Annotated in this window: 196 protein-coding genes, 3 pseudogenes and 1 riboswitch (1 of these 200 cut by a window edge); of the genes and pseudogenes, 84 read left to right on the top strand and 115 right to left on the bottom strand. The window is 74.5% G+C overall.

The window, feature by feature from the left end; all coding sequences use genetic code 11:
• Positions 1–105 (top strand): annotated as a pseudogene (locus ACIQTO_RS18280) (ABC transporter ATP-binding protein); the annotation flags it as partial.
• A 56-nt stretch (positions 106–161) separates the two neighbouring features.
• Positions 162–2726 (top strand): ABC transporter permease, encoded by a 2565-nt coding sequence (locus tag ACIQTO_RS18275; protein ID WP_402388628.1) that lies wholly within the window; start codon positions 162–164, stop codon positions 2724–2726.
• Between the two features lie 138 nt (positions 2727–2864).
• On the opposite strand, the gene ACIQTO_RS18270 is transcribed toward ACIQTO_RS18275, so the two are convergent.
• Positions 2865–3512, bottom strand: a complete 648-nt coding sequence (locus ACIQTO_RS18270; protein ID WP_402388626.1) for an HNH endonuclease family protein — start codon at positions 3510–3512, stop codon at positions 2865–2867.
• Between the two features lie 466 nt (positions 3513–3978).
• Between ACIQTO_RS18270 and ACIQTO_RS18265 the strand changes: the two genes are divergently transcribed.
• On the top strand, positions 3979–4257 hold the full coding sequence (locus ACIQTO_RS18265) for a hypothetical protein (RefSeq protein WP_402388622.1): 279 nt from the start codon (positions 3979–3981) through the stop codon (positions 4255–4257).
• A gap of 171 nt (positions 4258–4428) precedes the next feature.
• Here ACIQTO_RS18265 and efeU read toward each other — a convergent pair whose 3' ends face one another.
• The 4 genes from efeU to ACIQTO_RS18245 form a co-directional block, all read right to left on the bottom strand.
• On the bottom strand, positions 4429–5289 hold the full coding sequence (efeU, locus tag ACIQTO_RS18260) for an iron uptake transporter permease EfeU (protein ID WP_402388619.1): 861 nt from the start codon (positions 5287–5289) through the stop codon (positions 4429–4431).
• A 49-nt stretch (positions 5290–5338) separates the two neighbouring features.
• Positions 5339–6664, bottom strand: a complete 1326-nt coding sequence (gene efeB / locus ACIQTO_RS18255) for an iron uptake transporter deferrochelatase/peroxidase subunit (protein ID WP_402388616.1) — start codon at positions 6662–6664, stop codon at positions 5339–5341.
• Positions 6665–6790: 126 nt separating this feature from the next.
• Entirely contained in the window at positions 6791–7936 is a 1146-nt protein-coding gene (gene efeO / locus ACIQTO_RS18250; protein WP_402388614.1) for an iron uptake system protein EfeO, read from the bottom strand.
• Between the two features lie 337 nt (positions 7937–8273).
• Positions 8274–9098 carry an ABC transporter ATP-binding protein gene (locus tag ACIQTO_RS18245; RefSeq protein WP_380576765.1) on the bottom strand — a complete coding sequence of 275 codons (825 nt, stop codon included), beginning with the start codon at positions 9096–9098 and terminating at the stop codon, positions 8274–8276.
• Positions 9099–9389: 291 nt separating this feature from the next.
• On the opposite strand from ACIQTO_RS18245, the gene ACIQTO_RS18240 reads away from it, so the two are divergent.
• Positions 9390–11633: an amino acid adenylation domain-containing protein gene (locus ACIQTO_RS18240; RefSeq protein ID WP_402388613.1), complete on the top strand. Its 2244-nt coding sequence runs from the start codon at positions 9390–9392 to the stop codon at positions 11631–11633.
• A 68-nt stretch (positions 11634–11701) separates the two neighbouring features.
• Here the strand turns inward: ACIQTO_RS18240 and ACIQTO_RS18235 are convergent, their stop codons facing one another.
• Positions 11702–13030: a hypothetical protein gene (locus tag ACIQTO_RS18235; RefSeq protein WP_402388612.1), complete on the bottom strand. Its 1329-nt coding sequence runs from the start codon at positions 13028–13030 to the stop codon at positions 11702–11704.
• 221 nt (positions 13031–13251) lie between these two features.
• The gene (locus tag ACIQTO_RS18230; RefSeq protein WP_402388611.1) at positions 13252–13653 is read right to left on the bottom strand and encodes a GNAT family N-acetyltransferase; all 402 of its coding nucleotides are present in this window, start codon (positions 13651–13653) and stop codon (positions 13252–13254) included.
• Positions 13654–13809: 156 nt separating this feature from the next.
• Between ACIQTO_RS18230 and ACIQTO_RS18225 the strand changes: the two genes are divergently transcribed.
• Positions 13810–15402: a M4 family metallopeptidase gene (locus tag ACIQTO_RS18225; protein ID WP_402388610.1), complete on the top strand. Its 1593-nt coding sequence runs from the start codon at positions 13810–13812 to the stop codon at positions 15400–15402.
• Positions 15403–15499: 97 nt separating this feature from the next.
• On the opposite strand, the pseudogene ACIQTO_RS18220 reads toward ACIQTO_RS18225, so the two are convergent.
• From ACIQTO_RS18220 to ACIQTO_RS18210, 3 genes and pseudogenes are all read right to left on the bottom strand, one after another.
• A pseudogene (locus ACIQTO_RS18220) lies at positions 15500–16499 on the bottom strand (D-2-hydroxyacid dehydrogenase family protein).
• Between the two features lie 172 nt (positions 16500–16671).
• Positions 16672–18594, bottom strand: a complete 1923-nt coding sequence (locus tag ACIQTO_RS18215; RefSeq protein WP_402388609.1) for a glycerophosphodiester phosphodiesterase — start codon at positions 18592–18594, stop codon at positions 16672–16674.
• Between the two features lie 345 nt (positions 18595–18939).
• The gene (locus ACIQTO_RS18210; RefSeq protein WP_402388608.1) at positions 18940–19404 is read right to left on the bottom strand and encodes a hypothetical protein; all 465 of its coding nucleotides are present in this window, start codon (positions 19402–19404) and stop codon (positions 18940–18942) included.
• 288 nt (positions 19405–19692) lie between these two features.
• Between ACIQTO_RS18210 and ACIQTO_RS18205 the strand changes: the two genes are divergently transcribed.
• The 6 genes from ACIQTO_RS18205 (at position 19693) to ACIQTO_RS18180 (ending at position 24718) form a co-directional block, all read left to right on the top strand.
• Entirely contained in the window at positions 19693–20274 is a 582-nt protein-coding gene (locus tag ACIQTO_RS18205) for a TetR/AcrR family transcriptional regulator (protein WP_402388607.1), read from the top strand.
• 351 nt (positions 20275–20625) lie between these two features.
• Complete coding sequence (locus ACIQTO_RS18200; protein ID WP_402388606.1) at positions 20626–21831, top strand: SDR family oxidoreductase; 1206 nt, start codon at positions 20626–20628, stop codon at positions 21829–21831.
• A gap of 416 nt (positions 21832–22247) precedes the next feature.
• Positions 22248–22805 (top strand): HAD domain-containing protein, encoded by a 558-nt coding sequence (locus ACIQTO_RS18195; protein WP_402388605.1) that lies wholly within the window; start codon positions 22248–22250, stop codon positions 22803–22805.
• Positions 22806–22957: 152 nt separating this feature from the next.
• Positions 22958–23128: a sigma factor gene (locus ACIQTO_RS18190; RefSeq protein WP_402388604.1), complete on the top strand. Its 171-nt coding sequence runs from the start codon at positions 22958–22960 to the stop codon at positions 23126–23128.
• A 507-nt stretch (positions 23129–23635) separates the two neighbouring features.
• A complete protein-coding gene (locus ACIQTO_RS18185) occupies positions 23636–23866 on the top strand; it encodes a hypothetical protein (protein WP_402388603.1) in 231 nt (76 codons plus the stop codon).
• Between the two features lie 51 nt (positions 23867–23917).
• Entirely contained in the window at positions 23918–24718 is an 801-nt protein-coding gene (locus ACIQTO_RS18180) for an SDR family oxidoreductase (RefSeq protein WP_402388602.1), read from the top strand.
• Positions 24719–24757: 39 nt separating this feature from the next.
• Here ACIQTO_RS18180 and ACIQTO_RS18175 read toward each other — a convergent pair whose 3' ends face one another.
• Positions 24758–25375: a class I SAM-dependent methyltransferase gene (locus ACIQTO_RS18175; protein WP_402388601.1), complete on the bottom strand. Its 618-nt coding sequence runs from the start codon at positions 25373–25375 to the stop codon at positions 24758–24760.
• Positions 25376–25644: 269 nt separating this feature from the next.
• Entirely contained in the window at positions 25645–26202 is a 558-nt protein-coding gene (locus ACIQTO_RS18170) for a CGNR zinc finger domain-containing protein (protein ID WP_402388600.1), read from the bottom strand.
• A 73-nt stretch (positions 26203–26275) separates the two neighbouring features.
• Between ACIQTO_RS18170 and ACIQTO_RS18165 the strand changes: the two genes are divergently transcribed.
• On the top strand, positions 26276–27829 hold the full coding sequence (locus ACIQTO_RS18165) for an MFS transporter (protein WP_402388599.1): 1554 nt from the start codon (positions 26276–26278) through the stop codon (positions 27827–27829).
• Positions 27830–28149: 320 nt separating this feature from the next.
• On the top strand, positions 28150–28830 hold the full coding sequence (locus tag ACIQTO_RS18160) for a hypothetical protein (protein WP_402388598.1): 681 nt from the start codon (positions 28150–28152) through the stop codon (positions 28828–28830).
• Positions 28831–28910: 80 nt separating this feature from the next.
• On the opposite strand, the gene ACIQTO_RS18155 is transcribed toward ACIQTO_RS18160, so the two are convergent.
• The 4 genes from ACIQTO_RS18155 to ACIQTO_RS18140 all read right to left on the bottom strand — a co-directional run bounded on the left by ACIQTO_RS18155 (position 28911) and on the right by ACIQTO_RS18140 (position 35428).
• Complete coding sequence (locus ACIQTO_RS18155; RefSeq protein WP_402388597.1) at positions 28911–31040, bottom strand: acyltransferase family protein; 2130 nt, start codon at positions 31038–31040, stop codon at positions 28911–28913.
• A gap of 287 nt (positions 31041–31327) precedes the next feature.
• Complete coding sequence (locus ACIQTO_RS18150; RefSeq protein WP_402388596.1) at positions 31328–33097, bottom strand: glycosyltransferase family 2 protein; 1770 nt, start codon at positions 33095–33097, stop codon at positions 31328–31330.
• Between the two features lie 179 nt (positions 33098–33276).
• Complete coding sequence (locus ACIQTO_RS18145; RefSeq protein WP_402388595.1) at positions 33277–33876, bottom strand: GNAT family N-acetyltransferase; 600 nt, start codon at positions 33874–33876, stop codon at positions 33277–33279.
• 136 nt (positions 33877–34012) lie between these two features.
• Positions 34013–35428 (bottom strand): phytoene desaturase family protein, encoded by a 1416-nt coding sequence (locus ACIQTO_RS18140; RefSeq protein ID WP_402388594.1) that lies wholly within the window; start codon positions 35426–35428, stop codon positions 34013–34015.
• Between the two features lie 279 nt (positions 35429–35707).
• Between ACIQTO_RS18140 and ACIQTO_RS18135 the strand changes: the two genes are divergently transcribed.
• The 4 genes from ACIQTO_RS18135 (at position 35708) to ACIQTO_RS18120 (ending at position 40593) form a co-directional block, all read left to right on the top strand.
• Complete coding sequence (locus ACIQTO_RS18135) at positions 35708–36673, top strand: lysozyme (protein WP_402388593.1); 966 nt, start codon at positions 35708–35710, stop codon at positions 36671–36673.
• Between the two features lie 460 nt (positions 36674–37133).
• Entirely contained in the window at positions 37134–39602 is a 2469-nt protein-coding gene (locus ACIQTO_RS18130) for a PKD domain-containing protein (protein ID WP_402388592.1), read from the top strand.
• Between the two features lie 267 nt (positions 39603–39869).
• Positions 39870–40238: a PRC-barrel domain-containing protein gene (locus ACIQTO_RS18125; RefSeq protein WP_402388591.1), complete on the top strand. Its 369-nt coding sequence runs from the start codon at positions 39870–39872 to the stop codon at positions 40236–40238.
• A gap of 82 nt (positions 40239–40320) precedes the next feature.
• Positions 40321–40593, top strand: coding sequence for a hypothetical protein (locus tag ACIQTO_RS18120; protein WP_402388590.1), 273 nt, complete (start codon positions 40321–40323; stop codon positions 40591–40593).
• Between the two features lie 79 nt (positions 40594–40672).
• On the opposite strand, the gene ACIQTO_RS18115 is transcribed toward ACIQTO_RS18120, so the two are convergent.
• The 7 genes from ACIQTO_RS18115 to ACIQTO_RS18085 form a co-directional block, all read right to left on the bottom strand.
• Entirely contained in the window at positions 40673–42121 is a 1449-nt protein-coding gene (locus tag ACIQTO_RS18115) for a WGR domain-containing protein (protein ID WP_402388589.1), read from the bottom strand.
• Between the two features lie 168 nt (positions 42122–42289).
• Complete coding sequence (locus ACIQTO_RS18110; protein WP_402388588.1) at positions 42290–42493, bottom strand: hypothetical protein; 204 nt, start codon at positions 42491–42493, stop codon at positions 42290–42292.
• 88 nt (positions 42494–42581) lie between these two features.
• A complete protein-coding gene (locus ACIQTO_RS18105) occupies positions 42582–42995 on the bottom strand; it encodes a hypothetical protein (protein ID WP_402388587.1) in 414 nt (137 codons plus the stop codon).
• Between the two features lie 157 nt (positions 42996–43152).
• Positions 43153–44472, bottom strand: coding sequence for a VWA-like domain-containing protein (locus ACIQTO_RS18100; protein WP_402388586.1), 1320 nt, complete (start codon positions 44470–44472; stop codon positions 43153–43155).
• The gene (locus ACIQTO_RS18095; RefSeq protein ID WP_402388660.1) at positions 44469–45713 is read right to left on the bottom strand and encodes an AAA family ATPase; all 1245 of its coding nucleotides are present in this window, start codon (positions 45711–45713) and stop codon (positions 44469–44471) included. Before ACIQTO_RS18095 ends, ACIQTO_RS18100 begins: the two co-directional genes overlap by 4 nt.
• 220 nt (positions 45714–45933) lie before the next feature.
• Positions 45934–47325: a hypothetical protein gene (locus ACIQTO_RS18090; protein WP_402388585.1), complete on the bottom strand. Its 1392-nt coding sequence runs from the start codon at positions 47323–47325 to the stop codon at positions 45934–45936.
• A 185-nt stretch (positions 47326–47510) separates the two neighbouring features.
• Positions 47511–48902 (bottom strand): hypothetical protein, encoded by a 1392-nt coding sequence (locus ACIQTO_RS18085; protein WP_402388584.1) that lies wholly within the window; start codon positions 48900–48902, stop codon positions 47511–47513.
• Between the two features lie 277 nt (positions 48903–49179).
• Here ACIQTO_RS18085 and ACIQTO_RS18080 point away from each other — a divergent pair, with 277 nt between their 5' ends.
• Positions 49180–50025 carry a class I SAM-dependent methyltransferase gene (locus ACIQTO_RS18080; protein WP_402388583.1) on the top strand — a complete coding sequence of 282 codons (846 nt, stop codon included), beginning with the start codon at positions 49180–49182 and terminating at the stop codon, positions 50023–50025.
• Between the two features lie 42 nt (positions 50026–50067).
• Here ACIQTO_RS18080 and ACIQTO_RS18075 read toward each other — a convergent pair whose 3' ends face one another.
• Positions 50068–50700, bottom strand: coding sequence for a TetR/AcrR family transcriptional regulator (locus ACIQTO_RS18075; protein ID WP_402388582.1), 633 nt, complete (start codon positions 50698–50700; stop codon positions 50068–50070).
• A 223-nt stretch (positions 50701–50923) separates the two neighbouring features.
• On the opposite strand from ACIQTO_RS18075, the gene ACIQTO_RS18070 reads away from it, so the two are divergent.
• From ACIQTO_RS18070 to ACIQTO_RS18060, 3 genes are read left to right on the top strand one after another with little or no spacing between them, the layout of a single operon-like run.
• Entirely contained in the window at positions 50924–51682 is a 759-nt protein-coding gene (locus ACIQTO_RS18070; protein WP_402388581.1) for an SDR family oxidoreductase, read from the top strand.
• 5 nt (positions 51683–51687) lie between these two features.
• Positions 51688–52491, top strand: coding sequence for an SDR family NAD(P)-dependent oxidoreductase (locus ACIQTO_RS18065; RefSeq protein WP_402388580.1), 804 nt, complete (start codon positions 51688–51690; stop codon positions 52489–52491).
• Complete coding sequence (locus ACIQTO_RS18060) at positions 52488–53459, top strand: NADPH:quinone oxidoreductase family protein (protein ID WP_402388579.1); 972 nt, start codon at positions 52488–52490, stop codon at positions 53457–53459. Before ACIQTO_RS18065 ends, ACIQTO_RS18060 begins: the two co-directional genes overlap by 4 nt.
• Positions 53460–53471: 12 nt before the next feature.
• On the opposite strand, the gene ACIQTO_RS18055 is transcribed toward ACIQTO_RS18060, so the two are convergent.
• Positions 53472–54338, bottom strand: coding sequence for an NAD(P)H-binding protein (locus ACIQTO_RS18055; protein ID WP_402388657.1), 867 nt, complete (start codon positions 54336–54338; stop codon positions 53472–53474).
• 95 nt (positions 54339–54433) lie between these two features.
• Between ACIQTO_RS18055 and ACIQTO_RS18050 the strand changes: the two genes are divergently transcribed.
• Entirely contained in the window at positions 54434–54847 is a 414-nt protein-coding gene (locus ACIQTO_RS18050; protein WP_402388578.1) for a winged helix-turn-helix transcriptional regulator, read from the top strand.
• Positions 54848–54869: 22 nt separating this feature from the next.
• Here ACIQTO_RS18050 and ACIQTO_RS18045 read toward each other — a convergent pair whose 3' ends face one another.
• The 3 genes from ACIQTO_RS18045 to ACIQTO_RS18035 all read right to left on the bottom strand — a co-directional run bounded on the left by ACIQTO_RS18045 (position 54870) and on the right by ACIQTO_RS18035 (position 58570).
• Positions 54870–56159 carry an alpha/beta hydrolase family protein gene (locus ACIQTO_RS18045; protein WP_402388577.1) on the bottom strand — a complete coding sequence of 430 codons (1290 nt, stop codon included), beginning with the start codon at positions 56157–56159 and terminating at the stop codon, positions 54870–54872.
• A 144-nt stretch (positions 56160–56303) separates the two neighbouring features.
• Positions 56304–57542 (bottom strand): acyl-CoA dehydrogenase family protein, encoded by a 1239-nt coding sequence (locus tag ACIQTO_RS18040; protein ID WP_402388576.1) that lies wholly within the window; start codon positions 57540–57542, stop codon positions 56304–56306.
• On the bottom strand, positions 57542–58570 hold the full coding sequence (locus ACIQTO_RS18035; RefSeq protein WP_402388575.1) for a phosphotransferase family protein: 1029 nt from the start codon (positions 58568–58570) through the stop codon (positions 57542–57544). The genes ACIQTO_RS18040 and ACIQTO_RS18035 overlap by 1 nt, the downstream gene beginning before the upstream one ends.
• 99 nt (positions 58571–58669) lie before the next feature.
• Between ACIQTO_RS18035 and ACIQTO_RS18030 the strand changes: the two genes are divergently transcribed.
• Positions 58670–59764, top strand: coding sequence for a hypothetical protein (locus ACIQTO_RS18030; RefSeq protein ID WP_402388574.1), 1095 nt, complete (start codon positions 58670–58672; stop codon positions 59762–59764).
• 60 nt (positions 59765–59824) lie between these two features.
• Here ACIQTO_RS18030 and ACIQTO_RS18025 read toward each other — a convergent pair whose 3' ends face one another.
• The 6 genes from ACIQTO_RS18025 to ACIQTO_RS18000 all read right to left on the bottom strand — a co-directional run bounded on the left by ACIQTO_RS18025 (position 59825) and on the right by ACIQTO_RS18000 (position 66052).
• Positions 59825–60724, bottom strand: a complete 900-nt coding sequence (locus ACIQTO_RS18025) for a Gfo/Idh/MocA family protein (RefSeq protein ID WP_402388573.1) — start codon at positions 60722–60724, stop codon at positions 59825–59827.
• Between the two features lie 105 nt (positions 60725–60829).
• A complete protein-coding gene (locus ACIQTO_RS18020) occupies positions 60830–61498 on the bottom strand; it encodes an O-methyltransferase (RefSeq protein ID WP_402388572.1) in 669 nt (222 codons plus the stop codon).
• A 94-nt stretch (positions 61499–61592) separates the two neighbouring features.
• A complete protein-coding gene (locus ACIQTO_RS18015; RefSeq protein WP_402388571.1) occupies positions 61593–62264 on the bottom strand; it encodes a DedA family protein in 672 nt (223 codons plus the stop codon).
• Positions 62265–62667: 403 nt separating this feature from the next.
• Complete coding sequence (locus ACIQTO_RS18010; RefSeq protein WP_402388570.1) at positions 62668–63507, bottom strand: hypothetical protein; 840 nt, start codon at positions 63505–63507, stop codon at positions 62668–62670.
• 278 nt (positions 63508–63785) lie between these two features.
• Complete coding sequence (locus ACIQTO_RS18005; protein ID WP_402388569.1) at positions 63786–65300, bottom strand: sensor histidine kinase; 1515 nt, start codon at positions 65298–65300, stop codon at positions 63786–63788.
• Positions 65297–66052 (bottom strand): response regulator transcription factor, encoded by a 756-nt coding sequence (locus ACIQTO_RS18000; RefSeq protein ID WP_402388655.1) that lies wholly within the window; start codon positions 66050–66052, stop codon positions 65297–65299. The genes ACIQTO_RS18005 and ACIQTO_RS18000 overlap by 4 nt, the downstream gene beginning before the upstream one ends.
• A gap of 191 nt (positions 66053–66243) precedes the next feature.
• On the opposite strand from ACIQTO_RS18000, the gene ACIQTO_RS17995 reads away from it, so the two are divergent.
• The 4 genes from ACIQTO_RS17995 to ACIQTO_RS17980 all read left to right on the top strand — a co-directional run bounded on the left by ACIQTO_RS17995 (position 66244) and on the right by ACIQTO_RS17980 (position 69908).
• Positions 66244–67620: a ferric reductase-like transmembrane domain-containing protein gene (locus ACIQTO_RS17995; RefSeq protein ID WP_402388568.1), complete on the top strand. Its 1377-nt coding sequence runs from the start codon at positions 66244–66246 to the stop codon at positions 67618–67620.
• Positions 67621–67637: 17 nt separating this feature from the next.
• Complete coding sequence (locus tag ACIQTO_RS17990) at positions 67638–68165, top strand: FMN-binding protein (protein WP_402388567.1); 528 nt, start codon at positions 67638–67640, stop codon at positions 68163–68165.
• A 30-nt stretch (positions 68166–68195) separates the two neighbouring features.
• A complete protein-coding gene (locus ACIQTO_RS17985) occupies positions 68196–68969 on the top strand; it encodes an FAD:protein FMN transferase (protein ID WP_402388652.1) in 774 nt (257 codons plus the stop codon).
• A gap of 153 nt (positions 68970–69122) precedes the next feature.
• A complete protein-coding gene (locus ACIQTO_RS17980; RefSeq protein WP_402388566.1) occupies positions 69123–69908 on the top strand; it encodes an MIP/aquaporin family protein in 786 nt (261 codons plus the stop codon).
• 235 nt (positions 69909–70143) lie between these two features.
• Here ACIQTO_RS17980 and ACIQTO_RS17975 read toward each other — a convergent pair whose 3' ends face one another.
• Positions 70144–70653, bottom strand: coding sequence for a flavodoxin domain-containing protein (locus ACIQTO_RS17975; protein WP_402388565.1), 510 nt, complete (start codon positions 70651–70653; stop codon positions 70144–70146).
• A gap of 203 nt (positions 70654–70856) precedes the next feature.
• On the opposite strand from ACIQTO_RS17975, the gene ACIQTO_RS17970 reads away from it, so the two are divergent.
• A complete protein-coding gene (locus ACIQTO_RS17970; protein WP_402388564.1) occupies positions 70857–72002 on the top strand; it encodes a cation transporting ATPase C-terminal domain-containing protein in 1146 nt (381 codons plus the stop codon).
• Here ACIQTO_RS17970 and ACIQTO_RS17965 read toward each other — a convergent pair.
• Positions 71942–72598, bottom strand: coding sequence for a DUF4389 domain-containing protein (locus tag ACIQTO_RS17965; RefSeq protein ID WP_402388563.1), 657 nt, complete (start codon positions 72596–72598; stop codon positions 71942–71944). The genes ACIQTO_RS17970 and ACIQTO_RS17965 overlap by 61 nt on opposite strands.
• Before the next feature lie 260 nt (positions 72599–72858).
• On the opposite strand from ACIQTO_RS17965, the gene ACIQTO_RS17960 reads away from it, so the two are divergent.
• Both ACIQTO_RS17960 and ACIQTO_RS17955 read left to right on the top strand, forming a co-directional pair.
• A complete protein-coding gene (locus ACIQTO_RS17960) occupies positions 72859–73302 on the top strand; it encodes a universal stress protein (RefSeq protein WP_402388562.1) in 444 nt (147 codons plus the stop codon).
• A 159-nt stretch (positions 73303–73461) separates the two neighbouring features.
• Positions 73462–74472, top strand: coding sequence for an Acg family FMN-binding oxidoreductase (locus ACIQTO_RS17955; protein ID WP_402388561.1), 1011 nt, complete (start codon positions 73462–73464; stop codon positions 74470–74472).
• A gap of 8 nt (positions 74473–74480) precedes the next feature.
• Here ACIQTO_RS17955 and ACIQTO_RS17950 read toward each other — a convergent pair whose 3' ends face one another.
• The 4 genes from ACIQTO_RS17950 to ACIQTO_RS17935 form a co-directional block, all read right to left on the bottom strand.
• Positions 74481–74849: a hypothetical protein gene (locus ACIQTO_RS17950; RefSeq protein WP_402388560.1), complete on the bottom strand. Its 369-nt coding sequence runs from the start codon at positions 74847–74849 to the stop codon at positions 74481–74483.
• Positions 74850–75039: 190 nt separating this feature from the next.
• Complete coding sequence (locus ACIQTO_RS17945; protein WP_402388559.1) at positions 75040–75315, bottom strand: ATP-binding cassette domain-containing protein; 276 nt, start codon at positions 75313–75315, stop codon at positions 75040–75042.
• A gap of 134 nt (positions 75316–75449) precedes the next feature.
• Entirely contained in the window at positions 75450–76127 is a 678-nt protein-coding gene (locus ACIQTO_RS17940; protein ID WP_402388558.1) for a helix-turn-helix domain-containing protein, read from the bottom strand.
• A 30-nt stretch (positions 76128–76157) separates the two neighbouring features.
• The gene (locus ACIQTO_RS17935; protein ID WP_402388557.1) at positions 76158–77201 is read right to left on the bottom strand and encodes a zinc-dependent alcohol dehydrogenase family protein; all 1044 of its coding nucleotides are present in this window, start codon (positions 77199–77201) and stop codon (positions 76158–76160) included.
• A gap of 226 nt (positions 77202–77427) precedes the next feature.
• Here ACIQTO_RS17935 and ACIQTO_RS17930 point away from each other — a divergent pair, with 226 nt between their 5' ends.
• A complete protein-coding gene (locus ACIQTO_RS17930; protein WP_402388556.1) occupies positions 77428–79137 on the top strand; it encodes a GAF domain-containing protein in 1710 nt (569 codons plus the stop codon).
• Here ACIQTO_RS17930 and ACIQTO_RS17925 read toward each other — a convergent pair.
• Positions 79111–80121 carry an Acg family FMN-binding oxidoreductase gene (locus ACIQTO_RS17925; RefSeq protein WP_402388555.1) on the bottom strand — a complete coding sequence of 337 codons (1011 nt, stop codon included), beginning with the start codon at positions 80119–80121 and terminating at the stop codon, positions 79111–79113. The two genes, ACIQTO_RS17930 and ACIQTO_RS17925, sit on opposite strands and share 27 nt — an antisense overlap.
• 235 nt (positions 80122–80356) lie before the next feature.
• Positions 80357–81052: a response regulator gene (locus ACIQTO_RS17920; RefSeq protein WP_402388554.1), complete on the bottom strand. Its 696-nt coding sequence runs from the start codon at positions 81050–81052 to the stop codon at positions 80357–80359.
• On the opposite strand from ACIQTO_RS17920, the gene ACIQTO_RS17915 reads away from it, so the two are divergent.
• Together ACIQTO_RS17915 and ACIQTO_RS17910 are read left to right on the top strand one after the other, a co-directional pair.
• Positions 80993–81598, top strand: a complete 606-nt coding sequence (locus tag ACIQTO_RS17915) for a pyridoxamine 5'-phosphate oxidase family protein (RefSeq protein WP_402388553.1) — start codon at positions 80993–80995, stop codon at positions 81596–81598. The genes ACIQTO_RS17920 and ACIQTO_RS17915 overlap by 60 nt on opposite strands.
• Positions 81599–81722: 124 nt before the next feature.
• Positions 81723–84143, top strand: a complete 2421-nt coding sequence (locus tag ACIQTO_RS17910) for a glycoside hydrolase family 65 protein (RefSeq protein WP_402388552.1) — start codon at positions 81723–81725, stop codon at positions 84141–84143.
• Positions 84144–84260: 117 nt separating this feature from the next.
• On the opposite strand, the gene ACIQTO_RS17905 is transcribed toward ACIQTO_RS17910, so the two are convergent.
• The gene (locus tag ACIQTO_RS17905; protein ID WP_402388551.1) at positions 84261–84686 is read right to left on the bottom strand and encodes a hypothetical protein; all 426 of its coding nucleotides are present in this window, start codon (positions 84684–84686) and stop codon (positions 84261–84263) included.
• 708 nt (positions 84687–85394) lie between these two features.
• Between ACIQTO_RS17905 and ACIQTO_RS17900 the strand changes: the two genes are divergently transcribed.
• Positions 85395–85874, top strand: a complete 480-nt coding sequence (locus tag ACIQTO_RS17900; protein ID WP_402388550.1) for a ricin-type beta-trefoil lectin domain protein — start codon at positions 85395–85397, stop codon at positions 85872–85874.
• Between the two features lie 154 nt (positions 85875–86028).
• Here the strand turns inward: ACIQTO_RS17900 and ACIQTO_RS17895 are convergent, their stop codons facing one another.
• The 5 genes from ACIQTO_RS17895 to ACIQTO_RS17875 form a co-directional block, all read right to left on the bottom strand.
• Positions 86029–87237 (bottom strand): HAD-IC family P-type ATPase, encoded by a 1209-nt coding sequence (locus ACIQTO_RS17895; protein ID WP_402388549.1) that lies wholly within the window; start codon positions 87235–87237, stop codon positions 86029–86031.
• A gap of 93 nt (positions 87238–87330) precedes the next feature.
• Positions 87331–88284, bottom strand: coding sequence for a polyphosphate kinase 2 family protein (locus ACIQTO_RS17890; protein ID WP_402388548.1), 954 nt, complete (start codon positions 88282–88284; stop codon positions 87331–87333).
• 557 nt (positions 88285–88841) lie between these two features.
• Positions 88842–89684 carry a class I SAM-dependent methyltransferase gene (locus ACIQTO_RS17885; protein WP_402388547.1) on the bottom strand — a complete coding sequence of 281 codons (843 nt, stop codon included), beginning with the start codon at positions 89682–89684 and terminating at the stop codon, positions 88842–88844.
• Positions 89685–89795: 111 nt separating this feature from the next.
• A complete protein-coding gene (locus ACIQTO_RS17880) occupies positions 89796–90590 on the bottom strand; it encodes a spermidine synthase (protein WP_402388650.1) in 795 nt (264 codons plus the stop codon).
• A gap of 71 nt (positions 90591–90661) precedes the next feature.
• On the bottom strand, positions 90662–91618 hold the full coding sequence (locus ACIQTO_RS17875; RefSeq protein WP_402388546.1) for an alpha/beta hydrolase: 957 nt from the start codon (positions 91616–91618) through the stop codon (positions 90662–90664).
• 284 nt (positions 91619–91902) lie between these two features.
• On the opposite strand from ACIQTO_RS17875, the gene ACIQTO_RS17870 reads away from it, so the two are divergent.
• Positions 91903–93324, top strand: a complete 1422-nt coding sequence (locus ACIQTO_RS17870; protein ID WP_402388545.1) for a selenium-binding protein SBP56-related protein — start codon at positions 91903–91905, stop codon at positions 93322–93324.
• 13 nt (positions 93325–93337) lie between these two features.
• On the opposite strand, the gene ACIQTO_RS17865 is transcribed toward ACIQTO_RS17870, so the two are convergent.
• Both ACIQTO_RS17865 and ACIQTO_RS17860 read right to left on the bottom strand, forming a co-directional pair.
• The gene (locus tag ACIQTO_RS17865) at positions 93338–94594 is read right to left on the bottom strand and encodes a globin domain-containing protein (protein ID WP_402388544.1); all 1257 of its coding nucleotides are present in this window, start codon (positions 94592–94594) and stop codon (positions 93338–93340) included.
• A gap of 184 nt (positions 94595–94778) precedes the next feature.
• Positions 94779–95717: a helix-turn-helix domain-containing protein gene (locus ACIQTO_RS17860; protein ID WP_402388543.1), complete on the bottom strand. Its 939-nt coding sequence runs from the start codon at positions 95715–95717 to the stop codon at positions 94779–94781.
• A gap of 100 nt (positions 95718–95817) precedes the next feature.
• Here ACIQTO_RS17860 and ACIQTO_RS17855 point away from each other — a divergent pair, with 100 nt between their 5' ends.
• Positions 95818–96948 carry an NAD(P)-dependent alcohol dehydrogenase gene (locus tag ACIQTO_RS17855; protein ID WP_402388542.1) on the top strand — a complete coding sequence of 377 codons (1131 nt, stop codon included), beginning with the start codon at positions 95818–95820 and terminating at the stop codon, positions 96946–96948.
• Positions 96949–97142: 194 nt separating this feature from the next.
• Here ACIQTO_RS17855 and ACIQTO_RS17850 read toward each other — a convergent pair whose 3' ends face one another.
• The 3 genes from ACIQTO_RS17850 to ACIQTO_RS17840 form a co-directional block, all read right to left on the bottom strand.
• Positions 97143–97541: a DUF6114 domain-containing protein gene (locus ACIQTO_RS17850; RefSeq protein WP_402388647.1), complete on the bottom strand. Its 399-nt coding sequence runs from the start codon at positions 97539–97541 to the stop codon at positions 97143–97145.
• A 275-nt stretch (positions 97542–97816) separates the two neighbouring features.
• Entirely contained in the window at positions 97817–98464 is a 648-nt protein-coding gene (locus ACIQTO_RS17845) for a DUF6230 family protein (RefSeq protein WP_387891995.1), read from the bottom strand.
• 137 nt (positions 98465–98601) lie between these two features.
• Complete coding sequence (locus tag ACIQTO_RS17840) at positions 98602–99393, bottom strand: TetR/AcrR family transcriptional regulator (protein WP_402388541.1); 792 nt, start codon at positions 99391–99393, stop codon at positions 98602–98604.
• A gap of 360 nt (positions 99394–99753) precedes the next feature.
• Between ACIQTO_RS17840 and ACIQTO_RS17835 the strand changes: the two genes are divergently transcribed.
• Positions 99754–100425, top strand: coding sequence for a Tat pathway signal sequence domain protein (locus ACIQTO_RS17835; RefSeq protein WP_402388540.1), 672 nt, complete (start codon positions 99754–99756; stop codon positions 100423–100425).
• 152 nt (positions 100426–100577) lie between these two features.
• Here the strand turns inward: ACIQTO_RS17835 and ACIQTO_RS17830 are convergent, their stop codons facing one another.
• From ACIQTO_RS17830 to ACIQTO_RS17815, 4 genes are all read right to left on the bottom strand, one after another.
• Complete coding sequence (locus tag ACIQTO_RS17830) at positions 100578–101753, bottom strand: trypsin-like serine protease (protein WP_402388539.1); 1176 nt, start codon at positions 101751–101753, stop codon at positions 100578–100580.
• Between the two features lie 43 nt (positions 101754–101796).
• Positions 101797–102342, bottom strand: a complete 546-nt coding sequence (locus tag ACIQTO_RS17825; RefSeq protein ID WP_402388538.1) for a hypothetical protein — start codon at positions 102340–102342, stop codon at positions 101797–101799.
• 253 nt (positions 102343–102595) lie between these two features.
• Positions 102596–102982: a hypothetical protein gene (locus tag ACIQTO_RS17820; RefSeq protein WP_402388537.1), complete on the bottom strand. Its 387-nt coding sequence runs from the start codon at positions 102980–102982 to the stop codon at positions 102596–102598.
• A gap of 108 nt (positions 102983–103090) precedes the next feature.
• Positions 103091–106426, bottom strand: coding sequence for an ALF repeat-containing protein (locus ACIQTO_RS17815; protein WP_402388536.1), 3336 nt, complete (start codon positions 106424–106426; stop codon positions 103091–103093).
• Positions 106427–106808: 382 nt separating this feature from the next.
• Between ACIQTO_RS17815 and ACIQTO_RS17810 the strand changes: the two genes are divergently transcribed.
• Both ACIQTO_RS17810 and ACIQTO_RS17805 read left to right on the top strand, forming a co-directional pair.
• Positions 106809–107681, top strand: a complete 873-nt coding sequence (locus ACIQTO_RS17810; protein ID WP_402388535.1) for an AAA family ATPase — start codon at positions 106809–106811, stop codon at positions 107679–107681.
• Positions 107678–109198 carry a VWA domain-containing protein gene (locus ACIQTO_RS17805; RefSeq protein WP_402388534.1) on the top strand — a complete coding sequence of 507 codons (1521 nt, stop codon included), beginning with the start codon at positions 107678–107680 and terminating at the stop codon, positions 109196–109198. The genes ACIQTO_RS17810 and ACIQTO_RS17805 overlap by 4 nt, the downstream gene beginning before the upstream one ends.
• Positions 109199–109223: 25 nt before the next feature.
• On the opposite strand, the gene ACIQTO_RS17800 is transcribed toward ACIQTO_RS17805, so the two are convergent.
• Positions 109224–110195 (bottom strand): alpha/beta fold hydrolase, encoded by a 972-nt coding sequence (locus tag ACIQTO_RS17800; protein ID WP_402388644.1) that lies wholly within the window; start codon positions 110193–110195, stop codon positions 109224–109226.
• A 249-nt stretch (positions 110196–110444) separates the two neighbouring features.
• A complete protein-coding gene (locus tag ACIQTO_RS17795) occupies positions 110445–111299 on the bottom strand; it encodes a siderophore-interacting protein (RefSeq protein WP_402388533.1) in 855 nt (284 codons plus the stop codon).
• A 92-nt stretch (positions 111300–111391) separates the two neighbouring features.
• Between ACIQTO_RS17795 and ACIQTO_RS17790 the strand changes: the two genes are divergently transcribed.
• From ACIQTO_RS17790 to ACIQTO_RS17765, 6 genes are all read left to right on the top strand, one after another.
• Positions 111392–112186 carry a TetR/AcrR family transcriptional regulator C-terminal domain-containing protein gene (locus tag ACIQTO_RS17790; protein ID WP_402388532.1) on the top strand — a complete coding sequence of 265 codons (795 nt, stop codon included), beginning with the start codon at positions 111392–111394 and terminating at the stop codon, positions 112184–112186.
• 164 nt (positions 112187–112350) lie between these two features.
• Positions 112351–114126: a choice-of-anchor A family protein gene (locus tag ACIQTO_RS17785; RefSeq protein WP_402388531.1), complete on the top strand. Its 1776-nt coding sequence runs from the start codon at positions 112351–112353 to the stop codon at positions 114124–114126.
• A 164-nt stretch (positions 114127–114290) separates the two neighbouring features.
• The gene (locus ACIQTO_RS17780; RefSeq protein WP_402388530.1) at positions 114291–115586 is read left to right on the top strand and encodes a D-alanyl-D-alanine carboxypeptidase family protein; all 1296 of its coding nucleotides are present in this window, start codon (positions 114291–114293) and stop codon (positions 115584–115586) included.
• Positions 115587–115685: 99 nt separating this feature from the next.
• Entirely contained in the window at positions 115686–117509 is a 1824-nt protein-coding gene (locus tag ACIQTO_RS17775; RefSeq protein WP_402388529.1) for an alkyl/aryl-sulfatase, read from the top strand.
• Positions 117510–117692: 183 nt separating this feature from the next.
• Positions 117693–119465, top strand: coding sequence for a SulP family inorganic anion transporter (locus ACIQTO_RS17770; protein ID WP_402388528.1), 1773 nt, complete (start codon positions 117693–117695; stop codon positions 119463–119465).
• 9 nt (positions 119466–119474) lie between these two features.
• Entirely contained in the window at positions 119475–119894 is a 420-nt protein-coding gene (locus tag ACIQTO_RS17765) for a PPOX class F420-dependent oxidoreductase (RefSeq protein ID WP_402388527.1), read from the top strand.
• Here the strand turns inward: ACIQTO_RS17765 and ACIQTO_RS17760 are convergent.
• A complete protein-coding gene (locus tag ACIQTO_RS17760) occupies positions 119878–120756 on the bottom strand; it encodes an alpha/beta fold hydrolase (RefSeq protein WP_402388526.1) in 879 nt (292 codons plus the stop codon). The genes ACIQTO_RS17765 and ACIQTO_RS17760 overlap by 17 nt on opposite strands.
• Positions 120757–121134: 378 nt before the next feature.
• Here ACIQTO_RS17760 and ACIQTO_RS17755 point away from each other — a divergent pair, with 378 nt between their 5' ends.
• Positions 121135–123501, top strand: coding sequence for a lamin tail domain-containing protein (locus ACIQTO_RS17755; RefSeq protein ID WP_402388525.1), 2367 nt, complete (start codon positions 121135–121137; stop codon positions 123499–123501).
• A 52-nt stretch (positions 123502–123553) separates the two neighbouring features.
• Here ACIQTO_RS17755 and ACIQTO_RS17750 read toward each other — a convergent pair whose 3' ends face one another.
• Positions 123554–124120 (bottom strand): hypothetical protein, encoded by a 567-nt coding sequence (locus ACIQTO_RS17750; protein ID WP_402388524.1) that lies wholly within the window; start codon positions 124118–124120, stop codon positions 123554–123556.
• A 390-nt stretch (positions 124121–124510) separates the two neighbouring features.
• On the opposite strand from ACIQTO_RS17750, the gene ACIQTO_RS17745 reads away from it, so the two are divergent.
• The 4 genes from ACIQTO_RS17745 (at position 124511) to ACIQTO_RS17730 (ending at position 128085) form a co-directional block, all read left to right on the top strand.
• The gene (locus tag ACIQTO_RS17745) at positions 124511–124756 is read left to right on the top strand and encodes a TerD family protein (protein ID WP_402388641.1); all 246 of its coding nucleotides are present in this window, start codon (positions 124511–124513) and stop codon (positions 124754–124756) included.
• A gap of 319 nt (positions 124757–125075) precedes the next feature.
• A complete protein-coding gene (locus ACIQTO_RS17740) occupies positions 125076–125258 on the top strand; it encodes a hypothetical protein (protein WP_402388523.1) in 183 nt (60 codons plus the stop codon).
• A 5-nt stretch (positions 125259–125263) separates the two neighbouring features.
• Complete coding sequence (locus ACIQTO_RS17735) at positions 125264–127582, top strand: heavy metal translocating P-type ATPase (protein WP_402388638.1); 2319 nt, start codon at positions 125264–125266, stop codon at positions 127580–127582.
• Positions 127579–128085 carry a copper chaperone PCu(A)C gene (locus tag ACIQTO_RS17730; RefSeq protein ID WP_402388522.1) on the top strand — a complete coding sequence of 169 codons (507 nt, stop codon included), beginning with the start codon at positions 127579–127581 and terminating at the stop codon, positions 128083–128085. Before ACIQTO_RS17735 ends, ACIQTO_RS17730 begins: the two co-directional genes overlap by 4 nt.
• Before the next feature lie 192 nt (positions 128086–128277).
• Here ACIQTO_RS17730 and ACIQTO_RS17725 read toward each other — a convergent pair whose 3' ends face one another.
• The gene (locus tag ACIQTO_RS17725; RefSeq protein WP_402388521.1) at positions 128278–129153 is read right to left on the bottom strand and encodes a universal stress protein; all 876 of its coding nucleotides are present in this window, start codon (positions 129151–129153) and stop codon (positions 128278–128280) included.
• Positions 129154–129500: 347 nt separating this feature from the next.
• Between ACIQTO_RS17725 and ACIQTO_RS17720 the strand changes: the two genes are divergently transcribed.
• Positions 129501–131198: a GAF domain-containing protein gene (locus ACIQTO_RS17720; protein WP_402388520.1), complete on the top strand. Its 1698-nt coding sequence runs from the start codon at positions 129501–129503 to the stop codon at positions 131196–131198.
• A 275-nt stretch (positions 131199–131473) separates the two neighbouring features.
• On the opposite strand, the pseudogene ACIQTO_RS17715 reads toward ACIQTO_RS17720, so the two are convergent.
• The 6 genes and pseudogenes from ACIQTO_RS17715 to ACIQTO_RS17690 form a co-directional block, all read right to left on the bottom strand.
• Positions 131474–131779, bottom strand: a pseudogene (locus tag ACIQTO_RS17715) (pyridoxamine 5'-phosphate oxidase family protein); the annotation flags it as partial.
• A 118-nt stretch (positions 131780–131897) separates the two neighbouring features.
• The gene (locus ACIQTO_RS17710) at positions 131898–132623 is read right to left on the bottom strand and encodes a response regulator (protein ID WP_402388519.1); all 726 of its coding nucleotides are present in this window, start codon (positions 132621–132623) and stop codon (positions 131898–131900) included.
• Between the two features lie 208 nt (positions 132624–132831).
• Positions 132832–133353 (bottom strand): hypothetical protein, encoded by a 522-nt coding sequence (locus ACIQTO_RS17705; RefSeq protein WP_402388518.1) that lies wholly within the window; start codon positions 133351–133353, stop codon positions 132832–132834.
• Between the two features lie 160 nt (positions 133354–133513).
• The gene (ctaD, locus tag ACIQTO_RS17700; protein ID WP_402388517.1) at positions 133514–135340 is read right to left on the bottom strand and encodes a cytochrome c oxidase subunit I; all 1827 of its coding nucleotides are present in this window, start codon (positions 135338–135340) and stop codon (positions 133514–133516) included.
• Between the two features lie 354 nt (positions 135341–135694).
• Positions 135695–136186 (bottom strand): pyridoxamine 5'-phosphate oxidase family protein, encoded by a 492-nt coding sequence (locus ACIQTO_RS17695; protein WP_402388635.1) that lies wholly within the window; start codon positions 136184–136186, stop codon positions 135695–135697.
• Positions 136187–136227: 41 nt separating this feature from the next.
• On the bottom strand, positions 136228–137055 hold the full coding sequence (locus tag ACIQTO_RS17690) for a sigma 54 modulation/S30EA ribosomal C-terminal domain-containing protein (RefSeq protein WP_402388516.1): 828 nt from the start codon (positions 137053–137055) through the stop codon (positions 136228–136230).
• A 499-nt stretch (positions 137056–137554) separates the two neighbouring features.
• Between ACIQTO_RS17690 and lanM the strand changes: the two genes are divergently transcribed.
• The 3 genes from lanM (at position 137555) to ACIQTO_RS17675 (ending at position 144298) form a co-directional block, all read left to right on the top strand.
• On the top strand, positions 137555–140566 hold the full coding sequence (gene lanM, locus ACIQTO_RS17685; protein ID WP_402388515.1) for a type 2 lanthipeptide synthetase LanM: 3012 nt from the start codon (positions 137555–137557) through the stop codon (positions 140564–140566).
• 88 nt (positions 140567–140654) lie between these two features.
• Positions 140655–140867, top strand: a complete 213-nt coding sequence (locus tag ACIQTO_RS17680; protein WP_402388514.1) for a hypothetical protein — start codon at positions 140655–140657, stop codon at positions 140865–140867.
• 317 nt (positions 140868–141184) lie between these two features.
• Positions 141185–144298 (top strand): AAA family ATPase, encoded by a 3114-nt coding sequence (locus ACIQTO_RS17675; RefSeq protein WP_402388513.1) that lies wholly within the window; start codon positions 141185–141187, stop codon positions 144296–144298.
• Positions 144299–144329: 31 nt separating this feature from the next.
• On the opposite strand, the gene ACIQTO_RS17670 is transcribed toward ACIQTO_RS17675, so the two are convergent.
• The 3 genes from ACIQTO_RS17670 to ACIQTO_RS17660 all read right to left on the bottom strand — a co-directional run bounded on the left by ACIQTO_RS17670 (position 144330) and on the right by ACIQTO_RS17660 (position 146803).
• The gene (locus ACIQTO_RS17670) at positions 144330–145214 is read right to left on the bottom strand and encodes a virginiamycin B lyase (RefSeq protein WP_402388512.1); all 885 of its coding nucleotides are present in this window, start codon (positions 145212–145214) and stop codon (positions 144330–144332) included.
• A gap of 127 nt (positions 145215–145341) precedes the next feature.
• Positions 145342–146529 carry an AI-2E family transporter gene (locus ACIQTO_RS17665; protein WP_402388511.1) on the bottom strand — a complete coding sequence of 396 codons (1188 nt, stop codon included), beginning with the start codon at positions 146527–146529 and terminating at the stop codon, positions 145342–145344.
• A gap of 130 nt (positions 146530–146659) precedes the next feature.
• A complete protein-coding gene (locus ACIQTO_RS17660; protein ID WP_402388510.1) occupies positions 146660–146803 on the bottom strand; it encodes a hypothetical protein in 144 nt (47 codons plus the stop codon).
• A gap of 191 nt (positions 146804–146994) precedes the next feature.
• Between ACIQTO_RS17660 and ACIQTO_RS17655 the strand changes: the two genes are divergently transcribed.
• On the top strand, positions 146995–147138 hold the full coding sequence (locus ACIQTO_RS17655; protein WP_402388509.1) for a hypothetical protein: 144 nt from the start codon (positions 146995–146997) through the stop codon (positions 147136–147138).
• A gap of 182 nt (positions 147139–147320) precedes the next feature.
• On the opposite strand, the gene ACIQTO_RS17650 is transcribed toward ACIQTO_RS17655, so the two are convergent.
• From ACIQTO_RS17650 to ACIQTO_RS17630, 5 genes are all read right to left on the bottom strand, one after another.
• Complete coding sequence (locus tag ACIQTO_RS17650) at positions 147321–148427, bottom strand: winged helix DNA-binding domain-containing protein (RefSeq protein WP_402388508.1); 1107 nt, start codon at positions 148425–148427, stop codon at positions 147321–147323.
• On the bottom strand, positions 148424–149149 hold the full coding sequence (locus tag ACIQTO_RS17645; RefSeq protein WP_402388507.1) for a glycerophosphodiester phosphodiesterase: 726 nt from the start codon (positions 149147–149149) through the stop codon (positions 148424–148426). The genes ACIQTO_RS17650 and ACIQTO_RS17645 overlap by 4 nt, the downstream gene beginning before the upstream one ends.
• A gap of 8 nt (positions 149150–149157) precedes the next feature.
• Positions 149158–149604, bottom strand: coding sequence for a hypothetical protein (locus tag ACIQTO_RS17640; RefSeq protein ID WP_402388506.1), 447 nt, complete (start codon positions 149602–149604; stop codon positions 149158–149160).
• A gap of 119 nt (positions 149605–149723) precedes the next feature.
• On the bottom strand, positions 149724–150140 hold the full coding sequence (locus tag ACIQTO_RS17635) for a molybdopterin-binding protein (RefSeq protein ID WP_402388505.1): 417 nt from the start codon (positions 150138–150140) through the stop codon (positions 149724–149726).
• Between the two features lie 187 nt (positions 150141–150327).
• Positions 150328–151521, bottom strand: coding sequence for an ROK family transcriptional regulator (locus ACIQTO_RS17630; RefSeq protein ID WP_402388504.1), 1194 nt, complete (start codon positions 151519–151521; stop codon positions 150328–150330).
• 156 nt (positions 151522–151677) lie between these two features.
• On the opposite strand from ACIQTO_RS17630, the gene ACIQTO_RS17625 reads away from it, so the two are divergent.
• The 9 genes from ACIQTO_RS17625 to ACIQTO_RS17585 all read left to right on the top strand — a co-directional run bounded on the left by ACIQTO_RS17625 (position 151678) and on the right by ACIQTO_RS17585 (position 159707).
• Positions 151678–152955, top strand: a complete 1278-nt coding sequence (locus ACIQTO_RS17625) for an MFS transporter (protein WP_402388503.1) — start codon at positions 151678–151680, stop codon at positions 152953–152955.
• Positions 152956–153076: 121 nt separating this feature from the next.
• Positions 153077–153862, top strand: coding sequence for a dienelactone hydrolase family protein (locus tag ACIQTO_RS17620; protein ID WP_402388502.1), 786 nt, complete (start codon positions 153077–153079; stop codon positions 153860–153862).
• A 39-nt stretch (positions 153863–153901) separates the two neighbouring features.
• A complete protein-coding gene (locus ACIQTO_RS17615; protein WP_402388501.1) occupies positions 153902–154444 on the top strand; it encodes an RICIN domain-containing protein in 543 nt (180 codons plus the stop codon).
• 72 nt (positions 154445–154516) lie between these two features.
• Complete coding sequence (locus tag ACIQTO_RS17610; protein WP_402388500.1) at positions 154517–155059, top strand: RICIN domain-containing protein; 543 nt, start codon at positions 154517–154519, stop codon at positions 155057–155059.
• 180 nt (positions 155060–155239) lie between these two features.
• Positions 155240–156016 (top strand): TVP38/TMEM64 family protein, encoded by a 777-nt coding sequence (locus ACIQTO_RS17605; protein ID WP_402388499.1) that lies wholly within the window; start codon positions 155240–155242, stop codon positions 156014–156016.
• Between the two features lie 115 nt (positions 156017–156131).
• The gene (locus tag ACIQTO_RS17600; RefSeq protein WP_402388498.1) at positions 156132–156662 is read left to right on the top strand and encodes a DinB family protein; all 531 of its coding nucleotides are present in this window, start codon (positions 156132–156134) and stop codon (positions 156660–156662) included.
• Positions 156663–156930: 268 nt separating this feature from the next.
• Positions 156931–157323: a cell division protein SepF gene (locus ACIQTO_RS17595; RefSeq protein WP_402388497.1), complete on the top strand. Its 393-nt coding sequence runs from the start codon at positions 156931–156933 to the stop codon at positions 157321–157323.
• Between the two features lie 202 nt (positions 157324–157525).
• Complete coding sequence (locus tag ACIQTO_RS17590; protein ID WP_402388496.1) at positions 157526–158080, top strand: TetR/AcrR family transcriptional regulator; 555 nt, start codon at positions 157526–157528, stop codon at positions 158078–158080.
• Between the two features lie 61 nt (positions 158081–158141).
• Positions 158142–159707, top strand: a complete 1566-nt coding sequence (locus ACIQTO_RS17585; RefSeq protein ID WP_402388495.1) for an MFS transporter — start codon at positions 158142–158144, stop codon at positions 159705–159707.
• Between the two features lie 70 nt (positions 159708–159777).
• On the opposite strand, the gene ACIQTO_RS17580 is transcribed toward ACIQTO_RS17585, so the two are convergent.
• The 8 genes from ACIQTO_RS17580 to ACIQTO_RS17545 all read right to left on the bottom strand — a co-directional run bounded on the left by ACIQTO_RS17580 (position 159778) and on the right by ACIQTO_RS17545 (position 172646).
• Complete coding sequence (locus ACIQTO_RS17580; RefSeq protein ID WP_402388494.1) at positions 159778–162243, bottom strand: SpoIIE family protein phosphatase; 2466 nt, start codon at positions 162241–162243, stop codon at positions 159778–159780.
• Between the two features lie 150 nt (positions 162244–162393).
• Positions 162394–163014: a TetR/AcrR family transcriptional regulator gene (locus ACIQTO_RS17575; RefSeq protein WP_402388493.1), complete on the bottom strand. Its 621-nt coding sequence runs from the start codon at positions 163012–163014 to the stop codon at positions 162394–162396.
• Between the two features lie 67 nt (positions 163015–163081).
• Complete coding sequence (locus ACIQTO_RS17570) at positions 163082–164668, bottom strand: 4-coumarate--CoA ligase family protein (protein ID WP_402388492.1); 1587 nt, start codon at positions 164666–164668, stop codon at positions 163082–163084.
• Between the two features lie 343 nt (positions 164669–165011).
• Positions 165012–166214, bottom strand: a complete 1203-nt coding sequence (locus ACIQTO_RS17565; RefSeq protein ID WP_402388491.1) for an acyl-CoA dehydrogenase family protein — start codon at positions 166212–166214, stop codon at positions 165012–165014.
• 53 nt (positions 166215–166267) lie between these two features.
• Entirely contained in the window at positions 166268–168205 is a 1938-nt protein-coding gene (locus ACIQTO_RS17560; protein ID WP_402388490.1) for an acetyl/propionyl/methylcrotonyl-CoA carboxylase subunit alpha, read from the bottom strand.
• 22 nt (positions 168206–168227) lie between these two features.
• Entirely contained in the window at positions 168228–169826 is a 1599-nt protein-coding gene (locus ACIQTO_RS17555) for an acyl-CoA carboxylase subunit beta (RefSeq protein ID WP_402388489.1), read from the bottom strand.
• Positions 169823–171550: an acyclic terpene utilization AtuA family protein gene (locus ACIQTO_RS17550; RefSeq protein WP_402388488.1), complete on the bottom strand. Its 1728-nt coding sequence runs from the start codon at positions 171548–171550 to the stop codon at positions 169823–169825. The genes ACIQTO_RS17555 and ACIQTO_RS17550 overlap by 4 nt, the downstream gene beginning before the upstream one ends.
• Before the next feature lie 244 nt (positions 171551–171794).
• Positions 171795–172646: a LysR family transcriptional regulator gene (locus ACIQTO_RS17545; protein ID WP_402388487.1), complete on the bottom strand. Its 852-nt coding sequence runs from the start codon at positions 172644–172646 to the stop codon at positions 171795–171797.
• A gap of 95 nt (positions 172647–172741) precedes the next feature.
• On the opposite strand from ACIQTO_RS17545, the gene ACIQTO_RS17540 reads away from it, so the two are divergent.
• Complete coding sequence (locus ACIQTO_RS17540) at positions 172742–173473, top strand: SDR family NAD(P)-dependent oxidoreductase (RefSeq protein ID WP_402388486.1); 732 nt, start codon at positions 172742–172744, stop codon at positions 173471–173473.
• Positions 173474–173703: 230 nt separating this feature from the next.
• Positions 173704–174630: an LLM class flavin-dependent oxidoreductase gene (locus ACIQTO_RS17535; protein ID WP_402388485.1), complete on the top strand. Its 927-nt coding sequence runs from the start codon at positions 173704–173706 to the stop codon at positions 174628–174630.
• Positions 174631–174683: 53 nt separating this feature from the next.
• On the opposite strand, the gene ACIQTO_RS17530 is transcribed toward ACIQTO_RS17535, so the two are convergent.
• The 3 genes from ACIQTO_RS17530 to ACIQTO_RS17520 all read right to left on the bottom strand — a co-directional run bounded on the left by ACIQTO_RS17530 (position 174684) and on the right by ACIQTO_RS17520 (position 178487).
• A complete protein-coding gene (locus ACIQTO_RS17530; protein WP_402388484.1) occupies positions 174684–176126 on the bottom strand; it encodes an aminopeptidase P family protein in 1443 nt (480 codons plus the stop codon).
• Positions 176127–176280: 154 nt separating this feature from the next.
• Complete coding sequence (locus tag ACIQTO_RS17525; protein WP_402388483.1) at positions 176281–177906, bottom strand: MFS transporter; 1626 nt, start codon at positions 177904–177906, stop codon at positions 176281–176283.
• Between the two features lie 110 nt (positions 177907–178016).
• Complete coding sequence (locus ACIQTO_RS17520) at positions 178017–178487, bottom strand: hypothetical protein (protein ID WP_402388482.1); 471 nt, start codon at positions 178485–178487, stop codon at positions 178017–178019.
• A 298-nt stretch (positions 178488–178785) separates the two neighbouring features.
• Between ACIQTO_RS17520 and ACIQTO_RS17515 the strand changes: the two genes are divergently transcribed.
• The 5 genes from ACIQTO_RS17515 to ACIQTO_RS17495 all read left to right on the top strand — a co-directional run bounded on the left by ACIQTO_RS17515 (position 178786) and on the right by ACIQTO_RS17495 (position 182985).
• Positions 178786–180345 (top strand): hypothetical protein, encoded by a 1560-nt coding sequence (locus tag ACIQTO_RS17515; RefSeq protein ID WP_402388481.1) that lies wholly within the window; start codon positions 178786–178788, stop codon positions 180343–180345.
• A gap of 193 nt (positions 180346–180538) precedes the next feature.
• On the top strand, positions 180539–180988 hold the full coding sequence (locus ACIQTO_RS17510) for a DUF6325 family protein (protein ID WP_402388480.1): 450 nt from the start codon (positions 180539–180541) through the stop codon (positions 180986–180988).
• A gap of 66 nt (positions 180989–181054) precedes the next feature.
• Entirely contained in the window at positions 181055–181345 is a 291-nt protein-coding gene (locus tag ACIQTO_RS17505) for an SHOCT domain-containing protein (RefSeq protein ID WP_402388479.1), read from the top strand.
• Positions 181346–181463: 118 nt separating this feature from the next.
• Entirely contained in the window at positions 181464–181793 is a 330-nt protein-coding gene (locus tag ACIQTO_RS17500; protein WP_402388478.1) for a hypothetical protein, read from the top strand.
• Positions 181794–181989: 196 nt separating this feature from the next.
• Complete coding sequence (locus ACIQTO_RS17495) at positions 181990–182985, top strand: aldo/keto reductase (RefSeq protein ID WP_402388477.1); 996 nt, start codon at positions 181990–181992, stop codon at positions 182983–182985.
• Positions 182986–183106: 121 nt separating this feature from the next.
• On the opposite strand, the gene ACIQTO_RS17490 is transcribed toward ACIQTO_RS17495, so the two are convergent.
• Positions 183107–184399, bottom strand: coding sequence for a serine hydrolase domain-containing protein (locus ACIQTO_RS17490; RefSeq protein ID WP_402388476.1), 1293 nt, complete (start codon positions 184397–184399; stop codon positions 183107–183109).
• A gap of 225 nt (positions 184400–184624) precedes the next feature.
• On the opposite strand from ACIQTO_RS17490, the gene ACIQTO_RS17485 reads away from it, so the two are divergent.
• A complete protein-coding gene (locus ACIQTO_RS17485; protein WP_402388475.1) occupies positions 184625–185104 on the top strand; it encodes a tryptorubin family RiPP precursor in 480 nt (159 codons plus the stop codon).
• 81 nt (positions 185105–185185) lie between these two features.
• Entirely contained in the window at positions 185186–186232 is a 1047-nt protein-coding gene (locus ACIQTO_RS17480) for a cytochrome P450 (protein WP_402388474.1), read from the top strand.
• Between the two features lie 47 nt (positions 186233–186279).
• On the opposite strand, the gene ACIQTO_RS17475 is transcribed toward ACIQTO_RS17480, so the two are convergent.
• The gene (locus ACIQTO_RS17475) at positions 186280–187116 is read right to left on the bottom strand and encodes a hypothetical protein (RefSeq protein ID WP_402388473.1); all 837 of its coding nucleotides are present in this window, start codon (positions 187114–187116) and stop codon (positions 186280–186282) included.
• Between the two features lie 200 nt (positions 187117–187316).
• Between ACIQTO_RS17475 and ACIQTO_RS17470 the strand changes: the two genes are divergently transcribed.
• Together ACIQTO_RS17470 and ACIQTO_RS17465 are read left to right on the top strand one after the other, a co-directional pair.
• A complete protein-coding gene (locus ACIQTO_RS17470; RefSeq protein WP_402388472.1) occupies positions 187317–187508 on the top strand; it encodes a hypothetical protein in 192 nt (63 codons plus the stop codon).
• 145 nt (positions 187509–187653) lie between these two features.
• Positions 187654–189003 carry a M14 family metallopeptidase gene (locus ACIQTO_RS17465; RefSeq protein ID WP_402388471.1) on the top strand — a complete coding sequence of 450 codons (1350 nt, stop codon included), beginning with the start codon at positions 187654–187656 and terminating at the stop codon, positions 189001–189003.
• A gap of 111 nt (positions 189004–189114) precedes the next feature.
• Here the strand turns inward: ACIQTO_RS17465 and ACIQTO_RS17460 are convergent, their stop codons facing one another.
• Positions 189115–190434, bottom strand: coding sequence for a M64 family metallopeptidase (locus tag ACIQTO_RS17460; RefSeq protein ID WP_402388470.1), 1320 nt, complete (start codon positions 190432–190434; stop codon positions 189115–189117).
• A gap of 420 nt (positions 190435–190854) precedes the next feature.
• Between ACIQTO_RS17460 and ACIQTO_RS17455 the strand changes: the two genes are divergently transcribed.
• A complete protein-coding gene (locus ACIQTO_RS17455; protein ID WP_402388469.1) occupies positions 190855–191319 on the top strand; it encodes a hypothetical protein in 465 nt (154 codons plus the stop codon).
• Between the two features lie 199 nt (positions 191320–191518).
• Here ACIQTO_RS17455 and hypE read toward each other — a convergent pair whose 3' ends face one another.
• From hypE to ACIQTO_RS17380, 15 genes are all read right to left on the bottom strand, one after another.
• Positions 191519–192604, bottom strand: coding sequence for a hydrogenase expression/formation protein HypE (gene hypE, locus ACIQTO_RS17450; protein WP_402388632.1), 1086 nt, complete (start codon positions 192602–192604; stop codon positions 191519–191521).
• Positions 192605–192620: 16 nt separating this feature from the next.
• A complete protein-coding gene (hypD, locus tag ACIQTO_RS17445; protein ID WP_402388468.1) occupies positions 192621–193745 on the bottom strand; it encodes a hydrogenase formation protein HypD in 1125 nt (374 codons plus the stop codon).
• The gene (locus ACIQTO_RS17440; RefSeq protein WP_402388467.1) at positions 193742–194029 is read right to left on the bottom strand and encodes a HypC/HybG/HupF family hydrogenase formation chaperone; all 288 of its coding nucleotides are present in this window, start codon (positions 194027–194029) and stop codon (positions 193742–193744) included. The genes hypD and ACIQTO_RS17440 overlap by 4 nt, the downstream gene beginning before the upstream one ends.
• Positions 194030–194044: 15 nt before the next feature.
• On the bottom strand, positions 194045–196363 hold the full coding sequence (gene hypF / locus ACIQTO_RS17435) for a carbamoyltransferase HypF (RefSeq protein ID WP_402388466.1): 2319 nt from the start codon (positions 196361–196363) through the stop codon (positions 194045–194047).
• Positions 196360–197181 (bottom strand): hydrogenase nickel incorporation protein HypB, encoded by an 822-nt coding sequence (hypB, locus tag ACIQTO_RS17430; RefSeq protein WP_402388465.1) that lies wholly within the window; start codon positions 197179–197181, stop codon positions 196360–196362. The genes hypF and hypB overlap by 4 nt, the downstream gene beginning before the upstream one ends.
• 5 nt (positions 197182–197186) lie before the next feature.
• Complete coding sequence (gene hypA, locus ACIQTO_RS17425; RefSeq protein ID WP_380582234.1) at positions 197187–197567, bottom strand: hydrogenase maturation nickel metallochaperone HypA; 381 nt, start codon at positions 197565–197567, stop codon at positions 197187–197189.
• Positions 197568–197683: 116 nt separating this feature from the next.
• A complete protein-coding gene (locus tag ACIQTO_RS17420; RefSeq protein WP_402388464.1) occupies positions 197684–197788 on the bottom strand; it encodes a DUF6893 family small protein in 105 nt (34 codons plus the stop codon).
• Complete coding sequence (locus tag ACIQTO_RS17415; RefSeq protein ID WP_402388463.1) at positions 197782–198288, bottom strand: hydrogenase maturation protease; 507 nt, start codon at positions 198286–198288, stop codon at positions 197782–197784. Before ACIQTO_RS17415 ends, ACIQTO_RS17420 begins: the two co-directional genes overlap by 7 nt.
• Complete coding sequence (locus ACIQTO_RS17410; RefSeq protein ID WP_402388462.1) at positions 198285–199649, bottom strand: hypothetical protein; 1365 nt, start codon at positions 199647–199649, stop codon at positions 198285–198287. The genes ACIQTO_RS17415 and ACIQTO_RS17410 overlap by 4 nt, the downstream gene beginning before the upstream one ends.
• On the bottom strand, positions 199646–200290 hold the full coding sequence (locus tag ACIQTO_RS17405) for a DUF6084 family protein (RefSeq protein WP_402388461.1): 645 nt from the start codon (positions 200288–200290) through the stop codon (positions 199646–199648). The genes ACIQTO_RS17410 and ACIQTO_RS17405 overlap by 4 nt, the downstream gene beginning before the upstream one ends.
• The gene (locus tag ACIQTO_RS17400) at positions 200287–200937 is read right to left on the bottom strand and encodes a DUF5947 family protein (RefSeq protein WP_402388460.1); all 651 of its coding nucleotides are present in this window, start codon (positions 200935–200937) and stop codon (positions 200287–200289) included. Before ACIQTO_RS17400 ends, ACIQTO_RS17405 begins: the two co-directional genes overlap by 4 nt.
• Positions 200934–201398 (bottom strand): thioredoxin, encoded by a 465-nt coding sequence (locus tag ACIQTO_RS17395; RefSeq protein ID WP_402388459.1) that lies wholly within the window; start codon positions 201396–201398, stop codon positions 200934–200936. Before ACIQTO_RS17395 ends, ACIQTO_RS17400 begins: the two co-directional genes overlap by 4 nt.
• Positions 201395–203179: a nickel-dependent hydrogenase large subunit gene (locus ACIQTO_RS17390; RefSeq protein WP_380582245.1), complete on the bottom strand. Its 1785-nt coding sequence runs from the start codon at positions 203177–203179 to the stop codon at positions 201395–201397. Before ACIQTO_RS17390 ends, ACIQTO_RS17395 begins: the two co-directional genes overlap by 4 nt.
• A gap of 81 nt (positions 203180–203260) precedes the next feature.
• Positions 203261–204316: a hydrogenase expression protein HypE gene (locus tag ACIQTO_RS17385; RefSeq protein WP_402388458.1), complete on the bottom strand. Its 1056-nt coding sequence runs from the start codon at positions 204314–204316 to the stop codon at positions 203261–203263.
• A gap of 157 nt (positions 204317–204473) precedes the next feature.
• The gene (locus tag ACIQTO_RS17380) at positions 204474–206177 is read right to left on the bottom strand and encodes a hydrogenase maturation protein (RefSeq protein ID WP_402388457.1); all 1704 of its coding nucleotides are present in this window, start codon (positions 206175–206177) and stop codon (positions 204474–204476) included.
• A gap of 562 nt (positions 206178–206739) precedes the next feature.
• Here ACIQTO_RS17380 and ACIQTO_RS17375 point away from each other — a divergent pair.
• The gene (locus tag ACIQTO_RS17375) at positions 206740–207114 is read left to right on the top strand and encodes a DUF6193 family natural product biosynthesis protein (protein WP_402388456.1); all 375 of its coding nucleotides are present in this window, start codon (positions 206740–206742) and stop codon (positions 207112–207114) included.
• Between the two features lie 444 nt (positions 207115–207558).
• Here ACIQTO_RS17375 and ACIQTO_RS17370 read toward each other — a convergent pair whose 3' ends face one another.
• From ACIQTO_RS17370 to ACIQTO_RS17350, 5 genes are all read right to left on the bottom strand, one after another.
• Positions 207559–209307 carry a dipeptide ABC transporter ATP-binding protein gene (locus tag ACIQTO_RS17370; RefSeq protein WP_402388455.1) on the bottom strand — a complete coding sequence of 583 codons (1749 nt, stop codon included), beginning with the start codon at positions 209305–209307 and terminating at the stop codon, positions 207559–207561.
• Positions 209300–210292, bottom strand: coding sequence for an ABC transporter permease (locus ACIQTO_RS17365; protein WP_402388454.1), 993 nt, complete (start codon positions 210290–210292; stop codon positions 209300–209302). The genes ACIQTO_RS17370 and ACIQTO_RS17365 overlap by 8 nt, the downstream gene beginning before the upstream one ends.
• Complete coding sequence (locus tag ACIQTO_RS17360; RefSeq protein WP_402388453.1) at positions 210293–211372, bottom strand: ABC transporter permease; 1080 nt, start codon at positions 211370–211372, stop codon at positions 210293–210295.
• A complete protein-coding gene (locus tag ACIQTO_RS17355) occupies positions 211369–213024 on the bottom strand; it encodes an ABC transporter substrate-binding protein (RefSeq protein ID WP_402388452.1) in 1656 nt (551 codons plus the stop codon). The genes ACIQTO_RS17360 and ACIQTO_RS17355 overlap by 4 nt, the downstream gene beginning before the upstream one ends.
• A 314-nt stretch (positions 213025–213338) precedes the next feature.
• A riboswitch (SAM riboswitch) is annotated at positions 213339–213448 on the bottom strand.
• A 663-nt stretch (positions 213449–214111) separates the two neighbouring features.
• Positions 214112–214270, bottom strand: coding sequence for a hypothetical protein (locus ACIQTO_RS17350; protein ID WP_402388451.1), 159 nt, complete (start codon positions 214268–214270; stop codon positions 214112–214114).
• A gap of 40 nt (positions 214271–214310) precedes the next feature.
• Here ACIQTO_RS17350 and ACIQTO_RS17345 point away from each other — a divergent pair, with 40 nt between their 5' ends.
• A complete protein-coding gene (locus ACIQTO_RS17345; protein ID WP_402388450.1) occupies positions 214311–214517 on the top strand; it encodes a hypothetical protein in 207 nt (68 codons plus the stop codon).
• A 133-nt stretch (positions 214518–214650) separates the two neighbouring features.
• Here ACIQTO_RS17345 and ACIQTO_RS17340 read toward each other — a convergent pair whose 3' ends face one another.
• The 5 genes from ACIQTO_RS17340 to ACIQTO_RS17320 all read right to left on the bottom strand — a co-directional run bounded on the left by ACIQTO_RS17340 (position 214651) and on the right by ACIQTO_RS17320 (position 220999).
• On the bottom strand, positions 214651–215553 hold the full coding sequence (locus ACIQTO_RS17340; protein ID WP_402388449.1) for a glutathione S-transferase C-terminal domain-containing protein: 903 nt from the start codon (positions 215551–215553) through the stop codon (positions 214651–214653).
• A 99-nt stretch (positions 215554–215652) separates the two neighbouring features.
• Positions 215653–216441 (bottom strand): GNAT family N-acetyltransferase, encoded by a 789-nt coding sequence (locus ACIQTO_RS17335; RefSeq protein ID WP_402388448.1) that lies wholly within the window; start codon positions 216439–216441, stop codon positions 215653–215655.
• A 316-nt stretch (positions 216442–216757) separates the two neighbouring features.
• On the bottom strand, positions 216758–216943 hold the full coding sequence (locus tag ACIQTO_RS17330; protein WP_402388447.1) for a hypothetical protein: 186 nt from the start codon (positions 216941–216943) through the stop codon (positions 216758–216760).
• Between the two features lie 204 nt (positions 216944–217147).
• Positions 217148–217846 (bottom strand): hypothetical protein, encoded by a 699-nt coding sequence (locus tag ACIQTO_RS17325; protein WP_402388446.1) that lies wholly within the window; start codon positions 217844–217846, stop codon positions 217148–217150.
• Between the two features lie 99 nt (positions 217847–217945).
• Positions 217946–220999, bottom strand: coding sequence for an AfsR/SARP family transcriptional regulator (locus ACIQTO_RS17320; RefSeq protein WP_402388445.1), 3054 nt, complete (start codon positions 220997–220999; stop codon positions 217946–217948).
• Between the two features lie 174 nt (positions 221000–221173).
• Between ACIQTO_RS17320 and ACIQTO_RS17315 the strand changes: the two genes are divergently transcribed.
• From ACIQTO_RS17315 to ACIQTO_RS17290, 6 genes are all read left to right on the top strand, one after another.
• Positions 221174–221716, top strand: coding sequence for a hypothetical protein (locus ACIQTO_RS17315; RefSeq protein ID WP_402388444.1), 543 nt, complete (start codon positions 221174–221176; stop codon positions 221714–221716).
• Between the two features lie 786 nt (positions 221717–222502).
• Complete coding sequence (locus tag ACIQTO_RS17310; RefSeq protein WP_402388443.1) at positions 222503–224344, top strand: amino acid adenylation domain-containing protein; 1842 nt, start codon at positions 222503–222505, stop codon at positions 224342–224344.
• A 47-nt stretch (positions 224345–224391) separates the two neighbouring features.
• The gene (locus ACIQTO_RS17305; RefSeq protein ID WP_402388442.1) at positions 224392–225345 is read left to right on the top strand and encodes a chlorinating enzyme; all 954 of its coding nucleotides are present in this window, start codon (positions 224392–224394) and stop codon (positions 225343–225345) included.
• The gene (locus tag ACIQTO_RS17300) at positions 225342–226535 is read left to right on the top strand and encodes an alpha/beta fold hydrolase (RefSeq protein ID WP_402388441.1); all 1194 of its coding nucleotides are present in this window, start codon (positions 225342–225344) and stop codon (positions 226533–226535) included. The genes ACIQTO_RS17305 and ACIQTO_RS17300 overlap by 4 nt, the downstream gene beginning before the upstream one ends.
• Positions 226532–227932 (top strand): FkbM family methyltransferase, encoded by a 1401-nt coding sequence (locus tag ACIQTO_RS17295; protein ID WP_402388440.1) that lies wholly within the window; start codon positions 226532–226534, stop codon positions 227930–227932. The genes ACIQTO_RS17300 and ACIQTO_RS17295 overlap by 4 nt, the downstream gene beginning before the upstream one ends.
• A 115-nt stretch (positions 227933–228047) precedes the next feature.
• Positions 228048–228348, top strand: partial view of a thioesterase II family protein gene (locus tag ACIQTO_RS17290; protein WP_402388439.1) — the start only. The gene runs 491 nt beyond the window's last position; only the first 301 of its 792 coding nucleotides appear in the window; the start codon lies at positions 228048–228050; the stop codon falls past the right edge of the window.

Below are 228348 nucleotides of genomic sequence, written 5' to 3'. Positions count from 1 at the left end.
GTCTTCCTCGCCGACGGCCGCATCGTCGACGAACTCCCCAACCCCACCGCCGACACCGTCCTGGACCGCATGCGCCGCTTCGACGCCAAGGGCCGCACCAGCTAGCCCCCGTCCCCGCCCAGGCCGACACCGACCCAGACCCCCAGGACTGACACCTCCTCATGTACCGCACCGCACTGCGCAACGTGCTGGCCCACAAGGGCCGACTGCTGATGACGCTGCTCGCCGTCATGCTCGGCACCGCCTTCGTGGCCGGCACGCTCGTCTTCACCGACACCCTCGGCAACGCGCTCAGGTCCCAGAGCGCCAAGAGCTACACCGACGTCGCCGTCACCATCAGCGACCGCGGCGCCGTCGGCAAGGGCTACGACCACGGCGGCCGGGCCAACGCCGGGCCGACGCTGACCGAGGAGACCCGCAAGGCGGTCGCGGCGCTGCCGGGGGCCGCCGAGGCCCGCGGCGTGGTCACCGGCTTCGCCGGCATCGCCGACCGCAAGGGCGCGCTGATCGGCGACGGCTTCTCCACCACCGGCACCAACTACGTGCCCGGCGCCGACGGCGCCGACCCGCGCTACCCGCTCGTCGACGGCCGCGGCCCGCGCGGCTCCGGCGAGGTGGCGCTGGACGCCAGGACCGCCGAGAAGGGCGGCTACAAGGTCGGCGACACCGTCCGCGTCGCCGTCAACGGCCCGGTGATGGAGCTGACGCTCACCGGCACCGTACGGACCAACGACCCCCGCGTGGTCTCCGGCGGATCGCTCGCCGCCTTCGACACCGCGACCGCCCAGCAGCTCTACCTGAGCCCGGGCCGGTTCGGCGAGATCGACATCAAGGGCACGCCCGGTGCCGACGACGACGCGCTGCTCGCCGCCGTCCAGCGGACCGTCCCGCGGGGCGACGGCTCGATCGACACCCGGACCGGCCGTGAACTCGCCGACGAGCAGGACCGGATGATCGAGGAGGGCACCAAGGGCCTGAGCGGCGTCCTGCTCGGCTTCGCCGCGATCTCGCTCTTCGTCGGCATCTTCATCATCGCCAACACCTTCACCATGCTGGTCGCCCAGCGCACCAGGGAACTCGCCCTGCTGCGCGCCGTCGGCGCCCGCCGCAAGCAGATCGTCCTGTCCGTGCTGGTCGAGGCGATGCTGGTCGGCCTGGCCGCCTCGGTGGCCGGACTGCTCACCGGCATCGGCATCGCCACCGGCCTGCGCTCGCTGCTGAACGGCCCGCTGGAGGCCAACCTGCCGGACGGCCCGCTGGTGATCGCGCCCACCACGGTGCTCGTCTCGGTCGGCGTCGGCGTCGTGGTGACCGTGCTGGCCGCCTGGCTGCCGGCCCTGCGGGCCTCCCGGATCGCCCCGGTCGCGGCGATGAGCTCGGGCGAGCAGCCGGCCTCGCAGAAGAGCCTGCGGGTGCGCAACGCGATCGGCCTGCTGTTCACCGCGGCCGGCGCCGCCGCCCTGTCCGCCGGCGCGGCCGCCAAGAGCGGCGAGCTGGTCGGCCTCGGCGCCGGCACGCTGCTGATCGGCGTCTTCGTGCTCACCCCGCTGCTGGCCCGGCCGCTGATCGCGCTGTTCGCCCCGCTGCTGCGCCGGCTGTACGGGACGCCCGGCAAGCTGGCCCGGGAGAACGCCGTCCGCAACCCGCGCCGCACCGCCGCCACCGCCTCCGCGCTCACCATCGGCGTCACCCTGATCACCGCGCTGACCGTGGTCGGCGCCTCGGTGAACAAGGCCGTGGACGAGGCCACCGCGAACGACCTCAAGGCCGACTACACCGTCGCCATGCAGAACTTCTCGATGCTCTCGCCCGAGGTCGCCCCCCAGATCGCCCGGACGCCCGGCGTCAGCGCGATGAGCGTGGTGCGCACCGTCCCGGTCGAGACCGGCGCCGACGGCGACACCGAGTACCTCACCGGCGTGGACGCCGCGACCATCGACCAACTGGCCACCGTCACCGTCACGTCGGGCACCGCGGACGCGCTCAAGCAGGGCAAGCTGCTGGCCGGCTCCGGCTACGCCGAGCGGATGGGCCTGAAGACCGGCGACACCCTGGCCGTCACCTACCCGGACGGCGCCAAGGGCTCGCTGACCGTGGGCGGCGTCCTGACGGCCAACACCGCGCTGGCCGGCCTGGTCGCCCCGGACTCCGTGGTCGGCCCGCACGCCGCCCCCGGCAGCGGGCCGGAGAAGGTCCTGGTCAAGGGTGCCCACGGCGCCGACCCCAAGCTGAAGCAGGCCCTGCGCGACGCCACCGGCGGCAACCCGCTGATCGCCGTCAAGGGCGGCCAGGACATCAAGGCGGAGAACCGCCAGCTGGTCACCGCCGTGCTGAACATCATGTACGGCCTGCTGGGGATGTCCGTGGTGATCGCCGTCCTGGGTGTCGTCAACACCATGGCGATGTCGGTGTTCGAGCGGCGCCGGGAGATCGGCATGCTGCGGGCGATCGGCCTGGACCGGCGCGGCATCGGGCGGATGGTCCGGCTGGAGTCGCTGATGATCGCGCTGTTCGGCGGCCTGGTCGGGGTGCTGCTCGGCATCGTGACCGCCTGGGCGGGCACCCGCACGATGGCGGACACCTTCAAGAACATCACCACCGTGGTGCCGCCGGTCCAGATCCTGGGCTTCCTGGCCGCCGCCGCCCTGATCGGCCTGCTCGCCGCCGTCTGGCCGGCCCGCCGGGCCGCCAGGACGGACATCCTGGCCGCGATCAAGGGCGACTAGCCGCCGGCCGCTCCCCCTCCCCCCACCGAAAGGGCTCCGCCCGCCGGGTACGTACCCGGCGGGCGGAGCCCTTTCGGCATGAACGATTCGTCAGCGGCCGTCTCGGCGGTCGTTTCGGCAGCCGTCTCAGCGGCCGCTTCAGCAGCCGTTGAGGATCGAGGTGAGCGTGCTCTTCTCGGCACTGTCCACGGAGAGACCGTAGAAGTACTTCACCTGCACCCAGGCGCGGGCGTAGGTGCACTGGTAGGAGGCCTGCGGCAGCCAGTGGGCCGGGTCCTGGTCACCCTTGGAGCGGTTGGAGCTCGCGGAGACGGCGAGCAGCTGCGGGCGGGTCAGGTCGTTGGCGAAGGCCTTGCGCTGGTCCGTCGTCCACGCCCAGGCACCGGAGCGCCAGGCCTCGGCCAGCGGCACCAGGTGGTCGATGTCGAAGGAGGAGGCGTTGGTGGTGGTCGCGTTGTCGTAGACCGAGGACCAGCTGCCGCTCACGGAGGCGCAGGCGGAGTCGGTGACCACGCCGCTGCCGTCGCGCTTGAGGACCGTCTCACGGGTGTTACAGGTGCCGGAGATGGTGATCCAGTGCGGGAACAGCGTCCGGTCGTAGGTGTCGTCGTGGGTCTCCGCGGTCGCCGCGATGGAGGCCAGGTAGGAGCGGGCCGTCGCGGCCGAGACCGGGGTGGGCAGGGCGGCCTGAGCGGTGCCGGCGCCGGCCAGCAGGGTGGCGAGGGCGAGCAGCAGGGCGCCGAGGGCGGCCGGCAGGGCGCGGTGCAGCGTGCGTATCGCAGGCATACGGGGACTCCAGAATCGTTGTGAGGGCAGGCGGAAGCCCCCGGGCGGAGCGGCCCGGGCTGGCAACCAGCATGGCGCGTCAGGGGTTTACGCGGGTAGACCCTGGAGGTGAACTTTTTGACCGGTGGTCAGCTCGCGGTGCGGAGCGCGCCCGCGCGGCACGGCGCCGGGTGGCGCCGCACGGCGCTGCGCGGTGCCGTGCGCGGTGGGAGACCACACGGCCCCGCGCACGCCGGGGTGCGGGTGAGCCGGGGTGCTCCCGGGCCGGAGGTGCGGGTGAGCCGGGGTGCTCCCGGGCCGGAGGGGCGGGTGAGCCGGGGTGCTCCCGGGCCGGAGGAGCGGGTGAGCCGGGGTGCTCCCGGGCCGGAGGGGCGGGTGAGCCGGGTCATGCCCGGCCGGGGTCCGCTGTCGGCGGCGCGTGGCACGATGGTGCGGTACGAAGCGCGGATGCCGGAGGGGGCGGGCCATGGAGCACAGCAGAATCACGGGCGAGGATCCGGACGGGCACCGGCACGTCGTACGGATCGTCTCCCGCCGGCCCAACTCCGTGCGGGTCGTCTGCGACACCTGCGGCTACAGCACGTGGTCGGTGGCCGGCGCGCGGGGCAAGGCCGAGCGGCATCTCGGGCAGGAGCACGACGCGGACTACCTCCGCCAGGAGATACCGGTGGCGCGCTGGGTCATGACGGCGATCGGCCTCGTCGGCTTCGTCGTCTTCCTCCTCACCTACGGGCCCTCCCGGTAGCGGGGCACCGTTTCGCCGGCGCGCCACGCGTGCCCGGCGGGCGGGCCCGTCCGCCGGCGCGCCGCCGTCCGGCCGCGCGGAGCCCCGGCATGCCGAACCGCCCCGGCCGGCGGGTGCCGGTCGGGGCGGTGGGGTGCTGCGGGGTCGGACGGGTGGTCGGGCGGGGCGCCGTCAGGCCGCCGTCTTCGCGGAGCCGGCCGCCGGCGCGACGGGCTTGGCGGGCTTGGCGGGCTTGCCGCCGAAGAGGCCGAAGAAGACCGCCAGGGTCGGCACGAGGTAGAGCGCCCAGACGACCAGCTGGAGCACCGTCGGGTCCGGCTGGAAGTTGAACACGCCCTTCAGCAGGGTGCCGTACCAGCTGTCCTTCGGGATGGTGCTGGTGATGTCGAAGGCCTGGTTGTGCAGACCGCCGAGCCAGCCGGCCTCCTGCAGGTCGTGCACGCCGTACGCCAGCACCCCGGCCGCGACGACGACCAGCATGGCGCCGGTCCAGGTGAAGAACTTCGCCAGGTTGATCTTCAGCGCGCCCCGGTAGAACAGCCAGCCGAGCACCATCGCGGTGAGCAGGCCCAGCGCCGCGCCGATGACCGGGTTGTAGCCGTCATTGGTGGCCTGCACCGCCGACCAGATGAACAGCGCCGTCTCCAGCCCCTCCCGGCCCACCGCCAGGAAGGAGGTGACCACCAGGGCGAAGGTGCCCATCGCCATGGCCGCGTCCAGCTTGCCGTGCAGTTCGGTCTTCAGGTGGCGGGCGGTGCGCCGCATCCAGAACACCATCCAGGTCACCAGGCCGACCGAGATGATCGACAGCGTGCCGCCGAGCGCCTCCTGGGCCTCGAAGGTCAGCTGCGAGGAGCCGAACTGGAGGATCGCGCCGAAGGCCATGCTGAGGACGACCGCCGCCGCGACCCCCGACCAGACCGGCGGGAGCTTGTCCTTGCGGCCGGTCTTGACCAGATAGGCGATCAGGATGCAGACGACGAGGCTGGCTTCGAGGCCCTCGCGCAGGCCGATCAGGTAGTTGCCGAACACGCTGGCTCCTGGGGGTGAAGGGGTGGTACGTGGGGAAGGGAGCGCCAGGTCAGCCGAAGAGGGCCTGGCCCCACCACTCGCCGGGCTTGCGGACGCCCGCCGGGCAGGCGAAGTGGGCGGAGCCGACGTGCTGGATGTACTCGTTGAGCTTGTCGCTGGAGGCGAGGCGCTGCTGGAGCGGGACGAACGCCTTGCGGCTGTCCCGCTGGTAGGCGAGGAAGAACAGGCCGGCGTCCAGGCGGCCGAGGCCGTCGGTGCCGTCGGTGAAGGAGAAACCGCGGCGCAGGATCATCAGGCCGTCGTTGCTGTCCGGGTGGGCGAGGCGCACGTGCGAGTCCTCGGGCATCGCCTTGAGGTCCGGCGCGTCGTGCTCCTTGGGCTTGCCGTACGGGGCGCCCTCGCCCTTGGTGCGGCCGAAGACGTCCTCCTGCTCCTTGAGCGAGGTGCGGTCCCAGGTCTCGATGTGCATCCGGATCCGCCGGGCGACCAGGTACGAGCCGCCGGTCATCCACTCCGGGCCCTCGCCGGGGGCGACCCAGACGTGGTCGGCGAGCTTCGCCGTGTCGGTGCCGGCGATGTTGTGGGTGCCGTCCTTGAACCCCATCATGTTGCGCGGGGTCTGGGCGTCCGGGGTGGTGGAGGAGGTCTTGCCGAAGCCGAGCTGCGACCAGCGGATGTTGACCGTACCCATGCCGATCCGGGCCAGGTTGCGGATCGCGTGCACGGCGACCTGCGGGTCGTCGGCGCAGGCCTGGATGCAGAGGTCGCCGCCGCTGCGCTGCGGGTCGAGCTTGTCGCCCTTGAAGTTCGGCAGGTCGATCAGGGCCTCGGGGCGCTTGGCCCTGAGGCCGAAGCGGTCCACGCCGTCCTTCTCGAACAGGCTGGGGCCGAAGCCGATGGTGAGGGTGAGCCGGGAGGCGGGCAGGCCCAGGGCCTCGCCGGTGTCGTCCGGCGGCGCCTCGGGCAGGCCGCCGGCGGCACCGGTGCCGACCTCGCGGCCGCCGGTCATCGCGGCGGCGGCCTTGGTCCACTCCTTGAGCATCTTCACCAGCGACTCGCGGGTGGCGGTGGCCGAGACGTCGAAGGCGGCGAAGTGCAGCCGGTCCTGGACGGGGGTGGCGATGCCCGACTGGTGCTCACCGTAGAAGGGGAGGTCCGCGGCCGTGGCCGCCGCCGCGGGAGCGTCCTCGTCCTGCCGGGTGGCGGCGGCGACCGAGCCCACGCCGGCCGCGCCGATCGCGACCCCCGCGCCCGCCCAGCCGATCACGGCCCGGCGGCTGATCGGGCCGCGGCCGGCGTCGCCGCGCTCACTCGTGGTGGTGCCGGCGTCGGTGCCGGCCGGCGTCCCGTTCTGCTGCTGGTTCTCGGCGTCCATCGACGGGCGGGCCCTTCTCTGTACTGACTCACGGATACCGTGGCGGCCGCTGGGGCCGCCACGGCGGTGTGGTGGAGGGTGACGGTGCCGGTCCCCGGGGACCGGCACCTGCTGACCGGGGAGGTGCTACTTGACGACCACGGCGGCGGCCAGCTTCGACAGCGGCTCGCCCAGCGAGTTCACCGCGTCGGAGAAGGTCTTGCGCTCGGCCTCGGTGACCTTGTCGTAGGAGGTGTAGGTGCCGTCGGTCTGCTTGTACTTGGCGAGCAGCGTCTGGATCGCGGCGAACTCCGAGTCCAGGGTCTTGGCCAGCTCGGCGTCCTTCTCCGAGGCGACCGGCTTGAGCAGCTCGTAGGCCTTCTGCGCACCCTCGACGTTGGCGACGAAGTCGGCCAGGTCGGTGTGGCTGTAGCGGTCCTCCTCGCCGGTGATCTTGTTGGTGGCGACCTCGTCCAGCAGCTCCTTGGCGCCGTTGGCCATGCTGGTCGCGGTGATCTCCGCCTCGGGGATCTTCTTCTGCCAGTCCTTCAGGTCGGCCACCAGCTGATCGGCCAGCTTCTTCTCGTCGTCACCGATCTTGGCGTCGGCCCAGAGCGACTTCTCCAGCTTGTGCCAGCCGGTCCACTCCTGGCCCGGCTCCAGCTTGTCCTCGCGGGTGTCGGTCTTCGGGTCCACGTCACCGAAGCTCTCGGCGACCGGCTCGGTGCGCTCCCAGCCGGCGCGCGACGGCGCGAAGAGCGGCTTGGCCTTCTCCACGTCGCCGGCCTTGATCGCGGCGGCGAACGCCTCGACGGCCGGAATGGTGGCGTCGGCCTGCTCCTGGGCGTACTTGCGGTAGGCGTCGACGGCCGCGGTCAGACGCGGGTCGGTCGCGGCGCCCGAGGCGGCGGCATCACCGGTGACGGTGATCTTCTGACGGATGCCGTCGCCGACCATGCCCGGCTTGCAGGCGACCTCGTACGAGCCTGCCTTGATCTCGGCGTTGATGGTCGCCTTGGTGCCGGGGCCGATGTTCTCGCGCTCGGTGATGATCTTGTCGCCGTCGCCGTAGACGTAGACCTCGGTGGTCTTCGAGCCCTTGTTCGCGATGTCGATCACGACGTGGCCCGCCGGGAAGGTCGTCTTGGAGACCTCACAGGCGGTGTCGGTGGCGTTCACCTTCACGGCGTCGGCGGAAGCCTTGTCGTCCTTCTTCTGCGAGCAACCGGCCAGCGCGGCGGTCGCCACAGCGAGGGTGAGCAGCGCGGCTGCGGTGGAACGACGGGCGGACATGAGGGCTCCAGCGGGAAGGCAGACGATTCAGGGCATGACTGAGGGTGGGTACGGGACCCGGGGTCACCGGCTCCCCCCACCCACTTAGCTAAGGCATACCTTAGGGATATCTGATTTCGTCGTCTACACCGGGGGCCGACTTCGATCCACGCAGGTGGGGGCGGGCCGGGCGGTCGGCGTGCCGTCAGCGCACCGACCGTTTCCGGCCACCGTCGACCGGGCGCGGGACGGCCCGGCCGGACTGCCGGCGGCACCGCCCTCGGCCGCCGTCCTCAGCGGTCGTCCTCGGTGGCCGCCCTCGGTGGCCGTCCTCCGCAGTCGTCCTCGGTGGCCGTCCTCAGCGGCCGGGCGTGCGGCGGGCGGCCGCGCGGGCGCTCCAGCGGCCCTCGTGCCGGCCGATCCGGATCGGGTGACCGAAACAGGCGCTGACCAGCTCGGTGGTCATCACCTCGTCCACCGGGCCGGCCGCGACGCACTCGCCGTCGCGCAGCAGCAGCGCGTGCGTCGTGCTCTCCGGCAGCTCCTCCAGGTGGTGCGTGACCAGCACGCTGGCCAGCTCCGGGTGCTGATGGCGCAGCAGGTCGAGACTGTCCAGCAGCAGCTCGCGGGCGGTCAGGTCGAGCCCGGTGGCGGGCTCGTCGAGCAGCAGCAGCCGCGGGCTGGGCATCAGGGCGCGGGCGATCAGCGCCCGGCCGCGCTCCCCCTGGGAGAGCGTGGGCCAGGGCGACTCGGCCATCGCCGTCATCCCGAGCGTCTCGATCAGCCGCTCGCCGCGGTCGAGCTCCTCGGGGGACGGCTTGCGGTGCAGGTCGGGCTCGATGGTGTTGGTGAGGCCGGTGAGCACCACCTCGCGCACGGTCAGCGGCGACCGCAGCGGATGGCGCGGATTGACGTGCCCGAGGTGGGCGCGCAGCTCACGGATGTCGACCCGGCCGAGCCGGCGGCCCAGCACGTCCACCTCGCCCCGGGTGGGGTGGGAGACCGCGCCCAGCAGCGCCAGCAGGGTGGACTTGCCGGCGCCGTTGGCACCGAGCAGCGCCCAGTGCTCGCCGGGCCGGATGGTGAGGTCGATCCCGCGCAGCAGGTAGCGGCCGTCCCGGACGACGTCGACGTCCCGGGTGCGCAGCAGCGGGCCGGTGGGCAGCGGATCGGGCGTGCTCATGACGGGCGGGCCTCCGTGGGGTTGGCACCGGACAGGGTGCGGGCGCGGCACCGCACCGGGCGGGCAGGCACCGGCCGTCCGCGTGCAGAGTACAACCGTCGGACCGGCGGCGGCCGGGGGTGTCCGAGGTGTGGACGGGGCCCGACCCCGACCCCCGCACCGACCCCGGCCCCGGGGCGCGCGGGGGCGGGGTCGGGGCGCGGACCGGTCGGCCGGACCGCACGCCCCTGTTCCCCGGCGGCAGTTGGCGGGACCATCGGAGCGGAGCACGAGGCGAAGGGGGCTGGACGGATGGGGTGGGACGCGGAGCCGGCGGGGCGCGCCGGGACGCTGCACGGACGCTTCGAGGAACAGGCGCGGCAGACGCCGGACGCGGTCGCCGTCCGCTGCGGCACCAGGGAACTGACCTACGGTGAGCTGGACGCCCGGGCGGACCGGCTGGCCCGCCACCTGGCGGCGGTCGGGCTGGAGCCGGGCTGCCGGGCCGCGGTGGCGCTGGGCCGGGGCACGGAGGTGTTCGTCGCGCTGCTCGCGGTGCTGAAGGCCGGCGGCGCGTACGTACCGCTGGAGCCGGGGGCGCCCGACCCGTTGCTGCACCATGTGCTCACGGAGGCCGATCCGGCCGTGGTGGTGACCGAGGAGAGTCACCGGGTGCGGCTCACGGACGCCGGCGGCCGTGCCGTCGTCTGCGTGGACTCGGCCGCCGGGGCGGTCGCGGCGCTGCCCGCCGGTCCGCCGGCGGTGACCACCGGGCCGGACGACCTGGCGTGCGTCTTCTTCACCTCCGGCTCGACCGGCCCGCCCCGGGGCGCGCTGATCGAGCACCGCAACCTGCTGGCCGCGCACCGGGGCTGGCACGCGGTGTACGGGCTCCGCGCCGAGGACCGGATCCTGCAGACGGCGAGCCTGGAGTTCGACGTCTTCACCGCGGACTGGGTGCGCGCGCTGTGCACCGGCGCCACCCTGGTGGTCGCGCCGCGCAATCTCACCCTGGACCGCAACGCCGACATCGCCGACCTGCCCGCCCTGGTGGCCGCCGAGGGCATCACCGTGCTGGAACTGAACGTCCGCACCGCGCGCCGGCTCCGGGCCCACCTCACGGCGTCCGGCGGACCGCCGCCGGTCGGACCGCCGGCCGACGGATCACCGCCCGAGGGACCGCCGCCGGACGGATCACCGCCTCGGGAACCGCCACCCGGCGGACCGCTGCCCGACGGACCGCTGCCCGGGGTGCGGCTGCTCACCGTCGGCGCCGAGAAGTGGTACCTGGACGAGCAGTTGGGCCTGCAGCGGCTGCTCGGCCCGGGCGTCCGGGTGCTCAACGTCTACGGCCTCGCCGAGGCGTCCGTGGACAGTACGTACTTCGACGCGGCCGGCGCGACGGGCGGGGAGGGCAGTGAGCGGGTCTCGCTGGTCGGCCGGCCCTTCCCCGGTGCCCGGGTCCATGTGCTCGGTCCGGACGGCGGGCCCGCCCCGCTCGGCACGGTCGGCGAGATCGCCGTCGCCGGCGCGGGCCTGGGCCGGGGCTATCTGAACCGGCCCGAGGAGACGGCCCGCCGGTTCCGGCCCGCCGCCTTCGACCCGGACGGCCGGATCCTGCTGACCGGCGACCTCGGGCGGGTCCGCGAGGACGGCGTGCTGGAGTTCACCGCCCGCGCCGAGGCCGTACTCGGACCGGTCGACTCGGCCCGGTCCGCCGCCGTGGTCGAACGGGTCACCGCGGCCGCGGCGGCGGAGGGCGTGCTGCGCTCGCACCCGGCGGTCCGGGAGGCCGCCGTGGCCGAGGTGGAACCGGAGCCGGGGCGGCGCACCCTGGTCGGCTACGCGGTCACCGCCCCGGAGGCAGCCGGGGCGGACGCCTGGTCGCTCTCCGCCCATCTGACGAAGCGCCTGCCGGCCGGTGCGCGGCCCGCCGCCGTGGTACCGCTGCCCGCGCTCCCCCGGACCCGGGCCGGCAAGCTCGACCGCGACGCCCTGCCGTTGCCGGCGCCGCGCGACGTCACCGGCCCCCGGACCGGGAAGGGCGGCGGAGGCTCGGCGGGCCACAAGGGTGGCGGCACGGGTGGCGGCAAGGCCGGGGCGGGGCGCGCGGGCGGAGCCGGCGAGCCGGGGCTGTCCGGTTGCGGCTGGGCCTTGCTCGCCCTGGCCTTCGCCTTCGTGGCCTGGCTGGTCACCGACTCCATCTGGCCCGGCTCCACCGACCTCGCCGCGGTGCCCGACCCCTACTCCGGCTACTTCCGCGTCCTGTACTGCGCCGAGTGGCTCTCCTTCGGCCTGGGCGCGGCCTTCCTGATGGCCGGACCGGCGGTGATCGCCCGGTACGGCCGGCCGCCGGGGCTCTCGGTCGCCGCCCATCTGTCGGTGTTCTGGCTGCTCGCCTCCTGGTGGCCGCAGGACAACCTCTACCGGACCAGCTCGCCCACGGACTGGCCCCGGCAGTCGCTCCTGGTCTACGTCTTCAACATCGCGCTGATGGCGGCGGCCCTGATCGTGGTCCGCTTCCTCGCCTGGCGGCCGCCGTCCGAACGGAAGTGAGGCACTGTCGGCGCGACACCGCTCGGCGCGAACCGCTCGCCGCCACTACCGCTACCGCCCAGCACCGCTCAGCGCAGCGCCTCGAACATCCGGCCCAGCGCGTGGTTGCCGGCGCCGATCAGCGCCTGCCCGGCGTCCAGCGCCTCGACCCCGCGCGCGGCGAGCGCCAGGCCGACGGTGGGCTCCGGCTCGTGGCCCGCCGTCGCCACCAGCGGGAGGACGGTGACGCCGAGGCGGGCGCAGGGCGGGCGGAGCCGGTCCAGGTGGTCGTGGAGCGCCTCCTGGGAGATCCGGGCGCCGAGCGGCAGGGCGTCCAGGGTGCGGACCAGGTGGCCGGGGCCGCGGATCTGGTCCAGCCGGGCCCGCAGCACCAGGGCGATCGCCGGCCCGGTGAGCCGCAGGTTGATCTCGGTGGGGGCGAGCCGGCGCTCCCGGTCGGTGACGAAGTCGACGTCGTACCAGCCGCGATGGCCCTCGGCGGCGAGCCGCTCGCCCACCGCGAGTCCGAACCCCTCGGCGGTCGCCGCCGCCCCGGGCGGCACCACCCCCGGGCCGACCGTCACCCCCTGGTAGCGGGTGCCGTCCACCGCCATCTCACCGACGCCGACCGGGTGCACGCGGCCGTCGTCACCGATCACGGCGTCGAAGGTGAGGTCGCGCAGCCGGTCCGCCCGCCCGCCGTCGACGTACTCCTCCAGCAGCAGGTCCCCACCGGGCGGCAGCAGTTCGGCCCCGGCCAGCCGGCGCAGCAGGGCCCGGCCGCCGCCGGCCGCGAACACCTCCCGCGGGGTGACCACGACCGTCCCGTAGCCGCCGACGCCGTGCGGGCTCTTCAGTACGGTGGTGAGGCCGCGGCTCGCCCGGGCGGTGAGCCGACGGGCGGCGCGGCGCGGGGAGCCCGGCCGCTCCTGCCGGGGGACGACGATTCCGGGGTGCGCCGGGGCCAGTGCGGTGAACAGCCCGTGCGCGGCGGCCTTGGACTCGTAGCGCCGTACGGCGGCCAGCCCGGCCCCCTCCCCCTGGGCGGCCGTCCGCCCCCAGGGCAGCACCGGCAGGCCGCCGGTGGCGATCCGCGCCGCCAGGGCGGGCCGCTCGGCGAGTGCCCGCGCGAGCGTCCGATCCGGCGCGATCCCGCTGTACAGCTCGACCGGCCCCCACTCCAACTCCCGTGCGAGCCAGTCGATCCAGCCCTGCTCGACCTCGCCCGGCAGGACCACCAGGGCCGGTTCGGGGCTGTAGCAGCTCGCCATGCCGGCGTAGTGGTGTGCCTGCCGCAGCCGCCGGGCCCGCTGGGCGGCGTCCATCCCGGGCGCGAAGAACTGCTCGTTGAAGTCGGCGACGTTGCCGAGGTGCACGGCCCGCCGCCCGCCGGTCCAGGCCCCCAGCCATCCGTCCATCCCGCGAGCGTACGGCCCGGCGGGGGCCGGCCGCAGGCGGTCGGCGGCAACGCTCCGGACCGCCCCGGGGGCCCGGAGCGTTGCCGGGGGCCGGGGGGCCGGGGGCCGGGGGCCGGGGGGCCGGGGGGCCGGGGGGCCGGGGGGCCGGGGGCCGGGGGGCCGGGGGCCGGGGGCCGGGGGGCCGGGGGGCCGGGGGCCGGGGGGCCGGGGGCCGGGGGAGGTCAGAGGCGCAGGAGGCCGGCGGCGGTGGGGCGGAAGCCGCAGGCGTTCAGGTAGAAGGGCCGCAGGTGTTCCTCGAAATCGACGTGCAGCCAGGCGCAGCCGGCGGCGCGGGCGCCCTCGGCGGCGGCGGCGACCAGCCGGCCGCCCACTCCGCCGTGCCGGGCCCCGGCGGCGACGACGGTGTCCAGCAGGAAGGCGTGGGCGCCGCCGTCCCAGGCGACGTTGACGAAGCCGACCAGGGGACCGTCGACGGCCGGGCGGGCGCAGACCCAGCCGAGGCTGTGCCGCTCCAGCCGGTCGCGCCAGTCGATCGGCTCGACGGGCCCGCCGAAGCCCTCGGCGTGCAGGGCGGCGAGTTCGTCGTTCCCGAAGGCACCGCGCCAGTGGTAGCGGATCGTCATGGGCGGCTCCTCCAAGGCTCATTCACATCCGATCAGATCTGATCAGTACAGGACACAGATTGGTCAAGATCTGGCCCAACGTCTAGCCGACCTTGGCTGTTCACCGTCAATCTCTGACCCAGCTCTTTCCCTGCAGCTACCCCGACTGGAGTCAGAGTGAGCCCCACCTCCTCTCACCGCCGCCACCTCGCGGCCGGAGCCATAGCGGTCACCGCCGCTCTCGTCGCCGCCACCTTCCAGGCCGGCACGGCATCCGCCGCCCCCGCCGACCGGGCCGCGGCGATCGCCCTGGCCAGGGCCAACGTCACCCACAACGCCGGAGTGTTCGGCTTCGGCGACGGCCAGGACCTTCAGGTCAAGGACGTCGTCATCGACGCCGACGGCACCCAGCACGTCCGCTTCGACCGCACCTACCAGGGCCTGCCCGTCGTCGGCGGCGACCTGGTGGTGCACCAGGACGCACGCGGCCGGCTCAAGGACTCCTCCCGCGCGGCGGCCCACGACGCCTCGGTGAAGTCCATCGTCCCGAGCGTCCCGGCGCAGACCACCGCGAGCCGGGCCCTCCAGGCCGCCCCGGCCATCGGTGCCGCGACCAGCTCGCCCGAACTGGTCGTCTGGGCCGCCGACGGCACGCCCCGGCTCGCCTGGAAGACCACCGTCGCCGGCGTCGGCGACCACGGCCAGCCCGCCGGCAAGGTCGTCGTCACCGACGCCTCCACCGGTGAGCAGATCGAGAGCTACGACGCCGAGCACCAGGCCAGCGGAACCGGCCACTCCGAGTACACCGGCGACATCACCATCGACACCACCGCGCAGTCCGGCGGGTACGCGCTGATCGACCCGGTGCGCAAGCACATCACCAAGGACGCCCACAACGTCTCGGCGGGCTCGCTCACCGCCGCCTCCGGGACGCTCTTCACCGACACGGACAACGTCTGGGGCGACGGGCGGAAGTTCTCCACCGACCGCGCCACCGCCGCCGTCGACGCCCACGCCAACACCGCCTGGACGTACGACTACTACAAGAACACCTTCGGCCGAAGCGGCATCAAGAACGACGGCAAGGGCGCCACCGTCTTCGTCCACGTCGGCACCAAGTGGGACAACGCCCAGTGGTCCGACAGCTGCTTCTGCATGATGACCGGTGACGGCGACGGCACCACCGACCCGGAGCAGGTCGACCTCGACACCATGGGCCACGAGATGACCCACGGCGTCACCAGCGCGACCGCCAACCTCCGCTACAGCGGCGAGTCCGGCGGCCTCAACGAGGCCACCAGCGACATCTTCGGCACCATGGTCGAGTGGTACGCCAACAGCAAGGTCGACACCCCCGACTACCTGTTCAGCGACCAGTCCACCCCGCCGTGGCTGCGCCGGATGGACAAGCCCTCGCTGGACGGCTCGTCCGCCGACTGCTGGACCAGCAAGGTCGGGCAGCTCGACGTGCACAACTCCTCGGGCGTCGGCAACCACTGGTTCTACCTGGCCAGTGAGGGCAGCGGCAGCAAGACCATCAACGGGTACACCTACAACAGCCCCACCTGCAACGGCTCGGCGGTGACCGGCATCGGCAACCAGAAGGTCGCCAAGATCTGGTACCGCGCGCTGACCGTCTACATGACGTCCACCACCAACTACAAGGGCGCCCGTACCGCGTCCCTGAACGCGGCGAAGGACCTGTACGGCGCGACCAGCACCGAGTACAAGGCCGTCGCGGCCGCCTGGAGCGCCGTCTCCGTCGGCTGACGACCCGCTCCCCGCGCACTGCGGCGGCCCGTCGCCCCGGGTTGGTCACCGGGGCGACGGGCCGCCGCCGTCCGCTCGACCGGGCCGGCTGGGCTGGTCAGCCCAGCACGCGGACCGGGGAACCCGCCAGGAACGCCTCGATGTCCTCCACCGCCTGACCGTAGTACGTCCGGTAGGTGTCACCCGAGACGTAGCCGAGGTGCGGGGTCGCCAGCAGCCGGGGCGCGCTGCGCAACGGGTGGTCGGCGGGCAGCGGTTCGACCTCGAACACGTCCACCGCCGCACCCGCGATCCGGCCCTCGGTGAGGGCCGCGAGCAACGCCTCCTGATCGACGACCGCCGCCCGCGAGGTGTTCACCAGGTACGCCCCCGGCTTCATCATCGCGAACTCGGTCCTGCCGAGCAGCCCCCGGCTTCATCATCGCGAACTCGGTCCTGCCGAGCAGCCCCCGGCTGCGGTCGCCCAGCACCAGGTGCACGGAGACGAAGTCGCTCCCGCGCAGCAGCTCCTCCTTGCCACCGGCGCGCCGGACGCCGACCTCGGCGGCCCGCTCCTCGGTCAGGTTCGGGCTCCAGGCGACCACGTCCATGCCGAAAGCGAGGCCGACCCGGGCCACCAGGGCGCCGATCTTGCCCAGGCCGAGCAGCCCCAGCCGCCGGCCGGCCAGGTCCGCGCCGAGGGTGCTCTGCCACGGACCGCCCGCGCGCAACGCGTCGTTCTCGGCGACGACGCCCCGGGCGAGACCGAGCAGCAGCGCCCAGGTCAGCTCCACCGGCGGCGTGCTGGAGCTCGCCGTGCCACAGACCGTCACACCGTGCGCACGGGCGGCCGCGCAGTCGATGACCGTGTTGCGCATCCCGGAGGCGACCAGCAACCGCAGCCGGGGCAGCCGGGCGAACAGCGCGGCCGGGAAGGCCACCCGCTCGCGCAGGGTCACGATGATGTCGAAGTCGTTCACGGCGCGGACCAGTTCGTCCTCCGAGCCGAAATGCTCGGGGAAGGCGGTCAGCTCCACCCGGTCGGTCACCGGTGACCAGTCGACGATGCTCGTCGCGACACCCTGGTAGTCGTCGAGCACGGCGCAGCGAAGTCTCATACCCGCACTCTCGCAGACCGCCCCGGGCTGAGGCGCCGAGGTCTTTCAGACCGGCGGGGCCGCACTGGCCGAAAGGGCCGACCGGTACCCGATCCGCCCTTTCGGCCGGTGCCCGTCGCGCCCGGGCGGGCCCGCGGCACCAGCCGGCAGGTCGTTCCGCGACCGCGCCGGATCAGCCCTGGGCCAGGACGGCGGCGTCGGCGGCGATCAGCTGGGCGCGGTCCGCGGGGACGGTCCGGCCCGCCTGGTTCTCGGCCCAGCGGGCGAGCGGCCCGTACTGGCCCTGACCGAGCATCACGGTCAGGGTCGCCACCGCGTTGCGGTCCGCGCCGGAGGTGAGGATCAGCGAGGCCAGCCCGGTCGGTGTCGCGGCCACGGTGAACTCGGTGACCGCCTCGGCCCGGCCGCCCGGACCGGTCGCCTCGGCGCGCAGGGTGTGGCTGCCGAGCGCGAGCCCGGTGGAGTCGAGCGCGGCGCCGGGTGCCAGCTCCCGGCCGTCCAGGGTCAGCCGCACCGTCTCCGCCCCGCTCGACTGCACCGCGACGGCCTGCTGCCGCTGGGCACGGTCCAGCGTGCTGCCGGCGGCCGGCGAGGTGATCGCCACCTGCGGCGCGGCCGGCGGTGCCACGGTGCCGCCCTGCAGCCAGGCGGAATTCCAACCGGACAGCTCCGCCGGGCGGTTGGTGATGACGCCGTCCACACCGGCCGCCTCCAGCGCCTTCCAGCGGGCCGCCGCGTCCACCGTCCAGACGTTGACGGCGACCCCGGCCGCGTGCAGGTCCTTCACCACACCGATCCGGGGCGACAGCGCGCCGTCGGCCGGGTTGTAGGCCGCCAGGCCGAGCTCCTTCGAGATCGCCACCGGGTCGGCGTCCAGCTCACCGCGGAGCAGGCCGAGCGGCAGCTCGGGCGCCAGCTCGCGGGTGAAGCGCAGGGCGTCCACCTCGAAGCTCTGCACGAAGACGCGGCCGGCCATGCCGTGGTCGCGGATCTCCTGGACGATCCGCGCCACCTCGTCGCGGCTGTGCCTGCCCTTGATCTCCAGCAGCAGACCGCCGCCACGACCGCGGAGGTCGTCCAGCTGGGCGGCCAGGGTCGGCACCCGCGCGCCCGCGTAGGCCGGACCGAACCAGGAACCGGCGTCCAGCGCGTCCACCTGGGCGGCCGTCAGGTCACGGATCCGGCCCGTGCCGTTGGTCGTGCGGTCCACGGTGTCGTCGTGCAGGACGTAGGGGACGCCGTCCTTGCTCGGCTGGACATCGTTCTCGATCCACTCGGCACCGCCGCGGCGCGCGACCTCGTCGGAGACCAGGGTGTTCTCCGGGGCCGCGGCGGAGGCACCCCGGTGGGCGAACACGGTCAGCGGCGAACCGGCCGGACGGATCCAGGCCCCCGGGGCGAGCGCGGTGACCTTGACATCATCGAACGACACCCGCGCCCCGTTCACCACCAGCGCCTGGCCGCCGTCCGCGCTGCGGGCGACCTGGGTGGTACGCATCGCCTCCCTGCCCTCGAAGATCCAGCGGGCGCTGCCGCCGTGCACCTCGACGGCGATCCGCACATCCCGGCCGGTGCCGGCCGCGGTGGGGGCGGCGGCGGTGTTGGTGACGTTCCACGCGTTCCCGGTGGTGCGCTGGGCGAACTCCAGGCCGTTGGCGGCGGTGGTGCCGCTGCGCATCGTGGCGATGGACCACGGGGTCGAGCCGCCCGCCGGGACGTCCAGGCCGAGCGCCGTCCAGCGGGCGGCGTCCTGGACGCTCTCGAACCGGACGGTGGCCTCGAAGCGGAAGTCGTCGAGGTGGCGGCCGAAGGTGATCCGGCTCTGCCGGCCGGAGTTGGCGGAGGTGCCGACCAGTCGACCGTTCTCCACCTTCCAGTCGCCCTCGACGGCGTTCCAGCCGGCCGGGAGGCCGGCGGCGGCGAAGGTCTCGGAGACGACGACCTCACCGGGCGCGGATGCGGCGGCGGGGGCGGGGGCGGCGGCGGGAACGGAAACGGCGGGCGCGGACACGGCGGCGGGGGCGGTCAGTGCCACGGTGGTGAGGCCGAGCGCGGTGGCGACGAGGGCGGCGACCAGGCCGGCGGGACGGCCCACCGGGCGACCGGTGGCCGGTCGGCGGCGCGCGGGGCGCCGGCCTCGTCGGCGGGCGACGGGCAGGTGGGTCGCGTCGGGGCGGGCGGCTTCCGGGCGGGCGGCTTCCGGGCCAGCCGTGCGCAGGGGGTGACTGGGTGTCATGTGTGGCAGGCTAGGGGCGGCAGCCGAACCGGAAGCCACTACTCCGCCAATCGTCCATGACCATTGACGGTACTCCGAACCGGAGTTGCGGGTCGCGGAGCCGGCGCAGGGCCGCCATGGGGCGGGCGGAGCGGGGCAAGGGCGATCTGGGGTGGGCCGACGCGTACATCGGCCGGCCCGCACGATGCCGCTCTTTCGGGTGTCCTACCAGAGGGTCGACGGACCCGCGAGCACCCAGCCGGCGTCGACGGGCTTGACCCAGAAGCCCAATGCCACCTCCATCGTCCGCGCACGGTAGGTGACTTCTACGTAGAAATGGCTGCCGGTGTGGCCCCAGCTGAAGTCCCCGAGATCGAGCGCGCCGAGCCAGGACAGGTCCCGCTCCCACGCGTCGCCGGCGCGGCTGCGACGCGCCCCGTCGGCTTGGGCATCGGGATCGCGGTCGGGATCGGGATCGGCGTCGGGGTTCGCGTCGCCGTCCGCCTCGACGTCCGTGTCGGCGGCCGCTCCGACGGAGCCGGACCAGAGCGACTTGAGGACGTGCCGGACCCGTGTGTGCTCGACGATCTGCTCGGCCTCGGGGATCCTCCCGGCCCGGAGGAGGTCGAAGTAACGGCGAACGGCCGCTTCGACGTCGGCCTTGGCAGGATGCTCCGCCCAGATCTTCACCGTCGAGACGGTAGCGGTGTCGGGCGCGGCGAGGGAGGGACGGCGGTCCGGGCGTGCGCACGACCTCCCGACGTCACGGCCGCTCCCCCGTGCCCGGCCGGCTCACGGACTACTCCTCCCGGCCCGCCGTCACGGCGGCGCGCTCCCGCCACTGTCGCCGGGTCCCACGTCCCCCCTCGTCGGCCGGCCCCGGGAACCGCACGCCGTGGCCCTGATGCCTCCGCGACAGTCGGCCCACCGGACGACCGGGAGTCGACAGAAATATACAGACCGGTCTACTGTTTCCGCATGGGAGTCAAGGGAGAAGAGACCCGCGCCCGGCTGATCGCCGGCGCGCGCAACCTGATCGAGGCGCAGGGCTACTTCGGCACCGGCCTCAACCAGATCGTGGCGGAGAGCGGGGCACCGCGCGGCTCCCTCTACTTCCACTTCCCCGAGGGCAAGGACCAACTGGTCGCCGCCGCCCTCGTCCAGGCGGGCCAGGAGATCGAGGAACTCCTCCGGCCACCGGCCGGTCGCGGCTCGGACGCGACGGCACTCCTCGACCGGCTCGTCGATGCCTTCGTCGCCCGCCTGGAGGAGTCCGGCTACACCAAGGGCTGCCCGATCGCGACCGTCGGCCTGGAGGCGGCGGGCGGCAACGAGGCACTGCGCCGCGTCTGCGCCGAGGTGTACGGGGGCTGGCAACTGGCGCTCACCGAGCGACTGGTCGCCGACGGCTTCGGCCCCGCCGAGGCGGAGACCGCCTCGGGCCAGGCGCTCGCCCTGCTCGAAGGCGCGGTCCTGCTCGCCCGGGTCCGACGCGACCGCCGCCCCCTGGAGGACGCCCGGCACGCCGTGCGGCACCTGCTCGGCGCGAAGAAGAAGTGACCGCCCCCCAGGCGGCCTGACGCCCCGGACCTGACGCCCCGGATCCGACGCCCTGGGCCGGACACCGCCTCGCCGCGCCGGCCCGGGGGCCCGGGTCTCGCCGCCCGGTCCGATTTCGCAGGCCCGGCCCTGCGGCCCGTTGCCGCGCCCGGCGACTCCAGCGAGCCCCCTCGGCCCGTCGGCCGACGCAGGCCCAAGGAATATACCGACCGGTCTACTGAATAAGCAGACCCCCCCTCGCACCCCTCCCCCTCTCCACACCCGTGGCATCCGCCAAAAATATGCCGACCGGTCTACCTATTTGAGCCCGCAGAAATTATGCAGACCGGTCTACCTATAAGGAGTACGCCCATGAACAGCACCCCCACCCCGCCACCGCCACCACAGCCACAGCCACAGCCACGCACCCTGGTCCTCGGTGCGACCGGCTTCCTCGGCCGCTGGCTGGTCCTCGAACTCCTCGACCGCGGCGAGCCGGTGGCCGTCGGGGTCCGGGGCGGACGCGGAGCCGCACGGGACGAGCGGCTCCGTCACTGGCTCCGCGAGCACGGCGCCGACGACACCGCGCTGACCACCGTCTCCGCCGACCTCACCCGCCCCGGCCTCGGCCTCAGCGCCGCGGACGAAGCCCCACTGGCCGACGTCCGCGACATCCACAACCTCGCCGCCCTCTACCGGTTCGGCCTGGACCGCGCCGAGGCGCACGCCGCCAACGTCGACGGTGCCCTGCACGTGCTGCACTGGGCCGCCACCCGGCCGGGGCTCCGGCGGCTGGTCCACCTCTCCGGATACCGGGTCGGCCGGGACCCCGCCCCTCGCCACCCCCTGCCGGCCGCCGAGACCGACGCGCTCTACCGCCGCCTCGGCGCCTACGAGGCCTCCAAGCAGGTGGGCGACGCCGCCGTCCGGGTCACGGCCGCCCGGCTCGGTGTACCGCTCACCACGGTCAACCCGAGCAGCGTGATCGGCCACTCGGTCACCGGCGAGGCCGGCCAGTACCTCGGCCTGGCCGATCTGGTCCGCCAACTCGCCCACCGCCGGCTGCCGTTGCTCCCCGGTACGGCACGGACCTTCCTCCCGGTCGTCGCGGTCGACCACCTCGCCCGGTTCCTCGCCGCCGTACCGGAGTTCGACGACGGGCCGGCGCACTCCCACACCGTGCTCGACCCCGCGACACCGCCCCTGCCCGAACTCGTGGCCCTGCTGGCCGATCACCTCGGCGTGCCCGCACCCCGTGCCCTCGTCCCGGTCGGCCTGGTCCGCCGACTGCCCCGCGCCCTGACCGGCGCCGACCCGGAGACGCTCGGGTTCCTCTCCGAGGACAGCTACGACACCGCCTCCGCCGACCGGCTGGCCCGGTCCGCCGGCCTCCGGCACCCACCCGTCGCCGAGACGCTGCGCCGCTGGGCCACCCGCCTGGTCGCCGACGGCTTCGGCGCGGGCGGGGCCGACGAGGGCAAGGGCGGGGCCGGCAAGGGCGCCGCTTCCCGAACCGGCCGCCCCGGCCACCCCGGCAGGTTCAGCCGGACCGGCCGAGCCACCGACCGGCGTCGGTGAACCGTGCCCGATCACCACTGACCGCCGGCGCGGTCGGGCGGAACCTCGGCCCCCGCCCGACCACGCGTCACCCAACACCCCGGGAGCGCCCGGCCCTCGGACCATCCCCCCCGGAGGAACCGACCCAGCGCCCTCCCCCGGCCGAGGCCCAGCCGTCGCCAGTCCGCCTCTTGCACGGACAAGCGACAAGCGAACAAGCGGATCAGGCGGAAAGAGCACTTCACCGAGCAAACCGCCGCCCGCCGGTCGACGGCCATTCGCCCGGCCCCGGCGAAGCTCGCGGGACCAGGCCTGGATCAGGACCGGACCAGGCCGAGGATCCGGTTGCGGGCAGCCTGCCGCCTGCCGCCAGTCGCCCTACCGGCCGAGCCCTCATCGAGCCGGGGCCGGGCCGACGGGGTCGCTATCGTTCCACCGTGACCGGTTCCCCGCAGCCCCCGCTGCTCTTCCTCGATGTCGACGGACCACTCATTCCGTTCGGAGGCCCGGCGGCGCAGGAGTATCCGACCTATCCCACGCATCCCAGTAACCCCGCGCAGGAGGCCGACGCCAATCCCCTGCTGGCCAGGATCAATCCCGCGCACGGCGCCCGATTGGCGGCGCTGCCGTGCGATCTGGTCTGGGCCACGACCTGGACGGCCGATGCGAACGAGCTCGTCGCACCCCGGATCGGCCTGCCGGAGCTGGAGGTGGTGGTCTGGCCGGAGCCCTCCGACCTTGACGAGCAGGACGAACGGAACGGCCTGCACTGGAAGACCCGGGGTCTGGTCAGCCGGGCAGCCGGGCGTGCGTTCGCCTGGGTCGACGATGAGATCACCGACACCGATCGGGCCTGGGTCCGCGCACACCACCGGGGACGTGCTCTGCTCCATCGGGTCGATCCGCGCCGGGGGCTCACCGATCGTGACTTCGCCACCCTTGACGCATGGCTGCGACGGACGGCCCGGTGGTCAGGCGCCTGCGCGCCGGACTGACCCCCGGAAGCGCCTACGGATCGGCGAGCGCCGAACGCTCGGCTGCCTACCGGGCAGGCGACGGGCCGGCATGGTCACGGGAACGGCCGGCGACGCCGAGTACCCGGCCCGGGACCACCGCCGAGCTGATCACCCGTACTACCGTTGCCCCAGTGGACCAGGCCCAGGAGAAGGCCCAGGAGTTCGAGACCCTTCGGCCCCGGCTGTTCTCGCTCGCCTACCGGATGCGCGGGTCGGCGGCCGGGGCCGAGGACGCCGTACAGGACGCGTATCTGCGCCGGCACGGCGCCGAGCGCGCCCGGATCGCGGCGCCGGGTGCCTGACTCGCCGGGGTACTCACCAACCGCTGCATCAACCGGCCGGCCTCTGCGCGCGTGCGGCGCGAGGAGTACGTCGGCCCCTGGCTGCCGGAGCCCGTCCGCACCGACGGGGGTGCGCTCGGCCCGATGGAGACGGCCGAGCAGCGCGAGGCGGTGTCGATGGCCCTGCCGGTGATGATGGAGCGCCTCACTCCCCCGGAGAGCGCGCCGCGGTCGTCGTCCGCGATGCCTTCGACTACGGCTACCGCGACATCGTCGGACTGCTGGACTCGACCGAGGCGAACGCACGGCAGGTCTACCGTCGGGCCAAGCTCCACCTGGCCGAGGGGCGGACCAGGTTCGAGACCTCCGATCGGCCGCGCACCGAACTGTTGACACGGTTCCCGGAGGCCGCGGCCCTCGGATCGCCACCGCGGTTGGAGGCGGTGCTCGCGGATCAGCTGACCGCGTGGTCCGACGGCGGTGGCAAGGTCCGCGCGGCGCTGCGCCCGGTCCACGGCCGGGACACGGGTGGCCCGCCTCGTCCTGGGCCTGTGCACGCGCTGGGCCACCGCGATGGACATCGAGGTCGCCGAGGTCAACGGCACGCCGATGGTCCTGGGCCGGGAGGGCGGGAAACTGGTCGTGGTCGGCGGCGTCGAGGGCGGCGCGAAGGGCGTCACCGGCATCCGGGTGATCCGGAACCCGGAGAAGCCGGGACATCTCGCGCGCCGGTCCCAGGGGCTGTCACAGAACGGGTAGCCCGCCGGTCCTACTTCTCCGACAGGACGAGCGACACGGAGGACCGCAGCGATGAAGAACGTGATCATGGTGACCGGCGCGACCGGCGTGCTGGGCCGCGAGGTCCTGGAACGGGCGCTCCGCACCGGGCTGCCGGTGCGCGCCCTGACCCGCCGGACGGAGCCGCCCGCCACCCCCGGGGTGTCCTGGTTCACCGGCGACCTCACGGACGGCACCGGTCTGGCCGAGGCCTTCGCAGGGGTCCGCACCGTCATCCACTGCGCGAGTGACACCCGCAGGTACCGGAACGACGTCCCCGCCTTCCAGCACTTGCTGGACGCCGCGAAGCGGGCCGGAGTCGCCCACATCGTCAACATCTCGATCATCGGCGTCGACCGGATCCCGTTCCCCTACTACCGGATCAAGCTTCAGGGCGAACGGCTGCTCGCGGAGTCGGGGATCGGCTGGACCACTCTGCGGGCCGCCCAGTTCCCCGCGCTGCTCGACGCGGCGTTGCGGGTGCTGTCCAAGTCCCCCGTCGTCCCGATGCCCTCCGGCACCGACTGCCAGCCGGTGGACCAGACAGAAGTGGCCGGCCGGTTGGTCGAGTTGGCACTGGGAGAGCCGGCCGGCCGGGTGCCGGACATGGCCGGGCCGACGGTGTACTCCGCCACCCGGCTCGCCAGGGACTGGACCAGGGCGGCCGGGAAGCGCCGGCTCGTCCTGCCGGTCTTCGTCCCCGGCAGGATCGGCGCGGGGTTCCGCTCCGGCGCGCTCACCGCGCCCGGCCGGGCGGTGGGGGTCCGCACCTGGGAGGAGTACCTGGCCGACGAGGTCGCCGGATCGGTACGGAATCCCCACCGGCGCGCCTGAACGCGGCCCGGCCGCCCCGACGGGCCCCGGCGGACGGCCTCACGGCAGCCGGGTGGCCGTCCGTTCGAAGCCGAGGAGGCTCCAGCTCACGCCCGGGCGGCCGTGCAGGTCGGCCCGGGCGGCGCGGGTGAGCAGGTCCAGGCCGTGCCGCCGGCCGAGGGCGACGGTCTCGTCGGCCGAGACGTCGAACATCCGGCGGCCGGGCGGGACGGGCCCGTGGCGGAGTGAGAGCAGCACCCGACCGGCGGGCGCGAGCAGCCCGGCGAGCGCCCCCATCGCCGAGCGGCGCTCCCGGTCGTCCAGATGCATCCACACGGCGGTCAGCAGGATCAGGTCGAAGCGCTCGCCCGAGGCCCTGAGGACAGCCACCTCGGGCAGCGCGTCGTCCACCCAGCGGATGGCGCTGCCGGCGTGGATCCGCCGGCCGATCCGGCGCAGTTCCGCCGTCGGTTCCGCCGCCACCACCCGGTGACCGAGGGCGGCCAGGGCGGCCGCGTCCCGGCCGGTGCCGGCCCCGATGTCGAGGACGGCACTCGGTGCCCCGGGCAGGAGGGGCAGCAGTTCACGGTGCACCTGTGCGAAGGTCACCTCCTCGTACTGCACGGCGAGTTGCTCCGCCGCCTCGGCATAGCCCTCGGTGCCGGCCGGTCCGTTCACGGTCCCCCCTGACGTGTCGGGCGGTTCCGGTCGGGCCGGGTCGCCCGCCGCCGCCAGAACGATCTTCCCCTGTCGGCGAGGCTGTGTGCCGTCGGGCAGCCGGGCAGCCGGGCAGCCGGTGATCCTGCGTGAGCACGGCCGGTACCGTCCGGCCCGCCGCGCCCCGGACCGCGCCCCGGACCGGGCTCCGGGCGCGGACCGCGGCCGCCTTCGGGCGGGGCGTCGGGCGGTGGTCCGTGGGCCGGCACCGGACCGGCTCCCGCACCTGTTCACCGCTGTGACGTGGCGTCTGCCCGCTTGCGGCGGCGGTGGTCGGCGACGCGGGCGCGGGATGCGCAGGTGGCCGAGCAGTAGCGGCGCGGGCTGCCGGGGCCGGTGCCGAGGTAGAGGGTGCGGCAGGTCGGAGCCGCGCACTCGCCCCAGGTGGCGCGGCCGTGCTCGGTGAGGATCTGCGCCAGGGCCAGCGCGCTGGAGGCCAGGAACCAGTCGGCCCATCCCGCGTCGCCGCGGTCGACGTGCAGGTGCCAGGGGTGACCGTCGTGCCGGGACAGGCGGGGGGCGGCGGCGTGGTCGGCCAGCATCGCGTTGAGGGCGACGGCGGCCCGGTCGGTGTCGCCCTCGGTGAGGATGCCGGCGATCCGCAGGGCGGCGTCCCTGAGTTCCCGCAGATCCGCGTCGGACAGGGCCGCCGCGGAGAGGTCCCGCGGATCCTCGCCGTGGCGCGTCAGGAGCGGCACCGCCACCTCGCGGGGCAGGCCGGGGTGGGCACGAACGGCGTTGGCGAGGTCGATGAGGCGCTGGGCGGCCTGGAAGCCCTGGGTTCTCACGTCTGCGCTCCCGGTTCCTCGGCCTGGACGCCGCCCGCCACCCGGATACCGGCACCCTCCACTGTAACGTCTTGTGCCAACAACCCGTTACACCCTGGAGATGGCGATGTCGGAGCGGTCGCGCGTGCCGCGCTACCTGGTGACGGCGTTCTTCGCGCGGCTGGCCGACGAGGGCGTGGCGGTGGCGGTGGTCATGCTGGCCGTGCACCGCACCGGCGGTGCCGCGCAGGGGGCGCTCGTCCTGACAGCCTGGATGGCCCCGCACGTCCTCGCGGCCCCGCTCACCGGCGCGGTGGCCGCCCGCTCCCGCCGGCCCCGGCTCTTCTACGCCGGCGCGTTCGCCGGCTTCGCGCTGGCGATCGCCGCGCTGGCGGCCGGCATCGGCCGCGCACCCCTTCCCCTGGTCCTCACCGTCGCCGCGGCCGGCGGGTGCTGCGGGCCGATCGTCTCCGGCGGACTCTCCGGTCTGATCACGCGGTTGGTACCGGCCGGCCCGGGGCGGGACCGCGCCTACGCGTGGGACGCCGTGCTCTACAACGCCGCCGCCGTCGCCGGCCCCGGAACCACCGGGCTCGTCGCCTCCGCACTGTCCCCGGCCGCGGCGCTGCTCGTCCTCTCGACGGCCGCGGCCTGCGCCTGCGCGCTGACACCGCTGCTCCCGCTGCGCGCCGGCGCCGAGGGCCCGCCGGTGGCGACGACCCGGCTGCGCAGGGACCTGGCCGACGGGATGTCGACGGTGTGGCGGGAGAGGGAACTGCGCGCCATCACGGCCGCGACCTGTCTGGCCTTCACCGGCATCGGCGCGCTCACCACCACCGGCGTCCTGCTCGCCACGGGCCTGGGGAGCGCGGGCGGAGGAGGCGTGCTGATGACCGCGTTCGCGGTCGGCGCCCTGGCCGGGACGCTCGGCACCACCCGGCCGCGGCCCGCCGTGCCCCCGCGACGGCTGGCCGTCATCGGCCTGCTCGCCACCGGCATCGGGCTCGCCGCCGCGGCGCCGGCCCCCGCCGTCCCGGTCGCGGCGGCCTGCTTCGCCGTCGCCGGCGCCGGGGACGGTCTCGTCCTCACCGCGACCCTGCGCATCCGCGCCGAGCACGCGCCGGCGCGATGGCGGACGCAGGTGTTCACCATCGGCGCCGGGCTGAAGATCTCCGCCGCCGCCGGCGGCTCCGCTCTCGGCGGTCTGGCCACCGCGAGCACCGCCCACTGGTACGTGACCGGTATCGCCGTCCTGCAAGCGGCCGGAGCACTGCTGTACACCCTGGTCGGACGCGGTGCGCCCGGCACGACGTCAACGCGTCACCGGAGGCCGCTTCACCGGGCGCACCACGATGACGCGGCGGCCTCCCGGTCCTGGAGGCCGGGGAGCCCACCGAAGGGACCTGGTACCGGCCGACGCCCGGTCACCCTCCGGTCAGGCCTCGCCGGGGTGCCAGGCCGGCCACTCCCAGGGCCGGTCGACCCAGTGCACCCGGGCCTCGTCACGGGGATCGAGGTCGGGGAAGAGCTGGTGAACGCGCGGCTCGAACTCCTCCGGGGCCAGTGGCTCCCAGCCGTGCCCCTCGAAGTGGACCAGCCGGTAGCGGCTGTCGGTCCGGAACTCGGCGACCTCGACCAGGGGCTTTGACGTGCTGTTCGTTTCCATGCCCCCAGCATGTGGCGGACCTCCGGCGCCCGCACCCGGGGTACGGCAGGGGGGCGTACGGCCGGGAACGGGCCGCGGAAGAGAACCCCCTTCCGGGTCATGTCCCGGCGTCGGCGCGCTCGTTGAGTACGGCGAACGGGTCCGCGATCGGTCTCCGTCGGCAACAGCGACAGCGACGACGGCGACCGCCGGGCAGGAGCTCGACGACGGCCCGGACAGCAGCGCCGCGGCGACGGCGACCGCAGGAGCGGCAGAGGTTCGACAGCGGTTCGACAGCGGTTCGGCAGCAGGAGGACGAAGGCATGAGCGGGCAACGCGGCGACGGGCAGTGGCAGTGGCCGACACAGGCATGGGAGCCGCCGCCGGTACCCGTCGCACCGCCACCACCCGCACCGGCGGCGGCACCCGTACCACCGCCGCCCGCCACCGCGCCGCCGGCCCGGCAGATGTCCCGCCGGGCCTGGGGGGCGGCGGCCGCCGGGATCGTCGCCGTGCTGGCGTCCGTCCTGGTGATGTGCGGTCCCGGCTCGGGCGACGAGCTGTCCGGGGTGGTGGCGTTCCCCGACGCCTCCCCGTCCCCTTCGCCGTCACCGTCGCCGTCGGTGCCCTCGGTCCCCGACCTGCTGCCGGTACCGGCACTGTCGACCGCCACCCCGGGCCCGACGCCGACCGCCGCTCCGGGCGCTGCTCCGGAAGCGGCGCCCGGAGCGGAACGGGCCGGAGCGGACGGCGCCCCCGGGGCGGCCCGGTCCGCCGGTGCCCGGCCGAAGCCGAGCCGGACGCCCCAGCCGGCGCCGGCCCGCAGCCCGGTGGCCCCGGGAGCGACGCCGCCGCCGGCTCCGGCACCGTCGCCCGCCCCGGGCGCGGCCCCGGGCGGAGCGACCACGGCCGGCGACGGCTCGATCTGCGACCGGGCCGAGCGCTTCGGACGGTGGCCGGCCGGCTCGGAGCAGGCCCGGCTCTGCCACAGCATCTACGGCTGAGCGGTCCAACGGGCCCACGGCCGGACAGGTTCACGACGGTGCGGCGGAAACCGGCCGCACCGTCGTGCTCACCCGGCAGGTCACCCCGCCGGCAGCAGCCCCTGGTCCAGCCGGGGCGCGAGCACCCTGGCCAGGGTGTCGGTGATGTGCCCGGAGTCCCGGTAGAGCACCACACCCTCCAGTACCGCCGGGCAGTCCGGCCCGGTCCCGGGGCAGAGCAGCGGCCCGAGGTCCAGCACCCGGACGCGGTAGCGGTCGGCGAGCCCGGTGTCGAGCAGCGGGTCCTGCTCGAAGGCCGTCTCGCGGGGGAAGAAGCAGGCGTCCGAGCGACCGTCCGAGGCCGCCAGGCAGGTCGGGATGTCCTTGCCGGGCATCGGCGTGTCGCCCAGGTAGGCGAGCGGCGCGCCGATGGCCGAGAGGCGGTCCAGCGTGCGGCTCCACCCCTCGGCGCGCTCCGCCTGGCTGCCGTACCGGTTGAGGCCGGCCATCACGATCAGACGCGGCTTGGGACCGGTGGCCAGCCTGGTGAGGGTGTTCTCGCGCCAGCGGTCGCACTCCTCGAAGGTCCGGCCGAGGACGTTGTTGCGCACGGTCAGGGTGGCCAGCGGGCAGCCCGGCTTGACCAGCACCTCCAGTGCCCAGTGGCGCTGTTCGGCCAGGGCCAGCGCGCCCGAGATCCACTGCCCCGCGTGCGAGTCGCCGATCAGCACGATCCGGTCGGGGCTGTTCTCGGTGCCGAACAGGCAGCGCGGGCTGCTGTCGGCGCCGAGCGCGATCTCGCAGCCCCGGCCCGGGGGGAAGTCCTCGCGGGCCCGGGCCAGCGAGGGCGTGAGGCTCAGGACCCGGCTGCCGGGGGCCAGCAGGGCCGGGCCGTCGACGGCGCCGGCCGGGACGGCCACCGGTCCTCCGGTGTCACCGAGCGCCCGGACGGTCCCGCCGCCCAGGGTCAGCGCGGCGATCAGCGGGATCACCAGCGCGCTGGCCCCGACCGCCAGGCCCCGGCGCGGCGCCGGGCTGCTGCCGTAGCGCAGCGGCTGCTCGACCAGTCGCATGGTCAGCCAGGCCGGGAGCGCGCTCGCGGCGGTGAGCGCGACCAGCGTGGTCCAGGGCAGGGCGCCGTAGCGGGCCTGGGCGATGGTCAGGACCGGCCAGTGCCAGAGGTACCACGCGTAGGAGAGCCGGCCGGCGGCCCGCAGCGGACGGACGGCGAGCAGCCGGCCCACGTCGGCGGCGCCGAGCGCGCGGTGCGCCGGACCGGCGAGCAGCACGGCGGCGGTGCCGAGGACGGGCAGCAGCGCGGCACTGCCGGGGAAGGGGGTGTTGCGGTCGTACCGGAAGACCGCGACCGCGACCGCCGCCGCGCCGCCCCAGCCGAGCAGGCGCAGGGCCCAGCCGACCGGCCGGCCGGAGCCGCCGGCCCGGGGCAGCCACCGGGCCAGGGCCGATCCGAGCATGGCGGCGCACGCTCCGGCGGCGAACTCCCAGAGCCGGCTGCCGGTGGAGAAGTAGCCGAGCGGCGCGGAGCCGGCCGTCCAGCGGATGCAGAGCAGCAGCGAGACGCCGCCGATCGCGGTGGTCGCGACGGCGATCGCGACGGTACGACGACGCCCTGTCAGCCAGCGGGCGAGGCCGAGCAGCAGGACGCCCCAGAGCAGGTAGAACTGGTTCTCCACGCCGAGCGACCAGAAGTGCTGGAGCGGGCTCGGGTCGCGTTCGGCGCCGAGGTAGTCGGTCTGCTGGCCGACGAACCGCCAGTTGGCGAACTGACCGGCGGACGCGATCAGGTCGCGGGCCAGGTCGGTACCGCGCAGCGGGTCGAGCAGCGCGCCGCCGGCGAGCGCGGTGGCGACCAGGACGACGGCGGCGGCGGGCAGGATACGGCGGGCCCGGCGCGCGGCGAAGTCCCGGAGGCCGATCGGGCGGGCGAGCAGCAGGCCGGTGATCAGGAATCCGGAGATGACGAAGAAGATGTCGACGCCGACGTAGCCGCCGGTGAAGGCCGGCACCGCGGAGTGGAAGGCGAGGACGGCGAGGACGGCGATGCCGCGCAGTCCCTCGATGTCGGAGCGGAAGGCCGCCCGCTTCCGGGGCTCCTCGGCCGGCTGGGCCGCCACGGCGGCGGCCGGGTTCAGCTGCACGAGGTCGAGCGCCCGGTCGGGGTGGGCGGCCACCCCGGCGGCCACCCCGGGGGCGGTCGCGGCGGCGGTCACGGCTGCAGGACCAGCAGCCGGAGGACGAACGGGAACGGGTACGGCGCGCGACGGTTCGGCGCTCGGTGGTACGGCCGTTGACACGGCGGGGCTCCTTGCAGTGCTGGCAGCGGGGGTTCGGGCACCGCCGGGCCGATGGGGCGGCCGGGCGGCGGGGTCCGCGCCGGTGGGGCGACGCGCAAGGGAAGCGGCAGGGACGCGCAGGGAGAGGTGGAGCACAACCAGGTGAGGCACAAGCAGGTGGAGCGCAAGCGGGTAGGGCGGGAGCGGCGCGGGCCGGACAGCCCTCAGAACAGCAGCGGATCGGCCCAGCCGGAGGCCAGCAGACCGCAGAGCAGCAGGACGGCGCTGACGGCGACGGCCTCGGCCCGGCCGAAGCGCAGATCGGCGGCGGCCCGGTCGGCGGCCGCCCGGTCGGCAGCGGCCCGGTCGGCGGGGGTCGCGCCGAGAGCGGCCCGGTCGGACGGGCGCCGAGCGGGCGCGGCGACCTCGCCGCCCTTGCCGCCGCGCAGCAGCGGCCAGAGCGACCGGATGAGCGGGATCATCGTGTGGGCGGTGAGCCCGAGCAGCCCGATGAGCGCCCAGTACGGCTGCCACCCGTGCAGCGCGACGGCCCGGCCGAGGCCCACGGCGCCGGCGAGCACGACGAGGCCGAGCCAGGCCACCCCGATCCTGGCGACCGTGCGGGCCAGCGAACTGCCGCCGGAGACGGCGCCGGTGGGCACCCAGTCGGCGCTGCGGCGGCGCAGCGCGTGCGCGATGGCGACCACGTGGCAGAGTCCGCCCAGGAGTTGGACCCGGGTGACCTCGAAGCGCCAGCGGGTGCGGGACATCGCGGGCAGCAGGACGAGGGCGACCCAGATCGGCGGCAGGAACGGCAGGACCTGCCAGGGCTCGATCTCGTCGGGCGCGAAGAACAGCATGATCAGGGCCGGCAGCGGGATGGCGAAGACGTTCACCGCGCTGGTGAGGTAGCCGAGGATGCCGTTCCAGAAGCAGAGCCGGGCCGAGCGGCTGAGCGGCCCGCTGCGGAAGCCGGGGTCACCGACCAGGGCGAGCGAGCCGAGGCACCAGCGGTACTGCTGGCTGATGAAGGCGGGCAGGCCGGTGGGCGACATGCCCTTGGCGACCAGCGCGGGGACGTAGCGGGTGGTCCACCCGGCGCGGGCCAGCGAGAGGCCGGTGTAGAGGTCCTCGCTGTGGTCGATCTCGGCGAAGCCGCCGACCCGCTCCAGCGCGGCGCGCCGGTAGAGCGCGTTGGTGCCGCAGCAGACGGTGCCGTCCTGGGCGTCCCGGGAGGGCTGGATCCAGCGGTAGAAGATCTCCTGGGTCGCTCCGGCGGCCCGCTCCAGCCACGACATGTCCGGGTCGGTGTCGAAGCACTGGGGGCTCTGCACGATGCCGACCTCGGGGGTGTCGAGGTAGGGCACCAGGTGGCGCAGGAAGTCCGGGCGCGGGCAGAAGTCGGCGTCGAGGACGGCGATGATGTCGCCGTTGCCCTCGGCCAGGCCGTGGTTGAGGTTGCCGGCCTTCTTGAACCGGCCCCGGTCGGGCCGGGCCCGGTACTGGAAGCCGTAGGACTCGGCGAGTTCGCGGACCTCGGGGCGGGCGGCGTCGTCCAGGACCAGGACGGTCAGCGCACCCGGCCAGCGGACGGCGGCGGTGTGGCGGTAGGCGTTGTCCAGGACGGCCAGCGGTTCACCGGCGGTCGGCAGCAGCACGTCGACACCGGGGTACCGGGCCGGCTGCCAGGCGCGCAGCAGCAGGTCGTGCGAGTCACGGGTGAAGCGGCGGGCGCGCTGGCCGTCGGCGAGCGAGAGCAGCCAGGTGACGGCGTTGAGGACGGTCAGCACCAGGAAGGGCCAGAGCAGCGGCCGGCTGAGCGCGAAGAGGCCGAGCGTGACGGTGGCGCCGGTGTAGGAGAGGGTGGCGCAGAGCAGCACCCAGCGGCGCTGCGGGCCGAAGTACCAGTAGAGCTCCTGATCGTCGGGCGGGCTGGGCAGGCGCATCGAGTCGTCCGCGACGGTGCGGCGCGGGTCGGCATCGGATGCGGGCATGGCGGTGCCATGGAGTACGGGCATGCGGAGATGGCCCCCCTGGGCTCGGACGGAACGTGGCCGTTCGTCCGTCAGCCTCTCACATTGGCCTAGACCAATCATGAACGAGGTATGACATCTCCACATCGCCGCAGGTCAGGACTTTGACATTGCGTCACTGCCCTGATCAATCGTCACTATTACTGTTCGGTAAGGTCCTTCACCAGCTTCTCGAACCGCAGGTCGGGGCGGCGCGGGACCCCGAAGCGCTCGTCGCCGTAGGGGAACGGCGAGTGGATTCCGGTGCGGTGGAAGCCGCGGCGCTCGTACCAGGCGATCAGGTCGGCACGCTGCTCGATCACCGTCATCTCCAGCTCGACCGCGCCCCACTCCTCCCCCGCGATCCGCGCGGCCTCCGCCAGCACGGCCCGCCCGACGCCGCCGCCCTGCCGGCCGGGGCTCACCGAGAACATGCCGAAGTAGGCCGTCCGGCCACGGCGTTCGAGCTGGCAGCAGGCGACCAGTTCGCCGGCCCGCTCGACGAGCAGCACCACGCCCTCGGGGTGGGTGACGGCGGCGGTGACGCCCTCGACATCGGTGCGCTGGCCGTCCAGCAGGTCGGCCTCGGTGGTCCAGCCCGCCCGGCTGGCGTCGCCGCGGTAGGCGGACTCGACGAGGGCGAGCAGCGCGGGCACGTCGGCCACGGTCGCGGTACGGAAGGCGAGGGTCTCCGCCTCGGGCCGGGCGGTGTCCGGGGTGGTCGCGGGCACGGTAGTCCTCTTCTCGCTGGGGGACGGCATCCGTTCGTCTGCCGACTCCTCGCATCGTGCCACAGCGGCCCCGGCCACCCTCCGTGACGACGACCACCCCGACGCCCACCCGGACAACGGCCCGGTCGGCGGCCCCGCCGAGGGCCCGGACGCCGGCGCCGGCGCGTCACCCGGGCGCGCGGCGCAGGGCGGCGCGGGCCGCGTTGGCACCGCACATGCCGTGCACCCCGGCGCCCGGCGGCGTCGCCGCCGAACAGAGGAAGACGCCGGGGACGCCCGTGTCGTACGGGTGCGGCGTGACCCTCGGACGCAGCACCGTTTGGACGGGGCCGTTGGCGCCGGTGCAGATGTCCCCGCCGACGTAGTTGGCGTTGCGGCGGTCCAGCTCCCGGGGCGTCGTGGCGACGGAGGCGACGATCCGGTCCCGGAAGCCCGGCGCGAACCGCTCGATCCCGGCGACGAGCACCTCCCGCGCGTCGCCGGGGTAGCCGTGCGGCACATGCGCGTAGGCGTGGACCGGGTGGATGTCGCCGGCCGACCGGCCGGGGTCGGCGAGGTACTGCTGGGCCACCACCAGGAAGGGGCGCGGCGGCATCCTCCCCCGGGCCACCTCCCGTTCGGCGAAGGCCACCTCCTCCAGGGTGCCGCCGACGTGGACGGTGCCGGCCCGGCGGCAGTCCGGGTCGCGCCACGGGACGCCGCCCGCCACCGCGAAGTCCGTCTTGAAGGCCGCCGGTCCGTGCCGGTACCGCAGGTACGCGCGGCGGACGGGCGGCGGCAGCGCCGCACCGCAGATCGCCGCGGCCGCGGCGGGGGCCACGTCGAGCAGGACCAGCGGGCACGGGCGCAGCTCGGCCAGCGAGACCACCCGGACCCCGGTCTCGACGCGACCGCCCAGCTCGCGCAGCCGCCCGGCCAGGGCCGCCGTGATCGCTCCCGAGCCGCCCTCGGCGACCGGCCAGCCGCCGTGGTGCGCGGCGGCGATCAGCAGGAGGCCGGCCGCGGCGGTCAGCGGCCGGTCCAGGGGCTGGAAGCTGTGCGCCGCCGCCCCCGCGAAAAGGGCGCGGGCCCGTGCGGTGCGCCAGCGGCGGGCGAGCGCGGTCGCCGGCCACAGGGCCCGGGCGCCGAACCGGGCGAGCCGCACCGGGTGGGCGGGCACCCGGGGCAGCGGGCGCATGACGTCCTCGGCCAGTTCGTCGAAGCCGTCGGCCAGGCCGCCGAAGAGACGCAGCCACGCCGCCCCGTCCTGCCCCAGGGTGCGCGCGGTGGCCCGGGCGGACCGTACGGCGGTGGCCGCGTCGCCGCCGTCCAGGGGGTGGGCCAGGTCGATCTCGGGCAGGCACCAGCGCAGACCGTGCCGGGCGAGGTCGGCGGAGCGCAGGAACGGCGAGGCCACGCCGAAGGGGTGGACGGCGGAGCAGTGGTCGTGCAGCAGGCCGGGGAGGGTGGCCGCACCGCTCCTGGCACCGCCGCCGATCTCCGCCGCGGCCTCCAGGACGGTGACGGCGAGCCCGTGCTCGGCCAGCGTGACGGCGGCGGCGAGCCCGTTGGGCCCCGAGCCGACCACGATCGCGTCGCTCATGCCCCGGCCTCCCGTCGCGCCGTCGTCGCACCCGCCGGTCCACGGCCCCGCCGCACGCGAACCCACCCTGCCAGCCTGGCGGACGGCCCGGCCCGGCGCACGTCCTGGGCGGAGCGGAGGCGCTCCGTCCGACGGTGCCGCCCCCACCTGAGCGGTACCCCCACAGGGTGACCGGGGCACCTGGCCACCCTGGCGAGGACATGGCTAATCTGCTCCCGTCCGATTCAACTCCCGGGCACCAAAGGCCCCATGGGCCATCACCGGACCAGAGGAGTGTTCATGCTCAGCACTTCCCGCTCCGCCAGCCCCACCGGTACCGCCGCACCCTCGAAAACCCGCCGACTGCCCGTCCTCGCCGCACTCGCCGCAGCGGTCGCACTCGTCACCGGAGTGACCGCGCCGGCGTACGCGGCGGAGCCGGCGCCCGCGCCGGCCACCGGCGCGCAGACCACCGACGAACAGCCCGCCGACGCGCAGGCGACCGACGAGCAGGCCGGGGACGGCGGGCAGGCCGACCGGCGTCTCCCGGCCATCCACCCCGAGCGCGACTTCGCCGGCTCCACCGTCGCCGCCCACGAGGGAAGAGAGAGCACCTCGGGCGTCTTCGCCCTCGCCGCCACCCAGACCCCCGGACTGGACGTCTCCAGCTACCAGGGCAACGTCAACTGGGCCTCGGTGAAGGCGAACGGCGCCCGCTTCGGCTACGTCAAGGCCACCGAGGGCACCACCTACACGAACCCCTACTTCGCCCAGCAGTACAACGGCTCCTACAACGCCGGCCTGATCCGCGGCGCCTACCACTTCGCCCTGCCGGACCGTTCCTCCGGCTCGGCCCAGGCCACCTGGTTCGTGAACCACGGCGGCGGCTGGTCCCGCGACGGCAAGACCCTGCCACCGGCCCTCGACATCGAGTACAACCCCTACGGCGCCACCTGCTACGGCCTCAGCCAGAGCGCCATGGTCAGCTGGATCCGTTCGTTCAGCGACACCGTCCGCTCCCGCACCGGCCGCTACCCGACGATCTACACCACCACCAACTGGTGGTCCCAGTGCACCGGCGACAACGGCGGCTTCGGCGCCACCAACCCGCTCTGGATAGCGCGTTACTCCAGTGCGGTCGGCACCCTCCCGAACGGCTGGGGCTACCAGACCTTCTGGCAGTACGCCGACTCCGGCACCTTCCCCGGTGACCAGAACCTCTTCAACGGCGCCTACGACCGCCTCCAGGCCCTCGCCAACGGCTGACAGCCCTGACGTGGTGGTGTCGCCGGCGGATCCGACCCGTCCGGGGGCTGGGTCCCCGGCCGTCGGCGACACCCTCACGCTCCCGGCCCGTGCGGTACCGGCGTCACCCGGGGCGCCGGCCCTTTGCCTCGCCTTTCCCCGCGACGACACCCGCCCCGAAGGCGGCCGCGGCGCCGGAGCCACGCCCGCGGGCCCGTCCAGGCCCGGGCCGGAGGAGCACGGCGGGCCCCACCGGACCGGTCGTGACCTGCGACGCGGCCGGTCCGGCCGGACGTCCGGCGGGCGGCCCGGGGTGACCCGGCGCCAGGCACCCCGGTGCGGGGAGGCCACCGGCCGCTCTGGATAATGATCGCCTCGCCGTCGGCACGAATCGATCACACATTCCATCGGAACCTTCAGGACCTTCAGGACCTTCGGAACCGACGCGAGACGAGACGTCATTCTCCCGAGGAGACCAACTGTGTCCATCCGACGCCGCGTCGGCCTGGCCGCCGCCGTCGCGAGTTCCGCGGTCGCCGGCGCCGTACTGCCGATGACCGCCCACGCCGATTCCGGCGTGCTCTACGTCAACAACGCCGCCGGTGCCAACTGTTCGGACGCCGGCACGGGTACGGCCGCGCAGCCGTACTGCACCATCCAGGCCGCCGCCGACGCGGCACAGCCGGGTCAGACCGTCCAGATCGCACCGGGCGGCGGCTACCCGGAGCAGGTCACGGTCACCCGGTCCGGGCTCGCCGGCCGGCCGATCACGTTCAACGGTGAGCTGGTCTACAACTCCGCGACCATCCCCGTGGGTGTGCGGTCCTGGAGCGCGAACGCGCAGCCCGCCCCGCACGGCTTCGTCCTCGTGGGCGTGCACGACGTCACGGTGACGGGTCTGCAGATCGGCGGCCCGCAGGAGGGCGTGCTCGTCCAGGACTCCGAGCGGATCGTCCTCGACCGCAACGACGTGACCGCCGGCAACCCCGTCGACAACGGCGTCCGCGCGTACCCCGACGCGACCCCGGGCATCCGGATCACCGGCAGCAGCGCGGCGGTCACGGTGAGCCGCAGCGTCATCACCGGCGTGGGCACGGCCGGCGTGGCCGTCGAGCGCGGCGTCACCGGGGCCGTCGTCACCACCAACGAGGTGAGCGGCAACCCCGCCGAGGGCGTGCTGATCACCGACGCCCCGGGCACCGTGGTGGTAGCCAACACCTTCGCGAAGAACTGCGGGAGCGACCTGTCGCTGGCCGGGAACTCCTCGGGCGCGACGATCGAGAACAACATCATCTCCAAGCTCCCGGCCTTCGCCTGCGCCGGGGGCTTCCAGTCGCCGTTCGCCCCCCTGACGGTCTCGGCCGGTTCGACCGGCGGCACCAAGGCGGACTACAACGTCGTCGCGCCCGCCATCGGCGGGTCCGGCTACTCCTGGGGCGCGACGTCCTACACCAACGCGTACGAGTTCAAGGCCACCGGCCAGGGCGCGCACGACTACGGATTCGACCCGAAGCTGGGCACCGACCGCAGCGTCGCGACATGGCCGGCCGTCCCGAACCTCACACCGACCGCCGCCCACGGCGTGACGGACGCGGCCGACGCGTCGGCCCCCGGCATGCTGGACACCGACGCCTACGGCCGCCCGCGCGTCGACCACCCGAAGATCGCCAACACCGGTACCGGGAGCGGCTACGTCGACCGCGGGGCGGTCGAACTCCAGGAGACCATGGCCGTCTCGGTCTGGACGGCGCCGTACCCGACGGCCGGACAGCCGCTGAAGGCCCGGATCAGCTACTCCTACACGGGGGGCTGGGCGCCGGCCGGCGCCATGCTGGACTTCGGCGACGGCGGCTACCCGGTGCGGGCCCCGCTCGGGACCGCCTCCTTCGACCACGACTACCCGGCGCCCGGCCTCTACACGGTGACGCTCACCGCGACCAGCGAGACCGGCCTCACCCGCGCCTCGACCGCCACGGTGAACATCGCGCCGACCGGTGCCATCTGGGTGGACCCCACGGTCACCCAGGACGACCCCAACGTCGCCCGGCTCAAGGTCACGGACCGGAGCAGCAGCCCCTGGCCGGTGACCCGCTACCAGGTCGACTTCGGTGACGGCTCCGCCCCGGTGGTGACCGACGGCTCGGCCCCGCCGAACGGTCTGACCCACGACTACGGTGTCGCCGGCACCTACACGGTGACCGAGACCGTCACCGACGACCACGGCCGCACCGCGAGCAAGTCGGTGCAGCGCTACGTCACCGGCCCCCAGACGGGCCTGCCGTTCACGGGGTACTTCGCCGGCCCCAGCAGCCACCTCGGCCTGTTCGACAAGGGGCGGTGGGCACTGTCCACCCAGAAGGTGTCGGCCAAGCCCGGCACGATCTACCAGTTCGGTGGCCCGGGCGACCTCCCGGTGGTCGGCGCGTGGGACAACGCCTGCCAGTGCCGGCTGGGCATCTACCGCCCGAGCACCGGCACCTTCGCCCTGCAGCACGCCGACGGCACCGTCTCCGCGGTGCGGTTCGGTGAGCCGGGCGACCTCCCCGCGGTCGGCGCCTGGGACCACAACGGGCACGACCAGCTGGGCATCTACCGCCCGAGCACCAGCACCCTGGCGGTCCGGCACGACGACGGCTCGGTGACCGCGATGCGGTTCGGCGACGCCGGCGACATCCCGGTGGTCGGCGACTGGGACGGCGTGCGACACGCCCAGTTCGGGCTGTTCCGCCCCGGCCGCAACGCGGGCGACCCGAACCTGTTCATCCTGCGTCACGACGACGGCAGCGTCTCGACCGCCACCTACGGCGTCAAGGGCGACCTCCCCGTGGTCGGCGACTGGCTGGGCAAGGGCCGGACGACCTTCGGCGTGTTCCGCCCGACCACCGGGCTGTTCACCCTGAGCAACGCCTACGCGGGCCAGGCCGAGGTGTCGTTCTCGATCTACGCCTGATCCGGTGTCCGGCGGCCCGGGGTGCGGAGTTCTCGCGCCCCGGGCCGTCGGCGTCACCGTGGCCCGCCCCTTGCCGTCCGGTGACACCACGGTGACGGCCGGACCGCGCGAGGACCGCGACCGCACCCGTCCACCGGGCGGCCCGGCCGGGCCGCCGGGCATTCCTCCGCCTCACCCCGCATGAAGTCGGCGACCCGGGGCAGCCGATTCCGCGAGCGCCGCCGGGACACCCCCGGCACGGCACCAGTGTGCGGAAGGGAGACGGTTGTGAGCAGCGACGTCAACATCTGGGAGTTCCGTTCGACCTCCGGCTACGTCACCGGGTCCGACCTCGTCGACTTCCGGGTGGAAGCGGTCGACGGGCACATCGGCAGGATCGACAAGCTGTCCGAGCAGGCCGAGGCCCGGTACCTGGTGGTGGACACCGGCCCGTGGATCTTCGGCAAGCACGTCCTGCTGCCCGCCGGCACCGTCGTCCAGGTCGACTTCGAGGAGCGGAAGGCCTACGTCGACCGGACGAAGGACGAGATCAGGAACGGCCCGGAGTTCGACCGGCACCGGCACGACGACGACACCGACTACCAGGAGAAGTACGCGGGCTACTACGGTCCCTTCTACGGCGGACCGCTGATCTGACACCTGCCACCGGAAACGAAGCGACCGGACGGCCGCCCCCGGCAGCGGGGCGGCCGTCCGGTCCGGCACAGGGGAGGCAGCCATGGCGGAGATCCTCGGGGCGGACGGGCACACCGTCGACCTGACGGGCTACCGGGTCGACGGCCCGGACGGCCGGATCGGCCGGGTGGATCGCCACTCGGACTTCGTCGACGAGCGGCACCTGGTCGTCGACACCGGTCTCTGGGTGTTCGGCCGGGAGGTGACGGTGCCGATGAGCGCGGTCACGGACGTGGACGAGGACCGGCGCACCGTCCTGCTCACGCTCTCGCACGCGGAGATCGACCGCCTGTACCGCGCGGAGACCTCCGGCTGACCGGACGTCGCCGGGGCGGCCCGGCCCACCGCGGCCGGGCCGCCGCGGCGACCGCGTCCCCGGGCACGGGCCCCGTCGGCTACAGCAGGCGCTTGATGTCACCGCGCGCCCGGTAGAAGCCGCCGTCGCCCGACTCCAGCACCTCCGCCACCAGGTAGCGGGCTCCCGGTACCCGGATGTCCTTGGGGAACTGCACCCGGCGGCCCGCGTCGAACCCGGCGGACACCACCCGCACCCGCACCCGGCCGCCCTCCTGGACGCACTCCACCTCGATCCCCTCGGCCGCGCCCGCCGAGCCGGCGACCACCGACTCCGGTTCGGCGCCCGCCACGGCCGCCTGCCACCCGCTGCCGTCCACCTCGGCCACCTGCGGCACCCAGCCGTCCTGCGCCGCCGTCACCGCCTGCTCGCTCGCGTCCAGGCAGGCCAGCGACCCGTCGGTGGTCACCAGGTACAGCCGGTCGTCGCGGTACTGCATGCTGTACGCCGAGCCGCAGCCCGTGCCGAGCTTCCACAGCCGGGTGCCGTCGGCGGCGAAGCAGTAGACCGAGGAGTGGTTGTCCCCGGCGAACACGTACCGGCCGTCGGGCGAGGACGCGCAGGAGAACACCGCGGCGTCGCAGCGGTAGCGGGCGGCCTCCGAACCGTCGGCCTTGCGCAGCCGGTGGACCCAGCCGCGCGAGGTGCCGGCGAACACCTCGTCACGCTCCTGCCAGCCGAACAGCACGGCGCCCTCGGTCGGGGTGTGCCACACCGGTTCGCCGCCGCGGGCCGCGTAGCGCGCGACGCCGCGCGCGTGGCCGTGGTAGACGCCGTCGTCGTCGCAGCGCACCATCCAGCCGTCGGTGCCGGTGCCCTTGCGCCGCCACTGGAACTCGTCCTCGTGGTCGACGGTGGTGATGCCGCCGCGCGCGTCGGCGACCCCGAGCACGCCGTCGTGGATGTCCAGCCAGTAGATGTCCACGTCCTCGGCTATCTCGTACGCCACCCGAGGCACCTTCCCGCCCAGGTCGTACACCTTGCCGTCGTCGCACCCGGCGTAGATCCACCAGTCGTCGGCCACGATGCACTTGACCCCGTCGGGCAGCCCGTACCGGCCGGTGACCCGGCCGTCGTGGGTGAGGGTGTAGACGTCGCCGCGCTCGTTGCCGACCCAGGCGTGCTCCTCCCCGACGAAGATCCCGAACGCCGAGGCGCCCGAACGGAAACGCCACAGCACCGGCGCCTGACGGGCCGTCGACCCGCTGCTGACGATGGCCCGGCGGGTGACCGCCCGCCGCTGCCGCACCCCGCGCACCGCCGGGGCGTACCCCTTGCGGACCTTCTCCCCGAGCTTCTTCGCGGCGGCCGAGGCCGCCTTCTCCACCGTCGGGTAGGAGGTGGTCTTCTCCTGGCCGCTCTCGCCGATCCGCCCGTACCTGACGGTCACCGCCGTGCCGGCGACCCGGACCTCGTAGAACTTGTGCGCGCTGCCCGCGTCCTCGGACAGTTCCAGGTAGGTGACCTGCTCGTCGGCGGCGACTGGCATGGCATGGGCCCCTTTCGGGCGACGTTCGGAAGCGTCGTCGCGCGGGTCGCGCCCGCCGACACCGCACAAACTAGCCACCGCCACCGACAACGGACCGGGTGGGCCCCCGCGGACGGCGCGGGTGGCGGCCGGATCGGCACGCGGCCGCCACCCGGGCCGTCCGGCGGCTCAGCCCAGCCGGGCGGCCAGCCGGCGCAGGGCGGACGGGCGGCGCCGCGCCCGGGCGGCGGTGCCCGCCGCGGGCGGCTCCCCGCACCCGGGGGCACCGGCCGGCGGCTCGGCGGTGGACGGCGCGGCCCCGGCGGGCGCGGCGGTGCGGCTGGCCTCGGCGCGCACCAGCGCGCCCATGGCGGTGTAGACGTCGAAGGGCATGACGGAACTCCTGCGGTGTGGACCTGACGGTGGGCACGGCGGGGCGGCGCGGCGGGGCCGGAACCCCGCAGCGCGGCCCCGGGGCCCGTCAGCAGCGCAGGACGGTTCCCCTCCCGGCCCCGTCCGGGCGGGCGGGCTCGGTGGTCGGCCCGGCCGCGGCACGGCCGGGCGGGGCACCGGCCGCGAGGGCGGCCGGCGTCCGGGGTGCCGGGGCGAGCGGTCCCGCCAGCGGGGCACGGGAATGACCGATCCGGTGGGTGGAGGCGGCGCCCGGGGTGGTCCCGTGGTCGCGCCGGCGCTCGCCGGGCTCCGGACAACCGTCCGCGTCGAACGGCCCGGCGGGGGCGGCGGGGAACTCCTGGACCGTCACACAGCGGTCGAGGGCGAGCCGGTGGAGGGAGTCGACGGTCCCGGCCCCGGTCAGCAGGGCGAGGACGGCGGCCAGCAGCACCGCGAGGGCGCACCGGGTCGCGAAGTCACCCTGCCGAGCCGTACGCCCCATGCGCACCCTTCCGACGACGTCCCTGTCCAGCTAACCGCCCGCGCCTCCCGACACCCGCCCGCCCCACCCGATGGAGTGAAGGACTTCACTCCCCCGGTCGACCCGGACGGGCACACCGAGGTCCTGTCCGGCCGACCGGGCGGGTGCCGGAGCGCCGCTACCCGAGGGTGACCACCCGGGCCCAGTCCGGCGGGTCGTCCGGCGCGTGGTCCGGGTCGTCCTCGTCCCACGCCCGGGTGACCGGCGGACGGGGGAAGAGCCCGACCACCGTGCGGCACGGCGGGCGGGAGTCCGGCCACGGGGTCTGTCCGTCGGTCAGGACCACGACGACGTCCGGCCGGGGGCCGGTCCGCAGCGCCCTGGCGAAGCCGGTCCGCAGATCGGTGCCCCCACCGCCGACCAGCGGGATCCCCTCCGCGCGGCAGAGCGGGTGCACGACCCGGGCCGCCGCGTCGCACGGGAGCACGGTGACCAGGTCGCGGCGGCCGCCCACGGCCCGGGAGATCGCGGCCACTTCGAGCAGCGCGCTGCCCAGCTCGGCGTCGCTCACCGAACCGGAGGTGTCGATCACCACGGCGACCCGGGGCGGTCTGCGCCGCAGGCTCGGCAGCACGACGCCGGGCACCCCGGCCGAGCGCCGCGACGGCCGCCCGTAGGTGTAGTCCTCGCCCGCGCCGGAGCCGGCCACCGCCGTCCGGACCGCCGCTCCCAGCAACTCCCGCCACGGCTGCGGCGGGTGGAACGCCTCCTCGGCCCAGCGCTGCCACGCCCGCGGAGCGGTGCCCGGGCTGCCGGTGATGCCGTGGGCCACCCGGAACCGCACCGCGTCCCGTTCCTGCGCGCTGAGACCGTACGCGCCGTCCGGTCCCAGCTCCCACCCCCGTTCCAGCCCATCGGCGCCGCTGCCGCAGTCCAGCCAGGACAGGTCCTGGGTCAGCGGCCCGAGGCTGAACAGGCCCAGGTAGTCCTCCATCAACTCCCCTTCGGGAAGCCGCAGGGAGCTCGGCCGGACGGCGCCCTCGGGCTCGGCCAGCCCGTCGCCGTACACGTCGTCGTTGATCTCGCAGTCGGCGGCGATGTTCATCCGCAGCCGCTCCCCCGGGCCGGTCAGTCCGCGCTCGCGGGCGACCCGGTCGCTGCGCCCGTGGTGGTCGCGCAGCAGGTGCGAGACCTCGTGCACCCAGACCCCGGCCAACTGCTCGACCGGCGTGCGGTCCACGAACACCGGCGAGACGTAGCACCGCCAGTACCGGTCCACGGCCATCGTCGGGACGCGCCGCGACTCCACGGTGTGCAGGGCGAACAGCGCGGTCGCCAGGTAGGGCCGGACCTTGGCGGCGTGCAGTCGGGCGGCGAACAGCTTGTCGAGGTCCAGCGCCCCGGCCGGCTCCGGCGCCGGCGCCGCCGACCGCGCCGGGGCCGTCACACGCCCCGGGGCCGTGGGCCGCGCCGGGGCCGTCGGCCGTACCGGGGTCATCGGCCGGCCTTGGCGGCGACCCGGGCCACCGACCGGTCGGCCCGCGCCGACAGCGCGACCACCCCGGCGAGACGCTCGATCGCCGCCGGGACGTCCCAGTCCGGCCGGCGCAGTGTGGCGAGCGTGGTCGCGGGGACGACCACCAGGTCCGGCGCCCCGGTCTCGGTCGCACGCACCAGCAGCGTCCACGCCGCGTCCCAGCGGGACTTCTCCGGACGCTTGCGGACGGCGTCCACCACGCTGTCGAGCACGGCCTGCCGGAGGTCCCCCCGCTCGGGCAGCTCGGCGCCCGCCGGGTCGGCGAGCAGTTCCTCCGGGTCCGGGAGGTCCATCCGGTCCAGGCTCGCCAGCAGCTCCAGTCCCGGCCCGTCCCCCACCGTCCCCCTGACCAGCAGGGAGAGGACGTCCCGGGAGGAGCCGGCGGCGGTCGCGAAGGCGACCAGGCAGAGCGCCGTCTCCCAACTCCGGGGCGAGGGCCAGGCACCGCCCCGGCGGGTCTCGTTGGCGGGCAGCCGGTGGACGAGGGCGGGCCGGGCGGCGAGCAGGCCGCAGACCGCGCGGCGGGCGAAGGCGACGGACTCGGCCAGCCGCCGCGGGTCGAGCCGCGGCAGGGTGGCCCGGGGCCACGTCCCGCCGAGGCCGCGGACCACGACGTCGTGGTCGTGGACCCACGGGAGGTGGACGAAGCGGTTGGCCAGCGGCGGGCTCAGTTCCCAGCCGTCGGCCGCCGAGGAGCGGGGATTGGCGGCGGCCACGATGCGGACCTCGGGCGGCAGTCGCAGGGCCCCGATCCGCCGTTCCAGGACCAGCCGGAGCAGGGCGGCCTGGACGGCCGGCGGCGCGGTGGACAGCTCGTCGAGGAAGAGCAGCCCCCGGCCCGCCCGGACCAGGCGCACGGCCCACTCCGGCGGGGCCATCGGGACGCCCTGCTCCACCGGATCGTCACCGACGACCGGCAGCCCCGAGAAGTCGGAGGGCTCGTGCACGCTGGCGATCACCGTGGTCAGCGGCAGGTCCAGGGTCTCGGCCAGCTGGGTCAGGGCGGCGGTCTTGCCGATGCCGGGCTCGCCCCACAGCAGGACGGGACGGTCGGCGGCCACCGCCAGGGTCAGCGCCTCCAGTTGGATGTCGGGGCGCGGTTCGGTGCCGGTCTCGCGCAGCAGGGCCAGCAGGGCGTCGGCGACGTCGAGCCGGGAGTCATGACGTGGGTCGGCCGGTCGGCCGGCCGCGGCGGACAGCATGGCCGGGGACAGCGGCACGGACGTGGACGTGGACGTGGTCACGGGCATGAACGTAGGCATGTTCGATCACCTCGGGTGGGTTGCGAAGGGCGGATGGTGAAGCGTGGGGTGGTGAAGCGTGGGTTGCGAAGCATGGGGTGAAGCGTGGCTTGCGAAGCGTGCGGGACGGTGGAAGGCCGTCGGGGCGCCGCCGGAAGGCAGCGCGGCCCCCGGCACCGGGTCAGCGGGAGGTCGCCCCACGGGCACCGGAGCGGCGGTCGCGCGGACGGCGGCGGTCCGGGCTCGGGCTGTGCTCGACCAGGCCGGCCCGGAACAGCCCGTAGCTGACCCGCCGGAGCGCCGCCGCCGCCAGTTCGTCCCGCAGCGCGCCGCCGCGCAGCACGGCCCCGGGCCCCAGCAGGCCCTCGACGACCGCCAGCGCACCGGCGGTGTCGCCGTGGTCCAGCCGCTCGCGGACACCGCTGAGCTGCTCCGGGCGGCGGTGCGCCTGGTCGATGACCTGCAGACAGGGCAACGGCGTACCGGTCAGGGCGACCAGCAGCTCCTCCCGGCGCAGCTCGGCCGGGTCGTGGTCCAGCGCCGCCAGGACGCCGTCGACCAGGCCGATCCGGTGCCGGGCTCCCCGGCAGTCGACGAGGCGCGGTTGCCCGGCCCGGTCCGGGAGCGGGGCGGGCCCGGCCGGCGCGTGGCCGGGGACCAGGGCCGAGGCGACCAGCGGGTGCAGCCGATCGGCCTCGATCGCCCCGGTACGGAGCAGTTCGAGGTCGGGGAGCACCCAGGTCGCCGCGTCGGGCAGCACCGGCCGCGCGGGGCCGGCGCCGCCGGTGGGCGCGGCCACGGTCCACTGGGCCGGCGGCCCGGGGCCGTCCCGGTCCGCGACCGGTTCCAGGACCAGCCGGCGCCGGGCCCCGAGGCGGACGTCCACCGGGCCGCTGCCGCGCCCCTCGGCGGCGAGCAGGAGCTCGGCCTCGGCCGCCCAGCGGTCGACGGCACAGTGCCGCCCCGGCGCCACCAGGGCGGTGGGCAGCGCCGCCCGCGGCGGCGGACCGGTCCACGGCCGGCCGGCCCCGCTCCGGAGCCGCAGTTCGCCGCTGCGGCGCGCGTCCCACAGATGGCGGTGCAGGTCGAGCCGGAACCGCCGGTCGGGGTGGGGGTGGGGGTAGCGGGCGGTGCCGGGCTCGCGGTGGGAGCCGTCCCACAGGGCGAGGCTGATCCGCTGGCCGGCGTCCGCCCAGGCGGGCGGGGTCCGGGCCACGAGTCGGACCGGGGGCCCGCCGTCCCCCGTCGCGGCGTCGTACCGGGCGAGGGCGACCGTCAGCCCCGGGCGCAGCAGGCCGTCCGGGGCGATCCTCGGCAGGTGCCAGCGGAGCAGGTCGGGGGCCAGCCGGCGGAGGTCGGCGCGGACCTCGGTGGCGAGGTCCCGGCCGTGGGTGCGCGCCACGGCGCGCAGGTCGAGGTCGACATCGATGTTCGCGGCGGCGCAGGCCCCGGCCCAGTCGCCGGCCAGGCGGCGGGCGGTCGCGGTATCGATCATGGACGGCGGCACGGCGAACTCGCGCACGCGCAGCCAGAGGGAGAGACGGGAGTCCCGGTTCGCGGTCGGAGTGAGCATCAGCACTCACCTTGCGCGGACGGGGCCCCCCATCCGGATGCGGAATGAGTAGTCATCGCGGTGAGCCTAGCGACCTGCCGGCGGCCTGTCAGGTGCTTTTGCGCCGCCGCGCCTTCACCGCGGCCACCCCGGCGGGCCGGGCCGGGGCTTCCGCGCGGCAGCCCCGGCCCGGCGACCGGTGCGGTCTACGGCACCTTGGCGTCGGGCAGCCGCTCGGCCTTCACCAGGCAGTCGCGGAACTCGTACCAGGGCGCGGGGCCGGTCCAGCGCAGGAATCCGGTGCTCCCGGTGCCCGCCTCCTGGTTGGCGAAGCGGCAGCCGTCGTACAGCAGCTTGCCGGCGGTGGTCGCGGTGCCCGAGGTCACCTGGTGCGCGCCGAGCAGGGCGCAGTCCTGGTAGCGGATCACCGGTCCGCGCGAGGGGTTGACGGCGTCGAAGCGGTACACGTGCGGGACGGCCTTGTCGGTGAGGGCCCAGGACTCGAAGGCGCGCGCCGTGTCGTCGCAGGACACGAAGGTGACGGTGCCCTTGTACCAGGCGGAGTCGATCACCTTGTGACCGGTGCCGCGGACCTCGAACCGGATGCCCTGGGCGTACAGGCGCATCACCGAGTCGGCCCGCGGCGAGTTGGCGCCCAGCTTGAAGAAGGTGCCGGTCGACTTGGGGTCGACGAGGATGTACGACCCGCCGATGAAGTTCATCGAGCCGCCGCGCTCGTTGCGCACGAAGACGCCCGACTGGAACTCCACCTTGCAGTCACGGAAGGTGAAGTTGAGGAACTGGTCCTGCTGCTGCTCGGTCGGGATCCCGCCCATCACCAGGAACGCGTCCGCGTAGGAGCCGCTGATCTGGCAGTGGTCCCAGCCCATCTCGCTGTTGAGGTTGGAGTTGGACCCCGGGCCGTCGAGGACGATGCCCGCCTTCCAGGCGCCGCGCCAGTCGACGTCGGTGTACCAGGTGTCCTGCACCCCGAACGTCTTGGAGGAGAACGAGTAGTTGAAGGTCGCGGTCGCGTCCTGGCTCTCGAAGGTCAGGCCGCTGATCCGGATGTTCCGGTAGCGGTCCATGTTCCGCCAGAACACGGTGTCGCGGACCGTCGGCGCGTACACGATGCGGGAGAGGCGCTTGCCGAAGCCGGTGATCGAGATGCCGTCGATGACGCTCTGGGTCGAGCGGTCGGTGTTCTGGGTCGGCGGGAGCAGGCTGTCGGGCTGGGTGAGCAGGTAGGTGCCCGGCGGGATCAGCAGGACCTTCTTCGGGGTGACCCCGGTCTCCGGCGCGCCGCCGAGCACCTCGGCCACGGCGTCCCGGAAGGCGGTGTCGCTGGGCGTGGCCCCGGTCGGGTCGGCACCCTTGGCGACGACGTCGACCACGTAGGCGCCCGCGCCGGCCGCCACCGCCGCCGGTGCGGCGACGGCGCCCTGACCGCCGAGTGCCAGGCTCCCGGCCACGGCGCCCACCCCGGTCAGCCCGGCGAGCAGGGCGCGCCGGCCCGGGCGGCGCCCCGGGTCACCGTCGGGCCCACCCGCCGCGCCGGCCACCCCGGACCGCGTGGTGCGCGTGGAATCTGTGGACATCGCCAACCCCCGTCGATGAGAACTGCGTCGGTGCCGCGACCCGTCCATGGATCATGGCCGAACCTCGTGATCATCTGGCATGTCCCGGCCCCGGCACAAGGATCCGTGCGGCCCGGCGCGCAAGGCCCGGACCGGGCGGAGCCACCCGGGCGGTCCACCCGGGCGGACGCGTCGGACCGGCACGGGCCACGGCGCGTCGGTAGCGTGGGCGGGACGGCGGCGGCCCGGGACAGCGGGGTCGCGAAGCGCGGAGCAGCGGAACGGCGGGCTGGTTCGGATGGTCAGTGGCGAGCTCGATCTCACCGGGCTCCGGCGGGTCTACGGGCGGCCGGGCAGCAAGCTCTTCTACACGCTCGTCTGCCGCAACGCCCGGCACTGGGGGTGGACCGAACCGGGCCAGTCCAAGTGGCGGTGCTGGCAGGCACAGCGGCGCCTCGAAGGCGTCCTCGGCCGGAAGCTGGCGCTGCCCGCCGGGTCGCGGGTGCTGGACGCCGGCTGCGGTGCGGGGGTGGTGGCGCGGGAGATGGCCTCCCGGTTCGGTCTGCGGGTCACCGGTGTCGACGTGCTGGACTTCCACGTCCGCGAGGCCCGCCGGCTCAGCACCCGCGCGGCGCTGGAGGAGCGGACCGCCTTCTCCTGGGGGGACTACCACGACCTGGAGTTCCCCGACGGCTCCTTCGACGGCGTGTACTCGATGGAGACCCTGGTGCACGCCTACGATCCCGGGCGGGCGCTGGCGGAGTTCCACCGCGTGCTCCGGCCGGGCGGCCGGCTGGTCGTCCTGGGCCCGGTCGGCGCGCCGCCGGAGGAGATCAGCCCCGAGGGCCGCGCGGTCCTGGACCCGTACCTCGACGCGATGGTCTTCCCCGGGGCCAAGCGGTACGACTCCCGCAGTCTGAGCCGGCTGCTCACCGGGGCGGGCTTCCGGGTCGAGGAGGCCCTGGACGCCACCGACCGGTACCGCCCGACCTCGGACGCGCTCTACGCCTACTTCCGGCTGCCGTACGCGGTGCTGCGCCTGTTCGGCCCGGCGGAGAAGTGGCTCGGCCTGCGGTCGGTGGTGGAGATGTACCAGGTACGGGACTACGTGTCCTGGTTCGTGCACACCGCCGTCAAGGCGTAGCGCCCGCGAGCCGCCGCACCGTCACCCCGTAGCACCGCGGCCTCACCCGGCCTTCGCGCCCAGCATCCGCAGCACCAGATCACCGTAGCGGCGCCCGAGTTCCTCCGGGGTCTCGCTGCTGCGGCCGGTGTACCAGCGGGACACGTCGATGCCCAGCGAGGTCACGGCGCGGGCCGCCGTACGAACTTCGGCGACCTCGAAGGCACCGGCCCCGACGCCCGCCTCGATGAGGGCGCTGACCTCGCGCTCGATGTCCAGCCGCAGGGCCGCGACCACCGTGTAGGCGTCCGCCGGCAGCGCGTGCAGCTCGTAGTTGACCACCCGGCCGACCGTCCGCGCCCGGGCGTGCCAGGCCGTGAACTCCTCCACCAGGCGCCGCATCCGGTCCACCGGGTCGCCCTCGCCGGCCGCCGCGTCCCGGACCAGCGTCAGGGTGGCCGCGTGGCCGGCCCGGCTGATCTCGGCCAGCAGGGCGGCCTTGGACGGGTAGTGGATGTACAGCGCGGCCGGGCTCATCCCGGCGGCGGTGGCGATGTCCCGGGTGGTGGTCGCGTGGAAGCCGCGCTCCGCGAACGACTCGACGGCGGCCTGGAGCAGCCGGAAGGCCGCCTCGGGGCGGGCGTCGGCGACGCCGGGCAGGCTGGGCCAGAGTTCGGCGATGGGCGTGCTGGTCATGGCGCCATCCTCCCAGATAAGTCGTACCGGAAAGGCGTATCGGAGTTCCGGTCGCGCGGGCCGGGGAGGGCCCGGCCGACTGTTGACAGGGTCCCGCACCGACAGCATGCTAAGCAAGCGCTTAGTCACCGGCCCGGCCCGAGCGGCCGGGCCTCGGCCGCACCCCGTCGGCCGACACCGCAGCAGCGGACAACTCCCGCAGAACCGTGCGAAAGGACCCTCCGTGGTGCACTCCTTCAAGGGCCAGGTGGCCGTCGTCACCGGATCCAGCCGGGGCATCGGCCTCGGGATCGCGCGCGAACTGATCGCCCGCGGCGCCCGGGTCTGCCTGACCGCCCGCACCCCCGAGCCGCTCGCCGAGGCCGTCCGCGACCTGGGCGGCCCCGAGGTCGCGATCGGCGTCGCGGGCAAGGCGGACGACCCGGCCCACCAGGACGAAGCGGTGGCCCGCACGATGGAGGCCTTCGGCCGGCTCGACCACCTGGTCAACAACACCGGCATCAACCCGGTCTTCGGTCCGGTGCTGGAGACCGACGAGGCGGCCGCCGCCAAGATCCTCGCCGTCAACGTGCTCGCCCCGCTCGGCTGGACCCGCCGCGCGCACGCCGCGTGGATGGGCGAGCACGGCGGCTCGGTGGTCAACGTCGCCTCCATCACGGGCATCCGCGCCTCGCTCGGCATCGGCATGTACGGGGTCTCCAAGGCCGCCCTGATCCGGCTCACCACCGAACTGGCCGCCGAACTCGGCGGCCAGGGCATCCGGGTGAACGCCGTCGCGCCGGCCGTGGTCAAGACCAAGTTCGCCGCGGCGCTCTACGAGGGCCGGGAGGAGCAGGTCGCCGCCGCGTACCCGCTGGGCCGCCTCGGCGTGCCGGAGGACGTCGCGGGCGCGGTCGCCTTCCTGCTCTCCTCGGACGCCGCCTGGATCACCGGCCAGACCCTGGTCGTCGACGGCGGCGTCACCCTCGGCGGCGGGATGTGAACGCCGTGACGGACGAGCGGAGCCCGGCCGGCGGGTACGCGGGCCAGGGCGTGGTGGTCACCGGCGCGGGCCGGGGCATCGGCGCCGCCCTGGCCCGCGCCTTCGCGGCGGCGGGCGCCCGGGTGGTCGTCAACGACCTCGACGCCGGGGCCGCCGAGGCGGTGGCCGCCGGCTGCGGCGGCACCGCCGTCCCCGGGGACGCGGCCTCCGCCGAGGGCGTCGCCGGCCTGGTCGGCCGGGCCCGGGCGGCACTCGGCGACATCGACGTCTGGTGCGCCAACGCCGGCGTCGCCCCGGTCGGCGGCGCGGACGCGCCGGCCGCCGCCTGGGCGAGCGCCTGGGAGGTGAACGTGCTGGCCCACGTCCGCGCCGCCGACCTGCTGCTCCCCCGCTGGCTGGAGCGCGGCACCGGGCGGTTCGTGGCCACCGTCTCGGCCGCCGGTGTCCTCACCATGCTCGGCTCGGCCCCGTACGCGGTCACCAAGCACGGCGCGCTCGCCTTCGCCGAGTGGCTCGCCGCCACCTACCGCCACCGGGGCGTGCGGGTGCACGCGCTCTGCCCGCAGGGGGTGCGCACCGACATGCTGGCCTCGACCGGCGCGGTCGGCGAGGCCCTGCTGGCGCCGACCGCGCTGGACCCGGAGGACGTCGCCGGCGCCCTGCTGGCCGGGCTGCGCGAGGAACGCTTCCTGATCCTGCCGCACCCCGAGGTCGCCGAGTACTACGCGGTCCGGGCCACCGACCCGGACCGCTGGCTCGGCGGGATGAACCGGCTCCAGCGGGAGCTCGAAAGGAGCGCGGCACTGTGAGGGCCTGGCAGGTGACCGAGTTGGGCGAGCCGCGCGAGGTGCTGCGGCTGGCCGAGGACGTACCGCGGCCGGCCCCGGGGCCGGACCAGCTGCTGGTCCGGGTGCGGGCCGCCGCGGTCAACTTCCCGGACGCGCTGATGGTCCGCGGCCGGTACCAGGTCCGGCCGCCGCTGCCCTTCACCCCCGGCGTCGAGCTGTGCGGCGAGGTGGTGGCGGGCGACCGCGCGGGCGAGCGGGTGATCGGCACCCCGGTGCTGCCCGGCGGCGCCTTCGCCGAGTACGCCCTGCTGGACGCCGCGGCGGCCTTCGCGGCCCCGCCGGCGCTGGACGACGCGGAGGCGGCCGCGCTGCACATCGGCCACCAGACCGCCTGGTTCGCCCTGCACCGGCGGGCCGGGCTGCGGGCCGGTGAGACCCTGCTGGTGCACGCGGCGGCGGGCGGGGTCGGCAGTGCGGCGGTCCAGCTCGGCCGGGCGGCCGGGGCGCGGGTGATCGCCGTCGTCGGCGGCGCCGGGAAGGCGGCCGTCGCGCGCGGGCTCGGCGCCGACCTGGTGGTGGACCGGACCACCGGGGACTTCGTCGCCGCGGTCAAGGAGGCCACCGGCGGCCGCGGCGCGGACGTGGTCTTCGACCCGGTCGGCGGCGCGGCCTACACCGGCTCCACCCGGTGCGTCGCCTTCGAGGGCCGGATCGTGGTGGTCGGCTTCGCCGGCGGCGAGATCCCGGCCCCGGCACTGAACCACGCGCTGGTGAAGAACTACAGCATCCTCGGGCTGCACTGGGGTCTCTACAACACCCGGGACCCGCGGGCCGTGCTGGCCGCCCACGAGGAGCTGACCCGGCTGGCCGCGGCCGGCACGGTCCGCCCGCTGGTGAGCGCCCGCCTCCCGCTCGCCGCGGCGGCCGAGGCCGTCCAGCAGGTCGCGGACGGTCGCAGCACCGGGCGGCTGGTGGTCCTCGGGGCGTAGCGCCCCACCGCGTCACCCGGCCGCGACCGCGTCCCGCGCGATCACGTCCAGGGCCGGGCGCGGCGGCCGGCCGAGCAGGGCGGCGAGGTCCCCCGGCTCGCCCGGTCCGGCCAGGAAGCCGTGGGCGATCGCCGAGTACGTCCCGGCCACCATCGGCACCTGGAAGGTCTCGGCGCCGGAGGCCGCGACCGCCGCCCGCGCCCCGGCGAGGGTGCCCGGCCGGTACTCGACCGGCCGGCCGCCGGCCCGGGACAGCGCCGCCGCCACGTCCGCGCCGCCCACCGCCTGCTCGCCGACCAGTTCGTAGACCTGCCCGACGTGCCCGGCCGGGGCCAGCGCCACGGTGGCCGCGACCTCGGCGAGGTCGGCGCGGGCGACCGCGGCCAGCCGGCCGTCGCCGAGCGGCGCGGTGATCACGCCGTCCTGGTCCGGCGCGGCCAGCGAGCCCAGCAGCTCGGCGTAGAGGCCGTTGCGCAGGATCGTCCAGCGCAGCGTCGTGGACGCGCGCAGCCGCCGCTCGGTCCAGCGGTGCGCCAGCGCGTAGGCCAGGTGGTCGCCGTCGCCGGAGAGGCTGGTGTAGATCACGTGCTCGACGCCGGCCCGCTCGGCGGCCTCGATCGCGGCCCGGTGACGGGCGATCACCACATCGTCCTCGCCGTAGCCGGCCGAGATCAGCAGCAGCGTCCGCACCCCGGCGAAGGCGTCCGCCAGGGTCTGCGGCCGGTCGAAGTCCACCGTCCGGACCGGGACGCCGAGCGCCGGGGCCTTCTCCGGGGTACGGCTGCCGATCAGCACCCCGTCGAGCCCGCCGGGCAGCGCGGCCAGCCGCTCCAGCACCAGAGCGCCGAGTCCGCCGTTGACACCGGTGACGAGAAGCACCACTACCTCCAAGGTCTGTTCCGGGCCCGCGGCTCTCCGCGCCGCCCGGTGACCATCCTCGGTAGCCTGGGCGTTCGGCGTAAGGAGGCACTTTGATGTCAGTGGGGCACACCGCGGTAACCACCCCCCGGCCGGTGGTCTGGTGCGAGGACGGTGTGGACTGCGGGATCCGCGGGCTGCTGGACCGGCTCGGTGACAAGTGGTCGGTCCTGGTGGTGGTCGAACTCGCCCAGGGCGTCCGGCGGTTCCGCGAACTCCAGCGCGCCGTGCCGGGCATCTCGCAGCGGATGCTGACGCTCACGGTGCGCCGGCTGGAGCGGGACGGCCTGGTGTCGCGGACCGTCCACCCGACCGTCCCGCCGCAGGTGGACTACGAGCTGACGGAGACCGGCCACAGCCTGACCCACCTGATCCGGGCGATGGTGGACTGGTCCTACGACCACCATGACGCGATCCTCGACTCCCGGCAGGACTGGGACGCCGCCAACCCGGACTCCGAGATCCGCTAGCGGCGGGCCGGGCGGCCTGCCGTCAGCGGGCGAACTCCATCTCAGGGAAGCGCGGCGAGGGCCCGTCCAGCAGGTGGTCGTCGTGCCCGCGCAGCCACCGGTCGAAGAACGAGGCGACGTACGCGCGGGTGGCGAGCACCGCCCGCTCCGGGCGGATGTCGCCGACGTCCGCCCGGAGCACCTCGCCCGCCACCGCGCCCTGACCGGCGAGTTGCGGCAGCAGCGACTGCGCGTCGGTGTACGAGCCGTGCTGGGAGCCGGTGAGCGTGACGTCGGCGCGCCAGCCCCGGCTGTGCTGCCAGAGGGCGTCCCAGCCGGGCTGGTGGTGGTAGTCGCCGGAGTCCGCGCTCCCGGTGCCCATCAGCAGGAACGGCCGGTCCAGACCGTCCTCGGCGACGCTGCTCAGGAAGACGCCCTCGCCGGTGGGCCCGGGGAAGTGCAGCTGGCCGTCCAGGTTGACGCCGGCGGTGATCCGCGGGTCGTCGTGCATGGTCTGGACGGCGGTGAACCCGCCCGCGGAGTGGCCGGCCATGCCGATCCGGGTGAGGTCCAGCGAACCCCCGAGGCCGGCCGGGAGCCGCCGGTCGGTGCGCAGCACGGTGAGCTCGTCCAGCACGAAGCGGGTGTCGTCGACCCGGGTCCGCAGGGCCTTGCGCAGCAGGGCGCCGATGTCCAGGCCGGGGGTGCCGAGCATGCCCGGGAAGACGGACGTGGCCAGGCCGCCGTCCGGGAAGGCCACCTCGGACGCGTCGTAGGTGTGGTCGACGGTGACCACCACGTAGCCGCGCGAGGCGAGGTCCTCGACCAGGGCGGTGCCCCAGGTGCGGGGGTCGCCGAGCCCCGGCGAGTAGAGCACCACCGGGCGCGGGCGGCCGCCCGGCAGCGCGGGGGCGTCCCGGCGGGCGTGGGTGCGGACCGCCGACCAGTCCGTCCGGCCGCTCACCGTGCGGTAGTTGAAGACGGCCGCGCCGTCCTCGCCGCCGAAGTGCTCGGCGGCGCCGGGCTCCATGTAGCGGGCGCGGTCGTCGCCGGCCGCGGGGCGGGCGGTCGGGTACCAGAGGCTGATCATCAGCTCACGGGCCCGCCCGGGCCGCCACGGGTCCGGCCGGCCGGCGTCGGTGAGGTGCACCGCTGTGGTGCCGACCGGATAGGGCCCGGTGGGCTGCGGCAGCCAGGCACTCGCCCGGCGCTCCGCCACGGCCGGCGCCGCCACCGCCACGGCCGGCGCGACCGCGGTGCCCAGCACCGCCGTGGCCGCCAGCAGCGCGACGATCCCCGTCCGCACGCCCTGCCCGTGTGCCCGCTTGCGCATGACTCCCCCAGCTCCTCGCCGTCGACGCCGCCGTCCACCGGCCGGCCCGTACCGAGACCGTACGGGCCGGGGTGGTGAACGAACGTCATACCGCGGAGCCAACCCCGTCCGTGCTACCGAGGTATGACACGCCCGGGGCGGGGCCTACCGGTCACCCGGCCGGTGGCGCCTGAGCTCCCGCCGGGCCAGCGAGCGCTTGTGCACCTCGTCCGGCCCGTCGGCCAGGCGCAGCGTGCGGTTGCCGGCCCAGAGCTGGGCGAGCGGGGTGTCCTGGCTGACGCCGGCCGCGCCGTGGGCCTGGACGGCCTTGTCGAGGATCCATTCGACGGTCCGCGGGGTGGCGATCTTGATGGCCTGGATCTCGGTGTGCGCGCCGCGGTTGCCGACGGTGTCCATCAGCCAGGCGGTCTTGAGCACCAGAAGCCTCAACTGCTCGATCCTGACCCGGGATTCGGCGATCCAGTCCTGCACCACGCCCTGCTCGGCGAGCGGGCGCCCGAAGGCCACCCGCTCCAGCGTCCGGCGGCACATCAGCTCGACCGCGCGCTCGGCGATGCCGATGGCCCGCATGCAGTGGTGGATCCGGCCGGGCCCGAGCCGGGCCTGGGCGATGGCGAACCCGGAGCCCTCGGCGCCGATCAGATGACCCACCGGGACCCGGACGGCGTCGAAGTGGACCTCGGCGTGCCCGCCGTGGTCGGCGTCGTCGTAGCCGAAGACCTTCATGCCCCGCCGGACGGTGACCCCGGGGGCGTCGCGCGGGACGAGGATCATGCTCTGCCGGCGGTGCGGCTCGGCACCGGGGTCGGTCCTGCCCATCACGATGAAGATCCGGCACCGCGGGTTCATCGCGCCGGTGATGTACCACTTGCGGCCGGTGACGACGTACTCGTCGCCGTCGCGCTCGATCCGGGTGGCGATGTTGGTGGCGTCCGAGGAGGCGACATCGGGCTCGGTCATCGCGAAGGCGGAGCGGATCTCGGCGCTCAGCAGGGGGCGCAGCCAGCGCTCGCGCTGCTCGGCGGAGCCGAACTCGGCGAGCAGCTCCATGTTGCCGGTGTCCGGGGCGGCGCAGTTGAGGGCGGGCGGCGCGAGCTGCGGGCTGCGTCCGGTGATCTCGGCGAGCGGCGCGTACTGGAGGTTGGTCAGGCCGGCGCCCTCTCCCGGCCGGTCCCGGTGGCCCGGCAGGAAGAGGTTCCACAGGCCCCGCTCGCGGGCCTCGGCCTGGAGCTCGGCGACGATCGGCGGGACGTCCCAGGCGGGGCGGCCCGGGTCGGCCAGCTGGGCCTCCAGAACGGGCTCGGCCGGGTACACGTGCTGGTCCATGAAGGCCAGCAGGCGCTCACGCAGTTCTTCGGTCCGGGCGTCGTAGGCGAAGTCCATCAGTGGTCCTTGAGGGTGCTCAGGCCGTGCTCGGCGAGGACGGGTGCGATCTCGGCGGCCCGCTCGAAGCCGGCGCCGAGGGTGCGGCCCTGCCGGAAGCGGAAGTGGATGCCCTCGGCGACGACGGCGAGCTTGAAGGAGGCGAAGGCCACGTACCAGTCGAGGTCGGCGGCGTCGCGCCCGGTCAGCTCGGCGTACCGGGCGACGAGTTCACCGGCGGCGGGGAAGCCGGGGGCGGTGGCGGCGGCGGGGATGATGCCGCCGCCGACACCGGCGAGTTCGGTGTACATCACCAGCAGGCCGACGTCGGTGAGCGGGTCGCCGAGGGTGGACATCTCCCAGTCCAGGACGGCGGTGACGGCGTCGTGCTCGTCGACGAGCACGTTGTCCAGCCGGTAGTCGCCGTGCACCAGCGCGGGCGCCGGGGAGACCGGCAGCCGGGCGGCGAGCAGCCCGTGCAGCCGGTCGACGCCGGGCAGGTCGCGGCTGCGGGAGGCGGCGAGCTGGGTGGACCAGCGGCGGAGCTGGCGTTCCAGGTAGCCCTCGGGGCGGCCGAAGTCAGCGAGGCCGACCGCGGCCGGGTCGATCCGGTGCAGCTCCGCGAGGGTGTCGACCAGCTGCCGGCCGAGGGCGTGGACGCGCTGCTCGCCGAGGGCGGCGAGCGGTCCGACCTCGCGGTGCGCGGTGCCGGGGACGTACTCCATCAGGTACCAGGGCGCGCCGAGCACGTCCGTGCCGGTGTCCAGCAGCAGGGTCGCGGGGACGGGCACGCCGGTGCCGCGCAGGGCGGTCATCACCCGGTGCTCGCGGCCCATGTCGTGGGCGGTGGCCAGGACGTGCCCGAGCGGCGGGCGGCGCAGCACCCAGCGGGAGGTGCCGTCGGTGAGCGCGTAGGTGAGGTTGGAGCGGCCGCCCTCGATCAGCTCGGCCCGCAGCGCGCCCCGGACGGTACCCGGCAGCTCGCGGTCCAGGTGGGCGCGGAGCCGGTCGAGGTCCGGGCCGGGCGGACCGGCGGGGGTGTCGGGCATGGGCTCACTCTCCTGGTCGGCGGGCCTGACTAAGCGCTTGCTTAGCATTCAGCCGAGGGCTGTGCGCTGTCAATGCCGCCGGACCGCGACAATGTCGCCATGAGGTTGATCCACACCCTGGCCGGCGCGCTGATCCTGCTGCTGACCGTCGCGAGCATCCTGCGCACCCTGGTCGTCCCGCGCGGCCTGTACTCGTCGCTGGTCCACCGCCTCTGGCGGGCGCTGCGGACGCTCCTGCGCTGGTCGGCCCTGCCGTTCGGCACCTACCGCGCGCAGGACCGCGCGCAGACCTGGCTGGCGCCGCTGATCCTGGTCGGCATGCTCGGGGTGTGGCTCGGCAGCATGCTGCTCGCGTACACGCTGCTGCTGCACGGCACCTCGCGGCTGGACTGGACGGTCTCCTTCCGGGAGGCCGGCTCCAGCCTGTTCACCCTCGGCTTCGCCAGCGGGGACCGGCTCCACCTGTCCGTCATCGACTTCATGGCCGCCGCCAGCGGCCCGCTGGTGATCGCCCTGCAGATCGCCTACCTGCCCACCCTGTACAGCGCCTACAACCGGCGCGAGGTGGAGGTGACGCTCCTGAAGTCCCGGGCCGGCGAGCCCGCCTGGGGCCCGGAGCTGCTGGCCCGGCAGTCCCTGGTGGACACCGAGACCGCCTTGCCCGAGCTCTACCGCGACTGGGAGCGGCTCGCCGCCGACATCGGCGAGAGCCACTCCAACTACCCCGTACTGCTCTCCTTCCGCTCCCCCCAGCCGAACCGCAGCTGGGTGGTGGGCCTGATCGCCGTCATGGACGCCGCGGCCATCCACCTGGCGGTCAACCCGCACTCGGCCCCGCCCGAAGCCCGTCTCGTCCTGCGCGCCGGCTTCACCGCGCTGCGCGACATCGGCGGCTCACTGCGCGTCGACTTCGACCCGGACCCGGCCCCCGAGAGCCCGATCCGGCTCAGCTACACGGAGTTCGACGCGGCCGTGGCGATGATCACCGCCGCCGGCTTCCCCCGCGAGCGCTCCGCCGCCGACGCCTGGCCGCACTTCCACGGCTGGCGGGTCAACTACGAGTCCCTGGCCTACGAGCTGGCCCGCCGCAGCGACGCCGTCCCGGCCCTGTGGACCGGCCCGCGCGACTTCCCCGCCCCGCCCATCCCGCCGGCCCGCCCGGCCGACCGCCGGCCGGGGGCCGGGGCGCCGTAGGGCCGGCGGCCGCCGAATTCGGTCCGGCCCGGCCACCGGCCCCTCCGGCGGGGCCTCGCGTCAGACCTCGACCGGGCCGCCCGCGGCCAGCGAACGCTCGGCGGCGGCCAGGATCTCGACCACCCGCAGGCCGAACGCCGCGCCGCAGGGGTGCGGCTCACCGGTGCGCGCGGAGTCGCGCAGGGCGTCCAGGGCGCGGTGGAGCGCGGCGAGCGGGCCCTCGCCGCGCTCGGGGAGGTGGACCACGCCCGACTCACCGCGCAGCTCCATGCCCGTGCCGCCGCCCGCGAGCGGCGCGGTCAGGCTGAGCGCGAGGGTGCTGGACGCGCCGCCGGCGTGCCGCAGGACGAGGTGGACGGTGTCCCGGGGGCCCGCCACCGCCGTCACCTGGACGGCGTCGCCCAGCACCGGGAGCAGCACCGAGAGCGCGTGCGGGCCGACGTCCCAGAGCGCGCCCTTCTCCTGCCGCCAGGGCGAGGCCGCGTACGGACTGGTGCTCTCGGCGGCGAAGACCGAGCCGAGCCAGTCGGAACGGCCGGTGAACCAGCCGCCGGTGGCGGCCTGCTTCTCGATCCACGGCAGCTGGTCACCGCCGAAGCGCACGGTGAAGAACACCACCGAGGCCACGTGGTGGGCCCGGGTGGCCTGGAGGACACGCCGGGCGTCGGGGACGGTCAGCGCGACCGGCTTGTCCAGCAGCAGATGGCACCCGGCCTCGGCGGCCCGGACCGCGAGGTCCGCCTGGACGGTCGGCGGCAGCGCGATGGAGACGGCGTCCACCTCGGCCAGCATCCGGTCGAGGTCCTGATGGCCGGGCACCCCGTGCGCCGCGCCGAGTGCGGCGGCCGCCTCGGGCCGGCGGCCCCAGACGCCCGCGAACTCGAAGTCGGGGTGCTCCGCCAGTACGGGCGCGTGCACCCGCTCCGCCCAGGGGCCGGTGCCCAGCAGTCCGATCCGCATGCTCTCTCTTCTTCCTTGCTCGTAGCTGCCCGGCCCCGACGCGCTGCCGCCCGGTGCGGCACGGAGCCGTGCCGCACCGGGCGGCAGCGCTCTGTTCGGGGCTGCTCAGCGCTGGACGCGGGCCAGGGTGAAACCGTCGTAGCCCTTGCTGCCGACCGTCTGCACGGAGGTCGCGGACACCCGTGGCTCGGCGGCGATCAGGTCGTGCAGCCGGCGGGTGGCGAGGACCGCCGGGTCGGTGCTGTCCGGGTCGGCGACGGCGCCGCCGCGCACCACGTTGTCGACCACGATCAACGAGCCCGGTGCGGTGAGCTCCAGCGCGCGGGCGAAGTACTCGGGGTTGCTCGGCTTGTCCGCGTCGATGAAGACCAGGTCGAACGGCTCGGCGCCGTCGGCCACCAACGCGGCCAGCGAGTCGGCGGCGGGGCCGAGCCGGACCTCGGCAACCTTCTCCAGGCCGGCCCGGGCGAGGTTCGCCCGGGCGACCGCGGCGTGCGCCGGGTCGATCTCCAGGGTGATCAGGGTGCCGTCGGCGGGCAGCGCCCGGGCCAGCCAGATCGCGCTGTAACCACCGAGCGTGCCGACCTCCAGGACGCGCCGGGCGCCCAGGGTGAGGGCCAGCAGATGCAGCAGCTTGCCCTGGTTGGGCGCGACCGCGATGGGCGGCAGCCCGGCCGCCTCGGCGGCGGCCGCCGCGGCCTCCAGCACCGGGTCGTGACCGACCAGACGCTCGGAGAAGTACGCGTCCACCGCGTCCCACGTCTGCTTCGCCACAATGCCCTCCACCTGCTGCTTTACATGCCACCGCCGGGGTAGCCCGATGCTACCCCGGCGGGATGACAGCTCTGCTGGAACGCTCCGGTGAAGGTCAGTCCACCGCGGGGGCGGCCGCGGCGGGCTCGGTGGCGGCGGCCGCCGCCTCCTCGGCCTCGCGGGCCTTGGCGGCCTTGGCGGCCCGGCGCTTCATCAGCCAGGCCGAGAGGGCACCGCCGACCGCGGCCAGCAGCAGGCCCACCCAGGAGAACCGCGACAGCCACTGCTCGGCGACCTTGCCGACCTGGTACACCAGCAACGTGGTGCCGCCGGCCCAGACCACGCCGCCCAGCACGTTGGCGATCAGGAACTTCCAGTACGGCATCTTCAGCGCGCCCGCCAGCGGACCGGCGAAGATCCGCAGCAGCGCGATGAAGCGGCCGAAGAAGACCGCCCACATGCCCCACTTCTGGAACGAGCGCTCGGCACTGGCCAGGTGGTCCGGCCCGAAGTGCCTGGGGAACTTCCGCCCGAGCTTCTCGAACAGCGGCTTGCCGCCCTTGCGCCCGATCGAGTAGCCGATCGAGTCGCCGATGATCGCCCCGAGGATCGCGCAGACCGCGACCCAGACGGGGCTGACCACGCCGCGGGCGGACAGCAGCGCCGCCGACACCAGCGCGATCTCGCCGGGCAGCGGGATGCCCAGCGACTCCAGCCCGATGATCAGCGCGACCAGGGCGTACACCGCACCCGGTGGGACGCTCTCGATCCAGGCGTCGATGTGCAAGGCCGTACCTCCGTGGCAGAACGAGATCCGGTCGCGGAGGGGCGGTGCCCGGTCCGGTGGTCTCGGCGTCGATCGATGGCGGCACCAGGCCGCTCCCCGAAAGGGCAGCCTAACGTGCCGGGCGGCCTGTCCCCCCGGCCGATCACCCCCGATAACGACGTACGGCGCCCCGCCGCGGTTCCCCCCGGGGGTCCGGGTCCGGGGGCCGGGAGGGGACCGGTCGGCTGCGGGCCGGCCGGCCCCCTTTCACCCGCCCGGCCCGTCAACGCCTGCCCGGCGCTGACGGGCCCTGCCGGTCGCCACCGAACCATCGGAATCACTCGGTGAACTCACCCGCCCGGGGGGCATGCCTCAGCGCTGTTCCGCACGGCCGCTCGTCGCAGCCACTTGTCAGGGCCGCTCGTCAGGGCCGCTCGAAGAACTGCAGGACGCCCCCGGCCGAGAAGCACACCGCGCCGGCGAGGGTGCCCCAGTTGGCGATGTCGACGTTGACCAGGCTGCCGGTCTCCGGGCGGGTGAAGGCGGCCAGTGCCGACACCAGGAAGAACACGGACCCGAACTGGTTGACCGCGACGATCCACCAGCCGAGGCTGCGCGAGCGCCAGCACGGCCGGCCGTGGCAGACCTCGACCAGCGCGAGGTGCCCCGAGACCAGGAACAGCACGCACCCGACGAGGTCGGGGGCCCAGATCAGCCGGTTCTCCTGCTGGGCCGAGAGCCCCTGGAGGAAGGAGTCCAGCAGGTTGACCCCGAACACGAGCGTCCCGGCGAACAGCACGAAGGTGCTCAGCCAGTCGATCCGCGCGGGCTCGTAACTCCACCACCGCCAGCCGTGTGTCACCAGCGAGTCCGTCGCACCGGAACGGCGCGGGGCGTTGATCGCCTGGAGCAGCGAGGTGTAGCCGCCGGTGTTGAAGAACAGCCCGCCCGCGAAGTAGATCGAGGCGATCCCGGTCGCGGAGAGCGATCCGGCCTGGGCGACGGCGGCGCCCAGCGCGAACAGGGCCCCGCCGATCGTGAAGGCGACGGCGGCGAGGGTGTTGAGCGTGCGCAGTCGGCGCAGGGCCACCTCGTCCGCACTGCGCGGCGGGGCCTCGGCCCCACCCTCGGCGCGGACCCTGAGCGCCCCGCGCTTGCGGGCCAGACGCGACTCCCAGACGGCCGAGCCACCCTCGGCCAACCGCCAGGTGAGCCGGGTCGTGAACGGTCCGGCGCCTTCGGCGCGCTCATCGGGGCGAACCACGGCGCCAGCCTAGCCCCGTGGCAGCCGCCCTGCCCGGGAGCGGCACCGTGTCGCGGCCGCGCGCAGCCGGCCGGGCACGGAGCCGCTACGACGGCGCGGGCTGCCCGGGCCGCTCGGGCCGCTCGGCGAAGTCCACGACGGTGACCGACGGGCGGCGGGTTGCCAGCCCTACCGAATGACGGTGACGAGAGGCCCGGGGGCCGACCACACACCTGGGGTGACAGGAGAGCTCAGCCCGGCCGGCCGCGACGACCGGTGCGCGATCTCCCGCCGCCGGTTCAGGTCAGGGGCGCGGCCGGGAGCCGTACCGTGAACACGGTGCGTCCCGGCCGGCTCGTCACCGCCACCTCGCCGCCCTGCGCCTGGACGACCGCCTGCACGATCGACAGGCCGAGCCCGGTCGAGCCGGTCGTGCGCGAGCGGGCCCGGTCGCCCCGGACGAAGCGCTCGAACACCCGGGCGGTCAGCTCGGGCGGAATACCGGGGCCGTCGTCGGTGATGGCGAGCCGGACCTGCTCGCCGTCCGTGGCCAGGCTGAGTTCGACCTCGGTTCCGGATGGGGTGTGCGTGTGGGCGTTCGCCAGCAGATTGGCCACCACCTGGCTCAGCCGGTGCGTGTCCCCGCGGACGAGTACGGGTTCCTCGGGCAGGGCCAGACGCCAGCGGTGCTCCGGTCCGGCGGCTCGCGCGTCCGCCACCGAGTCCAGGGCGATCCTGGTCAGGTCGACCTCCTCGTCGACCAGCGGGCGGCCGGCGTCCAGTCGGGCGAGCAGCAGCAGGTCCTCGACGATCGTGCCCATCCGGCCCGCTTCCGCGCCGATCCGTTCCAGCGAGTGACGCACCGGCTCGGGCACGGCACCGGGGTGGCGCAGTGCGAGTTCCGCGTGCCCGCGGACCGCGGCCACCGGGGTGCGCAGTTCGTGGCTGGCGTCGGCGGCGAACGCGCGCAGCCGTTCCTCCACCGCGTGCCGGCGGGCCAGGGAGGCGCCGACGTGGTCGAGCATCCGGTTGAGGGCCGTACCGACCCGGCCGACCTCCGTGCGCGGATCGTCGTCCGGGACCCGTTCGGCGAGGGTGACGGCGCCGCTGGCGAGCGGCAGCGCGGCGACCCGCTCGGCCGTCCTCGCCACCCGGTCCAGGGGGCGCAGCGACCAGCGGACCCAGACCGCACCGGCGATTCCCGCTCCGGCGACGGCCAGGGCGAACACCGTGAACTCCAGCATCACCAGCCGGTCGACGGTGTCCTCGACCTGCCGCAGGGGGAGCCCGCTGATCAGGACGTCACCGTCCCGGCCGGCCACGGCGCGCACCCGGTACGGGCCGGTGAGGCCGCCCAGGTCGACGGTGCGGGCCGGGCCGCCGGGCGGGAGGGCGGACAGAGCGCGCTGACCGGCCGGTGACAGCGTCACCCGGTCGTCGGCGTTGGGGTCGCTCGCGTCGTCGGCGTCCCCGTCGACCACGCCGGCCGCGGTCACCCGGCCGTTCAGGAGCCGGGCCCCGAAGGTGCCGGGTGCCTGGGCGCGGGTGTCGCCGCTCTGCCCGGCGTGCTCCAGGCTGGCCGCGTACCGCCCGCCGGCATCGGCGAGTTGCTGGTCGAGCCGGTCCACCAGGAAGTGGCGCAGCGCCGCCGTGGTGGCGAAGCCGACGGCGGCGCAGGTCACCACCAGGAGCACCACCAGCCCGGCGATCAGCCGGGCGCGCAGCGTCCTCGGCAGCGGCCCGGCGGCCCGGCGGCGCAGACCGGACGGACCGCGCCGACCACGCGGACCACCGGTCACTGGACCGCCGGTCACTGGGCCGCCTTGATCAGGTAGCCGGCCCCGCGGACGGTGTGGATCATCGGTGCCCGGCCCGCGTCCACCTTCTTGCGCAGGTAGCTGATGTACAGCTCGACCACGTGGGCCTGCCCGCCGAAGTCGTAGGACCAGACGGCGTCCAGGATCTGGGCCTTGCTCAGCACCTGTCGCGGCTGGTGCATCAGATACGCGAGGAGCGCGTACTCGGTCGGGCTCAGGTCGATGGTGTCGCCGCCCCGGGTGACCTCGCGGGCCTGTTCGTCGAGCACCAGGTCCCCGAGCACCAGCGCGTGCTCGGGCGGTGGAGGCGCCGCGCCCGCCGGCGCGGTGCGGCGCAGCAGCCCGCGCAGCCGGACGACCACCTCGGCCAGGCTGAACGGTTTGGTCACGTAGTCGTCGCCGCCCGCGGCGATGCCCGCGATGCGGTCCTCGACGGCGTCCCGGGCGGTGAGGAAGAGCACGCGGACTTCGGGCTGCTCCTCGTGGACGCGGCGCAGTACCTCCAGGCCGTCGAGGTCCGGCAGCATCATGTCGAGCACGATGGCGTGCGGCCGCCAGGAGGCCGCGGTCCGGACGGCGGCCAGGCCGGTGGTCTCGCCGCGGGCCTGCCAGCCCTCGTAGCGGACCGCCCCGCAGACCACCTCGACCAGGTCGGGTTCGTCGTCCACGACGAGGATCCGCCAGCCTCGCCGGTCGGCGGTGTCGTCCATGGTGGTGCTCCCTCGGCGTGCGCTGTCGTCGGCGTTCATTCTGGTCACGTCACGGTGAGAAAGCCATGAGACGGGCCGCGCCGGGCGAACCGGCCGAAACCTGGCCTGAGCTGCACCGATACCACCCTGACGGGCGGGTGGGCCGGTGCGGGTTCAGAGGCAACTGAGAGCTTGCGGTGCCATCGTGATCACCCCGGCGGGCACCACCGCCGGGAGGAAGGGAGACCTCGATGGCCGGCCTCGCCCCGCCGCGCTCCGCGCACCCGAGACGCCGGGCGGCACCGCGCCGCCCGTCCGCCGCCGCGGCCGCCGGCTCCGCGGCCGCACCGGTCGCCGCCCTCGGGCTGATCGCCGCGGGCGCGCTCGGCGTCGTCGCCCTGTGGTGGGCGAACACCGCCGCCGTCACCGGTGCGGCCGGCTGGCTGACCGGTGCGGGCCGGATCACCGGCCTGCTCGCCGGCTACACGGCACCCGTGCTGCTCCTGCTGATGGCCCGGCTGCCACCGCTGGAACGCGGGGTGGGCGCCGACCGCCTGGCCCGCTGGCACGCCTTCGGCGGCCGCTGGCTGGTGGGCACGGTGACCGCGCACGTGCTCACGATCATCTGGGGCTATGCCCTGACGGACGGCCGCGGCGTGCTCGGCGAGGGTGTGGAGATCGTGTTCCACTTCCCCGAGATGCTCAAGGCCGGGCTGGCCACGCTGCTGATGCTGGGCACCGGCGTGGTGTCCGCCCGGGCGGCGCGCCGCCGGCTCTCCTACGAGGCCTGGTACTACCTGCACCTGGTGACGTACCTGGCGGTGGCGCTGGCCTTCGGCCACCAGCTGGCCACCGGCGCCGACCTCGGCGACGGGCCGGCCCGGCTCGCCTGGTACGCCCTCTACCTGATCACCGCGGCCCTGCTCGGCTGGTACCGGCTGACCCGGCCGTGGCTGCGCGACCGCCGCCACCGGCTCACCGTGGCCGAGGTCCGACCCGAGGGCCCCGGCGTGGTGTCGGTCTTCCTCCGCGGGGAGCGGCTCGACGAGCTGCGGGCCGAGCCCGGGCAGTTCTTCCGGCTGCAGTTCGACGCCCCCGGCCTGCGCTGGGCCGCCAACCCGTACTCGCTCTCCGCGCCGCCGCACCCGCGCTTCCTGCGCTTCACCGTCAAGGACCTCGGCGGGCACAGCGCGGCGGTGGCCTCGCTGCGCCCGGGCACCCGGGTCCGTGCCGAGGGCCCCTACGGCGCCTTCACGGCACGCGTGCGACGACGTCGCCGCGTGCTGCTGCTCGGGGCGGGGGTGGGAATCACCCCACTTCGGGCCCTGTTCGAGACGATGCCGGGCGAGGTGACCCTGGTCCAGCGGGCCGGCCGGCCGGAGGAGGTGCTCTTCCGCGAGGAGCTGGCGGAGGTCGCCCATCGGCGCGGCGGGCGGGTGCACGAGCTGGTCGGCCCACGGGCACAGGTCGGCGACCTCGGGACGGCCCTCGCCCGGCTGCTCCCCGGCCTCGCCGACCACGAGGTCTACCTGTGCGGTCCGGAGGCCATGGCCGAGGAGGCGGTTCGTTCGCTGCGGGCCGCCGGGGTACGGCGGCGCCGGATCCACCGCGAGTCCTTCACCTTCTGATCCCCGAGGAGCACCCCATGCGCCGAGCCGTCGTCAGCAGCGCCGCCACCACCGCCGGAATCATCCTGCTGCTCTCCCTCAAACCGCACCAGGCCGCCGGCCCGGCGGCGGTCATCAGTTCGGGCGGGAGCGATGCCTCCGGCGCCGTCCCGGGAGCATCGGCCGCTTCCGCGCCGTCCGGGGGGTCCAGTTCCTCCGGCGGCTCCGCCTCGTCCGGGGGGTCGTCGCCCGGCGGGACGGCACCGTCGGCGGCGGCCGGGGCGGGCGGCACGCGCAAGGTCACCGGCACCGCGTCGAACACCCGCTACGGGCCGGTACAGGTGCAGGTCACCCTGTCCGGCAGCCGGATCACCACCGTCGACGTGATCAAGTACCCGACGGAGGACCGTCGGGACCGGGAGATCAACACCTCCGCCCTGCCGCTGCTCAACCAGGAGGCGATAGCCGCCCAGAACGCCACGATCGACGTGGTCAGTGGCGCGACCTTCACCAGTGAGGGCTACATCCGCTCCCTGCAGAGTGCCCTCGACCAGGCCGGGCGCTGAACTGCCGTGCTCCGCCACGCCCAGCCCGTCATGGGCACCGTCTTCTCGATCGTCGTCCGCGATCCCGGCCCGGACACCCCTCGCGTGCTCGGGGGCATCACCGACCGGCTGCACCGCATCGACGCGCTCTTCTCCACCTACCGGGCGGACAGCGACATCAGCCGCCTCGGCCGCGGCGAGGTCGGCCTCGACGACTGCGACCCGGAGGTCCGCGCGGTCCGGGCGGCCTGCCGCGAGGTCGCCCGGGAGACCGACGGCTACTTCACCGACCGGCCCGGAGGCCGGCTCGACCCCAGCGGCTGGGTCAAGGGCTGGGCGGTCGAGGAGGCCGCGCGGATCCTCCGGGCCGCCGGGTCCCGGCAGTTCTGCGTCAGCGGCGGCGGGGACGTCCAGACCTCGGGCGGCCCGTGGCGAATCGGCGTCGCCCACCCCCTGCGGGCCGGCCGGCTCGCCGCCGTCCTGGGCGGCAGCGGCCTCGCGGTGGCCACCTCCGGCACCGCCGAACGCGGCCCGCACATCCTGGACCCGCACACCGGACGCCCCGCGACCGGCCTGGCCTCGCTGACCCTGGTCACCGGGCCGGGCACCGGCATCGCCCGCACCGACGCCTGGACCACCGCCGCCTTCGCCATGGGCCCGGACCGCGCGCTCGCCTGGGCCGCCCGGAGGCCCGACGTCGAGGCCCTCGCCGTCCTGCCCGACGGCACCAAACGCTGGACCGACGGCCTTCCCCGCCACCTCCCACCGAGCGGCCCGGCCGACTGGCACCACCACTCCGCGTCCAGCGGGAGCACCGCCGGCTGACCCGGGGCGGGACCGTCCGGAGAGCGGCGAAGGCGATCACGCCCTCCGGCCCGGCCCCGCCGGCAGGGACCAGCGGCCCGGTGAACCGGTCGGCCCTGGTGGACGCACGCTTCCTGCCGCATGGTGGAGGCAGCGGTCAGGAAGGCGGGAAGGATGACCACGGTCCAGCGGTCGGGATGGCGACGGCTCGCCGCCGAGGGCGTCGGGACCTTCTTCCTGGTCCTGGTCGCCGCCGGCGCGGGCGTGATCGACGTCGTCACCGACGGCCAGGTCGGACGGCCCGCCGCGGCGATCGCGCCGGGACTGATGGTGCTGGCGCTGATCTACACCCTCGGCGAGACCTCAGGAGCCCATCTCAATCCGGCCGTCACCCTGGCGTTCGCCGCACGCGGACACTTCCCGTGGCGACGCGTTCCGGCCTACGTGGCCGCACAACTGGTGGGAGCGCTGGCGGCGGCCGGCCTGCTCCGCGGGCTGTTCGGGACCGCCGGGCAGGTCGGGGCGAGCCGTCCCTGGCCAGGTATCGGGTCCGGTACGGCGTTCGCGCTGGAGACCGTGCTGAGCTTCGGACTGATGACGGTCATCCTCGGCACGTCCTCCGGTGCCCGGAACATCGGCCACAACGCGGCGATCGCCATCGGCGGCTACATCGCCCTGGCCGCGCTGTGGGCCGGGCCCGCCACCGGAGCGTCCATGAACCCGGCACGAAGCCTGGCACCGGTCCTGGCCGGCGGCCACGGCGGCCCGCTCTGGATCTACCTGCTCGGACCACTCCTCGGCGCCGCCCTCGCCGTCCCGTTCGCCCGGGTCCTCCGCGGCCCGCCGAGCACGGAAGCCACCCACGCGGCCCAGGGACGCCCCGACATGACGGAACAGGGTGGTGAACGCCCTCCCGACCCAGCCGCCGGCCCAGGTGGCTCCGGGCCTCCGGCGCGGTGAACCGCGGGAACGACCGGGATCGGCTCCGGCTCGGTGCCGCCCGACAACGTCGCCGCCGGGGCCGACGATCCGTGGCCGCCTCCGACGTTCGGAACGCGGCCGCGGGCTCCGACCGATCCCGCGAGTTCCGGCCGGGGCCCAGGTCGGGCGACCGCACCACCGACCCGCACACGCGAGTCGCCGGTCGGCCCAGACGGCTGGTCCGCCGGGCACCCGCGGACCTCCGGACCGGGCCCTACGCCCGGTCGGGCGAGCGCAGCTCGTCACCGATCTCGTGGGCCCAGCGCTGGATGTGCTCCGGGCTGCGGAAGTCACCGCCCTTGCCGTGCTTGACGAGGCCGTGGGCGATCCAGCCCGGGGTCTCCGCTGTGACACTGCCTCCGAAGGTGACGTGCCCGCGCGCGTGCAGGTGCCGCGTCTGCGTCGCGGCGGCGTGGACCGGCGGGATGTCATGCTGCTCGGCGGAGCTGTCCAGGGGGCCGCTGCTGAACAGCCACACCGGGCGCCGGGCCAGGGCCTCGGCGTGGTCGTGCGCGCAGCGCAGCGCGTCGTGGTGCCAGTGGCCCGCGTAGAGCGAGCTGCCGAGAACGACCGCGTCGAAGTCCGCCACGTCACGCACCTCTGCGGCCGGGGCGACGGCGACGTCGAACCCGTCCTGGCGCGATGTCCGGCCGATCTCCCGCGCGATGCCGGCCGTGGCGCCGTGCTTGCTGCCGTAGGCCACCAGGATCCTCAGCTGCTTCATGACGCTCCTCCCGTGGTGCCCGTCCCGGCCGCGCACCGGGCACAGCCGGCACGTCCGGCGTGGGCCCACGCCGGCACCCGGGCCAAGGGCCGCCCGACCTCTCCCCGGGGCCGGTCGGCCCTGCTGCCGGCGCGGTGCGGTGCCTACGGTGGGGAGAGGGCCCGGGAGCCCCCGGGCCGCCCCACGACCGCCGGGGAGGGAGCATGGCCCCGACCAGCGCGCTCCGGTCGTCCGACCGTTCGGATTCCCCCGACCCGCGTGAGCCGATCGCGCTGCTCTTCCGGGACCTGCGTACCTCACCCCGGGGCCTCTCCGAGCGCGAGGCCGCCCGACGCCAGGCCGTCTACGGCCCCAACACCCTCGCGCGACGCGGCGGTCGCCGTTGGCCACGCGAGCTCGCCAAGCAGTTCACCCACCCGCTGGCCGTACTGCTGGCACTCGCGGCGGTCCTCGCCGCCGTCAGCGGGGCCCCTGCCCTCGCGGTGGCGATCGTGGCCGTCATCCTGCTCAACGCCGCGCTCGCCTTCGTCCAGGAGCAGCAGGCGGAACGGGCGGTGGAGGCGCTGGCGGCGTTCCTGCCGGAGGAGGCGGCCGTGGTCCGCGACGGCGTCCAGCGGGACGTGCCCGCCCGGTCCCTGGTGATGGCCGGGTTCCTGCTCACCCTGACGCTGGGAGGCTGGCACCCCGGCGACCCGACCGGCCCCGGCACCGCGCTTCACCTCACCTACCAGCAGGCCACCACCGTCACCTGGCTCGGCATCGTCACCTGCCAGATCGGCACCGCCTTCGCCGCCCGTACCGACCGCGCGTCGCTGCGCTCCATCGGAGTCCTCAGCAACCCCCGGCTGCTCGGCGGCATCGGCTTCTCCCTCGCCTTCGCGGCCGCGATCGTCTACCTGCCGCCGCTGCACCGCGTCTTCGGGACGGCGGCGCTCACGCCGGCACAGCTGGCCGTCGTGGTGCCGTTCCCGTTCGTCGTCTGGGGCGCGGACGAGCTGCGCAGGGCCCTGGTGCGCCGCCGCGCGGCACGCCACGTCGCGCCGGTCGCCGTCGCGCCCGCGCCGGTGCGTCCCGTCACCGGGACGTCCGGGCACCACCCGCTCGCCGTTCTCCTCGCCCGCCACGGCTGGAGCGCCCACCGGCTCACGCACGCTCTGGGGGTGAGCGAGCAGGCGGCCGACGAGATCGTCGCCCACGCCCACCGGGCCGCCGCCGAGCACGGCCGCCACACGCGGCGGCCGGGCTGCCTGCCCGCCGGTCAGCCCGGCCGGGCGGACGGCCGTCCAGGTCACGGTGCGGACCGGTCGGCCGGGTCGAGGCCGCCCTGGTCCAGCCGGAACGGCGGATAGGAGTCGGTCATCAGGGCCGCGTACGCGACGACCCGCAGCACCCAGCGGTTCAGGCCCACGAGGAGATCGAAGACACCTGGCGGGTAGCGCGTGGTAACGGCCAGCGCGACACCGGCGAACAGCGCCAGCAAGCCGATCAGTCCCCCGCCGCCCCAGCGCTCGTGGACCGCGCCGCCCACGAAGATCCCGACCACCAGGTACTGCGGCAATGCCAGGAGCCACCACTTCACCAGGGCCAGGCCGCGGGAGAGCTGCCCCGGGTAGGCGATGTCCAGCGTCGCCGGGTAGTCGGACTCCTCACGCAGGCTGAACGGCGGGTAGCGGTCGGTGCCGAGGCCGCCGTAGGCGTAGTAGGACACCCGCCACGACCAACGCAGCACGCCCAGGTTGAAGTCGAAGATCCCGCGCGGATACCGGCCGGTGAACAGGATCGCGAAGAACGCGACCACGGTCAGCAGCACGAAGGCCACCCACAGGAAGCACAGGACGATCCAGTGCGGGACGACCAGGATCCACTTGACCAGCCAGAGCCAGCGCGAGAGCGGAAGATCCAGTCGGGCCTCCACCCGGACGGGCGAGGTATCGGTCACTGCCACGGCGATCACCTCCGGAGCGACACGCCCGGGCACAGGCCCCTGCCCGGCGGGTGCGGGAGCGGACGCGGCACGTTCTCGGACACCCTCATGGTCTCTCCGGACGCACGGTCCGGCATCGCCGGTCGGCCCCGGACCACTCCGCCGGACCGACCCGCGGAATGCACCGCACCGCAACGGGGTGGAGAGTGGAACCAGCCCTGGGTGGGCCCCGCCCGCACCAGCCGCCGAAACACCGGCCCACGCGGGAAACGGGGTGCGAAATGGACAGCGACGTCCCGGCGTCACGCCGGATCGTGGTCGGTGTGGACGGGTCGCCCTCCTCCCGGCAGGCACTGCGCTGGGCGGTCGGGCACGCACGACTGACCGGCGCCGCCGTGGACGCGGTGCTCTGCTGGGCGCTCCCCACGATGTACGGGCGCGCGCCGGCGTCCGTGGACCGTGAACTCGGGCACGCCGCCGAGCAGGTCCTGGCCCGGGCGGTCAGCGCGGCGGTCGGCGACGGCCGGCCGGCGGAGATCCGGGAGACGGCCGTCCTGGGCAACGCCGCCGAGGTCCTGGTGGAAAGGGCTCACGGGGCCGATCTGCTGGTGGTGGGCTGCCGTGGCCATGGCGGCTTCACGGGCGCCCTGCTCGGCTCGGTCGGCCAGCACTGTGTCCAACACGCTCCGTGCCCGGTCGTCGTGATCCGCGGCACCGAGGGCTGACGATCGCGCACGGAGGTCGTCCGGCAGGCGCGGTGGGGCCGGTGGACCCAAGCCGGGGGGCTGTCCGAGAAGCAGGATGGAGTCACGGCAGGCGGCGGAGGCGGTCCACGTACTGAAGGCCGGAGTCGCCGTAGCTCCGAGCGGCCCAAGGAGCCCACCATGACCGAGCAACCCCTCACCTCGGAGCAGCTGCGGTTCCTGGCGGCCGCCGCCGGCGCCGCGCCGTCCCTGCACAACAGCCAGCCCTGGCGCTTCCGCTCCGTCCCCGACTCGCTCGGCGTTCGGGTGTACGCCGACCTGGACCGCGCCGTGCCGATCACCGACCCGGACGGCCGGGCCCTGCACATCTCGGTCGGCGCGGCCCTGTTCAACCTGCGCGTCGCCGCCCTGCGGCTAGGACGCGATCCGGAGGTTCGGCTCCTCCCCGACGAGGCCGAACCGCGCCTGGTCGCGACGGTCCGCCTCGCCCGCCCGTCGCCGGTACCGCTCCCCCTCGGCAGGGACCTCTTCGACGCCATCGGGCAGCGCCACTCCAGCCGTCAGCCGTTCGCCAACCGGGACGTCCCGGAGGCGGTGCTCGGCGAACTCATCACGGCGGCCCTCGATGAGGGCGCGGTGCTGTCACCACTGGAGGAGGCGGGAGTGCGGCGGGTGCTGGCCCTGACCCACGACGCCGAACGGCGCACCGGAACCGATCTGGCGCGGATGGCCGAGACCCGCACGTGGCTGCGTCCGGAGAAGCCGGCGGCGGACGGCATCCCGGTGTCCGCGCTGGGCCCGCAGGACCACGACGCCCGCGTGCCGATGCGGAGCTTCACCAGCCGGACACAACCCACCACGGCGTCCCAGCGCTTCGAGGCACTGCCCCAGCTCGCCACGCTCACCACGCACGATGACCGGCCGGCGGACTGGCTGCGCGCGGGCCAGGCGATGGAACGGGTGTGGCTGCTGGCGACGGCCCACGGCGTGCGCGTCTCGGTCCTGCACCAGGCCGTCGAGTGGCCCGATACCCGCTGGGGACTGCGCGAGCCGGGCGAGGGCCCCGGCCACGTCCAGCTCGTCCTGCGCCTCGGCTACGGCCCGCCCGGGCCTGCCACCCCGCGCCGTCCCGTCGAAGAGATCCTCGACCTCACCGGCCGCGCGGGCGCGGCCGAGCGCGGGACGTCGTGAAACCGTGGTCAGGGGGCGAGGTCGCGGCGGCCGAGCAGCCGGAAGGCGACGGCGGTTCCGGCCAGGCCGGCGGCGGCGAGGACGGCGAGCGACGTCCAGGGAACGGTCCCGTGGGCGAGCGCGTCGGCGGGCGTGTAGTAGTGGAACGGGCTGAGGTAGCGCAGCGGCGCCGCGGGCGACCAGGCGAGGGCCACGAAGTTCAGCGCGAAGCCGACCGCGCCGAGGGCGACGGTCGCGCCGATCACGGGCGCGCGGTGCCGGCCCGCCGCCGAGAAGGCCGGCACCGGCCCGGGGCCGGCGACGGTCTCGTCGGCGAGCAGTTCGAAGAAGGCCTCCTGGACCAGTGGGTCCAGCCCTTCGGTCGGTTCGTCCAGCACCGGCCGGCGCCGGCCGGTGCTGGAACGCCTGGACGAGGCCCAGCTTCTGCTTCATGCCGCGCGAGTACTCCCCGACCGCGCGGTCCAGGTCGGCCCGCGAGAGGTCCAGTCGGTCACCGAGCTCGGCCTGCCGGGGGACGGCGGCGCCCTGGACGGCGGCCAGCAGGTCGAGCGTCTGCCGGCCGGTGAGCTACGGGTAGAGCCGCAGCTCACCGGGGAGGTGGCCGACCGAGCGCGCGAACCTGCCGTGGTCCGCGACCGGGTCCAGGCCCCTCACCGCTCCGGAACTCGGACGCAGCAGTCCGACCAGGCACCGCAGTGTCGTGGTCTTTCCCGCCCCGTTCGGCCCGAGCAGGCCGAACACCTCTCCGGTAGCGATCTCGATGTCGAGCCCGTCGATGCCGACCGCGCGCCCGTACCGCTTGGTCAGCGCGCGGAGCTCGATCGCCGGTCTGCTGTCGGGCATGTCCCGCCTCCCGCGACGGCTGCTCTCCCCGGAGGCCCGGACGGCCCCCGCCGGAAGCGCCACTCCCCCAGAGTGGCGCTTCCGGCCCCGGTCGTCACGGGGCTGGAAGCCCCTTCCGGAATCTCCGTACCGGCTCAGCCACCGCCGATCCTGCGCCCCGTGATCTCGTCCGCCCGGATCCGCACCCAGAGCGGGCGCTCCCCACCGGCCCACGGCGTGGCACCGGGCAGCTCCGACAGCCGCCGCACCTCGTCGGTGTCCGTCACGTGCCGGGCCTCGCCGAGAATCAGAACGCTCCAGCCCCGGCTCAGGTGGTCGTCGATCCGGTCGACCTGGAACGACACCGGGGCCCCGTCGTCCGGGGCCGCGCTGCTTCGGGCGGTCGTGCGGAAGACGACGGCCGCGTCGTCCACGGTGTAGTTGACCGGGAGGACCGCCGGTCCCGGCTCGACCGGCAGGGCGATCCGGCCCACGCCGTGGGTGCCGATCTTCTCCCAGCACTCGGCGACCGTGAGGTGGAAGAGGAATGGACGCGCAGCCGCCTCCGGCTGTCCGGGCGGGGCATCGGCACGGCCCTCCAGCAGGTCCTGGTAGGTGAGGTGAAGGGCGGCGGCGATCCGCAGGAAGCCGGCCGGGTCGAAATCCGGGCCGGCCGCCAGCAGGTGCTGGAGGTAGCGCGGCGCCATCGCCGCCCGATAGGCCAGCATCTCTTCGGTCAGGCCGAGTTGGGAGCGCCGCTCGGTGATCCTGCGCGCGACGTCTGCGGGATCCGCGTGACAGGCGGCGGAATCGATGTCGTGGTTCTGGTTCACCGTGTACTCCTCGGCTCGCCGGTGTCCGGGTCAGGTGCGGAAGAGCGCGACCTTGAGTGCGCCGTTGCTGCCGGCGTCGGCGAAGACGTCGTAGGCCTCCTGCATCTCGTCGAGGCCGAACCGGTGGGTGACCAGCCCGGAGACGTCGAGCCGGCCCGCGGCCAGCATGTCGAGCAGCAGCGGGGTGCTGTGCGTGTCGACCAGGCCGGTGGTGATGGTGACATCGCGGATCCAGAGGTCTTCGAGGTGGAGGACCGCCGGTTCGCCGTGCACGCCGACGTTGGCCACCCGTCCACCGGGGCGCACCACGCGGGTGCAGAGCTCGAAGGAGTCGGGGACGCCGACCGCCTCGATCGCCACGTCCACCCCGAGGCCGTCCGGGCTCAGCGCTCGCACCGCCTCGGGGGTGGCTTCGGCGACGGTGAGTACGGTGTCGGCTCCCATCCGCTTCGCGGCGTCGAGACGGCTCGTCGCGAGGTCGACGGCGATGATGCGGGAGGGGCTGTAGAGCCGGGCGGTGATGATCGCGGCCAGGCCGATCGGGCCCGCCCCGACGACCACGACGCTGTCGCCGGGGCCGATCCGGCCGTTGTGGACCCCGACCTCGTAGGAGGTGGGGAGGATGTCGGCGAGCAGCAGGGCGTTCTCGTCGGTGACGCCTTCGGGCAGCCGGTGGAGGGAGTTGTCCGCGAAGGGGGTGCGGACGTGCTCGGCCTGCGTGCCGTCGACCAGGTGGCCGAGGATCCAGCCCCCGCCCCCGGTGCACTGGCCGTAGCTCGCGGCACGGCAGTAGGCGCAGCGGCCGCAGGCGGAGATGCAGGAGACGAGGACCCGGTCACCCACCTTGACGGTACGCACACCCGGGCCGGCCTCGACGACGGTGCCGACGGCCTCGTGGCCGAGAACGCGGCCGTCGGCGACCGCGGGGACGTCCCCCTTGAGGATGTGCAGGTCGGTGCCGCAGATGGTGACCGCGTCCACCCGGACGACGGCGTCCTCGGGGTCGCGGACGGCCGCGTCCGGAACCTCGCCCCAGGTGCGGCGGCCCGGTCCGTGGTAGGTCAGCGCCTTCATGTCCTGATCACTCCTGTCGGACCTCGCCGGTGCGCGACGGCAGCGGTGCCGTCCCGCCTTCACCTCCAGCGTTCCCCCCCGGGGCAGCTGGCCGCCATGGGCCGGGTGGGGCCGGCCGCTGGGCCGATGGGCCCAGGCGGCGCCACCCGGCGAGGCGGGGCGCACCCGAGCCGCCGCGTCTAGTCTGGCAATGGCACCCGGCGAGTCTCGGACCTCGGAGGAACCGGTGGGCAGCGCATCGGAGAGTTCGGCCCCTCTGCCGCAGCTTCGTCTGGACGACCTGCTGGACGAGCTCCAGGCACGGTTGGACGCGGCCCGCAGTACGCGCGACCGGGTGCACAGTCTGCTGGAGGCGGTCCTGGCGGTGGGCCGCGACCTGGAGTTGGGCCAGGCCCTGCGGCACATCGTCGAGGCGGCGGTCACCCTGGTGGACGCCGAGTACGGGGCCCTCGGGGTGATCGGCGAGGACCAGCGGCTCTCCCAGTTCATCCCGGTCGGCGTGACGGACGAGCAGGTGAAGCGGATCGGGCCGCTGCCCTCCGGACACGGTGTCCTCGGCGAACTGATCCGCCACCCGGTGCCGCTGCGGCTGGCCCGGATCTCGGACCACCCCGCGTCCTACGGGTTCCCGGTCCACCACCCTCCGATGAACAGCTTCCTCGGCGTGCCGATCCGCATCCGGGAGAAGGTGTTCGGCAACCTCTACCTGACCGAGAAGCGCGGCGGCGGCGAGTTCGACGCCGAGGACGAGTCCGTGCTCGCCACCCTGGCCGTGGCCGCCGGGGTCGCGATCGACAACGCCCGCCTCTACGCCCGGGCCAAGCTGCGCGAACGCTGGCTGACGGCCAACGCGGAGATCACCGGCAGCCTGCTGGCCGGCGCCTCGGAACGGAAGGTGCTCGACCTGCTGGTCACCCGGGCGGCCGAGATCACCGGCTCCGATCTCGCGGTGGTGGCACTGCCGCTTCCGGAATCGGACGACCTGGAGGTGCGGATCGCCGTCGGCCTGGAGGAAGAGCGGCACCTCGGCCTGCTCCTCCCCCTGGACGGTTCCTTCGTCGGTGCCGCCGCCCGGACCGGCGGGCTGGTCGTCAGCGGCGATGTCCGGACGGACCCCCGGATCACCGCCGGGCCGCCGCGCTGGGAGGGCCTGGGCCCGGCCGTCGCGGTGCCGATCGGCACCGCGGCGCACGGGATGCGCGGGGTGCTGATGCTGGCCCGGGCAGCCGACGCGCCGCTGTACGGCGAGGAGGAGTCCGGGCCGCTGCCGGGCTTCGCCGGCCAGGCGGCGGTGGCCATGGAGCTGGCCGAGCGGCGCCGTGACTCGGAACAGGTCGCGCTGCTCCAGGAGCGCGACCGGATCGCCCGCGACCTGCACGACCTGGCCATCCAGCGGCTGTTCGCCACCGGAATGACCCTCCAGGGCGCCACCCGCTTCATCGAGCACCCGGAGGCGGCGGACCGGGTGCTGCGGGCGATCGACGACCTGGACGACACGGCGAAGACCATCCGGGCCACCATCTTCGGGCTGCGGGCCCGCGAGGCCGGTCCGGCGGCCGGCGGCCTGCGCGCCCGGGTGGTGGAGATCGTCGGGCGCGCCGCACGGACGCTCGGCTTCACCCCCGGCCTGCGGATGACCGGCCTGCTCGATGTCACGGTACCGGCCGAGATCGCGGACACGGCCGTCGCCGTCCTTGAGGAGGCGCTGTCCAACACCGCCCGGCACGCCGCTGCGAGCGCGGCCGAGGTGTCGCTCACGGCCGGCGCGGAGCTGGTGCTCACCGTGAGGGACAACGGTGTCGGTCTGCCCGAGGGCGGTCGGCGCGGCGGGCTGGCCAACCTGGCCGAGCGGGCGGCCGTACTGGGTGGCACCTTCGGCGCCCGGGCACTGCCCGACGGCGGCACGGAACTACTGTGGCGAGTCCCCCTGCCCTAGGTTTCGTTCGGGGTCGAGGACATCGGCGGCCGCCAGCCGGGGGGTCGCCCTGCCTTCCGGACCGTAGCCGAGCCGGATCAGGAACTGCACGCACTCGGGCCCCAGATGAGGCTCCCGGGCGGCCCAGCGCAGCTCCGGCCACTCCATCGCCTGGTGCAGGAGCGAAGCCCGTACCCCGTGGACGGTGGCCTCCAGCAGGACGTGCTCCAAGGCGAGCCCGGTACGCAGCCAGTCCTCGGGGCGGTCGAGAGCGGTGGTCAGCACCGCGATGCGCGGCTCGCTCTCGAAGGTGGCGGCCGGCTGGTGATCCACGGGGCGGATGGCGGCGAAGTCCCGCACCGGCAGGCGGCCCTCCCGGTCCTGCGGGCCGAGGGCCCGTACCGGGATGCCGTAGGGCGGCACGTCGCCGCTGCGAATCCAGTTGCGGCTCTCGGTCCGCTGGGCCGGGTCGGTGGTGTTGCGGCGCTCGGCCTCGGCGGTGAGTTCGAGCAGCCGGGCCGTCTCCTCCGCGCCGGGGAGGCGGAGCGTCGCCTCCTCCGCCCGGGCCGCTGTGACCAGTCCGTCCAGGACGTCCGCCGGGATCGGTGCACCGGTGAACGGGGTGCGGACGGAGTGGCGGCGCCAGATCGCGTCGTACAGGCCCTCCGTACCGGGTGCCCGGACGGGGGACGTCTCGTCGAGACGGACGGTGGCGAACAGGTCCGGGTCGGCGGGGTCGGGCAGCAGCCGTACCTCCGGTGCCCAGCCGAGGTGGCGGGCCGCGACACGCAGATTCAGCACCGCGGCGCCGACGGAGATGTGCATCGCCCGGCCCTGGGGGTCGGCGGCCGGAAGGGCGCGCTCTCGCGCGGCACGCACCTCCAGGACCGAGGTCTCGGGCTGGAGCCGGAAGTGCCAGGGCTGGGTGTTGTGGATCGAGGGTGCGGCGACCGCGGCGGAGACCAGCTTCTCCAGGGCGACGGCGTCGAGGGCGAGCGTGGGCATGGTGGTCTCCCGGGGTGTGCCGTCAGCCGGAGGGCGGTCCGCCGGCGCGCAGCGTCTCCGGGCGGTGGCGGTACTCGTCGGCGTCGATCTCCCCACGGGCGAAGCGCTCGGCGAGCAGCTGCCCGGGGGAAGGGCCCTCGGGTGGCGGGACGGGGCTGTTGCCTCACCTCCACCGTGCGCCGGGGCGCGGCTCCGTGCTTGGGCCGACCGGCCCATTCCGGCGGGCCGGTCGGGCTCAGTGCGGACGCTGGTGCTGCGGCTGGTGCTCCGTGTCCGTGTGGGCCGCGAGCACGGCGGCCTGGAGGCGCCGCTCCACGCCCAGCTTGGCCAGGAGCCGCGAGACGTGGTTCTTGACCGTCTTCTCGGCCAGGTAGAGCTCCTGGCCGATCTGCCGATTGGTCTTGCCCTCCCCCACCAGGGCGAGGATCTCCCTTTCGCGCGGCGTCAGTTGGGCGAGCGCCACCTCGGTCGGGCTCTCCTCGTGGTGGCGCAGGCTCTCCATCAGCTTGCGGGTCGTCGCCGGGTCGAGCATGGACTGCCCGGAGGCCACCGTCCGCACGGCGCTCACCAGGTCGGAGCCCTTGACCTGCTTCAGTACGTAGCCGGCGGCACCGGCCATGATCGCGTCCAACAGCGCGTCGTCGTCGTCGAACGAGGTCAGCATCAGGCAGGCCAGCTCCGGCATCCGGTCCCGCAGGTCCCGGCAGACGGTGACCCCGTCGCCGTCCGGCAGCCGCACGTCGAGAACGGCGACGTCCGGGCGCAGCGCCGGGATGCGGGCGAGCGCCTGCGCACAGGTCCCGGCCTCGCCCACCACCTCGATGTCCGGCTCCGCCTCCAGGAGGTCGCGCACTCCCCGGCGGACCACCTCGTGGTCGTCCAGCAGGAACACCTGCACGGGCCGCCCGGCTGCGGGCTCGGTCGTGTCCATCGCCTGCTCCTGGTGGTCGGCGTCGTCCCCCACCGATTCTGCTCGTCCGGTCCCGGCCACGCACCAGAGGGCTGGTTCGGCTGGGCCGATCCGGCGCGGCCGGGACCTCCTCGCGGTGGGTCACGTCGCGGGCGGGCGGCTGCCCGGCCTGCGACCACTCGTGCACCGGGCCTAGCCCGGGCACAAGCCCGGTTCCGGCGCCGCGGTGCGTCGCCGGGCGCCGGGGGACGCCTCGCGCCGGGCGGCGTCGGACGCGTGGCGCTGACCACCCCCGAGGGGCCGATCGTCCTGCCGGTCAACTACCGCGTCCTCGACGGCACCCTGCTCTTCCGCACCGCCGCCCGGAGCGTCCTCGCCACCGCGCCCGGCAGCCGGGCCGCCTTCGAGGTCGACCGGATCGACGAGGCGTTGCGCACCGGATGGAGCGTCCTCGTCGTCGGGGAGGCCGCCGCCTTCGACGAACCGGAGGCCATCGAGCACCTCGTACGTCTGGGGTCCCCCGATCCGTGGGCCGGCGGCGAACGCGACGTGTGGGTGCGGATCTAGCCCGCCTCCGTCACCGGCCGGGCCGTCCACACACAGCAGGAGGCACCCCCGGACGACGGCCGATGAGCGGTCCGGCGGCCCGGTGAGCAGACTGGAAGGACGCCGACAGCACGGAGGCCGCCGCGTGGAACCGGACAGTTCCGTCGGGGCCCGGGCGGACGCCCCGATGCCCGACCCCTGGACGCTGCGCTACCAGGGCTTCGATCCCGCGCAGGAGGGCCTTCGGGAAGTCCTGTGCGCGGTGGGCAACGGCTATCTGGTCAGCCGCGGGGCCGCTCCCGAGTCGGCCGCCGACGGCGTCCACTACCCGGGCACCTACCTCGCCGGTTGCCACAACCGCACGTCCTCGACGGTCGCGGGCCGGGTGGTCACCAACGACGACCTGATCAACTGCCCCAACTGGCTCCCGCTGACCTTCCGCCCCGTCGGCGGCCGGTGGTTCACCGGTCTGCCCGCCGAGCAGACCATCGACCTGGACCTGCGCCACGGCGTCCTGATCAGGCACGCCCTGGTGGTGGACGCCGAGGGACGGCGGACCCGGCTGCTCCAGCGGCGGATCGCCAGCCAGGCCCGGCCACACCTGCTCGCCCTGGAGACCACCCTGACGGCCGAGAACTGGTCCGGCCCGGTCGAGATCCGCTCCGGACTGGACGGCACCGTGAGCAACACCGGCGTCGCCCGCTACCGGGGGCTGACCGCCCGCCACCTCGTCCCCGCCGGCCAGGGCACGGACGAGGACGGCCTGCTCCGGCTGGAGGTCACCACCACCGGCTCGCCGCTGCGCATCGCCCTCGCCGCCCGCACCCGTCTGCACCGTGCCGGCCGGCCTGTCGACGCCGACCGCACGGCCGAGCAGCGGGACGGATGGGCGGCCCAGACCTTCGCGGCACACCTCGCGCAGCACCTGCCGCTGACGATCGAGAAGATCGTCGCCGTCCACACCAACCGTGACCGGGCGATCGAGACTCCCCTGGCGGCGTCCCGCCTGCTGGCCTCGCAGGCGCCCGGCTTCAACCAGGCGCTGGCCGAACACTCCTCGCGCTGGGAGGAGTTGTGGCGCCGCTGCCGGATCGAGGCGGACTTCGACGGCATCGGCCCGCTGCACCTGAACCTGTTCCATCTGCTCCAGAGCTACTCCGAGCACTCCGTCGACCTCGACGTCGGCATCCCGGCCCGGGGCCTGCACGGGGAGGCCTACCGGGGCCACGTCTTCTGGGACGAGCTGTTCGTCCTCCAACTGCTCAACCTGCGCTTCCCCGAACTGGCCCGGGCCGTCCTGCGCTACCGGCACCGCCGTCTCGACGCGGCCCGCCGGGCTGCCCGCGAGGCGGGGCTGCGCGGCGCGATGTACCCGTGGCAGAGCGCGAGCGACGGCCGCGAAGAGTCACAGCGCCTGCACCTCAACCCGCTCTCGGGCCGCTGGCTGCCCGACCACAGCCACCTCCAACGGCACGTCGGCTCGGCCGTCGCCTACAACATCTGGCAGTACTACCAGGCCACCGGCGACCTGGACTTCCTCTCCGAGGCCGGTGCCGAGACACTGCTGGAGATCGCCCGGTTCTGGTCCTCCGCCGCCAGCTACGACCCGCGGCGGGACCGCTACTCGATCCGCGGTGTGCTCGGCCCGGACGAGTACCACGACGCGTACCCGTGGGCGGACGGACCGGGCCTGGACGACAACGCCTACACCAACGTCCTGGCCTCCTGGGTCCTCGCCCGCGCCCTCGACACCGTCGGCATCCTGCCGGACTACCGGCGCGACGAACTGCTGGACCGCCTGACGCTGGACCCCGGCGAACTCGACCGCTGGCGGGAGGTCGGCGGCCGCCTGCGCGTTCCGTTCCACGACGGCGTGCTCAGCCAGTTCGACGGCTACGACCGGCTGGCCGAACTCGACTGGACGGCCTTCCGCAGCCGCTACCCCGACCTGCGCCGCCTCGACCGGATCCTGGAGGCCGAGGGCGACACCGTCAACCGCTACAAGGCGTCCAAGCAGGCCGATGTCCTCATGCTCTGGTACCTCTTCTCCGCCCGCGAGGTCCGCGACCTGCTCCGGCACCTCGGCTACCCCGCCGGCCACGAACTACTGGGCCGCACCACCGGGTACTACCTGCGGCGCACCGTGCACGGCTCCACCCTCAGCTCCGTGGTGCACGCCTGGGTGCTCACCCGCTCCGACCGCCGGGCCTCCTGGCGCCACTTCCGCGACGCGCTGCTCTCCGACCTCCAGGACTCCCAGCGCGGCACCACCGCCGAGGGCGTCCACCTGGGCGCGATGGCGGGCGCGGTCGACCTGCTGCAACGCTGCTACACCGGTCTGGAGATCCGCGAGGACGCCCTCTGGCTCGACCCGCACCTGCCGTCCGCCCTCGGCCGCCTGGAGCTGGAGCTTCGCTACCGCGGCCACTGGGGCGTGGTGGTCACGACCGACCGCCGGGCCGTGTCGGTGAGCCTTCGCGAGAGCCGTCAGGACCCGGTCGGGATCCGGTTCCGCGGCGCCCTGACCCTCATCCGGCCCGGCGAGAGCCGCACCTTCGACCTGTGAGCCCTGCACCGCCTCACCGTCGCCCGGACCACAGTGGCTCGACCTGCTGCGTCCTTGTCTGCCGGAGTGGCGCCGGGACCGACGTGGTGGTCCCGGCGGCACGGCGGTTCGGGTCGGTCAGGCGGCCAGCGTGCCGTCGTCGCTCCGGACGACACACAGGGCCCAGATGACGAAGCCGCAGATGGCGATCACGGTGAGGGACCAGAACGGGTAGTAGGGCATGGAGAGGAAGTTGGCGACGATGAGCAGCCCTGCCAGTGCCACGCCCAGGAGCCGGGCCCAGAAGGAGATCCGGAGCAGGCCGATGCCCACGCCGACGGCGATGACACCGAGGACCAGGTGGATCCATCCCCAACTGGTCAGGTCGAACTTGAAGACGTAGTTCGCGGTGTGCACGAAGACGTCGTCCTCGGCGATCCCCATGATCCCCCGGAAGATGCTGAGAGTGCCCCCGATGAGGAGCATCACGGCGGCGAAGACGGTCAGGCCCCCGGCCACGGTGGAGGAGCGGCTGTCGGCGCCGGTGTTCGTAGGTGAGGACATAGCGGGTCTCGATTCCTGTTGTCACGTCCGCCTACGGGTCTACCGGCGTCCGCCTACGGGTCTACCGGCCGGGGCGCCGGCGGAGTGACCCGGTCTGCGGAGCCCGTCGTCCGGTGGGCGCAGACGGCCTGTGGGAGTCCAGCGGGACATCGGGCTCGTGAGCGCTCGGAACGCGCCGTGGTGGGAGGCCTCGTGCCTATCGACCCTAGGAGCATTTCGGCGCGGTCGCATCCCCTGCCGTCGCGGTGACGTGCGGAGCGTGGCGTCGCCCGAGCGGGCGCCGCCGGCGCGGCGGCTCCTCCGACGACTTGAGCGCCCTCGCCCGCGCAGCGCCCGGACGCACCCGCCCGGGCCGCGTGGACACACCCGTCGGGGACCCGACGGGCGGGGCGCAGCCGGGTGGAGGACAGGCCGTGATCGTTCTTCCGGTCCCCCACTCGGGCCCGCCGCCGCGGGGCCCCGGGCGATCCTCCTCGCCGGCGGGGCGGCGGTGAGGGGTTCCGGCCCGCCACCGAGCGCGCGGCGCAGCCCTGGGCATCTGTCAGTTCCGCGCACATGGCCACCCGTTCGAATGAACATGCCGCGCAGAAACGGTTCGTCAACGAATGGCTGCTGCTACCAATTGTCGGGTGCCCAGGCCCGATTCGGGAGGGCACCTCACCCTCGGGTACTCATCGCATGCCTCCGGCAAGGACGGATCACGCCCTCATGGCAATCGCACTCCGCAAGACGCTCACCGTCGCCGCACTGGCTCTTACCGCCTCCTTCCTGCCCACCTCCGGAGCGGGCGCCGCGGACACCGCCACCCCGTCCCTGCGCACTCCCGGGCTCTACTGCCTGGCCAACACCTGGGACACCCCGAAGGACTCCACCAAGCCCTGCGACACCAAGGACCAGGGCCAGCACTGGACCCTCTCGGGCCAGCAGATCTCCCTGGCCAACGCCCGGGCCTACTGTCTCGCCAACACGTGGAACGCCCAGGACGTCTCCACGAAGCCGTGCAACCCCAAGGACCAGGGCCAGTACTGGACCGTCTCCGGCCAGCAGCTCTCCCTCACCTTCGCTCCGGCCTACTGCCTCGCCAACACCTGGGGCACCCCGGACATCTCGACCAAGCCGTGCGACCCCAAGGACCAGGGCCAGCACTGGGTGGTCTTCAACGACCAGATCAGCCTCGCCAACGCCTGACCTCCCCACCGCCGTGCCCGGAGCAGCCATCAGCGGCGCCGGGCACGGCGCCCCCCGCGTCAGGTGTTCAGCCGTGCCCCTCGTCCTGGGGCGAGGGGCACGCGCCCGACAGTGCTCCGCTCCGCCGGGCGCCCGGGCAGGTGCCGACCGGGTGTCAGAGCGCGGGCCGGCGATGTCGGGCGAGGAGTTTGCCCGACTCCCACAGGAGCAGGAGGGCGACGGGGGCCAGCAGGGCCCAGCCGAATTGGGCGAGGGTGATCTCGGTGGTGCCGAGCACGCGGCGGAAGGCGTCCGTCTGCGTCACCAGGACCGCGAGGACGAACTCGGACAGGGCCGCCAGGTTCATCGGCTTGCTGTCGAACGTGGTGACGGTCAGGACGGTGGCGCGTTCGCTCCGGCATTCGTAGGCCGCCACGATCAGGCAGAGGGCGAAGGCGGTGAAGGCGATCGAGTTGCCGGTCCTCAGGCTGCCGTAGTGGTGTTCGCCCAGTTTGATCAGCAGGAGCAGGGCCACCGTGACGGCCAGTCCGCTGAGTCCGACGGTGACCATGACCGACCTGGTCAGCAGCGATTCGCCGCGCGGGCGCGGGGTGCGCCCCATCAGGCCGGGGCTCGCCAGGTCGAAGCCGAGGGCGAACCCGAAGGGCGCGTTGACCACGAAGTGGATCCAGAGCACCTGCGGCGGGGTGAACGGCTCGCCGGCGGCGATGTTGAAGACCGTCGCGCCGAGGAACGTCAGGACGAAGGTGACCAGGAGCATCAGGACGAACCGGATGTACTTGGTGAGGTTGTCGTAGAGTTTGCGCCCCTCCTCGACGGCGTACACGATGGTGGCGAAGTTGTCGTCCGAGAGGATCATCCGGCCGGCGTTCTTGGCGACATCGGTGCCGCTGCCCATGGCGATGCCGATGTCGGCGGCCTTGATGGCGGGTGCGTCGTTGACGCCGTCGCCGGTCATCGCCACGACGTCGCCCTTCTTCTTGAGCGTGTCGGCGAGCAGGACCTTGTGCTCGGGCGCGACCCGGCCGACCACCCCGATGTCGTCGATCCGGGCCAGCCGTTCGTGCTCCGGCATCGCCGCGAAGTCGGCTCCGAGGATCGCCTCGCCCGGGATCCCGAGCTGGCGGGCGATGGCCTCGCCGGTGGTGACGTCGTCACCTGTGACCATGCGGACCCGGATGTGGGCGGCCTGGGCGCTGGCCACGGCGTCCCTGGACTCCGCGCGGGGCGGGTCGACCATGCCGACCAGGCTGGTCATCCGCAGGTCGGTGACGAGCGCGAGCAGGTCGCTGTCGGGGTCGAACTCCGACGGGTCCAGGTCGCGCTCGGCCGCCGCCATCACCCGGCGGCCCTCGCCGCCCATCCGTTCGGACCGGGTCTCGGCCCGGTCCCGCAGGCCGGCGTCCCAGGGGACGGTCCAGTTCCGTTCCTCGCGGCGGGCCGGCCCCCGCGGTACTCAGCCACGGCGCCCCGTCCGGTGCCCGGCCGCGTACGGGTCGCGCTCGGCCCCCTCGGGAGCCTCCTGCTCCAGCAGCCGCCTGGCGGCCCGCAGCTCCTTGCGGGCCTTCTTCCCGACGACCGGGTACCGGGGGTCGATCTCCATCAGCGTGTGCACGAGCACCGCGGCGGCGCAGATGCGCGCGAACCACTTGCGGTCGGCCGGCACGACGTACCACGGCGCCCACGGGGTACTCGTGGCCGAGAGCATCTCGGAGAAGGCGTGCTGGTAGTCGTCCCACCGCTCACGCTCGCGGAGGTCCGCCGCCGAGAACTTCCAGTTCTTCTCCGGCAGGTCGAGCCGCTTCAGGAAGCGGGTGCGCTGCTCCTCCTCGGAGAGGTTCAGGAAGATCTTCACGACTCTGAACCCGTTGTCACAGAGGTAGCGCTCCCAGTCGTTGATCTCCCGGTAGCGGCGCGCCCAGACATCGCGCCCCTTCGCTTCCTCGGGCAGCCGCTGGCGGTCGAGGTTCTCGGGATGCACCCGCACCACGAGGACCTCCTCGTAGTGCGACCGGTTGAAGATCGCGATGTCCCCGCGGGCCGGAAGCCGCCACGCGTACCGCCACAGGTAGTCGTGGTCGAGTTCCTCGGCGGAGGGCACCTTGAAGCTGCTGACGTGGACGCCCTGCGGGTTGACCCCGCTCATGACGTGCCGGATCGTCCCGTCCTTCCCGCCCGCGTCGATCGCCTGGAGGCAGAGCAACACACCGTAGCTGTCCTGGGCGGCCAGCTTCGCCTGGTACTCGGCGAGCAGGCCCACGCCGGTGCGCAACAGCTCGGCGCCCTCCCGCTTCTTCATCCGCGCCTTGTAGCGGGGGTCGAAGTCCTCCGCGAGATCGACCCGCGAGCCCGGTTCCACGCGCAGCGGCTCGATGAACTTCGCGATCCGTCCGGCCTGCTTGTCCGGCATCGACGACACCGCTTCCTCTCGGTCACGACGGCCGCGGGTCGACCACCCGGTGCGGACCGGGGCCCGTCCGCACCGGCGCGCGGTCACTCGGGTGGCCCGGCCCACGGTCCGGTGGACGTCGGTACCTGCCACCCTCCGGCCGGCCGTCGGGGCCGGCCAGCCGGGCACGGCCACCCGGGTGACCGTCCTCCTCACTGCCGCCCGTCGGTGGTCCGCGGTTCGGGGCCGCCGCCGGAGGCCCAGACCCGGTAGGCGGCCACGGCGGTGGGCAGGGTGGGGAAGATCCGGTCCGGGCCGACGGAGTCGGTCAGCCCGTACGCGTCGAGTTCGCCCCGCAGGTCCTGCGGAAGCCCTGCCCGGCACGCCCGTGCCGGATGCTCGCGACCCTCCGGTCCCTCGCCTGACGGCCGATCACGGAGGCCGGTGCGGGCGTCACGCCCCCTGGTCGACCAGGGCCGTCTCCGGGCGGTTGCCACACCGTTCGGCGGCCCGGGTGGGCAGGGCGGTGCCGGCGGCGCTGTCGTGGGGGGCGGCCGTGAGGCCGACGACCCCGATGATCAGGGCCGCTCAGCGAAGTCCAGGACGGTGACCGACGGGCGGCGGGTGGCCAGTGGCGGGACGGTCAGCACCAGCGGCAGCAGGGCGCCGACCGGCCCCCGCCCGCCGGCCGGCCGGACGTCCCGCACCGAGGCCACCGCCGGACTCGCGGTGCGGAGCTTGTCCCGCTCGCCCGCGTCCATCGCCCACGGCATCGGGGGCGGCCCGTACGTGTGGGAGCGCATCCTGCCGCTCAGGGTGAGCCGGCTGAACCAGCGCGGTACGGCGTCCAGGACGAGCGAGCCTCCCGGGAACCGCTCGGCGCAGCCCGCGATCAGGGCCCGCACCCGCATCGGTGGCAGGTACATCAGCAGGCCTTGCGCGGTGACCAGTACGCCATGGTCGCGGTCCACCTCCTCGGCCCAGCCGCAGGTGGTGGCGTCGGCGGCCAGGTAGCGCTGCCGCGGGCCGGGCGGGAGCAGCCGCTCGCGCAGCGCCACCGACTCGGGCAGGTCCACGGTGAGCCACCGGGCGCGGCCGTTGTCGACCCGCCAGTACTGCGTCTCCAGCCCCTCCCCCAGGCAGACCACGGTGCCGCGCGGCTCGCGGGCCAGGAAGTCCGCCACCTCGCGGTCGAAGCACCCCACCCGCAGCGCCTGCAGCTGGGCCTGGGTGCCGCTGGTCCCGAACCGGTCGGCGAACGGGTAGTCGATCCGGTCGACCAGCTCGACGGCCTTGGGATCGCGCAGCACCCCGTCCGGCCGGCGGGCCTCGACGGCACGCTGGTAGAGCGTCCAGAGCGCGGTCTCGGGCACGGCGGCGAGCTCGGCCGGCAGCGGTGCCGACGGTTCGTCAGGGGCCACCTGGGTCTCCTCGGGAACGGCGGGGGCGCATGCGGTGCTGGCAAATGCGGCGGAGCGGGGTCCGCTGCGGTTCTCCCGACAGTCTGGCACCGGGCCGGGGCATCGGCCCGCTCAGCCGACGCTGAACGCGCCGTCCGGTGGCGGCGGGGAGTCCGTCGCCGCGGCGTCCGTCACCACCGCCGTGCGCGCGGTGAACGCGGCCAGGTCGGCGCCGTCGGTGAGCCGGGCGGGGAAGACGTCCCCGGCGAGCCGGCGGGAGAGGTCGGCCACCGGGAGCGGGCCCGCGGAGCCGACCAGCAGGATGTTGCCGTAGCGGCGGCCGCGCAGCACCGGGGCCTCGGCGATCAGGCAGACCTCCGGGAAGACGGCGCGCACCGTCGCCGCCTGGGCGCGGGCGAAGGCGAGCGGCGGGCCGTCCGCGAGGTTGGCGGCGTAGCACCCGCCGGGGCGCAGCGCGGCGGCCGCCAGGCGGAGGAACTCCACCGAGGTGAGGTGCGCCGGGGTGCGCGAACCGTGGAAGACGTCGGCGACGACGAGGTCCAGCGAGCCGGGCGCGACCGCCGCCAGGGCCTCCCGCGCGTCGCCGACCGTCGCCGTGATGTCCGCTCCCGGCCCCTGCCACGGCAGGTGCTCCTCGACCAGGGCGAGCAGCGGGCCGTCGACCTCGGCCACCCGCTGGCGCGAGCCGGGGCGGGTGGCGGCGAGGTAGCGGGGCAGGGTGAGGGCGCCGCCGCCGAGGTGGAGCGCGTCGAGCGGCGCTCCGGCGGGGGCGAGGGCGTCGACGAGGTGGCCGATCCGCCGGGTGTACTCGAACTCCAGGTGGGTCGGGTCGCCCAGGTCGACGTAGGACTGCGGGGTGTCGTCGAGGGTGAGCAGCCAGCCGCCGTCGTGGTCGATGTCGGGCATGAGCTTGGCGTACCCGAGGTCGGTGCGGCGGCCGACCGGGCGCGGCTCCTCGCCGTGCGGGCCCGGCGGGTTCACGAGGACTCCGGCAGGTAGGCGCCGAGCCAGCGGTCGAGTTCGGTGAAGAGCTGGGCGCGGGCGGCCTCGCCGGAGAGGACGAGGTCGTGCATCCCGCCCTCGATCCGGACGATCGTGACGTGCCGGCCCAGCTTCGGGCCCTCGGCGGCGATGTCGTCGGCGCGCAGCACGGCGTCGGCGTGGTGCAGCTTGGCCTGCCAGGTGGTGGTGGCGATCGAGGCGGTGGAGGCCATCAGCAGCACGGGGACGTCGATGCCGAGCCCGCGCCGGACCCGGCGCTGGCCGCGCTGGACGGCGGCCAGCCAGCCGGCGTACAGCGGGAAGCCCTCGGCCGGCTTGAGGCTCAGGTCGAAGTCCCACTCGCCGCGGTGGTCGCGGTGCAGGCTGTGCACGTAGTGCGGGTTGAGCGCGGAGGGCAGCTTGCGGGTGGCGGCGAGGCGGCCGAGGGCCTCCACGGCGGGGCCGCCGAGGGTGCGGACCGCCGGGGCGGCGGGCATCGAGAGGAACGGGCTGTTGAGGAAGAGCCCGTCGACCACGCCCCGCCCGGCCCGGCGCCCGGCCCACAGCGCGGTGACCAGGCCGCCGGTGGAGTGGCCGTTGACCAGCAGCTCCCGGTGCCCGTCGGTCTCCCGGACGACCCGCACCGCGGCGTCCAGCTCTTCGTCGTAGGCGGCGAGGTCGCGGACGAAGTTCGGCGACTGGTGCGGGCGCAGCGAGCGGCCGTACTTGCGCAGGTCGAGGGCGTAGAAGGAGTAGCCGCGCTCGACGAAGTGGTCGGCGAGGTGGGTCTGGAAGAAGTAGTCCACGTACCCGTGGACGTAGAGCACCGCGCGCCGGCTGCCCGGGACGAGCCGGCGTACCAGGGTGGCGCTGACGGCGCCCTCCTCGTCGGGGGCGAGCGGCAGCTCGACCGCCTCGTAGGGGGCACCCAGGATGTCTTCTCGGAACTCCATGTCCGCCGTACCCATCTTCTGCTCCGCCTGCCGTGGCAGGGACCGCCGATCCGGAGCACCGACGATACCGGCCGGTAGCTCCACCGTGCTCGGCAGGCCGTGGCGGACGGCGGCGTACCGCGCCCGGCGACACCGGCCCACCCGGCTCGGCGACGGCGGCCCCGGGCGGCGGACGGGCCGGGACGCTCCGCTCCCCGTGCGCCTGCTGTGCGCCCGCGATCCTGTGGAACGCTACCCGAATCACAGTCACTTCCCTCGCCCAAGAGGCGAGTTGAGGAGCGAGCATGCCGCACGGAGACCATCCGCAGGCCGGTCACAGCGATCCTTCCCTCTACCGCACGCCTGCGGAGGCGATCGCGGCGCCACCGGAGAAGCTGGCCTACGTCGCCGGGTTCGACCGGTCGGCGCGGCGGCCGGACGCGCTGATCACCGTCGACACCGATCCGGCCTCGCCGAGCTACGGCCGGGTGCTGAACTTCGCCGAACTGCCCGGGGTCGGAGACGAGCTGCACCACTTCGGCTGGAACGCCTGCTCCAGCGCGCTCGCGCACGCCTGCCACGAGAACCCGGAGCGGCGCTACCTGCTGCTGCCCGGGCTCCGCTCGTCCCGGCTGCACGTGATGGACACCCGGCCGGACCCGGTGCGGCCGCGCCTGGTGAAGACCGTCCCGGCCGAGGAGCTGGCGGCCAGAGCGGGGTACTCGCGCCCGCACACCCTGCACTGCGGTCCGGACGGTGTCTTCCTGTCCTGCCTCGGCAGCGGGGACGGCGCGGACGGGCCGGGCGGGGTGGCGCTGCTCGACCACACCACCTTCGACGTCCTGCGGGCCTGGGAGACCGAGCGCGGACCGCAGCACTTCGCCTACGACGTCTGGTGGCACCTGGGGACCAACGTGGGGGTCACCAGCGAGTGGGGCACGCCGTGGATGGTCGAGGACGGCGTGGTGCCGGAGCTGCTGCTGGGCCGCAAGTACGGCCACGCGCTGCACTTCTGGGAGCTGGACACCGGGCGGCACCTGCAGCGGATCGACCTCGGCGACCAGTACCAGATGGTGCTGGAGCTGCGGCCGGCCCACGATCCCCAGGCGGAGTGGGGCTTCGTCGGCGTGGTGGCCAACGTCGAGGACCTCTCCTCCTCGGTCTGGCTCTGGTACCGCGAGGGCGCGGCCTTCACCGCGCGCAAGGTGATCGAGATACCCGCCGAACCGGCGAAGCCCGAGGACCTGCCGCCGGCCCTGCAGCCGTTCGGCGCGGTGCCGCCGCTGGTGACGGACATCAACCTGTCGGTGGACGACCGCTGGCTGTACGTCTCCGCCTGGGGCACCGGCGAGTTGTTCCAGTTCGACGTGTCGGACCCGTTCCACCCGCGCCCCACGGGCTCGGTGCGGCTCGGCGGGGTCGCCGCGCGGACGCCGCACCCGGCCGAGCCCGAGCGCCCGCTCAGCGGCGCGCCGCAGATGGTCGAGATCAGCCGGGACGGGCGGCGGCTCTACCTCACCAATTCGCTGTACGGCGCCTGGGACGACCAGTTCTACCCGGACGGCATCGAGCCCTGGATCATCAAGCTGGACGCCGACACCGAGGCGGGCGGGCTCACCGTCGACCCGCGGTTCTACCCGCACGGCGCGGACTTCGGCGGCCTGCGGGTGCACCAGACCCACCTGGCGGGCGGTGACGCCTCCTCGGACTCGTACTGCTTCCGCTGAGCGGGCCCGGCCCTCAGACCCGCCCCAGCAGCGGGTCGTGACGGACCCGGGCGGGCGGCAGGCCGGCGGCGACCAGGCGGGCGCGGACCTCGTCCACCATGCCGGGCGGGCCGCTGACGCAGGCGAGGTGGTCGGACCAGTCCCGATGGCGGCCGACCGCGTCGGCGAGCCGGCGGCCGGCACCCGCCCCGGCGGCGCCGTCGGCGACCGGGATCAGCTCCAACCAGGGCTTCCGGCTGCCCAGTTCGGACAGGGCCGGCCAGTCGTAGAGGTCGGCCGCGGCCCGGGCGCCGACGAAGAGGTGGACGGTGCGCCCGCGCGGGCGGTGCCCGGCCAGCTCCTCGACGATCGCCTTCATCGGGGCGAGCCCGGTGCCGCCGGCCACCAGCAGCAGGTCGCGCGCGCCGTCCTCGGGCATCAGCGAGCCGCGCGGCGGGCCGAGCCGCAGCCGGTCGCCGACCTCGGTGTGCTCGACCAGCGCCTCACTGACGCCCCCGGGGCCGGTGCGGCGCACGTGGAACTCCACCTCGTTGTCCGGCCGCGGGGCGCAGCCCATCGAGTACTGCCGCCAGGTGTGCGGCAGCCCCGGGTGCTCGACGGTGCCGTACTGGCCGGGCCGGTAGGGGTAGGGCTCGCCGGTGCGCACGCGCAGCACCGCGAGGTCGGGACGGCGGCGCTGGTGGCCGACCACCACGGCGTGCCAGTACGGGGGTTCGGCGAGCGCGGACTCGGCGCCCGCGCTCATCGCCCCGACGGCGAAGCGCAGCATCCGTACCCAGGCGGCCTCCAGGTCCTCGCTCCACCGGGCGCCGGCGCGGTGCCGGAGCGCCTCGCGGACGGCCTCCTCGAAGGCCTCGAAGTGAACCGGGCGGACGCCCAGCTTGCGGTGGTCGCGACCGAGCTGGGCGAGCGTGGCGGCGAGCTCGTCGGGGTGCTGGAGGTGCTCGATCAGATGGCTGAACATCCGTGCCAGATGGGCCTCCTGGAACTCCATCGAGGCGGGGAAGAGCGAGCGCAGGTAGGGCCGGCGGCGGAACATCACCGCGTAGAGGTGATCGATCAGCTCGGCGAGCGGGCCGACGGATCCGAGGGTGTCCAGGATCAGCCGCTGGTCGGCGGCGCCGTCGTAGCCCCCCGCGGCGGTCCCGGCCGGCCGGTCCGCGCTCGGCACGGACGACGCCGGCACGAGCAGCCGCCGGCGAAGGCGCATCGCGTGGTGGCGCGCGATCAGCCGGTCGTACTCGGTGGTGGCGGCACTGGTGATCTCCATGCCAGAAAGCCTAAACACCCGTCAGAGAGCTGACGGACGACGGCTTTTCACCTGCCTCCGGTGATTCCGGGCAGGGTGGAGCACCGGACGGCGGCAGGTCCAGTAGACGGCCCGGCGAGGGGGGTGCGGAAGGGTCTGTCGTCCCGGCCGGACCGGGACGATCGACCCCCTCGGGCGGGCGCGATCAGGACTCCCGGCCCGGCGGGCGCGCATCCCGCGTGCCGCCCGCCGCCCCTCCCCCGGCCGGGGTCGCGGCGCCGGCCGGACCCGCCGGCCCGGCCGGCGCGGGTGCGGCCCAGCTGGCCAGCAGTCGCAGCGACTCGGCCGAGGCCGTACCGGGCTCGGCGTGGTAGGTGACCAGCACCAGGTCGGGCTCCCCGGCCGGGCGCAGCGTCTCGTACCGCAGGGTCAGCGGGCCGACCACCGGGTGGTGCAGCCGCTTCGTCCCGTGGCCCTTGTCGCGGATGTCGTGCGCGGCCCAGAGGCGCCGGAAGTCGGCGCTCTTGAGGGACAGTTCGCCGATCAGCGAGGCCAGCCGGGGGTCGTCGGGGTCGCGCCCGGCGTCCAGCCGCAGGATGCCCACCACATCGGTGGCCTTGCCCTCCCAGTCGTCGTACAGCAGGCGCGCCGCCGGGTCGAGGAAGGCGTGCCAGGCCATGTTGCGGTGCTCGGGCGCCAAGGCGGCGAAGTCCCCGAGCAGCGCGTTGCCGAGCCGGTTCCAGCCGATGATGTCCAGCCGCCGCCCGAGCACGTAGGCCGGGACGCCCTCCATCGCGTCGAGCAGCTGCTGCAGTTCGGGGCGGACCAGCTGCGGTCGGGCGGTGGCGCGCCCGGTCCGGCGGCGGGCGGGCTTGGTGATCCGCTGGAGGTGCTCGCGCTCGGCCGGGGTGAGCCGCAGGGCGCGGGCGATGGAGTCCAGGACGGCGGCGGAGACGCTCTCGCCGTGCCCCTGTTCGAGCCGGACGTAGTAGGCCGTGCTCACGCCCGCCAGCTGCGCCAGCTCCTCCCGGCGCAGCCCGGGAACGCGGCGGCGGGTGCCGTGGTCCGGCAGGCCCACGTCCGCGGGTCGCAGCCGGGCGCGGCGCGACCGGAGGAATTCACTGAGTTCGGTGCGCTGGTCCATGCTCCCGAGTATGAGGGTGAGCCTGCCAGTCGTACGTTGGGCGTGCGTACGACAAGCCCTGGTCTGGTTGCGCGGCTCGCGTCGCCGCAGGCTGGGGCCCATGACGAACACGACGAACGCCGGAACGAACACGGCGGGCACCACGGGTACGGACGGCACGACCACGACCACCGCCGGCTCCGCGGCGCGGACCGTCGCCGCGTACGCGGCCCCGGCCCCGAAGGCCCCGCTGGAGAAGACCGTCGTCCCGCGCCGGGCACTGGGCGAGCACGACATCCTGATCGACGTCCGCTTCGCGGGCATCTGCCACTCGGACATCCACCAGGTCGGCGAGGACTGGGGCGACGGCATCTTCCCGATGGTCCCGGGCCACGAGATCGCCGGTGTGGTCGCCGAGGTCGGCCCGGGCGTGACCCGCTGGACGGTCGGCGACCGGGTCGGGGTCGGCTGCTTCGTCGACTCCTGCCGGGAGTGCGACAACTGCCGGGCCGGGCTTCAGCAGTTCTGCACCGGCGCCGGGGGCACGGTGTTCACCTACAACGGCGTCGGCCGGGACGGTGAGCCCACCTACGGCGGCTACTCCTCGCAGCTGGTGGTCGACGAAGGGTACGCCCTGCGCATCCCGGAGGCCCTGGCGCTGGACACCGCGGCGCCGCTGCTCTGCGCCGGCATCACGCTCTACTCGCCGCTCAGCCGCTGGGGCGCGGGCCCGGGCAAGAAGGTCGCGATCGTCGGCCTCGGCGGGCTCGGCCACCTGGGGGTGAAGATCGCGCACGCCAAGGGCGCCGAGGTCACCGTGCTCAGCCAGTCGCTACGCAAGCGCGAGGACGGTCTGCGGCTCGGCGCGGACGACTACCGGGCCACCTCCGACCCGGCCGTCTTCACCGAACTGGCCGGCACCTTCGACCTGATCGTCAACACCGTCTCCGCCGACCTCGACCTGAGCGCCTACCTCGGGCTGCTGACGGCGGGGGGCACGCTGGTCCAGGTCGGGGCGCCGGAGAAGCCGGTCACGATCCTCGCGCAGGCGCTGCTGACCGGTGGCAAGTCGCTGTCCGGCTCGATGATCGGGGGGCTCCCGGAGACCCAGGAGATGCTGGACTTCTGCGCCGAGCACCAGGTCACCGCCGAGATCGAGCTGATCCGCGCCGACCAGATCAACGAGGCGTACGCACGGGTGCTGGCCAGCGACGTGCGGTACCGCTTCGTGATCGACGCCTCGACGATCTGAGCGAGGTCTCCGGGCCGGTCCCGGGACGGGAGCGTGCTCGCCGGTCCCGGCCCGGGGACGGCGCCCCGCCTGTGGTGCTCTCCCTTCACCACAGGCGGGGCCGTGCCACGGCCGGTACGTCACACGGTCCGGCCGGGTACCCGGCCCGGTCGGGCCCGCGCAGGCGGCCGGCTCCGCCCAGACACCGGCTCCGCTCAGGCACCGGCCGGACCGGCCGCCTCGCCTGCCGGCGCCTTGCCTCCGGACACCGTGCCCCCGGGCGCCGTACCCCGGGCCGCCCGGCGCGCCCGGCGCCGGCGCGGAGGCTGGTCCGGCAGCCACCCGAAGGCCAGGCAGGCGCCCACCACTCCGAGCATCATGCCGATCAGGAAGCCCCCGAGGTTGGAGGTGAGCCAGCTGGCCAGCGACGCGAGCACCCCGAGCACCGAGTAGAACAGCCGCTGCGCCGGGTTGAACAGGATCAGCACGCCGCAGATCACCATCACGACCGGTACCAGGTAGCCGGCCAGCCCCTGCATGCCGATGTGCAGGATGACCGGCAACGGCGCCTTCAGGGTGAAGAGGATCTCGGCGCCGCCCAGCAGCACCAGCAGGCCGCCCCAGAACGGCCGCCGGCCCCGCCAACCGCGCCATCCCCCGCCGGCCCGGGCCGGCCCGTCGGACGCGGCGGGACCGGCAGGACCACCCGGACCGACGGCCGTCGCGCTCGCGGGACCGGCCGGAACAGCGGGAGCGGCATCGGTATCGGCGCCACCGGGACGGCCGCCTGTGGCGGGCTCCGCGGTGGCGGCGCGGTCGGCCGCCGAGGGGCCGACGGCGGCGCCCCCCTCGGCCGGGCCGGCGCCGTCGGGTACGGGATCGGCCACCGTCAGCAGCCCTCCGAGCTGAAGCTCAGCCGCAGGTGCGGCAGCTTGAACGCCGCAGCGGTGGTGGCGTAGTTGTGCTGCCGCAGATTGCGGATGGTGACGGTGTCCGCCTGCTGCCCGAACACGCCCGGCAGGCCCTGGACGCCTGCCTTGGTGTAGGTGCTGGCGTCCCCGCCGATCTCGATGTTCTTGAACGACGCGTCGCCGGAGACCAGGTCCGAGTCGGTGGTGAGGTCGGTGGCGGTCACGGGTGTGCCGGCGTCACCGGCCTTGATCAGCAGGTTGATGCCGCCGAGGTCGACGCTCTGGCAGAGCTTGGTGAGCTCCGCCTGCTTGATCGCCGAGACGATGACCAGGACCTGACCGCCGGTGTCCCCTTCGTTCGGGCTGCCCTCGATCATGTGGTCCAGACTGCCGAACTGCTCGAAGCCGACGCCCTCCAGGCTGTCGGCGGTGACGGTGAACGGCATGCCGGAGATGGCGAACTGGGCGGCGAGGACGCCCTGTGCGGTGAGGGTCATCAGGACGGCGCCGACGGCGACGGCCGGTACGGCCATCAGGGCGGTGCGCCTCAGCCGGACCCGCCCTCTCGATCCGGCGGGTGAGTCGGTGCTTTCGGGCGTGGGGGCGGCGTCCTCGGACGTTGCCATGTGTGCTCCCTCGGGTGGTGGGATGTGCAGGCACTGGCACGTTGCCCTGGCGCGGACAGCGTCCTGCGGCCCGGCCGGGTGGGCCGCCCCTCGGCAGCGGGGCGGGCCGGTCGGACCGCAGGTGGATTACTGGGAAGCTACTGCCGAGTAGACGACGGGTCAATACGGGTGCGCGAAGGATCATCATCCGTGACCGCGGACGCCGGCACCGGGCCCGGCCCGAGCGCCGCCACCGGTGCCAGCCGTCGGGCGGCCTCCTCCGGCCCGAGGAAGGGAGCCAGGCAGAAGAGGCTCAACATCGGCAGTTGATCAGGAAGTTCGGCGGTCCGGCCGGCATCGACACAGCGGTACAGGGTGCTGTAGACGCCGCCGACCACGGCGTCCACCAGGGGCTCCACCGCTACCCCACAGGGAAGTTGGGGTACCTCGGCGAAGAACGTCCGGAACCTGGTAAGGAGTTGCTCGCGCTCACGGCGGCCGGCCGGTCCGACCGACTCGACCTCGATCACCGCCATGGTGGCGAAGGCCGGGACGCGGGCCAGCAGGTCGAGCATCGCGCGCAGGGCGTCGTGGATGCCGGCGCACCAGTCCGGCGCCGCCGCGAAGGCGGCCGCCATCCGCCGGATCACCACCCCGGTGCCGTGCCGGTGGGTGGCCAGGAAAGCGTCCTCCTTGCCACTGAACAGCTCGTAGAAGACCGGCCTGGTCACCCCGGCCGCACGGCAGATGTCGCTCACCGTGGCGCGCTGGTAGCCGTGCTCCGCCACGGTGTGGACCAGCCCGTCGAGCAGGCGTTCCCGCTGGGTGGCGGCGACCACGCCGGGGGGCAGCCGGCTCGGGCCGCGCTTGATCGATCGCGCCGGGTCGCGGCCGGGTCTCGCTCCGGGCAGCAGCAGTGCCTCGGCACCATGGACGGCATCCAGGTCCATCGCCAACTCCTGTGCTCTGTCTTGACATTGACGCAAGGGCTGGTTTACAACACTCGCAGGTTTCCCATCGAACGGCGCTCAGCCGCCGGAAACCTCCACGCGTTCCGACTGTTCAGTATGGCGAACGCATGCCCGGCGGTGGCAGCCGTCGACGTGCATCCCCACCGCACCTCACCGCATGCCCGCACCTCCCGCACCTCCGCACCTCCTCGCCGTTTCGGCGGGCCCGTGGCGCCGGGCCCGCCGACGACACCGGACGCGTGTCCCCACCCCTGAGCACCCCGCACCACCCCGCCGCGCGTACCTCCGCGCGATCACGCGGGCTCCCCCACCCGACTCCGTACGGAGAGAGGCACCCCCATGCGCATCCGCCACACCCTCGGCGCCGCGGCCCTGGCCGCCGTCGCCCTGGCCACCGCAGCCACCGGCCCGGCCCAGGCCGCCGGCTCCACCGTCCTGACCCACACCTCCGTCGGCGGCCCCGCCGTCGCCGTCGGTGACGTCCTGACCGCCGACCTGGTCGCCGGCAGCTACGCCTCCTTCTACTCCAGTGCCACGGGCACCAGCGGCATCAAGTGTGCCGCCTCCTCCTTCTCCGCCACGGTGACCAGCAACCCGGCGGCCCCGGGCGTGGCCACCGAGAGCCTCAACAGCCACACCTTCGGCTCCTGCACCGCGAACGTCATCGGCGTCACCGGCGTCAAGAGCATCACCGTCAACAACCTGCCGTACACCAACTCGGTGAGCGACGCGGCCGGCAACCCGGTGACGCTCAGCCCGACGGCGGCCGGTCCGCTGCAGACCACGGTGGTGCTGAACACCATCCTGGGTACCACCACCTGCGTGTACCGCGCGCCGGGCAGCATCTCCGGCACCACCAGCAACACCGGTCAGACCATCGGCTTCGCCTCCCAGGCGTTCGCCAAGGTCTCCGGCCCGAGCACCTGCTTCGCCACCGGCTACTTCACCGCCACCTACGGGCCGGTGATTGACAGCTCGGTGGCCGGCAGCCCGCACATCTACATCAACTGACGCCCTTCGCAAGGCAGTAGGCGAAAACGACGAAGAGCGGCGTGCGGCAGTCGAAACTGCCGCACGCCGCTCCCGGCGCACCGCGCCGTCACGCTCCGGGACGATCACGCCCGCGGGCGGTCACGCCCGGGGACAGCCGGGCCGTCGGCCCGTCAGAGCGCCCAGACCTGGTCCGCGTACTGCGGGACGCAGTCGAACTGGGTCAGCTTGGAGCCCGGTGCGGAGTCGCCCGACCAGGCCACCAGGCAGCGGTCGCTGTAGCTGTTGCGGATCTGGTAGCCGGTGGCCACCTTCTCCAGCTTCCAGACCTGGTCGACGTACTGCGGGTCGCAGTCGGCCTGGACGACCGGACCGCCGTTCTCCGGGGTCCGCCACGAGGCCAGCATGCACTTGCCGGAGTTGACGTTGCGGATCTGGTAGCCACCGCCCGCGACCTGCTGGAAGTCCCAGACCTGGTCGACGTACTGGCGGTCGCAGTCGATCTGGGTGACCGGTGCGCCCCACTCCGGGGTCCGCCAGGACACGTAGGCGCAGAGGTTGCTGAGGGTGTTCTTCACCGAGGCGGTGTGCAGCCGGGTGCTCAGCAGCCAGCCGGCCAGGTCGTCGACCCGGGTCTCCAGCGCGCCGGTGCGGGTCTCGGTGCTGCCGAAGCAGCCCCCCTGCCAGGAGGTGCTGTGGACGGCGGCCAGCTCGACCGCGCCGCCGGCCTGGCGCAGCGCCGGGCCACCGGCGTCACCCTTGCAGATCGCGTCCTTGCCGGCCGTCCTGCCGGCCAGCGCGACCGTGGTGGCGGTCGTCGACTGCACGGTGAACGCCGCAGTGTGCAGGGCGAGCGGGGCCCACTCGTCCTTGGTCCGACCGTAACCGGTGGCGGTCAGGGTCTCCCCGGCCACCGGAGCGGCGCCGAGTCCGACGGTCGGGATGCCCTGGGCGGGCTTGGCCAGCCGGGCCAGCACCAGGTCACGGTCGGCCCGCGGCACCAGCTCGGTGACCTCGGTGACGTGGCCGGCGGTGCCGGTCAGGTCGGTGCGCCCGACCGTGGCGACGGTCTTCAGCTTGGGCGCGCCGGCCGCCAGGGCCAGCGGCTGGGCCGGGTCGTCGGCGAAACAGCTGCTCGCGGTGAGCACCCAGTACGGGTCCACCAGTGCGCCGGTGCAGGCGCGCTTGCCCTCGCCGATGTCGAGCTTGGTGGTGAAGGTGTAGTTGCCGTTCGGCACGGTGTCGCCGACGACGGCGTTGGCCGTGCCGCCGGTCAACAGGCCGCCGACCACCGCCGCGGAGGCGAGCAGGCCGGTCATCCACGCGGCGCGCGGACGGGTGCGAAGCACGATGTGTCTCCCTGTCAGCAGAGCTGGAGTGCCGGCGGGGCCGTCACTTGGTGGTGGTGATCTCCAGCAGGGTGAACGGGCGGTGCTGCGGGTCGCCGATCTCGCCGACGCCGGTCCAGGCGTTCTTCGGCAGGTCGTAGGTCTTGCTCTCGGTGCCGGCCGCCATGGTCAGGTGAGCCGCGTAGTCGTTGGTGCTGACGCCGTAGACCGAGGGCAGTTCGAGGCTGAGGGAGCCGGTGGTGCCGGTGGTCCTGAAGCAGAAGCGGCCGCCGCCGACCTTGTCGATGTCCTGCATGCCGCGGGCGTTGACCTCCATCAGGCCCGGGGTGCCACAGGCCACCAGGACGATGTGACCGTCGCCGCGGGTGAGCTTGATGCCGCGGTCCTTGAAGATCTGGTCGGCGCCCGGGTAGGCGTAGTCCTCGACGGCCGGCGGCGGCGGGGTGTCGTCGGCGGCCGTGACGGCCGAACCGGCCGGAGCGGCCGGAGCGGCCGGAGCGGCCGTGGCGGCGTTGGCGACCACGACGCCGGACAGCGCGACCGCGCCCGCAACCGCGCCGACGGTGAACAGCTTGGTGATGGAACTCATGATGTGGCCCCCAATGTGCCGTCAATTACTGCAATTCGCTGTGGAATGCGGGCACGGCGTGCGCATGAAACCCAGGTCGGGCGATGCTTTCGACCCCCCGCGCACTCCGACCGGGATCATTGCTATCACGAGCGGATGGATCTCCGGAAGATCAATTCGCCGCCCGCCGTCACACCACATTCACGGTTCGTATACGACTTGTGAATCCACGGAAACAGACCCGCCGGTCCGAACGGCACCGTCCGGAGCCGGACTACAGAGTGATCCACACCGCCAGGCCACCGAGCAGTGTCGCGGCGATGCACATCTGGACGGTCATCGCGCGCGGCGGCTCGTTCTCCGCCGTCGCGCCGTTCTGCTCCCGGTCCAGCAATCGCCGCGCCGTCTCCTTGCGGTGTCCCATCATGCCGACCGGGAACACCAGGACCGTGAGCGAGTACATCGCCAGTACGGCCTCGGGCGAGTAGTGCTTCGCCAGATACGCCAGCCCGCCGAAGAGCGCCATGGCGAACGGCGTCACGGACGCCTGGATCTTCAGCGACCGGGTGGGCATCCACGGCACCAGCAGCACCAGGAACGTCACCGTCACCAGCACCGCGATCAGCCACCACGCCACCGCGCCGAGCCCGAAAGGTTGCATTCCCATCCCCTGCCCCGGCCGTGGGGCCCGGGCGGACCCGGGCCCCACAGTCCTTGCTCGAATTCACGGACGATCCGGTCCGCAGCCTATGCCGCGGACCGGATCAGATCACCAGGTGAAGAGGCCGACGATCGGCGAGACGATGTTGTGTCCCGCCTCGGCCGCCCTGGACGCGACGGACCGCGCCGCCTTCACGCCGGTCTCGGCCACGGCGCCGATCTTGTCGAGCTCCTTGATCGCCTTGCCGGCGCCTGCGCCGATGACCGAGAGCGCGACACCCGCGCAGGCGTTCTTGAAGTTCTGACCGCTCCAGTTGTCGGCCCAGCCGTAGACGGCCGCACTGACCACACCGGTCACCAGGGAGACCCCGCCGAAGAACGCCCCGAGCGGTGCGGTGGGCGGGAAGAGCGAGAACCCGACCGCGAGGAAGCCGGTCACGGTGCTCACGTGCCCCATCAGCAGGGCGAAGTCGTGCGCGCCCTGCTTGGGGTCGGTACCCGGCGCGCCGTTCGCGGCCGGGGTCGCCGGGTTGGGCACCCCGTCGTTGGCCGTGGTGTTGGCCGGGTTCACGTGGTTGGTCTCGTTCGCCTTCGCCTGGGCGGCGGCAGCGGCAGCCGCGGCGGCCTGCTCCTGCTCCCGCTTCTGGGCGGCGATGGAGTGCGCCTCGCTGGCCGCCTGGGAGGCGGCGGCCGCGTCCTTGCCCGCCGCGCTCGCGCTCGCGGCCGCCTGGGCGGCCGAGGACTGCGCGCTCGCCGCCGAGCCGAGGGCCTGCTTCGCCGACGCGCTCGCCTGGTTGGCCGAGTAGTTGGCCTCGCGGTTGGCCGTCTGGGCGGTCGCCGCGGCGTTCTTCGCCGTCTGCGCGGACTGCGCGGCGGCGGCCGCCGAGGCGTTGGCCGCGTCGGCCTTGGCGCGCGCGTCGGCCTTGTAGCCTTCGGCCTCCTGGGCCGAGGCATTGGCCTTGTCCGCCCAGTCCTGTGCCTCCTGCGCGGCGTTGCGCGCGTTGGCCGCGACCTCGAACGCCAGCTGGGCGTTCTGGTTCGCGGTGGCCGCCTCCTTCGCCGCGTTGGCGATCATGGTCAGGACGGAGGACACGTGGGTGTCGGTGTCCTGGTCCAGCTGGGCCGCCTTGTACTGGACGGTCGTCACGAAGTCGTGCTGCATCCAGGCCGGACCGGCCAGCGCGACCGTACCGGCGGCCTTGACGTTCGGACCGCCGTTGTTGACCGCCGTCAGGACGGCCACCCGGTCGTCCTCGGCCACGGCGTTCTCGTACCGCCCGGTGAGGAAGCCCGCCAGCGCCTTCACACTGCCGTCGTTCAACGCGGCCGTGCCCTCGCGCTTGACGGCCGTGCCGCCGGCGTTCATCAGGGTGAGGATCTGGACCCGGAAGTCCTCGGCCTGCACGTCCAGCGCGCCACCGGTGAGGAACTTCTCCACCGCCGTCGGGTCGGTGCTCTCCAGGGTCTTCTGCGCGGCGGCCGACACCTTGGAGTCGGCGATCGAGGCGACGTAGACGATCTTGTCACGGTCGTCCAGCCGCAGGCTGCGCGGGTAGTCGGACTTCGCCCACGCCACCACGGCCTGGTCGGTGCCCGACAGCGCGCTCTGCGCTGCGTCCCGGGTCCAGGAGCCGGAGGCCTTCAGCAGGTTGACCGCGGCCTTGCGGCCGAAGCCGGCCGCGGCGGCGACGTCCGTCACCGTGGCGGCCTTCCGGACCAGGTCCTTGGTCTCGGCGTCCTGCGTGCCGGCCTCGGTCTGCGCCTTGGAGGCCCGGGCCTGGTCGGCCTGGTCCACCTTGGTGAGGGCGGCGGCCTCCTCGATGCCCAGCTGCTTGTCGGCCTCCAGCTTCGCCGCCTCGGCCTCGCGGGCCAGCTTCTCGATGTTCTGGGCCTGCGTGACCGCGTCGCTGGCGGTCTTGGCCGCCTCGATCGCGGCGTTCGCGTGGGCGGTCGCCTGGTTGGCCCAGTCCTGGGCCTGGCCCGCGGCGTTGGCCGCGTCCTCGGCCGCCTTCGCGGCCTTCTCGGCGTGGTCGGCGGCGCTGTTGGCCCGCACGTTCGCCTCGTTGGCGGCCGCGGCCGCCGAGGCGGCCAGGCTCTCGGCCCGGCCGGCGGCGGCGGTGGCCGAGTTGGCCGCGCTGCGGGCGGCGTCCGCGGCGGCCCGGGCCCGGGCCGCCTGGGTGCTGGCCTGACCGGCCGAACCGCTGGCCTGGGCGCTGGCCTCGGCGGCGGACGCGGCGTCACGGGCCGCGCGGGCGGCGGCCGAACCGGACCGGCCCGCCTGGGCGCTGGCATCGGCGGCGGACGCAGCGGCGGAGGCCGCGTCACGGGCGCCGCGGGCGGCGTCACGCGCCGACTGGGCGGCCGCGCGGGCGGCACCGGCCTCGGCCGCATTGCCTGCGGCGGAGGCCGCGGCGTTGTAGGCGCGGGCGGCGGCCTGACCGGCCGCGGCGGCGGCCGAGGCCGCCGAGCGGGCGGCGTTGGCGGCCGTACGGGCGGCGGACACCGCCGCGTTCGAGGCGTCGATCGCGGTGCGCGCGGCGGCGGCCGCGCCCTCGGCGGCCTGGGCGGCGCGGTTGGCCGCGGCGCCCGCCTTCTCGACGTCGTCCTTGGCCGCGGCGGCCTCGGCGGCGGCGGTCTGGGCGGCCTTCTTGGCCTCGGCGGCGGCCTTCTCGGCGCGGGCGCCGGCCTCCTTGGCCGCGTCGGTCTCGACCTTGGCCCGCTTGCCCGCCTCGGTGGCGGCCTGGGCGAGCTGCGAGATCGACAGCGTCTCCTGGTCCCGGGTACGGGCCAGGTACTGGCCGGTCTCCAGGAAGGCGCTGAGGTCCTCGGGCGTCCCGCTGAGCGCGCGGTTGGCCTGCTTGACGAACTCCGGGCCGGGGTTCTGGCCGAGCATGGTGAGGACGGCGACGCGGTCGTCCTCGGCCTGGGCCCGGGCCCGACCGGTGGTCAGGAAGTCGTCCAGCGCCTTGGCGGTGCCGTCGTTGAGCGCCTTGGTCCCGGCCGCCCGAACGCCGGAGTCGCTGTTGTTGATGATGCCCAGGACCGCCACCCGGCGGTCGTCGTTCATCGGGTTCTGCCAGCCGGACAGCATGAACGCGTGGACGTCCGCGTCCGTGCCGCTCAGCGCCTTGGAGGCGGCGTCCCGCACGCCCTGGCCGGTCGAGCTGAGCATCTTCAGGATGGTGAAGCGCTCGTCCTCGGCCGAGGCGCGGTCCAGCGTCTTGGCCAGGAAGTTGGTGATGTCGGCGTCGGACCCGAGCATGGCCTTCTCGGCCGCGTCCTTGGTCGCCGTGCCGCCGAGCTCCCAGGCCTCGACGACCCGGCCCCTCGCGTCGGCGGGCAGTGGCGCCGGGCCGACATCGGCCGGCAGCGCCTGGGCGATCGTCGTTCCGGCCATGGTGGCCGCCAGCGCGAGCGCGGTGAGCGCTGAGATCCTCGCGCGCAACCGTCGCCGCTGCGACGTCCCCGCCCCTGATGTCGTGTAGGTCATATCCCCTCACGTTCCCCCGGGCCATCAAGGCCCCTTCGTGCCACAACAGTTGTCATGGCACCGCGAGGATCCTAGTTCGAATTAAGCGGAATTTGATCTATCACTTCAGTTCGTCCGAATACCTACCGGCTGGCTGGATTACCACCCCTGATTCGGTCACGGAGCATCGACGGAGCGTGTGACGGGTCGTCGGAAAACCATTTGACAATCCGCGACACCAACACTCCTCACTCGCCTCACCCGGAGCCCCGGCCCAGCCTCCGACGCAGGCCGGGACAGCGAAGTGACTCGCCGGTAGGGTGCTGCTGGCACGGACGGACCGACGGAAGTGGGGCGCATGCGCGGCGACGGCACGGGGTTCTTCGAGTCGGCGGCGCACGCCGCCGCCCAGCTGGCCGAAACCGGCTACCTGGCCTCCACCGCGGTGGCCACCACCGTCTTCCTCGCCGACCGGCTGGGCAAGCCGCTGCTCGTCGAGGGACCGGCCGGGGTGGGCAAGACCGAACTCGCCAAGGCGGTGGCCGGGATCAACCGGGCCCGGCTGGTCCGGCTGCAGTGCTACGAGGGCATCGACGAGGCCCGGGCGCTCTACGAGTGGAACCACGCCAAGCAGCTGCTGCGGATCACCGCCGGCCGGGACGAGGGCTGGGACCAGGCCCGCACCGACATCTTCGGCGAGGAGTTCCTGCTGACCCGGCCCCTGCTGACCGCCATCCGCGGGGACGAGCCGACCGTGCTGCTGATCGACGAGATGGACAAGGCCGACGTCGAGGTCGAGGCACTGCTGCTGGAGGTGCTCGGCGACTTCCAGGTCACCGTGCCGGAGCTGGGCACCATCACCGCGACCCGGCGCCCCTTCGTCCTGCTCACCTCCAACGCCACCCGCGAGCTCTCCGAGGCCCTGCGCCGGCGCTGCCTCTTCCTCCATCTCGACTACCCGGACGCCGAGCTGGAGCGCCGGATCGTCCGGCTCAAGGTCCCCGGCCTGGACGCGACGCTGGCCGAATCGCTGGTCCGGGTGGTCGGCGCGCTGCGGGCGATGGGCCTGCGCAAGGCGCCGTCGGTGGCCGAGACCATCGACTGGGCCCGTACCCTGCTGGCGCTCGGCGCGGACACCCTGGACGAGGCCGTGGTGCGCGACACCCTCGGGGTGATCCTCAAGCACCAGGACGACATCCTGAAGGCCACTCAGAAGCTCACCCCGGCATGACGGACGGCGCCGCCGCCCCCACCCCCGCCGACCGGGGCGGAACCGTGACCGCACCCCCCGCCACGGCCGAACCCGCCGACCTCGCGGCCCGGCTGACCGGGCTGGTCCGGACCCTGCGCGGCCACGGGCTGCGGGCCGGGCCGGCCGAGACCGTCGACGCGGCGGCCGTGCTCGACCTCCTGGGTCTCGCCGACCGGGAGCAACTGCGGGCCGGCCTGGCCGCCGCACTCCTGCGCTCCGAGGGGCAACGCGCGGTCTACGACGCCACCTTCGACCTGTACTTCCCGCTCGGCGTCGGCACCCCGGAGGCGGCCCGGGGCGGCCTTTCGCAGGACGGCCCGGAGAACGCCGACGACGCCCGGGCCACCGCCGGGAACGCCCGCCGCGACCTCGCCGACCCCCTCCGCGAGGCGCTGCGCGAGCGGCTCGCCGCCGCCCTGGCCGCCGACGACCGGGCCGCCCAGGCCCGGCTGGCCGGCGAGGCGGTGGCCGCCTTCGGCCGGTACGGCGCCGGCTCGGTGCCCGGCTCGGACGGCTGGTCCGCCCATCAGACGCTCGGCCGGCTCGCGCCCGAGACCCTGCTGGCCCGCGTCCTGGCGGCGCTGCGCGCGGGCACCGCCCCGGACACCCCGTCCGACGTCTCCGACCGCCTCCTCGCCGACGAGATCCGCCGCCGCGTCCAGGACTTCCGCGCCATGGTCGGCACCGAGGCCCGCCGCCGGGTGGCCGAGGTGCGCGGCACCGAGCGGATCGCCGAGCGTGCCGTCGCGCCCAGCGCCGACCGGATCGACTTCCTCGCGGCCGGCCGTGACCAGCTCACCGAACTGCGCCGCACCGTCCACCCGTTGGCCCGGAAGCTGGCCACCCGGCTGGCCGCCCGGCGGCGGCGCGCGGCCCGCGGGCAGCTCGACCTGCGCCGCACCCTGCGCCGCTCGCTGTCCACCGGGGGCGTCCCGCTGCGCCCCGCCCACCGGCTGCGCCGGCCCGCCCGGCCGGAGATCGTGCTGCTCTGCGACATCTCCGGCTCGGTGGCCGGCTTCGCCGACTTCACCATGCTGCTGGTCCGGGCGATGAGCGAGCAGTTCAGCAAGGTCCGGGCGTTCGCCTTCGTCAACCGCACCGCCGAGGTCACCGAGCTGCTGGCCGGCAGCGGGGCCGACCCGGCCGGGCTGGCCCGGCGCATCCTCACCGAGGCCAAGGTGATGGGCCATCACGGCAACAGCGACTACGGCTCCGCGCTCGGCGAGTTCGCCGAACGGCACCTGGCCGCGGTCGGCCCGCGCACCAGTGTGCTGATCCTCGGCGACGCCCGGAACAACCACCGCGACCCGAACCTGCCCGCCCTGCACCGGATCGCCGGGCGGGCCCGGCGGGTGTACTGGCTCAACCCGGAGTCGCCCTCGCGGTGGGGCGAGGGCGACTCCGCCGCGCGCGCCTACGCGGAGGTGGTGGAGATGCACGCCTGCCGCGACGCCCGCAGGCTGGGCGAGCTGATCGCCCGGCTGCTCCCGGTCTGACGATCCGCCGCGGGCCCGGCCGGGCTCAGCCGTCCAGGTGGCGCAGGAAGTCGAGCAGGGCGGCGTTGACCTCGGCCGGCCGCTCCTGCTGCGTCCAGTGCCCCGCCCAGGGGAGCGCGACGTGGCGGTACAGCCGGGGGGTGAGGTGCTCCAGCAGCAGGCGCAGCGCGTCCGGGCCGATCAGCGCCGACACCATGTCCCGGTCCCCCGCCACGTAGAGCGCGGGCACCTCGATGCCCCGCCCGGCGAAGGCGGTGAGCAGCTCGTTGTTGCGGTCGATGTTGCGGTACCAGTTGAGCGGACCGGTGAAGGCCCGCTCGCCGTGCCCCGCGTAGTCGGCGGCGAAGGCCGCGATGTCGTCCTCGGTGAGCCAGTCGGGCAGCTTCTCCGGGTCGGGGACGGTGTCCAGCAGGGTCTGTCCCTCCGGGACGACCCAGGCCCTCGGCCGGTCGGCGCCGGGGCGGTCGCCGGAGCCGCTGAACAGGATGCGACGGAAGGTGGAGCCCGGGTCCCGGGCGAGTTCGGCGTCGGCGACCCCGGGCCGCTGGAAGTAGTTCTGGTAGAAGCCCTCGCCGAACCGCTCCCGGGACTGCGCCAGCGGCGGCAGCCCGGAGACCGGCAGCGGCGGGACGCTCAGCCCGGCGACACCGCGCACCAGGTCGGGACGGAGCGCGGCGGTCGACCAGGCGACCGGCGCGCCCCAGTCGTGGCCGACCACCACCGCCGGCCCTCCCCCGAGCGCGGCGATCAGGGCCGTGACGTCGCCGACCAGGTGGAGCAGGGTGTAGGCGTCCACGGCGGCCGGCTGCTCACTGCGGGCGTAGCCGCGCTGGTCGGGGGCGACCACGCGGTAGCCGGCCGCGGCCAGCGGCGCGAACTGGTGCCGCCAGGAGTACCAGCTCTCCGGGAAGCCGTGCAGCAACAGGACCAGCGGACCCTCCCCCTGCTCGGCCAGGTGGAGCCGGACGCCGTTCACCTCGATGTCGCGGTGCTTGATGTCGCGGTACCCGAGGCCTCCTTCCTCACGGCCGGCGTCCTGCTCGACGCCCTCCCGCCCGGTGCCGCCCCGCCCGGTGCCGTCGAGCGCCTCGCCGCTGTGCCTGGTCACGTCGTCCACCCCTGCTCCTCATACCGTTCCGGGACCGCCGTCAGGACGAATTGACGTCCGATCGGTCGCTATCCACTGTGCCCAGTGGAACACGCCGGGAACCACCGCGTTCCCGCCCCGGCGGAGGTGTCCGCTATGTCATCCGATTTGTTCGAGTTTCTCCCGCGCGTCGGCGAGATCCTCGGCGGTGGGCGCGTCGTCCTGGGTGAGCCGATGACGCCAGTACCCGCCGAACTCCACCGACGCCTTGGCCAGCCCCCGCTCCCCCACCAGATGACGCCGCAGCGCCCGGACCGCCGACGCCTCACCGGCCAGCCAGGCGAAGGGCGCACCGCCGGGCAGGTCGGCGGCGCGGACCGCCTCGACCAGCGGCCCGCCGGGAGTGGCGCCGTCGCGGTCCAGCCAGTGCACCGTCAGATCGGCACGGGTGGCCAGCGACTGCCGCTCCGCCACGTCGGCCACTTCGGCGAACACGACCGCCCGGGTACCGGCGGGAAGCACCTCCAGCAGCGTGGCGATCGCGGGCAACGCCGTCTCGTCCCCGGCCAGCAGGACCCAGTCGGCCCCCGCGACGGCGGCGGCCAGCGGGACCGGCCGGGCGTAGAGCTCGGAGGGGCCGACCATGCCCAGCCGGTCCCCGGGCCGGGCGCGGTCCGCCCAGGCGCTCGCCGGTCCGCTGTCGCCGTGCAGCACGAAGTCGATCTCCAGCTCCCGGCCGCCGGGCCGCCGGCGGCGGACGGTGAAGCCGCGCATCCACGGCCGCTCGTCCTCCGGGACGGCCAGATAGGCCTGGTACCAGCCCGTCGGATCGTCACTGCCTCCCGGCAGGACCGGCTCCGCCTGACCGGGCCGGGGGAAGCAGAGCTTGACCTGCTGGTCGGGGGTTCGGCCGACGCTCTCGTCGAGCCGGTCGGCCTCGAAGGTGATGCGGGCCGTCCGCGGGGTGACCCGCTCGACCGCGATGACCTGGATGTACGTGACGGGCAATGCCACCGTCGGACCCTCCGGTTTCGGCTCCACTGATAACCTTACGCCATAAGGAATTACCTCGACGAGGATACTTTACAGCATAAGGAGTTACTCCCGTGACCGTCTTCGCCGGCCAGGGCGATGCCCACCGCTCGATGTCCCTGCTCTGGCGGGGGGCGCCGGAGCCGCGCACCGGGCGCAGCGGCCCCAAACCCGCCCTGACCGTGGACGCGATCGTGGCGGCCGGGATCGCCGTCGCCGATGCCGAGGGGATGGCCGCCCTCTCGATGCGCGCGGTCGGCGAACGGCTGGGCCGCACCGCGATGGCCCTGTACACCTACGTACCGGGCAAGGCCGAGCTGCTCGACCTGATGCACGACCGGGTGCTCGCCGAGCTGCCCACCGGCCACGACCCCGCCGCCGGCTGGCGGGCCGCCACCACCGCCTGGGCCGAGGAGGCCTTCACCTGCTACCTGCGCCACCCCTGGGTGCTGCAGATCTCCCAGGCCCGGCCGGTGCTGGGCCCGGCCGAGCTGGGCGCGATGGAGGCGGTCCTGCGCGTCCTGGACGGCGCGGGCCTGCCGCCCCGGCAGCTGCGCGGCGTGGTCGCCGCGCTCTGGCAGCTGGTCCGCGGGATGGCCCGGACCGCCGCCGAGGCGCGCGCCGCGGCGACGGACACCGGTGTCGCCGACGAGGACTGGTGGTACGCCAGGTCGACCCAACTCGCGACGCTCGCGCCGGACTTCGCGGAGCGGTTTCCGCTGCTGACCGCCCTGGAGAGCGGCGGCGGGCCCGAGCCCGGCGAGGGCGGCGGCTACCTGGAGGAGCAGACCCGGGAGGCCTTCCGTACCGGCCTCGCCGTCCTGCTCGACGGCGTCGGGACGGCGGTCGCCCGGGCGGAGCGGCCGTAGGGCCCGGCGTCCCGCGGGCCCGGCCGACCACCCCCGGCGGCACAGCCACCGCTGTCCGCCGCCCAGGTGACGGTTGGTCTGAGCGGGTACGCCCGGTCACCGCATCAGCGTAGGCGGGCGGTCCACCGGTGACCTGTTCGCACAAGCTGCCGGACGCTTCGACTATGGCTTCCTTCAACCGACTGCTCACCCGTGTCCGGCGACGGGCCGGCGCCCTGGCCCTCCCCTGCACCGTGATCTCGGCCCTCGTCCCGGTCCTCGCCCTCGGCCCCGGGACCGTCCCCGCCGTCGCGGCGCCGCTGCCCGGCGGCCTCGGTCCGTGCGTGCCGGGCAGCTGCCCGGACCCCTACCCGAGCTCGATCGGCAACGGCCCGTTCGCCGGACGCGACAACGGGATCAACATCTTCGTCGGTGACACGTTCCGGGTCACCGGTCGCGCCGCCGAGGCCGAGGGCCGCGTGGTCGTCCTCGACAGCTTCACCCAGGCCAAGGAGGCCGGGGTCAGCTCCATCTACAACGTCGGCATCGCGGGCGTCGGCTCCCGGGTCCCCCCGCCGGACGGCGCCGACTTCCTGACCACCGGCGGCGGCATCACCATCGCCCCCGGCCAGAGCCTGGTCGCCGAGGGCGGCGTGGTCCGGCACGCCGGCACGGTCACCGGGACGGTGACCGGAACGCTGGTCACGGACCCCAACGCCGTCCAGCCCTACAGCGGCCTGCGCGACCGACTCACCGCCGCGTCCGACTGCTACGCCCGGGTCGGCGGCACGCCCCGGACCCCGACCGGCACAGCGGTGAACCAGGGCGGCCAGACGCTCTTCACCGGCGACGGCAGCTCGGCGCTCCAGGTGTTCAACGCCGACTTCGACCTGACCGGGCCGACCGGCGGCCAGCAGGGCATCGTCTTCGCGAACATCCCCTCGGGCGCGACGATCCTGGTCAACGTCCTCGGCGCGGCCCGGACGCTGAACACCTACAGCGGCGGCATCAACGACAGCGACGACCCGCTCAACGCCTACCGCGACCACCTGCTGTGGAACTTCCCCGACGCCACCGCCGTCACCCTGGCCGGGACCGGCCAGTTCCAGGGCAGCTTCCTGATCGGCGAGCAGGCCTCGGCCGCCACGGTCACCCTCGCGGGCATCAACGGCCGGTTCTTCACCACGGGCTCGCTCATCCACACCAGTCTCGCCACGGGGGGCGGCGGCCAGGAGTTCCACTCCTACCCGTTCAACGGCGACCTCCCCACCTGCGGCACCCCGCCGGTCACCGGTGAGGTCCGCGTCCTGAAGACCGACGCCACCACCGGCACACCCCTCGCCGGCGCCGTCTTCGAACTCTGGCAGGAGACCAACACCGTCCCCGGCCTCCAGACCACCGGCACCAACCCCGACACCCGACTCGGCACCACCTGCACCACCCCCACCAACGGCATCTGCCGACGCACCGTCGACACCGGCACCTACTACTGGCGCGAAACCACCCCACCCACCGGCTACGACCTCCCCACCAACCCCGTCTTCGGCCCCCTCACCCTCACCCCCCAGAACGCCACCACCGGCATCCAGGTGACGGCCCGTGACTGCCCGTCGCCGAAGCCGCCGGGGGACGGCTCGATCCACCTGACCAAGCGGGACGCCAAGACCGGCAAGCCGCTGGGCGGGGCGACGTTCCAGCTCTGGCGGGAGACCAACGACGTCCCCGGCCTGCAGACCGGCGGGACGAACCCGGACACCCGCACGGGTGCGGACTGCACCACCACGGCCGAGGGCGGCTGTGCCTTCACCCATCTGCCGAGCGGCCGGTACTACCTGCGGGAGACCGCCGCGCCCACCGGCTACCACCTCCCGCACGACCCGGTGACCGGCCCCTACACGGTCGACGCCGATGACTGCGTCACCGTGGCCCTGACCAACAAGCGGGACTACGACGACTGTTAGCCGCGACCCCGGGCCCACCCGGGAGCGATGCCGGACCCGCCGGAGCACCCCGCACCGGCGGGTCCGCCGCGTCCGGGGCGGTCGGCCGGACCGACCGCCCCGGCTGGGGCCCGGACGGAGCAGCGCGCGCGGCGCCCCGGCCGCGGCGCGGGTACGTTCGCGGTGTGCAGAGGTCACACCACGTCAGAGGAACGGCCGCGGCCGGTGCCGTCGCCGTGCTGGTACTCACCGCGGCGACGCCCGCGGCCGTCGCGCAGGACGCGGCCGCCGTGGTCGGCGGGGAGCGCCTGGGCCGGTCCGCCGTCCAGGTGGCGCCGCTGGCCGGGGCGCCCGCCCTGCCGGCCGAACTCACCGGGCGCTCCTGGCTGGTCGCCGACGCGACCACCGGCGACGTCCTGGCCGCGCGCAACGCGCATGTGCCGCTGCCGCCCGCGAGCACGCTGAAGATGCTGTTCGCGGACACCGTCCTGCCCAAGCTGGACCGCTCGCTGGAACACAAGGTCGCCCCGGCCGAGCTGGCCGAGCTGGGCGCGGGCAGCAGTCTGGTCGGCATCAAGGAGAACCTGCCGTACCGGGTGGAGGACCTCTGGCGGGGCGTCTTCCTCAGCTCCGGCAACGACGCGGTGCACGTCCTGGCGCACATGAACGGCGGCCTCCCGCAGACCGTGGCCCAGATGCAGGCCCGCGCGCTGGCCCTGCAGGCCAGGGACACCCACGTGGTCACCCCGGAGGGCTACGACCAGGAGGGACAGGTCTCCTCGGCCTACGACCTCACGCTGTTCGCCCGGGCCGGGCTGCGCAACAAGGACTTCCGCGCCTACTGCTCCACCCGCACCGCGCGCTTCCCGGGCGGGGTGGACAAGACCACCGGGCAGCGCACCGCCTTCGACATCGCCAACACCGACAAGCTGCTCGGCAGGTACCAGGGCCTGATCGGGGTGAAGAACGGCTACACCACCGGCGCCGGGGCCACCTTCACCGGGGCCGCCGAACGCGGCGGCCGCACGCTGCTGGTGACGGTGATGCACCCGGAGTCGCAGAGCAAGGTGTACGACGAGGCGGCGAGCCTGCTCGACTGGGGCTTCGCCGCGGCCGGCCGGGTGGAGCCGGTCGGCCACCTGGTGGAGGAGCCGGTCGCGTCCGCGTCCGCCGAGGCGCCGGCGACGGGGGTGGTGCCGCACGCGATCCGGCAGGCCGACCACGTGCTGGGCCCGGCCGGTTGGGCGACGCTCGCGCTGTGCGGCGTGCTGGCACTCTGGGCCGCGGGCCGGGCCCGGAGCAGGCGGGCGCACCCCCGTCCGGCGGCCGCCGAGGCCGTCCCCGTGCCGCTCGCGTTCACCCGTCCGGGTGCCACCGCGCTGGGCGGTTCGACGGCGGTGGGCGGACGCGGGCGCAGGCGGACGGCCCGGGTCGTCCGGGCTGCGGTGGTGTCGGCGCGGCGGCGCGTCCGCGGTCACTAGCGCGCTCGTCCGAAATGCGGCGTCCGTCACGCGATGCTCTGATGGCGCAATGTGCGGCCCGGCGCCGCCCGCCCGAACACCGATGGAACGGAGCGACGCATGACCGACCTGCCCTTCGACGACGTCACGGACTTCGACAACGCCGACCGCGGCTTCCTGGGAGCGCTGGCGCCCGGTGTGGTCAAGGCCGCCGACGGACGCGTGATCTGGGACAACGACGCGTACGGGTTCCTCACCGCCGAGTGCCCCGACACCGCCCATCCGAGCCTGTGGCGGCAGGCCCGGCTCTGCGCCCGGCAGGGGCTCTACCAGGTGGCCGAGCGGGTCTACCAGGTGCGCGGGCTCGACCTGTCCAACATGACGCTGGTCGAGGGCGAGCGCGGGGTGATCGTGATCGACCCGCTGATCTCCGCCGAGACGGCCGCCGCCGCCCTCGCGCTCTACCGGGAGCACCGGGGCGACCGGCCCGTCACCGGTCTGGTCTACACCCACTCCCACGGCGACCACTTCGGCGGCGCGCGCGGCGTCCTGCCGCACGGCACCGAGGGGGGCATCCCGATCCTCGCGCCGGACGGCTTCCTGGAGCACGCCGTCAGCGAGAACGTCTACGCGGGCAACGCGATGACCCGGCGGGCCATGTTCATGTACGGCGACCGGCTGCCGAAGGCCCCCGACGGGCAGATCGGCGCCGGCCTCGGCATGACCACCTCCACCGGCACCATCACGCTCATCCCGCCGACGGTGTCCATCACCCGCACCGGCCAGGAGGAGACGGTCGACGGCGTGCGGATCGTCTTCCAGCTCACCCCGGGCACCGAGGCGCCGGCCGAGATGAACTTCCTCTTCCCCGAGCTGCGGGCGCTCTGCCTGGCCGAGAACGCCACCCACAACATGCACAACATCCTGACCCTGCGCGGCGCTGTCGTCCGCGACGCCCGGATCTGGGCCCGCTACCTGGACGAGGCGATCGAGTACTTCGACGGCCGCTACGACGTGGCCTTCGCCTCGCACCACTGGCCGACCTGGGGCCACGACGAGGTGGTCGCCTTCCTCTCGGAGCAACGCGACCTCTACGCGTACCTGCACGACCAGACCCTGCGCCGGCTCAACGACGGGCTGACCGGCCCGGAGATCGCCGAAGAGCTGCGGCTGCCGCCCGCGCTGGAGCGGCGCTGGCACACCCACGGCTACTACGGCTCGCTGAGCCACAACATCAAGGCCGTCTACCAGCGCTACCTCGGCTGGTTCGACGGCAACGTGGCCCACCTGTGGGAGCACCCGCCGGTGGAGCAGGCGCGGCGGTACGTGGAGGTGGCCGGCGGCGGCGAGGCCGCGCTGGCCAAGGCCCGTGCCTACGCCGACGCGGGGGACCTGCGCTTCGCGGCCACCCTGCTCAACCACGTGGTGTTCGCCGATCCGTCGAACACCGCCGCCAGGGAGGCGCTGGCGGGCGTCTACCGGAAGCTCGGCCACGGCGCGGAGAACGGCACCTGGCGCAACTTCTACCTGATGGCCGCCGTCGAACTGCTCGACGGCCCCGGAACCGTCCTGCTCGACGCCGCCAACCCCGAGATGACGGCGGCGCTGACCACCGACATGCTGCTCGACTCGATCGCGATCCGGATCGACGGGCCGCGTGCCTGGGACGAGGACCTGACCGTCGACCTGGTCCTCAGCGACGAGCGGCTGCGGTACCGCCTGACGCTGCGGCACGGCGCGCTGACCCACCGGTCCTTCCCGGCCGGGGACACTCCCCGGTCCGCGGCCGGGCTGACGCTGAGCCTCACCAGGCCGCAACTGCTCGGGCTGCTGGCCGGCCGGGGCCTCGACGGCATCCGGCACGAGGGCGACGAGGGGCTGCTCGCGCGGCTCTTCTCGCTCGTCACCACGCCGGCCCGGTCCTTCCCCGTCGTCACGCCCTGACCCGGAGCGCGGGCCCACGCCCCCACCCGGGCGCGGGCCCGCCGGTCCGCCCCGCCGCCGCCCGGGCCACGCCGGGGCGGCGGGCCCGCGCCGTCCCCAGGCCGAACCCCCCGGAGGTGACGCGTGACATCCGCCCCCGCCCGTGCCCGCCCCCCGAAGCCCGGCCGGCGGACCGGCCGCGGCATGGGCCGGCGATTGGGCCGGCGATTGGGCCGGCGATTGGGCCGGCCCACATCCGCCGATCTGACCGCGGGCATGGTCACCGGCCTGTTCTCGATCCCCGAGGGCATGGCGTACGCGAGCATCGCCGGCTTCAACCCGGTCGCCGGCCTCTACGCGGGCGTCGTCCCGCCGATCCTCGGCTCGCTCACCGCGCCCACCGTCCTCATGGTCACCACCCTCACCAGCGCCATCGCGCTCACCGGGCAGAGCGTGCTCGTGGACGCCGGGCTGGACCCGCACGACGCGGGCAACGTCGCGGCGCTGACCGTCCTGGTCGGCGTGGTCATGCTGGTCATGGGTCTGCTGCGGCTCGGTGTGGTGCTCAGCTTCGTCTCCAACGCCGTCATGGTGGGCTTCTCCACCGGCATCGCCCTGCAGATCATCACCGGCGTCTTCAAGGACGCCACCGGCTACCAGCCGCACGGCCACAACAAGCTCACCCAACTCGTCGACTGGATCGGCCACCTACCCGACTGGCAGCTCTCCGCGACGCTGGTGGCCGCCGCCACCGTGGCGGTCTGGGCGGGGGCCCGGGCGGTCGGACGGCTGGAGCCGGTGGCGCTGCTGGTGGCCATGGTGACGGTCAGCCTCGCGGTGGGACTGCTCGGCACCGGGGTCGAGCTGGTCCGGGACATCGCCGACATCCCCGCCGCGCTCCCCGGGTTCACCGCCCCCTCGCTGGACGCGGTGCCGCACCTGGCCGGCGGCGCGGTCTCGGTCGCGCTGGTCGCGCTCGCCCAGGCCGCCGGCATCGCGCCCTCGATGCCCAACCCGGACGGCAGCCGGTCCAGCGTCAACGGCGACTTCCTCTCCCAGGGCGTGGCCAACGTCGGCGGCGGCCTCTTCCAGGCGCTGCCCTCCGGCGGTTCGCTCTCACGCACCGGTGTCGCCGCCTCCGCCGGGGCCCGCACCCGCTGGGCCGGCGTCGTCTCCGGCGTCTTCCTCGCCCTGGTGGTGCTGCTGCTCGGCTCGCTGGCCGAGCGCATCCCGATGCCGGTGATCGGCGGGCTCATCCTGGTCGTCGGCGGCGAACTCATCTGGGGCAAACGGGCCGACATCCTGCTGGTCCTGCGCACCTCGAAGCTCTCCGCCGCCGCGATGGCCGTGACCTTCCTCGCCACCACCCAGCTCCCGCTCCAACAGGCGATCGTCATCGGCGCGGTGCTCTCCCTGCTGCTCTACTGCGTCCAGGCGGCCCGCCGGGCCCACTTCACCGCACTGGTCCGCGATGACGACGGCCGCTGGAGCACCGCCGCCGTCCCCGAGCGGCTCCCGGCCGGCGCGGTCACCGTCCTGGAGTACGAGGGCAGCAGCCTGTTCGCCGAACTGCCCACCCTGCGCACCCGGCTGCCCGAACCGACGGGCGCCCACGACGCCGTCCTGGTACTGGTCGTCCGCACCGCGCCGGACATCCCGTCCTCGGCCATCCTCAAGGCGCTGCGCCGCTACACCGACACCTTGCACCGGGAGGGCGGCCGGCTCGTCCTGGCCGGCGTCCAGCCCGCGCTCGCCGACCTGCTGCGCCGTACCGGTCTGCGCGAGCACCTGGGCGCGGACGCCGTCACCCCGGCCGAGGGCCCGCTGCTGGCGCCGCTCGACCGGGCGTGGGAGGACGGCCTGCGCTGGATCGCCCACCGCCGGGCGGACGGGGGCCCGGTGGACACCGGCCCGGCGGGTGGCGGCGGGCACGACGGGGCGGGCGACGGGGCCGCAGGCGCTGACCGGGCGTCCTAGAATGCGGCCATGAGCGCCGCCACCCCCGCCCCCGCCCCGCAGGACCGACTCGACCGTCTGGTCCGGCTCTCGGCCGGGAGCTACCTGCTGGTCACCACCTACAAGAAGGACGGCACCGGCGTGCCGACCCCGGTCTGGGTGGTCCGGGACGGCGAGGCGCTCGGCGTCTGGACCGTCGCCGACTCCTGGAAGGTCAAGCGCATCCGCAACCGCGCGGACGTCCTGGTCGGCCCCTGCGACGTCAAGGGCCGACCGACCGGCGAGCACTACCCGGCCACCGCCGAGATCCTCGGACCGGAGCGGACCGCCGCCTACCGGACGCTGCTGCGGCAGAAGTACGGTCTGCTGGGCGTGGTCACCCTGCTCGGCAGCCGGCTGCGGCGCGGCGAGCGCGGCACGGTCGGCATCCGGATCACGCTGACGGACTGAGCCGCTCCGGCGCGGTCGTCCGGTCCGGCGTCCGGGCGCAGTTCTCCAGGATCACCCGGGCGACCAGCTCGGGATCGTCGTTCATCGGCACGTGTCCACAGCCCGGCAGCCGGATCAGCCGGGCCGCCGGCAGTTCGTGCAGCGCCCGCACGCCCTGACGGCGCGGCAGGATGCGGTCCCGGCTGCCCCAGGCGACGGTGACCGGCACGGCGCCGACGTCCCCGGTGAAGCGCAGACCGCGACCGGCCGCGAGGGTGGGACCGAAGCCGGTCGCCTCGCGCAGTGCCCTGGTCTCGGCGGCCGCGGCGGCGGGCAGCCGCCGGCCCGGGCGGGCGTAGATGGTGCTGACCAGCAGCGCGCGGCCGGCCGTGGTGCGGGCGATCCGCCCGACGGCCGGCCCCGGCAGCAACCGCGCGCCCAGCCGCATCCCGCCCAGCACCGCGTAGGCGTAGCGGCGCTCGGCCTCCGTCCAGAACCCGGCCGGGGCCAGCGCCGTCACCGAGCGGGCCAGCCCGGCCCGGCCGAGGCCGAGGGCCAGCAGCCCGCCGAGCGAGTTCCCGGCGACGTGCGGCCGCTCGATCCCGAGTTCCGCGCAGAGCGCCCCGAGCACCGGGACCACCGCCTCCAGCCCGTAGGGCACGCCCGGTGGCAGGGCGGCGGACGCGCCGAACCCGGGCAGGTCGACGGCGATCACCTCGTGCCGCTCGGCCAGCGCCGGGAGCACCGGCTCCCAGGCCTGCCAGTGGTGGCCCACACCGTGCAGCAGCAGGAGCGGGCTGCCGGACCCGAGCCGCTGGTGGCGCACGGTCACCTCCCCCGGTCCGTGCGGGGCGGGCAGCGCGAAGGTGACGTCGGCGGGCATGCGGCTCCTCTGTTGGACGCGATGTCAGCAAGAATTACCGACGGGTAGCCCCCTCGGCAAGAGGCCCGCGCGGCGACCCCGGCGGAGCCGGACCGGGCGGCGGACCGGGCGGGCGGTCGAACTGTTCTTCCGCTGTACGTCTGGCGGTCGGGCGCAGCGTGCGGTACGGCACAGGTGGCGCTGTTGGATACGCACCGCCCCGCGTTCCACCGCCCGCCGGGCCGGCGTGCCGTCAGGCCGCCCGACCGACGGGCCGCCAGTTCTCCAGATCTCCAGGTCACACCCGGTCCTGGCCGGTCCCGTCGGGACCGGCCAGGACCCGTCAGGCCACCGGACCACTCCGGTCACCAGGTCACCAGATCGCCAGGAGGAAAGCCGATGCGGCGAACCGATCGAGTCCGGCTCCGTGCCACGGCGGTGGCTTGCGCCGCCGTGGTGGTGGGAGCGCTGTCGGCCCTTCCGGCCGGCACCGCGCAGGCGGTGTCCCCGGACATCGTGATCAGCCAGGTGTACGGCGGCGGCGGCAACTCCGGCGCCCAGTACACCAACGACTTCATCGAGCTCCACAACCGCGGCACGACCCCCGTCTCCGTCACCGGCTGGACCGTCCAGTACGCCTCGGCGGCCGGATCGTCCTGGTCCCGGACCACGCTCTCCGGCACCGTCGCCCCCGGTGCGTACTACCTCGTCCAGGAGGCCGCCGGCGCGGGTGCGGGCGCCCCGCTGCCGGCCCCGGACGCCACCGGGACCCTGGCTCTCGGCGCCACCGCCGGCAAGGTCGCGCTGGTGACCAACGGCACCGCGCTGACCTGCGCTTCGGCCTGCGTCGGCCAGCCGGGTGTCAAGGACTTCGTCGGGTACGGCAGCACCGCGAGCTCGGCCGAGGGAACCCCGACCGGCAACCTGTCCAACGGCACGGCCGCACTGCGGGCCGGCGGCGGCGCGACGGACACCGACAGCAACGCGGCCGACTTCGCCGTCACCGCGCCCGCCCCGCGCAACTCCACCACCACCGGCGGCGGCACCGGCGGCACCCGGATCCGCGACATCCAGGGGGCGGCGCGCACCTCCCCGCTGGCCGGCCGGCCGGTCGGCGCGGTCCCCGGTGTGGTGACGGCCGTCGGCCCGGCCGGGTTCTGGTTCCAGGACCCGGCGCCGGACACCGACCCGGCCACCAGCGAGGCGGTCTACGTCTACACCGCCACCGCGCCCGCGGTCGCCGTCGGCGACTCGGTGACGGTCGGCGGCACGGTGAGCGAGTACCGCCCCGGCGGCACCGGCGGCACCACCAACCTGACCGTCACCGAGCTCACCGGCCCGAGCGTGGCCGTGCTCGCGCACAACGCCCCGCTGCCCGCGGCGACCGTGGTCGGCACCGGCGGCCGGGTGCCGCCCGCCTCGGTGATCTCCGCCGTGACCTCGGGGGACGTCGAGACCGCCGGCTCCTTCCACCCCGCCACCGAGGGGCTCGACTTCTGGGAGTCACTGGAGGGCATGCGGGTCGAGCTGGACGACGCGGCCGTGGTCGGCCCCAGCAGCGCGTTCGGCGAGATCCCGGTCGTCCCGCCGGGGAGCACCACCCGCACCGGCCGGGGCGGCGTCCTGCTGCAGCCCGGCGACGCCAACCCGGAGCGGGTGATCCTCGACGACGTCCTGGCGCCCACCCCGACCGCGACCGTGGGCGACACCCTGACCGGTGCCACGGTCGGCGTGCTCGACTACTCCTTCGGCAACTTCAAGCTCCTGGTCACCGCCACCCCGGCGGTCTCCTCCGGCGGCCTCGCACCGGAGACCACCGCGGCGGCGGCCCCCGGCGAGCTGGCGGCGGCGACGTTCAACGTGGAGAACCTCGCCCCGAGTGACCCGCAGAGCAAGTTCGACGGGCTCGCGGCGGGCATCGTCGGCCGCCTCCGCTCCCCCGACCTGGTCGCGCTGGAGGAGATCCAGGACAACAGCGGCGCCACCGACAACGGCGTGGTCGCCGCCGACCAGACCCTCGCCCGGCTCACCGCCGCGATCACCGCCGCCGGCGGCCCCGCGTACACGTACCGGCAGATCGACCCGCAGAACGACCAGGACGGCGGGCAGCCGGGCGGCAACATCCGCCAGGTGTTCCTCTACCGCACCGACCGCGGCCTGAGCTTCACCGACCGCCCCGGTGCCGGCGCCGGCACCGCGAACTCCGTGCTGAACAACGCCGGCACGCCCGCGCTGGCGTACTCCCCCGGCCGCCTCGACCCCGGCAACTCCGCCTTCGCCGCCAGTCGCAAGCCGCTGGCCGGCGAGTTCCGCTGGCAGGGCGGGCCGGTCTTCGTGATCGCCAACCACTTCAACTCCAAGGGCGGCGACCAGCCCCTCTTCGGCCGCTACCAGCAGCCCGCCCGGCCGTCCGAGACCCAGCGGCACGCCCAGGCGACGGTGGTGAGGACCTTCACCGACCAGATCCTCGCGGTCGACCCGAACGCCTCGGTCATCGTGCTCGGGGACCTCAACGACTTCGAGTTCTCGCAGACCACCGACCTGCTCACGGCCGGTGGCTCCCTCGTCGACCTGCCCCGCACGCTGCCCCTCACCGAGCGCTACACCTACGTCTACGAGGGCAACTCGCAGGTGCTGGACCACATCCTGATCTCCCGCGCGCTGGCGGCGAAGCCGTACGGCTACGACATCGTCCACCTGAACAGCGAGTTCCCGGCCCAGCTGAGCGATCACGACCCGCAGGTCGTCCGCGTCCCGCTGCCCTGACGGCCCGTCCGGGTGCCACCCCCGGCACCTCGTCCGGGGGCGGCACCCGGGGTCAGTAGCGCACGGCCCGGACCACGACGGGCAGCAGCGTCTCGTCGGCCGGCCGGCGGCTGAACGCGACCGGCGAGGCCTTCGCCCCGGGCGCGAGGTGTTCGGCGCCGACGACCGCGCTGTCCACGGCCTTCCCGCTGGTGTCGACGAAGTCGACCTGCACCGCGTACGAGGCGGTGTCCAGACCGCTGTTGGTGATGGTGACCACGACGGCGTGCAGCCCCCCGGTCCGCGCCCGCGGCACCCCGGTCACGGTGATGTCGTTCAGCGCGTTGCCCCCGTTCCCCACGGTGCCCAGCGCGGCCACCGCGTTCTGCCGCACCTGCTCGCCCTGTGCCGAGACCGACGCCGCGAACGAGGCGGCGGCAGCCGAGGCGGACTCGGCCGCCGCCGACACCGAGGCCAGCGCCGACTCCGCGGTCGAGGCCAGCCCGGACGGCGGCTCCCCGGAGAACGAGGACGGGTTGGGCGCCGTGCTCAGCGTCGCCGGCCCCGAGGCGGTGACCGACGGATTGGTCGAGGAGCTGCTGCACGCGGCGAGCACGAGGGCCCCGGTCAGCGCGGCCACCAACGCCACGGCACGCGGCCCCGCCCACCTCCGGCGGGCACCCTCGGCATGACGGTTCGGGAAGCTATGGAGTTCACGCACCGGGGTTCCCTCTTCTGATCGGTGTCCAGCGGCCGACGGCCCCTACGTCCCCATGCTTCGCAACGACCGCTTCCGCCGCGAAACCTGCTGCCCCGTTCGGGTGCCCCCGGCGGCCGGAGGCACCGTCACCGACCTCAGAAGATCACGTTCCGATTGCATGCACACAATCTGCTCAAAGCCTGGTCAGGCCGGCCGTGAAAGTGGCTAGGCTCCCTGCCGGCCGCCCTGGGCACCGGTCGGCGGCCGCACCCACACTCGACGGCCGTCCGCTGGGCGGCCCTGGTCCTCCGGGGGACATTCGTGCAGGACATGGTCAAGGGCGCCAACGTCGGCCTGGCGGCGCTGAGCGACAGCGCCGACTCCGTCATCGTGAGCCTCGGCTGGAGCAGCCCGGGCGGCGACGGGGACGCCGACGTGTCCGTGCTGCTCCTGACCGCGGCGGGCAAGGTGCGGGGCAACGCCGAGTCGGGCTTCATCCGCAGCGTCGACGCCGCCGTCGAGCGGTTCCACACCTCGGTGATCGCCCACCTCGACAACCGGACGGCCCGCCGCTGACCGTCGCAGGCCGCCGGGGCCGGGGCCGCACAGGCGGCTCCGGCCCCGGCGTGGCCCGGCGAGCGGGCCGAGGGCAGCCGCGGCCTCGTCGCCCGGACGGGCGACGAGGGCCTTGGGAACCAGGGGTTCCGGTAGGTGATGTGCGCGCTGCGGACGGCCAACGGTTCACCACTCCCCGGCGGCACGGTGAAGGCCGCGGCCTGAGCCGCTGACGCCCGAACGGCCCGGGACGGGTCCGGGCCGGCGTGGCCCGGTGGGGCGATGCGCACCGTACGGGAACCAGGGCGGGTGGCGGGCCGACTGGTGGAGGGTGAGTGCGATGTCGCCGGGTGGCCGGCCGTGGAGTGTGGTGGCGGGGTTCGCCCTGCTGTTGGTGGTGGTGTTCGTGGCGGCGTTCGCGCTGGGGCGCGGCGCCGGACCGGTGTCACCGGGCCTGACGCCCGGCAGCGGCGGCGGGGGCGCACCGGGGATGAGCGGGCACGACATGGGGGCGGGCCGGTGAGTCCCGTGGCGGACCCGCAGGCCGGGGCGCTGGTCAGTACCGACCTCACGGTCGGCGGGATGACCTGCGCGGCCTGCGTCGGCCGGGTGGAGAAGCGGCTGGCGCGGATCGACGGGGTCACGGCCGGCGTCAACCTCGCCACCGGGCGCGCCCGGGTGCTGCACCCGGCCGGGGTGGGCGTCGGGGACCTGGTCGCCGCGGTCGAGCGGGCCGGGTACACGGCCGCCCCGGCCGAGGCGGGGCAGCCGCCGGTGGAGCACGGGGAGGAGCCCGCCGAGCGCCGGCGGCTGCTGGTGACCGCCCTGGCGGCCGTGCCCGTGCTGCTGCTGTCGATGGTGCCGTCGCTGCAGTTCCCGGCCTGGCAGTGGCTCTGCTTCGGGCTGGCCGTCCCGGTGGTGACGTGGGGTTCGGCCGGGTTCCACCGGCGGGCCCGGCAGGGCCTGCGGCACGGCACGGCCACCATGGACACCCTGGTCAGCCTCGGCGTGCTGGCGTCCTTCGGCTGGTCCGGGTACGCGCTGCTGTTCGGCGGGGCGGGCGCGATCGGCATGCGGATGCCGTTCTCGCTCACCGCCGACGGCGGCGGCGCGCACGTCTACCTGGAGGCGGCCGTCGGGGTGCCGCTGTTCGTCCTGGCCGGGCGGCTGCTGGAGGGCAGGGTGCGGCGGCGCACCGGTTCGGCGCTGCGGGCGCTGGCCGAGCTGGGCGCCAAGGAGGTGTGCGTCCGGGATCCGGGGTCCGGGCAGGAGCGGCTGATCCCGATCGAACAGCTGCTGCCCGGCGGGGAGTTCGTGGTCCGGCCGGGCGAGCGGGTGGCCACCGACGGGGTGGTGGTGGACGGCGGCTCGGCCCTGGACCTCAGCCTGCTGACCGGGGAGAGCGCGCCGGTGGAGGTCGGGCCCGGGGACGCCGTGGCGGGCGCCACCGTGAACGTCGGCGGCGCGCTGGTGGTCCGGGCCACCGCCGTCGGGGCGGACACCCAACTGGCCCGGATCACCGCGCTGGTGGCGGACGCCCAGGCCGGCAAGGCCAAGGCGCAGCGGCTCGCGGACGCGGTGGCCGGTGTGTTCGTGCCCTGCGTGCTGGCGGTGGCGGTCGCCGTGCTCGGCTTCTGGTTGGGCGCGGGCGCCGATCCGCAAGCGGCGGTGACGGCCGCGGTCGCGGTGCTGGTGGTGGCCTGCCCGTGCGCGCTGGGCCTGGCCACGCCGACCGCGCTGCTGGCGGCGACCGGCCGGGGCGCGGAGCTGGGTGTCCTGGTGCGCGGGCCGGAGGTGCTGGAGAGCCTGCGCCGGATCGACACCGTGGTGCTGGACAAGACCGGGACGCTGACGACCGGGCGGACGGAGCTCACCGAACTGACCACCGCCCCCGGCGTGGACGCGGACGCGGTGCTACGGCTCGCGGGCGCGGTCGAGCACCACTCGGAGCACCCCGTCGGGCGGGCCGTCCTGGCGGCGGCCCGGGCGCGGTGCGGGCCGCTCCCGGCGGTGGACGGCTTCACGGCCACCGCCGGGGTCGGCGTGTCGGGCACCGTCGAGGGGTGGCCGGTCCGCGTGGTCCGGCCGGAGGACGCGGCCGGGCCGTTGCCCGCCCCGCTGGCCGGGGCACTGGACCGGGCCGGGGCGGCCGGCCGCACGCCGGTGCTGGTGGAGCTGGACGGCCGGCCGGTGGCCCTGCTCGCGGTCGGGGACACGCTGCGCTCCGGCAGCTGGCGGGCGCTCCACCGGCTGCGCGCGCTCGGGCTGGAGACCGTCCTGCTGACCGGGGACGGCCCCGGCGCGGCCCGTGCGGTGGCGGGCGAGCTGGGCATCGAGCAGGTGCACCACTCGGCCTCGCCGGCGCGCAAGGCGGAGGTGGTCGCCGAGCTGAAGGCCGCCGGCCGGACCACGGCGGTGGTCGGCGACGGCGTCAACGACGCCGTCGCGCTGGCCTCGGCGGACCTCGGCGTGGCGCTCGCCTCCGGCAGTGACGCCGCGATCGGGGCGGCCGGGCTCACCCTGGTGCGGGGGGACATCGAGGCGGTGGTGGATGCCGTCCGGCTGGCCCGCCGGACGCTGGCCACCATCCGGGTCAACCTGCTCTGGGCGTTCGGCTACAACGTGGTGCTGATCCCGCTGGCCGCGGTCGGGCTGCTGAACCCGATGCTGGCGGCGGTGGCGATGTCGCTGAGTTCACTGCTGGTGGTGGGCAACAGTCTGCGGCTGCGGACCTGGCGGCCGGGGCGCGGCGGCGCCGCCCGTCGGGGCGGGGGCGAGGGTGGCGCCCGGCCGGGTGGGGGTCCGGCGGCGCGTGGGCGCCGCGGCGCCGCGGCGGTGACCGGGTGAGGGCCGCGATCGGCGACCCCGCGCTCCGGCGGCTGCGGGTGGCCCTACCGCCGGTGGCGGCGGCCGCGGTGGCACTGGCCCTGCTCTCCGGGTGGACGGCGGTCGGCGGGGCCGGGCGGCAGCGCCCGGTGGAGGCCGGACCGGGCTGGGTGCTGCTGCCGACGACCGGCGGGGCGACGGCCACGGCCGCCTTCTTCACGCTCCGCAACCCCGGCGACATCCCTGACGAACTCACCGGTGCGAGCTGGGAGTTGGATGGACGGGTCACGCTGAAGCGGCACCGGCACCAGGGCGCGTCGGGCCGGTGGGAGCCGGCCGCCGCACTGCCCGTGCCGGAGCGCGGCGAACTGGTGATGTCACCGGAGGACGCCGACCTGATGATCGTCGGGCCGCCGGCCCTGCGGGCCGGGCAGTGGGTGGAGTTCACCCTCACCTTCCGCCACAGCCCGGATCTGCGGGTGCGGGCCGAGGTCGTGCCACCCGGCGGGCGGCGCGCCGGCTGACGCGCCGGGGCCCGGCCGGCCCGCCGGGGGCGAAAGCCGGGGGCGGAGCGGCCGGGCCCGGTCGGGCCTCGCACGTCACGGCCGGTCCGGGCCGTCCAGCGTCTCCGTCACCGGCCGGCGCGGGGTCGCCGGCCCGGGCGGGCCGCACCCGGAGCGGAGCACCAGCTGGACATGGCCCGGCCCCCCCGGCCCTCAGGGGTGCGGCACCACGGCGACCGGGGCGTCCGCGTGCTGGAGGACGGCGTGGGCGACCCGGCCGAGCCGCCGGCCGATGTCGTGCGGGCGGTCGCGCCGGCCGACCACCACCAGGTCCGCCGTCCCCGCCGCCGCCACCAGCGTGCGGGCGGCGCCGAGCCCGACCTGCTCGACGAGTTCCGTCCCCGGGTACCGGTCACGCCACTCGGCGAGCGCCAGGGAGAGCGCCTTCGTCTCCAGCGCTTCGAGTTCCGCGACCTCGGGCCCCGACGGGACGAAGCCCACGGTCGCGAAGGCCGGCGGCAGGTCCCAGCCGTGCACGGCCCGCAGCCGGGCCCCGCGCAGCCCGGCCTCGCGGAAGGCGAACGCCAGCACGGCCTCGTCCACGGCCCGGGTGTCGATCCCGACCACGACCTCGGGCGGCGCCGCCGGGGCCCCGGTCGTACCGTCAGGCCGGCCGCTCGGCCGGACCACGACCGCGGGCACGGCGCTGCGGGCGACGGTCGCCCTGCTCACCGAGCCGAGCAGCAGCCCGGCGAAGCCGCCCAGACCGCGCGAGCCGAGGACCAGCAGCGCGGCGTCCGCGGCGGCGGCGACCAGCCCGTCCACGGCGGCGTCGAGCACCACGTCGGCCCGCACGGCCAGGCCGGGGTGGCCGCGGCGGATCGCGGCGGCCGCGTCGAGCACCACCTGCTGGGCGGCGGCGGGCAGCGCGTCGGTGTCGGCGAACGCGGCCCGGCCGTCCGTCAGCCAGGGCCAGGCGTGCACCAGGCGCAGCGGGGCGTCCCGGCGCAGTGCCTCCTCGGCGGCCCAGTGGGCGGCGGCGGTGCTCGCGGGCGAGCCGTCGACTCCGGCCAGAACAGGGGGCGTCATGGGAATTCCTTCCGCTGCGGATCACGGGCCTCTGCTGCCGGCGGCGCGTCCTGACGCACCGTCGACCCCCCCACCCTCGGCCCCGGGGCGGGGTGGCCGCCAGGGCCGCCGGTCCCTCCCGTCAGGGCCGGAGGTCCCGCCGGGTGTGTACACGACGGACCCCGGCGTCCGGGGCGGGTGTACGCGGGCACTACCGTGAATCCGACAATCCTCCCGGCCGGTCGGCCGGGGACGGAACGGATCACCACAGAACGTCGAGGAGGACGCCGGTGGGCGGCGCGGACGGTACGCGGGCGGGCACCGGCGGTCCGGCGGGCAGGGCGCCCGACGGCGGGACCGGCACGCGGATGCCGCAGCTGCGCCTGGACGAGCTGCTGGAGGAGCTCCAGTGGCGGATCGACGCGGCGCGCGGCACCCGGGACCGGGTGCACAGCCTGCTGGAGGCGGTGCTGGCGGTCGGCCGCGAACTCGATCTGTCCCAGGCGCTGCACCGGATCGTCGAGGCCGCCGCCGACCTCGTCGACGCCCGGTACGCGGCCCTGGGCGTGATCGGCGCCGACGGGCACACGCTCTCCCAGTTCCTGACGGTCGGTCTGACGGCGGAGGAGACCGAGGCGATCGGGCCGCTGCCGGCCGGTCACGGGATCCTCGGCCAGCTGATCCGCCACCCGGAGCCGCTGCGCTGCCCGGTACTGTCCGACCACCCGGCCTCGGTCGGCTTCCCCGCCCACCACCCGCCGATGCACACCTTCCTCGGGGTGCCGGTGCGGGTGCGCGGCGAGGTGTTCGGCAACCTGTACCTCACCGACAAACGCGGCGGCGTGGACTTCGACGCCGACGACGAGGCGGTCATCTCCACCCTGGCGGTGGCGGCCGGGGTGGCCATCGACAACGCCCGGCTGTACGAGGAGGCGCAGCGCCAGCAGCGCTGGCTGCGGGCGAGCGCCGAGATCACCCGCAGCCTGCTGTCGGGCGCGCCCCGGCTCGCGGTGGTGGAGCTGATCGCGCGCCGGGCCCGGGAGATCGCCGACGCCGAGCTGGCGGACGTCTCGGTCGCGCTGGCCGGGCCCGGCGAGCGGGCCGCCGAGCTGACGGTCGAGGTCGCGCTGGGCGGCGAGCAGAGCGCCCGGCTCGGAGTGACGGTACCGGTCGACGGCACGCTCTCCGGCGCCGCGTACGCCTCCGGATCACCGGTGACCAGTGAGGAGTTGGCGCTCGACGCCCGGTTCGCGGCCGGGCCGCCCGGCCGGTTCGACGGTCTGGGCCCGGCGGTCGCGGTACCGCTGGGCACCGGCGCCGGGTACGGACGGGGTGTGCTGCTGCTCGCCCGGGAGTGCGGACGGCCGCCGTTCACCGCGGAGGAGACCGGCCCGCTGCTGGGCTTCGCCGACCAGGCGGCGCTCGCCCTGGAGCTGGCCGAACGCCGCCGGGACGCCGAGCAGTTGACACTGTTGGAGGACCGCGACCGGATCGCCCGGGACTTGCACGACCTGGCGATCCAGCGGCTCTTCGCCACCGGGATGACCCTGCAGAGCGCGGGCCGGCTGATCGAGAGTCCGAGCGCGGCGGACCGGGTCGGCCGCGCGGTCGCGGACCTGGACGAGACGATCAAGATCATCCGCTCGACGATCTTCGGGCTGCGGGCCCACAGCGAGCCCGACCGGAGCCTGCGGGCCCGTGCCACCCGCGCCGTCGGCGACGCGCACACGACGCTCGGCTTCGCGCCGCGGCTCAGCATGGAGGGGCTGCTGGACACCGATGTGCCGCAGGAGCTCGCCGAGCATGTGATGGCCGTCCTCGGCGAGGCCCTCAGCAACGCGGCACGGCACGCGCGGGCCGGCCGGGTGGAGGTCGCGCTGCGGGCGCTCGGCGGCCGGGTGACGCTCACCGTCACGGACGACGGCGTGGGCGTCCCCGAGGGCGGGCGGCGCAGCGGCCTGCGCAACCTCGCCGAGCGGGCGGAGCGGGCGGGCGGGAGCTTCGCGGTGCGGGAGGCGGAGGGCGGCGGCACCCGGGTGGTGTGGGAGGCCCCGCTGGGGGTGTGAGGACGGGCGGGGGGTGTGAGGACGGGGGGGTGTACCCGCGACGAACCGGGGCGGCGGGTGGTCAGCCGTCGATGGTCAGGCGTCGGCCGACCACCAGTTCCGGACCGATCCGGATCACCACCCGCCCCGGCCCCCGTCCGCCGCGCCGCCGCGCCGGCCCCCGCGACGTCCGCCCGGTCCGCCCGGTCCGCCCGGTCCGCCCGGTCCACCGGGCTCACCCGGCCCACCGCGTCCGCCCGGTCCGCCGCCGGCCGGACCTCCGCGCGGCCCAGGACGGTGACGCACCAGCCGGTACCGTCGGCGCCGTCCAGCTCGTCCGCCTCGAACGCGATCACCGCGCCGTCCACCGCCCGGGCCAGTTCGGAGCCGGCCAGGGCGGACAGCAGCACGCCCCCGGCCGGGTCCAGCCGGAAGCACACCGGGAGCACGGCCGGCAGCGCGCCGACGGTGTAGACCACCCGGCCGACCTCCGTCCCGGCCAGCAGTTCCAGCGCCCGGGCCCGGTCGAGGTCCCGCACGCCGGGCGGCCGCCGCCCGTCCGGTTCCACCTGCACGGCCGGCGCTTCACGATCGGGGTTCATACCAGCGATGGTCACGCGCCGGACGGGGGCGGGGCGAGGGCCGATGGTCCCGTCGAGGGTCCTTGTTCGTCCGCCCGCCCCGAGCCCGGGGGTCAGCCGCCCGCCCCGAGCCCGGGGGTCAGCCGCGCAGGCCGCCGTAGGGGCGCGGGTGGGCCGGCCGGTCGGCGGCGGACTGGCGCAGCTCGGTCGCGATCAGCGCGGCCTGGACACGCCGCTCCACGCCGAGCTTGGCCAGCAGGCGGGAGACATGGTTCTTCACGGTCTTCTCGGCGAGGTAGAGGCGCTCGCCGATCTGCCGGTTGGTCAGGCCCTCACCGATCAGCGCCAGCACCTCCTGCTCGCGCACGGTCAGCTCCGGACCGGTCGCGGTGTGCTGCGGCGGGGCCGCGTCGCTGCGCAGCCGGTTGAGCAGCCGGGTGGCGGCGCCCGGGTCGAGCATCGAGCGGCCGGAGGCGACCGTCCGGACGGCGGCGACCAGGTCGGTGCCGCTGATCTGCTTGAGGACGTAACCGGCCGCGCCCGCCATCACCGCGTCGAGCAGCGCCTCCTCGTCGTCGAAGGAGGTGAGCATCAGACAGGCCAGGTCGGGCATCCGGGACCGCAGTTCGCGGCAGACGGAGACGCCGTCGCCGTCACCGAGGCGGACGTCCAGGACGGCCACGTCGGGGCGCAGCGCGGGGACCCGGACGAGCGCCTGCTCGGCGGTGGCGGCCTCGCCGACCACCTCCAGGTCGGGTTCGCCGTCCAACAGGTCGTGGACGCCCCGGCGTACCACCTCGTGGTCGTCCAGCAGGAACACCCTGACCGGTGCCGGGGTGTCGGTACCGGCCGTCTTGCTCGCCATCTCGCGGCTCCACCTTCCTCGCGCCCGGCACACTGCTGCGGGCCCACCGCATCATCGCCGACCGGCGGGTGCCGGCCAAGGGCCCAACGACCCCATTGCGCCGGGTACTCCGGCACCGGCGGGCCCGGGCCGCCGACGAGGGCCGCCCGGGCCGCCCGGTCAGCCGGTGCCGCACGGTCGGCCGGGGCGGCGGAGGCGGCCGCCCCGGTCAGGGCCGGTGGCGGCGGCCGGCCAGCAGGCACGCCGTCGGGACCACCAGCGCGCCGACGGCCGCGGCGGCGAGCCGGGCGGCGAGCGGTCCGCCGCCGGTGAACAGGAGGCAGAGGGCGCCGAGCGAGGCGACGGCCAGGCCGGTGAACAGCCCGCCCGCCACGACGCGCGCGGCCGGGCGCGGGCCCGGCGGCACGGGGCCGGCTCCCAGCATCGCCCAGCGCAGGCCGCACTCGCGCTGCTCGCGCCGGCGGTGGCGAAGGGCCCGGACCCGCAGGATCACGCCGGCGACCAGTCCCGCCAGCGCGATCCGGGCGGCGGGCTGCCAATCGGGGACGACCAGCAGGAGGGGGCCGGCGAGCGCGAGCCCCGCCCACCAGACGACGCACGCCGCGGCGGCGGTGCGGGCGGACCGGGTCCGGTCCTCGCCCGCCCGGAGGTCGGCGACGGCGGGCAGGTACCAGACGCAGCCGGACGCGGTGAGCCCGGCGGTGCCGATGGCCAGGACGGTGTGGGACATGCCGTGTGCTCCTCAACCGGGGGGTCCCCGGGTCGGTCCGGGCGGGTGGGGCCGTCCCCGCCCGCCCGGGGGCGACGACCGGGCGGGGACGGCGTTCGGGCGGGGACGGCGTTCGGGGCCGAGCGGCCGGTCGGCGGACAGCCCCGCCGGCCGCGGTCCGTCAGCGGTCCGGTGTCCGGTCGCCGCGCCGCAGCGCGCGGCGGGCCGGCTCGTCGTACCTGGCCGGAGTGACGCCGGCCAGGTGCTTGGCCGGTTCGCCGTTGTTCTCCAGGAAGTCCAGTGCCGCGATCTCGGGATGGTGCAGGTCGAAGGCCGGGGACTCCGAGCGGATCCGGGGCAGGGTGACGAAGTTGTGCCGGGGCGGCGGGCAGGAGGTCGCCCACTCCAGCGACCGCCCGTAGCCCCACGGGTCGTCCGCCGTGACCCGCTCGCCGTACTTGGCGGTCTTCCAGACGTTGTAGAGGAACGGCAGGATCGACAGGCCCAGCAGGAACGAACCGAGGGTGGACACGGTGTTGAGGGCCGTGAAGCCGTCCGAGGCGAGGTAGTCGGCGTAGCGGCGCGGCATGCCCTCGGCGCCCAGCCAGTGCTGGACCAGGAAGGTGCTGTGGAACCCGATGGTGAGGGTCCAGAAGCTGATCCGCCCGAGCCGCTCGTCGAGCATCTTGCCGGTCATCTTCGGCCACCAGAAGTGGAAGCCGGCCATCATCGCGTAGACCACCGTGCCGAACAGGGTGTAGTGGAAGTGCGCGACGACGAAGTACGAGTCCGAGACGTGGAAGTCGATCGGCGGCGCCGCCAGCAGCACACCCGTCAGCCCGCCGAAGAGGAAGGTGACCAGGAAGCCGACCGTCCAGAGCATCGGGGTCTCGAAGCTCAGCGAGCCCTTCCACATCGTCCCGACCCAGTTGAAGAACTTCACCCCGGTCGGGACGGCGATCAGGAAGGTCATGAAGGAGAAGAACGGCAGCAGCACCTGGCCGGTGACGTACATGTGGTGCGCCCAGACCGTCACCGAGAGGCCCGCGATCGCGACGGTGGCGGCGATCAGGCCCGCGTAGCCGAACATCGGCTTGCGGGAGAAGACCGGGATCACCTCGGAGACGATGCCGAAGAACGGCAGCGCCAGGATGTAGACCTCGGGATGGCCGAAGAACCAGAACAGGTGCTGCCAGAGCATGGCCCCGCCGTTGGCCGGGTCGAAGACGTGCGAGCCGAACTTCCGGTCGCACTCCAGCGCCAGCAGCGCGGCGGCCAGCACCGGGAAGACCATCAGGACCAGGACGGAGGTCAGCAGCACGTTCCAGCAGAAGATGGACATCCGGAACATGGTCAGGCCCGGGGCGCGCATGCAGATGATGGTGGTGATGAAGTTGACCGCGCCGAGGATGCTGCCGAAGCCGGAGAGCGTGACGCCCATGATCCACATGTCGGCGCCGATGCTCGGCGAGTGGACCGCGTCCGAGAGCGGGGCGTAGAGGAACCAGCCGAAGTCGGCCGCGCCCTGCGGGGTCGCGAAGCCGGCGGCGGCGATCAGCGAGCCGAACATGAACAGCCAGAAGGCCAGCATGTTCAGCCGGGGGAAGGCGACGTCGGGCGCGCCGATCTGCAGCGGCATGATCCAGTTGGCGAAGCCGGTGAACAGCGGCATCGCGAACAGCAGCAGCATCACCGAACCGTGCATGGTGAAGGCCTGGTTGAACTGCTCGTTGGAGAGGATCTGCGTCCCCGGCCGGGCGAGTTCGGCGCGCATGACCAGGGCCAGGACACCGCCGATCAGGAAGAACCCGAACGCCGACACCAGATACATGGAGCCGATCGTCTTGTGGTCGGTGGTCGTCAGCAGCCTGACCAGGGCCGAGCCGGGCCGACGGCCGGGCCGTACTCCTGCCGGCCGGACGGCCGACGGCGGCGCACTGTCGCCCGGTGCCTCGATGGCGCTCAAGGACGCACTCCTTCGAACTTCTGCGGATGGATGGCGATCCATGATCAGAACTCGACGGCCTTGCGCCCCAGGGCCGTTGGGCCCGGCGGGTCCGGGCCGATGGGCCCGCGTTCCGGGCGGCGGCCCGGGACCTCCGCCGAGGATCCGGGGCCCGACGGATGACCCCGGGCACGGGCTCCCGGCACGGACGCGGGGCGCGGACCCGGGGCAGGGGCTCCCGGCACTGACACGGCGCGCGGACCCGACGCGCGGACCCGGCGCACGGCGGAGCGCCGGTGCGGGTCGGGGGCCGAGGCCCGTCACACCACCCGCGCCGGCGCTCCGCCGGGCCCGCCCCACAGCACCCGCCCGCCCCCGGGGGCCACCGGCGGGGGGCGTTCCGGCGGCAGGGCGGCGCTACCGAGCGGCAGCCGCCGCGGCTCCGGACCCGGCCTCGGTCAGCCGGTAGCCCGTGACCAGGTCCGGCTGGATGGCCACGGTGTGGTCCATGGCGGCGTCCACCCAGGGCGTCAACAGCTCGCCGTAGCGGGCCAGTCGGACCGGGTCGGTGACCGGGCGGGCATAGCCGGTGACGACCACGCTCCAGCCGAGCCTGGTCCGCGGATCGATGGCGTCGGCCTCGTACGCGACCACGACGCCCGCCGCGTCGGCCCCGAGGGCGGCCGTGCCCAGCGCGGCCGCGTCGTGGGTGCGGATCACCACGGTGTCGTCGACGAGCAGGTGGTTGACCGGGCGGACGGCCGGCAGCGCCCGGACGGTGAACACGATCCGCCCGAACGGCACACCGCCCAACAGCCGCAGCGCTTCGGCCCGTTCGATCGGCACCAGCCGGCGCGGCGGGGCCACCCCCGCGGCCGGGCGGCGCCCGCCCGGGGACTGCCCGGCCAGCCGGCGCAGCGTGCGCAGCCGGTGGCGGACGACCTCGTCGCTCACGATGTGCCCGTGATCAGGCCGAGCAGGCCGTCGAAGCGCCGGTAGAGCACCCGGCCGCGCCGCGTCCCGGGCTGGGCGAAGAACAGGAACGGCAGGTCCGCGGCGCAGAGCCGGTCGACGGCCTGACTTTCCGTCAGCTCCGGGGCGCCGAACGGGCTGAGGGTGAACGGGACGGCCGGCCGGGTGGGCGGGCCGGCGGCGGTGGTGCGCGCGAGGCGGTAGCCGGTGGGGCCGATCCGGTGGACGACGGCATCGGTCTCGGTGGCCGGGTCGGTGAACAGGTGGACGTCGAAGTCCATCGCGTCCATGGTCCGGGCCGCCGCGTCCGGCGAGCACCACACCAGGTGGGCCTCCTTGCGCCGCACGATGTGACGCGGCCCGCCCGAGGACCTCAGCGGGAGCCCGGTGCACGGGTGCGCGGCGAACGGTGCCGCCCCGGCGGACACCGGCGCCCGGACGGCGCGCGACGGCCCGCCCTGCGCGGGAATGCCGGACAGCAGACCGCGCCCGCCCGCCCGGCGCGGCCACGGCAGCGGCGTCCACCCGGTGGTGACGGCCGCGATCCGGGCGCGCAGCCCGTCGGCCAGCAGGTCCAGGGCCGCCGCCCGGTCGGCGGCGGCCTCCTGGACGCGGATCCGCCGGCCGTCCACCTCGGCGTTGACCTGCGCCAGCACGCTCGCCGCGCCGATCGGCCGGATCCGCACCCGGACCGCCTCGACCAGGGCGTCCGCCCCGCCCACCACCGCGGCGATCCGGGCCCTGGCGTCGATCACGACGCCCCGCGACAGCCCCTCACCCACCTGTATCGCGACCAACTCGCCCACCTCAGGCCTCTCCTGTCCCGTCACGCCGTTCGCCGTCCCGTCACGTCTTCCCACCGGTGCGCCCCGCACACCCGTGCGGCGCTCACGATCCCGGTGCCACGCGGCACGGGGAAGGGCCGAACGACCCACCCGCGCCCGCCACCCGGCCCGCGCCCGCCCGGCGCCACGAGCGCCCCAGGCCCGCGCCCGCCCGCCGGCTCCTGCGCCCCGGCCCCACCCGCACCCCACCGCGCGGACGCCCCGTCCGACCCCGGATCATGCGGGCGGCGTGCCACAAAGATGGGGGCCCGCCCCCCATGCCCCGGCGGCCACAGCAGGGCAAGGATCAGCACCGAGGGCGGCGGCTTCGACGGCGACGCGGTCCTCTCGCGGCATCGGAGGTGCGGTGGTGGCAGAGGTGGACGCCGTGCGCAGAGCGCACCCCGACGGGGGCGGCGCACCGGTTCAGGGCCCGGTCGCACCGGCGTCCGTCAAGGCCGCCACGACGCCGCACCCTCCGATGCCCGGCGACGCCCCGGTCCGGTCCCGCGCTCTCACCCCGGCACCGACACCGGCCGCCCCGTCCCGGCCGTCGCGGCACCCGCGGGCCCGGGCCGACCGGCCCGTCTGGTGGGAGCGGGCGCTGACCCCCGGCCTGCCGCGCCCGGCCGGCCGCCCCGACTGGGCCGCCTTCACCGAGGCCGCCGTCGCCTCCGCACCCGTCCGGCCGATCGTGCCGCGCGCCGCCTACCCCGGTCTGACCGGGTTCGCCCTGGTCCTCGCGCCCTTCGCCGAGCGCGCGCTCGTCCGGCTGCCGGCCGTGCTCGACCCCGCCGCCCACCGGTCCGGCCGGCCCGGCCCGTTGGACGTCCCCGCCCTGCGGGCCGGGTTCACCGCCCGCCTCGCCGAGCGCCTGGCCCGGATCGCCGCCCGCACCCTGGTGCTGGAACTGCACACCGCGCGGGCCGCCGGGCGGCTCGCCGGCGGTACCCCGCAGGAACGGTTCCGCGCCTTCCTCGCCCTCACCGCCCGCCGCGACGGCCTCGCCGCGCTGCTGCGCGCGTACCCCGTCCTCGCCCGGCTGCTCGCGCGGACCTGCCTGGACGCCGTCGACGCGCACGCCGAACTGCTCACCCGCTTCGCCGCCGACCGGCCGCTGCTGGTCGCCGGCCTGCTGCGCGGCACCGACCCCGGGCCGCTGGTGGCCGTCGAGTCCGAGGCCGGCGACCGCCACCGGCGCGGCCGCGCCGTCGCGGTGCTGCACTTCGCGAGCGGCGCCGCCGTGGTCCACCGCCCCCGGCCGCCCGCCGCCCACCGGCACTTCAACACCCTGCTCGGCTGGTTCGACGCGCAACCCGGCGTGCCCCGGCTGCGCGCGCTCGGCCTGCTGGACCGGGGCGACTACGGCTGGACGGAGTTCGCCGAGGCCCGCCCCTGCCGCACCGGCTACGAGGTCGAGCGGTTCTACCGGCGCCAGGGCGCCCTTCTGGCACTGCTGCACGCCGTGGACGGCACCGACCTGCACTACGAGAACCTCGTCGCCGCCGGCGAGCAGCCGGTGCTGGTGGACGTCGAGACCCTGTTCCACCCGCCGGCCCGGACCTGCCCGGCGCAGGACCCGGCGGCCCGGGCACTGGAGGAGTCGGTCCACCGGGTCGGCCTGCTGCCGCAGTTGCTGCTCGGCGACGACGGCGCCGTGGACGTCTCCGGCATCGGCGGCGGCCGGCGGGCCGTCTCCCCGGTCGAGGGCGTGGACTGGGCGAACGCCGGCACCGACGAGATGCGGCTGGTGCGGCGCGCCCGCCCGCTCGCCGAGGCCCGCAACCGGCCCTGGCTGGACGGCGCGCCCGCCGACCCGGCCGACCACACCGAGGCGCTGGTGGCCGGCTTCCGCGCCGGATACACCGCCATCATCGCCGGGCGCGGTCAACTCCTGGGCCCCCGGGGCCTGTTGCGATCCTTCGCCGAGGCCGAGGTCCGGGTGGTGCCACGCGCCACCCGGGTGTACGCACGACTGCTGGACGAGTCGACCCACCCGGACGTCCTGCGCGACGCGGCCGCCCGGGGCGCGGTCCTGGAGCTGCTGCGGACCGACGCCGTCGCCGACCCGGGGCGCCCGGAGCTGGCCGACCACGAGCTCGCCGACCTCCGCTCCGGTGACGTCCCGCTCTTCACCACCCGCCCGGGCAGCCGCGATCTGTGGACCTCGGCCGGCCGCCGGCTCCCCGGCGAACTCGCCGACACCGGTCTGGCCCGCGTCGAGGCGAAGCTGGCGGCCCTCGGCGAGGTCGACCGCAAGGACCAGGAGTGGATCGTCCGGGCCGCGATGGCGGGCGCCGCCGGGACTCCCGCGCACCGCCCCGGCCGGCCGGCACCGGAGAACGTCTGGGCCACCGCGCCCGAGCCCGAGCAACTCCTGGCCGCCGCCCGGGGGGTGGGCGACCAGCTGGTCGCGGCCGCGTACCGGGGGCGCGCGCGCACCAACTGGCTCGGCCTGGAACTGCTCGCCGACCGCTACTGGCGGGTCCGGCCGCTCGGCGCCGACCTGGCCGGCGGGTACACCGGCACCGCGCTGTTCCTCGCCCAACTGGCCGCCCTCACCGGCTCCGACCGCTACGCCGAGGTGGCCCGCCGGGCCCTGGCACCCCTACCCGGCCTGTTCGACAGCCTCGGCGCGCACCCCGACCGGCCGGCCGCCGTCGGCTCGGGCGCCTTCGCCGGGCTCGGCGGCATCGCCTACGCGGTCACCGAGATCGGCCGCACCCTGGACGACCCGCTGATCCGGCAGTGGACCGGCCCGGCGGTCGCGCTCACCGCGGCCGCCGCCGCCCGCGAGACGGACACCGGTGTGCACAGCGGCACCGCCGGCGGCCTGGCCGCGCTGCTCGCCGTGCACACCGCGACCGGCCGGCCCGAGGCCCTGTCGGCCGCGGCGGCCTGCGCCGACCGGCTCGCCGACGCGCCGACACCCGGCGGTACCGGCTTCGCCCACGGCTCGGCGGGCACCGGCTGGGCGCTGCTGCGGTACGCGGAGGCCGTCGGGGAGCCCGCCGACGGCCCGCACCACCGGGCGGGCCTGGCCGCCCTGCACGCCGCCACGGCCGCGCGCGCCCGGGAGTCCTCCTGGTGCCGGGGGCGGCCCGGCATCGCCCTCGCGGTGGCCGACAGCCCGCTCGCGGGCGCGGACCGGCGGCTCGCCGACTGGGCACAGCGCGCCGTCCGGAACACCGCGCGCGCCGCGGCGTCGGCCGACCAGAGCCTGTGCCACGGCGAGTCGGGCGTGTTGGAGCTGCTCGGCCGCGGCGGCCCGGCCGCGGGGCGGACGCCATGGGTGCGCCGGGCGGGCGCGCTGCTGGCCGGCGTCGACCAGGACGGCCCGCACTGCGGCACCCCCGGGGCGGTGCCGCACCCGGGTCTGCTCACCGGCCTGGCCGGGATCGGCCACGGACTGCTCCGGCTGGGCTTCCCCGAGCGGGTGCCGCCCGCCCTGCTGCTGCGCGCCCTCATCCCGGCCGACCGGCCGGCCCCCTGACCGCACGCCGTTCACCGTCCACGACGACCGCGGCGGCGCGGCGGGCGAGCACCCCTCGCCCGTGCTCGACCACGCCATCATCGCTTCCATGACGAACGGGAGTACCGCACCCATGAACGACACCGACCCGGCACTGAGCCGGAAGCAGCCGGACGCACGGCCCGACGAGGCGGTGGACCACCCCGCCGGGGACATCCGGCTGCGGGCCGGCGGCGGGCTGGGCCTGCGTTCGCAGCTCCTGTCCGCCGCCGGCGGCCCGGCACCGGCCTTCGAGTTCCCCACCATGACCGTGCCGATCTGACCGCACCCGGCACGACGGCCACCGTACGGGCTCCCGGTACCGACCCGACGGACGGCGACCACGGCGGCCCACCCGTCGCGGCCGTCCCGCGCGCCCCGGCCGTTCCGGCCGTTCCGGCCGTGATCGGCACGTCCCGACCGTCGCGACCCCCGCGACCGTCGGTCCGCCACCGGGGACCGGGCAGCGCCCCGGTGGCGGACCGGAGGGGCCTCTCGCCGATGTGGTCGTACGGCAACCATCCGGTGCCGGAGCCGTGTTCGCTTCGTGGCCGATTCACCACTCTACAGATCGGACAGGTCGTCAAGTAGCCTGCGGCCATGCGGACCACTTCGTCGATCACCGTCGGCCGGACTGCCGAGCTCGGCCTGCTCGGCAGCGCGCTCGCCGCCGCCCGGCAGCGGTCCGGACGGGCGGTCTTCCTGCTCGGCGAGGCCGGGATCGGCAAGTCCCGGCTGGCCGGCGAGTGCGCCTACCAGGCCTACGGGACGGGCCAGCCGGTACTGCGCGGACGCGGCAGCTCCACCGGGACGGTCACCCCGTTCCGGCCGCTGATCGAGGCGCTCTCCTCCCGCTTCCGCGCCGCCGGCCCGCCCACCGACCGCGAACTCGACCCGTACCGCCCCGCCCTCGCCCGGCTGGTGCCCGAGTGGCGCGGGGCGGCGGCCTCGGCCGCCGGCGCCTACCCCGAGACGGTCGTCGAACTCGCCGAGGCCCTGCTGCGCCTGCTCGCCGTCCTCGGGCGGGAACAGGGCTGCGTGCTGCTCCTGGAGGACCTGCACGACACCGACGCGGAGACGGTCGCCGTACTGGAGTACCTGGTCGACAACCTGGCCGGCCTGCCCGTCCTGCTGGTCGGCACGCTGCGGGCGGAGCCCGGCCCGGCGCTCGACCTGGTCCGGGCCGCCGAGCGCCGACGCGCCGCCACCGTCACCGAACTGCGCCCGCTGCCACCCGCCGACGTCCGGACGATGGCCGCCGCCGTCCTGGAGAGCGAGGCCGCCGACGTGCCGGCCGCCGTCCTGGAGACGCTGGCCGAACGCGGCGACGGCTGCCCCTACCTGATCGAGGAACTGCTGGCGGACATGCTGGCCGGCGGCGCGCTGCACCGCTCCGGCGGCCGCTGGGAGGTGTCCGGCGGCCTCGGTACCGGCGTGCCCAGCACCATCGTCCGCAGCTGGGGCCGGCGGATCGACCAGTTGGACCCACCCGTGCGCGACCTCCTGGTCACCGCCGCCACCCTGGGCAGCCGGTTCTCGGTCAGCACCGTCCAGCTGATCACCGGGTACGACGACCGGACGCTCTTCAGCCATCTGCGGTCGGCCTCCGAGGCCAACGTCATCGTTCCCGACGGCGCCGCCCCGGACCGCTACGCCTTCCGCCACACCCTCACCGCCGGCGCCGTCACCGCCGCCCTGGCACCCGCCGAGCGGGCCGCGGTGGCCCGCCGGGCGGCCCGGGCGATCCTCCGGGCCGATCCGGACCTCGCCGACGAGCGGCGTCAGTTGGTCGCCTCCCTGCTGCTGGCCGGTGGGGACCGGACCGGCGCCGCCGTGCACTTCGCCGAGGCCGGGCGACGTGTCCTGGAGGCCGGCGCCGCCGGGTCGGCGGTGGTCCTGCTGGAGCGCGCGCACGAGCTCGCCGGGGACGCCGAACGGGCAGCCGTCACCGAACAGTTGCTGCCCGCCCTGGCCGAGGCCGGCCAGCTGGACCGGGCGTTCGAGCTGGTCCGCACGCTGCCCCCGGTCCGGCCGGAGGCGACGACCGGCCACCACCCCGCCGGCCGCGGTCCGGCCGTCGACCGCCGGGTCGACCTGCACACCCGGCTCGCCTGGGCCGCCGTGATGGCCGAGCGCGCTCCCGAGGCCGCCGCCCAGGTCACCGCCGCCCGCACCCTCTCCGGCGCGCACCCGCGCCCCGGCCAGGACGCCGCGCTCGTCGTCGTCGAGGGCCACCTGGCGCTCCTGCCCGACCATCTGCCCGGCCCCGCGGCCGACCCCGACCAGGCCTCCGGGGAGAGCCGCGCCGACCGGGAGCGCACCGGCGAGGACCACCGCAGCGAGGACCACCGCGACGAGGACCACCGCGACGAGCACCCGGGGCGGGCCCGCCTCGCCCGGACCGAGGCCCTCGCCCGCCGGGCCGCCGAGGTGGCCGAGCGCTCCGGGCTGCCGGTGGTCGCCTGCCAGGCCTGGCAGTTGCTCGCCCTGCTGGCCCGCGAGCGCGGCTTCGACGACGCCGACGCCTGCCTGGAACGCATGCTCGCGGTGGCCGAGGCCCACGCCCTGCCCGTCTGGCGCGTGGAGGCGCTGCTCCGGCTGGGCGCCAACGCCTTCATGCGCACCGGCGACGGCGCCCGCCTCGAACGCGCCCGGGAGGCCGCCGCCGGGCTCGGCGCGATCGTGCTCACCCAGACCCTGGACGGCCTGCTCGCCATGAACGCCGTGCTGCGCGGCGAGTGGCGGACCGCCCGGGACATCATCGACCGCTGCCTGGACGCCACCGCCCGGCTGAACAACGTGCCCGCCCACCGCTACCTGCTGCTCGGCTCCGCGACCCTCGCCGCCCACCGGGGCCGCGGCCGCGAGATGGAGCGCGCACTCGTCCGGTTCCGCCAGGCCGGCGGCGAGGAGTCCTTCCTGATGCCCCTGCGGCACGGCCTCTGCCGGGCCGTCGGCGCCCTGCTCGCCGAGGACCGCGCGGGGGCGCGCGCCGAACTGGCCGCCGGCCTCGCCTGGGAGCGGGAACACCCCAACGTCTTCTACCTGGCCGGCCGACACGGGCTGCATCCGCTGCTGGAGGTGGCCGAAGGCAGCTGGCAACGCCCCGACCTCACCCGGGCGATGGCCGCACCGGCCACCGAACTCGCCTGGAACCGCCAGTTCCTGGGCTTCGCCGAGGCCGTGCTGCTCGGCCGCGAGGGCCGTCCGGACGACGCCGTCCGCGCGGTCGACGAGGCCCGCGCGGCGCCGGCGCCGTTCCCGCTCGCCCACCACCTGGCCCTGCGGCTCACCGCCGAAGCCGCCCTCACCGACGGCTGGGGCGATCCGGTGGGCTGGCTGCGCACCGCCGAGGAGTACTTCCACGAGGCCGGGATCCAGCCGGTCGCCGCCGCCTGCCGGGCCCTGCTGCGCCGGGCGGGCGCCAGTGTCGCCCAGCACCGCGGCGGCCGCGACGCCATCCCGGCCGGGCTGCGCGCCGCCGGGGTGACGCTGCGCGAGTACGAGGTCTTCGCCCTGCTCACCGACCGCCCCGGCAATCAGCAGCTGGCCCGGGCCCTCTCCATCTCCCCCCGCACGGTGGAGAAGCACGTGGCCAACCTGCTGGCCAAGACCGGCCGCCCGGACCGCGCGACCCTCTGCGACCTCGCCGCCGAACTCTGTGCCGGGCCCCGCGACGGGAGCCCGGGCCCGTCCCCGCAGTCGGGCAGCTGAGCGACGCCCGCGCTCCCGGCGGCCCGTCCCCTCAGGGGGTCAGCCGGACGATCTCACCGATCTCCAGGGCCGCGTACACCACACCGTCCGGACCGACGGCGATGCCGTGCGGCTCGGCGGCCGGGACGGGCAGCTCGTACCCGGTCCAGCGGCCGTCGGCGGTGAGGGAGCCGATCCGGTTGCCGGCCCACTCGGTGAACCAGAGCCGCCCGTCGGGGGCGGCCGCGACGGCGTGCGGGCGGGCGGCCCGGTCGGGCAGCGGGTACTCGGTCACCCGGCCGTCCACCGTGATCCGGCCGATCTGGCCGGCGCCGATCTCGACGAACCAGAGCGCACCGTCACCGCCGGCGGCGATGCCCACGGGCGCGGCCCCCTCGGTCGGCAGCGGGTGGACGGTGATCTCCCCGTCGACGGTGATCCGACCGACGGCGCCAGCCCGGTTGAGGGTGAACCAGAGCGCCCCGTCGGCCCCGGCCGTGATCATCGACGGGAAGGCGTCGGAGGCCGGGAGCGGATACTCCGTCACCCGGCCGTCCACGGTGATCCGGCCGATCCGGTCCGCGTTCAGCTCGGTGAACCAGAGCGCGCCGTCCGGTCCGGTGGCGATCCCGAACGGCCCGGCCCCCGCCGTCGGCAGCCCGAACGAACGCTCCCGCCCGTCGGTGTCGATCCGCCCGATCCGGTGGTCCCGCATCCGGGTGTACCAGAGGGCGCCGTCCGGACCGACCGTGATCACCGACGGCCCGGACCCGGCCGCCGCCATCCCGAAGCGCCGCACCGACCCGTCCGCCGCCAGCCGCCCGACCTCCCCGGCGTGCACCAGGGTGAACCAGACGCCGCCGTCCGGCCCCACCGTGACGCCGTAGGGCCCGGCCCCGCCCTCCGACACCTGGAACCGCTCGATCCTCCCGCGCATCCCCGCTCCCCACTATCGCGACTTGACTCGCATTAATAGTGGCACACTCCCCTACCCCCGGCGCGGGTGCCCGATCGCCCAGGTCCTGTCCGGCGTCGCCCGCCCGGCAGGATCGACCGGACAGGACCTACTCCTGAGCCGCCGTCGCGTCCCGCCCCCGGTCCGGTCCGCCCCCGTCGGCCGGTTCGGGTTCCTCCTGTCCCGGGCCCCGGCGACCGGACCGGACGGGGTCGACGGTGCCCCGCAGCACGGAGACCACACCGACACCGGCGGCGCAGATCGGGACGGCCAGCAGCGCGCCCAGGATGCCGGCGATACCGGCGCCCGCCACCACGGCGACCATGATGGTGGCCGGGTGCAGCTCGACGGTGCGGCTCTGGATCACGGGCTGGAGGATGTTCCCCTCGATGGCCTGGACGGCGAGGACGATGCCGAGTGCCCAGAGCGCCGTCCCCAATCCCCCGTCGGCCAGGGCGACCAGGACGGCCACCGTCCCGGAGAGGAACGCCCCGACGAACGGGATGTAGGCGCCCATGAAGACCAGCGCGCCGAGCCCGGGCGCACCGGGGATGTCGAGCAGGAGCAGGCCGACGGTGATGAAGAAGGCGTCGATCAGCGCGATCAGGGTGGTGCCGCGCATGAACCCCGCCATCGCCTCGAACGCCCGGTCCGCGCAGGCGATGACCGTCTCGGCGCTGCCGTCCGGGAGGTGCGAGCGGAGGGCCTGCGGGGTGCGGTGGCCGTCGCGCAGGAAGAAGAAGACCAGGGCGAGCGCCAGCACGGCGCCGGTGAGGATCTGGGTGGCCAGACCGAGGCCCGAGAGCACGCCGTTGGTCACCGTGGAGAGCAGCGAGCTGGTCTCGCCGGAGGCGTTGTCCAACGCGTGGCGGATCTTCTCGCCGACCGGTCCGAGCCAGTCGGCCAGCCGGTCACCGGCCTGCTGGAGCGATGCGGCGATCTGCGGGGCGCTGTGCACCAGGGAGTTGACCAGCAGGGCGATCACCCCGCCGACGGCGGCGACCAGCAGGGCACAGGTCAGTCCGGCGGCCAGGCCCCGGCCGATCCCGTGGCGGACCATCCACGGCATCACGGGGTAGAGCAGCGAGGTGCCGAGCAGCGCCAGGATGACCGGGACGGTCGCCGCGCGTAGTTCGACCAGCGCGAAGACGACCAGCGAGGCGACGGTGATCAGGAGGATGACCGCGACCGACCAGGCGGCCGCCGCCCGGACCGGGGGCGGCAGCATCAGGTACGGCCTGCGGTGGTCCGGCCGCCGCTCGTCGGGAGTCTTGCCGGACGGGAGCTCCCCCGACATGTCCACCTCCACCCGCCTCAAACCGGTCCAATTGCCCCATCTCAGCAGATGATCTGATCAATCGCCCGTTATGCCGCACCTGGCGCGCCCGGGCCGGCCGCCTCCGGCCCGGGCACCCGGTGGCCCGCCCCTACTCGTGGAACTCGAACTTCCACGCCTGCCGCTGGTCGTTGACGGCCAACGGGCGCAGCGCGAGACGGGGCGGGAAGATCCTCAGCAGGCTGAGGTCCAGCGCCAGCTCGACCCCGTCGATCGGGCCGCCCGGGACGACCACGTGGAAGCTGAACGGCTCGGCCGCCTGGTAGAGCGCCCACGCGCGGGGCTCGGTGCTCGGTGCTCGGTGCTCGGTGCTCGGGGCTCGGTGCTCGGTGCTCGGTGCTCGGTGCTCGGTGCTCGGTGCTCCCCATGATCATCTCGTTGATGTTCGGCTCGTCGTCATAGGTCAGAAACGTCTGGTGCCGCAGGTTGCGAAGCTGGACGGTGCCGTCGTCGAGCCCCTCCACCTGCCACTCCTGCTGCCCCGGCTGCCCGGTCGGCGGCAGCAGCACCGCGAGGTCCTTCGGCTCCAGCAGCGTGATCAGCTGCTCGTACGGCCTGGTGATGGCATAGACGCCATTGGGTAGGGGTGCCACGGTCGACTCCGTTCTGCGCCGCGGTGCCGCACGGACACCGCTGACCACTGGGTGAGCCGATTCAACCGGCGCCGACCCGGTCGCACACGGAGGAATCGCGGAGCCTCACCCCATCGGGAACGGCGCCCCGCACAGCCGTTCTCCGGTCGAACGCCGGAGCTAGCCGGCCTCGTCGAAGCGGACCTCGCCCCCTCCGCCGGCGAACGCGAGCACCCGCTCGGCCTCCGTCAGCGCCTCCCGCCGCTCCCCCCGGTCCAGCGCCGCGAACGGCCGGACCACCACCGCGCTCCCGCCGGCCCGGTCCTCGGTCAGCTGCCAGCTCCCGGCGACCAGGCCGTCGACCAGCAGGGTGCCGAGCACGATGCCGTTCCGCGTCATCACCCGGGGCCGGTACTCCTCGGGCAGCACCCGGGTGCGGTCGGCGTGCGAGAGCAGCAGGTTGTCGAACGGGGCCAGCAGCCGCACCGGCGCCGGGACGGCCGGACCGGGCCGGGGCGCGTCCGGCAGGTCGTACAGCAGCCGGTCGTGCTCGTCGCGGAAGGTCACCAGGTCCGGCGCGAGCCGCTTGAGCACGGTGCCGAGCCGGCTGAGGCCGCACCACTTCTGCAGATCGGCCGCGGTCGCCGGGCCGAAGGCGGCGAGGTAGCGCAGGGCCAGGCCGTCGACCGAGGGCTCCCCGGCCGGCGGGCGGCCCAGCCAGGACTCCGCGGTCGTGTGCGCCGCGGCCCCGCCGCGGCCCCAGAGACCGCGCGGCGGCACCTGGACGAGCGGCAGCAGGCAGCGCGCGGCCTGGGCCAGGGCCGCCGGGTCGCGGTCGGGCCGGCTCGCGGCGAGCAGTGCGCCGAGGTCCTGGAAGGTGCGGGGCCGCTCCTCCAGCAGGGCCCGGGCCTCGTCGCCCAGCACGGTGAGGTCCACCCCGGCCAGCCGCTTGCCGTAGGCGGCGCGCAGGCCCTGGTCGAGCACGGGCTGGAGGAGCGGGCGCAGCGTCAGGCAGTCGTCCGCCGTGACCAGGTGGATGGTGCCGCGCTGGAGGGCGATCCGCACCACCGCGCGCCGCTCGATCAGCTCGTCGAGCCCCTCGGGGGTGAAGCCCTCCAGTCGGCTGAGCAGTCCGAGGTGGGGCGGCTGCGGCACGGCCTGGGCCTGGAGCCCGCCGAGGTGGTGGATCATCGCGGCCGGGGTCATGGCGCTGCGGGCGAGCAGGTGCTGACGGGCCAGCAGGGCCCGGCCGAGCGCGCGGGCCCCCAGCACGCGCGCCGCCGTCATCGGCGGCTGTCCAGCACGGAGCGCAGCACACCGATCCGGTTGCTGGTGATCGAGTCCACCCCGGCGGCGCACAGCCGGCGCATGGTGCGGCGCAGGTCGGCGGTCCAGGTGGAGACGGCGAGGCCGGCGTCGTGGGCGGCGGCGGTGAACTCGGGGGTGGCCAGGCCGAACGGCGGGTTGAGGAAGCGCGGGCGCAGGTCGTCCAGCAGGGCGCGGGCGGGCAGGCGCGGCTGCTTCCAGGTCAGCGCGATCTCCGCGTCCGGGCTGAGGGCCCGGACGGCGAGCATCGCGGTGGCGGGCCCGCAGAACGCGACGCGGAGCTCGGCGCCGAGGCCGGTGACGACCGCCCAGGTGGCGGCGGCGGGGTGCGGGTCGTCCAGGTCGATCAGCAGCCGGGCGGCGGGGGTGGCGGCCGCAGCCTTGACCGCCTCGGCGAGCGTGGGCACGGCAAGGGCTCCGTCGCGCACCTCGTCGAGGCGGTCGAGGGTCACCCGGCGCAGCGGGCGCGGGTCGCCCCAGAGGCGTTCGAGGGTCTCGTCGTGCAGCAGGACGGGCACGCCGTCGCGGGTGAGCCGGACGTCGACCTCCACCGCGTCGGCGCCGGCGGCCAGCGCGGACTCGACCGAGGGCAGGGTGTTCTCGCGGTACCGGTACGGGTCGCCCCGGTGGGCGACGGCGAGGACCGGACGGCGGACGGCGTTCGAGCCGGCGCTGGCATTCATCGGAGCACTCATCGGATCAGCCCCGCGAGCCACGGGGACAGCTGGAGGTGGGTGACGGTCTCGCGGTAGCCGGGCTCGCCGGGGACGGTGACGATCAGCGTGCAGGAGGGCGGGAAGGTCCGCTGCCGCACGTGGACGTCTCCGCTCCACACCGCGTCGAGGAAGGCGGGCACACTGTCGCGCGCCACGTCGAAGGCGATCCCGTCGACGGCGACCACCGCTTCGTCGTGGACGAAGAGGCGGACGGTGACCTCCGGGCGGCCGCCGATCTCCAGGAAGGCCTCGTGGGGTATCGCGTCGAGTCCGTCGCCCGGGGTGTGGCCGGCGACCAGTCCGGCGAAGGTCCGGTCGCGGCCGATGTCGTGGCCGGCGCGCACCTCGCGGCCGTGCCGGGCGGCCATCGCCTCGACCGCGAACACGGCGCTCTGGGTGGACGGCAGCGGCGGGTGGGGCATCGGGTGGCGGTCCTCTCGTCGACGGTCTCTACAGGTCCGGGCGGGGTGGCACGGGTCCGGACGGGGCGCGACCGGGCCCGGCGGGCCGGTGCCCGGGCGCCCGGTCGCGGTGTGCCCGGTCACCGCAGTTCGACCATCACATTGGTCGACTTGATGACGGCCGTCGCCGGTGCGCCGGCCACCAGCTTGAGCTCCTCCGCCGATTCCCGGCTGATCAGCGAGACCACCCGGAACGGCCCGGCCTGGATCTCCACCTGCGCCGCGACGTCGCCGAGCACCACGTCGGTGACGATGCCGGGGAACCGGTTGCGGGCCGAGGACGGCCGCCCCTCGGCCTCGGCGTTCTCGGGGCGGGCGAGTTCCCGGGCGAAGGCGGCCAGTTGGGCACCGGGGATGATCCGGTGGCCGTGCTCGTCCCGCTCCGCGGCGACCCGGCCGGCGTCCACCCAGCGCCGCATGGTGTCGGCGCTCACGCCGAGCATCGCCGCGGCCTCGCCGATCCGGTACGGGTTGACCGGCGCGTCGGACTGGCCCATGTGCGACTCCTGACGGTGGTTCGGTTCACGTTCGGTATCACGTCCGGTTCCCCGGAGGGGTTGCCCGGACGGGTTCCCCGGAGGGCGACGGCGGCGCTGGTCCGGCCGTCCCCGCCATCCTGCCGTACCGCCCGCCCGCCGGGCGAAGCGGAGCACCCGGGCGTCCGCCGGGCGGCGGCGGCCGGCCTCAGGGCTCGCCGAAGAGGTCCCGGCGGACGGCGTCGCCGGCGGTGAGGACGGCACCGGCGAGCACCGCGCCGCCGCCGGCCGTCCCGGCCCGGACCTCGGTGCGCAGCGGGGAGAGCGTGGCGAGGCGGCGTTCGACCCGGCCGGCGAGCTCGGCCCCACCGGCCCGGCCGATCTCGCCCCCGAGGACGACGCAGCCCGGGTCGAGGACGACGCAGACGGCCGAGGCGCCGACCGCGATCCGCTCGGCCAGCTCGTCCAGGAACGGTCCGCCCGGTTCCCCGTCGCCGCACGCGCCGAGCGCGGCCCGGACGACGGCCTCGGCGGCCGCGGCGTCGTCAGCCGGGCCGGCGGGCAGCCCGTGGGCGCGGGCGAGGTCGCAGACGGCGGCGCTGCCAACCAGGCCGTGGAAGCCGCCCTCGCACCCGGTGGCGTCCGGCAGGCCGGCGGTGCCGGGGACGGGCAGGAAGCAGATCTCACCGGTGCCGCCGGACGCGCCGCGGCGCAGCCGCCCGTCGAGGATCACGGCGGCGCCGACGCTGTGGCCGAGCCAGATCAGGACGAAGGTCTGCCGGCCCCGGGCCGCGCCGATCCGGTACTCGGCCCGGCCGGCCAGGTTGACCTCGTTCTCCAGGATCACGTCGGTGCCGGGCAGCGTCTCCAGGGCGGTGAGCAGTTCGGCGTGCCAGCCGGGCAGTGCGCCCGTGCTGTAGAGCCGGCCGGTGGCGGGGGCGACCAGCCCGGGGGCGCCGACGGCGACGGTGTGCAGCCGCTCCACCCCGGCCCGGGCCGCGGTCTCGCGCAGGGTGCGGACGATCCGTTCCGCCGTACCGGCGTCGCCCCGGCCCTCGACGGCCAGCTCGGCGGTGGCCAGGGTGTGTCCGGTGAGGTCGGCGACGACCAGGTTGACCCCGCCCGAGCGGACGTCGATCGCGGCGAGGTGGGCGCGCGAGGCGACCAGGGCGTACAGCCGGGCGTTGGGACCGCGCCGCTGTTCGCCGCGTTCGCCGACCATCGCGACCAGGCCGCTCCGCTGCAGCCGTTCCAGCAGGTCGGCGACGGTGGGTCGGGAGAGTCCGGTGAGATCGCGGAGCTCGGTCGCGGTCAGTGGCCCCTGGTCGAGCAGCAGGTTGAGCGCCAGCCGGTCGTTGATCGCCCGGGCGGTGCTCGGCGTGGCCGTACGCACGGTGGTCATGGGCTGCATCCTTCCAGAGTGTTTCTATCAGGTTCCCTTCCTGATAATTTATCGGAGGACGCCACGTGGGCACGAACCGCGCCGGACGGGCATCTATCGACAGGAAGCACCCACAGGGCACCGCCGCGCCACAGCGCGGCCGGGAGGGAACACCGGATGACCGACCACCTGACCGCAGGACCACCCCTCGACCCGCCGTCCGACGCCACCCTGGAGCGGCCGCGCCGGGCCAGGGCGAGCATCGGCCTGGTGTTCGCCGTGCACGGCGCCGTCAGCGGCAGCTTCGTCACCCGCATCCCCTGGATCCAGGACCGCCTGGACCTCTCCCCCGGCCAGCTCGGCCTCGCCCTGGTGATGCCCGCGATCGGCTCCTCGCTCGCGATGCCGCTCGCCGGCCGGTTCGTCCACCGCTACGGCGGGCGGGCCGCGGTGCGCGGACTGCTCTCGCTCTGGTGCCTGGCGCTGACCCTGCCCGCCCTCGCCCCGTCGCTGCCGGTCCTCTGCCTGGCGCTGCTCGCCTTCGGTGCGACGGCGGGCATGGCGGACGTGGCGATGAACGCCCAGGGCGTGGAGATCGAACAGCGCCTGGGCCGCTCGATCATGTCCGGACTGCACGGGATGTGGAGTGTGGGCGGGCTGCTGGCCTCCGCCTTCGGCATCCTCGCCGCCCACCGGGACCTGGACGCCCGGCTCCAGCTCGCCGTCACCGCCCTGGTGCTGCTCGGCCTGGCGCAGTTGGTCAGCCGCGGCCTGCCCGACCTGCGGGCGGCCGAGGGGGAGGAGGAGCCGCCGCGGTTCGCCCTGCCGCCGCGCAGCTCGCTCGTGATCGGACTGGTCGGCTTCTGCGCGGTGTTCGCCGAGGGCGCGTCGATGGACTGGAGCGGCGTCTACCTCAAGGACGTCACCGGCGCCTCGGCCACCATGGCGGCCGCCTCGTACACCGCGTTCGCGCTCACCATGGCGGTCAGCCGGCTGGCGGGCGACGCGGTGATCCGCCGGCTCGGCGCCGTCCGGGCGACCAGGATCAGCGGCGCGATCGCCACCACGGGCGGCGTGCTGGTGGTCCTCGCCGACAGCCCGGCCCTGGCCATCCCGGGGTTCGCGCTGATCGGCATCGGCATCGCCGTCGTCGTCCCGCTCGCCTTCGCGGCCGCCGGCCGGATCGGCACCAACCCGAGCCAGGCCATCGCGGGCGTCGCGACCGTCACCTACACCTCGGGCCTGGTGGCGCCGGCCATCATCGGGGCCCTCGCCCAGGCCACCTCCCTCACCGTCTCCTTCGGGGTGGTCGCCGCGCTCACCTTCGCCCTGCTGCTGAGCGCGGGCGCCCTGCGCCGGGCCGAGCCGGACGCCGGCCACCCGACGGGCGGCGAGCACCCGGCGGCGGCCGCCGGACGACCCACCGAAAAGGTGATCACACCGTCATCGAAATAGCCTTACCAAAGAAATTCCCACGCGATATGATCAACACTTCGAATGGAATTCCCCGCTAATATCGCCGACTGCCGGGTGCGCCGAGCGCCCGGCGGTTCCGCGACCAGTGGAGGAATTCCCCGTGTGCTACGACGCCGACTCCGCGCCTCCGTCCTTCACGCCCGCCACCAGCACCGTGGCCGAATCCGCCGCCCTCACCCTCACCTCGGGCGACGGCACGGAGTTCGCCGCCTTCCTGGCCCGGCCCGCGCGGCCGACCGGTCCGGGCGTACTCGTCCTGCCGGACAACCGGGGCCTTTCCGATTTCTACCGCGCGACCGCCGTCCGGCTCGCCGAGCAGGGTCACCCCGCCCTCGCCGTCGACTATTACGGCCGTACCGCCGGCGCCGCCCCGCAGGAGCGCGGACCGGAATTCGGCGAACTCCCGAACCTGCTGCCGCACCTGCTCGCCCTCACCCCGGCCGGCCTCGACGCCGACCTCACCGCCGCCATCGGCCGGCTGCGCGCGACCGGTGCCACCGAGGTGACCGCCCTCGGGTTCTGCTTCGGCGGCCGCCAGGCGTTCCGCGCCGCCGCTCCCCGGTTCGGCCTGTCCGGCGTGGTCGGCTACTACGGCTACCCGGACGCCCTGAACGGCGCCCCCGGCCCCACCCAGCTCGCCCCCGGTCTGACCGCCCCCGTGCTCGCCTTCTGGGGCGGCGCCGACGAGCACATCCCGGCCGCCGCGGTCACCGCCTTCGACACGGCGCTGACCGCGGCCGGCTGTCCGCACGAGTTCCTGACGTTCCCCGGAGCCCCGCACAACTTTTTCGAGCTGAGCGCTGTCGAACACACCGACGCCGCCAGGACCTCCTGGCAGCGCCTGCTCGCCTTCCTCGCCGCCCCGGACCGGCTCGGGCCGGCCTGAACCCGGGGCGGGCACGACCGACCGGCTCCAGGGGGACTCGTGAACGACCGCACAACCGCCCGGCACCGCGTCGGGCCGACCGCCGCCGTCCTCGCACTCGCCGCCGGGCTGGCACTCGCCACGCCGGCGGGCGAGGCCCGGGCCGCGACCTCCGCCCCGTTCGCGATCGGGAACCTCGCCACCTACAAGTGCCTGGAGGTCGCCGACTGGCGCACCGACGACGGCGCCCCGGTGCGCGAGTGGACCTGCACCGGCGGCGACAACCAGCAGTGGGTCTGGACCGACACCGACCAACTCGTCAACGTGCACAGCGGCAAGTGCCTGGAGATCCCCGCCTACCGCACCGAGCCGGGCGCCCCGGCCGGCCAGTGGGACTGCAACGGCGGGCTCAACCAGGCCTGGAGCGACGCGAGCCGCCTGCACAGCGGACTGCGCCACCTCGTCAACCGCCACAGCGGCCGCTACCTCGACGTGGCCGGCGGCAGCACCACCGACGGCGCGCCGGTGATCCAGTGGGACCTCAACGGGGGGTACAACCAGGTCTGGTACTACTCGCCGTTCCCGCCCGGACCGCACCACTGACCGGCGGTCCACCCCGCTCGACCGCCCCCGCCCGACCATTCCCGCTCGACCACCGACACCGAGGGGACCTCCATGACCACACACCGCACCTCCGCGGTCGGACGCCTGGGCTCCGCCGCCGCCGCGCTCGCCGTCACCGGCGTGCTCGCCGTGGCGGCGCCGGGCTCCGCGCGGGCCGCGACGACCGTCCCGTTCGAGATCCGCAGTGCCCTCACCAACAAGTGCCTGGAGGTCGCCGACCGGCGCACCGACAACGGCGCCCCCGTCCGCCAGTGGACCTGCACCGGCGGCGACAACCAGCAGTGGGTCTGGACCGACACCGACCAACTCGTCAACGTGCGCAGCGGCAAGTGCCTGGAGATCCCCGGCTACAGCACCACCTGGGGCACCCGGGCCGGCCAGTGGGACTGCAACGGCGGACTCAACCAGGCCTGGTCGGAGACCGTTGTCCACCACAGCGGGATCCGCACGGTGGACAACCGCTACAGCGGCCTGGTCCTGGACCTCGCCGGCTCCAGCGGGGCCGACGGCACCCCGGTCCTCCAGTGGGGGCGCAACAGCGGCCTGAACCAGGCCTGGCTCTACTCCCCCTGGCCGCCCGGCTCGCACGGCTGACCACCGGCCGCCGTGGCCCGGCCGGCACCGGTGACCGGACGGTGACCGGTGCCGGCCGGGTGGTGCGGCGGACGCCCGGCCCGGTGCCCCGGGCGGCCCGGTGCCCGGCCGGCCGTGGCACCGGCACCCCGGGGTGAACCCGCCGCCCCGGTCACCGGGCCGCCCGGTTAGGCTCGGGCGGTGCCCGAACCCGCGTCGCCCGTCCTCTCCCCGACCGTGCCCCCGCCGGTCGAGCCCGCAGTGCCCGAGCCCGCACTGCCCGCGCCGACCGGGCCCGCCGTCGGCGCGCCGCACGCGCCGCTGCCCCGCTCGCCGTGGCCGCGGTTCGCCCTGCTGGTGCTGATCCTCGCCGCGGCGGCCGGCTCCCTGCTGCTGTGGAGCCCGTCGGACCTGCTCTCCCACGGTCTCCCGGCCGGGGTGCCCGGGTACTGGCTGGCCCCCGCGTTCACCGCGGTCTACGCGGTGGGCACGCTCGCCTTCGTGCCCCGCCCGGCGCTCAACGCGGCGGCGGGGCTGCTGCTCGGCATCCAGCAGGGCGTCCTGCTGGCCGTGCTCGGCACCACCCTGGGCGCGGCGGCGGCCTTCGTCCTCGGCCGGCTGCTCGGCCGCGAGGCGCTGCGCCCCTATCTGCGCGGGCGCCTGCTGACCGCGCTGGACCGCCGCTTCACCGAGCAGGGGTTCCGCAGCGTGCTGCTGCTGCGCCTGCTGCCCGGGCTGCCGTTCCAGGCCGGCAACTACGGCGCCGCCTTCTCCGGCGTGCGGTTCCTGCCGTTCCTGACCGCCACCGCGATCGGGGTGGTACCGACCACCGCGATCTACGTCACGGCGGCGGCCAGCGCCGGGGAGCCCGGCTCCGCGGCGTTCCTGCTGTCGGCCGGCGCGATCGCCGCGCTGGTCGTCGCCAGTGCGGTCCCGCTCTGGCGGGCCGCCGCCCGCCGCCGCGCCCGGCAGGCCTGAGCCGCGCCGCCGGGTGCCGCGGGCCCGAGCCCGGCCCGCCGGCGGGGAACCGCACCGGCGCGCCCACCGACTATTCGGTCGCCCCCGGCCCACCGGCTGCGCCAGGATGGCCGCCATGACGAACGACCCGACACCCGCCGTCGACCGGCCCGAGCCCCCGTTCGCCGCGGACGAGGCGGTGATGCTGACCGCCTGGCTGGAGTTCCACCGCGCCACCCTCGCCCGCAAGTGCGAGGGGCTGACCGCCGACCAGCTGCGGCTGCGGTCCGTCCCGCCGTCCTCGCTCTCGCTGCTCGGCCTGGTCCGGCACCTGGCGGAGGTCGAGCGCTACTGGTTCCGGACCGTCCTGCTCGGCGAGGACACCGGGCCCGAGGGCCTCTACTGGACGGCGCGGCACCCGGACGGGGACTTCGACCTCCTGGACACCGCCGACGCCGAGGCGGACTTCGCCACCTGGCAGGCGCAGATCACCGCCGCCCGCGCGGCCTGCGAGGGCCTGCCGCTCGACACGGTCGGCAAGCGCCCGCGCGAGGGACGGGAGGTGACGCTCCGCTGGATCCTGGTCCACCTGATCGAGGAGTACGCCCGGCACAACGGCCACGCCGATCTGCTGCGTGAACGGGTCGACGGCGTCACCGGCGAGTGAAATCGTTCCCTCATCGTTGACAGAAGGTCAATTGGGCGGTGACCACGACCGATATGGTCTACGCGCGCAACCGTCCGCCGCCGCACTGCGTCGCAAGTGTTGCCCGGGTTCGCCCGGGTTTCCGGCGCGGCACGACTCGGACGGGGGTCGCGAGCGGGCACGGGACCGGTGATCAGTGCGATACTCGGACAGTTCCGACGAGTGGATGACGTGTCAAAAGGACACGCGCACCGGGGGACCTGTACGGAACGAGGCAGGGAGGCGCGGCATGGGAGCACTTCGCGACGAGCACCACAACGGGTGGCTGATGCCCTCCGGGAACTACCCGGCCGCGGTGTACGACGACGAGTGGATCGAGCAGGAGACGGTACCGTCCTCCCCCGCTCCCACGAAGATCGTCTCCCTGCGGCCGACGGGCTTCGAGGCCGCGCGAACGGTCGGCGAGCACATCCGGGCGAGCATCCCGGTCGTCATGGACCTCACCGAGATGGACGAGGCCGAGGCCAAGCGCATGGTCGACTTCGCCTCCGGGCTGATCTTCGGTACCGGCGGCGGGATCGAGCGGATCGCCCGCCGGGTGTTCCTGCTCACGCCGGCGGACGTCGAGGTGATGGTCATCGACCGACCGCTGGACGAGACCGGGTTCTACAACCAGAGCTGACCGGCCACCGCCCGGCAGCACACGACCCGCGACCGGGGACGGCAACCGCCGTCCCCGGTTCTTTGCGTACCCGCCCCGCACCCCGGCCCGGCCCACCCCGGCCCGGCCCGCACCCCGGCTGCGCCGATGACACCAGACCCTCACCTGCATCACTCGAATCAACTTTGAGACATCCATGTCTCATTCGATGTACACTCGCCCCATGGCCACCGACCGCGACTCCGTCCTCGAAGCCGCCGTCGGCGTGCTCTCCCGCCGCCCGACCGCCCACCTGGACGAGATCGCCCGCGCCGCCGGCATCAGCCGCGCCACCCTGCACCGGCTCTTCCCGGGCCGCGAGGCACTGATCCGCGAGGTCGGCCTGCTCGGACTGCGCACGTTCGGCGCCGCCCTGGACGCCGCCGCCATCGAGGACGGCGACGCGCACGCCGCGCTGCGCCGCCTGGTCGACCTGGTCGTCCCGGACGCCGCGCTCTGCGCCTTCCTGGCCGGCGAGAACCAGCTCTACGACGACGAGGACATCAACGCGCTCTGGGAGGCGCAATTCGCCCGGCTGCAGGCACTCTTCCTGCGCGGCCAGCAACAGGGCGTGTTCCGCGTCGAGCTCTCCGCCGGCTGGCTCGGCGAAGCCTTCTTCGATCTGGTGGCCGGCGTCGGCTGGGCCCTCCAGGACGGCCGGCTCGCCCCCCGCGACGCCGCCTTCTCACTCGCCGAACTCTTCCTCGGCGGCGCGCTGCGACCGTCGCAGCCGCACTGAGCCCTCACCCACAGCACCTCGGACCACAGGCCCTCGGATCAGCGGCCGGAAACCGATACCCATGAGCAGCACCGTCCTTGCCCGCCCCCGCCAGCGCTGGACCGGCCTCGCCGTCCTCGTCCTGGCCGTCACCCTGGTCGCCGTCGACGCGACCGTCCTCTCCCTCGCCATCCCCTCGATCAGCGAGACGCTGCGCCCCAGCGGCACCCAGCTGCTCTGGATCGGCGACATCTACTCCTTCGTGCTGGCCGGCCTGCTGGTCAGCATGGGCTCGCTGAGCGACCGGATCGGCCGCAAGAAGCTGCTGCTGGCCGGCGCCACCGCGTTCGGCGCCGCCTCGCTGCTGGCCGCCTACGCGCCCAGCGCCGGCTGGCTGATCCTGGCCCGCGCGCTGCTCGGCGTGGCCGGGGCGACCATCATGCCGTCCACCCTGTCGCTGATCCGCGCCCTCTTCCCGGACGACCGCGAGCGGGCCACCGCGATCGGCATCTGGGGTGCGGCCGCCACCGCCGGCGCCGCGCTCGGCCCGGTGGTCGGCGGGGTGCTGCTGGAGCACTTCTGGTGGGGCTCGGTGTTCCTGCTGAACATCCCGGTGCTGGTGCTGCTGCTGGTCTTCGGCGCCTGGCTGCTGCCCGAGTCCAAGGACCCGAAGCCGGGCCGCTGGGACGTGCTCAGCGTGGCGCTCTCGCTGGTCGGTGTGATCGGCGTGGTCTACGCGATCAAGGAGGCCGCCGCCCACGGCGTGGCGCGCTGGGACGTCCCGGTCGCGGCCGTGCTGGGCGCCGCCGCCCTGACCGTCTTCGTCCGGCGCCAGCTGCGGCTGGCCACCCCGCTGCTGGACGTCCGGCTCTTCTCCGACCGGCGCTTCACCGCGGCGGTACTGGCCTCGCTCACCGCGTTGGTCGGGCTCTCCGGCGTGGTCTTCGTGACCTCCCAGTACCTGCAGCTGGTCCGCGGCTACGAGCCGCTGAAGGCCGGCCTGGCCGAGCTGCCGGCCTTCGCCGGAGCCGTGGTCGGCGGTCTGCTGACCGCCCGGCTGGCCCGCCGGGCGGGCGCCCGGGCCACCCTGACGCTGGGCCTGCTGGCGATGGGCACCGGCATCGGCCTGCTCGGCTGGGTGCAGCAGGACTCGACCTACCTGGTGCTCGCCGCCGCCTTCCTGATCGTCGGCACGGCCGAGGGCGTGGTCTACACGCTCGGCGCCGACCTGGTGCTGAGCGCCGCGCCCGCCGACAAGGCCGGCGCCGCCTCGGCGGTCTCCGAGACGGCGTACGAGCTGGGCACGGCGCTGGGCATCGCCCTGGTCGGCTCGGTGGTCGGCTCGCTCTACGCCAGTGGGCTGACCGTCCCGGCCGGGGCCGGCCAGGCCGCCGCCACCCAGGCGGGCGAGTCGCTGGGCGGCGCGGTCGAGGCCGCGCACGGCCTGCCGCAGCCGCTGGCCGGTCCGCTGCTGGAGAGCGCCCGCGACGCCTTCGTGCACGGCATGAACGTCGCCGCGATCCTGGCCGGCGCGCTGCTGCTGGCCGCGTCCGCGCTCGCCTGGCGCCTGCTGCGCGGCCTGCCGAAGGCTCCCCGGGACCAGGTGGAGCCGGCGGAGCGGCCGGAGCGCGCGAAGACGGCCGTCTAGCCCGGGCACGCATCACGCGCGGGACCTCGCCCCCTCCCCGGGGTGCGGGGTCCCGCGCGTACGCGTGCGGTCAGACGATCCCGAACGGCAGCTCCAGCTCCGCCCAGACCACCTTGCCGTCCCGGGTCAGCCGGCTGCCCCAGCGCTGGGCCAGCTCGTTGACCAGGAACATCCCGCGCCCGCCCTCGTCCTGCTCGGCGAACGGGCGCAGCTGCGGCGTCTGGCCGCCGGAGTCGGCGACCTCCAGGGTGAGCACCCGGTCGCGGAACAGCCGGAGCCGGCGCGGGGCGTCCGCGTGCAGCAGGGCGTTCGTGACCAGCTCGCTGACCAGCAGCTCGGCGTAGTCGGCGAGCGCGGACAGGCCCCAGCCCTCCAGGGTGGCCCGGGTGAAGCGGCGGGCCTTGCCGGGCAGCCGGCCGCCGCCGGTGAGCGGGAGGGTGGCGATCCGGTCGGCGGGCAGCGGCAGCACCCGGGCCATGATCATCGCGATGTCGTCGTCGGTGCCGTCGGTGACCAGGGCGCCGAGCACGGCGTCGCAGTTCTCCTCCAGGGTGCGGCCGGGACCGGAGAGCGTGCGGGCGAGCAGGTCGATGCCGTCGTCGAGGTCCTGCCCGCGCCGCTCCACCAGGCCGTCGGTGTAGAGGGTGAGCATGCCGCCCTCGGGGAGGGTGAACCCGATCGACTCGAAGGCCACCCCGCCCACCCCGAGCGGGACGCCGGGCGGGGCGTCGATCCTGCGGGCGGTGCCGTCGGGGGCGACCCAGACCGGTGGCAGATGGCCGGCCGAGGCGACCTGCACGGTCCGCTCCAGCGGGTCGTAGACGACGCAGATACAGGTGGCGAACTGGCCCTCGCCGATCCCCGAGGCGGTCTCGTCCAGCCGGGTGAGCACCTGCTCGGGCGGCATGTCCAGGGTGGCCAGCGTCCGGGCGACGGTACGCAGCTGGCCCATCGTGGCGGCGGCGCGGATGCCGTGGCCCATCACGTCGCCGACCACCAGCGCGACCCGGCCGCAGGACAGCGGGACGACGTCGAACCAGTCGCCGCCGACCTCGCTGGTCATGCTGCTGGGCAGGTAGCGGTAGGCGATCTCCAGGCCGAGCGTGCGGTGGATCTCCTGCGGCAGCAGGCTGCGCTGCAGGGTGAGCGCGGTCTCGCGTTCGCGGCGGTAGAGCCGGGCGTTGTCGATCGCGATGGCGGTGCGGGCGACCAGTTCCTCGGCGAGCGCGACATCGGCGGCGGTGAACGGCTCGGGGTTGCGCATCCGGATGAACTCGGAGCCGCCGAGCACCATGCCCCGGGCGGTCAGCGGCACCATCAGGTACGAGTGGATGCCGGCCTCCATGCCCGGCGCGACCCGCTCCTCGGTGGCGACCAGCCCGCGCAGCACCTCCTCGTCGACGCTGGCCCGCAGCAGCGGGCGGCCGCTGCGCAGACACTGGGTGTAGCTGCGGTCGGGGGCGTACTCGGAGACGTCCCCGACGGTGTCGACGGCGTGGGTCAGGCCGGACTCGTAGGATTCGCCGACGGCGACGGCGCGCAGCTGGACGGCCCGGTCCTCCGGGATCGCGGCGGGCTCGGCGCCGCGCAGCACCGGCTCCAGCAGGTCGACCGTCGCGAAGTCGGCGAACCGGGGGACGACGGCCTCGATCAGCTCCTCGGCGGTGCGCTGGAGGTCGAGGGTGGTGCCGATCCGGGCGGTGGCCTCGGCGATGGTGGTGAGACGTTCCTGCGCGCGGGCGGCGCGGGCCTCGGCCTGGAACCGCTCGGTGACGTCGATGATGGAGGAACAGACGCCGAAGACCCGGCCGGTGGAGTCCTCCAGCCGGAAGTACGAGGCGGACCAGGCACGGTCGCGGCGCGGGTCGCCGGGGACGCGGCCGTGCGAGCGGGCGTCGACCACGGGCCTGCCGGTGGTCAGCACCTGTCTCATGGTCTGTTCTATCTCGGCGCTGTTGATGGCGGGCAGGACGGCGCTGATCCGGCGCCCCAGGTGCTCCTCCACCGGGACGCCGTTCATCCGGGCCAACGCCCCGTTGAGCCGGACGTAGCGCAGGTCGGTGTCGTAGACGGCCATGCCGATCGGGGACTGGCCGAAGATGCCGTCGAGGACGGCGAGGTCGGCCTCGACCCGGTGCAGGGCCTGGGTGTCCGAGGCGGTGGCGAGCAGCAGCAGGGTGCCGCCGGGGCCGGCGATCGGGTACGTGCGGAACTCCAGCTCGACCACGTGGCCGTCGCGGTGACGGACCGCGAAGACGCCGGACCAGCCCTTGCCGCCCATGATGCGCTCGAACAGGGAGAGCACCTCGGGGCGGTCGGTCCGCTCGGTGAGCAGCTGGGCGGCGTAGCTGCCGACGGCCTCCTCGGCGGAGAAGCCGAGCAGCGCCTCGGCGTCCTCGCTCCAGTGCAGGATGAGGCCGTCCTCCTGGAGCAGCGCGGTGGCGAGCGGGACGAGGCGATGGCCGTCCAGGCGTACGGAGGCTCCGCCCGGTGCGGGGCCGGCGGCGTCGGTCGCGTCCCACTCGTGTCCGTGCATGATCAGGCAGCACCCCGCGTTCGGCTCGTGTCCGGCCGGGCGGGCCCTCGTGGTCCGTGCCGGCCGGGGTTCTTCTCCAGACTGCACGGACATCGGCCGCCCGGCGACCCCTTGGTCAGAGGTTCCTCGGACGGGCCTGCTGTACGGGCGTCATGGGCGTACCGGCCGCAGCGTACCCTCCAGAAGGCCCGCCCACTGCCGGATCACCCCGGATCGTCTGGCGCTGTCGTCGGAGAGCAGATTGGCCAGTCCGAGACCGCGCGCCAGGTCCAGGGTCGCCTGCACCGTCTCGCGGACCCCGGGGCAGCTCTCGTCGGCGTCCAGGAACTCGACGGCCGCCCGGTGGGCCTCGCGGCCGACCCGGCCCTCAAGTGCGACGATCCGCGCACGCAGCGGTTCCTCGGTGGCGGCGGCGACCCACAGATGGAGGGCGGCGCGGAACAGCGGCCCGGTGTAGAGGCGCACGATCATGTCGACGACGGCCACCGTGCGGTCGGGCCCGGCGGCCGGCAACTCGTCCGCGTGGGCGCGGACGGCTGCCAGCCGCTCGGCGGTGACATGCTCGACGGCCGCGGTGAACAGGTCCTCGCGGGTCGGGAAGTGGTGCTGGGCGGCGCCCCGGGAGACTCCGGCGCGTTCGGCGACCACGGTGACGGTGGCGCCGTTCCAGCCGACCTCGGCCAGGCACTCGACGGCCGCCGCCAGCAGCCGCTGCCGGGTGGCGCGGCTGCGGTCCTGCTGGGGCGTGCGGGCGGCGGGGTGGGCGGTCATCGGCGGCGACTGGTCCTGTCCGTGCGGTGTCCGGGCGGGGTCGATCCTCGCAGATCCGCGGCGCGGCTCAGCGGGCGGCCTCACGGGCGCGCAGCTCCCGGCGCAGGATCTTGCCGGCGGCCGACTTGGGGACGGCGTCCAGGAACTCCACCGCGCGGACCTTCTTGTACGGGGCCACCTCGCCCGCCACGAAGGAGGTGACGTCCTGCTCGGTGAGCGCGCTGCCGGGGGCGCGGACCACGAAGGCCTTGGGGTACTCGGTGCCCTGCGCGTCCACGACGCCGATCACCGCGGCGTCGGCGATCTGCGGGTGGGTGAGCAGCAGGGCCTCCAGTTCGGCGGGGGCGACCTGGTAGCCCTTGTACTTGATCAGCTCCTTGACCCGGTCGACGACATAGAGGTAGCCGCGCTCGTCGACGTAGCCGACGTCGCCGGTGTGCAGCCAGCCGTCGGCGTCGACGGTGGCGGCGGTGTCGGAGGGGCGGCCGAAGTAGCCCTTCATCACCTGCGGGCCGCGGATCAGCAGCTCGCCCGGCTCTCCCGGGCCGAGATCGGCGCCGCTGCCGTCCAGGGCGGCGACCCGCAGCTCGGTGGAGGGCACCATCCGGCCGACCGAGCCCGGCGGGGGATCGGTCTCGGTCGGGGAGACGACGTGCGAGACCGGCGACAGCTCGGTCATGCCGTAGCCCTGGAGGATGTGCGGCAGGCCGAGCCGCCGGGCGCAGACGTCCGCCAGCTCGGTGTCCAGCGGGGCGGCCGCGCAGAGCAGGTACTCCACGGAGGAGAGGTCGAAGCGGTCGACCACCGGGTGCTTGGCCAGGGCGAGGGCGATCGGCGGGGCCACGATCAGGGCCTGGACGCGCTGCTCCTCGACGGTGCGGCAGAACTGCTCCAGGTCGAAACGCGGCAGCACGACGACGGTGGCGCCGCACCGCAGCGGCTGGTTGAGCAGGGCGGCGAGGCCGTAGATGTGGAAGAAGGGGAGGACGGCGAGGATCCGCTCGCCCTCCGCCGGCCGGTACAGGGCGTCGGTCTGGGCGAGGTTGGTGGCGATCGAGCGGTGGGTGAGCATCACGCCCTTGGGCAGGCCGGTGGTCCCGCTGGAGTAGGGCAGGACGGCGATGTCGGTGCCGGGGTCGATCGCCGGCGCGGGGTCGGGACCGGTGGACGCCAGCAGGTCCGCCAGTGAGCGGTGGCCCTCCGCACCGTCCAGCACGATGATCTCGGCGAGCGCCCGGCCCTCGGCGGCGAGCTTCCCGGCGGCCTGCCGGGCGGTGGCCAGGAACGGCGAGACGGTGATCAGCCAGCGGGCGCCGCTGTCGGCGAGCTGGCCGGCCAGCTCGCCGGGGGTGGCGAGGGAGGAGGCCGTGGTCACCGTGGCGCCGGCCCGGGTGGCACCGTAGAAGGCCATCGGGTAGGCGATCGTATTGGGGCTGAACAGCGCGACCACGTCACCTTGACGCACGCCTGCCTCGGCCAGCCCGGCTGCTACCCGGCGGACGGCCGTGGCGAGCCGTGCGTAGCTGACCGACTCCCCCGTGACCCCGTCGACCAGGGCCGGGCGGTCGCCGTACCGGGCGGCGGCGCCGAGCACCGCCTCGTGGATCGGCAGATCGACGGTGCCGACGTCCGGGAACTCGCTGTGGAACACCAAGGCGTACCTCCAAAGGGATAGTTGACGCCCGGTCGGGTGGCCGGCGAGTGGTCCTGGCCCGCCGGTCGGCCGGGCTCGCGGACAGGAGCATACGGACAGTGGCGGGGCGTTGCTCCATTGTGACGAAGGATCGTCCATTCCCGAACGACCCGCCCCCGGGCCCGGCCCGCGGGGTGGCCGGGGCGCACCCCGGCCACCCGCCCGCGACCAGGGCGCACCCCGTCGGACGGCCCGCCGGAGCGCCACCGGCCGGTCCGGCCCGCGCATCGCACAGACGGTGGTTTGCGCCGTCGGCGTCGTGCGGGTGTTCGCCCGCGGGAGCGCCGGGCCGGCGGCCGCCCCGTCAGTACGACTTGGGCAGCCCCAGGGTGTGCTGGGCCACGAAGTTGAGCACCATCTCCCGGCTGACCGGGGCGACCCGGCCGACCCGGGTGGCGGCGAGCAGGGCGCCCAGCCCGTACTCCTGGGTGAGCCCGTTGCCGCCCAGGGTCTGGACGGCCTGGTCGACGGTGCGGGCGGCGGCCTCGCCGGCCGCGTACTTGGCCATGTTGGCGGCCTCGCCCGCGGCGAGGTCGTCGCCGCCGTCGTAGAGCAGACCGGCCTTCTGGGTCATCAGCCGGGCCAGCTCGATTTCCACCGCGCACTGGGCGAGCGGGTGGGCCAGACCCTGGTGGGCGCCGATCGGAGTCGACCAGACCGTCCTGGTCCTGGCGTACTCGACGGCCCGGCCGAGGGCCTGGCGGGCCAGGCCGAGCGAGAACGCGGCGGTCATGATCCGCTCGGGGTTGAGGCCGGCGAAGAGCTGCAGCAGTCCGGCGTTCTCGTCGCCGACCAGGGCCTCGGCGGGCAGCCGGACGTCGTCCAGGAAGACCTGGAACTGCTTCTCGGGGGCGACGAGTTCCATCGGGATCGGGCGGTACTCGAACCCGGGGGTGTCGCGCGGGACGATGAAGAGGGCGGGCCGGAGCTTGCCGGTCCGGCCCCCTCCGGCGTCCGTGCTCTCGGTGCGGGCCACGAACAGCACGGCGTCGCTGTGGTCGATGCCGGAGACGAACACCTTGCGGCCGGTGAGCAGCCAGTCATCGCCGTCGCGGCGGGCGGTGGTGGAGATCCGGTGGGAGTTGGAGCCGGCGTCCGGCTCGGTGATGCCGAAGGCCATCCTGCGGGTGCCGTCGGCGAGTCCGGGCAGCCACTGCCGCTTCTGCTGCTCGGTGCCGTACCGGGCGATCACCGTGCCGCAGATCGCCGGGGAGACGATCAGCAGCAGCAACGGGCAGCCCGCGGTGCCGAGTTCCTCCAGGACGATGGCGAGGTCGGTGATGCCGCCACCCCCGCCGCCGTACTCGGCGGGCAGGTTGACCCCGAGGTAGCCGGCCTTGCCGGCCTCGGCCCAGAGCTCGTCCGCGGGCCGGCCCTCCCGGGCCTTGCCCAGGTAGTACGCGGAGCCGTAGCGGTGGCCGAGGTCGGCCACCGCGCGGCGCAGGGCCTGGCGTTCGGGGGTCTCGATCAGCGGGCTGCCGGGCGTGGTGGTGCGCGGTGCGGACATGCGGTTCGTCCTTCCGGGCGGGTACGGGGAACGGGCTTGGCTACGGGGTGGGTTCAGGACGCGGGCTGGACGACGGCGAGCAGGGTGCCGAGTTCGACCTGCTGGCCCGGGACGGCGCGGAGTTCGGTGAGGACGCCGTCGGCGGGGGCGGTGACGCGGTGCTCCATCTTCATCGCCTCCAGCCAGAGCAGCGGTTGGCCGGCGGTGACGGTGTCGCCGACGGCCGCGGCGGTCCGGACGACGGTGCCGGGCATCGGCGCGAGCAGCGCCCCCGGGGCGGCCTGGGAGGCCGGATCGGGGAAGCGCTCCAGGGCGGTCAGCACGGTGGCGCCGGCCGGGGTGTCCAGGTGGACCAGGTCGCCGTGGCGCGCGACGTCGAAGGCGCTCCGGACACCGTCGGTGTCGAGGACCACCCTGGTGGGCGTCGCGGAGACGAGCGTGGTGCCCGGGTGCGCCTCGGCGACGAGCCCGGCGCGGCCGAACCGGTACCGGACCTCGTACACGGTGGCGTCGGCGGCGGCGTACCGCTTGGTCTGCGGCTGCGAGGGCAGGTTGCGCCAGCCGGAGGGCAGCGCCGCGCCGCCGCGGCGGGCCGCGGCGTCGGCCAGCGCGGCGGCGAGCGCGGGCAGGGCGTCGCCGCCGGGGGCGGGGGCGAGGTCGGCGGCGTGCTCGGCCAGGAAGGCGGTGTGCACCCGGCCGGCCAGGAAGGCGGGGTGGCGCAGCGCCGCGACGAGCAGCCCCCGGTTGGTGACCGGCCCGTGGATCCGGGCGCGGGTGAGCGCGTCGGCGAGCCGGCGGGCGGCGGCGGCCCGGGTCGGCGCCCAGGCGACGACCTTGGCGAGCATCGGGTCGTAGTGGACGCCGATCGCGCTGCCGGCCGCCACCCCGGAGTCCAGGCGCAGCCCGGTGTCCCCGGCGGCTGTGGTGAACTCGGCGGTGACGCCGGGGAGTTCGAGGCGGTGCAGGATGCCGGTCTGCGGCTGCCAGTCGCGGTCCGGGTCCTCGGCGTAGAGGCGGGCCTCGATGGCGTGGCCGCGCGGGGCGGGCGGGTGCGGTCCGGGCAGCGGTTCGCCCTCGGCGACGCGCAGTTGGAGGGCGACCAGGTCGAGCCCGGTGACGCACTCGGTGACGGGGTGCTCGACCTGGAGTCGGGTGTTCATCTCCAGGAAGTGGAACCGGCCGTCGGGGCCCAGGAGGAACTCGGCGGTACCGGCGCCGGTGTAGCCGATCGCCCGGGCGGCGGCGACGGCGGCCGCGTGCAGGGCGGTGCGCACCGCCTCGTCGAGGCCGGGGGCCGGGGCCTCCTCGACCACCTTCTGGTGACGGCGCTGCAGCGAGCAGTCGCGTTCGCCGACCGCCCACACCGTGCCGTGGAGGTCGGCGAGCAGCTGGACCTCGACGTGCCGGCCGGTGGGCAGGTAGCGCTCGCAGAACACCTCGTCCGAGCCGAAGCTCTTGGCCGCCTCGGCGCGGGCCTCGGCCAGCCGGGGCGCCAGTTCGTCCAGCCGGTGGACGACCCGCATGCCGCGCCCGCCGCCGCCCGCCGCCGCCTTCACCAGCAGCGGCAGGTCGGCCTCGACGGGGTCGGTGACGGCCGCCAGCACGGGCACCCCGGCGGCGGCCATCAGGCGCTTCGCGGCGGTCTTGGAGCCCATCGCGGCGATCGCGGCCGGCGGCGGGCCGATCCAGGTGAGGCCGGCGTCGAGCACCTCCTGGGCGAACTCCGCGTTCTCGGAGAGGAAGCCGTAGCCGGGGTGGACGGCGTCGGCCCCGGCGGCCAGCGCGGCCTTGACGATCAGGTCGCCGCGCAGGTACGTGTCCGCGGGCGCCGCGCCGGGCAGGCGGACGGCGGCGTCGGCCTCCCTGGTGTGCGGGGCGTCGGCGTCCGGGTCGGCGTACACGGCGGTGGTGGCGATCCCGAGGCTCCGGCAGGTGCGGAAGACCCGGCGGGCGATCTCGCCCCGGTTGGCGACCAGCAGGTTGGTGATCATGTCGGTCCCTCTCAGAGTCGGCTCACATGCGGAAGACGCCGTAGCCGCGCGCGCCCTCGACGGGCGCGTTGTGGATCGCGGAGAGGCAGAGACCGAGCACGGTCCGGGTGTCGCGGGGATCGATCACCCCGTCGTCGTAGAGCCGGCCGGAGAGGAAGACGGGCAGCGACTCCGCCTCGATCTGCTGCTCGACCATCGCCCGGATCGCGGCGTCCGCGTCCTCGTCGTAGGGCTGCCCCTTGGCCGCCGCGGACTGCCGGGCCACGATCGACAGCACCCCGGCGAGCTGCTGCGGGCCCATCACCGCCGACTTGGCGCTCGGCCAGGCGAACAGGAAGCGCGGCTCGTACGCCCGCCCGCACATCCCGTAGTGGCCGGCCCCGTAGGAGGCGCCCATCAGCACCGACAGGTGCGGCACCGTGGAGTTGGCGACGGCGTTGATCATCATCGCGCCGTGCTTGATGATGCCGCCCTGCTCGTAGTCCTTGCCGACCATGTAGCCGGTGGTGTTGTGCAGGAACAGCAGCGGGATGTCGCGCTGGTTGGCCAGCTGGATGAACTGGGCGGCCTTCTGCGACTCCGGGCTGAACAGCACCCCCTGGGCATTGGCCAGGATGCCCACCGGGTAGCCGTGCAGCCGGGCCCAGCCGGTGGCCAGGCTGGTGCCGTAGAGCGGCTTGAACTCGTCGAAGTCCGAGCCGTCGACGATCCGGGCGATCACCTCGCGCGGGTCGAAGGGGATCTTGAGATCGCCCGGGACGATGCCGAGCAGCTCCTCCTCGGCGTACTTGGGCGGCTCGGCGAGCGGGTCCGGACCGGGGCCCCCGCGGCGGTGGTTCAGCCGGGCGACGATCCGCCGGGCCAGCCGCAGCGCGTCCGGCTCGTCCACCGCGAAGTGGTCGGCCAGGCCCGAGGTGCGGGCGTGCATCTCGGCGCCGCCGAGCGACTCGTCGTCGGACTCCTCCCCGGTGGCCATCCGGACCAGCGGCGGGCCGCCCAGGAAGACCTTCGCCCGCTCCTTCACCATCACGGTGTGGTCGGACATGCCGGGCACGTACGCGCCACCGGCCGTGGAGTTGCCGAACACGACGGCCACGGTGGGGATCCCGGCCGCGGAGAGACGGGTGAGGTCGCGGAAGAGGGCACCGCCGGGGATGAAGATCTCCTTCTGGCTGGGCAGGTCGGCGCCGCCGGACTCGACCAGGTTGACCACCGGGAGGCGGTTGGCCAGGGCGATCTCGTTGGCGCGCAGGGCCTTGCGCAGCGTCCACGGGTTGCTGGCCCCGCCGCGCACGGTGGGATCATTGGCGGTGATGACGCATTCGACACCCTCGACCACCCCGATCCCGGTGACCAGCGCCGCGCCGACCGGATAGTCACTGCCCCAGGCGGCGAGCGGGGAGAACTCCAGGAACGGCGAGTCCTGGTCGACCAGCAGTTCGATCCGCTCGCGCGGCAGCAACTTCCCCCGGCCGCGGTGGCGTTCGACGTACTTGGGGCCGCCGCCGGCCAGTGCCTTCGCGTGTTCGGCGTCCAGCTCGGTGAGCCTGGCCAGCATCGCGGCACGGTGTTCGGCGTAGTCGGCGCCCGCCGGGTCGAGGCGGGTGGGCAGGACGGTCACAGCAGCGCCTCCGGGATGTCGAGATGGCGGGAGCGCAGCCACTCCCCCAGCGCCTTGGCCTGCGGGTCGAAGCGGTGCTGGGCGGCGACGCCCTCGCCGAGCAGGCCGGTGATGGTGAAGTTGACCGCGCGAAGATGCGGGAGCACCTGCCGGGTGATCGGCAACTCGGCCGTCTCCGGCAGGAGTTCGCGCAGCCGCCGCACGGTGAGGGTGTGCGCGAGCCAACGCCAGCCGTCCGCACTGCGGGCCCAGACACCGAGATTGGCATCGCCGCCCTTGTCGCCGCTGCGGGCCCCCACCACCCGGCCGAGCGGCGCCCGGACACACGGGCCGGGCTCGGGCGGCTCCGGCAGCGAGCCCGCCAGCGACTCGGACAGCGGGCCGGACAGCGGGCCGACCGGACCGGTCACCGGCGCGGGCGGCACGACGACCCGCCGCCCGTCCGGCAGCACGGCGGTGTGCTCCACCGCCTTGGCGTCGACGTGGGCGGCGGTGAACACCCCGTACGGCACGCCCGGTCCGGGCGGCGCGGTGAGGTGGAACCCGGGATAGCCGGCCAGGCCCAACTCCACCGCCGCCTTGCCGAGTTCGCGGCCGACCTTGGCCGGGTCGCGATCCCGGGCGGTGAGCCGCAGCAGCGCGGAGGCACTCTCCTCGGTGGCGGCGTCGGGGTGGTCGGTGCGGGCGAGGGTCCACCGCAGCTCGGCGGGGGCGGCCTCGGGTGGCAGCGCGTCGGCCAACTGCCGCCGCACCAGCGCGGCTTTGGCCTCGATGTCCAGCCCGGTCAGCACGAAGACCACCTCGTTGCGGTGACCGCCGAGCCGGTTCAGCCCGACCTTGAGCGTCGGCGGCGGCGCCTCGCCGCGCACACCGTGGATCCGGACCCGGTCCGGGCCCTCCTCGGTGAGCCGCACGGTGTCCAGCCGGGCCGTGACATCCGGGCCCAGGTAGCGCGCGTCGCCCGTCTCGTAGAGGAGTTGGGCGGTGACGGTACCGATGGTGACGGCGCCGCCGGTGCCCGGATGCTTGGTGATGACGCTGGAGCCGTCCGCCGCGAGCTCGGCGATCGGAAAACCGGGCCGGGTGACGTCGTGCTCGCCGAAGAACGCGTAGTTCCCGCCGGTGGCCTGCGCACCGCACTCCAGGACGTGCCCGGCCACCACCGCGCCGGCGAGGGCGTCCAAATCCCCCGGGCCCCAGCCGAATCGGGCGATCGCCGGGCCGACGACCAGCGCCGCGTCGGTGACCCGGCCGGTGACCACCAGGTCGGCCCCGGCGGTGAGGCACTCGGCGATGCCGAAGGCGCCCAGATAGGCATGGGCCGCCAACAGGCCCTCGGGGAGACCGAGTTCGGCCCGGCGGGCGAGCAGATCGTCACCCTCGACGTGGGCGACGGCCGGCTCCAGGCCCTGACGCCGCGCCACGTCGCGGATCGCGTCCGCGAGTCGCGCCGGATTGAGCCCGCCCGCGTTGACCACGATCCGCACCCCGCGCTCCAACGCCAGACCGAGGCACTCCTCCATCTGCCGCAGGAACGTCCTCGCGTAGCCGAGCGAGGGATCCTTGAGCCGGTCCCGGGCCAGGATGAGCATGGTCAGCTCGGCCAGGTAGTCCCCGGTCAGAACGTCCAGCGGCCCACCCGTGAGCATCTCGCGGACCGCCGAGAAGCGGTCCCCGTAGAAGCCCGACGCGTTGCCGATCCGCAGTACCGAACGCGACCCCACAGGTGCGCCTCCCCTACCGGTGGCCCAACGCCTGCCACGCTTGCCGTCGGGCAGCAGCGTGGCACCGGGGCCGAGAAAAAGCAATCACGCCTGCTTGTTTTCTCCCCCCGCGCCGCACCGGCCCGGACTGACCGCCGGTCACCGCCGGCGACAGATCGCGGTGGTCAGCGATCGTTGGCGATACGCCCCATCGACTACAGCCGGCGGCTTTGAGCCGGGACACGCCCGGCCAGGCGCATGGGGGCTACCGGAGTCGGGTCGCAGTCCGGACGAGGTCGGCGACGGCTCTGGACCGACTGTGCGGCGGCCAGGCGATCACGGTGGTGACGTTCGGCGCGTCCAGCACGGGCACGGCCGCGAGGTCACCGTGCAGGTGAGCTCGGCACGACTCCGGCGAGACCGCGCAGGCAGGGCCGAGCGCGACGAGCTGCAACAGCTGCGCGTGGTCGCGGACCTGCGGGCCGGGGCCGGGCGGGTAGGTGCCGTCGGGGTCGGGCCAGCGTGGCAGGGGCAGGCCGGGCAGCCCGGTGATGTCGGCCATGCGCACATGGGCCCGGCCGGTGAGCGGATGCCCGGCCGGCAGGACCACGACCTGGCCCTCCGTGCCGAGTTCTTCGGTGTGGAACCCGGCCGTCGAGTCGAACGGCCGGTGCAGCAGCGCCACGTCGGCCCGGCCCTCGCGCAGGAGTCGTTCCTGCTCGGCCGGGCCGCACAGGATGACGTCGACGGGGACGGCGCCGGGTTCGGCGGCGTACGCGTCCAGCAGTCTCGCCAGCAGTTCGCGGGACGCGCTGGCCTTCGTGACCAGGACCAGGCCGGGACGGCCGGTCGAGGCAAGGGCGGCGCGGCGGGTCCGGCGCTCGGCCGCTTCGACCGCGTCGAGGGCCGCCCGGCCCTCGGCCAGCAGCACCGAGCCGGCTCCGGTCAGCGTGACGGTGCGGCTGGTCCGATCCAGCAGCGCTGCCCCGAGTCGGCGTTCGAGCTGCTGGATCGCCCGTGACAGAGGCGGCTGTGCGATCCCGAGCCGCTGCGCGGCGCGCCCGAAGTGCAACTCTTCGGCGACAGCGACGAAGTAGCGCAGTTCCCTGGTCTCCATCCGGCCACGGTACTCCGGATCAATACCTGGAAGGTATCGATGCCCACCCAATCGGTCTTGGACCCCCGCCGGGGTCCGAGAGCAGCATGGTCCCCATGAGCGAACGAACGATTGCGCTGGTCACCGGCGCGAACAAGGGAATCGGCTACGAGATCGCCGCAGGCCTGGGCGCCCTCGGCTGGAGCGTGGGCGTCGGCGCCCGCGACGATCAGCGCCGCAGGGCCGCGGTGGACAGACTGCGCGCGGCCGGTGTCGACGCGTTCGGCGTACCCCTGGACGTGACCGACGACGCGAGCGCGACCGCCGCCGCACGGCTGATCGAGGAACAGGCCGGACGCCTCGACGTGCTCGTCAACAACGCCGCCGTCACCGGCGCCATGCCCCAGGAACCCACCCGGGTCGATCCCGCCACCATCCGGACGGTCGTGGAGACCAACGTGATCGGCGTCGTTCGCGTCACCAACGCGATGCTGCCGCTGCTGCACCGCTCCGCCTCACCACGGATCGTGAACATGTCCAGCAGCGTCGGCTCCCTCGCCCGGCAGTCAGGGCCCGCTGCCGAGCAGACGGCAGGTCCGGTGTCCGTGGCGTACGCGCCGTCGAAGACGTTCCTGAACGCCGTCACCCTCCAGTACGCCCGGGAGCTGAGCGGCACGAACATCCTGATCAACGTCGGCTGCCCCGGCTACGTCGCGACCGACCTCAACGGCTTCCGCGGCGTGCGCACCCCTGCACAGGGCGCGGCGATCGCCGTCAAACTCGCGACCCTGCCCGACGACGGCCCCACCGGGCAGTTCTTCGACGACGCCGGCGTAGTGCCCTGGTGACGTGCACCGGCATCGCCCGCCGGGGTTGCCGCTTCGCCCGCGCGGGATCCTGAACCCGTTCGGATCTCCGCGGCGTGGAAGCACCGCTCGTGCTCCGTGCCGGTGAGGCACTGACCGGACCGTACCGCGGCGCGCTGCCCCCGAGGCCGCGGCTACGGCGACGGGGCTCTGACAGGATGCCACCCCACGCCGGCGGAGCCGGCGAACCCACCGACGATCCGGAGTCCGCTGTGCGCATCAGTGTCTGCATCCTGCCCGACCGGCCGTTCCCCGAGGCGGCCCCGATGTGGCGCCGCGCCGAGGAGCTGGGCTTCCACACCGCCTACTCCTACGACCACATCAGCTGGGGCGGACTCCCTGACGGCGCCTGGTACGGCGCCGTCCCCACGCTGGCGGCGGCCGCCGCGACCACCTCACGGATCAGGCTCGGCACGCTGGTCTCGTCGTCCAACTTCCGCCACCCGGTGCCGCTCGCGCAGGACGTCATGACGCTGGACACCATCAGCGGGGGCCGGTTCGTGCTCGGCTACGGCGCCGGCGCGCCCGACGCCGACGGCATCGTGCTGGGACAGGGCGAGCCCGGCCGGGGCTGGTCGCTGAAGGAGCGCGGCGGCCGGTTCCGCGAGTCGGTGGAGCTGCTGGACCAGTTGCTAACCGGGGCGCCCGAGGGCCGGCCGCGGACCACGTTCCACGGCCGGCACTTCGACGCGATCGACGCCCGGCTGGAGCCCGGCTGCGTCCAGCGGCCCCGGGTGCCGTTCGTGCTGGCGGCGAGCGGCCCGCTCGGCATGCGGACCGTGGCCCGGTACGGCGCGTCCTGGGCCGTCACCGACGACGCGGACGCGCCGAGGGACGCCGAACTGACGGAGGCCTCGACCTGGGCCCTGCTCGCGCACCGGCTGGAGAGCCTGGACGCGGCGTGCGAGGCGGAGGGCCGTGACCCGAAGTCGCTGGGCCGCACGCTGCTGACCGGGTTCTCACCGCTGCCGACGATGCGGTCGGCGGCGGCCTTCGAGGAGGTCGCGGGGCGCTGCGCGGAGCTGGGGTTCACCGAGCTGGTGGTCCACTACCCGCGCGAGTCCGGGGCCTTCGCCACGCCCGCGCACGTCCTGGAGGAGATCGCGCCCGCGCACGGCGGCGGCGCCGGGCCGGCCTGAGCCCGGCCCGGCGCGGCCGGACCAGGGGGCCGGCCCGGCCGGCCCCCGCGGGGTCACCGCAGTGACGCCATCCAGGCCTCGACCTCGTCCGCCTCGCGCGGCAGGCCCGACGACAGCCACTGCGCGCCGTCGGCCGTGATGAGGAAGTCGTCCTCGATCCGCACGCCGATCCCGCGCAACTCCTCGGGGATCGTCAGATCGTCGGGCTGGAAGTACAGGCCGGGCTCGACGGTCAGGACGTGGCCGACCTCCAGGGTGCCGTCCAGGTACGTCTGGCTCCGGGCGGCGGCGCAGTCGTGGCAGTCCAGGCCCAGCATGTGCCCGGAGCCGCAGAGCGTGAACCGGCGGTACAGGCCGGACTCCGCCAGGGACTGCCCGCCGTCGGGCGCCAGCCCCCAGGCGTCGAGGCCCTCCGCGATCACGCTCATCGCCGCGTCGTGGAAGACGCCGTAGCGGGCACCGGGCCGCAGTGCGGCGATCCCCGCCGACTGGGCGGCGAAGACCAGGTCGTACACCCGGCGCTGGACATCGGTGTAGCGTCCGCCGACCGGCAGCGTCCGGGTGACGTCGCCGGTGTAGAAGGAGTCGGCCTCGACGCCGGCGTCCAGCAGCAGGAGGTCGCCGTCGCGCACCGGGCCGTCGTTGTGCATCCAGTGCAGGACGCAGGCGTGCGCGCCGGCCGCCGCGATGGTCTCGAAGCCCAGGCCGTAACCGTCGAGCCGGGCCCGCCGGTTGAAGGTGCCCTCGATCCATCGTTCGCCCCGCGCGAGGCCCGTGGCGTGGCGCAGCTCGCCGACCACGTCGTGGAACCCGGCCACCGTGGACCCGACGGCCGCACGCAGCTGCTCGACCTCCCACTCGTCCTTGATCAGCCGCGACTCCGCCAGGAAGGTGAGCAGCTCGGCCTCGGCCTCGCGGGCCGGCCGGACCAGCGCGTCGACGAGCGCGTCCTCGCCGCGCACCACCCGGGTCGGGATGTGTCCGGCCAGTGCCCGCTCCAGGTCGTCCCGGGCGGCGGCCTGGACGCCGATGGCGTCGGAGGTCTCCGACAGCGTCCGCCGCCGCCCGACCCAGAACTCGCCGTGCTGGCGGCTGCTGTAGAACTCGGCGCTGTTCGGCCCGCCGTCGCGCGGCGAACGCGGCCGGGTGAACAGGGTGACCTCGTGCCCGCTGCCGGTGGGCTCGAAGACGAGGACGCTGTCCGGGACGGCCTGCGTCCCCTGCTCCGCGGTGAGGTGGACGAACGCGGAGTGCGGTCGGAAGGTGTAGTCGAAGTCGTTGCTGCGGACCTTGAACCCGCCCGAGGGGACGACGATCCGCTCGCCGGGGAACCGTGCGGAGAGCGCCGCGCGACGCTTGGCGGCGAAGGCCGCGCCGGGAAGGAGCGGCCGCGTCGTCCCGGTGTCCGCCCAGCCCTGCTGGAGGTTCTCCGTCAACGCGGCCGACATGGCGCGATCGTGGCTCCCGGTTCCCCGCGCCCCACTCTGCTGCTCCATCACATGTCTCCGATCACCGCGGTCCGATTCACGGACGAAATTACCATTTCACATGTGACACATCCAGATCGGGGCGGCCGCAGCGCAGGCACGGGCGCGGCCACAGCGCAGGCACGGGGCATCCGGCACGGGTGGACACAGACGGCGCGCACCCCTACACGGCCGCCGCCTCGACGCCACCGGGCTGGGTGGCCGGAATCCGCTGGGTGAAGAACAACGCCACGAGGGCCGTCAGCGCGAGGATCGCCAGGGCCGCCCGCAGGCCGTCGAGCCGCGCGGCGGCGTTCGCGTCGAGGGCCGCCCGGGTGACCTCCGGGCTCGCGCCGGCCTCCTCCAGCGCCGTCCGGAGCTGGACGTCCGACAGGAAGGGCGCGCCGCTCTCCAGCTGGACGACGGCCTGGCCGGCGAGTTCGTCCGGAACGGCCGGGCTCTGCTCGACGGCGCCCAGGAAGGAGCTGGTCAGCGTGGCGATCATGATCGCGCCGGCGAGTGCGGTGCCGATCGAGGAGCCGAGATTGGTGACGGCGTTCTGGATGCCGCCGACCTCCGCGCTCTGCTCGTCCGGGACGGCGGACACCGTGACCGCTCCGAGCTGCGACGCCAGCGCGCCCATCCCGAGCCCGATCAACAACAGCGGCAGGGTGACGATCTCCGCCCCCGCGTCCGCGTCGAGCGCGGCCAGCAGGGCGACGGCGCCCGCGAGCAGGCCGAGCGTCCCGAGCCGCACCACCCGGCGCGGTGAGACGTCCGGGAACAGGCGCGGGATCAGGATCGCGGCGGCCAGCAGGGCCAGCGAGAGCGGCAGCAGCCGGGCACCGGTCCGGAGGGCGGACAGGCCGAGGGCGACGGACAGGTAGAGCGGCACGACGAAGAAGATGCCCATCTGGACGAAGTACTGGAAGAAGAACATCGTCAGGCCACCGGTCAGCCGGCGGTTGCGGAGCAGCGCCGGATCGACCAGCGGCTCACCGCCGCGCGCCAGCACGCGGGCCTCCCAGCGGAGGAAGAGCAGGATCAGCAGCAGCCCGGCCAGCAGCAGCCACACCGTGAGCGAGATGCCGAGCCAGGCGGGCGCGCCGGGCTTGGGCAGGAACCACCCCCAGGCGCTGGAGCGCAGCACCCCGTAGACGAAGGCCCCGAGCCCGAGGGCGGAGAGCACCGCGCCGACCAGGTCGATCCGGGCCCGGTCGCCGGCCGGGGCGTCGGCGAGCCGGCGGGCGAACACCAGGATGACGAGCACGATGACGACCTCGCCGGCGAACACCCAGCGCCAGGAGAAGTACGTCGTCGCGATGCCGCCGATGAGCGGCCCCAGCGCGATCGCCACGGCGCCCGCCGCGGCGACGAACCCGTAGGCGGCCGGTCTGCGCTCGACGGTGAAGTTCCCGGCCACCAGCGCCACGATCGACGGGAGGATGAGCGCCGCCCCGACCCCCTCCAGGAACGACCAGCCGATCAGGAGCACGGTCAGATCGGGTGCGAGCGCCGTCGTCAGTGATCCGCAGCCGTAGATGACGCAGCCGATCATGAACGCCCGCCGACGGCCGATGAGTACCCCGACCTTGCCGCCCGGGATCATCAACATCGCCATCACCAGGGTGTACGCGGTGATCGCGCCCTGGATCCCGGCGACCGTCGTCCCCACGTCCTCGGCCACCGTCGCGATCGAGACGTTCATGACGGAGCTGTCGAGCGCCATCAGGAACTGCCCGGCCGCGAGGGTCGGAAGGACGGACCCGGCGACGGCGGACCTGCCGGACGTACCTGCTGTGGGTGCCATGGCGGGCATCGTCCCCGCGACCGGCGGGCAGGCCCACCCGACACACCACGAAGTCAGCCGGTTGGCCCGTGACCGGCGCCCCCGCGCCGGTCACGGCGGCGTGCCGCGCGTCAGACCACGTCCCTCCCGCGCAGCGTCCCCGCACACAGGGCCCAGATGATGAAGATGTTCACGGCGATCAGGACGATCGCCCAGAACGGGTAGTACGGCAGCCACAGGAAGTTGGCGATCAGGGACAACCCCGCGAGGACGACGCCGACCGCGCGTGCCCAGACCGCTCCGGTGAACACCATGATCCCGGCCAGCACGATGACGATGCCGAGAATCAGGTGGATCCAGCCCCAGCCGGTCAGGCTGTAGCGGAACACGTAGTCGTTGGTCCTGACGAAGATGTCGTCCTTGGCGATGGCCGCGATCCCCTCGAAGATCGCCATCGTCCCGCCGAAGATCATCAGAACCGCCGCCAGCACGATCCACCCGGATCTCAGGAAGTGCCCCGAGGAGCCGGAGCCCGTGCCGACGCCCGCGGACGGTGGCGGGCCTGCGGCTGCGGGCGATGGCGTGTTGAGGTTGCCGGCCATGGGGGCCTCCGAACTCTCGGGGAGCCCGCGGGCCCATGGGTCCAGGCCCGGCCGCGGCTCCACATTCCAGCGTTCCACACCCGTGCCGGACGCGCGCCCCGTGCCGGATCCCCCCGGCCGGGCCGCACCCCGCCGGCCGCTCCCCCGCGGACCGGCGACCGACCGGCGCCCGGCCGGCGGCCACCACCCGTACGGCCGTTCCCGCTGGTGGGCCGGGGCGGGCGCGGCTCTGCTGGAGAGGAGCTACAACCACGTGCGCTCCCCGGCGGGGCAAGCGTCCGACCCAGGGAGAGTGGCGATGGCCCCGACGGATTCCGGAGCGGATCCCACCGCGGCGGGCGGAGCCGAGCCGCCGGGCGACCGGCCCCCGCACCCCACCCCGCCACCGGCCACCCAGCCCTCCACCCCGCCACCGGCCACCCAGCCCTCCACCCCGCCACCGGCGCCCTCGGCGGAGCCCCCGACCCCGCCGCCGGTCGCTCCGCCGCAACCCCCCACCCCGCGGCCCGCGCCGGAACCGGCGGACGAGGTCGAGCAGCTGAAGGCCCGGCTCGCCGCGCTGGAGGCCGCCACCCCGCCCAAGCACCGGGAACACCACCGGCTGCGAACCTCCGGGTCCGTGGTGGTCATCGTCATCGCGTCCTTGCTGTCCCTGCTCTCCGTCCTCGCCGTCTGGACGAGCGACATCGTGGGCAACACCGACCGCTACGTGGCCACCGTCGCGCCGCTGGCCACCGAACCCGCGGTCCAGGACGCCGTCACCAATCGGGTCACCCAGGTCGTCCTGGACCAGATCGACGTGAAGGCACTGGTCAAGCAGCTCTCCGACGCGGCTGCCGAACAGGGCGTGCCACCCCAGCTCGCGAACCTGCTCGGGGGCCTGAGCGCGCCGATCACCAGCGGCCTCACCAACCTGGTGCACTCCACCGTCGACCGGGTCGTGACCAGCAGCGCCTTCGAGACGATCTGGGTCGATGCCAACCGGGTGATCCACACCTCCCTCGACAAGGCCCTCACCGGCAAGGGGGGCGGTGCGGTGACGCTGACCAACAACCAGGTCGGCATCGACATCGCGCCGATCGTGGACCGGGTCAAGACCGAGCTGGTGAACGCCGGCCTCGGGGTCGCCGCCAAGATCCCGGAGGTCCACACCGACTTCGTGGTCTTCCAGTCCGAGGACATCGGCAAGATCAAGACGTACTTCCGGCTGCTGGACATCATGGGCTCCTGGCTCCCGCTGGTGACCGTGGTGGTGGCCGCCTGCGGCGTGTTCCTCGCGGCGAACCGGCGCCGGGCCCTGGTCGGCGCGGCCACCGGCGTGGCGCTCGCCATGCTGCTGCTGGGGATCGTCCTGACCGTCTTCCGTGCCTTCTACCTCGACCATCTGCCGCCGGGGGCGAACCAGGCCGCGGCGGGCGCGATCTACGACACCCTGATCCGGTTCATGCGCGCGAGCGTCCGCGTGGTCTTCGCGGTGGCCGTCGTCACCGCCCTGGGCGCGCTCGTGATCGGCCCCTCGAAGGCCGCCGTCGCGATCCGCAGCGCCTGCCGCCGCATGGTGGACACCCTGCGCGACGTGCTGTTCGGCATCGGGCTGCGGCTCGGCCCGGTGGGGCCGTTCGTCCACCGCTTCAAGAAATGGATCGGCGCGCTGATCCTCGCGGTGGCGGCGGTCGTCCTGGCCACCTGGAACTACCCGACCACGGCGGTGGTCCTGTGGATCACCCTGGTCGTCCTGCTCGCCTTCCTGATCCGGGAACTGCTCGACACCGGCCCGGGCCCCGGCCCCGACGTTGCCTCCCGTCCCCCCGCCGGCCCGGGCAGCGTGTCCGGCACCGGACCGCCCGCCGGCGCCTGACCACCCGGTGGCCCTGACCGCCCGCCGGCGCCGTACCCGGCCGAGATGCGCGGTGGTACGGGCCCTGTTGGAATGGCAGGAGCGGGAGCCACCCGGTGACGGGAGCGGCCCCGTGTCCGTGCCGCCCTCCCGGGCGGGCACCGCCACGGCGTCGGCCGGCAGCCTCCACCCGACCGACCGGAGAGGAACCGACGTGAGCGACGAGCTGAACGAGACCGGACCGATCGACTACATCGTCGTCGAGTTCCCCGGCAGCCGGATGACCGGCGAGGGGCTGCCGCTGCTGGTCGACCTCGTCGACCGGGGCATCATCCGCATCCTCGACCTGGTCTTCGTCCGCAAGGAGACGGACGGATCGGTCACCGGTATCGAACTCGCCGACCTCACCGGTGACGGCCAACTCGACCTCGCCGTCTTCGAGGGCGTCTCCTCCGGCCTGCTCGACGAGGACGACCTCGCCCAGGCCGGCGCCGTCCTCGAAGCAGGCAGCTCCGCCGGCATCCTGGTCTACGAGAACGCCTGGGCCGGCCCCTTCGCCGCCGCCCTCCGGCGCAGCGGAGCGCGCCTGGTCGCCGACGGCCGGATCCCCGTCCAGGCCGTCCTCGCCTCCCTCGAAGCGGCCGAGGGCAACGACGGGGGCTGATCCCGTCGGACGCCCGGGAGACCCACCCCGGGAATCGGCCCACCCCGAGAGCCAGGAAGGTGCACCATGCCAGGACTTCTTCGCGGCGTCGCCCGTACCGCCGTCGTCGCCGGGACCGCGACCGCGGTCTCCAACCGGGTCTCCCGACGGCAGGCCGGCCGCTGGGCCCAGCAGGAGCCGGCGCAGGCTCCGGCCCAGCCCGCCTACGCGCCCCCGCCGGCTCCGGCGCCGGCCGCCCAGCCCGACGACATGACCGCCAAGCTGGACCAGCTCAAGCAGCTCGGCGAACTCAAGAACCAGGGCGTGCTCACCGAGGCCGAGTTCGCCGCGCAGAAGGCCCGCCTGCTCGGTTCCTGACCGACGGTGCCCGGCCCGGGCGCCGGGCCGGGTGCGGCACCCTGGGCCCGCCCTCACCCGTGCCGGTGCCACGACGGAGGCGAGGCGGCCACGTCCGCCGAGACAGGGAGGCGGTCCCATGAGCCGCGAGTACCACTTCCACCGCGAGTACGCCCGCTGCTCGGTCACCGTCGGCGTCCGCCTGGCCGGGACACGGGAGGTGGAGCTCCTCGTCGACGGCAAGGAGGTCGTCGTCGAACCGGTCCACGGCCACCACGCCGAGCGGCGCTCGCTGTCCACGACGCTGCCCACCGACCCGCCGCGCACGATCACCGTCGAGGTGGAGCTGCCCGGCGCGGTCCGGGGCCTGCCGAGCGCCACGCTGGTCGACGGCGACACCCGGCTGCCCATGCCCCCGCGCGACGTGCCTCGCCGGGCCCGGCCGACCGAGGCCTCCTGGTACGGCTGACCGGCCCCGGCCGACGCGCCCGTACCGGGGCGAGGCCGTCGGCATCCGGGCGGGTCGGGCCAGGTCACGGACCGGATCGGGCCAGGTCACGGACCGGGCCGGGTCAGGGGCGGGTGGTCCGACGGCGGCGGATAGGGTCGGAGGCGGGAGGGCGAACCACCGCCACCGCACCCGTGCCGCCGAAGGGACCCTCGCCATGCCGACCGCACCCGCCACCGGACCAGCCGCCGGACCGTCGCTCGCGCGGTTCGGTCTGGGCACCGCCGCCGTCGGACGGCCCGGCTACATCACGCTCGGCCGCGACCTCGACCTGCCGGCCGGACGCGGTGTCGCGGCGCTGCGGGAGCGGACGCACACCCTGCTCGACGCCGCCTACGCGGCCGGGGTGCGCTACTTCGACACCGCCCGCTCCTACGGCCGCGCCGAGGAGTTCGTCGGCGCGTGGCTCGCCGCCCGCCCGGAGGCCGCGGCCGACCTGGTCGTCGGCAGCAAGTGGGGCTACACCTACACCGCCGACTGGCGCGCCACCGGGGTGCCGGTGCACGAGGTCAAGGAGCACTCGACGGCGGTGTTCGACCGTCAGATCCAGGAGACCCGGACGCTGCTGGGTAGGTGGCCGCAGGTGTACCTGGTGCACTCGGTCACCCCCGACAGCCCGGCGCTCACCGACCCGGCGCTGCACGCGCGCCTGGCGCGGCTGGCCTCCGAAGGCGTCCGGATCGGCCTGTCCACCAGCGGGCCGGCCCAGGCCGCCACCGTCCGGGCCGCGCTGGAGGTGACGGCGGAGGGCCGGCCGCTGTTCGCCGCCGTCCAGTCCACCTGGAACCTGCTGGAGCCCTCCGCCGGACCGGCCCTGGCCGAGGCGCACGCGGCGGGTTGGCTGGTGGTGGTCAAGGAGGGCATGGCCAACGGTCGGCTCGCCGACCGCAACGCCACCGGCCCCGACACCGCCGCGCTGCGCGCGCTGGCCGGCCGCACCGGCACCTCCTGCGACGCGCTCGCCCTGGCCGCGGCCGCCGCCCAGCCCTGGGCCGACGTGGTGCTCTCCGGCGCGGCCACCCTGGAGCAGTTGGCCTCCAACCTCACCGCGGCCGGGATCGGCCCCGCTCCGGCGGACCTGGCCGCGCTCGCGCCACTGGCCGAACCCGCCGAGGCGTACTGGCGCACGCGCGCCGCGCTGCCCTGGGCCTGAGCGCCCGCCCGCCGGACCGGGGCGGACCGCGACGGCAGCGGACCGGGACACCGGACGGGACCAGTAGCGGACGGACGCGGCGGCGGACCGCGGCGTGCCCCGGCCCGCCGCCGCCCACCGGTCAGATCCGGGTGTCCTCCACCACCGGAACGGTGGTGTCGCCGGCACCGGCCGCGTCACGCGGCGCACCGGCGGCGGGCGAGGTCAGCGCGGACCTGGGTGCCGCGGCGGCCGGCTGCTTGCCGCAGAAGGCCGGCTCCAGCACGCCCATCAGGCCCGTCGTGACAGCCCCGTTGTTGGAGGCGTTGGCGAAGACCACGACGCTGCGGCCGCCGTCGGGGGTGACGAAGCTCTGGGTCTGGAAGCCCTGGACGATGCCTCCGTGGCCGAAGACGTTCCCGCAGGTGAGCGCGATCTGCCGGACACCGAGGCCGTAGCTGATCTTCGCCGTGGGGGTGGGGAGCACGCTGGTCATCTGCCGCAGCGAGTCGTCCGAGACGAGGCCCCCGGCACTGCCGGCCAGCAGCGCGGTGAGGAAGCGGTCCATGTCGCCGGCCGAGGAGATGACCCCGCCCGCGCTCCACAGCCAGGAGGCGGTCTGCTCGGTGGAGTCCAGCAGCGGCTTGGTGCGGTCGTCGTTGGTCAGGTAGCCGGTGATGTGCGGCCCCGCGATGGCCTTCTCGGGCACGACGAACGAGGTCTGACGCAGCTTCAGCGGCTCGATGATCTCCTCGCGCAGCAGATCGCCGTAGGCGCGCCCGGTGAGGTGCTCGACCGCGAGCCCCATCAGCACGTAGTCCGTGTTCGAGTACGCGTACTTCGTCCCCGGGGTGTACTGCACGCCGTGCTCGACCGAGCGGGCGACCAGGTCCTGGGGCGTGTAGACGGTGTTGCGGATACGCGCCTCGAAGGCGCTCGTGGTCTCCTCGCCGGCCTGTTCCAGCAGGTCGTTGGTGTGGTCGTAGATGCCCGCGCGGTGCTGCATCACCTGACGGCCGGTCATCGTCCAGCCCTCGGGCAGGGTGCCCTGCGGCAGGTACTCGCGCAGCGGCCGGTCCAGGTCGATGCGCCCCTGCTCGGCGAGGCGCATCACCAGCACCGAGGCGAACATCTTGCTGTTGCTGCCCACCCGGAACTGCCGGTCGGCCTTCATCGGGCTGCCGTCGAGGTCGGCCTTGCCCATGGTCAGCGACCAGGTGAGCTCACCGTTGCCGTGGTCCCTGATCACGGCGAAGGCGCCGGGCGCCCCCGCGTTCAGGGTGTTCCGCAGGGCGGCCCGCACCCCGGCCGTGTCCGGGACGGGCGGGGCGGCCGGCACCGGCGCGGCAACGGCGGTGCCCGCTCCGACGCCGGCCAACAGCAGCGCGGCGGCCGCGGCCACCGCCCCCGAACGCGCGAGCCTGATCTTCACCATCGACAGAGTCCCCTGATTCGTTGATCCCTCGCACGGCGGGTCCCGCGCGGACCAAGATCATATCTACCTGAACACGACAGGAATTGACGGCCGGTCACCTCTGGCGCGCGCCGGAGCCGCCCGGCCGGCCGCCTGCGACCCGCCGGGCGGCGACAGTTGGTGACACCGGCGTGACGGTACGCCGTCACGCGGAGGGCCGCGCTCCGGTTCGCCGGGGCAGCGAACATGCCCGAACGGGCAGACCTAACGTTCGGTCGGCACCAGTCGCCCCCCTCGCGACCCTCCGCCGCCGGACGCCGGACGCTGTCCGTTCACCCGGCCGCCACTCGCCGCACGGCCCCGACCAGCGCGGACGCCCGGCCGCCCCGGCCCTTACAACCGCCCCGATGCGCACGATCCGTCCAAGCCGGACCATTGCGCGCGTTCCGTGGGCAATTCGGCCGCGGTCGGCCGCGAAACCTGCCGGACCGCCGGCCGGGGAGTGAGCTGCGTCACTTGACGCTCTTTTCGCCCCCGGGCTTCACTTCGGGGCGACGAGAAGCGGATCCCCGGATTCTGCCGAAGAACCGCAACCCGTCGAGTTCATCAAGCAATTCGTCCGGTTCACTCTCAGACGGAGGTACTGTCATGAAGCTCGTGCATTTCGTGAAGAAGGTCATGCCGGAGAAGAGCCTGAAGGCCTACGCCTGGTACGGCTGGATCTAATCGGGTAGTTCGCCTACCGGTCCCGTGCCCGGTGAGCCTGTCTCACCGGGCACGGGCCTTTTCCACTCTTGGAGTTCACCGATGCCCATGTCCAGCACCGGCAGGAGCGCCCGGACCACCGTCTTCGCCCCGCGGATCGAGGAACTTTTCCGCCGGTACCGCAGCGCGGACCTCTTCCGCCTGGAGTCCGACACCGTCGGGATCGCCGGCGCCGACCTGATGGACAGCCTGCTCCGCAGCCGGCCCGCCAACGATTCCGAGCGCCCCACCTTCAAGCCCGTCCAGGGCAGGTCCGTCACCCGGACGGACGCGTCCGCGCTCATGCAGGCCGTCTCCGCCGATGTCCGGGTCGCGCTGAAGAAACCCCTGGGCGACGAGGTCGACCTCTCCGGGAAATGGCCGCACGTCGCCCACGTCTACCTCCGGGATCTCGTATTCGGCCGCGAGAGTTTCCGATTCCGCGTCCTCGTGGACCGTCGGCTGGAACTCACGCCGAAATTGACCTGGGCGGCCGTAGCGGCCGGGACGGCCATGCTCGGAAAGCCCGGCACGGAAGTACCGCTGTCCAATCTGGCGGCCCGCGTCCTGGATGCCGAGAGCTACGACGACCGCCGTTATGCCATGTATCTCTACCGGCGGGTGGCCGCACCGATCTGTTTCACCGTGTCCGCCCTCGTCACCAATGCGCTCTGGCTGGGGGCGCCGTTCGAGGACGGCGAGTCGAACCGGGACATCCTGCTGGAGGCGCTCCGGCTGCTGCCGCCGTCCTGGAACATCCTGCGGATGGCCTCCCCCGAGTTCTCCGCCGTGGACGACCGCATCGGCGCGAAGGACGACCTCCTGCTGCTGCCGCTGCTGAGCCACCGCGACCCGAACCTCTGGGACGACCCGGACACCTTCCGCCCGGAGCGCTGGGCCGGCCTCGACCCCGACGACCACCCCGGCTACCTCCCGTTCGGCCATGTCAACGAACGCTGCTGGGGGCGGCACATGGTGATGCCGCTGGCCGAACGGCTGCTCGACATCGTGCGCCGGGACGGCCTCGTGGTGAACCCGGGCCAGACCGTCGGCAAGGTCGAGCTGGACGGCCTGCTCGAAGTCTCCGACGTGCGGCTGGTCCGCCGCTGACCGGACGGTGACCGACCCGCGCGGCCCGGGGCCGCGCGGGTCCCGCCTCAGCCCCGGCGCGGGGTGTCCAGGAACCGGTGCAGCGAGGCCGTCAGGGCCGTCGCGAAGGCCTCCCGGGCCGGCTCGGCGACGCGGTCCAGGGACAGGTACGGGTTGAGGTCCTCCAGCTCGACCAGGAGGAGGTCCCCCTCCGGGGTCCGGCAGGCGTCCACCCGCTGGATGCCGTGGTCCAGGGTGTTCCAGTCGATGAACCGCCGGGCGAAGCCGAGGTCCGCCTCCGTGGGCCGGTACGGCTCCAGGACCCAGCGCCGGTCGGGATCGGGGGCGTGGAGGGCGTACTGGAACGCGTCGTCGACGAAGTAGAACGACACCTCGTAGCGGAAGTCGATGCGCGGCTGGACGAGGATGTCGCCGTACGCGAGGCCGGACAGCCCGTCCGGCGTCACGAAGGTCAGGCCGATGGAGTCCGCGCCCGCCTTCGGCTTGACGGCGTACCGGGCGGACGCGGGCAGGCGCCCGAGGTCCTCGGCCCGGTCGACGGTGGGGATCACCGGGAACCCGGCCGAGGTCAGGTCCAGCAGGTACTGCTTGCCGGCCATGTCGCCGCGGCCGGAGAGCGGGTTGTAGACCCGGGTACCGCGCGCCGCGGCCTCGGCCCGGAACGCCTCGTACCGCTCCTGGTAGTGCAGGACGGGGCCACTGTTGCGGACCACCACCGCGTCGAAGCCGTCCATCAGCGCGGCCGCGTCCAACGGGTGACTCAGGGCGATGTCGAAGTCGGCCCGGAGCCGGGCGGACAGCCGGATGTCCTCGTCGCAGTACCGCCGGCCGCGAGCCTGGTAGGCGAGATCGGTCACGAACAGAACGCTGGGGCGGGCGGGCACGGCGCAACTCCTCGGTCGGTGGCCACCAACCTACCCACCGCCGCATGCCCTCCGGAAGCCCCCGTCGTCGCAGCTCAGAGCCGCCCCGGGCAGCACCCCGGGGGGTCTGCTCCCACGGCGCTCGGCCCCGCTCCCGCACCGCGCACCGCCGGGCCGCAGACGCCGCCGCGACCCGGAGTACCGCCACCGGACCGGCACCGGTGCGCCGGGCGACCACCACCCTGCGCCTGCACCCCGACGGCGGCCTCGACCTGTACCGTCACGGCGCCCAGGACCACCGCCACGGCGACGCCGCCGGCTACCTGCGTCACCTCCGCACCGCCTGCGGGGCGCCGGACCCAGCGGCCTCCGACGGCCACGGGGACGGCCGGGACGAGGGCCGGACCGGCTGACTCCCGTCCGCCGCCGCACGGTCGAGAGGCACCGGCCGCCGCCCACCTCCTTGACGAATGCATGACACTGACGGACCATCATGCTGGCGCGCGCCGCAGCTCCTCCCCTGTTCCGTCCCTACGGATCCCCCACAGGAGGACAGTCATGCGACTGCCCCGCCGAGGGAAGCCCGCCGCGGTCACCGCCGCGGTACTGGCTCTCGCACTCGCCTCGCCCCTCACCACCCAGGTCGCCGCCCACCCGGTCACCACCGCGGTGGCCCCGGCGGCCGACACAGCCCGGCAGTACGTCCTCGACGGCCCCCGCACCGTCGCCGAACGCACCGCCGTCGCCGCCACCGGCGCCTCCGTCGACGCCGTGCGGACCGATTCGGTGGTGGTCACCGCCACCCCCGCCGAGGCCGACCGCCTGCGCGCGCTCGGCTGGTCCCCCAGCCCGCTGCCGAACCCGGCGTACGGCGCCGAGGCCGGCGAACAGGGCGTCGGCGCGGCGGTGTACGACTTCCCGTCCGCCGACTCCGGCTACCACACCTACGCGGAGGCCACCGCCGACATCGACGCCGTCGTGGCGGCGCACCCCGACATCATGAGCAAGCGCGTCATCGGCACCTCGTACGAGGGCCGGCCGATCGTCGCCGTCAAGATCAGCGACAACGTCGGCACCGACGAGAACGAGCCCGAGGTGCTGTTCACCGCCCACCAGCACGCCCGCGAGCACCTCACCGTCGAGATGGCGCTCTACCTGCTGCACGAGTTCGGCGACAAGTACGGTGCCGACAGCCGGATCACGAACGCCGTCAACAGCCGGGAGATCTGGGTGATCCCCGACGTCAACCCGGACGGCGGCGAGTACGACATCGCCACCGGCCGCTACCGCAGCTGGCGCAAGGACCGCCAGCCGAACGCCGGCAGCAGCAGCGTCGGTACCGACCTGAACCGCAACTGGGACTACAAGTGGGGCTGCTGCGGCGGCTCCTCCGGCTCCACCTCCAGCGAGACCTACCGGGGCGCCGCCCCGGAGTCCGCCAAGGAGACCAAGGTGGTCGCCGACTTCGTCCGCACCCGCGTGGTCGGCGGAAAGCAGCAGATCACCGCCGCCATCGACTTCCACACCTACAGCCAACTGGTGCTCTGGCCGTTCGGCTGGACCACCGCCAACACGGCCACCGGCATGACCGCCGACGAGTACAACACCTTCGCCACCTTCGGCACGACGATGGCCGGGACCAACGGCTACACGCCCGAGCAGTCGAGCGACCTGTACATCACCGACGGCGCGATCGACGACTGGCTGTGGGGCGCGCAGCGGATCTTCGCGTACACCTTCGAGATGTACCCGGGTCCGAACGGCAGCAGCGGTTTCTACCCGCCCGACGAGGTGATCGGCCGCGAGACCAGTCGCAACCGCGAGGCCGTCCTGCGGCTGGTCGAGACGGCCGACTGCATGTACCGCGCGATCGGCAAGCAGCAGCAGTACTGCGGCATCGCCTCCTGAACCGGGAGCGCCGCACCGGCCGGGGTCCGCACGGGCCCCGGCCGGTGCGGCCTCCCTCGTCCATGTGGGGGCCTCCCGTCCCCGACGGACGGGAGGCCCCCACGCGCGGGGTCAGCGGGTGACGCTCCAGACCAGGCTGCGGGTCAGCGCCGGGGTCAGGGCCGGGTCGACGACGGACGGCGTGGGGTCGGTGGCGACGGCCTTCAGCTCGTGGGCCGCGGGCTTGGAGCCGGCCGGGCCGAGGTCGGCGACGGCGATCGCCTTGCGGTCGCGCAGGGCCGTCACCTCCTTGCCGTCGAGGTACCAGCGCAGCTTGGTGCCGGAGACCGGGAGATCGACGGCGAGACGGTCGGTCGCGGTCAGCCGGGTGGTGACGGGCGTGGTGCTGGAGAGGGTGGAGGCGTGCCGGTAGAAGCCGGCGATCATCGCCTCGCGCCCGGGGAGGTTGAACGCGCGCCCGAGGGAGCGCATCACGGAGTTGTCGGTCGGCCGGTTGAGGCCGGACGGGTAGTTACCGGCGCCCTGGTAGGCGCCGACGGTACCGCCGTCGGGCGAGGTCTTGCCGAGCCAGCGGTACCACTTGACCTTGTCCTGGCGCATCCGGTCGGCGCTCAGGGTGGTGATGTTGGGCTGCGGGGGCTCCGCGCCCTTGTACGGCTCGGTGCCCTCGGCGACGTACTCGTCCGCGAGCTTGCCCAGCGAGTGGCCGGTCTCGTGCACCGCTATCTGGCCGGACGCGCCGTTGCCGCCCGCGACGGTGGCGATGCCGTCGTACCCGACCGGCGACTGGGTGCTGCCGTAGCCGGCGCCGCCGTACTTGGCGGTGTTGGCGACGACGATCACGAGGTCGGCCTGCGGGGCCTTGGCGGCGTAGGAGTCGACCGCCTTGATGTCCACGCAGAGCAACCGCTCGATCGAGTTGCACCAGAAGTGCGAGCCGAGGGCGGTCTTGCGGACGGTGCTCTGCTTCGGGTCGCCGGAGACGCCCGACTGGGCGGAGACGGCGTTCACGGCCCACACGTTGAACAGCTTGCGATACGTGGCGTAGGGCTCGACGGCGCTGATGTCCTTCCACTTCGCGGCGGCGTCCTTCTGGAACTTCGCCTGCTCCGACGCCGTGTAGCCGTCGCCGATCACGACCACGTCCAGCTTGCTGTCCGAACTCCCGTTGTTGACGATCTTCGTGACGGCACCGTCCCCGGCGGCGGCCGCGCCCATGGACGGCTCGGCGACGAAGGGGGACGCCGCGGGGACCTTGGCCCGGCTGATGGCGCCGTCCTCGGCGAACACCTCGACCTCCTGGTCATCCGGGGAGGAAGTGACGGCGACCGGGCCGGACGGCCCGGCGGCCGCCGGGCCGGCGCCGAGGGCCAGGGCCGCCAGCGTCGTGGTGCCGGCCAGGAGGACCGAGGTGAACCTGCTGTTGCGCAAGGGAGTGTCTCCGAAATCGATTGGCAGCGGGGAACGGTGACGAGCCGCGACGGCCGGCCGGCTCCAGGACGTCAGGTGCGGCGCCGCACCGTCCCGCACGGCCACCATCCGTCGACCGTCGTCAACGCGGCCGCACACCAGGCGAACTGACCGGGCGACACCGCCGGGCCGCCACCTCACCGGTGACAACGGCCGACCCTCCGCGAACGGTTCACCCGCCGCTTCCGGCACTCTCCCGCCACTCCCGCCCCACCTGCACTCCGTAGCCGTAGGCGGCTCCGGAGGACCACATTCCCATGTCAACTTGTCTTGTGGCGTTCAATTTGACGACGCCTCAGCTAAAGGAGCATAGTGAAATATCACATTGCGACGACCTCCTGGGTACTCCAGGAGGCCCCTTCACACAGGAAAAGGCTCCCCATGACTCGCAAGATCCTGACGACGGCCGCCGCAGCGGTCGCCCTGGGAACGGCTCTGGTCATCGCGGCTCCGGCCGGTGCGGCCACCGCCTCCGGCGCCGACGACGCCCCCACGGTGATCTGCGACAACTACGGCCTGCAGGCCGGCCTGGCGACCAAGGTCTGCGCCACGGTGAGCGGCGGCAGCATCGAGTTCACCGGCCACGTCGGCCTGGCCGGCCCGCCGAGCCCCGGCAGCCCGCTCCCCCGGCCCAAGCAGCTCGACGTGGTCCTGACCGGCAGCGTCGCCGGCGGACTCACCCTCGGGACGACCCAGCAGTCGCTGACCTTCCAGAGCCGGCCGGTGCAGGTCGAGGGCGTGCACGGCACGGTGCCCTGCGGCTCGACCGTGCACGCCTCGTTCTCGGTCGCGTCCGCCGGCTGGCTCGCCAACCCCGTCAGCACCGACATCCCGGTGACCTGCTGACCGAAGGACCGGACCGCCGTGGGGCCCGCGCTGACGAGCGCGGCCCACGGCGGCCCAACTCCCGGCCGCACGACCGCACAGCCGCACCGCCGTCAATCGCACCGCCGTCAATCGCACCGCCGCGCAACCGCGTCGGCCGGGCCCGGACCGGTCCGGGCCCGGCCGGACGCACACCCGGCCGGGCCGGACACCGCCGGACCTAGCAGATCCGGGGCAGCTGCTCACCCATCGGCAGGTCGACCACCCGCGTGCCGCCGAGCGCCGTACGGGCCACCACCATGCCGGGGTGCTCGGCCACGCACTCGCCGATCACGGCGGCTCCCGCACCCAGCGGGTGCGCCCGCATGGCGGCGAGCACGGCCTCCGCCCGCTCGCGCGGCACGAAGGCGACCAGCTTGCCCTCGTTGGCGACGTACATCGGGTCGAGGCCGAGCACCGCACAGGCGTTGGCGACCTGCGGCGGTACCGGAACGGCCCGCTCGCTCATCAGCACGCCCACCCCGGCCGCCGCCGCGACCTCGTTGAGCGCCGCTGCCAGGCCGCCCCGGGTGGGGTCGCGCAGCACGTGCAGGTCCGGGGTGACGGCCAGCATGGCGTCGACCAGTCCGCCGAGCGCGGCGCAGTCGCTCTCGATCTCCACGCCGAACTCCAGGCCCTCGCGCACGCTCATGATCGCGACGCCGTGCAAGCCGATCTCGCCGCTGACGATCACCACGTCACCCGGGACGGCCCGCTGCGGCCGGATGTCCACTCCCGCCGGAACGAGGCCGATACCGGCGGTGTTGAGATAGACGCCGTCGCCGTGGCCGGCCTCGACGACCTTGGTGTCACCGGTGGCGACCTCCACGCCGGCCACCCGCGCGGCCGCGCCGAGCGCCCGGGCGACCCGGTCCACCACCGCCATCTCCACGCCCTCCTCCAGGATGAACCCGCAGGACAGGTAGGCCGCCCGGGCCCCGCTCATGGCGAGGTCGTTGACCGTCCCGTTGACGGCGAGGTCACCGATGCTGCCGCCGGGGAAGAAGAGCGGCCGCACGACGTAGGAGTCGGTGGAGAAGGCCAGTCTGGCCCCGCCGAGCTCCAGGACGGCGGAGTCGCCGAGCCCGGCGAGCAGCCGGCCGCCGAACGCGGGGGCGAAGATGTTCTCCACCAGCTCGGCCGACATGGCCCCGCCGCCCCCGTGCCCCATCACCACCCGGGGGTGGTCGCGCAGCGGCAGCGGGCAGCTCCATCCGGAGAGGTCCGGCGCCGCGGCCGGCGCGACAGCCGGCGCACCGGCCGGCACGGTCAGGATCTCGGCCTCAGCCAACGGGGCTCGCCTCCCGGGGAACGGCCGGCGTGCTCAGCCGGCGGTAGAGGTAGTACGCGGCGCAGGCCCCCTCGCTGGACACCATGGTGGCGCCGAGCGGGGTGCGCGGGGTGCAGGTGGTGCCGAAGGCCTCGCACTGGTCGGGTTTGAGCAGGCCCTGGAGGACCTCACCGCTGCGGCACTGCGCGGGCTCGCGGGTGGTGATCCCGGTCACGTCGAACCGGTGCTCGGCGTCGTGGTCGCGGTAGCGCGAGGAGAGCCGCCAACCGCTCTGCGGGATCACGCCGATGCCGCGCCACGCCCGGTCGGTCACCTCGAAGACGTCCTCCAGCATGGCCCGGGCCGCCGGGTTGCCCTCCGGGCGGACGGCCCGCGCGTACGCGTTCTCCACGGTGTGCTCGCCGCGCTCCAACTGCCGTACGGTGCGCCGGATCCCCTCCAGGATGTCGAGCGGCTCGAACCCGGTGACCACGATCGGCACCCGATGGCGCTCGGCCAGCGCCGGGTACTCACCGGTGCCCATCACGCTGCACACGTGCCCGGCGGCCAGGAAGCCCTGGACCCGGCAGTCCGGCGAGTTCATGATCGCCTCGATGGCCGGGGGCACCCGCACGTGCGAGACGAGCATGCTGAAGTTGCGCAGGCCCTGCTTCCGGGCCTGGTGGACGGCCATCGCGTTCGGCGGGGCGGTGGTCTCGAAGCCGATGCCGAAGAAGACCACCTCACGGTGCGGGTTCTCCCGCGCGATCCGCAACGCGTCGAGCGGTGAGTACACCACCCGGACGTCACCGCCCTCGCCGCGGACCCGGAAGAGGTCGCGGTCCGTGCCCGGCACCCGCAGCATGTCGCCGAACGAGCAGAAGATCACCTCGGGCCGGGCGGCGATCGCCAGCGCGCGGTCGATCACCTCCAGCGGGGTCACACAGACCGGGCAGCCCGGCCCGTGGATCAACTCGACCTCATCCGGGAGCAGTTGGTCAATCCCTTGGCGAATGATGGTGTGCGTCTGCCCACCGCACACCTCCATCAGCGCCCACGGCCGGGTGACCGTCGCCCTGATGTCGGCGAGCAGGCCGGCCGCCAACTCCGGGTTCTGGAAATCCTCCAGGTACTTCACCGCTGCTCCTCCCGCACGGCCGCCGCCGCCGCTTCCCACGGATCGCCGAACTCCTCCTGCAGCAGGCCGATCTCGGCGAACAGCTCCAGCGTCCGCCGGGCCGACTCCTCGTCCAGGCGTTGCAGCGCGAACCCGACGTGCACGATGGCGTACTCACCCACCTTCAGGTCGGGCAGGTACTCCAGGCACACGTCCTTGACGACTCCGCCGAAGTCCACGACCGCCATCCTGGCACCGTCGCGTTCCGCGATCTCCACCACTCTTCCGGGCACCGCCAGACACATTCGGGCTCTCTCCTCTCAGGTGGCGGCCGGGCCGGCGGCCCGGGCGGCCACCATCAGCTGCCCGAGCGCCAGTCCTCCGTCGTTGGGCGGCACCCTGCGGTGCCGCAGCACGGTGAAACCGTCGGCCCGCAGGCCGTCCGCGCAGGCCGAGGACAGCACCGCGTTGGCGAAGACCCCGCCGGTCAGCGCGACCGTCGCGATGCCGTGCTCCGCCCTGGCCGCTCCGCAGACCCGGCGGACCAGCCCCGCCACCGCGTCGTGGAAGCGTGCCGCGATCCGGCCGGCCGGGGCACCGGCGGCCAGGTCGGCCAGCACGGCGGCCAGCACCGGCGCCGGGTCGGCCACCAGCGTCCCGTCCACCGGCCGCAGCTCGAACGCGTACCCCTCGGCCGGGCCGTGCGCCAGCGCCGCGCCCTCCAGCTCGATCGCCGCCTGGGCCTCGTACTCGGCCCGCTGGCAGACCCCGGCGAGGGCGGACACCGCGTCGAACAGCCGCCCCATGCTGGAGGTCGGCAGGCAGTTCAGTGATCGATCCAACTGCCTCTCCAGAACCCGCCGTTCGTCCTCCGGACAGGCCAGTACGGGTGGCAGTTCGGGCGCCCACGGGAGCCCTGCCGCGCGCAGGTGGGCGAGCGCCATCCGGTACGGGCGCGCCACCGCCGCGTCCCCGCCCGGCAGCGGGACGTACGCGAGGTGGGCGAGGCGGCGGTAGCCGTCGTAGTCGGCCAGCAGCACCTCTCCGCCCCACACGGCGCCGTCGTCACCGAACCCGGTGCCGTCGAACGCGACGCCGAGGACGGGCCGGCCGCCGTCGAGGCCGTGTTCGGCCATCACCGAGGCGACGTGCGCGTGATGGTGCTGCACCGCCCGCACCTCCCGCCGGCCGGCGGTGCCCCGGGCGTGCCGGGCGGACCGGTAACCGGGGTGGCGGTCCACGGCCAGCAGGTCCGGCCGGACCCCGGTGACGGCGCCCAGGTGCCCGACCGCGCGGTCGAAGGCTTCGAGGGTGGCGAGGTCGTCCATGTCCCCGATGTGGCCGGAGAGCCAGGCGTAGCCGTCCTCGGCCAGCGCGAAGGTGTTCTTGAGGTCACCGCCGACGGCCAGCACGGGCCGGACCGGCACCGGGAGCGGCAGCGGCAGCGGCGCGTGGCCCCGGGAGCGGCGGATCGGCAGCTGCTCGCCGTCCACCACCCGCACCACCGAGTCCTCGCACGGTACGTGGATGGGCCGGTCGTGCGTCAGCCAGGCGTCGACCAGCGGCGCGAGCCGGGCCAGCGCGTCCCGGTCCTCGGTCACGACCGGCTCACCGGAGAGGTTGGCGCTGGTCATCACCAGCAGTCCGGGGCCGGGCGCGGCGATCAGCAGGTGGTGCAGCGGGGAGTAGGGCAGCATCACCCCGAGGTCGGGGCTGCGGGGCGCCACCGCCTCCAGCGCCGGCGGCAGCGGTCCTCGGCGGCGCAGCAGGACGATCGGCCGGACGGGCCCGGTGAGCAACTCCTCCTCGACCCGGCCCGGGTCGACCAGCGGGGCGAGCTCGCCGAGGTCCCGCGCCATCAGGGCGAAGGGCTTGGCGCCGCGGCGTTTGCGCCGGCGCAACCGGGCCACGCTCTCCTCGTTCAGCGCGTCGCACACCAGGTGGTAGCCGCCGATGCCCTTGACCGCGAGGATCGCTCCGCCGGCGAGCAGCCGCCGGGCCTCGGCGAGCGCCGCCTCACCGTCGAGCGTCGCCAGCCCCGGCACGACCAGGGCGAGCCTGGGTCCGCACGCGTGGCAGCAGACCGGCTGGGCGTGGAACCGCCGGTCGGCCGGGTCGGTGTACTCCCGCTCGCAGTCCGGGCACATCGGGAAGCCGGCCATGGTGGTGTTCGCCCGGTCGTACGGCAGACCGGTCACGATGGTGTGGCGGGGGCCGCAGTTGGTGCAGCTGATGAACGGGTGCCGGTGGCGCCGGTCGCCGGGGTCGTCGAGTTCGGCGAGGCAGTCCGCGCAGGTGGCGGTGTCGGGCGGGATCAGCGTCCGGCGCGGGCCGTCGGCCCGGGACGGCGTGATGGCGAACCCGGGCACGCCGGTGAGGGCCAGCGCCTGGTGGTCCACCGAGGCGACCCGGGCCAGCGGCGGCGCGTCGGTCGCGATCCGGCGGCAGAACGCGTCCACCGCCTCCGGCCGCCCCTCGACCTCGGCCAGCACGCCGTCCCCGGTGTTGGTGACGGTGCCGGCCAGACCGAGTTCGGTGGCGAGCGTGAAGACGAACGGCCGGAACCCGACACCCTGGACGAGTCCGCGGACGGCGACCCGGCGGCGCTGCGACCCGGCCGTCGGCCGACCGCCCGTCACGACCGTTCCGCCACCGCGGCGTGCGGATGCGCGTGCGCGCCGTCGGGCCCGTGCGTGTGCCCGTCCCCGTGCCCGTCGGGCCCGTGCGTGTGCCCGTCGACCCCGTGCGTGTGCGCGTGCCCCGCCCCCGGCGAGCCCGCCATGACCGGCCGGTGGGCCGGCGCCCCGTCCAGCACCCCGAGCGCCCGGTCCAGCAGCACCCCCGCCCCCTGCCCGGTCCGGACGGAGGTGAACAGCACCTCCACACCCGGGTTGACCCGGGCCACGTTCGCCAGGAACGCGGCCTCGTCGAACTCCGCCGCCACCGCGAGGTCGGTCTTCGTCACCAGCACCAGATTGGCCAGCCCGAAGGCCGTCGGGTACTTGAGCGGCTTGTCCTCGCCCTCGGTGACGGAGGCGAGCACCACTCGCAGCGACTCGCCGAGGTCGTACGAGGCCGGGCAGACCAGGTTGCCGACGTTCTCGACGAAGAGCAGCCTGGTGTCCGCCGGCAGCCAGCCCGCCAGGTGCTCCCGGAGCATCGCCGTCTCCAGATGGCACAGCCCGTCGGTGAGCACCTGCTTCACCGGCGCGCCCGAACGGGCCAGCCGGACCGCGTCGTTCTCGGTCGCGAGGTCCGCGGTGAGCGCCGCCACCGGCACCCCGCGGGTCCGGGCGAGCCCCAGTTCGGCCTCCAGCAGCGCCGTCTTCCCGCTGCCGGGGCTGGACAGCAGGTTCACCACCACGGTTCCGCGCGCGGCGAGTTCGGCGCGCAGCTCGCGGGCGCCGTCGTCGTTGCGGGCGAGGACCGCCTGCCGGAGTTCCACCGTGCGACACATCGGGTTCAGCCTTCCTGGTCGGCCAGGGCGCCCGCGGGGCGCTCGGCCCACTGGACGCCGAGGATCTGCAACTCCCGGCCCGCGAGCAGCTCGACCCGGGCGCCGGCGCAGCGCGGGCACCCCAGGTCGGGCGGCATGCCGACGGCCCACTCGACACCGCACGGGGTGCACCGCGCTCGCGCCGGCACCGCCTCGGTCTCCAGCACCGCACCCTCCACCAGCGTTCCGGCGCAGGCCAGTTCGAAGCAGAAGTCCAGTGCGGAGGGCACCACCCCGGCGAGTTCGCCGACCTGGAGGCGCACCTTCTCCACCGCGACGGCGCCGTGCTCACGGGCGGCCGCGTCCACCTGCTCGACGACAGCCGTCGCGATCGACATCTCGTGCATCGATCCCACTCCCCTGGCCGGAGGCAACAGGCTTCATTACAGGGCGCGGTGGCGACCACGGCTCGCAGCCGCGCCGCCACCGCGCCCGGAGTACACCGTTCGCCGCAACCCGGACCTCACATCCGCAGGATCCGCAGGTAGCGCTTGAGGTCGGGCAGGCTCTGCCAGACCAGGGTCGCGACGGCGGCCACGACGGCCGCGCCCAGCAGGTTCTTCAGCATGGTGACGCCTCTCTCTGCGCCTGCGCGTCCGATCCGACGATCCGCAGGACCACTCCGACCGCCTCCTCGACGGCGGCGGCCACCGGGGTACTCAGCCCGATGCCCTCCTCCAGCGACGCCGGCTCGCAGCCCACCACCAGCACCCGTCCGGGCGGGGATCCGCCCGTTCCGGCGGCCAGCGTGGCGAGTAGCGCGAGTACGGCGTCCGGGCCCATCCGGTGCCCGTCCAGCACCGGTGACTCCACCGGGCCGGCGTCCGCATCGATCAGGTACACCGTGCCCGGCTCGCCGCCGCGCGCGGTGGCGTCGACGAGCACGAGCGTCCGGTAGCCGTCCAGCAGCTGGTAGGCCAGGTGGACGCCGCGCACCCCGATGTCGACCAGCTCGACGTCGGCCGGCAGCGGGTGGGCGGCCAGCCGCCGGACGGTCTCCACGCCGAACCCGTCGTCGCCGAGGAAGATGTTGCCCACCCCGGCGACCAGCACCCGGCCCGTGTTCATGACTCCTCCAGCGGGGTGACCTCGTCGGGCTGGAAGTAGCGGAACCGGCCCTGGGCCCGCCACAGGTCCGCTCCCGGGTCGTCCTCGACGGTCACCGCGAGGTGCACCGAGCCGTCGACGTCGTGCAGCACGGCCTCGACCACGGCGGTCCGCCCGTGCAGGAAGAGGTCCTGCGCGTCGGTGCGCCGCCGGCCGGGCCGGAGCAGGACCCGGCTTCCGGCGCCCACCTCGCGGCCGTCGACCACCACCCGGTCCCGCTCCGGGTCCACCTCCGGGTCGTTGCCCGGGTCCCACCAGGGCTGGTCGGAGGTGTCACCGGTGATCTCGCGCAGACCCCGGACGGCGCCGTGCAGGCGTTCCAGGACCTCCGGGGGCATCGAGTCGGCGAGGTCGATCACGGCGCCCGCCCGCTCGTCGGTGCCCCGGGCCTCGCGCTTCTCGCGCTCGGTCAGGGCCGCCGTCCGCAGGGCGAGGATCTCGTCGATCTCGGTGGCGTCGTAGAGCGCGCCGAGGCTCTCGGGGGCCACCAGCGGGTGGTCCTCCAGGATGATCGGCGAGGACAGCATCACCTGGCTCCGACCGGGCGGGCCGGCCAGCACGGGCCAGGTGTGCTCGTTGCGGCACTCGCCGACGGCGGCCTTCGCCCACTCGGGCGGGTCCGTCACCGACAGGAAGACGCCCCGGTCGAGGCCGAGCAGCAGGTGCGCCGAGACCAGCGCGCGCGGCAGCGCGGCGTCCCGCCGGTCGCCCGGCGCCGGCGACCAGTCGGCGGTGTTCTCCACCACGACCGCCAGCCTGCGCACCTCGTACGGCCCCGGGACGTCCCGGGCGGTCAGCCGCAGGACGCCGTCGGCCTGCTCGCGCCGGCGCAGCAGCCGGCCGACCGTCACCCCGTCCTCACGGAGCAGTTCCTTCTCCTCGCAGGCCGGCAACCGGAACTCCCGGACGATCCCGTCCCCGGCCAACTCATCGACCGGCACGACGAGTTCGACCCGCTCCTCGACTCCCTCGTCCCACGGGACGAGCACCCGGTCGGCGAGCTCCAGCTCGTCGACCGGTTCGAAGCCACCGGCCGGGGTGGCGCGCTGGACGGTCCGCCGCTGCGGCCGGAGGAACCGCAGCTCCACGGCGAGCCGGTCGCCGGGGCGGGGCTCCATCAGGCACTCGGTGCGCTGGTGGCGGTGCTCGCCGCTGTCCTCGCCGTAGCCGGGCGGAACGAGCACGCCGAACTGCCAGCGCAGCCGGTTCTTGGCGGCCGACGCGCGGTAGGGGTAGAGGACGTAGCCCTCGAAGAGGACGGCGTCGGCGATCTGCCGGGCCTGGGCGAACCGGCTCTCGGTCTCGGTCGTGAAGGCGTTCACCGGGCGGCCTCCCCGGCCCGGACCGCGTCGAGCAGCTCGCGCACGGTCGCCTCCCAGGACGGCAGGGCCCGCCGTGAGCGGTGGGCGAGCAGCTCCGCCATCAGATCGGCGGGCAGCCGCAGCCATCCGCAGCCGGGGAAGTGCTGCTCGATCATCTCCCGCCACACCCGGACGGGCATCCGTAGCGTCGCCTCCCGGTCCCAGGGCACCGGGGCCACCTGGAAGCCGCCGGGGCCGGTGAACGCGGTGCCGGAGAACAGCAGCAGCAGGGGCACGTCGCCGCCGTCCAGCGCCGCGAGGTAGCGGGCGGAGGCCACGTCCATGTCGTAGGTGCACGGCACGACCAGGTCCACCTCGGTCTCGCCGGTGAAGCCGGGCACCATCAGCGGGACCAGGGCGAACTGCACCGGGTGCAGCGTGCTGCCCCAGCGGGAGCGCTCGCCGAACAGGTCGGACAGCCGCTCGCCCTCCGCCTCCTCGTAGGAGCGCCGCGCGGGCTCGATCCGCAGCTGGCAGCGGAGCGCGAGGGCGTGCACCCGGGTGCCTTCGGGGGCGGTGATCCGCAGCCGCAGGACCAGGGTCGGCCCGGCCGCGTGGGGGTCGGCCCGCACTCCGGTGCAGGCGAAGGACAGCTCGGTCACGAGGCGCCCTCCGGTCGGGGGGTGCGGGCCCGCCCGGCCACCCGCGCGAAGAACGCGTCGAGTTCGGCCCGGGCCTCGGCCCCGCCGTCGAACCCCTTCCAGCACCGCCGCAGCCGGCCCACCAGCTCGTAGCAGGCGTCGATCGGCACCAGGAAGCACTGCACCGGGCTCGCCGCCGGGTGCCGCAGCAGCAGCGCCTCGACGTCGGGCTCCAGTTCGGCGGCGAGCCGGCTGTCGCCGAGCGCGGCCTGCCAGTGCGCCTCGTCGGGCTCGCTCTCGGTCGCGCCGCCCGGGCCGGGGTAGAGCAGCACGAGACGGTCCTGCCGGGAGTTGCGGAACAGGAAGGCCGTCTCGACCGGGATCCCGAGCGCCGCCCACTGTTCCTCGCCGAAGCGGTGGTCCGGCTCGGCGAGGTAGCGGTCGGGCACGCCGCGATAGCGGCCGCCGGCCGCGCCGGGCTGCTGGAACAGCAGTCCGCAGGCCGTGCAGACGCAGGTGAGGGCCTGCTCCTCGGTGTCCACCAGGTGCCGGTGCTCCTGCGGGACCTGCTGGCCGCAGAACGAGCAGCGCTCCGGCTGCGGGGGCGCGGGCTCACGCAGCCGGCGCAGCAGCGCGGCGCCGGGGCGGGCAAGCTGACGGGCGCTCACCGCACCTCCGCCGAGGCCGGCGGGCGGGTCCCGATCTGCAGCAGCTGCGGGGCGCGGTCCAGCTCCACGGCCGTCACCTCGGGGGCGTGGCAGGCCAGCGCGACCTCGATGTCCTGCTCGCTGCAGCCGCAGCCGCTCCTGGTCCGGCGCAGTCGCAGGGCGCCGGTCCCGGGGTCGAACCCGAGCAGCTCGACCGGCTCGGGCAGCGAGTCGAGCGCGCGGGCGATCCGCGCGGTGACGTCCTCGGGGTGGAGGTCGTGCAGGACCAGCAGCCCGGCCACCGCCGGGTCGTCCAGCAACGGCCCCAGCGTGTGCGGCGGCAGCGCCCGGACGAGCCGGGTGAGCCCGTCCCCGTAGAAGGCCATCAGCTCGCGGACGAGCTGCTCGCCGGCCGGCTGCTCGCCGCCGGTCAGCTGGTCCAGTGCCTCCTGGATCCGCAGCCCGGTCTCCTCCGCCGTCATGCGGTGAGCCCGCTCAGGCCCGTGGGTACGTGCATCTTCTGCACGGTCCGGCCGTCGCCCACGTACATGTGGACGCCGCAGGGCAGACAGGGGTCGAAGCTGCGCACGGCCCGCATGATGTCGATGCCCTTGAAGTTCTCCGGCGAGTTCTCCTCGAAGATCGGCGTGTTCTGCACCGCGTCCTCGTAGGGGCCGGGCGTGCCGAAGCTGTCGCGCACGCTGGCGTTCCACGGCGTCGGCGGGTACGGGTGGTAGTTGGCGATCTTGCCGTCCCGGATCACCATGTGGTGCGACAGGACGCCGCGCACGGCCTCGGTGAAGCCGCAGCCGATCGACTCGTCCGGCACCTCGAACCGCTCCCAGGTCTGACTGCGGCCGGCCCGGACCTCGGCGAGGGCCTTCTCCGCGAAGTGCAGGGCCGCCGCGGCCGCGTACGCCTGGAAGTACGTCCGGGCGCGGTTGCGCTCGATGGCGTTGCTCCACCGGGGGATCTTCCACTCGAAGGTGGTCTCCGGCTTGGTCATCGAGCGCGGCAGGTTGATCTGCACGCTGTGGCCGGTGGCCTTGATGTAGCCGATGTCGACCAGGCCGGACAGCGCGGTGGACCAGAGGCGGGCGATCGGGCCGCCGCCGGTGTCGAGGGCGAGGTAGTCCTTGCCGTCGAACCAGCGCGGTGACATCACCCAGCTGTACTTGTCGTCGAAGTCGCGCTTCTGCGGCGCGGGGACGGTGTGCTGGTTCCACGGGTGCCTGGGGTCGACCGGGTTGCCGAGCGGGTCGTGGGTGACGAACAGCTCCTTGCCCTCCCAGTCCTCGTAGTAGGAGCTGCCGAGCAGGATGCGGATGCCGAGGTTGATCTCGGTCAGGTCGTTGGTGACCAGCTTGCCGTCGACGACCACACCCGGGGTGACGAACATCTTCCGACCCCAGTCGGTCATGTTCCGGTACGTGAAGTCGCAGTGGTCCGGGTCGTTGAGGCTCCCCCAGCACCCGAGCAGGACGCGGCGCCGGCCGACCTCCTCGTAGCCGGGCAGTGCCTCGTAGAAGAAGTCGAAGAGGTCGTCGTGCAGCGGCACGACCTTCTTCATGAACTCCACGTACCGCATCAGCCGGGTCAGGTAGTCGGTGAACAGCTGGACCGACGCCACCGTGCCGACGCCGCCCGGGTAGAGCGTGGAGGGGTGCACATGGCGGCCCTCCATCAGGCAGAACATCTCCCGGGTGTAGCGGCTGACCTGCAGCGCCTCGCGGTAGAACTCGCCCTCGATCGGATTGAGCGAGCGCATGATGTCGGCGATCGTCCGGTACCCGTGGTCGCCGGCGTGCGGGGCCGCGGTGCGCTCGGCCAGCTCCAGGACGCCCGGATTGGTCTCACGGACCATCTTCTCGCAGTAGTCGACCCCGACCAGGTTCTCCTGGAAGATGTTGTGGTCGAACATGTACTCGGCGGCCTCACCGAGGTTGATGATCCACTCACCGAGGTGCGGGGGCTTCACCCCGTACGCCATGTTCTGCGCGTAGACCGAGCAGGTGGCGTGGTTGTCGCCGCAGATGCCGCAGATGCGGCTGGTGATGAAGTGCGCGTCGCGCGGGTCCTTGCCCCGCATGAAGACGCTGTAGCCGCGGAAGACCGAGGATGTGCTGTAGCACTCCGCGACCTTCTTCTGCTTGAAGTCGATCTTCGTGTGGATGCCGAGGCTGCCCACGATCCGGGTGATCGGGTCCCAGGACATCTCCACCAGGCCGCTGCCGTCGCCGGCTGCCTTCGTCGTCGGTGCCATCGTGTCTGTCGTGCCCTTCTGGAAGCGGGGAGGGTCAGCGGCGGAGCGGGCCGCCGCACCGGGGTGCGGCGGCCCGCCGGGTCACCGCGGCGTGCGGTAACCGGTCGTCAGCGTGCGCCCGGGGTGGCGCCACTTGGGTTCCTTGTCGAGGGTCTTCATGGTGATCGAGCGCAGCCGCCGGATCACCGCGCCGTACGCGGAGCTCGCGTTCGTCGAGATGTGGGAGCCGGGCGGCGGGTCCATGAAGGGCATGAACTTGTCGGGGAAGCCCGGCATCGTGCAGGCGATGCAGATGCCGCCGACGTTGGGACAGCCGCCGATGCCGTTGATCCAGCCGCGCTTGGTGACGTTGCACTTGACGACCGGGCCCCAACAGCCCAGCCGCACCAGGCACTCCGGTGTGCCGTACTCGGTGGCGAACTGGCCCTGTTCGTAGTAGCCGCCGCGGTCGCAGCCCTCGTGCACGGTGGCGCCGAAGAGCCAGGTCGGCCGCAGCTTGTCGTCCAGCGGGATCATCGGCGCGGAGCCGGCCAGCTGGTAGAGCAGGTAGGTCAGGGTCTCGGAGAAGTTGTCGGGCTGGATGGGGCAGCCCGGCACGCAGACGATGGGCAGACCGGCCTTGGACTTCCAGTCCCAGCCCAGGTAGTCGGGAACGCCCATGGCGCCGGTCGGGTTGCCGGCCATGGCGTGGATGCCGCCGTAGGTGGCACAGGTACCGATCGCGACGACCGCCGTGGCCTTGGGCGAGAGGCGGTCGAGCCACTCACTGGTGGTGATCGGCTGACCGGTCAGCGGATCGTCGCCGAAGCCGCACCAGTAGCCCTCCTCCTTGATGCTCTCGTTCGGGATGGATCCCTCGACGACCAGGACGAACGGGTCGAGTTCGCCGCGGTCCGCCTTGAAGAACCACTCCACGAAGTTGTCCGCGCCCTGGACCGGCCCGCACTCGAAGTCGATCAGCGGCCAGTGGACGGCGATCTTCGGCAGGCCCGGCAGTGCGCCGGTGACGATCTCCTCGATGCTCGGCTGCATGGCCGCGGTCAGGGAGACCGAGTCACCGTCGCAGCTCAGGCCCGCGTTGATCCAGAGAATGTGCACCACATCGGTGTCGGTGGCGCTCGTTGCTGCAGCACCCATGAGGATGCCTCCTCGGAACTGGGAGCCGGACAAAAAGGCTCAAACCAGTCATAGCAGCGGTTGCCTCCGTCCGCCGGTCCGCAGGGCCGGGGGAGCACTCGGACGGAGCGCAAGCCGGGGCAGCCGCCCGGAGCAACCGGCCGGGCTGTCCGGCCGGTCACCCGGGCGTCGGCGCGGCCGCCCCGCCGGGCCCCGGTGCCGGCCGCTTGCCGACGAAGGCGGCCCGGAGCGCGTGGTAGGGCGCCTCCGGGGTGAAGAACTGGCGGTGCATCACGGCCAGTTCCTCGCGGCGGTAGGCGGCGAGCGGCTTGGCCAGCTCGTCCGCGTCGCGGGCGGCCTTCTTGGCGGCGATCCTGCTCTGGGCCGTCGGCGACGCGGCGAGCAGCCCGGCCAGCCGGCCCGTCTCCAGCCCGAAGTCCCGCGGGGCGCAGGGCAGCACCCGGTCGATCAGCCGGGCCCGCAGCGCGGCCGCGGCGCTCATCGGGAGCGCCCGCCCGGTGAGCCGGCCGGCCTCGGCCGCCCCCACCCGGCGCGGCAGGGTGTAGGTCCAGTACTCCGAACCGTGCAGGCCCATCAGGCGGTAGTGCGGGTTGAGCACCACGCCCCGCCGGCACCACACCTCGTCGGCCGCCAGGGCGAGCATCACCCCGCCGGCGGCGGCGTTCCCGCCCAGGGCCGCGACCACCAGGCGGTCCGTGGTGGTCAGCACCGCCTCGACCAGGTCGTCGATGGCGTTGATGTTCGCCCAGGACTCGGCCGCCGGGTCGGGCGCGGCCTCGATGACGTTCAGATGGATCCCGTTGGAGAAGAAGTCGCGGCCGCCGCCCAGCACCAGGACCGAGGTCGGCCGGTCCAGCGCGAAACGGTAGGCGTCGAGCAGCCGGCGGCAGTGCCCGGTGCTCATCGCGCCGCCGGGGAAGGAGAAGTGGAGCCGGCCGACCGGGCCGTCCTCCCGGTAGCGGATGTCCGACCAGGCCGGCGGGTCGTCCCGCGCCGGCAGCAGCGGCGCGGGCAGGTCGGGCAGGGCCGGGAGAGTGTCACCCAGCGCCACGACGGCCGGCAGTTTGAAGGTGGCGGGGCCACCCGGGTGACGGCGCCGGCGGAGCTCGGGGATCCACACCGCGCCGTCGGACGTCGCCCGGCAGACCGCCCCGGCCCGGGTCGCCAGTAGGTCGCCGGGGCGCCCGCGCAGGACGGGCTCCGGGTGGCCGCCGTGCAGGTACCACGCGGCGCCGAGCAGGTCGTCGAGCACGCCGGGCTGGGAGTCCGCCGCCCGGAGCTTGCGCAGCACGGTGTCGGTGCCGTCCCCGGCCCAGTCGATCCGCCGGGCCTCCTGGCGGAGCCAGGGCCTGGTGCGGTCCGGCGCCCGCCAGTCGGGGCCGCTCTGCGGGCGCGGGGTGAAGGTGCCCGTGGCGAACCGCTCCACGGCCCGGAGCACCGCCTCGACCGCGGCGTCGGAGACCTCGTTGCGGTACAGGTCGCTCTTGCCGACGGTCGGCAGCGAGCAGGCGGCCGTCGCCCAGACCGCGCCGGCGTCCATCACCTCGTCGGCCTGGAGCACGGTCACGCCCCAGTCGGCCGCTCCTTCGTGGATCGCCCAGTCGAGGGAGGAGGGGCCGCGGTCCCCCGGCGGGCCGGGGTGCACGATCAGGCACGGGAGCGCGGACCAGACGTCGCGCGGCAGCGCCGTGCGCAGCATCGGCGCGATCACCAGGTCCGGGGCCCACCGCCGCAGTACCCCGCGCAGCTCGTCGTCGTCCCCCGCCAGGTGCACCCCGACCGTGTGGCGCAGATCCCGCAACTCGGCGTACACCCTTTGGGTGAGGCTGTTGAACGCGCTCGCGACGAGCAGGATCCGCATGGCCGCCTCCGACTGTGTGGGCACCCGTGAACCCGCCGATCATCCGCCCCGGACCGCCGCCGCCCACCTCGCCGCGCCGCCCGTTCACCCGGCCGGACGGGCCGGTGCGACACCGTCCGCGAGGGCATGCCGGGCGGGACGCGCCCGATGTTCGGTCACCTCCGCACGATTGGCATGACTGAAGCCGCTCCGAACGGGCATACCCTCAGTAGCCCGTCGACGGGCCCCGATTGAAGCTCCCCCACGAGCGCAACCGGGGCCCTGGCCGGCGGCCGGGCCTGGACGTGACTCCCCCCACGGAGCAGCGGCCAGGCCCGCATGCTGTTCAACCAGCGACACGCAGCGTACATGTCATATCCACGTACCGCTACCGCGCGGACGTCCGAGGATCGGCCGGCGGACCGTCAGATCGCCTCCGCCGCAGGTCAGCACCCACCCGAGGCCGCGACCGGAAGGATACGCACCGGTTTGCCGCCCCGCCCTCCGTGACCCGTCTCATCGGAGTTCGACCATTGGGCTGGGGCGGGTTGCCCCGGACGGGTGCGGCCGTCATGATCGCGGGATGGCTGAGGAGACGGTCGCCGAGAAGACCTGGCGGGGGATGCTGGAGAGGCACCCCACGGCGCGGCGCGGGGAGCCCGCGGTCATCGAGGCCGCTTACGCCGAACCGCGATCGCGGGCCTTGTTCCCGTTTCCGAGCCACGGGACCCTCACCTTCCACCGGAATACGCGGTTCCCGTGGAGCAACGACCTGCCGTTCAGCGTGGGCGGCGCGCGATCCTGCGTCGTGTCCGCGCCGCTGGGCGCGCCGGAGCGTGTCCTCGGCGAGTCACTCACACCGCACGAGGCGGCCGCGTTGGTAGTGGCCCACCTGCCCCCTGACTGCGGACCGGCCTTCGACGGACCGTGGCCCCCACCGGAGAGCTCCGCCGACTGAGCCGCGCCGGTCGAACCTCGCTGAGACCGGTCACACCTCATTGGGACGGGTCACTCCGGGCGGGACGGCGCCGCCGGGCCGTCGCGGTCCATCTCCCGCAGGACCCCCGCGCCGACCGGGTCCGCCTCCTCGGCAGATCCGGGCGACAGGGTTCGCGCCGTTCTCCGCCGCGGGCACGGATCGTTCGAGCCCGGCCCAGGCTGCCACCCCGGGCGCTGGAGAAGTACCGCGCCGACCACCACACCAGGGCGCGGGACGGAACTCAGCCCGGACCCGGACTGGACCGGGAGGGCCCCGCTCGCGGCTCCGCACCGGCCCACCGGCCCACGGTGGCCATCGCCGACCCGGAGCCCCTGGGCGACGGCTTCGGCCCGCCGGGCGCGCAAGCGGTTCGGCCGGCGACGGCGCCCGGCGCGCCGTACCGCGCGCCCGGCGCCGTCGCCGTCAGGCGGGCGCGGGACTCCGGTCCCGGCGCGCCTGCCGCGTCGGATCGGGGACCGGCAGTGCGGCGATCAGCCGCCGCGTGTAGTCGGCCCGCGGTGCGCCGAGGACCTCGGCGGCACTGCCCGACTCGACGATCCGGCCGTGCCGCAGGACCGCCACCCGGTCCGCCACCCGCTGGACCACCGCGAGGTCATGGCTGATGAACAGGGCGGCGAAGCCCCGCTCCCGCTGGAGCCGGACGAACAGCTCCAGCACCTTCGCCTGGACCGAGACGTCCAGCGCCGAGGTCGGCTCGTCGGCGATCACCAGCCGCGGGTTCAGCGCCAACGCACGTGCCAGGCCAGCACGTTGGCGCTCGCCACCGCTGAGCTCGTGCGGGTGGCGGTCCGCGTAGTCCCGCGGCAGCCGGACCGACTCCAGGAGCGACTCCACCTCCGCCCGGATCGCCCGCCCGCCGAGGTCACGCCGGTGGACCGACAGCGGCTCCCCGACGCACTCGCCGATCGTCAGCAGCGGATTGAAGCTGGTCGCCGGGTCCTGGAAGACGAAGCCGATCTGCCCGGCCCGGCTGCCCGCCGTGGAGCGGCGCGCCCGCCGCAGCCGGCCCCGGGCCGCCAGCGGCTCGCCGAGCACGTCGAGCTCTCCCGCGCTGACGCCGACCAGGCCCGCGACCGCCCGGCCGATCGTCGTCTTGCCGGAGCCGCTCTCCCCCACCAGACCGAGCACCTCACCGGGGCGGATCTCGAAGTCGACCCCGTCGATGGCCCGGAAGGCCCGGCCGCCCAGCCGCGCGGGATGCTCGACGGTCAGGCCGGCGGCCCTCACCACGGGCACCACCGCTTCGGGGGCGGCTTTGACGGCGGTCGCTCCGACGGCGGTGGCTCCGACGGCGGTGGCTCCGACGGCGGCGGTGGCTCCGGCCGGGGGGCGGGCGGGCGCCGCCGCCGTGGCGAAGGCGGGTACGGCGGCCAGCAGTTCACGGGTGTACGGGTGGGCCGGCGCGGCGAACAGGGCGCGGACGGGCGCCTGCTCGACGATCCGCCCCTCCCGCATCACCGCCACCCGGTCGGCGAGGTCCGCGACCACGCCCATGTTGTGGGTGATCAGCAGGACGGCCGTGCCGAAGTCGGTCCGGCAGCGGTGGAGCAGTTCGAGGATCTCGGCCTGCACCGTGACGTCCAGCGCCGTCGTCGGCTCGTCGGCCACGATCAGCCGGGTGCCGAGAGCCAGCGCCATCGCGATGACGGCTCGCTGCTTCTGCCCGCCGGACAGCTGGTGCGGGTAGTGGTCCACCCGAACGGCCGGCTCCGGTATGCCGACCTGCCCCAGCATGTCGATCGCCCGGGCGCGCCGCCGCGCCCGTGAGCCGCCCCCGTGGGCCCGCAGCCCCTCGGCAAGCTGCCAGCCGATGGTGAACACCGGGTTCAACGCGGTGGACGGCTCCTGGAACACCATCGCGGCGTGGGAGCCGCGCAGGGCACGCAGCCGGGCGGGGGAGGCCGTCAGCACGTCCTCGACGGGCTCGGCCGCGCCGTCCCCCAGCAGCACCCGTCCGCCGGTGGACGCCGTCGCGGGCAGGAGGCCGAGGACCGCCTTGGCGGTCACCGTCTTGCCGCTGCCGCTCTCGCCGACCAGGGCGAGCACCTCACCGGGCGCCACCGACAGGGTGACCCCGCGTACGGCGGGCGCCCGCCCGCCGTCGGTGCCGAACGCGATGTGCAGGTCCTCGATCCGCAGCAGGTCAGTCATCGCCGGGGCCTCCGTCCGGTACGGGCTGGGTGAGGGGCCGCCCTTCGCCGGGCCGGCGGCGCAGCCTCGGGTCGGCCAGGTCGGTGAGGCTCTCGCCGAGCAGGGTCGTCCCGAGCACGGTGAGGACGATCGCGAGCCCGGGCGCGAGCGCCGTCCACCAGATCCCCGACGTGACGTCCGCGACCGAGCGGTTGAGGTCGTAGCCCCATTCGGCGGCCGAGTTGGGCTCGATCCCGAAGCCGAGGAAGCCCAGGCCCGCCAGTGTGAGGATGGCCTCCGAGGCGTTGATGGTGAGGAGCAGCGGCAGGGTGCGCACCGAGTTCCGCAGGACGTGCCGGAACATGATCCGCCACATGCCGGTACCGATCACCCGGGCCGCCTCGACGAAGGGCTCGGCCTTCACCCGGGCCACTTCGGCCCGTACCACCCGGAAGTACTGCGGGACGAAGGCCACGGCGACCGAACAGGCCGCCGCGCCCAGGCCGCCGGCCAGGCTCGACCGGCCGCCGCTGATCACGATCGACATGATGATCGCCAGCAGCAGCGAGGGGAACGCGTACATCGCGTCGGCGAGCCCCACCAGCAACCGGTCCAGCCGGCCGCCGAGGTAGCCGGAGACGAGACCGAGCAGGACGCCCGCGACCACCGAGAGCAGCAGGGTGACGGCGATGATCCCCAGCGCCGTCCGGGTGCCCCAGAGCGTCCGGGACAGCACGTCGTACCCGGCGACGGTGGTGCCCAGCGGGTGAGCGGCACTCGGGTGCTGCTGCGAACCGAACAGCTCCTCACCGCTGCGCAGTTGGGCGTAGCCGTAGGGCGCGAGCAGCGGGGCGAGGAGGGCCGCGAGCAGGAAGAGGCCGGTCAGCGCCGCCCCGGTCAGCAGCATGACGCGTTGCAGCCCGACGCTGCCGCGCACCCCGGCGGGCAGCGGGAGCCACCGTCGGCGTGGTGCGACGCCCCGGCGGGCGAGCAGGTGGTTCACCACTCAGTACCTCACTCGGGGATCGATCAGCGCCGCGACGACGTCGACCAGGAAGTTGGTCAGGGCGACGACCACGGCGAAGACCGCCACGATCCCCTGCACCGCGGCGAAGTCGCGGACCGTCAGATAGTGGGCGAGCTCGAAGCCGAGGCCCTTCCATTCGAAGGTGGTCTCGGTGAGCACCGCCCCGCCGAGCAGCCCCGCGATCTGCAGACCGAGGACGGTGACGACGGGGACCAGGGCCGGCCGGGTGGCGTGCCTGGTCACCAGCCGCAGCGGACCGACCCCGCGGGAGCGAGCCGCCTCCACGTAGTCGGCGGACAGCGTCCCGATCAGGTTCGTCCGGACCAGCCGCAGCAGCACCCCGGCGACCAGCAGGCCGAGTGCCAGGCCGGGCAGCACCGCGTGCCGCAGCACGTCGGCGACCGCCGACAGGTCGCCGCTGCGGACCGCGTCGACCAGGTACAGCCCGGTGGTGCCGGTCTGGTCCTGCAGTTCCAGCTGGACGTCGATACTCGCCCGGCCCGAGGCCGGGAACCAGTCCAGCCAGATCGCGAAGACCAGTTTCAGCAACAGCCCGAAGAAGAAGACCGGGGTGGCGTAGGTGAGGATCGCGAACAGCCGCAGCGCGACATCGGGCGCGCGGTCCCGGTAGGAGGCGGCCACCATGCCCAGCGGCAGGCCGACCGCCAGCGCGACCAGCAGCGCGACGGCGGACAGCTCGACGGTCGCGGCGCCGTAGGTCCGCAGCACCTGCGACACCGCCTGGTTGTCGGTGGCCGTCGTGCCGAAGTCCCCGGTGAACACGGCCCGCAGGTAGTCGAGGTACTGGGTGAGCAGCGGCTGGTCGTAGCCCGCCCGGTGCAGTCTGTCCTGCAGTTGGGCCGGGGTCAGCCGGTCGCCGAAGGCGGTGGTGATCGGGTCGCCGGTGGCGCGCATCAGGAAGAAGACGACGCTGACCAGGACGAGCACGGTCGGGACGATGAGGAGGAAGCGGACGACCAGGTAGCGGGCGAGGCCGTACCCGGCGGCGCCGCCGGCCGAGCCGACGGCGCCGGAGGTGTCCTGCGGGTGAGCGGTCACTTCTTCGAGAGCTCCGCCCAGCGGAACTGGTACGCGCTGGTGAGCTTCTCCGGCACACCCTCGATCCCGGCCCGGGTGACGATCGCGGTGGAGCCCTGGAGCAGCGGCAGCAGCGGCAACGCGGCAGCGGTCGCGTCCTGCGCCTGCTGGATCAGCGCGGTGCGCTTGGCCGCGTCGGTCTCGGTCTCCTCCTGCTTGATCAGCGCCCGCACGGCGGGGTCGGCGTAGCCGTTGTTCACCCAGTTGTTCTCGGCGTAGAAGGAGGAGAGGTAGTTGTCGGCGTCGAGGTAGTCCGCGTACCAGCCGAGCTGGTACAGCGGGTACTGGTCGGCGACGCGCTCCTTGCCGTACTGGGCCCAGGCGGTGGACTGCAGCTCCACCTTGAACAGGCCGGTGGCCTCCAACTGGGTCTTGATCAACGCGTACTCGTCCGCCGACGACGAGCCGTAGTGGTCGGGGTTGTACTGCAGGTTCAGGGTGACCGGGGTGCTCACGCCCGCCGCCGAGAGCCGCTGCGCCGCCGCGGCCTTGTCCGGCCCGCCCTTCTTGTCGCCGTAGAGCGACGTGAGGGAGGGGGTGGCGCCGGTGATGCCGTCGGGGACGGAGCTGTAGAGCGGCTGGAAGGTGTTCTTGTAGACCTGCGAGGCGAGCTGGGACCGGTCGATCGAGTCGGCGACCGCCTGACGGACCGCCAGGGCCTTGGCCGGGGCGGCCTGTTGGGTGGCTGAACCGAAGGGCTGGGTCTTGAGGTTGAAGACGATGAACCGGATGCCGTTGCCGGATCCGGTGTGCACCGCGATGCCCTGCTTGCCGGCCAGGTCCTGGAGGTCGGTGATCGGCAGGGTGCGGTAGACCACGTCGATGGTGCCCTGCTGGACGTCGAGCTTGAGATTGCCGGCGTCCGTGTAGTACTTGAGCTGCACGTTCTTGGTCTTCGGGGTGCCGAGCTGCCCCTGGTAGACGGTGTTCGCGGTGAAGGAGACCAACGCGTTCTTCTCGTAGCTGCGGATCGCGTAGGGGCCGCTCCAGGGCTTGCCCGCGACAACGGCCGCGTCGTCGAGGACCTTGTCCGCGGGGAACACCTCCTCGTCCACGACATAGCCGGCCGCGGTGGAGAGGACCTGCGGGAACAGCGTGTCATTGGCCGACTTGAGGGTGAAGACCACCGTGTCCCGGTCCGGCGCCGCCACCGAGAGGAGGTTGTAGAGCAGCGAGGAGGGACCGTTCTTGTCCGCGATCGCCAACTGCCGGTCGAAGCTGAACTTGACGTCGGAGGAGGTCAGTTCGTGCCCGTTGGCGAATGTGAGGCCCGGCTTCAGCGTGACCGTCCAGGTGGTGGGGCCGGTCAGCGCGATCGCGGACGCGAGGTCCGGCGACACGTCCGACGAGCCGTTCCTGGCGCTGAGCAGGGTCGCGTAGACCTCGCTCTCGATCGTCCCCGACCCCGCGTCCCAGGAGCCGGCCGGATCGAGGCCGGTCACCTGGTCGGTGGTGCCGATGGTGACGGCCTTCGCCGCCGCGCCGCTGGTGCCGCCGGCCGTCCGGGAACTGGTGCAGGCCGTCAGGGCCACCACCGCCGCCGTGCCGAGGGCGATGACGGCGAGGCTGTGTCCGGCCGAGCCGGTTCCGGTGCTGCTGGTGAGAGATGACATGGGAATTCCCTGCTTCCGCACGCGTGTTGGACGCGAGTGCGCCGGCCCCGGGGCCGCTCCCGGGGCCGCTCCCCTGGCCTGGGGCCTGGGGTTCGGCCCGGGATTCGGGGCCTGGGGTGTGTGGCCGTACCCGGGATCGGTTCGGGGCGGCGCGCATCGCGAAGAGGTCGATCACTGGACCGGTCCGGCCGGGCGGCCGTCCGGTGGTCAGCGACGACAGAGCGCGCTGGAGACCAACAGCAGGTCGATGTGGCGGCGGCTGAACAGCCCTGCCATGTCGGCCTCCTGGTCTTGGCTCCGGACCATGACCGGAGCGATCGCGCTTGCGGAACGGGACGTCCACCGAGCCTTCACCTGGAGCACCCCACCGCGTCAGGGGGTTGCCGTCCGGCCAGCCAGGGCTTGAACACCGGAACTCGTGGCGCGCTGGAACCGTAGATCAACAAAAGTGCCCGCGTCAATGGCTGTTGAGGTCCGGTCAGGAGATCGGCGGTCGGGCTCGGCCTCGGGTCGGTGTCCGGCGGGGCCGGGTCCTGGCTGCTCAGCGCGTCGCACCAAGGCCGTCGCGGATGTCACGAGCACCGTCGCGGGTGTCACGCCGGTCACGCGTGTCACGGCTGTACCGGGACCGGCCGCCTTTCGGCCGCGGGCCCGCGTCGGCTGCGGCTGCGCGGGCTGCGGCAGCGGCTGGGGGCTCGGGGGCGCCTTCTCCGTGCCCGCCGTCCGGCCGAGCCGCTTGCGGCCGCGCACGACCAGGGTGGTGTCCACCAGCGCGCCGGCGGCGGCCTGGAAGGCACGGGCGGAGCAGGCGTTCAGCTCCTCCAGGGTGCGACGGTTCGATTGACCGAGGATGTCGCGGCTGCCGGAGGGGAGAGCGCGGTGACGAACGGCCGGCTCGCGACCGAGCGCCCGCAGGGCCTCCGCGCGCTCACGCGGCGCGACGGCGAGCCGGAAGCGTGACCCGACGGGGAACCCAGGACTCGGGTTCCACCCCGGAGCCGCGGGTGCAGGACGTGGCAGGACACCACGCGGGCGAGCCGGCGGCGGGCGGCGGTCTCCCCGACCCGCGGTTCGCGGGCCGGCCGGGTCATCGACATCCGGGCGTCGCCCCGCCCAGGGCGACGAGCTGCTCGTCCAGCTCGTCGACGGGCAGCGGCTCCGGCAGCGGGCGGCCCTCCACGACCGCGCGGCGCAGCGTGGTGGGCTCGCCGTCGAAGGGGCGCGCGGTCTCCCGCCTGGTCCCCACCCTCCACCCCACGATCGGCCACGGCGCCGGCGACACCGTCATGCACCACCCCGACCTCACCCGGTACGGCACCAACGCCGAGGCCGACCGCGCCGTCCTCAACGGCGGCCTGGCGATGGCGTGGACGGCGATCACCCTCGCGAGCCGCGAGACCCACCGGGCGTCGCTGGTGGAGCGGCTGGGCCGGCGGCCTCGCGGCGCGGACCTCGGCCGACTCGGAACCAGGGCTGGTCGGGGCCGGGGCTGATCCGGCCGCTGCCGCTCCGCCGGGCGGACCGTTCGGGTGAACGGTCTGCCCGGCGGAGTCGGTCGGGACCGGCCGGAGTCGGGCAAGGCCGCGCGGGGTGCCCAGCCCCAGCCCGCCCCGGCTCCCGGACGCGCTACGGGCGCTCCACCGGGGCGGTCCAGTCCGGCAGGCTCGCGCCCGGCTCGGTGAAGGTGGAGAAGTCCGTGGTGCCGGTGAACGCCTTCTGCTGGTAGAGATCACGGGCGTAGGCCCACAGGTGCGGGTACTCGGCGAGGCCGGGGCTGATGGCACGGGCGTGGTTGGTCCCCACGTCGAAGCGCGCCAGCGTCACCCAGAGCCGCACGTCCGCCTCGGTCAGCCGGTCGCCCAGCAGGTAGCGGCTGGTGGCGAGCCGGGTGTCCAGCTCCGCGAAGGTCTCCAGCAGCGTGGCACGGGCCGCGAGGGCGGCCTCCCCGGCCCCCGCCGCCACACCCGCGCCCTGGTTGACGGCCGGGCCCAGCCGGGCGTCCAGCGCCTCGATCTCGGCCCGGAGGTCCTCCGGGTAGGCGTCCGCGCCGTTCCCCCACTGACCGAACTGCGTCGCCAGGTCGATGCCGATGGTCCGGAAGTCGTTGCTGACCACCCGGCCGGTCTGCCGGTCCCAGAGCGTCGGCACCGAGATGTGCCCGTCGAAACCGGGCTCGGTCCGCTCGTACGCGTCCCGCAGCAGGGTGAACCCGTTGACCGGGTCCGCCCCGTGGGTCTCCCGGAAGGCCCAGCCCCGGCCGTCACGCCGACCGTCGACGTAGGACACCGAGACGACGTCCTCCAGCCCGTTGAGCGCGCGCTGGATGGTGGTGCGCTGCGCCCAGGGGCAGAACCAGCCCGCGTAGAGGTGGTACCGGCCGGGCTCGGCGAGGTAGCCGCTGCTGCCGTCAGCGGTGATCCGCCCGGTGAAGCGGTACAGCGGACGCTCGTCGCCGGGCACCCTGGTGATCCGGTACTCGCCGTGGACGGCGGTGTCGGCGGGGCTGGCGTAGTTCACGGTCTGGCTCACATCGAACTCCTTGAAAGAGGTGAAACGGTGCGGTGCTGGTCCGGGGCGGTGATGGTGCGGTCGTACTGGTGCCGTGGTGAGGTCACGGACGGGCGGCGGTCACGCGCGGTGCTCCCCGTCCGGGACCCGCAGGCCCAGGAAGGTGACCTGCCGGCGCAGCCGGAACCCGAGCGACTCGTACAGCCGGATCGCCGTGGTGTTCTCGGCCGAGGTGTGGAGGAACGGCGTGTCGCCGCGGTCGCGGATTCCGGCCGCGACCGCCCGGACGAGCCGGGATCCGAGGCCCTGCCCCCGGTGCGACTCGGCCGTGCAGACGGCGCTGATCTCGGTCCAGCCCGGCGGGCGCAACCGCTCCCCCGCCATCGCGACCAGGGCACCGCCGCGCCGGATGCCCAGGTACCCGCCGAGTTCGATGGTGCGGGGCAGGAACGGGCCCGGCCGGGCGTGCGCCACCAGGGCCAGCATCTCCGGCACGTCGGCGGGGCCCAGCCGGACGGCCTCCTCGTCGGGCGTGGCCCGGACACCGTCGTCCACCAGTTGGACACCGGGGCCGTGCATGAGGATCTCCCAGTCGGCCGGGACGCTGTCCGGGGAGCCGGTGGCGGCGACGACACCGCCCGGTCCGTACAGCGCCGCCACGTGCCGCCAGGTCTCGCGGTCGCGCCGGTCCGGGAGGGCCGCGAACGGCGACACGTCGGCCGGGTAGCGCAGGACGTCACCGTGCCTCTCGGCGAGGTGGGCGTGCGGGCCGAGCAGGGCGGCACGGGCCGGGTTGTCCAAGGGGTGGCGGTGCGCGGCGGCGTCAGTGGCGTCGGCGGTGCCGTCGTCGGTGGCGGCCGGGGGTTGGTCCGTCGTGCCGTCGGGGGTGAGCACGGGGTGCTGGGGCATGCGAAGCGGTTCCTCGATCTCGAACTTCTCGGTGACCTTCTCGGTGACCTTCTCGGGTTTCTGCTCGGTGTCCTCGGCTCGGCGCCTCCGGCCGAGGCACGGCCGCCGAGGCGGGGCCGGCCGAGGCCGGACCTCGGGCAGGTGCCGGGGAGGCCGGTGCCGAAGGCCCGCGTGGCTACGACGGACCACGACGGGGCATGACGAGACGGGACTCGGACTGCCGGGCGCACCCGGGGCGCCGGGCCCCTGGACGCGAGAGGGCGCGGTGCCGGACGACAGCAGGGAGCTACGACCGGTTGCGGGCAGTCACGATCAGTTACGGGCGACAGAGACCGGTCGGGGAGCCGACCCCGTCGATCCAGCGGCGCCGCACCAGCCGGGCACCGAGGACCGGAGCGCCGGTCATCGCGCGGTGGGCTCCGAACGACGGGCGGAACGCCGCGCGCGACAGCGACGGGTGTCCGAAGACCACCCACTCGTCCCGCAGTTGGCGTGCGTGCATCGCCCGTCCGTTTCGCGTCCGGCAACCGTGAAGGTCAACAGTACCGCGAGGCGGGCGCGGCACCAGGGGCAATCTCGCATTGTGGTTCGCGAACACCCCACCGGACCGGCGGTGGACGGCACGGCTACGCTCTGTCAGGCCGATCCGGGCAGGGCCCGCGGCCGTCGACGACGACGCGGCCGAGGAGCGCGATCCGCGTGGCGCTCATTGGAGGATGTTGATCGCCCGGGCGATCACCAGGGTGGCCACGACCAGGGACAGCGCCGCTTGCGCCATCATCAGCAGCTTGGCCCACCGCTTGACCGCCGAGACGTCGGTGGGGCTGAAGGCCGTGGCGGTCCAGAAGGCGAGCGACAGGTAGTCGGCGAACCGCGGCACCCAGACCGCCGGCGCGAAGTCCGTGTACTGCATCTCGGGGAACACGAACGCCGGGTTCGCGTACGGCCGGTGGGCCCTGGCGGCGGCGCCGCCGCGATCCAGGCTCCAGTACCAGAGCGCGAAGGCGACCACGTTCGTCACCCAGACCACGCCACCGGTCGCCAGCAGCCCCGTGGCGTTGTTGGCGAACAGGCTGTTGTCGGTCAGGATGTCCGCCACCAGATGGCCGCCCGCGAACATGTTGGCCACCGTGATGAAGCCGATCAGGAGCTGGGTGACGACCCGGAGCCAGGCCTTCTGACGATCGATCCGCCCCGGGTCCCCGATGATCAGCGCCGCCAGCAGCGAGCCCGTGGCGGCCGGGAGCACCCAGGAGGGATCGACGCGGTAGCGGGCCGGCAGCGTCACATGGAGCGTCGCGACCACGGCGACCGCCAGCACCACCGGCCACCAGTGCTCACCCCGCGGCGCCTCCTGATCCGGCGTCACCTGCGGCGGATCCGGAGCGTCCTGGCTTGCTGACATTGCCCCATTGTCACCTCGCCGACGACGATCACGCCGACGGCTCACCAGTCGCACCCGGATCCGCGGCGGTCCGCCGGGGCGGCCGTGCGGGCGATCGTGTCAGTACCCGGGCGCGGGACCGACCGCGGGCTCGCCCAGCTCCGACCGGTCGGCGGCGTCCGACCGGCCACCGAGCTCCGACCGATCACCGTGGTCCGGCCGATCGCCGAGGTCCGGCTGTTCGCCGAGCTCCGCCAAGGCCGCCAGGACGTCGGCGCGCAGCCGGGGGTGCGCGGTGGTGCCGTCGATCACCGCCAGGGCCTGCCGCAGGCGGGCGGCGGCCTCGTCCCGCCGGTCCAGTCGGCGGTGATGGTCGCCGAGGGCGAACAGGGTGAGACTCTCCAGCACCACGTCCCTGGTCAACCGGTGACGGTCCAGTGCCCGGTGCAGGTACGTGTCGGCCTCCTCGGACCGGCCGGTGAGCATCGCCGTCGCGCCGAGGTTGGTCCAGCAGACCCCGATCGCCCAGTCGTCCCGGTTGTCGTCGGGTTGCGCCAGCAGCAGCGCCAGCGACTGCAGGAAGTACTCCCGGGCCTGCTCGTGGGCACCGGTGTGGTGACTGTGGAGGCCCAGGTTCCCGATCACGTGGGCCTCGCCGACCTGGTCGCCGACCGAGGCCAACAGGGAACGGGCCACCTGGAGTTCGGGCAGGGCCTCGTCGTACCGGCCGCGTGCGGCCAGCGCGGTGGCGAGGTCGTTCCGGGCATGTCCCTCGCCGTGCCGGTCGCCCGCCCGCCGGGCGGCGGCGACCGCGAGCCGGTCCGCCTCCTCCCAGTCGTCCAGGTGCGGACTGATGAAGTAGTACCCCCAGAGCACCACCGGCAGCTGCCACGCCAGGTCGTCGAGACCGTGCTCGGCCGCGGTCCGCACCGCGCCCAGCAGATGGGCGTGCTCGCCCTCGCACCAGCGCTGGGCCTCGGCCGCCGTCGCGAAGCCCTTCGACTCGTACCAGGATCCGGCGGAGGCGAGCGGGATCCGCCGTCGACGCGGGGTGAGCAGCCGCGCCGCGGCGTCCGCGTGGTGCAGGTACCAGGTGTAGAGACGCTCGCGGGCGGCGGTGCGCTCGGCCGGGTCGGTCTCGGCCGTGGCGCGCTCGGCGGCGTACAGCCGCAGCAGGTCGTGCATCCGGTACCAGTCCCGGCCCTCGTGCGTGAGCAGATGGGCGGTGGCCAGCTGCTCCAGCACCGGGCGGACGGCCACGACGCGTTCGCCGCAGAGCGCGGCGGCGGCCGCCGTGCACAGGTCGGCGGCCGGGGCGAGGGCGAGCAGCCGGAAGACGTTCCGGGCGCGGGCCGGCAGGGCGCGGTAGGAGAGGTCGAACGCGGCCCGGACGGCCGAGGCGGCGTCGCCCTCGATCTGCAGGGCGGTGAGCCGGTCCTCCGCGTCGCGCAGCTCGGCGGCTTGGTCGGCGACGGTGAGGTCGGGGCGTTCGGCCAGCCGGCTCGCCGCGATGGCGAGGGCCAGGGGCAACCGGCCGCAGACGGCGGCCAGTTCGGCACAGGCCGCGGGTTCGCTGAGGGCCCGCCGGCCGCCGATGACGCGGTCGAGCAGGGCGACGGCGTCCGAGGCCGGCATGAGGTCGACCACCAGCGGGCGGGCGCCGTCGCGCGCCGTGAGCCCGGCCAGCCTGGTCCGGCTGGTGACCACCGTCAGACAGCGCGGCGTGCCCGGGAGCAGCGGCCGGACCTGCTCGGCGCTGCGCGCGTTGTCGAGGACGACGAGCACCCGCCGGTCCGCCAGCAGCGAGCGGTAGAGCGCGGTGGCCTCCTCCGGCACGCTGGGCACCTGCTCGCCCGGCACCCCGAGGGCGCGCAGGAAGCGGGCCAGGACGGCGTGCGCCGGCAGCGGCGGGCCGGCCGAGAAGCCGTGCAGGTCGGCGTAGAGCTGGCCGCCGGGGAACCGGTCCCGGACCCGGTGGGCCCACTGGACGACGAGGCTGCTCTTGCCGACCCCGGCGCTGCCGGAGACCGCCCAGATCGGGGCGGCCGCCGGGGCGGTGGGCGTGCCCGGGGCGGTGGGCGCCCCCGGCCCGGCGAAGGCCGTCGCGGCGAACTCGTCGAGTGCCGCCAGCTCCGCCCGGCGTCCGGTGAACGTCGCCAGCGGGGGCGGCAGTTGGGCGGGCGGCGGGACGGTCACCCCGGCCCCGGCCACCGTTCGCCCGGGCCCCGCTCCCCCGGTCTGCGCTCTCCCCCGCGTCCCGGGTCTGCTCGCCGTGCCTCCGGCCGCCCTGCGGTCCGGCGCCCTGCGGTCCGGCGCCCTGTGTTCTGTCGCGCCGTGTTCCGGCGCCCTGTGTCCGGCCGCCGCCCGCTCGGCCGCCGCGCGTACGGCTGATGCGCGTACGGCTGCTGCGCGCGGATCGGCCCCGGGCGGCTCGGTGGTGAGCAACTCCAGGTGCAGGCGCTTCAGTTCGGGGCTCGGATCGAGGCCCAGCTCGTCCGCGAGGCGCCCGATGAAGAGCTGGTGGACCGCCAGGGCGTCGGCCGTCCGGCCGGAGAGGTGCAGGGCCCGCATCAGCTGGCCGACGAACCGCTCCCGCAGCGGCTGCTCCGCCACCAGGGTGGTCAGCTCGGGGATGGTCGAGCGGTGCCGGCCCAGCGCCGCCTCCAGGTCGAGACAGTCCTCCCAGGCGGTCAGCCGCAGTTCGTCCAGCCCGACGGCGCCCGCCGCCGGCAGGCGCCCCGGGAGGCCGTCGAGCACGGGGCCGCGCCACAGCGCGAGTCCTTTCCGCAAGCCGGCTGCCGCGGCGGCGAGTTCTTCGGCGGCGGCCGTCCGGCGGGCCCACGCGACCAGGTCGGTGAAGACCCGGGCGTCCAGCCGGTGACCGTCCAGCGGGATCCGGTACCCACCGCCGTCGGTCAGCAGCACCGGCGGGCCGGCCGGGTCGGCCCGGGCGAAGCGCCGACGTAGCACGCCTGCCAGATTGCGGACTTGGCGATCCGCGGTGGCCGGCGGGCGCTCGTCCCACACCGCGTCGATCAAGCGGGCCACCGGTACGGGGCTGTCCGCGTTGAGCAGCAGGGCCGCGAGCAGCCGCTCCTGCCGGATCCCTTCCAGCGGGACCCGGTGCCCCCCACCGTCCCGCACCTCCAACGGTCCGAGAATCCCGAACTCCATGCGTTCCCCTCCCCAGGGCGCTGCACGTCGCCGTCGCATCATCACGGTTGGTGATGATCCGATGACCAGATCATGCCAGATGTGTGCTGCCGGTTGAGAGAGTCGGTCCGTACCGGAACGGCAAGGTACCGACCGCATTCCCACGACCTCTCACCAGCCCCTGGAGGAACACCCATGACCCGCACCAAGCGCCTCGCGGCAGCCGCGGCGGCCATCGCCGCGGCCGTCCTGGTCCCGCTCACCGCCGTACCCGCGCACGCGGCGACCGGACCCGCCACGCACTACGGAATGACCTGGGAGGTCATCGGCTACGGACCCGACGACAGCGTCCAGGTCGGCGGCCCCGGCGGCACGTCGAGCGACGCCTACCACGGCGACACCCCGCCGTCGGCCTCGCTCCCCGTGCTCTGCCTCAACGTCGACGGCAGCCCGGCCCCGGCCGGCATCAGCATCGGCTTCTACAACGGCTGGGCCCAGGGCACCGTGGCGCTCAGCCGCCCGGTCAAGGGCTCCCGACTCAACAGCCGCGCCGCCGCCGACACCATCTGCCAGGCCACCTTCGGCAGCGGCTGGCGCGAAGCCGAGTTCCACGACGGCCACTTCGGCCCGGACCTCGCCCAGACCGGTGGCTGGACCTTCTGGGCCTACGGCAACATCCCCAACAACACCCGCTTCTGGACCGCGATCATCGGCCAGCCGGCCAACCCCTGGGACTGACACCCGTCGCCGCGGCTGCCCGTCCGGGCGAACGGGCGGACGGGCAGCCGCATCCGAGGTGGGTCACTCCCGACGAGTCCGAAGGGTGGCGGATTCAGGAAAACGGCCGACCGCCACAGAAAGGCCGAGGAGCGTGGCATATGCCATCCACCCCCGGCCGCATACGCTTCGACAGCGAAGACCAGCCCATTCCCGGCACCGGATGACCAGGGAAATGGCGCGCCGGAGGAATGGCGCGCCATAAACCCATGCGCCCCGACCGGTCGCTACGCATCGAAACCGACTCGGCCGGAACCGGCCGGATGTGCATCCACCCGCCGGAGAAGCTCACCCCGTCCCGCGCTCCCGGGAGAGCCATTGGGCCTGAGATGCCGGTGGGGCCGCCGTGGCTGTCCGAACGAGACCCCCGACCTGATTCAACGTCACCATTTCGCCATTCCGCACCGGTTCGGAAATCGACGCCTGGCGGCATGAACTTCTGTTGACCCTGGGGCACCTGTCGACAGGAGGGGGCCGTCGCAGGTCAGGCCGCGTTCGCGGGCTCGCGGCGAAAGCGGCCGGGCCCACGAGGCGGGGCGGTGAGCCGCGCTGTCGCGCTCTTGCACAGGCCGTACGGCCCGATCAGGATGCACAAGCGCGGCCGAAGCGCCTTCCCGAACTGTCGGGTGGGGCGTCAGGTCCGTTGTTCGGTAAGCCCGTTCGTAGACCCATCGCACTTCGGCGCCTATCCGCCCCCGGCGGGTGCACGGCGCTGCCCATCGTTCGGTCGAACAGGATGGATTCAGAGTGGAGTCAGCGCAACACACACTCGTCGAATGGTTCGAAGGCGTCGTCGCGCGTTTCCCCGAACGAGTGGCTGTGACGGCCGATGACGGGGATCTCACCTACCGGGCGCTCGACCGCCGGGCCGCCGCGGTCGGCCGGCGACTGCGGGCGTCGGGAGCCGGGGCCGGCTCCCTGATCGGCCTGCTGGTCCCGCGCACCGGCGGACTGGCGGCCGGCCTGCTCGGCATCCTCAAGTCCGGTGCCGCCTACGTTCCCGTGGACCCGGACTACCCCGAGGAGCGGATCGCCTGGACCCTCAAGGACAGCGGCGTCACCCATCTCGTCACCACGCCCGAACTCGCCGGGCGCTTCGGTGAGCTGGGCGTCGACGTCGTCGTGCTCGACGGGGCGGACACCGAACCGGACGTCGGTTCGGACGCCGAGCCGGACATCGATTCGCGGCCGGCCGGGACGGGCGCGGACGACCTTGCCTACGTGATCTACACATCGGGGTCCACCGGCCTGCCCAAGGGCGTCCAGGTGGAGCACCGCGCTGTCGTGCGGCTCTTCGATGTCACCCGGGACCGGTTCGGCTTCGACGAGAACGACGTGTGGACGCTGTTCCACTCCGCGGCCTTCGACTTCTCCGTCTGGGAGTTCTGGGGCGCGCTGCTGTTCGGCGGTCGGCTCGTGGTCGTCCCGCAGGCGGCCACCCGCTCGCCGCAGGCCTTCCACCGGCTCCTGCGTGAGCAGCGGGTGACGGTCCTCAACCAGACGCCGTCGGCGTTCGCCCGGCTGGCCGCGGCGAACGAGCAGGCCGACCAGCCGCTCTCCGACCTGCGCGTGGTGGTATTCGGCGGCGAACGGCTCGAACCCGCGGTCCTGCGCGGCTGGTTCACCCGCTACGGCGACGAACAGCCGCGCCTGGTCAACATGTACGGCATCACCGAGGCCACCGTGCACGCCTCGTACCAGCGGGTCACCGAGGCCCACACCGTCGCACCCGGCGTCAGCCCGATCGGCGTGCCGCTGCCGGACCTCACCTTCCACTTGCTCGACGAGAACGGCCGGACGACTGCCGACGGCACCCCGGGCGAGCTGTACCTGTCCGGCGCGGGGCTGGCCCGCGGGTACCTGGGCCGTCCCGAACTGGACAAGGAACGATTCCTCGAACTGACCGACCCCGACGGCACGGTACGGCGCTGCTACCGCACCGGGGACCACGTGGTCGCGCTCCCCGGCGGCGGCTACGGCTACCTCGGCCGCGCCGACGACCAGCTGAAGATCCGCGGCTACCGGGTCGAGCCCGGCGAGATCGAGGCCGTGCTCCTCGCGGAGGCCGGCGTCGACGCGGCGGTGGCCACCGCCCACCGCTACAGCGAGGCCGACGTCCGCATCCTCGCCCACGTCGCCTCGGGCATCGCGGCGGACGTCCTCGCGCCCCGGCTCGGCGCGCGCGCCGCCGCCGCCCTGCCCCCGCACATGCGCCCCTCGGCCTACGTCGTCCTGCCCGAGCTGCCTCTCACCCTCAACGGCAAGATCGACCGGAGCCGGCTGCCGGAACCGACGGGGGCGGCCTTCGCCCCGGTCGCCGTGGACGCCGACGAGGGCTCCGAACTCACCGGCACCGAACGGCGGATCGCCCGGATCTGGCAGTCCGTCCTGGAGCTGCCGGAGGTCGGCCGGGAGACCGACTTCTTCGACCTCGGCGGCACCTCGCTCTCCCTGCTGCGCATGTTCGACGCGACCAACAAGGACTTCGGTACCGACCTCGACATCACCGTGCTGATCGACGGCGCCTCGGTCGCGGCCCTGGCCCGCCACGTCGACTCCGCGCTGTCCACCACGACACCCACCCCGTGATCCCGGGCGCACCGACCGGCCGCACCGCATCCACCCCGGAGGGACGCATGACCGCACAGCCCGACTTCTCCCTGAGCCCCGAGGACATCGCCGCCTTCCACCGCAACGGCTACGCGGGCCCGTTCGCGCTGTACGAACCGGACGAGATCAAGAAGGGCTGGGGTCGCACCCGGCTGGAACTCCTGGACCGCAGCACGGCCGTCTACAGCGAGGACGCGGCCGTGTCCGGCGCGACGAACATCTCCAACTACGACCGCCACCTGGACCACCCGTTCCTGGCCGACCACATCACCCGGCCGGAGATCGTCCACCGCGTCGCCTCCGTCCTCGGCCCCGATGTCCTGTGCTGGCGTACCGAGTTCTTCCCCAAGCACCCCGGCGACGAAGGCACCGACTGGCACCAGGCGGACACCTTCGCCAACGCCTCCGGCACACCGCAGATCCAGTGGCCCGGCGGCTCCGACTTCGGCGGCACGATCACCGTCTGGTCCGCCTTCACCGAGGCCAGCGCCGAGATGGGCTGCCTGCAGTTCATCCCCGGCACACACCGCACCATGCACTACGACGAGACCAAGCGCATGCACTACGCGCCGGAGCGGAACACCGCCGTCGACAAGGACGGCATCCGGCGGGGCTTCTTCGGCTACGACTACCGGGAACTGCAGATCGACCCCGACTGGAAGCCGGACGAGTCCCAGGCCGTCTCCATGGAGATGCGGGCCGGCCAGTTCATCATGTTCTGGTCCACCCTGATGCACGCCTCCCACCCGCACGAAGGCCGCACCCGGGACATGCGCATGGGCTTCGCCTCCCGCTACGTGCCCACCGCGGTGGAGATCTACCCGGGCAGCGCCGCGATCGAGGAGTACGGCGGCCGGGTCAGCCTCGACCGGTACGGCGCGGTACTGGTCAGCGGTGCGGACACGTACGGGCACAACCGGCTGGCCGAGCGCACCACCCGCGACCACCCCTTCATCACCCGGTCCCCGGCGGGAGCGTGATACCGCCGGTATCCGCGGCCGGCAGCGCGGCCGGTGACGGTTCACCGGCCGCGCTCGCCCGCGCCCTGCTGGACACGGCGCACCTCACCCGTACGGTGCCGGACCGGATGCGGGTGGCGCCCCGGGTGCCGTTCATGCCCGAACAGCTGCCGTCCGCCCAGAAGTCGGTCGACCGGATCACCGACGCCCTCGGCCTGCCCGGGCTGGAGGTCGTGGCCGGGCCCGGCCGGCTGACCGCGGTGGAACTCGCGGTCAGCCGGCGGCTGGCGCTGGGCGCACCCGGCGCCGCGGGCGCCGATGAACCGGAGCGGGCGGCACAGGCCGCTCTCGCCGCCTTCCCCGGGCCGGCCGTGGTGGTGCCCGGCCGGGACGGCACACCGCTCAGATGCTGGGCCGCCGGCCCCGAGGACGCGCCGGCCGTGGTCGTCGTCAGCGCCTGCGGCATGCCCGTCGGGCTCGCGGTGAGATGGCTGGCCGCACTGGCACCGGAGTACCGCGTGGTGACCTGGGAGAGCCGCGGCCTGTTCGCGCCGGACGACGGCACGGCGCTCGGCGAGCTGACCGACCACACGCTCGACGCTCAGAGCGAGGACGTCCTGGCCGTCCTCGACGGATTCGGCATCGACCACGCCCACGCGCTCGGGCTGTGCGGAGGCGCGGTGATCGCCCTCGCGGCCGCCTCCCGCTCCGACCGGATCACTTCTCTGAGCCTGTGGCACGGCGACTACGAACTCGGCGACGAGGCCCCCAAGACGACCCACCAGCGCGACATCGAGTCACTGCTGGCCATGGTCGCCCGAGGCCGTTCCCAGGCGGCCGGCATGCACCGGCTGATGAGCCGGCCCGGCACCCTTGAGGCGCTGCGCCCGGACATCGCCCACTACCTCATCCACCCCTACGCCACGCCGGAACTGCTCTACCGCTACGGCCTGCTGAACGGGGCCATCATGTCCGCCGACTGCCGTCGGCTGCTCGACGCCCCCCAGCCGGCCCTCGTCGTCACCAGCGACCGCGACTCCACCGCCCACCCCGCCGGCTCCGCGTACGTGGCCCGACACCTGCCGCGGGCCGAACTGCGGACCCTGCCCGACGGCGACCATCTCACCGCCTTCGACGCCGGCGGTGAACTCGTGGCGCTGGCGCGGCAGTTCCTGCGCAGCGTGACCACACCCGACCGGAAGGGCCCATGAACGACATCGCCGACCGCACCCGGAACGAGCAACTGGCCGAGGTGCTCAGGGACCACCCCGCGGTGGCCGACGCGGTGGTCACCGACGACCCCGACGGCCGGGGCGGGCACGCCCGGCTCCTCACCGACCCCGTCACGGCCCGCGTGCTGCACCGGTCCGCCGTCCTCGAAGCCGCGGACCGGCTCGGCGGCCTCGGCTGGCACGAGCCCGCGGGCGCGATCCGGGTGGCCGGGCTCAACCGCAGCGAGACCGACTTCCTCCACCGCGAGATCTTCACCGACAACGCCTACTTCCGGCACGGCATCACCCTGCCCGCCGGGGCCGTCGTGGTGGACGTCGGAGCGAACATCGGCATGTTCACGCTCCGTGCCGCCCTGCACAGCCCCGGCGCCCGGGTCATCGCCGTCGAACCGGTCCCCGAACTCGCCGCCGCCGTCGCGCTCAACGCCGAGCTGCACGACGTGGACGTCACCGTGCTGTGCGCCGCCCTGGGCCGCACCGAGGGCGAGACCGCTTTCACGTTCTACCCCCACAACAGCGTCATGTCGGGCCGGTTCGCGGACGAGACCGAGGACCTCGGCGTGCTCAAGGGCTACCTGCTGACCGGGGAGGATGTCCGGCAGGGCTCGCAACTGGACCGGATGGTGACCGACCGGATGGCCGCGCAGTCCCGCCAGGTCCCCGTGACCACCCTCACCGCCGTCGTCCAGGAGTACGGCCTCGCCCGTGTCGACCTGCTGAAGATCGACGTGGAGAAGGCCGAGGCCGAGGTCCTCGACGGAATCGACGAGACCGTGTGGCCGCGCATCGACCGGATCGTGCTGGAGGTCCACGACGTCGAGGGACGTCTCGCGGCCATCCTCGCGCGGCTGCGCGCCCTCGGGTTCGAGGCCACCACCGATCAGGATCCCCGGCTGGTCCACACCCCGTGCCACAACGTCTACGCCCGGCGCCCCCGGGCCGACCCGGGGTCGCTGCCACTCGCCGTACCCAGCGGCGGTCCGACCCTGCGCCGGCTGGAGGCGGAGCTTCGCGAACTGACCGCCCGGCGTCTGCCGTCGGCGGTGCCGCCCGACCGCTACACCGTCGTCGCCGACCTCTCCCACGCCGACGGCCACGGACCCGTCGCACCCCGACGCGCCTTCGCGTCCCCACGGGTGGCCGTGCTCGCCCGGGCCTGGTCGGAGCTGTTCGGCCCGGACGCCGTACGGCCGGACGCGGACTTCTTCGACCTGGGCGGCGACTCCCTCACCGCTGTGCGCCTGATGGCGACCATCGAGTGCGAACTCGGTGAGGACACTCTCACCCCCGACCTGATCTTCACCGACAGCACCTTCGGCGCGCTGGCCGCCGCCGTCGAGGCGAGCGGGGAACCCGAGGGGGCAGCGCGTCCATGAGCTCCACGCACCACCGGCTCGGCGGAGATCGTCCGCACCGCGGCCCCGGCCGCCGGCTCGTCCCCCGTTCCGCCGCCCACCCCGCGCCGCGGCGGCCCGCCGACAGGAGCCAGCCGTGACCGCGACAGCCGGTCCGCGCACCGCGGAGTCCGCACGCTGGTTCCACCGCCCGCTCCCGCGCCCGCAGGCCCGACTCAGACTCGTCTGCGCCCCCTACGCCGGGGCCGGAGCCGCGGTGTACCGGTCGTGGGCCGAGCTGCTCCCCGCGGACACCGAGCTGGTCACGGTTCGGCTCCCGGGGCGGGAGAACCGCCTGCGGGAGCGGGCCGCGCAGGACTGGTCGTCGCTGGCCCGAGACTTCGCCGCCGCACTGGAGGAGCAAGTCGCCTCCCCCTACATGCTGTTCGGGCACAGCA

The organism is Kitasatospora sp. NPDC091207 (assembly GCF_044768625.1).
In the GTDB taxonomy this organism is placed as follows: Bacteria; Actinomycetota; Actinomycetes; order Streptomycetales; family Streptomycetaceae; genus Kitasatospora.
This window is presented reverse-complemented; position numbering and strand designations above follow the sequence as displayed.

Bases quoted from the DNA above. Each gene is read 5' to 3' on its own strand.
- ACIQTO_RS18105 (WP_402388587.1), bottom strand. From the start codon at position 42,995: ATGGGGCGTACGGCTCGGCAGGGTGACTTCGCGACCCGGTGCGCCCTC.
- ACIQTO_RS17665 (WP_402388511.1), bottom strand. From the start codon at position 146,529: ATGTCGGGGGAGCTCCCGTCCGGCAAGACTCCCGACGAGCGGCGGCCG.
- ACIQTO_RS17865 (WP_402388544.1), bottom strand. From the start codon at position 94,594: ATGGAGATCACCAGTGCCGCCACCACCGAGTACGACCGGCTGATCGCG.
- ACIQTO_RS17680 (WP_402388514.1), top strand. From the start codon at position 140,655: ATGACGAACGGGAGTACCGCACCCATGAACGACACCGACCCGGCACTG.
- ACIQTO_RS17580 (WP_402388494.1), bottom strand. From the start codon at position 162,243: ATGCACGGACACGAGTGGGACGCGACCGACGCCGCCGGCCCCGCACCG.
- ACIQTO_RS17710 (WP_402388519.1), bottom strand. From the start codon at position 132,623: ATGGCGAGCAAGACGGCCGGTACCGACACCCCGGCACCGGTCAGGGTG.
- ACIQTO_RS17495 (WP_402388477.1), top strand. From the start codon at position 181,990: ATGCCGACCGCACCCGCCACCGGACCAGCCGCCGGACCGTCGCTCGCG.
- ACIQTO_RS18090 (WP_402388585.1), bottom strand. From the start codon at position 47,325: ATGCTCACTCCGACCGCGAACCGGGACTCCCGTCTCTCCCTCTGGCTG.
- ACIQTO_RS17925 (WP_402388555.1), bottom strand. From the start codon at position 80,121: ATGCCCACGCTCGCCCTCGACGCCGTCGCCCTGGAGAAGCTGGTCTCC.
- ACIQTO_RS17355 (WP_402388452.1), bottom strand. From the start codon at position 213,024: ATGTCATCTCTCACCAGCAGCACCGGAACCGGCTCGGCCGGACACAGC.
- ACIQTO_RS17920 (WP_402388554.1), bottom strand. From the start codon at position 81,052: ATGGACACGACCGAGCCCGCAGCCGGGCGGCCCGTGCAGGTGTTCCTG.
- ACIQTO_RS17345 (WP_402388450.1), top strand. From the start codon at position 214,311: ATGCACCACCCCGACCTCACCCGGTACGGCACCAACGCCGAGGCCGAC.
- ACIQTO_RS17505 (WP_402388479.1), top strand. From the start codon at position 181,055: ATGCCAGGACTTCTTCGCGGCGTCGCCCGTACCGCCGTCGTCGCCGGG.
- ACIQTO_RS17635 (WP_402388505.1), bottom strand. From the start codon at position 150,140: ATGGGCCAGTCCGACGCGCCGGTCAACCCGTACCGGATCGGCGAGGCC.
- ACIQTO_RS18235 (WP_402388612.1), bottom strand. From the start codon at position 13,030: ATGGACGGATGGCTGGGGGCCTGGACCGGCGGGCGGCGGGCCGTGCAC.
- ACIQTO_RS17320 (WP_402388445.1), bottom strand. From the start codon at position 220,999: ATGGAGTTCGGGATTCTCGGACCGTTGGAGGTGCGGGACGGTGGGGGG.
- ACIQTO_RS17880 (WP_402388650.1), bottom strand. From the start codon at position 90,590: ATGCCCGACATCGACCACGACGGCGGCTGGCTGCTCACCCTCGACGAC.
- ACIQTO_RS17740 (WP_402388523.1), top strand. From the start codon at position 125,076: ATGTCGCCGGGTGGCCGGCCGTGGAGTGTGGTGGCGGGGTTCGCCCTG.
- ACIQTO_RS17600 (WP_402388498.1), top strand. From the start codon at position 156,132: ATGACGAACGACCCGACACCCGCCGTCGACCGGCCCGAGCCCCCGTTC.
- ACIQTO_RS18265 (WP_402388622.1), top strand. From the start codon at position 3,979: ATGGAGCACAGCAGAATCACGGGCGAGGATCCGGACGGGCACCGGCAC.
- ACIQTO_RS17335 (WP_402388448.1), bottom strand. From the start codon at position 216,441: ATGCCCCAGCACCCCGTGCTCACCCCCGACGGCACGACGGACCAACCC.
- ACIQTO_RS17960 (WP_402388562.1), top strand. From the start codon at position 72,859: ATGGACAGCGACGTCCCGGCGTCACGCCGGATCGTGGTCGGTGTGGAC.
- ACIQTO_RS17515 (WP_402388481.1), top strand. From the start codon at position 178,786: ATGGCCCCGACGGATTCCGGAGCGGATCCCACCGCGGCGGGCGGAGCC.
- ACIQTO_RS17490 (WP_402388476.1), bottom strand. From the start codon at position 184,399: ATGGTGAAGATCAGGCTCGCGCGTTCGGGGGCGGTGGCCGCGGCCGCC.
- ACIQTO_RS17970 (WP_402388564.1), top strand. From the start codon at position 70,857: ATGGCCCCGACCAGCGCGCTCCGGTCGTCCGACCGTTCGGATTCCCCC.
- ACIQTO_RS17755 (WP_402388525.1), top strand. From the start codon at position 121,135: ATGCGGCGAACCGATCGAGTCCGGCTCCGTGCCACGGCGGTGGCTTGC.
- ACIQTO_RS17390 (WP_380582245.1), bottom strand. From the start codon at position 203,179: ATGGCACCGACGACGAAGGCAGCCGGCGACGGCAGCGGCCTGGTGGAG.
- ACIQTO_RS18030 (WP_402388574.1), top strand. From the start codon at position 58,670: ATGAGGTTGATCCACACCCTGGCCGGCGCGCTGATCCTGCTGCTGACC.
- ACIQTO_RS18035 (WP_402388575.1), bottom strand. From the start codon at position 58,570: ATGCCCGACACCCCCGCCGGTCCGCCCGGCCCGGACCTCGACCGGCTC.
- ACIQTO_RS17465 (WP_402388471.1), top strand. From the start codon at position 187,654: ATGCGACTGCCCCGCCGAGGGAAGCCCGCCGCGGTCACCGCCGCGGTA.
- ACIQTO_RS18000 (WP_402388655.1), bottom strand. From the start codon at position 66,052: ATGAACGCCGACGACAGCGCACGCCGAGGGAGCACCACCATGGACGAC.
- ACIQTO_RS18245 (WP_380576765.1), bottom strand. From the start codon at position 9,098: ATGAGCACGCCCGATCCGCTGCCCACCGGCCCGCTGCTGCGCACCCGG.
- ACIQTO_RS17955 (WP_402388561.1), top strand. From the start codon at position 73,462: ATGACCGAGCAACCCCTCACCTCGGAGCAGCTGCGGTTCCTGGCGGCC.
- ACIQTO_RS17990 (WP_402388567.1), top strand. From the start codon at position 67,638: ATGCGCCGAGCCGTCGTCAGCAGCGCCGCCACCACCGCCGGAATCATC.
- ACIQTO_RS17295 (WP_402388440.1), top strand. From the start codon at position 226,532: ATGAACGACATCGCCGACCGCACCCGGAACGAGCAACTGGCCGAGGTG.
- ACIQTO_RS17765 (WP_402388527.1), top strand. From the start codon at position 119,475: ATGAGCGCCGCCACCCCCGCCCCCGCCCCGCAGGACCGACTCGACCGT.
- ACIQTO_RS17530 (WP_402388484.1), bottom strand. From the start codon at position 176,126: ATGGAGCAGCAGAGTGGGGCGCGGGGAACCGGGAGCCACGATCGCGCC.
- ACIQTO_RS17375 (WP_402388456.1), top strand. From the start codon at position 206,740: ATGGCTGAGGAGACGGTCGCCGAGAAGACCTGGCGGGGGATGCTGGAG.
- ACIQTO_RS17745 (WP_402388641.1), top strand. From the start codon at position 124,511: ATGGTCAAGGGCGCCAACGTCGGCCTGGCGGCGCTGAGCGACAGCGCC.
- ACIQTO_RS17455 (WP_402388469.1), top strand. From the start codon at position 190,855: ATGACTCGCAAGATCCTGACGACGGCCGCCGCAGCGGTCGCCCTGGGA.
- ACIQTO_RS17385 (WP_402388458.1), bottom strand. From the start codon at position 204,316: ATGGGTGCTGCAGCAACGAGCGCCACCGACACCGATGTGGTGCACATT.
- ACIQTO_RS18050 (WP_402388578.1), top strand. From the start codon at position 54,434: ATGTCAGTGGGGCACACCGCGGTAACCACCCCCCGGCCGGTGGTCTGG.
- ACIQTO_RS17935 (WP_402388557.1), bottom strand. From the start codon at position 77,201: ATGAAGGCGCTGACCTACCACGGACCGGGCCGCCGCACCTGGGGCGAG.
- ACIQTO_RS17975 (WP_402388565.1), bottom strand. From the start codon at position 70,653: ATGAAGCAGCTGAGGATCCTGGTGGCCTACGGCAGCAAGCACGGCGCC.
- ACIQTO_RS17645 (WP_402388507.1), bottom strand. From the start codon at position 149,149: ATGAATGCCAGCGCCGGCTCGAACGCCGTCCGCCGTCCGGTCCTCGCC.
- ACIQTO_RS17315 (WP_402388444.1), top strand. From the start codon at position 221,174: ATGACCCGCACCAAGCGCCTCGCGGCAGCCGCGGCGGCCATCGCCGCG.
- ACIQTO_RS17545 (WP_402388487.1), bottom strand. From the start codon at position 172,646: ATGGAGACCAGGGAACTGCGCTACTTCGTCGCTGTCGCCGAAGAGTTG.
- ACIQTO_RS17415 (WP_402388463.1), bottom strand. From the start codon at position 198,288: ATGAACACGGGCCGGGTGCTGGTCGCCGGGGTGGGCAACATCTTCCTC.
- ACIQTO_RS17775 (WP_402388529.1), top strand. From the start codon at position 115,686: ATGACCGACCTGCCCTTCGACGACGTCACGGACTTCGACAACGCCGAC.
- ACIQTO_RS17905 (WP_402388551.1), bottom strand. From the start codon at position 84,686: ATGTCCTCACCTACGAACACCGGCGCCGACAGCCGCTCCTCCACCGTG.
- ACIQTO_RS18275 (WP_402388628.1), top strand. From the start codon at position 162: ATGTACCGCACCGCACTGCGCAACGTGCTGGCCCACAAGGGCCGACTG.
- ACIQTO_RS17420 (WP_402388464.1), bottom strand. From the start codon at position 197,788: ATGCTGAAGAACCTGCTGGGCGCGGCCGTCGTGGCCGCCGTCGCGACC.
- ACIQTO_RS17875 (WP_402388546.1), bottom strand. From the start codon at position 91,618: ATGGAGTTCCGAGAAGACATCCTGGGTGCCCCCTACGAGGCGGTCGAG.
- ACIQTO_RS18100 (WP_402388586.1), bottom strand. From the start codon at position 44,472: ATGACCCCGGTACGGCCGACGGCCCCGGCGCGGCCCACGGCCCCGGGG.
- ACIQTO_RS18025 (WP_402388573.1), bottom strand. From the start codon at position 60,724: ATGCGGATCGGACTGCTGGGCACCGGCCCCTGGGCGGAGCGGGTGCAC.
- ACIQTO_RS18150 (WP_402388596.1), bottom strand. From the start codon at position 33,097: ATGCCCGCATCCGATGCCGACCCGCGCCGCACCGTCGCGGACGACTCG.
- ACIQTO_RS18040 (WP_402388576.1), bottom strand. From the start codon at position 57,542: ATGGACTTCGCCTACGACGCCCGGACCGAAGAACTGCGTGAGCGCCTG.
- ACIQTO_RS17380 (WP_402388457.1), bottom strand. From the start codon at position 206,177: ATGCGGATCCTGCTCGTCGCGAGCGCGTTCAACAGCCTCACCCAAAGG.
- ACIQTO_RS18200 (WP_402388606.1), top strand. From the start codon at position 20,626: ATGAACAGCACCCCCACCCCGCCACCGCCACCACAGCCACAGCCACAG.
- ACIQTO_RS17895 (WP_402388549.1), bottom strand. From the start codon at position 87,237: ATGGGCGGCGAGGGCCGCCGGGTGATGGCGGCGGCCGAGCGCGACCTG.
- ACIQTO_RS17835 (WP_402388540.1), top strand. From the start codon at position 99,754: ATGCGCATCCGCCACACCCTCGGCGCCGCGGCCCTGGCCGCCGTCGCC.
- ACIQTO_RS17305 (WP_402388442.1), top strand. From the start codon at position 224,392: ATGACCGCACAGCCCGACTTCTCCCTGAGCCCCGAGGACATCGCCGCC.
- ACIQTO_RS18080 (WP_402388583.1), top strand. From the start codon at position 49,180: ATGGTCAGTGGCGAGCTCGATCTCACCGGGCTCCGGCGGGTCTACGGG.
- ACIQTO_RS17810 (WP_402388535.1), top strand. From the start codon at position 106,809: ATGCGCGGCGACGGCACGGGGTTCTTCGAGTCGGCGGCGCACGCCGCC.
- ACIQTO_RS17610 (WP_402388500.1), top strand. From the start codon at position 154,517: ATGACCACACACCGCACCTCCGCGGTCGGACGCCTGGGCTCCGCCGCC.
- ACIQTO_RS17980 (WP_402388566.1), top strand. From the start codon at position 69,123: ATGACCACGGTCCAGCGGTCGGGATGGCGACGGCTCGCCGCCGAGGGC.
- ACIQTO_RS17825 (WP_402388538.1), bottom strand. From the start codon at position 102,342: ATGAGTTCCATCACCAAGCTGTTCACCGTCGGCGCGGTTGCGGGCGCG.
- ACIQTO_RS17395 (WP_402388459.1), bottom strand. From the start codon at position 201,398: ATGACGGCGGAGGAGACCGGGCTGCGGATCCAGGAGGCACTGGACCAG.
- ACIQTO_RS17705 (WP_402388518.1), bottom strand. From the start codon at position 133,353: ATGTCCCACACCGTCCTGGCCATCGGCACCGCCGGGCTCACCGCGTCC.
- ACIQTO_RS17625 (WP_402388503.1), top strand. From the start codon at position 151,678: ATGACCGACCACCTGACCGCAGGACCACCCCTCGACCCGCCGTCCGAC.
- ACIQTO_RS17565 (WP_402388491.1), bottom strand. From the start codon at position 166,214: ATGTCCGCACCGCGCACCACCACGCCCGGCAGCCCGCTGATCGAGACC.
- ACIQTO_RS18160 (WP_402388598.1), top strand. From the start codon at position 28,150: ATGAGCGGGCAACGCGGCGACGGGCAGTGGCAGTGGCCGACACAGGCA.
- hypA (WP_380582234.1), bottom strand. From the start codon at position 197,567: ATGCACGAGATGTCGATCGCGACGGCTGTCGTCGAGCAGGTGGACGCG.
- ACIQTO_RS17855 (WP_402388542.1), top strand. From the start codon at position 95,818: ATGACGAACACGACGAACGCCGGAACGAACACGGCGGGCACCACGGGT.
- ACIQTO_RS17560 (WP_402388490.1), bottom strand. From the start codon at position 168,205: ATGATCACCAACCTGCTGGTCGCCAACCGGGGCGAGATCGCCCGCCGG.
- ACIQTO_RS17590 (WP_402388496.1), top strand. From the start codon at position 157,526: ATGGCCACCGACCGCGACTCCGTCCTCGAAGCCGCCGTCGGCGTGCTC.
- ACIQTO_RS18240 (WP_402388613.1), top strand. From the start codon at position 9,390: ATGGGGTGGGACGCGGAGCCGGCGGGGCGCGCCGGGACGCTGCACGGA.
- ACIQTO_RS17330 (WP_402388447.1), bottom strand. From the start codon at position 216,943: ATGCACGCACGCCAACTGCGGGACGAGTGGGTGGTCTTCGGACACCCG.
- ACIQTO_RS18095 (WP_402388660.1), bottom strand. From the start codon at position 45,713: ATGCTGTCCGCCGCGGCCGGCCGACCGGCCGACCCACGTCATGACTCC.
- ACIQTO_RS17540 (WP_402388486.1), top strand. From the start codon at position 172,742: ATGAGCGAACGAACGATTGCGCTGGTCACCGGCGCGAACAAGGGAATC.
- ACIQTO_RS17575 (WP_402388493.1), bottom strand. From the start codon at position 163,014: ATGACCGCCCACCCCGCCGCCCGCACGCCCCAGCAGGACCGCAGCCGC.
- ACIQTO_RS18270 (WP_402388626.1), bottom strand. From the start codon at position 3,512: ATGCCTGCGATACGCACGCTGCACCGCGCCCTGCCGGCCGCCCTCGGC.
- ACIQTO_RS17820 (WP_402388537.1), bottom strand. From the start codon at position 102,982: ATGCAACCTTTCGGGCTCGGCGCGGTGGCGTGGTGGCTGATCGCGGTG.
- lanM (WP_402388515.1), top strand. From the start codon at position 137,555: ATGCCCGGCGACGCCCCGGTCCGGTCCCGCGCTCTCACCCCGGCACCG.
- ACIQTO_RS18135 (WP_402388593.1), top strand. From the start codon at position 35,708: ATGCTCAGCACTTCCCGCTCCGCCAGCCCCACCGGTACCGCCGCACCC.
- ACIQTO_RS17670 (WP_402388512.1), bottom strand. From the start codon at position 145,214: ATGCGCGGGAGGATCGAGCGGTTCCAGGTGTCGGAGGGCGGGGCCGGG.
- ACIQTO_RS18110 (WP_402388588.1), bottom strand. From the start codon at position 42,493: ATGCCCTTCGACGTCTACACCGCCATGGGCGCGCTGGTGCGCGCCGAG.
- ACIQTO_RS17640 (WP_402388506.1), bottom strand. From the start codon at position 149,604: ATGCCCCACCCGCCGCTGCCGTCCACCCAGAGCGCCGTGTTCGCGGTC.
- ACIQTO_RS17325 (WP_402388446.1), bottom strand. From the start codon at position 217,846: ATGTCAGCAAGCCAGGACGCTCCGGATCCGCCGCAGGTGACGCCGGAT.
- ACIQTO_RS17805 (WP_402388534.1), top strand. From the start codon at position 107,678: ATGACGGACGGCGCCGCCGCCCCCACCCCCGCCGACCGGGGCGGAACC.
- ACIQTO_RS17630 (WP_402388504.1), bottom strand. From the start codon at position 151,521: ATGACCACCGTGCGTACGGCCACGCCGAGCACCGCCCGGGCGATCAAC.
- ACIQTO_RS18205 (WP_402388607.1), top strand. From the start codon at position 19,693: ATGGGAGTCAAGGGAGAAGAGACCCGCGCCCGGCTGATCGCCGGCGCG.
- ACIQTO_RS18180 (WP_402388602.1), top strand. From the start codon at position 23,918: ATGAAGAACGTGATCATGGTGACCGGCGCGACCGGCGTGCTGGGCCGC.
- ACIQTO_RS17860 (WP_402388543.1), bottom strand. From the start codon at position 95,717: ATGGACCAGCGCACCGAACTCAGTGAATTCCTCCGGTCGCGCCGCGCC.
- ACIQTO_RS18045 (WP_402388577.1), bottom strand. From the start codon at position 56,159: ATGCGCAAGCGGGCACACGGGCAGGGCGTGCGGACGGGGATCGTCGCG.
- ACIQTO_RS17760 (WP_402388526.1), bottom strand. From the start codon at position 120,756: ATGCCCGCCGACGTCACCTTCGCGCTGCCCGCCCCGCACGGACCGGGG.
- ACIQTO_RS17370 (WP_402388455.1), bottom strand. From the start codon at position 209,307: ATGACTGACCTGCTGCGGATCGAGGACCTGCACATCGCGTTCGGCACC.
- ACIQTO_RS18115 (WP_402388589.1), bottom strand. From the start codon at position 42,121: ATGCCAGTCGCCGCCGACGAGCAGGTCACCTACCTGGAACTGTCCGAG.
- ACIQTO_RS18120 (WP_402388590.1), top strand. From the start codon at position 40,321: ATGGCGGAGATCCTCGGGGCGGACGGGCACACCGTCGACCTGACGGGC.
- ACIQTO_RS18140 (WP_402388594.1), bottom strand. From the start codon at position 35,428: ATGAGCGACGCGATCGTGGTCGGCTCGGGGCCCAACGGGCTCGCCGCC.
- ACIQTO_RS18075 (WP_402388582.1), bottom strand. From the start codon at position 50,700: ATGACCAGCACGCCCATCGCCGAACTCTGGCCCAGCCTGCCCGGCGTC.
- ACIQTO_RS17890 (WP_402388548.1), bottom strand. From the start codon at position 88,284: ATGCCGGACAAGCAGGCCGGACGGATCGCGAAGTTCATCGAGCCGCTG.
- efeB (WP_402388616.1), bottom strand. From the start codon at position 6,664: ATGGACGCCGAGAACCAGCAGCAGAACGGGACGCCGGCCGGCACCGAC.
- ACIQTO_RS17845 (WP_387891995.1), bottom strand. From the start codon at position 98,464: ATGGCAACGTCCGAGGACGCCGCCCCCACGCCCGAAAGCACCGACTCA.
- ctaD (WP_402388517.1), bottom strand. From the start codon at position 135,340: ATGGATCGCCATCCATCCGCAGAAGTTCGAAGGAGTGCGTCCTTGAGC.
- ACIQTO_RS17720 (WP_402388520.1), top strand. From the start codon at position 129,501: ATGCCGCAGCTGCGCCTGGACGAGCTGCTGGAGGAGCTCCAGTGGCGG.
- ACIQTO_RS17985 (WP_402388652.1), top strand. From the start codon at position 68,196: ATGGGCACCGTCTTCTCGATCGTCGTCCGCGATCCCGGCCCGGACACC.
- ACIQTO_RS17595 (WP_402388497.1), top strand. From the start codon at position 156,931: ATGGGAGCACTTCGCGACGAGCACCACAACGGGTGGCTGATGCCCTCC.
- ACIQTO_RS18085 (WP_402388584.1), bottom strand. From the start codon at position 48,902: ATGTCCACAGATTCCACGCGCACCACGCGGTCCGGGGTGGCCGGCGCG.
- ACIQTO_RS17995 (WP_402388568.1), top strand. From the start codon at position 66,244: ATGGCCGGCCTCGCCCCGCCGCGCTCCGCGCACCCGAGACGCCGGGCG.
- ACIQTO_RS17945 (WP_402388559.1), bottom strand. From the start codon at position 75,315: ATGCCCGACAGCAGACCGGCGATCGAGCTCCGCGCGCTGACCAAGCGG.
- ACIQTO_RS17440 (WP_402388467.1), bottom strand. From the start codon at position 194,029: ATGTGTCTGGCGGTGCCCGGAAGAGTGGTGGAGATCGCGGAACGCGAC.
- ACIQTO_RS17725 (WP_402388521.1), bottom strand. From the start codon at position 129,153: ATGACGCCCCCTGTTCTGGCCGGAGTCGACGGCTCGCCCGCGAGCACC.
- ACIQTO_RS17840 (WP_402388541.1), bottom strand. From the start codon at position 99,393: ATGGACCTGGATGCCGTCCATGGTGCCGAGGCACTGCTGCTGCCCGGA.
- ACIQTO_RS18230 (WP_402388611.1), bottom strand. From the start codon at position 13,653: ATGACGATCCGCTACCACTGGCGCGGTGCCTTCGGGAACGACGAACTC.
- ACIQTO_RS17520 (WP_402388482.1), bottom strand. From the start codon at position 178,487: ATGGCCGGCAACCTCAACACGCCATCGCCCGCAGCCGCAGGCCCGCCA.
- ACIQTO_RS17500 (WP_402388478.1), top strand. From the start codon at position 181,464: ATGAGCCGCGAGTACCACTTCCACCGCGAGTACGCCCGCTGCTCGGTC.
- ACIQTO_RS18145 (WP_402388595.1), bottom strand. From the start codon at position 33,876: ATGCCGTCCCCCAGCGAGAAGAGGACTACCGTGCCCGCGACCACCCCG.
- hypB (WP_402388465.1), bottom strand. From the start codon at position 197,181: ATGTGTCGCACGGTGGAACTCCGGCAGGCGGTCCTCGCCCGCAACGAC.
- ACIQTO_RS17485 (WP_402388475.1), top strand. From the start codon at position 184,625: ATGCCCGAACGGGCAGACCTAACGTTCGGTCGGCACCAGTCGCCCCCC.
- ACIQTO_RS17525 (WP_402388483.1), bottom strand. From the start codon at position 177,906: ATGGCACCCACAGCAGGTACGTCCGGCAGGTCCGCCGTCGCCGGGTCC.
- efeO (WP_402388614.1), bottom strand. From the start codon at position 7,936: ATGTCCGCCCGTCGTTCCACCGCAGCCGCGCTGCTCACCCTCGCTGTG.
- ACIQTO_RS17675 (WP_402388513.1), top strand. From the start codon at position 141,185: ATGCGGACCACTTCGTCGATCACCGTCGGCCGGACTGCCGAGCTCGGC.
- ACIQTO_RS17900 (WP_402388550.1), top strand. From the start codon at position 85,395: ATGGCAATCGCACTCCGCAAGACGCTCACCGTCGCCGCACTGGCTCTT.
- ACIQTO_RS17770 (WP_402388528.1), top strand. From the start codon at position 117,693: ATGGGCCGGCGATTGGGCCGGCGATTGGGCCGGCGATTGGGCCGGCCC.
- ACIQTO_RS17585 (WP_402388495.1), top strand. From the start codon at position 158,142: ATGAGCAGCACCGTCCTTGCCCGCCCCCGCCAGCGCTGGACCGGCCTC.
- ACIQTO_RS17480 (WP_402388474.1), top strand. From the start codon at position 185,186: ATGCCCATGTCCAGCACCGGCAGGAGCGCCCGGACCACCGTCTTCGCC.
- ACIQTO_RS17870 (WP_402388545.1), top strand. From the start codon at position 91,903: ATGCCGCACGGAGACCATCCGCAGGCCGGTCACAGCGATCCTTCCCTC.
- ACIQTO_RS17650 (WP_402388508.1), bottom strand. From the start codon at position 148,427: ATGACGGCGGCGCGCGTGCTGGGGGCCCGCGCGCTCGGCCGGGCCCTG.
- ACIQTO_RS17785 (WP_402388531.1), top strand. From the start codon at position 112,351: ATGGCTTCCTTCAACCGACTGCTCACCCGTGTCCGGCGACGGGCCGGC.